Genomic DNA, 182,386 nt, shown 5'->3' with positions numbered 1-182,386 from the left:
CGCGACCCTGGTGGAACGCGCGACCCGGTTCGTGATCCTGGTCGGACTACCCCAAGGGAAGATGTCCGAGCACGTCGTCGCGCAGCTGGCCACGGCAATGACCTGGCTACCACAGCGCCTACGGGCCTCCCTGACGTGGGACCAGGGCCCCGAGATGGCCCGCCACCGTGACTTCACCATCGCCACCGACTGCCCGGTCTACTTCTGCGACCCACACAGCCCCTGGCAACGCGGCAGCAACGAGAACACCAACGGCCTGCTACGCCAGTACTTCCCGAAAGGCCACGTCGACTTCACCACCATCGACCAAACCCAACTCGACGCCGTCGCCGACGAACTCAACGACCGCCCACGGATGACCCTGGGCTGGGCCACCCCAGGTGAGAAGATGACCCAGCTACTTGGTGTTGCAACCACCAGTTGAGCCCGCCCGGAGGGGCGGTTTCGCACCAAGATCCCGCTGCGCGGGGGGTGGAGTCGCGGCGGGGGCGGTGAACCTGTTAACCTTGGCGCCGGCCCGCCCGGTGAAAGCCGGGTGGGACCGATGCCGGTCCGCCGGCGGAGGGGTTGTGGCGCAGTCCGGTAGCGCACCTCGTTCGCATCGAGGGGGTCAGGGGTTCGAATCCCCTCAACTCCACCCAGTTCAAAGGCCGTCTCCGCTCGCCGGAGATGGCCTTTCTCAGTTCCGCGCCGCCTCGTCCCCCCGGCCTCCCCAGCATGATCGGCGGGTGGGCGTGCCCGGCTCAGTCGGCCGACGCGGCTGCGGCCAGGAGCCGGTACGTGGCGTCGTCGAAGGCGACCAGGCGGACGTGCTCGACGGCGGTGGGTGTCGCCCTGATCGTCGTGACCGCGATCGTCGCCGCCTGGTCGGACGGGTATCCGTAGACGCCGGTGCCGACGGCGGGGAAGGCGACGCGCCGAGCGCCGACCTCGTCGGCGACCTGGAGGCTGCGCCGGTAGCACGACGCCAGGACCTCCGCCTCACCGTGGCCGCCGCCCTCCCACACCGGACCGACCGTGTGGATGACGTGGCGTACGGGTGGATCGAGGTCGAATGCCGGGGTGGCGACGGCCTCGCCCGGGTGGCACGGCGCGAGGGCGGCGCCGGCCCGCGCCAGCCCCGGTCCCGCCGCCCGGTGGATCGCGCCGTCGACGCCCCCGCCGCCCAGCAGCGACTCGTTCGCCGCGTTGACGATGGCGTCGACGTCCTCGCGGGTGATGTCACCGCGTACCACTTCGATCAGGGGCATGGCCCGATCATGCCACCGCCGGCGCAGGCACCCGCCCGCCCGCCGACGGACGCCTGCCTGCGCCGGGCCAGGTCACACCCGTGCCAGGCCCCTGCGCGCCGTTGGGGTCCGGGGGCGCAGGGTCAACACGTCGCCGAGCCCGTCGACGTAATCGAGGTCGGTGGCGAACGCGGCGTTCAGGGTGCTGCGCAGGTAGCCCAGCGCCGCCGGCCCGGCGGTCACCGGGGCCGGTCCCGTGTCGCCGGTGCAGACCAGGCGCACCTCGCGGGCCAGCCGGCCGGAGGCGTTGACGAACCGGCACAGGTCGTCCCACCGCAGGTACCGCCAGAAGTCGACGCTGACCACCGCGTCGAGGCTGCCCGGCGGGATGGGCGGGTCCATGCCGACCAGGTGGTAGTTCGTGGGGCCGGGCGGGGCGGCGTAGTCGAAGGTCAGCGCCCCGCTCGGCAGGCCGGCCTGCTCGCTGCCGGTGCCCACCCACAGCACGCGGGGGCCGGGCAGGCGGTCGGCGAGGCGGTCGAACGCCGGCCCGATCCGGCACGTCGAACGGGTCGCGCAGTCCGTGGCCGCGGCGCGGTACTGGACGATGCGCTCCAGGGAGTCGTACACGTCGAGCAGGCCGTAGAACTCCCACTCGATGACGTGGTACTGCCCGGTGAGCAGGCTCCGGTTGGCCGCGAAGTCGGCGAAGTTGTGGTCGGTGTTGCGGTGGTGCGGGAGGTGGAAGGCGCGGGCCTCGTCGTCGTAGGCGAAGTTCAGCCCGGTCACGCCGAGCTGCCGGTGCACCCGGTAGAACAGCTCGATGTCCTCCAGGCCCCAGCGCAGCCCGGCGCGTTCGTCGAACCCGCCGGCACGGTCGAACAGGTCCCGGGCGAGCGAGATGTTGTGGGTGTAGGCGAGGGCCCAGCCCGCCAGGAGCCACTCCTGTCCCGGCGGCTCACCGTGCGGGAAGCGCAGGTCACCGGCGCGGTCGGCGCGGCGGCGGGGGATGTCGGTCATCTCCCGGTCGTCGAGGGCGGCTTCGACGTGCTCCAGGCTCAGCTCGTCGCGGCGGCCCATCAGCACGGCGGGGCGGCCGGCGACCGCGTGGTGGGCCAGGTGGCGCTCCAGCAGTTGGGGGGAGGCGTACGAGTCGGCGTCGAGGAACAGCAGCAGCGGTGCCCGGGTGCGCCGGACCGCCTCGTTGCGGGCCGCGGAGCGTCCCCGCCGTCGGGGGAACTCCAGCACGCGCAGGTCGAGGCCGGCGGCCGCCCCGACGGCCTCGGCGTATCCGGCGGAGGAGCCGCCGTCGCGGACCACCATCACCTCGAAGCGCTCCGGGCCCACCGTCTGCCGGGTCAACGACCGCAGCGTCAGCGCCAGACACTGCGCGTCCTGGTACGTGGGTATGACCACGCTCAACTCGACCGTGTCGTCCGTCCGTGCCGCCATCCGACTTTCCTCCGTCATAGGTGATCCCCTGTGGGTCGGGGTGCCGGCACGTGCCGGCACCCCGACCGCGACGCCTTCGGCCCTGGGCCGGCCGTCGCCGACGCTCGCCGGAAGCGCTTCCAGCAGCGAATGGGATTATCGATCACGGATAGGGGCGATGCACGATTCGCATTGGCGCACCTCTCGCGTGAGCGCGGCCGGGTGGGGTCACGCGTAGTAGTTCACGCTCACCGGCCAGGTGCCGGTGTACGGCGTCCAGCCCTGGAGGGTGGCGGGGATGCCCACCCGGGTGTTGCAGTTGATGACCTGGAAGTGCAGGTGCGGGCCGGTGGACGCGCCGGTGCTGCCCGACCAGCCGATGACCCGACCCTGCGGAACCCAGGTGCCGGCGTTGTAGATGGCCCGGTTCAGGTGCGCGTAGTGGGTGCACTGGCCGTTCGGGTGCCGGATGATCACCTCGATGCCGTTCTGCCAGTACGGCGACCAGTTCGACATGATGATGGTGCCCGCCTGCGAGGCCGAGACCTCGTAGTTCGCCGGCAGCCCGAAGTCCCAGGCGTACTCGTTGTAGGGGCCGACGTGCGAGTAGGTGCCCTCCGGCCCCTGGGTCACCAGGTAGGACTCGTTCGCCGGGTACGGCATCTCGTAGTAGTAGTTCGCGGCGGAGGCCGGCGTGGCCCCGACGACCACGGCCCCGGCGACCATCACCAAGGCGCCCACGGTCGCGCCCACCCGGCGCAGGGCTCTCGTCATCTTGCTCACTGTGGATGTGCTCCTGGCATGTCGGCTGATGTTCGGCCCCGTCGTCGACGGTGCCGGTGGGAGCTAAGCAGCGCGCCAGACGGGGATCAATGGATCCGGAGACCACTGGGGTGCGATCAGTGGGCCGGCAGGGGTCACGGCGACAGCCGGTGACGGCGGTGAGGCGTGGCGTCGAGGAGACCCGTAGCGGCACCCGCGGCCACGACCGTCCGGCAAGCGGCGCGCGTGCGGCCGGTCACTACGCTGCCGCCCGTGGAGCGGATGGCGAACGTGTTCTGGATGGGCGGCTGCGCGGCCGTCGCCGTCCTCCTCGTGGCGGGCCTCGTCGCGTTGCTCGTAACGGTGCACCGCAGGGAGCGGGAGCGCCGGGAGTACTGGCGGTGGTGGGCCGCCCGGCACGGCTGGGCGTTCGTCGAGCGGCCGCAGCTCACCTGGACCGACCGGGTGCCGGGCCGCAGCCGGCGGGGCGTGCGCTTCGCGCTGACCGGGACGCTGCACGGCCGCCCCGTCTGCGTGGCCGAGTACGCGTACACCGAGACGCAGAGCTCGACCGGGGCGGACGGCAACCAGACGACCACCTCGCGCACCCACACGTACGTCGTCTGCTCGGTGTGGTTGCGACGGTCGTTCCCGGCGCTCGCGGTCGGACCGCGCCACGTGTTCTCGAAGTTGGGCCGCGCGTTGTTCGGCAGCGACACCTACGCCACCGGGCACGAGGAGTTCGACCGGCAGTGGCGGGTTGGCGCGGCGGCGCCGGGGCAGCAGGCGCTGGTGGGGCCCACCCTGATCGCCGCACACCTGGCGGGCGCGGTGCCGGCCTGGAGCGTGCGGGGGCCGGAGCTGATCACCTACCGGCCGGGCCGGCTGGAGGAGCACGCCCCGGTGCCGTCGCTGGTGACCCCGCTGATCACGGTCGCCGACCTGCTGGAACAGGGGCGCTGACGAGGGGCCCAGCGGGGACGGGAGGGCTGGTGGTGCGGGAGTGCGCGACGGCGGGGGGCGGCGGTGGTCGGCCGGGAGGAACGCGGAAGGCCGGCCCCCGAGGGGACCGGCCTCCCGTCACCAGCCGCGGATCACGGCTTCCAGGAGCCGGTGGTCTCGAACTTGTGCCGGTATTCCAGCACGCCGTTCTTGTCGGCCACGTTGAACGCCACCGTGCCCGCCCGCTTGCTGCCCTCGCGCAGGTTGTTGCCCGAGCCCAGGGGGTCGCCGCAGCCGGAGAGCGCGCTCGCCAGGCCGTTGGCCGTGGTGCCGTTTGCGGCCACCCACTCGAAGTAGAACGGGTTGATGGAGCTCTTGCCCTTGGTCACCGTCGCGGTGACGTGGGCGATCAGGTACATGCCCTTGTCCGGATCCGGGGCGTACGTCCGGCAGCCCTTGGTCTCCGTGGTGAACCGGGTGACCGTGATCTCGATGGTCCCCTCGTCGTCGGAGACCACGAGGGTCGCGCCGGCCTTCATGTTGAAGGTCTCGCCGTCCTTGGGCGCCTTCGGGGACGGACCGTCCGGCTGCAGCGTGATGCCCGGGGCGGCGGCCTTCTTCAGGTCGTCCGACGCCTTGTTGGCGCCGACGACGAGCGCGACGACGCCGCCGATGCAGCAGAGCAGGACCAGCACGACCACCACGGCCCCGATGATCAGGGGGGTCTTGCTCTTCTGCGGCGGCGCGACCGGATGCGGCGCGCCGGGCGGATAACCGGGCCCGCCGGGCGGGTAACCGGGCCCGGGCGGGTAACCGGGGCCGCCGGGCGGGTAACCGGGGTTGCCGGAGACCGGCGGGTACGGCGTGCCGGAGGTCGGCTGGTGCGGGGCGGCCCACGGCTCGCCGGGCGCACCGGAGACCGGCGGCTGGGGCATCCCGGACACGGGGGGCTGCGGCGCGCCGGAGACCGGCGGCTGCGCCCACGGCTCGCCGGGCGCGCCCGACACCGGCGGCTGGGGAGCGCCGGAGACCGGTGGCTGCGGGGCGGCCCACGGGTCGCCGGTCGGCTGCTGCGGCGGCACGGGCGGGAGCGGGGCCCACGGGTCGCCCGTTGCCTGCCCGGCGCCGGACGTCGGTGGCTGCGGCGGGTAGCCGCCCTGGTCGGTGGGGAACTGCGGCATCGGGGCCGGCGGGTACGGCTGCGGCTGCTGCTCCGGGTTCGGCTGGTTCGGATCCTGAGGCCCGTAAGGGGGCGGGGGGTGACTCACCGTACTCCTAGGCACCTGACGACGACGGCAAACGCGGCTGACGCTACCGTGCGCGGACAACGGACCATCTTCGCGTCTGCGGCGGCGTCGCGCTGTCCCCTGTTCGGGTTCCGTACCCGGTCGACCGGTCTTCCGCCCGGCAGGTCCCGGGCCCGGGCCGACCGTCGCCCGATCAGTGGGGCAGCAGCACGGCGGCCGTGCGGACCAGGGAGTCGTCGACGCTGAACCGGCCGGTGACCAGCGCGGGAGGATCGGTCACCGGGGCGGCGTCACGCCGCGCGGGCGAGATGCGCGCGGTGAACGTGCCGGCGTCCGGGTCGAGCTTCACCAGGGCGTCGTGGAAGTCCAGCCACGTGCCGACGAGCGGGTGCCACACCTTGTAGACCGTCTCCTTGACGCTGAACACCACCGCCGGCCAGGAGACGCCCGCCGGTAGGCGGGCGCACCGGTCCTCCTCCTCGGGCAGGCAGATCATCCGGCGTACGCCCGCGTCGAGTTCGCGGTGCCCCTCGGCGTCGATGCCGACGGACCGGACCTCGTCGGCGCGGGCCGCGACGGCCGCGCAGTAACCCCGGGTGTGGGTGATCGCCCCGACCACGCCGGCCGGCCAGACCGGCGACCGGTCGGCGGCCGAGGGCACCGCGACCGGCGGCACGCCGAGGGCGGCCATCGCCCGGCGGGCACACACCCGCCCGGCGGTGAAGTCGCGGCGGCGGCTCTGCACCGCGCGCTCGCCCAGGCAGGCCCGCTCGGCCGGCAACAGCTCGCCCGTGAAGTCCGTGGCTCCGGCCACGGCCACCGCCACGGCCGGCGGCAGCAGGTCACGCATCGCCGCCCCCCGACGGGTACGCCCGCTCGGCGGCGCGTCGGCGAGCGGACAGGTGTCGACCGGCCGGCCGGGCCGGCGCCCGGTGCAGGGTCGGCGTCGCGAGGGCCATGGTTCGTGAACGTACCGCACCCGCGTAACGCCGGAGTGTCCCGAGACGCTGACAGAGCATCACCCGGGGATGATGACGGTCACTGCCGACGACGGCCCGTCCGGGCGGGCCCCACAGGAACCGGAGAGGGAGCGCGATGATCGGTGGTGCGGAGTCCTCGGCGTCAGGAACGGACGAGCACGCCCCCCTGGCTCCCGACTGGACCTGCGGCACCTGCGGCGCGGACTGGCCGTGCCCGGTCAAGCGGTCCCGCCTGCTGGAGGAGTACCGGCTGGACCGGGCCATGCTCAGCGTCTACCTGGGTTCCTGCCTGGCGGCCGCCGCCCAGGACCTGACGGCACCGTCCGGCACGGCCCTGCAGGACCGGTTCATCGGCTGGCTGCCCCGCAGCCCCCGGACGCCCTGACCCGCGCCCGGGAACGACCGGTCGGTCGTCCCGGGCGACAAGCGGTCAGTACGCGCGCGTCACGGTGAGCGTGATGTTCGTGCAGGAACTCGCCCGGCTGGTCAACGCGCTCTTCTCGGCGCTGTCGACGCTCAACCGCCACCGGGTCTTCACCGCCACCCACTCGCCGACGTACCGGCACTTCTCGTTGGTCGGCAGCCAGGTCGCCGGGTCCTGGTCGCCCTTGGCCTGGTTGACGTTGTCGGTCACCGCGACGAGTGAACGGACGTCGCCGAGGTCGTTGGCGAAGGCCTGCCGCCGCGACGTGGTCCAGTTCCGGGCGCCCGAGTCCCACGCCTCGGCCAGCGGGACCATGTGGTCGATGTCCAGGTCGGACGGGTTGGTCCAGGACGCCGCGTCGTAGTAGGAGCGCCAGCGCCCGCCGGTCAGCCGGCAGCCGGAGCCCACCGTGGGGCGGGTGGTGGCCTCGGCGATCAGCACCTCGTAGCGCGTGTTGCAGCCGTCGGAGTCCGCGTCCGTCCAGTGCGGGAAGAGGTCGCGGGAGTAGCCGGTGCGGCTCTCCGCGGCCACCGGCAGGTCGGCCACGAGGGTGCGCAACGGCACCGAGACGGTTGCCGCCTGGGCGGGGGCGGACAGCCCGAGGGTGGCGGCGGTGACGGTGGCCACCAGGCCTGCGGTCCAGCGGAGGGTACGGGTCATCGTGAACTCCGTCCGATCGATCGGGGTTGGCCGACAGTGCAACCGGCCCGGGTGCCGACGGACCGGACCCGAGATGGCCGGAGAACCAAATCGATCGATACGTTACGGGAACTTGCAGCGCGTGGGAATCGCGTCGCAGGCAATATCTGTCAGACGCCGGAGCCACGGAGGGTGTCGATCCGTACCGTTTGCGCAGGATGACGGACCGTAAGATGTGGGATGCAAACCATCCGTCGGGTGTCGCGAGTCGGAAATCTGACCGAAGTCGACCCGTTGTGCCAGTGGTGCAGGGTGGTTAAGCTCTTGATGCGCGCCCCAATCGCCCGCTTCCCCCGTGGCAGGCGATCGGGGCGCGCTCCTACGTCGAACGGGCCCGCACGCCACCGCGTGCGGGCCCGTTCTCCGTGCGCCCGCCGCGCCGCCCGGGGCGTGCGGCGGGCGCCGTGCCGGCCGTCAGATCCAGCGACCGTCCAACCACATCCGCGCCGACCACTCGGCGTACGGCATCCACTTCCCGACGAAGATCGGGTGGAAGTACGCGAAGCAGAGTGCGACCAGCAGGACGTACGCCCCGGCGATCACGCCACCCACCAGCCTGCGTTCCCGGGCCTCGTCGACCTCCCCGCGCGCGGCGGAGGGGTCGGCGTCGCCCGGCTGCGCGTCGATGCCTCCCGGCTGCGCGCCGCCGCCATCCGGCTGCGCGGCGTCGCCTCCCGGTGGGCCGGCCGGCGTGACGATCGCGCCGAGCACGTAGGCCACCGCCAGCACCATGAACGGCACGATCGGCGCGGTGTAGAAGGAGAACATCGTGCGGCCGTCGAGCGCGAACCAGAACCAGGGCAGCAGACCGGCCGCCACGACCAGCAGGATCGCCCCCGCCCGCCAGTCCCGCCGGGCCAGGCCCAGCCAGGCCAGCGCCACCAGGGCGGGCAGGAACGACCACCAGAGCAGGGGGGTGCCGAGCAGCAGGACCTCGGAGGCGCAGCTCGGTGCCCCGCAGGACCCGGTGCCGGACCAGTGGAAGGCGACCGGTCGGCCCAGCAGCAGCCACTGCCACGGCCACGACTGGTACTTGTGCGGGTCGTCGAGGCCGGTGTGGAAGCCGTACGCCGCCTTGTGGTACTCGATCAGGTTGTTCAGCGCGCCGATCACGGGGGTGTCGCTCAGCGGCGCCTGCGGATACCGCTCGGCGAGCCGGTAGTAGCCCTCGTCGCCGGCCAGCCAGCCGGACCAGGTGCCGACGTATGTGAGCACCATCAGCACCCCGGCCAGCACCAGCCACGGCACCTCGTCGAGGAGGGTGTCGCGCCACGGCCGGCGTACGCCCGCGGAGCGGCGGACACCGACCTCCCACAGGACCACCAGCAGCGCGAAGACGGGCAGGAAGTAGAGCGCACTCCACTTCACCGCGCACGCGCAGCCGAACAGGACCCCGGCGGCGAGCCGCCACCACGGCCAGTTCCGCCAGCCGCCCGCCGGCCGCCCGGCCCGGCCCGGCCGCCCCGGGTCCAGCCCGGCGTCGAGTGCCCGGGCCCACCGGCGGCGCCGCGCGTCCCGGTCGAGCACGAGGGCGCCGAACGTGGCCAGGACGAAGAACAGCAGGAAGATGTCGAGCAGCGCGGTGCGGGAGAGCACCAGGTGGAAACCGTCCAGCGCGAGCAGCAGGCCGGCGGTGCAGCCGAGCACGGTCGAGCGGAACATCCGCCGGCCGATGCGGACCAGCAGCAGCACCGACAGGGTGCCGACGAGCGCCGCGGAGAACCGCCAGCCGAACTCGGGTGCCGTCGTCACCAGGTGCCCCGGCACGGAGATGCCGTGCTCGGCGTCGGCGTAGCCGAAGGCCCACTCGCCGAGCCCGATCAGCCACTTGCCCAGCGGCGGGTGGACGACGTAGGACGGGCCGCCGTCCTTGTAGTTCCACTCGACGCCCTTGTCGACCAGCCCCCAGGCGTCCCGGGCGTAGTAGGTCTCGTCGAAGATCTTGCCCGGCGGGTGGCTCAGGCCGACGAAGCGCAGGATCGCCGCGATCGCGACGATCACGCCGGTGGCGAGCCAGGAGCGCCCGTCCAGCCGGGCCTCGACGGTGGCCAGCCGGCGCCGGACCACGCCCGGGACCCGGTCGGCGGAAGCCCGGGAGGCATCCTCGGGTGGGCTCCCGTCCGTGGGGTCCGGGCCCGACTGGTCCGCGCTCTGTGCTGTCGACGCACTCGTCACCCGGCGATCGTAGGCTGCGAAGGTGCCCGGTGGCGCCCGTCGTCGCCGATACCGGCACCGCCGTCGATGAAGGAGTTACATCTCGTGGGTGAAATGTCCGAAACCGGGCGCCTGGTCCTCCTCGGCGCGCCGCTCGGCAACCCCGCCGACGCCTCCGCCCGGTTCCGCGAGGTGCTCGCCACCGCGGACGTGGTGGCAGCCGAGGACACCCGCCGGCTCACCCGGCTGGCCCGGGACCTCGACCTCACCGTCGGCGGCCGGATCGTCTCCTACTTCGAGGGCAACGAGGAGCGGCGTACCCCCGAACTGGTCGACGTGCTGACCGCCGGCTACGTGGTCGCCCTGGTCACCGACGGGGGCATGCCGAGCGTCTCCGACCCGGGCTACCGGCTGGTCACCGCCGCCCTGGACGCCGGCGTGCCGGTCACCGCCGCGCCCGGCCCGAGCGCGGTCACCACCGCCCTGGCCCTGTCCGGGCTGCCCTGCGACCGGTTCTGCTTCGAGGGTTTCCTGCCGCGCACCGGCGGCGCCCGCCGGTCGCGCCTGCGGGCCCTCGCGGCCGAGGAGCGGACCCTGGTCTTCTTCGAGGCGCCGCACCGCATCGCCGCCGCGCTGGCCGACCTAACCGCCGCGTTCGGCGTCGACCGGCCGGCCGCGCTCTGCCGCGAGCTGACCAAGACGTACGAGGAGATCGTCCGCCGCCCGCTCGGCGAGCTGGCCGAGTGGGCGGCCGAGGGGGAGCCGCGCGGCGAGATCACCCTCGTCGTGGCCGGCGCGCCCGAGTCGGCGGCGGAGCGGCCCGACGACGACACGCTGCGGGCCGCCGTGGCCGCCCGGGAGGCGGCCGGGCTGTCCCGCCGGGACGCGATCACCGAGGTCGCCACGGAGTACGCCCTGCGCCGCCGCGACGTCTACGCCGTCGTGCACGCCTGACGCGAGCGCGCCGGCCCTGACCGGGCGCGCGCCGGCCCTGACCGGGCGCCCGGGTGGACCCGTGGGGTTCACCAGGCGGCGACGAGGAAGCCGGCGGTGATCACCAGCGGGCCGCCCAGGGCGACGGCCACCGCCCAGCGGCGGGCGCGGGGATCGGCGAACCGCGTCGACCCCGTCCACCGGGCGATCCCTGCGGCGCAGCCCAGCACCACCAGCAGGCCGAGCAGCCAGCGCAGGTGCGCGGCCGGGCCGGTGTCCGCGTACGCGGTGCCGCCCTCCGGGCCGGTCATCCGGGCCGGCAGCGTCGTGCCGGTCGCGGTGCGTCCGGCGGCCACCCCGCTCACCCGCACGCCGTGCGCGGTCCACGTCTCGTCGGTGGGGGCGAAGTTGCCCCGGCAGCGCTGCGTGAGCCCGCCGCCGGTGCAGTCGGCGATCACCACCGTGCCCCGCGTGGCGTGCCCCACGGCCAGCCAGAACGGGCCGGCGCTGACCCAGGCGAAGAACGCCACGACCAGGCTCAGCGCCAGCAGGACGGCCAGCCCCGGCAGCGGATCGGGCGGACGCGGGGTACGCCGGGCCCGCCGCCGCGCGGCCTGCTCCCGGGCCGAGCGCTGCCGCTCGTGCGGTGGCTCCTCCCGGATCGGCGTGCCGTCCCAGTGCACCAGCTCGATCGGCGGCCAGTACGCGCCGTCGTCCCCGTCGGAGCCGTCCCCGCCGCCCGGCGTACGCCTGCCGCCGTCCCCGTCCGGCCCGGGGTGAGCGCGCTCCCCGTCGGGCGTACGCCCGCCGTCGTCCCGCTCCGGCCTGCCGTCTGCGGGGGGACGCCCCCGGCGGGGCCAGCGGTTCGGCTGCCGGACGGGGACCCGTCGCGGCAGGGCGTCGACCGGCGCCCCGGTCGTGGGCTCCAGCTCGACGGCGGGCGCCGGGTGCGGCGGGACCGCCACCGGTCCGGCGGCCTCGGCGGGCGGCTCCGACGGCGGTTCCGGCGGTGCGGCGGCCGGGACCACCCGGGGGTGCGGCGCGAGGGTGCCGCGCGACGCGCCCGCCCCGCCGCCGTCCGCCGGGCCGGAGGGGCGGTCGTCATGATCGCGGGCCGCTCGTCTGCCAGTCACGGCGTTCATTGCACCCCGCCATCCGAGCGCGGGCCGGCAGCTCAGGCCGCGTGTCGGCGACAAATCGGGCAGATCGCGGACCCGATCCGGCGGCGCCGTCGAGCCGTGGGCCCTATTGGTTCGCGGTCACCGCGAGCGGGTCACTAGGCTTGCTGGTCATGAGTCACGTTCTCGCGGCGGTCGCCTGGCCGTACGCCAACGGCCCGCGCCACATCGGCCACGTCTCCGGTTTCGGCGTTCCCTCCGACGTCTTCAGCCGGTACATGCGGATGGCCGGGCACGACGTGCTCATGGTGTCGGGCACCGACGAGCACGGCACCCCCATCCAGGTGCAGGCGGACGCCGACGGGGTCACCCCGCGCGAGCTGGCCGACCGCTACAACCGGGTGATCGTGGAGGACCTGCACGGCCTCGGGCTCTCCTACGACCTGTTCACCCGCACCACCACCCGCAACCACTACGCGGTGGTGCAGGAGCTGTTCGAGGGGATGCACCGCAACGGCTACATCGTCCCGAAGACCACCATGGGGGCCATCTCCCCGTCCACCGGCCGGACGCTGCCCGACCGCTACATCGAGGGCACCTGCCCGATCTGCGGCTACGACAGCGCCCGGGGCGACCAGTGCGACAACTGCGGCAACCAGCTCGACCCGATCGACCTGGTCGACCCGAAGTCGCGGATCAACGGGGAGACCCCGAAGTTCGTCGAGACCGAGCACTTCTTCCTCGACCTGCCGGCCCTGGCCGACGTGCTGCGGCAGTGGCTCGACACCCGCGAGGGCTGGCGGCCCAACGTGCTGCGCTTCTCGCGGAACCTGCTCGACGACCTCCAGCCCCGGGCCATCACCCGCGACCTGGAGTGGGGCGTGCCGATCCCGCTCGACGACTGGCGGGACCGCCCCGACAAGCGCATCTACGTCTGGTTCGACGCGGTCATCGGCTACCTCTCCGCCTCGATCGAGTGGGCCCGCCGCTCCGGCGACCCCGAGGCGTGGCGCAGGTGGTGGTCCGCCGACGGGGTCGGCAAGGACGCCCGCGGCTACTACTTCATGGGCAAGGACAACATCGTCTTCCACTCGGTGATCTGGCCGGCGCTGCTCTCCGGCTACTCCGGCGAGGGCAGCCGGGACGGCGAGGCGGGCCGGCTGGGGCGGCTCAACCTGCCCACCGAGGTGGTCTCCAGCGAATACCTGACCATGGAGGGGAAGAAGTTCTCCTCGTCCCGCCGAGTCGTCATCTACGTCCGGGACTTCCTGGAGCGCTACGACGCCGACGCGCTGCGCTACTTCATCGCGGCCGCCGGACCGGAGAGCAACGACACCGACTTCACCTGGGCCGAGTTCCTGCGCCGCAACAACGACGAGCTGGTCGCCGGCTGGGGCAACCTGGTCAACCGCTCCGTCTCCATGGCGGCGAAGAACTTCGGCGCGATCCCGCCCGTCGACCCGGCCGGCCTCACCGAGGCCGACGAGGCGCTGCTCGCCGTCGCCCGGGCCGGCTTCGCCACCGTCGGCGACCTCATCGCCCGGCACCGGCAGAAGCAGGCCATCGGCGAGGCGATGCGGGTGGTCGCCGAGGCCAACCGGTACCTCTCGGAGCAGGCGCCGTGGAAGCTCAAGGGCGAGGACGACAAGCCTCGGATGGGCACCATCCTGCACGTCGCCCTCCAGGTGGTCAGCGACGCCAACACGCTGCTCACCCCGTTCCTGCCGCACTCCGCGCAGAAGGTGCACGAGCTGCTCGGCGGCACCGGCGTGCACGCGCCGATGCCGGTCATCGAGGAGGTCGAGGACCTCGACGGCGGGCCCGCGTACCCGGTGCTGACCGGCGACTACACCGTCGGCGCGCGCTGGGAGTCAGTGCCGCTGGAGGCCGGGCGGCCGCTGGCCGCGCCGAAGCCGGTCTTCCGCAACCTCGACCCGTCGATCGTCGACGAGGAACTCGCCCGCCTGGCCGACTGAGTGCCGGCGCGGCCCCGGGGGAGACCCGGGGCCGCGCCGGCGCCGGTCACGCCTACGTCTGGTTCGGGCACCAGACGGCGGATCCACCGTCGTTCAGCAGGTCGTCGCGGATCCAGCCGCTGGCCCTGGTCTGCACGTTGACGACGTAGGTCCACGTGTCGGTCCCGTTGATGTCCACGGCGTAGCAGTGGTAGTCGAGCGACTGGGTCGGGTACGAGATGCCGGACCCCGCGCAGCGGGTGCTCGACCCGACGCGCATGTTGGCGGCGGAGGTGGTGTGGTGACCACCGGTGGTGTCGAGGTCCGGCGGAGCGCTGCGCCCGCAGCTCCAGTGCGCCGAGGCCTGCGTCGGGGCGACGACCGCGCCGGCGAACGCGCCGGTCGCGACGAACGCGATCGCTGCCGCGAAGGTGAGGGGTCGGAAAGCCTTTTTGGTCACGCTCTCTCCTTTTGGGATGAACAGTGAGGCTTGGGTACCCGACCCCCATCCGACCCGACATTCATGCTCATCACTGTCGGTAACGAGACAGTGTGACTCTAGTGACATGAGACGATCGCTCTCCGTGACGGGCCGATGTGGCGGCCGCCCGAGCCGCCGCGGCCGTCTGCGTCGCGACGGGCGCGACCCCCGAGGGGGCCGCGCCCGTCACCGTCGCGCTCGTCAGGCCCGGGCCATCGCCGGTGCCCCGATGAAGTCCATGATGCTGCGGTTCACCTCGGCCGCGTTCGTCCACGGTGTGCCGTGCGGCGCGCCCTTCAGGGTGACCAGCTGGCTGCCGGGCAGCATCGGCTGCAACCGCTGACCCGTCTTCGGGTACGGCAGCACCGCGTCGGAGTCGCCCTGCACGATCAGCACCGGCACGTCGATGCGGGACACGTCGCCCCGGAAGTCGGTCTGCCAGGCGTCCACGCTGTCGTGGGTGGCCTTCGCCGAGGCCCGGGCGCCGATCTCCCAGTGCGCCCGGAACGCCTCCTCGCTGACCAGCCTGCCCTTGTTCTCCTGGTAGTTGAAGAACGCCTCGCAGAAGGTGGTGAGGTAGGCGAACCGGTCGTCGACGATGGCCTGCTGGAAGCCCTGGAAGAGGCTCTTGTCGACGCCCTCCGGGTTGTCCGAGGTCTTCAGCAGGAACGGCGCGAGCGGGGCCAGCAGCACCGCCCGGTCGACCCGCTGCGAGCCGTACACGCCCAGGTAGCGGGTCACCTCGCCGGTGCCCATCGAGTGGCCGACCAGGATCGCGTTCCGCAGGTCCAGCTCGGTCATCAGCACGTCGAGGTCCGCGGCGAACGTGTCGTAGTCGTACCCGGTCGCCGGCTGGGCGGAGTTGCCGAAACCCCGCCGGTCGTACGTGATCGTCCGGTATCCGGCGGCCAGCAGGGATCCGACCTGCTTCTCCCAGGTCGCCCCGTTGAACGGGAAGCCGTGGATCAGCACGATCGGCTGACCGGAGCCGTGGTCCTCGTAGTACAGGTCGATGGGGGCGGAGTTCTCCGTCCCCACGGTGATGAAAGGCATGCGCGTCTCCTCGTCACGTGGCGGTCGGACGCCGGCGGGTTCCCGCCCTGCCCGCTGTTATGCCGCCGCACGCGCCCGCTCAGAGCGCGTACGGCAGGTCCACCACCCGGTCGTCGGTGACCTCGGCCGCGGGCGCCCACGTCTCGTAGACGCCCCGCTCCTGGCACTGCGCCCCGGTCGCGGCCACCGCGTCCGGACCGGGCCGCCGCAGGCGCAGGCGCAGCCAGCCGGACTCCTCCCGCAGCACCAGGCAGGACACGCCCCGCCAGTCGGCCAGGCGCAACCGGCGGGCCGCCGACTCCACCGGGTACCGGGCGGCCCGGGTCATCGCCAACACCCGGAACCCGCCGGGCAGGTCGGCCACCGCCTCGTACTCGCCGCCGGCGTAGGCGCCGACCAGGTGGGTGGAGCGGGGCGCCTCGCCGGTCGGCACGTACTCCTGGTCGGGGGAGAGCCCCGGCACCGCCGCCAGCAGGTGCCGCCACCGCGGACCGACCATCCGCAGCCAGCCGCGCTGCTCGGCCTGGTAGCTGTAGAGCACCACCTCCACGCCGTCGGCCGGGTAGGCGAGCAGGGTCGCGTTCGCCGGCATCGGCAGGTCCGCGAAGTCCCGGGTCACGAACTCCGGGACGAGCTGGGCGCTGCTGGGCACGAACCCGGTGCCGAGCACCGCCCCGCCCAGCCGGTCCCGGGGCGCGAGCGCGGTCAGCCCCCGGTGCGCCTCGCCGACCGGCACGTCGTAGTCGGCCGGGTCGGCCGCCCGCCAGCGCAGCGCGTACGTCACGTCGGCGCCGCCGGGACCGGCCGTGCCGTCGGTGCGCAGCACGGCCGTCGCCGCCGGCGTACGCAGGTGCGCCACGTCGTGCTCCCGGTGGCAGAAGCCGTGCGGCAGCCACCCGCGCACGTACCCGGCGAGCTGCCGCGCGGAGAGCACCTTGACCATCCGGGTGCCCCGCCGCAGCACCGCCGAGGCGCGCACCGCCGCCAGCGTCGGGTCACCGGCCGCCGCCGGCTGCTGGCTGAGCTGCTGCACGTACGCCCAACCCCGCTCCCGGTGCAGCGGCACCAGCAGCGGGGACTCCGTTTCGTCGCCCGGCAGCGCGGCGGGACGCACGACGGTGACCTCGGTGGCGTGCACGAGCCTGCGCCACGGCAGCGCGACCCCGGGCCGGGGCACCCGGTCGAAGCCGGGCGCCTCCTCGGCGCTGAGCAGTTCGTACGCCGCGCCCCGGGCGATCTCCTGCGCCGGGTAGACCACACCCCCGTACGTCACGCGCGGGCCGTCTGCGCTGCTTTGAGGAATGACGGTCACCCCGACGACGCTAGGCGCGAGATGTGCCGCCGCGGTGAACGGCCGGTGGCCTCCCCGGAACACGGGCCACCGTCGGTGTGTGATGCTGGCCGCGATGAGCGAGCCCACCGAAACCCGCAAGCAGCGCGCCGCCCGCCGCGCCGGCGAGTTCCCGCCCGCGCCCGAGCCGCTGCCCCGTCCCGTGCTGGACAGCCACACCCACCTCGACATCACCGTCAGCGAGGCCGGCGTACCCCCGCGGCCGCCTGCGGACGGTGGGCCGGGCGACGGGCCAGCCGGGGACCCGGTGGCCGTGGCCGTGGCCGTCGCCGCCTCGGTGGGCGTGGACCGGCTGGTGCAGGTCGGGGTGGACGTCGCCTCCTCCCGCTGGGGCGCGGACGTCGCCGACACCCACCCGGCCGTGCTGGCCACCGTGGCGCTGCACCCGAACGAGGCCCCCCGCCTGCCCGACCTGGACGAGGCGCTGCGCGAGATCGAGGCGCTCGCCGCCCGGGACCGGGTGCGCGGGATCGGCGAGACCGGGATGGACTTCTTCCGCACCGGGGAGGAGGGGCGCGCCGTGCAGGAGGAGAGCTTCCGCGCGCACATCGCCATCGCCAAGCGGTACGGCAAGGCGCTGGTCGTGCACGACCGCGACGCGCACGCCGACGTGCTGCGGATCCTCGACGACGAGGGCGCGCCGGAGACGGTGGTGCTGCACTGCTTCTCCGGCGACGCGGACTTCGCCCGCGAGTGCGTCCGCCGGGGCTACCTGCTCAGCTTCGCCGGCACCGTCACCTTCGGCAGCGCGACCGCCCTGCGGGAGGCCGCCGCGCTCACGCCGGTCGGGCAGATCCTGGTGGAGACCGACGCGCCCTACCTGACGCCGATGCCGCACCGGGGCCGGCCGAACGCCTCGTACCTGATCCCGCTGACCGTACGGTCGCTGGCCGGGACGACCGGCACGGACCTGGACGAGCTCTGCGCCGCCATTTCCGCCACCGGCGAGCGCGTCTTCGGCCCGTGGTGACCGGGAGGGGCCCTGGCACGCGCGCCCCCGCGGCGGCCCGCATAGGCTACGGGGCGTGACCGGTCTCCTCGGCCCGGCGGAGATCCGGGAACTGGCCGCCCGGCTGGGCGTCACCCCCACCAAGAGGCTCGGCCAGAACTTCGTGCACGACCCGAACACCGTCCGGCGCATCGTCACCGCGGCCGGCCTCACCCCGGACGACGTGGCGCTGGAGGTGGGCCCCGGGCTCGGCTCCCTCACCCTCGCCCTGCTCCCGGCCGCCGCGCACGTGCACGCCGTGGAGCTGGACCCGACGCTGGCCGGGGCGCTGCCGGAGACCGCCGCCCGCCACGCCGGCGCCGACGCCGCGCGGCTGAGCGTGCACCACGCCGACGCGCTGCGCGTCCGGGCCGCCGAGCTGGCGGACCCCGCTCCGACCGCGCTGGTGGCGAACCTGCCCTACAACGTGGCCGTGCCGGTGGTCCTGCACCTGCTCGCCGAGCTGCCCAGCCTGCGGCACGGGCTGGTGATGGTGCAGAAGGAGGTCGCCGACCGGCTCGTCGCGGGCCCCGGCTCCAAGGTGTACGGCGTGCCCTCGGTGAAACTCGCCTGGTACGCCTCGTCCCGGGCCGCCGGGAAGGTCCCACCGAGCGTCTTCTGGCCGGTGCCGAACGTCGACTCCGGGCTGGTCGCCTTCGCCCGCCGCCAGCCACCCCGCGCCGACGTACCCCGGGAACGGGTCTTCGCCGTGGTGGACGCGGCCTTCGCGCAGCGCCGCAAGACCCTGCGCGCCGCGCTGGCCGGCTGGGCCGGTGGCGCGGACCGGGCGGCCGCCGCGCTCACCGCCGCCGGCGTCGACCCCGGCGCGCGGGGGGAGTCGCTCACCGTCGCGCAGTTCGCCGCCATCGCCGCGTCGGCCCCGGCCGCCCCACCCGCCGCCCAGTAGGCTGACGCCCGTGACCGAGGCGTGGGGACCGGACGACGAGGACGAGCAGCGGCGGCGCGGCGCCAGCGGACCGGTGCGGGTCCGGGTGCCCGCCAAGGTCAACCTGCATCTCGGGGTGGGGCCGCTGCGCCGCGACGGCTACCACGAGCTGAACACCGTCTACCACGCCATCTCCATCTACGACGAGCTGACCGCCCGTCGGGGCGACACGCTCACCCTCACCATGGAGGGCGAGGGCACCGGCGAGCTGGCGCTGGACGACACCAACCTGGCCATCCGGGCGGCCCACGCCCTCGCCGGCTACGCCGGGGTGCCACCGCACGCCCGGCTGCACCTGCGCAAGCAGATCCCGCTGGCCGGTGGGCTGGCCGGGGGCAGCGCCGACGCGGCCGCGGCGCTGGTCGCCTGCGACACGCTCTGGGGGACCGGGCTGTCCCGCGACGAGCTGGCCCGCATCGCCGCCGACCTCGGCTCCGACGTGCCGTTCCTGATCCAGGGTGGCACCGCGCTCGGCACCGGCCGGGGCGAGTCAGTGAGCCCCGTCCTGGCCCGCCCCACCACCTGGCACTGGGTGGTGGCCGTCGCCGACGGCGGCCTCTCCACCCCGGCCGCCTACCGGGAACTGGACCGCCTCCGCGACGCCGGCACCGCCGGTGAGCCGCTGGGCAGCACCGACGCGCTCTTCGCCGCGCTGCGCCAGCGCGACCCGCGGGTGCTCGCGGCCACCCTCGGCAACGACCTCCAGGCCGCCGCCCTGGCCATGCGCCCGTCGCTGGCGGAGACGCTGAAGGCCGGCGAGGCGGCCGGCGCGCTGGCCGGCATCGTCTCCGGTTCGGGGCCGACCTGCGTCTTCCTCGCGGCGGACGCCGCCGACGCCGAGCGCATCGCCGCGGAGCTGACGTCCGCCGACGTGTGCCGCGAGGCACGCACCGCCCACGGCCCGGTCCCCGGCGCCCGGGTCGCCTGACCAGCCACCCTTCCCCGATCCCGCGCTCCCGGCCGGCGGGTACCACCCTTCCCGGGGCGCCGGGCGGAAGATCGCGGGAGCCCGCGCCCGGCGGTCGGCGGGCCGGTCCGCGTACGCTGGGTGGCTCAGGCGTCCCAGGTGCCGACCGGCACCGGGACGCCTTGATCATGGGAGGTGAGGTCGTGGCCAACATCGTCAACCTGGACCGGGTGTCCAAGGGCTACGGCGCCGCCGGGCCGCTGCTCACCGACGTCTCGCTCGGTCTGGACGACGCCGACCGGATCGGCGTGGTCGGCCTCAACGGCGCCGGCAAGTCCACCCTGCTGCGGCTGCTCACCAAGATCGAGGAACCGGACGACGGGCGGGTCACCCACCGCCGCGACCTGCGGGTCGCCTGGCTGCCGCAGACCCTCCAGCTCGCCCCGGAGGCCACCGTCCGGGACGTGGTGCTCGGCACCGCCTGGCTCGGCGAGAGCATGGGCGCCGAGCACGAGTGGGCCGGCGACGCCGGGGTGCGGGCCATCCTCGACGGCCTCGGCATGCCCCACCTCGGCCTCGACCAGCCCGTCGGCCCGATGTCCGGCGGCGAGCGGCGGCGGGTCGCGCTGGCCGCGCTGCTGGTCCGCGAGTCGGACCTGCTCATCCTCGACGAGCCCACCAACCACCTCGACGTCGGCGGTGTCGACTGGCTGGCGAAGTACCTCGTCGGCCGCAAGGGCGCGCTGGTCGTGGTCACCCACGACCGGTGGTTCCTCGACGCCGTCTGCACCGACACCTGGGAGGTCGCCGACCAGACCGTCCGGGCCTACGAGGGCGGCTTCGCCGCCTGGACCCTCGCCCGGGTCGAGCGGGAGCGGGTCGCCGCCGCCACCGAGGCCCGCCGGCAGAACCTGCTCCGCAAGGAGATCGCCTGGCTTCGGCGCGGCCCGCCCGCGCGTACCTCGAAGCCGCGCTTCCGCATCGACGCCGCCAACGCGCTCATCGCCGACGTGCCGCCCGCGCGCGACACCATGTCGCTGCAACGGCTCGCCACCGCCCGGCTCGGCAAGCAGGTGTACGACCTGACCGACGTCACCCTGCACGCCGGGCCGAAGGAGATCCTGCGCGACGTCACCTGGCAGGTCGGCCCCGGCGACCGGATCGCCGTGCTCGGCCGCAACGGGGCGGGCAAGACCACCCTGCTGCGGATGCTGGCCGGCATCACCCGCCCCGACGGCGGGCGCTTCGCCACCGGCTCGACCGTCCGGCCGGCCTTCCTCTCCCAGGAGCTGGCCGAGCTGCCGGGCCACCTGCGCGTGCTCGAAGCGGTGGAGGAGGTCGCCCGGCGGGTGCAGCTCGGCGACCGGGAGGTCTCCGCCGCCCAGCTCGCCGAGGTCTTCGGCTTCGACGACCGGCGGCTCTGGACGCCGGTCAGCGACCTCTCGGGTGGGGAGCGTCGACGGTTGCAGATGCTCCGGCTGCTCGCCGGCGAGCCGAACGTGCTGCTGTTCGACGAGCCCACCAACGACCTGGACACCGACACCCTCGCCGCGCTGGAGGACCTGCTCGACTCCTGGCCCGGCACCGTCATCGTGGCCAGCCACGACCGGTACCTCATCGAGCGGGTCACCGACGTGGCGTACGGGATGTTCGGCGACGGCCGGCTGGTGCACCTGCCCGGCGGCGTCGACGAGTACCTCGCCCGCGCCGCCGGCCGACCCGGCCCGACGATGCCGGAGACGACGCCCGGGGCGGCCTCCGACGCTCCCGCCGCGACCGGCATGTCCGCCGCCGAGGCGCGCCAGGCCCGCAAGGAACTGGCCCGGCTGGAACGGCAGGTCGCCAAGCTGGAGCAGAAGGAGGCGACGCTGCTCGACCAGCTCGCCGCGCACGCCACCGACTACGCCAAGGTCGCCGAACTCGACGCCCAGCTCAAGGAGCTGCGGGCCGAGCGGGAGCGTACCGAGGAGTCCTGGCTGGCCCTGGCGGACGAGATCCCGGCCAACTGAGCCGCCACGAGGTCACGGCGCCGCCACGGGAGGCCCCCGTGTGCGGCGTCACACCCCGGCGTGCGGGACAATCGTCCGCGACCCCTCACCCGAACGGCGTTGGAGACTCAGACATGGCCCACACCCCCGTCAACCACCCCGCGCGGCCGGTCTACCGGGCGATCGGCGGGCTGACCGGTCTGTACCTGGTGGCCTTCGGCGTGCTCGGCATCATCGCGAGTGCCGGCAACGAGGTCCTCGCCCAGGATGACACCCAGGTCCTCGGCCAGGGCACGAACCTCGGCTTCTCGCTGCTCAGCGCCCTGCTGGGGGCCGCGGTGCTGGCCGGCACCGCGATCGGCAGGAACATCGACGTCATGGTCAACCAGTGGCTGGCGTACGCCATGATGGTGCTCAGCCTCGCCGGTCTCGCCTTCATCCAGACCGAGGCCAACATCTTCAACTTCAGCATCTTCACCGTCATCGTGCTGATGGTGCTCAGCCTGGTGCTGCTGATGGTCGGCATGTACGGCAAGGTCGGCACGGACGAGGAGCAGGAGGCCTGGCAGAAGGCCCGCCTCGTGCTCTGAGTGGTGTGGCGGCTTTACGCCGGAGCCCGACCCGCTTCGGGCGGTCAGGCTTGATCCCTGCGCGGGGCGGGCTCCGGCGAAAACCGACGTGGTCCCGCTCCGTCCGGCCGTTGCGGCCCGGTGGGGTGGGATCTTTTCATTCCGCCTGTTGTCGGGCGGTTCGGCGGACGGCCGACCTCCTCCGGGGGACAATCAGGGCGAATGTCCTGATTGGTGGAGGGGTCATGCCGCACTTTCCCGTGAACCATCCGGCGCGTCCGGTCTACCGGGTCCTCGCCGGCCTGGTGGGGCTCTACATCCTGGTCTTCGGGGTCTGGGGCGTGGCCCTGACGTGGGGCGACCCGCTCTTCCACCGGGGCGACAACTGGGCCCTCGGGCTCCGTACCAACCTGGCCTTCTCGCTGGCCTCCGTCGCCTTCGGGATCGTGCTCATCATCGGGGCGTCGCGGCGCGGCAACCTCGGTCACTACATGAACCTGACCGCCGGGATCGTCTTCCTGGTCACCAGCGTCCTCATGATGGCCGTGCTCCAGACCGAGGCCAACTTCCTCAACTTCTCGATGTCCACGGTCATCGTCTCGATGCTCTTCGGCCTGCTCCTGCTCGGCACCGGCCTGTACGACAAGGTCGGCACCGACGAACACGCCGAGGAGGAGCGCCGGCGCCGGCACCACCCGGTCTCCGAGGCCCACAGCCGCTGACCGGCGCTCTGGCGGGCCGAGGGGTACGGCTCAGCGCCCCCGGACCGTGATCAGGCTCGGCTTCGCCTCCAGGTGCGACAGCCCGCTCCAGGCCAGGTTGACCAGGTGCGCCGCCACCGTCTCCTTGCGCGGCTTGCGCACCTCCAGCCACCAGCGGCCGGTCAGCGCCACCATCCCCACCAGCGCCTGCGAATAGAGCTCGGCCAGCTTCGGGTCGTAGCCCCGGCTGGAGAACTCGGCGCCCAGGATGTGCTCCACCTGGTGGGCCACGTCGTTCATCACGCTGCTGAAGTTGCCCGCCGCCGACAGCACCGGCGACTCCCGCACCAACACCCGGAAGCCGCTCGTCTCCTCCTCGATGTACGTCAGCAGGGCCAGCGCCGCCTGCTCCAGCAGCTCACGCGGGTGCCCGGCGGTCAGCGCCGTGGTGATCCGGTCCAGCAGGGCGCGGACCTCCCGGTCCACCACCACCGCGTAGAGCCCCTCCTTGCCGCCGAAGTGCTCGTAGACCACCGGCTTGGAGACCTTCGCGCGGGCCGCCACCTCCTCGATGGAGGTGGCGTCGAAGCCGCGCTCGGCGAAGATCTGCCGGGCGATCGAGATCAGCTGCTCGCGACGCTGGGCCGCCGACATGCGTACCCGTGCGGAGGACTTGGGCGCCGCGGCGGGAACCGCCCGCCGCCGGCCGGTCGTGTCGTCGCTACCAGGGCCATCCGCCATGTTCTCGTCACTCCGCCGGCGCTCGGTGACGCCCTGTCGTGGGATGCCGCCGCCGGGCCGGGTCACGTCGTCTCCTGGCCGGTCGTCGGTCGGGTGGCGCCGCCGCCCCCGGCGACCGTACCCGCGTCGGGGCGCGTCCCGGTGCCGCCGGGCCGCCCGGCGCCGCGCCCGCTTCGTTCGGTCACCCGGCCATCCTGCCAGGCGGGCTCCGCGAGCACCGCCCGCGCTACCGTCCGGCGACCGGTCCGACGAGCTTCGCCGCGATGCGCTCGGGCTTCGGCCAGCGCACGTCCCAGGCCGCGCCGACCTTCTCGAACAACCAGATGACCCGGGCCGAGATGTCCACCTGACCGCGCAGGACGCCGTGCCGGGCGCTGGTCGGATCGGCGTGGTGCAGGTTGTGCCAGCTCTCGCCGAGCGACACGATCGCCAGCGGCCAGAAGTTCGACGCCCGGTCGCCCTGGCGCATCGCGAAGGGCCGCTCGCCGTAGACGTGGCAGACGGAGTTGATGGACCAGGTCACGTGGTGCAGGAGCGCGATGCGCACCAGGCCGGCCCAGAAGAGCGCGGACAGTGCCCCCTGCCACGACCAGGTGAGCAGCCCGCCCATCAGCGCGGGACCGAGCACCGAGACCACGACCAGCAGCGGGAACATCCGGTCCACCCGGCGGATGTCCCGGTCGGCGAGCAGGTCCGGGGCGAACCGCCTCCGGTTGGACAGTTCCCGGCCGAAGAGCCAGCCCACGTGCGCGTGGAACAGGCCCTTCGCCAGCCCGCGGACGCTCTCCCCGAAGCGCCACGGCGAGTGGGGGTCGCCCTCCAGGTCGGAGAACGCGTGGTGGCGCCGGTGGTCGGCCACCCACTGGATGATCTCGCCCTGCACCGCCAGCGAGCCGGACACCGCCAGTGCCACCCGCAGCCAGCGCTTCGCCTTGAAGGAGCCGTGCGTGAAGTGCCGGTGGTAGCCGACCGTGATGCCCAGCCCGGAGACGACGTACCAGAACGCGGCGACGGCCACGTCGGTCCCGCTCAGCCAACCGCCCCAGGCGACCGGTACGGCGGCGACGAGGGCCAGGAAGGGGATCACCACGAACGCCCAGAGGGCGATGAGGATGCCTCGTGACTGGATGCCCTGAGTCAGTGGCTTCGGGCCGGCGGCGGGATCGAGGGATGTGGCCGACATGGCACCTCGCAAGGGACGGAATGATCACGAAGTTACGCCTACGTCACCGTAACTTAGGTTCCCGGAACGCGCATGGGACAGCGGCGGGGATGAATGCCTGAAGTGTCGTACACCCGTTCTAGGCTGCTGCTCGTGACCGATTCGATCGCTGACGAGGTGCGACGGCTGCGCACCGTCGAGCAACTCACCGTCGGGGAGATCCGGGCACGCACCGGGCTCGGCCGCAACCGCGTCCACGAGTTGCTCCGGGGCGTCCCGCCGCCCGAGAGGTCCCGCCGACCCAACGCCAAGGACGACCTCAGGGCGGCGGCGGTCGAGCTGCGCGCCGAGGGGCACTCGGTCGACGGCATCGCCCGCCAACTCGGCGTGGCCAAGTCGACCGCCTACCAGTGGGTCAGGCACCTGCCGCTGGCCGAGGGCGGGGCGGGCGCCGAGCGGCGTCGGGCCCATGCGGCGCTGATGGTCGAGGCGCGGTGGGCGGCGCATCGCGAAGCCCGCGAGGCGGCGCGGACGGCGGAGCACGAGCATGCGGCGGGCCTGGTCGGGTCCCTCACCGACCGGGATCTTCTGCTCCTCGGTGCGGCGGTCTACTGGTGTGAGGGGACGAAGTCGAAGCCGTGGCGGCGGGACGACCGCCTCCAGTTCGTCAACAGCGATCCTGGGCTGCTCGCGCTCTTCCTGCGCTTCCTTGAGGTGTGCGGGATCCATCGGGCCGTCCCCAGCTACCGCGTGAGCATCCACGAGACGGCCGACCTCGACGCGGCGGTGACGTGGTGGGTGCGGAGACTCGATCTGCCCGTGGAGCGTTTCCAGCGCGCCAATCTCAAGAAACACCGCCCGGCCACGGTGCGGCGCAACGTCGGAGACGACTATCGTGGCTGCCTGGTGATCACCGTGCCGCGCAGCCGCGAGCTCTACTGGCGGATCGAAGGTATGATCGCCGAGCTGTTCCAGAGCGTCGAACGATGCGAGCCGGAATTGACGGCGAGCGAAGCTTGACACTTTATGGGGTGTGGGGTAATGGCAACCCGCAGGCCTTTGGAGCCTTGAGCTCCTGGTTCGAATCCAGGCACCCCAGCTCACACTGCGTCTCCCGGCATTCGTGTGGCCATGCCGAACGGCGGCTCGCCGTCTGGTTAGCATGGCCGCGAGACTGTTCGCCGTCCCGACGGGAGCCCGTGTCGTGTCCCAGCCCCACCTCCGCACCGTTGTCGTGCTCGCCGCCGGTGAGGGCAAGCGGATGAAGTCGGCGCTGCCCAAGGTGCTGCACCCGCTGCTCGGCCGTACCCTCGTCGGCCACGTGCTCACCGCCGCCGCGCCGCTGGCCGCGGACCGCACGCTGGTCGTCGTCGGGCACGGCGCGGACCAGGTCCGCGCGCACCTCACCGAGATCGCCCCCGACGCCACCCCGGTGCTCCAGGCCGAGCAGCTCGGCACCGGGCACGCCGTCCGGATCGCGCTGGACGCCGCGCCGGAGGCCACCGGCACCGTGGTCGTCATCAACGGCGACGTGCCGCTGTTGCGCCCGGAGACGGTGGCCGCGCTCGTGCAGGCGCACGAGGGCGCGGGCGCGGCGGCGACCGTGCTCGCCGCCGAGGTGCCCGACCCGACCGGCCTGGGCCGGATCGTGCGGGACGCCGACGGGCGGCTGGAGCAGATCGTCGAGGAGCGCGACGCCACCGGCGCCCAGCGGGCGATCCGGGAGATCAACGCCGGCATCTACGCGTTCGACGCCGCCCGGCTGCGCGACGCGCTGGGCAAGCTGTCGACCGACAACGACCAGGGCGAGGAATACCTGACGGACGTCTTCGCCCTGCTCGGCTCGGCCGGCGAGCCGGTGGCGGTGCACGTGGCGGCGGACCACGTGGAGACGCTGGGCTGCAACGACCGGGTCGAGCTGGCCGCGCTGCGTCGGCTGCTGCGCGACCGGGTGAACGAGGCGTGGATGCGTACCGGGGTGAGCCTGCTCGACCCGGACACCACCTGGATCGACGTGACGGTCGCCCTGGACTCCGACGCCGTGATCGACCAGAACACCCAGCTGCGCGGCGGCACGGTCGTCGGCACGGGCGCGGTGGTCGGGCCGGACGTGACGCTGATCGACACCGTCGTGGGCCCGGGCGCCACGGTGCTGCGCAGTCACGCGGTGGGCGCGGAGGTCGGTGCGGGCGCCAGCGTCGGGCCGTACGCGTACCTGCGGCCGGACGCCCGGCTGGCCGAGAAGGCCAAGGTCGGCACGTTCGTCGAGGTGAAGAACTCCGACGTGGGCGCGGGCGCGAAGGTGCCGCACCTGTCGTACGTGGGGGACGCGACGATCGGCGCGAAGGCGAACATCGGCGCGGCGACGATCTTCGTGAACTACGACGGGGTGAGCAAGCACCGCACCACGGTCGGCGAGGCCGCGTTCGTCGGCTGCGACACCAGCCTCATCGCCCCCGTCGAGGTGGGCGCCGGGGCGTACGTGGCGGCGGGCAGCGCGATCACGCAGGACGTGCCGCCGGGAGCGCTCGGGGTGACCCGCGCCCCGCAGCGGAGCATCGAGGGCTGGGTGGCCCGCAAGCGGGCCGGCACGGCCTCCGCCGAGGCGGCGGCGCGGGCCCAGGCGGCCGATGAGCGTGCGTCGGCGCCGGGTTCCGGGGCAAGGGAAGGTGAGGCAATCCACGGGGATGCCGAGCCGGTCAGGTCGGCCTCGGGCGCGGGGGATACTGCAACCGAATAGTCCCCGGCCCACCACCACCGCCGGGTACCACCGACCAACGGGAGCAGACGGGCCCATGGGCAGCATCGTCGCCGAAAACCGCAAGAGCCTGATGCTTTTTTCCGGACGTGGCTTTCCGGAGTTGGCCAAGGAGATCGGTGAGGTGCTCGGCGTCGCGCCGACGCCGGCCGACGCGTACGAGTTCGCCAACGGGGAGATCTTCGTACGGTTCAAGGACTCGGTGCGCGGCTCGGACGCCTTCGTGGTCCAGTCCGTCACGCACGGGGTCAACACGTGGGTCATGGAGACCCTCATCATGATCGACGCGCTGAAGCGCGGTTCGGCCAAGCGGATCACCGTGGTGCTGCCGTTCTACCCGTACGCCCGACAGGACAAGAAGCACCGCGGCCGGGAGCCGATCTCGGCCCGGCTGGTGGCGGACCTGCTGAAGACGGCCGGGGCGAACCGGATCCTCACCGTCGACCTGCACACGGCGCAGATCCAGGGCTTCTTCGACGGCCCCGTCGACCACCTCTTCGCGATGGACATCCTCGCCGAGTACGTCCAGCACAAGTACGACGGCCGTCCGATGACGGTCGTCGCGCCGGACTCGGGCCGGGTGCGGGTGGCCGAGCGGTGGACGGACCGGCTGGGCGGCTGCCCGCTGGCCTTCATCCACAAGACCCGGGACCCGCTCAAGCCGAACCAGGTGGTGGCGAACCGGGTGGTCGGTGAGGTCGAGGGGCGGGTCTGCCTGATCGTCGACGACATGATCGACACGGGCGGGACGATCTGCAAGGCGGCGGACATCCTCCGGGAGTCCGGCGCGGCCGACGTGATCGTCGCCTCGACCCACGCGCTGCTCTCCGACCCGGCGACCGAGCGGCTGAAGAACAGCCCGATCAGCGAGGTCGTGGTGACCAACACCCTGCCGCTGCCGCCGGAGAAGCAGCTCGACAAGATCACCGTGCTGTCGATCGCGCCGCTGCTGGCGCGGGCGATCCGCGAGGTCTTCGACGACGGTTCGGTGACCACCCTCTTCGGTGGCCTGAGCTGACCGTCTGACGCCGGGCCGGACGGGCGCCGACGCCCCCGGCCCGGGCGTCGGCCGTCCCGGCGGCGAGCTGGTCCGTATCGCCCCGCGGACCAGCGGGAACGGTGATAAGGGGACTGCCGGAGCGCGCGGAATCAGCTCGGGTAGACTGGTGCGGTTGCCACGGCGAGGGTGCCCGGCGGGCCGCTGACAAAGCGCCGCACGGAGGCACCGTCATCGACGCGGTGCTCCGGGCAGTCGTTCTCGACGCATGAGCCCCAGCGAGCCCCTCGCCCCAGCACCGCCAGTCGACAAGCCGCCGCAGCGAAAGCATCAGGAGTTTCCCCGTGTCCGAGGTAAAGATCAGCGCCGAGCCCCGTACCGAGTTCGGCAAGGGTGGTGCCCGTCGTACCCGCCGGGCCGGCAAGGTGCCCGCCGTGCTTTACGGCCACGGCGAGAAGCCCAAGCACATCGCCCTGCCGTCCCGCGAGTTCGCCGCCGCGATCCGCAAGGGCGGTGCCAACCAGCTCTTCGCGATCGAGGTCAGCGACGGCACCCAGGTGCTGGCGCTGCCGAAGGCGATCCAGCGTGACCCGATCAAGGACACCTTCGAGCACGTGGACCTGCTGCTGGTCCGCCGGGGCGAGAAGGTCACCGTCGAGGTCCCGGTCCAGCTGACCGGCGAGGCCGCGCGGGACACCCTGATCGTGCACGACCACGACACGCTGACGGTCACCGCCGACGCCACCAAGGTGCCGGACCACCTCGAGGCCTCGATCGAGGGCATGCAGGCCGGCACGCAGGTCACCGCCGGTGACGTGGAGCTGCCGGCCGGCGTCGAGCTGGCCGCCGACTCGGAGCAGACCGTCGCCTCGGTGACCGCCGCGCCGACCGCCGAGCAGCTCGAGGCGACCCTCCCCGAGGTCGAGGAGGCCACCGAGGAGGCCGAGGCGGGTGTCGGCGAGGAGACCGCCGAGGCTCCGGCTGCCGAGGGCGACGAGAACGCCGAGGCGAAGACCGAGGCCTGATCGGTCCGCATCGTTTGCGACAGGCGTCCCCGCGCGGTCGGGGGCGCCTGTCGGCGTACCGGTGGCCGGGCGGCTGGGTGACGGCGAGCAGCGGGAGGGGCGGGGCGTGACGGACGAGGCGGGACCGTGGCTGGTGGTGGGCCTGGGCAACCCGGGTCGGGAGTACGCCGGCAACCGGCACAACGTCGGCTTCATGGTGGTCGACCTGCTGGCGGGCCGGCTCGGCGCGAAGTTCGGTCGGCACAAGCGGGCGGTGGCGGAGGTCGCCGAGGGGCGGCTCGGCTTCGGCGGGCCGAAGCTGGTGCTGGTCAAGCCGCTGACCTACATGAACCTCTCCGGCGGGCCGGTGACGGGCCTGGCGCAGTTCCACAAGGTGCCGCCGGGCCGGGTGGTCGCGGTGCACGACGAGCTGGACATCGGCTACGGCCAGTTGCGGGTGAAGTGCGGCGGCGGTGAGGGCGGGCACAACGGCCTGCGGTCGATGTCGAAGTCGCTGGGCACGAAGGAGTACGTCCGGGTGCGCTTCGGCATCGGCCGGCCGCCGGGGCGGCAGGACCCGGCGGACTACGTACTGTCGGATTTCAGCGCGACCGAGCGCAAGGAGCTGGAGTTCCTGGTGGACCGGGCCGCGGATGTGGTGGAGTCGGTGGTCGTCAGGGGCGTGGAGCCGACGCAGAACCTCTACCACGGGGTGTGAGCGCGGGAGCGGGCGCCGGGGGCCGGTAGTCTTCGCCTTTCGGCGCGACGCGGTCGTCGGCGACGGTGCGCCGGGCGCGGAGCGCGGCGAGGCGACGGGAGCGGGAGTCATGGGCAGTCCTCCGATGATCGACGGGGCTTTCGCGCGGTGGCTCGCGGCCCGCGCCGGTCAGGCGCTGCTCGGCCTGCGCGCCGAGATGGGCTTCGCCGACGCGGGGGCGTTGCGGTCGGCGGGCGACAAGGTCTCGCACGACCTGATCCGCACCGAGCTGGCGAAGTGGCGACCGGGTGACGCGGTCCTCTCCGAGGAGGACGAGGGCTCGCGGCTGGCGTGGGCGGCGGAGGTGAACGCCGAGGCGGTGTCCCGGCTGGCCGCCGACCGGGTGTGGATCATCGACCCGCTGGACGGCACCCGGGAGTTCTCCGAGGAGGGCCGCTCGGACTGGGCGGTGCATGTGGCGCTCTGGGCGCGTACCGCGCCGACGCCGCACGGGCTGGTCGCGGGCGCGGTCGGGCTGCCGGCGCAGCAGCGGGTGCTGGGCACGGACTATCCCCCGGCGTACCCGCCGACGAGGATGGAGGCGGCGGCGCCCGGCGGGCGGACGATCCGCCTGGCGGCGAGCCGGAGCCGGCCGCCGGTGTTCCTGACCGACCTGGCGGAGGACGTCGGGGCGCACCTGGTGCCGATGGGCTCGGCCGGGGCGAAGATCGCCGCGGTGGTCACCGGCGAGGTGGACGCCTACATCCACGCGGGCGGCCAGTACGAGTGGGACTCGGCCGCGCCGGTCGCTGTGGCGACGGCCACCGGGCTGCACGCTTCCCGGATCGACGGTTCTGCGCTGAGATACAACGAGGCGGACCCGAGGCTGCCCGACCTGCTGGTCTGCCGCGAGGATCTCGCCAGTCGGTTGCTTGCAGCGTTGCAGCGTCATTCCGGGTAGCCTGAGCGGCACTTCTTGGCATGCCCGACCGGAAAGGTCTGGAATACGATGAGCGGATTCGAGCTAAGCGAGCCCGTGTCATGACCGCCCCCGCCGCCTACCAGGTGTCGCACCTCGACGCGCTGGAGGCCGAGAGCATCTTCGTGATGCGCGAGGTGGTCGCCGAGATGGAGCGGCCGGTGCTGCTCTTCTCGGGCGGCAAGGACTCGATCGTGATGCTCCGGCTGGCCCAGAAGGCGTTCGCCCCGGCCAACATCCCGTTCCCGGTCATGCACGTCGACACCGGGCACAACTTCCCCGAGGTCCTGGAATACCGGGACCAGCGGGTCGCCGAGCTGGGGCTGCACCTGGTGGTGGCGAGCGTGCCGGAGGCGCTGGCCAGCGGGCTGGTGCGCGAGTCGGCCGACGGGATGCGCAACCGGATCCAGACGCCGGTGCTGCTGGAGGCGGTGGAGAAGCACCGCTTCGACGCGCTCTTCGGCGGCGCCCGCCGCGACGAGGAGAAGGCCCGCGCCAAGGAGCGGATGTTCAGCTTCCGTGACGAGTTCGGCCAGTGGGACCCGAAGAACCAGCGCCCGGAGCTGTGGGCGCTCTACAACGGCCGCCACCACCCCGGCGAGTCGATCCGGGTCTTCCCGCTGTCCAACTGGACCGAGCTGGACGTCTGGCACTACATCGCCCGCGAGCGCATCGCCCTGCCGTCGATCTACTACGCGCACGAGCGTGAGGTCGTCGAGCGCGACGGGATGCTCTACGCGGTCAACGAGTTCTTCCGTCCCCGCTCGGGGGAGGACCGGTTCAAGGCGCGGGTGCGCTACCGGACGGTGGGCGACGCGTCCTGCACGGCGGCGGTCCGCTCCGACGCCGACACGGTCGAGAAGGTCATCGAGGAGGTCGCGGCCACCCGGATCACCGAGCGCGGCGCGACCCGCGGCGACGACCGGGTCAGCGAGGCCGCGATGGAGGACCGCAAGCGGGAGGGCTACTTCTGATGACCACCGAGACCGTCGCCCCGGACGACGCGAACACGACGGACGGCCGGGCCACCTCCGGTGCCGGGCCGGAGGCCCGCCCCATGGACCTGCTGCGTTTCGCCACCGCCGGCAGCGTCGACGACGGCAAGTCGACCCTGATCGGCCGGCTGCTCTACGACACGAAGTCGCTCTTCACCGACCAGCTCGCCGCCGTGGAGGCGGTCAGCGCCGCCCGGGGCGACGAGTACACGAACCTGGCGCTGCTCACCGACGGTCTGCGGGCCGAGCGCGAGCAGGGCATCACGATCGACGTGGCGTACCGCTACTTCGCCACCCCCCGGCGGAAGTTCATCATCGCCGATACCCCGGGGCACATCCAGTACACCCGCAACATGGTCACCGGGGCCTCGACGGCCGACCTGGCGCTGATCCTGGTGGACGCCCGCAAGGGTCTGGTCGAGCAGTCCCGCCGGCACGCCTTCCTCTGCTCGCTGCTGCGGGTGCCGCACCTGGTCCTCTGCGTCAACAAGATGGACCTGGTCGACTTCTCGCAGGAGGTCTTCGAGCGGATCGCGGACGAGTTCACCGCGTTCGCCGCGAAGCTCGACGTGCCCGACCTGACGGTGGTGCCGGTCTCCGCGCTGCGCGGCGACAACATCGTCACCCGGTCGGAGAACATGCCCTGGTACGAGGGGCCGTCGCTGCTGCACCACCTGGAGCGGGTGCACATCGCCAGCGACCGCAACCTGGTCGACGTCCGGTTCCCGGTGCAGTACGTGATCCGGCCGCAGTCGACCACCGTCACCGACTATCGGGGCTACGCCGGTCAGGTCGCCTCCGGCGTGCTCAAGCCGGGCGACGAGGTGATGGTGCTGCCGTCCGGGTTCACCAGCCGGATCGTCGCCGTGGAGACCGCCGACGGGCCGGTCGCGGAGGCGTTCCCGCCGATGTCGGTGACCGTACGCCTCGAAGACGAGATCGACATCTCCCGGGGCGACATGATCTGCCGTCCGAACAACGCCCCGGCGGTGTCGCAGGACATCGAGGCGATGGTGTGCTGGATGGACGAGACCCGCCCGCTGCGGGTCGGCGGGAAGTACGCCATCAAGCACACCACCCGCTCGGCGCGGGCGATCGTGCGCGGCCTGCACTACCGGCTGGACATCAACTCGCTGCACCGCGACGAGTCCGCGGGCGAGTTGGGGCTCAACGAGATCGGCCGGGTGCGGCTGCGGACCACCGTGCCGCTGCTCGCGGACGAGTACCGCCGCAACCGCACCACCGGCGGCTTCGTGATCATCGACGAGGCCACCAACCGCACCGTCGGCGCGGGGATGATCGTCGAGGCGCAGTGAGTCGCGCCGACGGGCGGGTGCGACGCCCGCCCGTCGGCTGATGGCGCCCGGCTGACGGCGCCCGGCTGACGGCGCGCCTCGGGTCTTTCGCAGGGCCGTGCCCGCTGGGCCGGACCTCGGCGACGACCGGCAGCGTTGTCTGTTCGTCCCGATACCACAGAGGTATTTAGATACCCCAGAGGTATCAGCGCCGCCTGGTGGGGCGGTCCCTGGGAAACCCCGACCGTTACGGCTTCGTCCGCTCCACACGGCGGCGGCCGGGCCGGCGTTCGCGCGGGCCCCGAGGTGGGGTCAGATCCGGTAGCCGCCCGGACGGTCGGCGCGGGGCTCCGGGCCGGCAGCCGCCCCTGCCCGCGCCGGCGCCCGCCGGGCGGGCAGTGGCCGTCCGGCGGGTCGCCGCGTCGGTGCTCAGTGCAGCCGGGTCGCGCCCGGGCCGGGCAGGACGGCGACGTGGCCGGGCGCGGCGAAGCCCCGCTCGGCGTACGCGGCCGTGACGGCTTCGGCGACCGCGTCGGCCCGTTCCGCGTCGACCAGCGCGAGGACGCAGCCGCCGAAGCCGCCGCCGGTCATCCGGGCGCCCAGCGCCCCGGCGGCCAGGGCCGCCTCGACGGCCGTGTCGATCTCCGGGACGGTGATCTCGAAGTCGTCCCGCATCGAGGCGTGCGAGGCGGTCAACAGCGGGCCGATCTCGCGTACCCGGCCGGCGCGCAGCAGCGCGACGGTGTCGAGCACCCGCTGGTTCTCGGTGACGACGTGCCGCACCCGGCGACGGGTCTCGTCCTCGTCGAGCCGGGCCAGGGCGTCGGCCAGCCCGTCGGCGGGGACGTCGCGCAGCGCCGCGACACCGAGCAGGCCCGCCGCCCGCTCGCAGGACGCGCGGCGGGCGGCGTACTCGCCGTCGGCGTGCCGGTGCGGGGCCCGGCTGTCGACGACCAGCACGGCGAGGCCGGCGGCGTCCAGGTCGAACGGCACCTGTTCGACCGACTCGTCGCGGCAGTCCAGGAAGAGCGCGTGCCCGGCGCGGCAGCGGATCACCGCCGATTGGTCCATGATCCCGGTCGGGGCGCCCACGTAGTCGTTCTCGGCCCGCTGGGCCAGCCGGGGCCGTCGCCCGGCGGGCAGGTCCAGCCCGCCCAGGTCGACCAGGGCGGCCAGCACGGCGGCCTCCAGCGCGGCCGAGGAGGACAACCCCGCGCCCAGTGGCACGTCGGAGGCGATCGCCAGGCGCGCCCCGGGCACGTCGTGCCCCGCCTCCCGCAGCGCCCAGACGACCCCGGCCACGTACGCGCCCCAGCCGGCGACCCGGCCGGACCCGGTGACCTCGTCGGCGCCGAAGGTGACCGTCCCGTCGGTGAGTTCCGAGCAGACCGTCCAGGTGCCGCCGGGCTGCGGGGCGGCTGCCACCACGGTGCGCAGCGGCAGGGCGAAGGGCAGGACGAAGCCGTCGTTGTAGTCGGTGTGCTCGCCGATGAGGTTCGCCCGGCCGGGAGCCGCCCAGCGGCCGGCGGGCGGCTCGCCGTACGCCGAGCGGAAGGCGGCGTCGGCGCGGGCCGCGACGTCACCGGTCACCGCGACCCCGCGACGTGGGTGCGGTAGAAGGACCAGGCGTCGGCGACGATGTCGGGCAGGGTCGGCTTGCGCGGCACCCAGCCCAGCTCCTCACGGGCCAGCGCGGACGACGCGACCAGCTCGGCGGGATCGCCCTCGCGGCGCGGCGCGACCTCGACCGGCACGGGGTGCCCGGTGACCTCGCGGACCACGTCGACCACCTGCCGGTTGGTGAAGCCGTTGCCGTTGCCGAGGTTGTAGATCCGGTGCTGCCCGCCGGTCGCCGCGTCGAGCGCCAGCAGGTGGGCGCGGGCCAGGTCGGCGACGTGGATGTAGTCGCGCACGCAGGTGCCGTCGACGGTCGGGTAGTCGTCGCCGAAGAGCTGCAGCTTCTCCCGCCGGCCGGCGGCCACCTCCAGCGCGATCGGGATGAGGTGGGTCTCCGGGTCGTGCCGCTCGCCGAGCGCGACGTCGCCGTCGAGGTAGGCCCCGGCGACGTTGAAGTAGCGCAGCGAGACGGCGGCCAGGCCGTGCCCGACCGCCTCGGAGGTGAGGGCCATGTCGACGGCGAGCTTGGTGGCGCCGTAGGTGTTGGTGGGGGCCTTGACCGCGGTCTCGGGGATCGGCAGCTCGGTGGGGTTGCCGTAGACGGCGGCGGTGGAGGAGAAGACCAGGCGGGGCACGCCGGCGGTCCGGACGGCGTCGATCAGGGCGATCGAGCCGACCGTGTTGGTGTGCCAGTAGAGCTCGGGCCTGGTCATCGACTCGCCGGCGGCGATCAGCGCGGCGAAGTGCAGCACCCCGTCGAAGCCCGCGTCGGGGGTGAGCACCCGCGCGGCGTCGTGGACGGACGCCTCGACGAACGTGGCGTCGGGGGCGAGCGCCTCCCGGTGGCCGGTGCGCAGGTCGTCGAGGACCACCACCTCGTGGCCGGCGTCGAGCAGCATCCGGGTCACCACGCTGCCGATGAAGCCGGCGCCGCCGGTGACGAGCAGTTTCACGTCGGTCTCCTCCCGCCCGGCCGCCGGTCGCGGCCCGTGTCGTGATCACCCTACGGCCGGACGCCCGGGGGCCGCCCTCCGTCGGCGACCTTGCCATTCCATCACGATTCCCCAACTTCGAACAGAGCCGAACATTGGCAGCCTGTCGGCCCGCCGCTGTCTACCATCACTGTCATGCGGGAGGCGGGTGCTTCCGGGCTGCGGCGACGCGCCCTGGGCCGGCCACGCCGCCAGCCGGGGCCGCTGCCCCGCGCCGTCGCCCGGCTGGTGGTGCGCGCCGCCGACGGCGCCACCCGCGCGGTGACGGCCCTGCTGGGCACCAGCCCCGCGGCCGGCCGGGAACGGATCAGCGAGGCGGAGCTGCGCGACCTGGTCGCCGCCAACACGTTGCTCGACCCGGTCGAGCGCCGGATCATCGACGAGGTGCTGGTCGCGGGCGCGAGTCTGGTCCGCGAGGTGATGATGCCGCGTACCGAGGTCGTCTTCCTCTCCGCGCGGCTCACCATCGCCGAGGCGGAACGGATGGTCCGGGCCGAGACGCACACCCGCTACCCGGTCGTCGACGGCACCCACGACGACGTGGTCGGCTTCGTGCACCTGCGCGACGTGCTGCTCCGCCCCGACCTCGACCCCTGCACCACCGTCGGGGAGCTGACCCGGGAGGTGAAGCGGCTGCCCGGCAGCAAGCGGGTGCTCGCCGCGCTCAGCGAGATGCGCCGGGAGCGCCACCACCTGGCCGTGGTCGTCGACGAGTACGGCGGCACCGCCGGCATCGTCACCCTGGAGGACCTGATCGAGGAGCTGATCGGGGAGATCCACGACGAGTACGACACCGACCCCGACCCGGTGCACGCGGGCCTGCCCGCCGTGGTGGACGGCCGGCTCAACCTCGCCGACTTCGCCGAGCACACCGGCGTGCGGCTGCCCTCCGGCCCGTACGAGACGGTCGGTGGTTTCGTGATGGCCGCGCTGGGCCGGCTCCCGGTCGCGGGCGACGAGGTGCCGGTGACCCCCGGCCCGCCCGACGGCGACGCGGCACCCGACGACCCGCCCGGCGGCTGGCTGCTGCGGGTGCTCACGCTCGAGGGGCGACGGGTGGCCCGGCTCACGGTCTCCGCCGTGCGCCTGCCGGAGCCACGGCGCGAGATGGCGACCCCCACGGCGTCGGGGCGGAGCCGACCCGCCGGCCCGTCATGACGCGCACCGGGTCTTGCTGACAGAATTGCCGCCATGTCCGACGTTCCCGCCCGCCCCCGCGTCTTCTCCGGCATCCAGCCGACGGCCGACTCGTTCCACCTCGGCAACTACCTGGGCGCCGTGCGGCACTGGGTGGCGTTGCAGGACACGCACGACGCCTACTACTGCGTGGTCGACCTGCACGCGATCACCGCCGGGCACGACCCGAAGACGCTCGTGCAGCGCTCCCGGATGGCCGCCGCGCAGCTCTTCGCCGTCGGCCTCGACCCGGAGCGCAGCACGCTCTTCGTGCAGTCGCAGGTGCCCGAGCACTCGCAGCTTGCCTGGGTGCTGGGGTGCATCACGGGGTTCGGCGAGGCGAGCCGGATGACCCAGTTCAAGGACAAGTCGCAGAAGCAGGGTGGCGAGCGGGCGAGCGTCGGCCTGTTCACCTACCCGGTCCTGCAGGCCGCCGACATCCTGCTCTACCAGGCCAACGCCGTGCCGGTGGGCGAGGACCAGCGCCAGCACCTGGAGCTCTCCCGCGACCTGGCCCAGCGGTTCAACTCGCTGTTCGGGCAGACCCTGACCGTGCCCGCGCCGCACATCGTCAAGGACACCGCCAAGATCACCGACCTGCAGGACCCGACGGCCAAGATGTCCAAGTCGTCCTCGTCGCCGACCGGCATCGTCAACCTGCTGGAGGACCCGGCCCGCTCGGCCAAGAAGATCCGCTCCGCGGTCACGGACACGGGGCGGGAGATCGTCTTCGACACCGAGACCAAGCCCGGCATCTCCAACCTGCTGACCATCTACTCGGCCCTGAGCGGGCGCAGCGTCGACGACCTGGTCGCCGCGTACGCCGGCAAGGGCTACGGCGACCTCAAGAAGGACCTCGGGGAGGTGGTGCGGGAGTTCGTCGGCCCGATCCAGGAGCGCACCCGGACCTACCTCGACGATCCCGCCCAGCTGGACAAGCTGCTCGCCGCCGGCGCGGAGAAGGCCCGGGTGCTCGCCGGGGCGACGCTGCGCACCGTCTACGAGCGGGTGGGCTTCTTCCCGCCGGTGCGCGGCGAGTAGCGCCCGGCGCGGCGGGTGAGGGCGGACGGGTCGGTGGCCGGAGGGATGACGCACAGCGTGGATCGCAGGGACGGGGCGCCGGACGCCGGCGACACCATCGAGATCGGCATCGCGGTGGACATCCCCGAGCCGTGGGGCGGCATGCTCACCCGGCGGCGGGTCGAGGCCGGCGACCCGCGCGTCGTGCCCGCCCACGTGACCCTGCTCGGGCCGACCGAGATCCCGGTGGCGACGCTGCCGGCGGTGGAGCGGCACCTGGGTGCGGTCGCCGCCGCCCACCTGCCGTTCACCCTGCACCTGCGGGGCACCGGCACGTTCCGGCCGGTGACCCAGGTCGTCTTCGTGGCGGTGGCCGCCGGGATCAGCGAGTGCGAGCTGCTCGCCGCCGCGATCAGGGCCGCCCCCGAACTGCACCGCGAGACGCGCTTCCCGTACCACCCGCACGTCACGGTCGCGCAGGACGTCGCGCCGGAGGCACTGGACCGGGCGTACGAGGACCTGGCGGACTTCTCGGCCATGTTCGAGGTCGAGGCGTTCACCCTCTTCTCGCACAGCGGGGAGACCCGGTGGCAGCCGCGCCGGGACTTCCGGCTGGGCGGCTGAGCGGTCCCCCGGTGCCACGAGCACCCGGCCGCGTCGACGCCACCGCCGCCCAGGGCCCGCGCCGGGGCGTCCGCGCCGCTGACGGCGGCCACCGTCACGGCGTCCGCGTCGGCTCCCGCCGTACGCCGGCCGCCGCCGGCCGGCGCCCGGTTGTCCCCGCGGCGACGGGAGATCGGCGAGGATGACGGCGTGAACCTGCTGGGCCGCATCGAGGCGGGCATCGACGGACGGATCAGCGCCATGCGCCGCCGGTGGGGTGCCGCCGACCACCTCTGGCGGGCCGGCGTGCTCTACACCGACGTGCTGGGCGGGCGGCTGGCCGCCGCGATCGCCTACTACGGCTTCTTCGCGGTGTTCGCGCTGGCGCTGGTCGGATATTCGATCTTCGGGGCCATCCTGGAGGACAACGACGAGGTCAGCGCGGCGGCCGCGGACTTCCTCCGGGAGAACCTGCCGTTCCTCGACCCGGTGCAGATCGCCGAGAGCAGCGGCACGGTCGGGGTGATCGGCCTGATCATCCTGGCGTTCACCGGGGTCGGCTGGGTGGAGGCCATCCGCTCCTCCCAGCGGCTCATGTACGGGCTCAACCAGCAGCCCGGCAACCTGGTGGTCCGCCGCCTGGTCGACCTCGGCGTGCTGGTGGTCATCTTCGTGCTGCTCGGCGTCTCGGTGGCGGCGGTGGACGCCCTGGAGTCGCTGCTGCGCTTCCTGCTGCGCAGCACCGGCTCGGTCGGGCTGACCACGGTCAGCGCGGTGCTCAGCGTGCTGGTCAACGCGGTGCTGGCCACCCTGCTGCTGCTGGCGGTGCCGAGGCTGCGGATGAGCCGGTCCCGGCTGCGGCCGGTGGTGCTGCTGGTCGCGGTCGGCATCACGCTGCTGAACACCGTCGGGCGCTTCTACGTGGTACGCACCGAGCGGAACCCGGCCTACACGGTCGTGGCGGGCGCCGTGGGGCTGCTGCTCTACCTCTACCTGCTCAACCAGCTGGTGCTCTTCGGCGCGGCGCTGGCGGCGACCAGCCCGCACGGCCGGGTGATCGACCTGGCGGAGGGGCCGGCGCCGGCCGACCTGGACGCGGACACGGACCCCGGCACCCCGGGCGGGGCCGGATGAGCGGGGGAGCGGGCGTGCGGATCACGGTCGACCAGGCCTCGGCGGTGCCGCCGTACGAGCAGGTGCGCGGCCAGCTCGCGGAGCTGATCGGCACGGGCCGGCTGGCGGTGGGCACCCGGCTGCCCACCGTCCGGCGGTTCGCGGCCGACCTCGGGCTGGCGGTCAACACCGTGGCCCGGGCCTACCGGGAACTGGAGGCGGCCGGTCTGCTGGAGACCCGCGGCCGGCACGGCACTTTCGTCGCACCCGGGCGCGATGATGCGACGGACCGGTTGCAGCGGGTCGCGGCCGACTACGCCGCCGAGGCCCTCCGGTTGGGCGTGCCGCCCGCGGTGGCGCTGGCCCTGGTCCGCGCGGCGCTGGACGCGACGCGACCGGGCTGACGCGCGGCGGCGCTCCGGCCGCCGCCGACGACAGCAGGAGGAGACACCGATGCCCGAGACGCACACCATCCCGGTCGAGACGGCGGTGGCCGCCCCCGCCGACCGGATCTGGCGGGCCCTGACCGAGCCGGAGCAGGTGCGGCAGTGGTTCGGCTGGGACCACGAGGGCCTGGCCGACGAGATCCGCTTCATCTTCGTCGACCACGCCGAGCCCGCCCCGCCGGACCGGATCGCGCTGGCCGCCGGGCAGGAGTTGCGACTCGTGGCCGAGGGCGACCGGACGCTGCTGCGGTTGGCCGTCCCCGCGTCGCACGACGCCGCCGAATGGGACGCGATCACGCAGGGCTGGCGGGCGTTCTTCGAGCAGCTGCGCTTCCTGCTGGAGCGGGCACCGGCGGGGCCGCGGAGCACCGTGCACCTGACGGGCACCGCGACCGGGGCGCAGGTGCTCGCCCTGCTCGACGCGGCGGGCCCGACGCAGCGCTGGCACGACAGCTCGCGCCAGCGGATGGTGGTCGACGCCGAGGGGCGGCTGCTCGCCGTGGCCGCCGGCGCGCCGCTGACCGGCGGTGGCTCCTCGCCGGTCAGCCTCACGGTCAGCGCCTACGGCCTGGACGAGGCGGGGCTCGACCGCCTGCGCCGGGACTGGGCGGCCCGCTGGCGGGCCGCCGTCGGCGTTCCCGCCACCTGACCCTCGACGGCAGGGGTGGGATCCGACGGCCACGGGGGCGGTGAATAGGGGCGAATGCCTCCCGGTGTCGCCGCGCGACGGACCATGATGGGCGCGTGGGCGCACTCGTGACACTGGACCTGCCGGACGACTCGCCGATGCTCGGCCTGCCGTGGATCATCACCTTCGGCCCGCTCGGCGACGCCGACGAGTGGGAGCCGGTGGTCTGCGGCCCCTACGAGCGACCGCACGCCCTCGCCCTGGCCGAGGCGATCGTCGCCGAGGAGCAGCTGATGGCGGTGGTCGAGCCGCTGCTGCCCGCGCTCTCGGCCGAGGAGATCCGCGGCGAGATCGCCGCGGCGCAGGTCGCCGCCGAGGACGAGGCGGCGCAGCTCGACCAGGCCGACCTCTACGGCGACTTCGAGGACACCATCGACGAGGAACTGGAGGCGGCGGCCGAGGAGGCCGACCGGGCGGAGCCGCTGGCGCCGCCCACCGAGGCCGAGCTGCGGGCCGGCTTCGGGCGCATCGCCGCCAGGCTCACCGGCGGCGCCTGAGTCGGCCGGGGCCGACGTGTCCAGATGGACCCCGGCGCCCCCGGAGGGGCCCGCGGGGCCCCCGGCGCCACCTCACCCCCCACCACAAGGGGTCGGTAGCCCAGTCGCCCGTCGGCGCGGGGCACAACGGACGACCAGGTCGATGACGGGTTACCCGCTCAGCGCCGTTCGAACCAGGCCGCCGCGTCGACCGGAAGCAGGTGGCCGGAGCCCTGCCCGGCGAGCGGCTCGCTGGCGGCGATCGGTGCGCCGTACCCGTCGATCAGGGCCGGCGCACCGCTGATGTTGACCACGCAGGTCAGCACGGTGTCGCCGGCGGTGCGGCTGAAGGCGAGCAGGCCCGGCCCGGCCTCCAACCAGGTGACCCCGCCCGCGTCGGCGGCCAGCGCCGGGTGCTCCCGGCGGATCCGCAGCGCGGTGCGGTAGAGCTCCAGCGTCGAGCCGGGCACGCCGGTCTGGGCGGCGACCGAGAGGGCCCGCCAGGTCGCCGGGGCCGGCAGCCAGCTCAGCTCGCTGCCCTCGGGCCCGAAGCCGTACGGGGCCAGCTCGCCGCTCCACGGGATCGGCACGCGGCAACCGTCGCGGCTCTGGCCGGTGCGCAGGAAGGCCGGGTCCTGACGCAGCTCGTCCGGCAGGTCGAGCACCTCCGGCAGGCCCAGCTCCTCGCCCTGGTAGAGGTAGGCGCAGCCGGGCAGGGCGAGCATCAGCAGGGTGGCGGCCCGCGCCCGGCGCAGCCCCTCGGCGCCGTCGCCGTAGCGGGTGACGTGCCGCCGCTTGTCGTGGTTGGAGAGCACCCAGGTGGTGGGCGCGCCGACGATGGTCGACTCGGCCAGGGCGGTGTCGATGACCTTGCGGAACGAGTCGGCCGACCAGGTCGCGTCGAGGAAGTCGAAGCTGAACGCCTGGTGCAGCTCGTCCGGGCCGATGTAGCGGGCCAGGCGCTGCGGGGTCTCGGCCCACGCCTCGGCGACCGCCATCCGGCCGCCCGGGTAGCTGTCCAGGATCGGCCGCCAGGCGCGGTAGATGTCGTGCACCTCGTCCTGGTCGAAGTAGGGGAGCCGGCCCTTGCCGAGCAGTTCCGCCTGGCGCTGGCCGGTGGTCATCGAGCTGAACCCGACGTCCGGCAGCCCCTCGGCCTTGATCATGCCGTGCGCCACGTCGATCCGGAAGCCGTCCACGCCCCGGTCGAGCCAGAAGCGCAGGACGTCCTCGAACTCGGCCCGCACCTCGGGGTGCCGCCAGTTCAGGTCCGGCTGGGCCGGGTCGAACAGGTGCAGGTACCACTGGCCGTCGTCGATCCGCGTCCAGGCGGGGCCGCCGAAGATGCTCTCCCAGTCGTTCGGGGGCAACTCGCCGTTCTCGCCCTTGCCTTCGGCGAAGAGGTAGCGCTCGCGCTCGGCGGAGCCGGGACCGGCGGCGAGTGCCGCCTGGAACCACGGGTGCGCGCTGGAGGTGTGGTTGGGCACCAGGTCGACGATGATCCGCAGGTCGAGGGCGTGCGCGTCGGTGATCATCGCGTCGAAGTCCGCGAGGGTGCCGAACATCGGGTCGACGTCGCGGTAGTCGGCGACGTCGTACCCGCCGTCGATCATCGGGGAGGTGTAGAAGGGGGTCAGCCAGAGCGCGTCCACGCCGAGGTCGCGCAGGTACGGCAGGCGCTCACGGACGCCCTGGAGGTCGCCGACGCCGTCGCCGTTCGAGTCGGCGAAGCTGCGTACGTAGACCTGGTAGACGACCGCGGAGCGCCACCAGTCGTCGTCGGAGGTCAGCGGGATGGGGTTGCTGACGGTCATCGGTGGCGTTCCCCGTTCTGTGGCGCGGGACGGCGGCACCCGGCGCGCAGGCGCGGGTGCGGGGCGGTGTCTGAGCAGAATGCCGCTCACTACTGCAAGAGTCAAGCATTCCTTGCGCAAGAAATGGCAATGATCACGCCACGACTCCGACGGTTCACGACCGGTGAGCCCCTTCCGGGAGCCGCGTTCAGGTCGGTGAGGGCCGGACGGGCAGGCGGGAGGCCGGACCGGAGCCGGGACGGTCAGGCCGGGACGGCGAGCGCGGGCGGGGCCGGGCGCTGCCGCGCCGCGCGGTCGGCCCCGGCCGACCGCGCGGCGCCGGTGGGGGCGACGGCGGTGGAGCCGCGCACCACCAGTTCGGGGCGGAACACGTACTCCGAGTTCGGCGCGGCGTGGCCGTTGATCTCGTCGACCAGGGCCCGGACGGCGGCGACCGCCATCGCGGCGACCGGCTGCCGCATGGTGGTCAGCGGCGGGTCGGTGAAGGCCATCAGCGGGGAGTCGTCGTAGCCGACCACCGACAGTTCCCCCGGCACGGACATGCCGCGCTGCCGGGCGGCCCGGATCGCGCCGAGCGCCATCAGGTCGGAGCCGCAGACGATGCCGGTGACGCCCCGGTCCAGCAGCCGGGCGGCGGCGGCCTCGCCACCCTCCACGCCGAACAGGGAGAGCTCGGCCAGCTCGTCGAGGCCGGCCTCGTCGACGCCGACGAGCCGGCCCATCGCGGCCCGGAAGCCGGCCACCCGGCGCTGCACCGGCACGAACCGGTCCGGGCCGGTGATCAGGCCGATGCGGCGGTGCCCGAGGGCCACCAGGTGGGCCACGGCCAGTTCGGTGGCCTCGCCGTCGTCGCAGGAGACGAAGGGCGCGGGGATACCGGGCGCGTACCCGTTGATCAGCACGACGGGCAGCGGGCGGGCGATCAGGGCCCGGTAGCGGTCGTGGTTGGCGGCGGTGTCGGCGTGCAGCCCGGAGACGAAGACGATTCCGGAGACCTGCCGGTCCAGCAGCATCTCGACGTACTCGTCCTCGGTGACCCCGCCGGCGGTCTGCGTGCAGAGCACGGGGGTGAAGCCGCTCTGCGCCAGGGTCGACTCGATCACCTGGGCGAAGGCGGGGAAGATCGGATTGTCGAGCTCGGGGACCACCAGGCCCACGAGGCCGGCGCTGCGCTTGCGCAGCCGAGCCGGGCGCTCGTAACCGAGTACATCGAGGGCGGTCAGTACAGCTTGTCGGGTTTCGGGGGCCACTCCCGGGCGGTCGTTGAGCACCCGCGACACCGTGGCCTCGCTGACTTCGGCCTGTTGGGCGATGTCGGACAGTCGAGCGCGCATGGGCGCACTTTAGCTCACGAGCAAGTTCTTGCGTACACTCCTGCAAGCCCTTCCATTCTCTGAAACCTCTTGCTAACGTCCCCGCAACACGCGAGAGCAGCGGCGCAGCACGCCGGGCGCCGGTTGGCAAGAAACTTACAGAGCTTCCACTGGCGGGACCGCCCTTCCCCCGGCGTGCCGCCATGACGACAGGAGTACCGATGCGCATCCGTACCGCGGGTGTGGTCGCCGTCCTCGGCCTGGCGCTCGCCGCGTCGGGCTGCGGTGGCGACAGCAACGACGAGCCGGCCGCCAAGGAATCCACCAAGGCCGCCACCGGCGGCAAGCTGGTGATCTGGGCCGACGACAAGCGCACCGCCGCCCTCAAGCCGTTCGCCGAGAAGTTCGGCAAGGAGAACGGCGTCACGGTCGAGGTCCAGGCCGTCTCCAAGGACCTCCAGACCAACTTCGTCACCGCCTCGCAGCAGGGCAGCGGCCCGGATGTCGTGGTCGGCGCGCACGACTGGATCGGCAACCTCGTCCAGAACGGTGCCATCGACCCCGTGCAGCTCGCCGCCGAGCAGAAGGGCGGCTTCAACGAGACCGCCGTCAAGGCGGTCACGTTCAACGGGCAGATCTACGGCGTGCCCTACGCCATGGAGAACCTGGCGCTGATCCGCAACACCGAGCTGGCCCCCGAGGCGCCGAAGACCATCGAGGACCTGGTCACCGCCGGCAAGAAGCTCAAGGCCGAGAAGAAGGCCAGCGAGATCCTCTGCCTGCAGTCCGGCCAGAACGGCGACGCCTACCACATCTACCCGCTCTACACCTCCGGTGGCGGGTACCTCTTCGGCACCGGCGCCAACGGCGACTACGACCCGAAGGACCTGGGCGTGGGCAAGCCGGAGTCGATCGAGGCGTTCAAGAAGATCGCGAAGCTCGGTGAGAAGGGCGACGGCGCGCTGAAGCGCTCGATCACCCCGGAGAACTCGATCGCCACGTTCACCGGCAAGAAGTGCGCCTACCTGGTCTCCGGCCCGTGGGCCGTCGCGGACGCCAAGAAGGCCGGCATCAAGTACGACATCTCCCCGGTCCCCGGCTTCGCCGGCGGCAAGGAGGCCCAGCCGTTCGTGGGCGTCCAGGCGTTCTACGTGGCCGCCAAGGGCAAGAACAAGGCCCTGGCCCAGGAGTTCGTGGCCAACCACGTCACCACCCCCGAGCTGGCCGTGGCGCTCTACAACGCCGAGCCCCGTCCGCCGGCGCTGACCGCCGCCCTCGACCAGGTCAAGGGCACCGACCCGGACCTGGCCAAGTTCCAGGAGGCCGGCAAGAACGGCCAGGTGCTCCCGGCGATCCCGGCCATGGCCACCATCTGGGACCCGTTCGGCAAGGCCGAGGCCGCCATCATCGGTGGTGCCGACCCGGCCAAGACGATCACCGCGGCCGGCAAGACCATCTCCGGCCAGATCAAGTAATGAGCACGTCGCTGTCCGGCCCGGGGGCTGCCACGCAGCCCCCGGGCCGGGAGCCCGTCGGCCCCGGGCTGCCGGGCAAGTCCCGTACCGCGCGGCACCACGCGCCGATCACCGTGACGGGTCTGCTCGTCAAGGTGCTCCTGCTCGGCCTGACCGCCGGGATCGCGGTCTGGGCGGCCTTCCCGCTCATCGAGGCGGAGAAGTGGGCCGGGCTGGCGCTGCTGGCCGCCACGACCGCCGGCCTCTTCTACCTCTACCTGACTCCCCGGCATATCCCGGCGAAGTACCTGGTGCCCGGCACGCTCTTCCTGATCGCGTTCCAGATCGTCCCGGTGCTCTACACGGCGAGCACGGCGTTCACGAACTTCGGCGACGGCCACCGCGGCACCAAGCAGGACGCCGTCGTCGCCATCCAGACGGCCTCCGTCAAGCAGGTGCCCGGCTCCACCGAGTACTCCCTCTCCGTCGCCACGAAGGGCGACCCGGCCACCGGCCCGCTCGTCTTCCTGGTCAGCGACCCGGGCAACGGCACCGTCTCGGCCGGCGACGCCGGCGGGCTGCGCCAGCTCGACCCGGCCGACGTCACGGTGGCCCCGGGCGGCAAGGTCACCGCCGCCGACGGCTACACGGTGCTCAACTTCGGCCAGGCCAGCGCCCGCAGCCGGGAGATCACCGACCTGGTCGTGCCGACGTCCGGGGGCGCGCTGCGCTCCGCCGGCCTGTCGCGCGCCTACGAGGGCAAGGCGATCCGGGCGTACGACGCCGGTTGCGACTGCATCACCGACACCGAGACGGGCCGGACCTGGACGGCGGACGAAGGGACCGGCGCCTTCGTGGCCGCCGACGGCGAGCGGCTGGCCCAGGGCTGGAAGGTCACCGTCGGGCTGGAGAACTTCTCCCGGGTGCTCACCGACCCGGCCATCTCCGGGCCGTTCTTCGGCACGCTGCTGTGGAACTTCGCCTTCGCCATCGGCTCCACCGGCGGCACGTTCATCCTCGGCATGTGCATCGCCCTGGCCCTGCACTCGCCCCGGATGCGCGGCACGAACTTCTACCGGGTCCTGCTGATCCTGCCGTACGCCATGCCGTCCTTCGCGATGCTGCTGGTCTGGCGGGACATGTTCAACACCGACTTCGGCCTGATCAACAACCTGTTCGGGCTCGGGGTCGACTGGTTCGGCCAGGAGTGGTCGGCCCGGGTCGCGGTGATCCTGGTGCAGCTCTGGCTCGGCTACCCGTACATGTTCCTGGTCGCCACGGGCGCGCTGCAGGCCATCCCGAAGGAGCTGACCGAGGCGTCCTCGGTCGACGGCGCGTCGCCGTGGCAGTCGTTCCGGTCGGTCACCCTGCCGCTGCTGCTGGTCGCGCTCTCCCCGCTGCTGATCGCGTCGTTCGCGTACAACTTCAACAACTTCAACGCGATCTACCTGACCACCGAGGGCGGCCCCTTCCCGGCGGACAACCCGACCGCGGGGGCGACGGACCTGCTGATCACGTACACGTACCGGCTCGCCTTCGGCGCGCAGGGCGCCCAGTTCGGCCTGGCGGCCGCGGTGTCGATCTTCATCTTCACCATCGTCGCGGTGGTGTCGGCGGTGAGCTTCCGGCGCACCCGTAAGCAGGAGGAGGTGTACTCGTGACCTCGCTTCGCGGCACTCCGGTCGCGGGCGGCGCGAGCGGCGCCACCCCGGCCGTCAACCGCAACGCGGGCCGGCGTCGCAACCGGTGGTTCGCCCAGGTCGGCTGGCGCCACCTGGTGGGCGTGCTGGCCGTCGCGTTCAGCCTCTTCCCGATCCTGTTCGTGCTCTCGGCCGCGCTCAACCCGCTCGGCACGCTCTCCTCGACGGAGCTGCTGCCGACCGGGGCGTCGGTGGAGAACTTCACGAACCTGTTCGACCGTACGGCGTTCGGGTGGTGGTTCCTCAACTCCCTGCTCATCGCCGGGGTGGCCTCGTTCGCGTCGGTCTTCCTGTCGGCGCTGGCGGCGTACGCCTTCTCCCGGATGCGCTTCGCCGGACGTCGGGTCGGGCTGCTCTCGCTCCTGCTGATCCAGATGTTCCCGCAGTTCCTGGCGATCGTGGCGATCTTCCTGCTCTTCACGACGATCACCGACCTCTGGCCGGCGATCGGCTTCAACACCCCGTGGGGTCTGCTGCTGCTCTACCTGGGCGGCGCGCTGGGCGTGAACACCTGGCTGATGAAGGGCTTCTTCGACACCCTTCCCCGGGAGCTGGACGAGTCGGCCACCATGGACGGCGCCAGCCACGCCCAGGTCTTCTTCCGGATCATGCTGCCGCTGGTGGCGCCGATCCTGGCGGTGACCGGCCTGCTCGCCTTCATCGGCACCATCAACGAGTTCCTGATGGCGAACGTCTTCCTGACCAACAGCGAGTCGAAGACCCTCGCGGTCGGGATGTTCGGCCTGGTGGCCGGCGAACGCAACAACAACTTCGGGATCTTCGCGGCGGGCACCCTGCTCACCGCGATCCCCACGGTGCTGGTCTTCCAGATGGTCCAGCGCTACATCGTCTCCGGCCTCACCGCCGGAGCCGTCAAGGGTTAGAGCGATAGGTGGCCGCTCCTCGCCGAGGTCGAGGCGAGGGGTGCCGCTCCGTCGCGACCGGCCGGGTCCACCGGCCGTTCCGCGACACCGCAGAGCTGCGGCAAGGGCGTCGGCGTCCGACGTACACCGGAGCAGTCACGGATCGACCGCCGCGGTCGGGGAACCGGCCGCGGCGGGAGACCCCTTTCTCTCCCCGTCCGACCGACGCGAAAGGCACCACCATGTCCCCGACGCCGCACCACGGCGCTGTCGCCCCGTCCCCGCTGCCGCACCACGACGGCTCCGCCCTGTACGTCCCCGAGCAGGAGCCCGCCCTCGGCGACGTCGTCGACGTCTTCGTCCGGGTGCCGGCCGGCGCCGACGTCCGGCAGGTGCACGTGCGCACCACCGGCGACGGCGAGCCCCGGTTCACCGAGGCGGTCGTCGACCGCACCGACGGCGCCGACGTCTGGTGGCGGGTCCCCGTCGAGGCCCGCAACCCGGTCAGCAACTACCGGTTCATGCTCTCCGGCAGCCGCGGCCACCGCTGGCTCAACGCCGCTGGCGTGGTGGCCCACGACGTGCCCGACAACGGCGACTTCAGGCTGGTCACCCACGCCCCGCCGCCCGCCTGGGCCCGCGACGCGGTGATCTACCAGATCTTCCCCGACCGGTTCGCCCGCTCCGCCGCCGCCGAGGGCCGGGAGCTGCCGGACTGGGCGATCCCGTGCGACTGGGACACCCCGGTGATCGGGCGCGGCCCCGAGACCCCCCGACAGTTCTACGGCGGCGACCTGGACGGCGTCACCGGGCGGCTGGACCACCTGGACCGCCTCGGCGTGAACACCGTCTACCTGACCCCGATCTTCCCGGCCCGCTCCAACCACCGCTACGACGCGGCCAGCTTCGACACGGTCGACCCGCTGCTCGGCGGGGACGCCGCGCTGGCCCGCCTCGCCGACGCCGTACGCGCCCGGGGCTGGCGGCTGCTCGGCGACATCACCAGCAACCACACCGGCGACGCGCACGAGTGGTTCACCCGGGCCGCCGCCGACCCCTGCGCGCCCGAGCGGGAGCTGTACTACTTCGACGAGGTCTCCGGTGACTACGAGTCCTGGAACGGGGTCAGGTCGCTGCCGAAGCTGAACTGGGGCAGCGCCGAGCTGCGCCGGCGCTTCGCCACCGCCGGGGACTCGCTGCTGCGCCGCTGGCTGCGCCCGCCGTACGGGCTGGACGGCTGGCGGGTGGACGTGGCGAACATGACCGGGCGGCGGGGCGCCGACGCGTACACCCACGAGGTGGCGGCACTGCTGCGCGAGGTGGTCGTCCGAACCCGGGCCGACGCGCTGCTGATGGCCGAGCACGGCCACGACCACACCGGCGACCTCGACCGGAACGGCTGGCACGGCACGATGAACTACGTCGGCTTCACCGACCCGGTCTGGTCCTGGCTGCGGCACGGCGACCAGCTCGTACCGAACTTCCTCGGCACCCCGGGCGGGGTGGTGCGCCGGGACGCGGACGCGGTGCTGGCCACCATGGACGCCTACCGCTCGCTGGTCTCCTGGCGGTCGTACACCCACTCGTGGCAGCTGCTGGGGTCGCACGACTCCGCGCGGATCCGCACCGTGGTCGGCGACGCCGCGCGGCAGGAGGTCGCCGCCGGCCTGCTCGCCACCATGCCCGGCACCCCGATGATCTTCGCGGGCGACGAGCTGGGCCTGACCGGCACCAACGGCGAGGGCTCGCGTACGCCGATGCCGTGGCACCGGCCGGAGAGCTGGGACGCCTCGACGTTCGCCGCGTACCGCGCCCTGGTCGCGCTGCGCCGCGCGGAGCCCGCGCTGCGCCACGGCGGCCTGCGCTGGCTGCACGCCGACGCGGACACGCTGGTCTTCCTGCGCGAGGCACCGACCGGCACCGTGCTGGTGCTGGCCCGCCGCGCCGCCGGCGAGCCGGTGCGCCTGGCCGGGCTGCGGGCGGCCGAGAACCTGTACGGCGGCGCCCCCGCCCTGCGCCCCGACGCCGACGGCGCGGTCACCCTCCCGGCGGACGGCCCCACCTTCCAGGCCTGGCGGTTCTCCTGACCCCTACCCGCCCCGCTACTACGTTCTGTCGTTGATGGGGGAGGATGGTGGGCGTGGAAGCTCTGAGACTGATACTTCGCTACGTCCATCTGATCGGTTTCGCCCTGCTGCTCGGCGGCGCGATCGTCCAGTACGTCAGCGGCAAGCTGCGGATCAACCCGGCCATGCTCTGGGGATCCGTGATCATGCTGGCGACCGGGTTCGGCCTCTCCGCGCCCCTGCGCGACGGCGACGAGCCGGCCCCCGCGAAACTTGTTACCAAGTTGGTGCTCGCCATCCTGATCTTCGTCATGGTGTTCTTCTCCCGCAAGCGCGACGTGGTCAACCGGGGGCACTTCCTGGCGATCGTCGGGTTGACCCTGGTCAACGCGGCGGTGGCCGTCTTCTGGCGGTAACGTCAACGGCGGGGGGCGACGCGCCGAACGGGACGTTCCGCGACGCCTCGCCGCACACCTGCCAGCACCGAGAGTGATCTGCCCCACCTAAGGGTTACGTAGGGGTAACAGGCACTCAACAGTCGTGCACGATTGTCGGCCGGTGGGTGGGCGCGGGCGTACGCTCCCGTCCGTAACGTGGGACGCCGGCGGCGCAGTGCAGGCCGGCTCAAAGGGCTGCCACCGTGCAGGACGCGGTGTGCAAGGGGAAGGAGACGTCTTGCGCTCTGTGCGTGGGATGCGGATTGCCTCCGTCTTTGCGATGGGTGGGCTCGTGCTGAGCGCCGCCGCGTGCGGCGAGGCTCCCGAAGAGAACAACAACGCCGGCAGCGGCGACAAGAAGTACAGCGCCTGCATGGTGACCGACGTCGGCGGCATCGACGACAAGTCGTTCAACACCTCCGCCTGGAAGGGTCTGGAGGAGGCCAAGAAGGCCAACGACAAGATCGACATCAAGTACGTCGCATCGAAGGCCGAGGCGGACTACGAGGTCAACCTGACCCAGTACGTCAACCAGAAGTGCGACTTCATCCTGGCCGTCGGCGGCCTGATGGGTGACGCCACCTCCAAGATCGCCAAGGCGAACCCGAACCAGCAGTTCGGCATCGTCGACGCGAAGGTCCCGGAGACCAACGTCTACCCGATGCAGTTCGACACCGCCCAGGCCGGCTTCCTCGCCGGTTACCTGGCCGCCGGCATGAGCAAGAGCGGCACGGTGGGCACCTACGGCGGCCTGCCGATCCCGCCGGTCACCATCTTCATGGACGGCTACGCCGACGGCGTCGCGCACTACAACAAGACCAAGAGCAAGTCGGTCAAGGTCGTCGGCTGGGACAAGGCCACCCAGAAGGGCTCCTTCACCAACGACTTCGTCAAGCAGGACGAGGGCAAGAAGGTCAGCGACGCGCTGGTCGCCCAGGGCGCCGACATCGTCATGCCGGTCGCCGGCGGGGCCGGCCTCGGCACCACCGGCGCGGCCAAGGCGTCGGGCGGCAAGTACAACACCATCTGGGTGGACGTCGACGGCTGCGAGAGCACCCAGGACTGCGCGGCGATCATCACCACCGTCGAGAAGAACATCCCGGACGCCGTCAAGGAGGCCGTCGTCAAGGCCGCCGGCGGCGAGAAGCTGTCGGCCACCCCGGGCTACCTCGGCAACCTGTCGAACAACGGCGTCGGGCTCGCCCCGTACCACGAGTTCGACAGCAAGGTCCCGGCCGAGCTGAAGGCCGAGATCGACAAGCTGAAGGCGGACATCGCCGCCGGCACCGTCACCGTCACCTCCGCGGCCCAGCCGAAGTGAGGCTCCGCCGGCCGCCCGCGGTGAGACGATCACCCGGGTAGGCCGGCGGGCGGTACAGCACGACGATCCGGCCGCCCCGGCGTCGCGGGGAAACCCCCACGGCGCCGGGGCGGCCGATCCACACCACCCGACGACGGCCCCGCGCCGCGAGCGGTCCACCGGCAGCTACGCTGCACCATCGCTTCGCACTCCAGGAGGTTGCGCTGAGACTCGAACTGCGCGGCATCACCAAGCGGTTCGGTGATCTGGTCGCCAACGATCACATCGACCTGACGGTGGAGCCTGGAGAGATCCACGCCCTGCTCGGCGAGAACGGCGCGGGCAAGTCGACCCTGATGAACGTGCTCTACGGGCTCTACCAGCCCGACGAGGGCGAGATCCTGGTCGACGGCGCGCCGCTGAAGCTGAGGGGGCCCTCCGACGCGATCGCGGCCGGGATCGGCATGGTGCACCAGCACTTCATGCTGGTGCCCGTCTTCACCGTGACCGAGAACATCATGCTCGGCGCCGAGCAGATCCGGGGCGGCATCGCCGGCTTCCTGGACCGGCGCCGGGCCCGGCGCGAGGTCGCCGAGGTCTCCGAGCGGTACAACCTGCGGGTCGACCCGGACGCGGTGATCGAGGACCTGCCGGTCGGCATCCAGCAGCGGGTGGAGATCGTCAAGGCGCTCACCCGCGACGTCGACCTGCTCATCCTCGACGAGCCGACGGCCGTGCTCACCCCGCAGGAGACCGAGGAACTGCTCACGGTCATGCGGGCGCTCAAGGCCGCCGGCAAGTCGATCGTCTTCATCACCCACAAGCTGGGCGAGGTCAAGGCCATCGCCGACCGGATCACCGTGATCCGGCGCGGGAAGACGGTGGGCACCGCCTCCCCGGAGGCGAGCCGGGACGAGTTGGCCGCGCTGATGGTCGGCCGCAGCGTGCGGCTCACCGTGGAGAAGGAGCCCGCCACCCCCGGCAAGCCGGTCCTGGAGGTCGCCGGCCTGGTCGTCGACGACGACCGGCAGATCCGCGCGGTCGACGGGATCGACCTGACCGTACGGGCGGGCGAGGTGCTCGGCATCGCGGGCGTGCAGGGCAACGGCCAGACCGAGCTGATCGAGGCGATCATGGGGCTGCGCCCGGTGCTCGCCGGCACGGTCACGCTCGACGGGCAGCAGGTGCACGGCTGGTCGACCAAGAAGGTGCTCCGCGCCGGCGTCGGGTACGTGCCCGAGGACCGCAGCGTCGACGGCCTGGTCAAGGAGTTCTCCGTCGCCGAGAACCTGGTGCTCGACATCTACGACCGGCCGCCCTTCGGCAAGGGCCTGGCGCTGAAGCCGGACGCCATCGCGAAGTCGGCGAAGGAGCGGATCGCGCAGTTCGACGTCCGCACCTCCTCGGCCGACGCGCCCGTCGGCACCCTCTCCGGCGGCAACCAGCAGAAGGTCATCGTGGCCCGGGAGCTGTCCCGGCCGCTGAAGCTCCTCATCGCCGCCCAGCCGACCCGTGGCGTCGACGTCGGGTCGATCGAGTTCATCCACAGCCAGGTCATCCGGGAGCGGGACGTCGGCACCGCTGTCATGGTGGTCTCCAGCGAGCTCGACGAGGTGATCGGCCTGGCCGACCGGATCGCGGTGATGTACCGCGGCCGGGTCATCGGCATCGTCGGCCCGGACACCCCCCGCGAGGAGATCGGCCTGCTGATGGCCGGCATCACCCCCGACGCGGCACCCGCCGTCGCGACCGGCACGACCCCGGCCGACGGCGGTGCGGCGGCCCCCGCCGCCGAGAGCCCTGGTAACGAGGACGAGGCATGACCAACCCGAACCCGGGCTCCCCGGACAAGGAGCCGGCGACCGAGGCGCACGCCGCGCAGGCCGCGCTCGGCAACACCGAACGCGCCGAGACGGCCACCTCCCCGAAGACCCGGGCCCCGGAGCCGAAGCCCTCGCTGGGCCGGCTGTTCCTGGACAACCTCTGGGCGGCGAACACCTTCACGGTGACCCTGCTGTCGCTGGTGCTGGCGATGGTCGTCGGCGCGATCCTGATGATCGTGTCCGACCCGGAGGTGCTCGCCACCTACAGCTACATCACCGCCCGCCCGACCGACGCGCTCGACGCGAGCTGGACACTGGTCAGCGAGGCGTACGGCAACCTGTTCAAGGGCGCGGTCTTCGACCCGGACGCGGTGGGCTTCCAGGCGGTGATGAGCCCGATCTCGGAGACGCTCACCTACACCGCGCCGCTGGTCTTCACCGGCCTGTCGGTGGCGCTGGCCTTCCGGGGCGGCCTGTTCAACATCGGCGCCCAGGGCCAGGCCACCATGGGCGTGATCCTGGCCGCGCTGGCCGGCTTCCTGCTGCCGCTGCCGCCCGGCCTGCACCTGCTCGTCGCGGTGCTCGCCGGCGCGCTCGGTGGGGCGATCTGGGGCTTCATCCCGGGCATCCTCAAGGCGCGTGCCGGCGCCCACGAGGTGATCAACACGATCATGCTCAACTACGTCGCCACGTACTTCCTGACCTGGATCATCGTGCAGAACGGCGTCCAGGACCCGAACCGCACGGACGCGATCAGCCGCCCGGTGGACGGGTCGGCCCAACTGCCCCGCCTCCTCGGCGACGGGCTGCGGGTGCACGCCGGCATCATCCTGGCGGTGCTGGCCACCTGGGCGGTCTGGTGGCTGCTGAACCGGTCCACGCTCGGCTTCGAGCTGCGCGCCGTCGGCGCCAACCCCGACGCCGCGCGGACCGCCGGCATCAGCGTCACCCGGACGTACGTCCTGATCATGGTCTTCGCCGGGATCCTGGCCGGCCTCGGCGGCTCCAACATGGTGCTCGGCTCCACCGCGAGCGCGCTGACCCCGCTGGTCGTCGCGCAGATCGGCTTCGACGGCATCCTGGTGGCGCTGCTCGGCCGGGTGAAGCCGTGGGGCGTCGCGCTGGCCGCGCTGCTCTTCGGCGCGCTCCAGGCCGGCGGCAACCGGATGCAGTCGTACTCGGGGATCTCGTTGGAGCTGGTCACCGTGCTCCAGGCGCTGATCGTCATCTTCATCGCCGCGCCGGCCCTGGTGAAGGCGATCTTCCAGCTCCGGGCCGCCCGCGCCGCCCGGTTGCAGACGAGCCTGGCGAAGGGCTGGTAACTCATGTCCACCATGGCTGTCGAAGACGTCGCCGTCGCCCCTGTGGACCAGGGCTTCTGGACCCGTACCCGCAAGGTCGGCGCCGTGCTGCTCGCCCTCGGCCTGCTGGCGACGGTGCTGTTCGGGGCGCTCGCCACCGGCGAGCAGGCCCGCTTCACCCTCAGCGAGGACGCGGCCGGCGCCGCGCTGAAGATCCACGGCACGGTCGGCGCGATCCTCTTCGGCCTCGTCGCCCTCGCCGCCGGCGTCGCGATGCTCGCCGGGCTGCCGAAGCGCTGGTTCACCCTCGTGCTCGGCGTCGGCCTGGTCGGCTTCGTGCTGTCGTTCCTCTGCTGGCAGGTCTCCGACGCGCCGGCCGGGCAGAACTTCATGCCGCTGGTCAACATCCTCCGGGGCACCTTCATCCTGGCCCTGCCGCTGGTCTTCGGCGCGCTGGCCGGTGTGCTCTGCGAGCGCTCCGGCGTGGTCAACGTGGCCATCGAGGGGCAGTTGCTGATGGGCGCCTTCAGCGGCGCGCTCTTCGGCAGCCTCACCGGCAACGTCTGGGTGGGCCTGGTCGCGGCGGCGATCGGCGGCGCGTTCATCTCGCTGCTGCTGGCCGTGTTCTCGATCCGCTACCTGGTCGACCAGGTGGTCATGGGCATCGTGCTCAACCTGCTGGCCGTCGGCGTCACCGGCTTCCTCTACGAGCGGCTGATGCAGACCAACGCGCAGAAATACAACAGCGCCCCCCGGTTCAGCAACTGGGAGATCCCGCTGCTGTCGGACATCCCGCTGCTCGGTCCGGCCCTGTTCCGGGGCAACATCTTCCTCTACCTCGGCCTGCTGCTGGTGCTGGTCATCCACATCGCGCTGTTTCGCACCCGGTGGGGCCTGCGCACCCGCTCGGTCGGCGAGCACCCCACCGCCGCCGACACCCTGGGCGTCAAGGTGCTCGGGCTGCGCTACCGCAACGTGCTGCTCGCCGGGGTGGTCGCCGGCATCGGCGGCGCCTCCTACACGCTGGCGCTCTACTCGTTCACCAAGAACATGATCGGCGGCAAGGGCTTCATCGCCCTCGCCGCGCTGATCTTCGGCCGGTGGAGCCCGACGGGGGCGCTGCTCGCGGCGCTCTTCTTCGGCTTCGCCGACCAGCTCGCCACGTATCTGGGCGCCATCAACAGCGTGATCCCGAACCAGTTCCTGGCCATGCTGCCCTACCTGGCGACGATCCTGGCGGTGGCCGGGCTGGTCGGTCGGGTCCGGGCGCCGGCCGCCGACGGCAAGCCGTACATCAAGGGCTGACGGGGGAGTACCACATGGAGATCGACTGGGAGCGGCTGCGGGTCGCCGCCACCGAGGTGATGCGGCACGCGTACGTGCCGTACTCGAAGTTCCCGGTCGGGGCGGCCGCGCTGGTCGACGACGGCCGGGTGGTGGTCGGCTGCAACGTGGAGAACGCCGCGTACGGCGTGGTGCTCTGCGCCGAGTGCGGGGTGGTCTCCTCGCTGCACGCCACCGGGGGCGGCCGGATCGTGGCCCTGTCCTGCGTCGACGCCACCGGCGAGCCGCTGATGCCGTGCGGCCGGTGCCGCCAGCTGCTCTGGGAGCAGGGCGGCCCGGAGTGCCTCATCGAGGCGAGGGGCGGGCCGCTGCGGATGGCCGAGCTGCTGCCGCACGCCTTCGACGTGACCGACCTGGAGGCCGTGACCGGGGAGGCCCCGGTGCCCGTGGTGCCGGAGCGGCTGGCCGCCTGGCGCGGGCGCGGCACGGTCTTCGTGCACCCCGACCTCTCCGCCGGCCAGCAGGTCTGGACGGCCTACTGGGAGCGGTCCGCGGGCGACAACGAGGGCGCCGAGACCGGCGTGCTGGAGGAGGGTCCGAGCTGGGACGAGCCGGCGGAGGCCATCGCCTGGGGCCACGCCCGTACGCCCCGGGTGGTGGTCGTGGACGCGTCCGGCGGCATCTTCTGGGCCGGCGAGGGGGAGCCGCCGATGGAGATCCCGGTTCGCTGGGGTGGTTGAGCTTCGGGGATCGGGCCGACCGTGCCCGGCTCCGGGCGGTCAGGCTAGATCCCTCCGCCGGGCACGGTCGGCCCGAGTCCTCGTGGTCGCGGTCCGCGTGCCGGTATCTGCATACGACTAGGAAGATCTTTTGTGATGAGTGGTTTTGCGGCGGTTGATGTCATTCGGGTGAAGCGGGACGGGGGTGTGCTCTCCGACGCGCAGATCGACTGGGTGGTGGACGCGTACACCCGGGGGGCGGTCGCCGACGAGCAGATGTCGGCGCTGGCCATGGCGATCCTGCTGCGCGGCATGACCGCTCCGGAGATCGCCCGGTGGACCGCCGCGATGATCGCCAGCGGGGAGCGGCTCGACCTCTCCGCCGTCGACCGGCCGACCGTCGACAAGCACTCCACCGGCGGCGTCGGCGACAAGATCACCCTGCCGCTCACCCCGCTGGTCGCCGCCTGCGGCGCCGCCGTGCCGCAGCTCAGCGGCCGGGGCCTCGGGCACACCGGCGGCACGCTGGACAAGCTGGAGTCGATTCCCGGCTGGCGGGCCGCGCTGAGCAACGACGAGTTCACCGCCCAGCTCCGCGACGTCGGCGCGGTGATCTGCGCGGCCGGCGCGGGGCTCGCCCCCGCGGACCGCAAGCTGTACGCGCTGCGCGACGTGACCGGCACCGTCGAGGCCATCCCGCTGATCGCCAGCTCGATCATGAGCAAGAAGATCGCGGAGGGCACCGGGGCGCTGGTGCTGGACGTCAAGGTCGGCTCCGGCGCGTTCATGAAGTCCGTCGAGCAGGCCCGCGAGCTGGCCCGGACGATGGTCGAGCTGGGCGGCGCGCACGGCGTGCGGACCGTCGCCCTGCTCACCGACATGTCCACCCCGCTGGGCCTGGCCATCGGCAACGCCGTCGAGGTGACCGAGTCCGTCGAGGTGCTCGCCGGGGGTGGCCCCGCCGACGTGGTCGAGCTGACCCTGGCGCTGGCCCGCGAGATGCTCGACGCGGCCGGGCTGCCGGACGCCGACCCGGAGGCCGCCCTGCGCGACGGGCGGGCGATGGACTCGTGGCGGGCGATGATCCGCGCCCAGGGCGGGGACCCGGACGCGGCGATGCCCACCGCGAACGAGGTCGAGGTGGTCCGCGCGGACATCGACGGCCACGTCGCGGCGGTCGACGCGTACGCCATGGGGGTGGCCGCCTGGCGGCTCGGCGCCGGGCGCGCCCGCAAGGAGGACCCGGTGAGCGTGCCGGCGGGGGTGGTGCTGCACCGGCGCCCGGGCGAGGCGGTGCGGGCGGGTGACCCGCTCTACGAGCTGCGCGCGCAGGACGCCGCCCGGATCCCGGCGGCCCGGGAGGACGCCGCGCGGGCGGTGCGGATCGCGCCGGTGGCGCCCGCCGCGACGCCGCTGGTCATCGAGCGGATCGGCTGAGCGCGACGGGTGCCGGGGTGGCATGGTGCCGGCCCGCTCGGACCGCTATCCTCCCTGGCCAAGGGGGGACAACCGGCGCCGAGTCGTCGCGAGCAGACAGGAACTTTCGCCGTGACCGTACCTGCCCCCGATCCACGGGAGGTGCGTGAGGCGAGCCTGGACGAGCTGTCCCGGCTGCGTCTCCCGCTGCCGCCCGCCCAGTTCCCGCTCGTGTGGGAGCCCGGCGACCAGATCGAACTCCGCCCCACGGTGGAGATCGAGGCCCGCATCGCCGTGCTGCACCTGATCCTGGCCCGCTGCTTCGGGATGCCGCCGCAGGCGGCGATGAGCTGGCTGCTCGCCTCCCACCTGGTCGACATGGTCACGCCGCCGGAGTTCCAGTTCGTGACCGGCGGCAAGGGCGACCACCGGTCGTTCGTGCTGCACCACGACGCGCTCTTCGCCCTGGCCTGGGTGCTCGGCCTGACCAAGCAGCTCGACCCGACGCTGCCGGTGGACGAGCGGCTGGTGGAGCGGATGCCACACATCCCCGAGGGGGAGACCTTCGGCCAGTGGCGGGCCCGGATCCTCACCGCCCCGCAGCACCCCGCCGACGCGGCGGCCCTGCTGGACCTGCACTACTGCCTGGACTGGGCCTACCTGGAGACGGAGCGGGCCGGCCGGACGCCGCCCGGGCTGGTCGACGCCAACGCGATCGGCCAGCGCCGGTGGGCGCTGGAGTGGGCGGTGATGCTGCGCGGGCCGTACCACGACGAGCCCCCGGGCTGGGAAGAGGTCGACCTCTCCACCTGAGGGGCGCCGGGGTCAGCGCGGTGCCGGGCGCCAGACGGTCAGCCGTACCGCGACGGTCACCCGGACCGGCTCGGCGAGGGCGGCCACCCGGTCGGCGAGCCCGGCCGGGTCGGTGTGCCAGGCGCTGGGGCCCATGCCGACCAGCGTCGCCACCTCCGGGCCGGTCAGCGCCAGCTCGCGCCGGTGTTCGGCCGCGGTCACCTCGGTGAAGTGCCCGCCGAGGCTCTCGGCTACCCGGTCGGCCTTGGCCGGGTCCACCCGCAGCAGGCCGAGGGCGCCGACCAGCTCGGTGAGGTGGTCGGCGGCAGGAGTGACCACCAGCAGGGAGCCGGCGGGGTCGAGGACCCGGTGGAACTCCGCGCCGTTGCGCGGCGCGAAGACGTTCAGCAGCACGGCCGTGCCCGCGTCGGCCAGGGGCAGCCGCTGCCAGGTGTCGGCGAGCGCCGCCGCCGCGCGCGGATGCGCCCGCGCGGCCCGGCGCAGCGCCGGCTTCGACACGTCCAGGGCGAGGCCCGCGGCGGCCGGCAGCGCCGCCAGCACCGCCGCGAGGTGCCGGCCCGTCCCCGCCCCGGCGTCCACCACCAGGGGGTACGCGCCGTCGGCGCCCGCCCCGGCCTGCTCCCCGGTCGGGGGGTGCCGGGAAGCCGCCACGTGATCGACGGCCGCCGTCGCGGCGGCGGCGAGGGCGGCCGAGATGAGGTCGTAGTGGCCGGCGGCGAGGAAGTCCGCGCGGGCGGCCACCATCTCGGCGGTGTCCCCGGCGTGCGGGGCGCGGCCGGCGAGCAGGTTGACGTAACCCTGGCGGGCCACGTCGAAGCTGTGCCGGCGTGGGCAGCGCAGCGCGCCGGCGCCACCGGTGGCGATCTCGGCCAACGGCTCGGCGCAGACCGGGCAGCGGAGCCGGTCGACGATGCGGGGGTCCACCGGCTCATTCTCCGGGTCTGGCGAGGTGGTCGACCACCCGGTGGGTCAGCGCGTCCAGCGCGGCGACCTCGTCGGGGGTCAGCAGGTCGATCAGGTGCCGGCGGACGGCCGCCACGTGGCCGGGGGCGGCGGCCTCGACGGCACGCCGGCCCTCGGCGGTGAGTGCGACGACGGCGCCGCGCCCGTCCGTCGCGCACTCCTCGCGGGTGACGAGGCCGCGCTGCTGCATGCGGGTCAGGTGGTGCGAGAGCCGGCTGCGCGACCAGAGCATCCGGTCGGCCAGCTCGCTGAGCCGCAGCCGTTGGTCGGGCGTCTCGGAGAGGTCGGAGAGGACGTCGTAGTCGGGCTCGGAGAGACCCGCGTCGCGCATCAGCTCGCGAGCCAGCTCCAGGTCGAGCAGGCGGCGCATCCGCCGGTAGCCCCGCCAGGCGCTCTGTTCCCGCTCGTCGAGCCACCGTGGTCGTTCCATGCCGGCCATCCTAGCCATCTGATTGACATGTCATCTATCCCTCCCTACGGTGGATGACATGTCAACCAATGTGGGCGTGGACGCCCGGCTGTGGGAGCTGTTCGGGGAGCGGGGCCGGGGCGTGCTGGTCACCCTGCGCCGCGACGGACGGCCCCAGCTGTCCAACCTCGACTTCCTCGCCGAACCCGGCCTGATCCGCTGCTCCACCACCGCCGACCGGGCCAAGGTGCGCAACCTGCGCCGCGACCCCCGGGCCAGCTTCCATGTCACCACCGCCGACGGCGGGGCCTACGCGGTCGCGGAGGGCGTCGTCACGCTCACCCCGCCGGCGGTGGCGACCGACGACGCCACAGTGGACGAACTGGTCGAGGTCTACCGGCGGATCCGTGGCGAGCACCCCGACTGGGCCGACTACCGGGCGGCGATGGCCGCCGACGGCCGCCTGGTGATCCGCCTCGCCGTCGACCGGGTGTACGGCTGGCGCCCCTGACGTGGTGCCGGCCGGATCGCGCGGCGGGGCGGGGCCGGTCGTGTCGGCGGTCCCGGCGGGGCGGACTAGGGTCTGAGCATGGTCGCGACAATCCGTTACGAGGACATCGTCAAGGTCCCGAAGGCGCTGCTGCACGATCACCTCGACGGCGGCCTACGGCCGGCGACGATCGTCGAACTGGCCGCCGAGGTGGGCCACGAACTGCCGACCACCGACCCCGAGGCGCTCGGCCGGTGGTTCGTCGAGGCGGCCGACTCCGGCTCCCTGGAGCGCTACCTGGAGACGTTCGCGCACACCGTCGCCGTCATGCAGACCGCGTCGTCCCTGCGCCGGGTGGCCCGGGAGTGCGCCCAGGACCTGGCCGCCGACGGGGTGGTCTACGCCGAGGTGCGGTTCGCCCCCGAGCAGCACCTGGAGCGGAACCTGACCCTGGACGAGGTGGTCGAGGCGGTGCTGGCCGGCTTCGTCGAGGGCAGCGCGCTGGCCGCCGGGGCGGGCCGGCAGATCCGGGTCGGCACCCTGCTCACCGCGATGCGGCACGCCGCCCGGTCGCAGGAGATCGCCGAGCTGGCCGTACGGCACCGCGACGCCGGGGTGGTCGGCTTCGACATCGCCGGCGCCGAGGCGGGCTTCCCGCCCACCCGGCACCTGGACGCCTTCGAGTACCTGCAGCGGGAGAACTTCCACTTCACCATCCACGCCGGCGAGGCGTTCGGCCTGCCGTCGATCTGGCAGGCGATCCAGTGGTGCGGGGCGGACCGCCTCGGCCACGGGGTGCGGATCGTCGACGACATCACCCCCGGCGCGCAGCCGGCGCTCGGCCGGCTGGCCGCGTACGTGCGGGACAAGCGGATCCCGCTGGAGCTCTGCCCGTCCTCGAACGTGCAGACCGGTGCCGCCCCCTCGATCGCCGAGCACCCGATCGGGCTGCTGCGGGACCTGCGCTTCCGGGTGACGGTGAACACCGACAACCGGCTGATGAGCGGCACGTCGATGTCGCGGGAGATGGCCCTGCTGGTGGACGCCTTCGGCTACGGCTGGAAGGAGATGCAGTGGTTCACCATCAACGCCATGAAGAGCGCCTTCATCCCGTTCGACGAGCGGCTGAAGATCATCGACGAGGTGATCAAGCCCGCGTACGGCAAGCTGCTGGGCTGACCGCGGCGGGCCGCCGCGGTCCGGCGGCCGGGTCAGCTACGGTGCGGGTGGCCGGCGAGCAGGCCGGCCACCGCGCGCAGCACCTCGCCCGCCCGGGCCGCCTCGGCGCCCAGGCCGGTCTGCCGCCGCAGCACGGCCGGCTCGGCGCGCAGCAGCGCCAGGCCGCGCCGCACGAGCACCCGGGGTGCCTTGCGCTGTTCGGCGAGGTCGCGGGCCAGCCGGCGCACGAAGGTCGCGCCCCGGGGGCGCCGCAGGGCGTACGCCCCGGCCAGGACCCCGCGCCGCCGGCACTCCTCGACGATCTCGGCCGCGAAGATCCCTTCGGCCACGAAAAGTGGCGAACCGGCGACCTCGAATGGCCGGGTGGATACCCGACGGTCCGCACCGATGGCATAGACCGGCACATCGGCCTTGCCGTCCCTGGCCAGTCGGGTAATCGTCTCCACGGCTGTCGCGGCGTCCCAGGAGCGGGGAGACTCCCAATCCACCAGGCCGTTCTGTCGCGGCAACGTAGGGTCGTCGCCGTCCTTGTAGAAGTCGTCCAGACAGAGCACCGGAAGGCCGGTTCGCTGCGCTATGTACGACTTTCCGGACCCGGAAGGGCCGGCGAGCAGGATGACGTGATGGGGGTGCTTCATTACCTTCAGTGACTCCGGCCAGACGGATTGCTATCAAATTGCATCAACATCTCATCACACCGCTGGCTGCGGCCGGCCTGGGCTTTCTCTTTCGCAGGTAGCGTGATGGAATCTCGGATGGTCCGACCCGCGGGGTCGGCCGCTGGTCCTTGTCCAGGGGCAACGCGGATCCAGAAATCGCGAGGGCGGTGACGTGAGCAAACGGCCAAAGCCGGCGGGCTCCTTCCTGTCGCGTCTGCGCCGGCCGACCGGTCGGCTCCGCGACATGCCGATCTGGTCCAAGCTCGGTCTCATCATGATCGTGCCGACCATCGCCACGGTGGTCGTGGGCACCAGTGGTCTCGTCGACCACCTGGAGACCCTCAACAACGCCAACCGCGCCGGCGACCTGGCCAACCTCGTCGGCCACTCGGGCAGCCTGGTCGACACCCTCCAGAACGAGCGGACCAACGCGCTGCGCCTGCTGGGCGTCCCGCGCAGCCAGGACAACGCCCGCTACAAGCAGGCGTACGAGCAGGCCAACGCCGAGGTGGACCGGGCCAAGCGGTCGTACTCGCAGCAGCGGGCCGAGGTCGAGGACCTGCCGAAGAACCTCGACACCCTGCTCGGCGAGATCGACCAGACGCTGATCGACCTGCCGGGCACCCGCAGCCAGGTCTTCAACGGCAAGCTCGGGCTCGTCCCGGCCATGCAGGCGTACGACGGTCTGATCGACGACCTGGTCAGCATCCGCGACTCGGCCACCCAGCTCGCCGGCGACAACGAGCTCAGCGACAAGATGCGCGCGTCGACCGCCACCGCCCGGAACAAGGAGTTCCTCTCCCGACGCCGTGACGTGGTGCACCGGGCGTTCATCCAGCAGCGGCTCAGCCCGAACCTGCGCAACGAGTACATCGCCACCAGCACCGGCTCCAGCCAGTGGCTGCAGAGCTTCCAGGTGGTGGCCAGCCAGCCGGAGCAGGAGTACTACGCCCAGGTGGTCGCCGGCCCCGACCTGCGCGAGGCGAACACCTACAACAGCTGGCTGAACGGCATCACCACCGCCGACAGCCTCACCGGCGCCCCGTTCGACGCCGACCAGTGGGACGCGGCCATGGTGGCCAACGCCAAGCTGATCCGTACGGTCGAGGCGAAGATCGACCGGGACGTCGTGGCGGGCGCGGAGGACCTGCGCTCGGACGTGCAACGGCAGGTGTTCCTGGAGACCGGCCTGCTGCTCAGCATGCTGCTGCTGGCGATCCTCTTCGCCTACCTGGTCGCCCGCTCGATGGCCCGATCCCTGCGTGACCTGCGCCAGGGCGCCCTCTCCATCGCGCAGTACGGCCTGCCCCAGGCGGTGGCCCGACTGCGCGACCCCAAGGTGACCGGTCAGCTCTCCCCGGTGCAGCTCGCCAACCAGATCGCCGAGCCGCTGCCGGTGCGCAGCAAGGACGAGTTCGGTCAGGTGACCGAGGCGTTCAACGCGGTCCACCTGGAGGCCGTCCGCACCGCCGCCGAGCAGGCCGCGCTGCGCGCGTCCGTCGCGACGATGTTCGTCAACCTGGCCCGCCGCTCGCAGATCCTGGTCGACCGCCTGATCGGTCACCTCGACCGGCTGGAGCGCGGCGAGGAGGACCCCGACCGGCTGGCCGAGCTGTTCCAGCTCGACCACCTGGCGACCCGGATGCGACGCAACGACGAGAACCTGCTGGTGCTCGCCGGCGCCGACTCCACCCGCGTGCAGCGGGAGCCGGCGGCGCTGATCGACGTGCTCCGGGCGGCCCAGTCCGAGGTCGAGCACTACACCCGCATCGAGTTCGGCGTGATCGACCGGGACATCGAGGTCTCGGCGCACGCCGTCAACGACCTGGTCCACCTGGTCGCCGAGCTGTTCGACAACGCCACCGCCTTCTCGCCGCCGGACTCGCAGGTGATGGTGGAGGCCCGGCGCGTCGGCGACCGCGCGTCGCTCTACGTGGAGGACCGGGGCATCGGGATCAGCCCCGAGCAGCTCCACGACCTCAACGAGCGGCTCGCCACGCCCCCGCAGGTGGACGTGGCGGTCTCGCGGATGATGGGCCTGGTCGTGGTCGCCCGACTGGCGTCCCGGCACAGCGTCAAGGTCGAGCTGCGCCCCGGCACCGACCGGGGGACCGTCGCCGAGGTGGTCATGCCGACCTCGGTGCTCGTGCCCCGGGCGCTCTCCGGCCGTCCCCACTCGTCGCTCGCGCTCCCGCCGCCCGGGCCGCAGTCGCCCGGTCCGGCCCCGGCCTTCGGCGGGCCACCGGCGTTCGGCAACGGCCCGGCCAACCCGCTGCCGACGCAGCGCTCCGGCGAGTCCGGCAACCAGGTCACCCTCGGTGGTCGACCGTTCGACCCGGCGTCGCGCAACGGCGCCGGCACGCCGGCCTCGGCGGGTGCGGCACGGTCCATGCCGGCCTGGTCCGACCTGACCGGCGCCAGCGGCTTCGGCGCCGCTGACGCCTTCCAGCCGCGCACGTCGAACCGCCAGCCGATCGACCCGCTGCCGCAGCGCCGGGCGGGCGACGACCAGGACGCCACGGGCCAGCAGCAGGCCGTGCCGCGTCAGCTGCCCAGCAGCCCCGAGGCCCGGCCGTACTCCGTCCCGCCGGTCTCCGCGCCGCCCGTGCCGTACGCGGGCCCGCCGGTGTCGACCCCGCCGGTTTCCTACTCCGCGCCGCCGGTGTCCGGCCCGCCGGTGTCCGGCATGCCGGTCTCGGCGTCACCCGTCTCCGGCCACCCGTACTCGGGCCCGCCGTACTCGGGTCAGTCGTACCCGGGTCAGCCGGTCTCGGCCGCGCCCTACTCCGGTCAGCCGGTGTCGGCGCCGCCGACCGGCCCGCTGCCCCAGCGTCAGGCCCCCGACGGGCCGGGGCCGAGCGCGCCGCCGCCGCCGGCCTGGCCGCCCGTCGCCGGTGCCGACCGTGACACGGCGACCCCGCCGGTGCCCGAGCGGCTGGCCGCCGCGCTGGACATGACGACCGAACTGCCGCGGGTGCCCCGCTCCGGCGCGCCGGCCCCGGCCCCCGCGCCGGCCGTTCCGCCGGCCCTGGCCGCCCCGCAGACGCGGCCGACCGCGCCGGCTGAGAGCCGGCAGCGGTACGCGGACGAGACGATGGAGCTGCCGATCTTCCGGGAGCTCGAGTCGGCCTGGTTCCGCACCCGTCGCCCCGGTTCGGAGGAGGCGGCGGCGCCCGCCGCGAAGACACCGACCAGCGGTGACGCGACCCAGCAGTTCGCCCGGGTCGACGCCGGCGGTCGGGCCGTGCAGCCGACACCACCCGGGACGACAGGTAACACACCGATGGCAGACACTCCGGCGGCCGGCGCAGCGCCGCGCGAGAACGGACCGACGGCCAACGGGGGTGCCCGCCCCGGCCTCGCCGACGGCTTCGGTCACCGGCGGTCCTCCCAGCAGCAGACGGCCGGCTGGCAGACCGCGGCCGACGACGGGTGGCGGGCCGCCTCCGCGGCGACCGAGGTGCCCGTCGCGGCGACCACCTCGACGGGGCTGCCCAAGCGCACCCCGATGGCGCAGTTGGTGCCCGGAGCGGTGGAGAAGCCCACCACCTCCGTGCAGCGGCGTACGCCTGAGGGTGTCCGGGGCCTGCTCTCGGCCTACCATCGGGGCGTGCAGCGGGGGCGTACGAACCCGTCGGACAGCAACCCGACCAGCCCGGAGGCGACTCCGGGAGGGCAGCAATCCTCGCAGTCTGGCTCAGGCCCGATGGCCGGGAGCGGGCAGAAGGAGCAAGAACGATGACAACTACGCAGGATCTCGGTTGGCTGCTGGCCAACTTCGCCGACCGGGTACCCGGTGTCGCGCACGCGGTCGCCGTCTCCGCGGACGGACTGCTCCTCGCGTCGTCACGGGACCTCCCGCGTGACCGGGCCGATCAGCTGGCCGCGATCGCGTCCGGGCTGGTCAGCCTCACCCAGGGTGCGGCCCGCTGCTTCGAGGGAGGCGCGGTGCTGCAGACAGTGGTGGAGATGGACAATGGCTTCCTGTTCCTGATGTCCATCTCGGACGGGTCGTCGTTCGCGGTGCTCGCCGCCCGCAGCTGCGACGTGGGGCAGGTCGGCTACGAGATGGCCCTGCTGGTCGACCGGGTGGGCGACGCGTTGACCCCGCAGCCGCGCGCGGCTGCGGGAATGCTGGGCTGACGACCCGTTGACCCGTGAGGTCGGCGGGACGACGACAACGACGACGGGCTCCATCCGGAGCCGGTGCCGGGTGCGAGGGAGGTGAGCGGCGACATGGCCGATCGTGACGAACCGACCGGAGCGTTGGTCCGTCCATACGCCGTGACCCGCGGTCGTACCCGCCCCCGTCTCGACATCGCGCTGGAGGCGCTCGTCGAGACGACGGTGCGCGGCCGCGCCGCTGCCAATGGCAACGGCGGTCAGGGTCGCGAGCACCAGTACATCGCCGCGCTGTGTGACGGACGTGTGCAGTCGCTCGCCGAGATCGCGGCGCGGATGCAGCTCCCGCTCGGTGTGGCCCGGGTGCTCATCGCCGACATGGCGACGGACGGCCTGGTCGCGGTCCACGAGCCGACCATCCTGGACGACTCGGACGACGCGGTGGGCACTGAACTGCTGGAGAGGGTGCTGAGTGGACTTCGCAGGCTCTGACATGTCGCACCGCCCGCCGACCCCGAGTGGGCGCGTGACGTCGGCGAAGATCGTTATCGCCGGTGGATTCGGCGTCGGCAAGACGACGCTGGTCGGCTCGGTCTCGGAGATCACGCCGCTGACGACCGAGGCCATCATGACCTCCGCCGGCGTGGGCGTCGACGACACCCGGCAGGTGCCGGGCAAGACGACGACCACGGTGGCGATGGACTTCGGCCGCATCTCGATCGACCGTGACCTGATCCTGTACCTGTTCGGTACACCGGGCCAGACCCGGTTCTGGTTCATGTGGGACGAGTTGGTCCGCGGCGCGATCGGCGCGGTCGTGCTGGTGGACACCCGCCGGCTGGCCGACTGCTTCGCGGCGATCGACTTCTTCGAGCATCGGCGGCTGCCGTACCTGGTGGCCATCAACTGCTTCGACGGGATGCAGTACCACGACCCGCAGGACGTCCGGGACGCGCTCGCGATCTCCGGCGACGTGCCGGTGGTGGCCTGCGACGCCCGCAACCGGGAGTCGACGAAGCACGTGCTGATCTCGCTGGTCGAGTACGTGCTGACCATGCGGCGCTCGCGCGCCGTGGCGCCGGCCTGATCGACGCGACCCGCGCCCGGTGACGGCTCCGGCCGCCACCGGGCGCTCGTCGCTGCCCGCACACCGTGGGCGGGGACGTCGCCCACGCGGTACGCCGGGTCGCTGCGCCTCAGGGCGGCGGGACGCTGTCCGGGCCGCCGGGGCGCTCGGCGGTGGCGGGCCGACGCCGGGTCAGGACACCCGCGTCCAGGCGCCCGCGCTGACCGTGTAGACGCCCAGTGAGCCCTGGTCCATCCCGCCGTGCCGGATGGGGGTGAAGGAGTACATCCCCGCCATCCCCTCGGTGACCTGGTTCTGCAGGAACGCGCGGATGCGTCCACGGTCGACGCTGGTGGACAGCCGGGCCGCGTCGGCGACCAGCTGCACCGCGTCGGACGCGTACGGGGCGAAGCCGCTGAACCCGCCGTGCCGCTGGACGTAGCGGTAGACGAACTCCTTGCGGTCCAGGGCCGACATGGTGGTGTTGGCGAGCATCGCCCCGCCCAACGAGGTCGGGTGCACGGCGTACGCGCCCTCCAGGAGCGCCGCGTTCGCGCCCTGCAGGGTCTGCTCGGCGACCGCACCCGCGTCGAGGAACACCGGCCCGTCGTAGCCGGCCCGGCGCAGCGCCCCCACGGCGGCGGCCGAGTCCGGGGCGGTCGCCCACACCACCACCGCGTCCGGGCGGGAGCCGGTCGCGGCGCGGGCCGCCCGACGGAGGTCCTCGCCGGTGCGGGGCAGCCGGGTGGTGGCGGCCAGCGCCACCCCGGCCGTACGCAGTGCCCCCGTCATCGCCCCCACGCCCGAGTCGCCGTGCAGCCCGTGCGCGGCCAGCAGTGCGACCCGGGAGAGCCGCTGCGAGGCGATCAGCCGGGCCAACCGGCGGGCCATGTCGCCGGCGTCCGGGGTCATCTTGAAGACGTACGTCCGCTGCGCCAGCGGCAGCACGATGCCGTCGCCGAAGGCGAGGGAGAGGAACGGCACCCGCTCCTTCTGCGCGACCCCCACCAGGGCCATCGAGGTCTCGGCGACAGTCCCGCCGAGCAGGGCGTGTGCGCCGTCGTCGCGGGCCAGGGCGGTGGCCTGCCGGGCCGCCAGCGCGGGATCGCCGGCGTTGTCCCGCACCTCCAGCCGTACGGCGCGGCGGAGGTTGCCGATGGGCACGCCCCTGGCGTTGAGCGACTCGAGGGTGATCTCCAGCGCCCGCTGCTGGAGTACGCCGAGTGCGGCGCCGGGACCGGTCAGTTCGAGACTGACCCCGATCAGCAGCTCCTGCCCGTCCCCCGTGACCGTCCTGCCCGCCTCGCCCTCGCCCGCCTCGCCGCGCCCGCAGGCGCTGAGCAGGAGCGTGCCGGCCGTCGCGGCCAGCAGGCCACGACGGGTGAACGCGGAGCTGCCGGTCGCCGATGTCGCCATGAGAGTCGCCTTCCCACCCGGCGGCCCCTGCCGCCGGCTGTTCCGCCGGTATGCTCCCGGCCGCCGCGACGTGGCGTCAAATTATCCGGGTGTGGGCAGGGACACGCAGGTGGGAGGCGGTTTCCCGACGATCAGGAGCGGTAGCCGGCGGAGCGGTACTCGTATTCCCGGTCGTCGTCGCGGTCGCCCGTGTCGCGGGTGAAGTCCCAGCCGCCGGCGGCCTCGCGCCCGGGCCGACCGCCGACCGCGAACCCGCCGATCTCCTGCCCGCGGCGCCAGCCGCGGAAGTAGCCGGTGGTGTTCTCCGCGAGGCTCGCCGCGTCGCGGACGATCCGCAGTGGCCGCTCGTCGCGCAGCGGGGAACCGGGGACGAGGTTGGCCTGAGGGACCCGCTTGGGCAGCCCGGCCGGCGTCTCGGCACCGACCGCCGGGCGGGCGGCCTGCTCGGCCGCCTGCCAGCCGGTGTCCGCGGTGGTCTTCCACTCCAGGTCGGACTCGTCGTCGTCATGCCCCACGAACCAGGCGGACTTGGCCTGGGCGAAGATCAGCAGGTCCCCGTCGCCCTCGTCGGACACGGGCGGGGGACGGCGCTCCATCGGGGGCGCCGGTCGGTACTCCGCCGCCGGTCGCTCGTCCCGGGGGGCCGGCCGTGCACCGCGCGCGGCCTCCTCGCGGTCGACCAGCCGCAGCGGTGGCGTCTCGGGCTGCGCGTCGGCGGCCGGACCCGACCCTTCACGCAGGGCGCGGTCGGCCAGCGGCGGCGGCTCGACCAGCCGCAGCGCCGGGGGCTCCTGGGGCAGGTCGTCGGCCAGCCACGGCGGGGTGACGCGGCGCTCCGCCCCCGGATCGGTCGCGGCGTCGACGCCGCGACCGCCGTAGGAGCCGGCGACCGGGTTCTTGGCGGAGCTGTCGCCCGGGTCCTCCGGGTTGTTGACCAGTGGCCAGTTCGCCCGGGAACCGGGGGGAGCGGGCTCCGTCCGGTTGGCGGGGGGAGTGGGTTCCTGGCCCGGCCGGGGCGTCGGCACGGGCACGCTGGTGGCGCTGAAGCCACCCGTGGGCGGGTTCGGCTCGCCGTTGGTCTTCGGGCGCGGCGGGATGACGGTGCGCTGGCGCTCTGCGCGGGCGTTCTGGATCGCCGCGGTGGTCAGCGTGGGGCGGAACGGCTCCCCCGCCTCGGCCGGCGGCACGGTGCCCCGCTGCGCCGGGGCGATGGGGGTGATGCCCGGCGGCGGAGGCGGCGGGGCGGACACCGGACGGTTGGTCGGTCCGTCGATCCGGCTCGGCAGCGACCCGGGCCGAGCGGGGGGCGCGGAGACCGGGGGGCCGGCGACCGCGGCCGGCGTCACCGGCATCGGCGCGACCGGAGGCGGGGTGACGGGGGCCGGTGCGACCGGCGGCGGACCGAGCGGCCGGGGGGCCGGGGGCGGCGTCGCGCCGGAGACGGGCTCGGGCCGGCTACGGCGGCCACCGCCCGGGGCGGGCTCGGGCTCGGCGTGCCGGAGGGCGCGCAGCCCACCGGTGGGGGCGAGACCGGGCAGGGCGCCGACGCCCGGCGTGCGGCCGGGCAGGGCACCGCCGGCCGGGGTGAGACCGGGCGCCTCGGCGAGCGGTTCGCCGTGGCCGCCGGCGGCGCGGCGGCCCGGAGCCGGCGCGACGGGCGTGCCGACCCGGTCGTTGAGCGCGCCGACCAGGGCCTGGCAACCGGCGTCGCAGGCGCGGACGGAGGCGACCGCCTGCCGCACGGTGTCCGCCACGGCAGAGGTGAGGGCGCGGTTGACGGTGGCCCGCCGGGGCGTCTCGCTGATGGCCACCCGCAGGGCGGTCACCGCCGAGGTGAGCTCGTCGGTGTCGGCGACCCCGTCGGCGGCGAGCCGCGCCGCGACCGCCTCGGCGGGTGCCGGAGCGTCGTCGCCGCGACCCACGGTGCCGCTCAGCATGCCGGGCTCGGGCAGGGCGTCCAACACGGCCAGCGAGACCGGCTCGGCCGGGTCCGGGTAGGCGCGCAACGCGGCCGGGTAGAGCTCGCGGAGCACCTCCCGCAGCGCGACGGCGGCGGAGTGCCGACCGCTGGCCAGGGCGGCGTGCGCGGCGAGGACCTGCTTGTAACCGGCGAGGTCGCGGGGAGCGGGCAGGGTGACGGCGGAAAGGGCGCCGGCCTGCAGGGCGCGGGCGAGACCGACCGCACGCCGCTCGGCCGGGGGCGACTGCATCTCCTCCAGGGAGTCGTCGTCGGCGAACCGCTCGGCGAAGTCGTCGACGGAGTCGTCGTCCGCGATCGCCAGCGGACGGCCGGCGGCGCTGAGCAGCGAGGTGACCGTGTGGTCGTCGCTGTCGGCGGCGATGGCCGCACCGCTCGGCCCGCCCGACCGCTCCACGAGCAGCGAGACCAGCCGGGCGTAGCCGGCCGGGTCGTCGCCGATCTCGCAGACATGCAGCAGACGGCCTGCGTCGTCGACCACAGCGGACGTCAGCGTCGAACCGGCCGAGACCGGTCGGTCGGCCGGATCCGCCGAGGCCAGACCGCAGTACACGCGCACGAGCGCCACGGCGTCGTCCTCCTCCCGGGACACAAGGCTTTCACTGCCAGAGACTGATGCTCCCCGTAAAGGGTCAGTCGCGCCAGTCCACGACCGCAGAGATCTTGCCGACAATGGTGCGCCAACCCAGACTTGCGGTTTGTGCCCCGATTTTCCTCAGCCGGCGCCGGCCGAAGAACGCGCCGACGCCACCGTCGACCGTGGCACGCAGCGCCTCGTCCAGGTTGTCGAGGCTGGAGCCGGCGGAGAGCATGTCCAGCACCGCGGGCAGCCGCAGCGCGTACGCCAGGTCGCGGGCCACCTCGCCGGCCTCGATGAGCAGCGTCGGGTCCCAGGTGTCGTGCCCGCCGCGCAGGTTCTCCACCACCAGGTCGAGCTCGTAGATGTCCTCGTCGAGCGGCGCGATGTCGGCCGGTTCCACCCGTTCGGACAGTTCGTTCCAGCTGTCCAGTTGGGAAAGGTCGTTGGGTGCGCCGGAACGGATGAAACTGACCAGCGACTCGGGCGTCTTGAAGAGCAGCAGACTTCCGCGGTGACTGAGGAAGACCGGCACCTCCTCGTCGCCCGCCTCGTCCTCGTCCTCGTCCTCGTCCTCGGAGGCGGTCCCGGCGTCCTCGTCGTCGGTCGCGTCGCGGCGGCCCTTGGCCTCCTCCTCGTCGCTCTCGGCGAACTCCTGGGCGACCTCCTCGTCGAGGATGACGACGGACTCGTCGTCGTCCTCCTCGTCCTCCTCCACGACCTGGCGGCGGGCGAGGAACGGGTCGTCCTGGTCGCGCTCGGCGACGTCGGTCGGGGTCAGCTCCCGCGCCGGCCGGTACGCCCGCAGCGTGTAGCCGGTGCCGGCGGGCAGCGCGATCTCCACCGGGTCGATCCGCAGCTCTTCCCAGAGGGCGCGGGCGGCCTCGGTCGAGACGGTTGCGGTGCCGGACTCGGCCGGGGCGTCGGCGTCGTCGAGCTCGAGCTCGGGCTCGTCGGCGTCGGGCCGTTGGGGCGACTGGCGGGCCACGCTGACCTCCGTGTGCTTCGGGTTGCCCACCGGCGTCCGCCGCCGGCGAGTGACTCTGGGCACATACCCTAGTGGGCGTCTCCGGGAGGCCGGTGCCGCACCCCGGTGGCGGAGCCGGCCGTCGACAAGTAGCGTTGCTACACATGAAGGCCCAGGCGCTGCACGGACACCTCGACGCGTTGCTGCTCGCGGTGCTCGAGGCGGGTTCGCTGCACGGCTACGCGATCATCGAGGCGCTGCGCAGCCGCAGCGACGGCCAGCTCGATCTGCCGACCGGCACCGTCTACCCGGCCCTGCGCCGGCTGGAGCGGGCCGGCCACGTGGCCAGCACCTGGAGCACCGTCAACGGGCGGGAACGGCGGACGTACCAACTCACCGACGAGGGCCGGCGGGCGCTGGCCGGCGAGCGGTCCGGGTGGCACGAGTTCCGTTCCACCGTCGGCCGCTTCCTCGACACCGACACCCCGACGTCCGCGCCGGCCTGACCGGAACCGCCCGACCGGCCTTCTCCGGGGCGGCAGGACCGGAACCGCCCGACGTGTCCCGGCCCGCGCGGTGGCAGCAGGACCGCGGTCAGCGGGTGGCGAGCAGCCAGGTGCGGGCGGCCCGGGCCAGCCAGAGGTAGCCGGCGGCGGCCACGACCGCGCCGATGATCATCGGTGGCCAGGTGAGCGCGGCGTCCCAGAGGCCGACCGACCACGCGAAGAGGGCGGAGCCGGTCAGCACGCCGAGGGCGAGGATCCCCGTGAGGGCGGCCCCCACCGTCCGGTCGGCGGCGCCGTCGCCCCGCGCCGACCGACCGGCCCGCAGCAGCCCGAGCGCGGCCAGCGCGAACGCCGCCGCCCAGACCCAGCCCACCGACGCCGACAGCACCTGGTAGCCGGCGGGCGGCGGGGAGCCGCCCCAGCTCGACCCCTGCCAGGTGAGGTCGCCGGCGACGAACGCGACCGCGGCGAGCGCGACGACCCGTAGCGACAGCCCGCGCAGCGCACCCGCCGCCAGTTCCACCTGGTAGGCCGGGGCGAGCTGCGCCGGCGAGCCGAACTCGGCCACCGCCCGACGCTGCGCCTCCGTCGCCGTCAGCCCGCCCTCCCGGTACGTCTCGACGGCGTCCAGCAGCCCGTGCCGCGCCTCGGTCAGCAGGTCGGACTTCAGCCGGCGCGGCCCCCGCAGGTGCGCGTCCAGCTCCCGCAGCCGTTGCTCGACCATCGTCGCGTCGTCCTCGCCCCGCATGGCCCCACCCTGCCACGGCGCCGCGGCGGACGTCGTCGGGGAGAACCCTGGCCGGACCCGGAGCCCGCGAGCCGTACGGCCGCCGGAGGCGTCAGGGGCGCAGCGCCAGGTATCCGCGCTCGGCCGCCTCCTGGATCAGCCACTGGTCCCGGTACCACCCGGGGGCGGCGACCAGTTCGGCGTGCCGGCCGCGCTGCGCCACCCGGCCCGCGTCCAGCACGACGATCTCGTCCAGCCCGGCGAGCCCGTGGAGCCGGTGACTGATCAGCAGCACGGAGTGCCCGGCCGGGGTGGCCGCCAGCGCGGAGGCGAGCACCGCGTCGGCGGCGGCGGGGTCGAGCCCCTCGGTCGGCTCGTCGAGCACCAGCACTCCCGGCGCCGCGAGCAGCGCGCGGGCCAGCGCGAGCCGCTGCCGCTGGCCGCCGGAGAGCTGGCCGCCCTCCTCGCCGACCACGGTGTCCCAGCCGTCGGGCTGCTCGCGTACCCACTCCAGCAGCCCGGCCGCCGCGGTCGCCGCCGCCAGCTCCTGCTCGTCGGCGTCGGGCCGCCCGAGCAGCAGGTTCTCCCGCACCGAGGCGTGGAAGACGTACGCCTCGGCGAGCAGGCCGCCGACGGCGCGGGGCAGTTCGTCGGCCCGGTACGCCGGCAGCTCCCGCCCGTCCAGCGTGATCCGCCCGTGTGCGGGGCGCACCGCGCCGGTGAGGACGGCGGCCAGCGTGCTCTTGCCGGCGCCGCTCGGCCCGACCACCGCGACCCGACGGCCCGGCGGCAGGTCGAGGCTGAACCCGTCCAGGGCGGGCGGGGCACCCTCCCGGTACCGGACGGTCACCTCCTCGAACCGCACGTCGTACGGGCCGGGGCCGACCTCCGCGCCGCCGGCGGCGGCCGGACCGGCCGGAGCCTCCAGCAGGGCGGCGACCCGGTTCAGGCCGGTCCGCAGCTGGGTCCACTGCCGGGCGGCCCCGACCAGTGCCAGCGCGATCTCCACGGCGGCGAGCGTGCCGACCGCCAGGACGCCGACCAGCACCCCGTCCACGCCGTCGGCGAGTGCGGCGAGCACCACCGCACCGGCGGTCAGTCCGGCCACCAGCACCCCGGCCGCGTCGACGGCGAAGCCGGTGGCGGCGAGCCGCCGCTCCAGGCGGGCCAGCCGTCGGGCGCGTGTCCCGGCAACCTCCAGCGCGTGCCCCGTGGCGCCGAACGCGGCCAGGTCGGCGGCGCCGTGGGTGAGGTCGACCGCGTCGGTGGCGAGGGCGCCGCGCAGCGGCGCCAGCTCGGCGGCCGCGCGGCGGGTCAGCGCGGTGGCCAGCGCGGGCAGCGCGACCCCGGCGACCAGCAGGCCGACGGCGAGCACGCCGGCGGCGGCCGGTGACATCAGCGCCGCCCCGCCGACCGCGAGCACGCTGACCAGCGCCGCGGCCGAGGCCGGCACCAGCACCCGCAGCAGCAGGTCCTGCACCGCCTCCACGTCGGAGACGAGCCGGCTCAGCGCGTCGCCGGAGCGCTGCCGCGCCACCGGACGGGCGGCGAGCGTGCCGAAGACCCGGGCCCGGACGTCGGTGATCAGGCGCAGCACGGCGTCGTGCCCGGCGAGGCGCTCGGTGTAGCGGAGCACCCCCCGGCTGATCGCCAGCGCGCGGACCGCCACGATCGCCACGGTGAGGCGGTCCAGCGGGGGCTGGCCGGCGGCGCTCATCAGCAGCCAGGTCGCGGTGGCCATGAGGGCGAGGCCGGCGAACTCGGTGGCGGCGGCGAGCAGCCCCGCGCCGATCAGCCGGTTCAGGTACGGCCGGGCCAGCCGCAGCACGGCCCGCTCGGCGGAGCCGGCGCGGCCCGGTGCGGGCCGGTTGTCGTCCGCCCGCCCGGCGTCGGTGCCGGGCGCGTCAGCGGGCCGGCTGACCGGCCGGGGACCGGCGGTGCTCCGCTCGTCCGTCATCGGGTGGCCTCCCCGGCCGCCGTGGGCGTCAGCTCCGTGACCAGGCCGTCCTCGACCCGCAGGATGCGGTCCGCGTCGGCGAGCAGCGCCGGCCGGTGCGCCACCAGCAGTGCCGTCCGGCCGGCCACCAGTCGGCGGGTGGCGTCGAGCACGACCGCCTCGGCGGCGGTGTCCAGGCGGGCGGTCGGCTCGTCGAGCAGCACCACGGGCGCGTCCCGCAGGAAGGCACGGGCAAGGGCGACCCGCTGCCGTTGCCCGCTGGACAGGCCGTGCCCGCGTTCGCCGAGGACGGTGGCGAGCCCGTCGGGCAGCCCGGCGACCACGTCGTCCAGGGCGGCGTCGTGGACCGCCGTGGCGAGCGCGGCGTCCGGGGTGTCGGGGGCGCCGAGCCGGATGTTGTCGGCCAGCGAGGCGGCGAAGAGGTGGGCCCGCTGCGGCACCCAGGCCACCTGGCGGCGCCAGCCGTCGGCGTCGGCGTCGGCCAGGTCCACCCCGCCCACGGTGACCCGACCGGTGGTCGGAGAGACGAAGCCGAGCAGCAGGCCGAGCAGGGTGCTCTTGCCGGCGCCGCTCGGCCCGATCACGGCGACGCGCTCGCCCGGCCGGATGGTCAGCGTGACGTCGCGCAGGGCGGTGGTCCGCTCGTACGCCACGGTCACCGCCTCGAACCGGATCTCGCCGCGGCCGTCGGGGACGGTCGCGACCCCGCCGCGCGCCGTCGGCGCGGGGGCGGCGGCCGACAGGGTGAGCGCCTCGTCCAGCGCGGTGAGCCCCTCCATGCTGGCGTGGAACCGGGCGCCGGCCGCCCGCAGCGGCAGGTACGCCTCGGGGGTGAGCAGCAGCACCAGCAGCGCGGTCTGCAGGGTCAGGCCGCCGCCGAGCAGCCGTACGCCGACCGGCACGGCGACCAGCGCCACCGAGAGGGTGGCCACCAGCTCCAGCACCAGGGCGGACAGGAACGCGATCCGCAGCGTCTTCATGGTCGCCACCCGGTGGCCGTCGGCCATCCGGCGGACCACCTCGGTCTGCGCCCGCGCCCGGCCGAACGCGCGCAGCGTGGGCAGCCCGGCGACCATGTCGAGGAAGTGGCCGCCGAGCAGGGAGAGCCGCCGCCACTGCCGCTCGGTGGCGGCCTGCGCCTGCCAGCCGAGCAGCGCGCCGAAGATCGGGATCAGCGGCAGGGTGACCGCGATGATCAGCGCCGAGCTCCAGTCGGCGACGAAGATCCGGGCCAGCACGGCGACCGGCACGGTGACGCTGAGCACCAGCTGCGGCAGGTAGCCGGTGAAGTAGGCGTCCAGCGCGTCCAGCCCGCGCCCGGTCAGCGTGGCGAGCTGCCCGGCGCGCTGCCCGGCGACCCAGCCGGGGCCGTGCCGCCCGACCGACGCGAGCAGGTCGGCCCGCAGCGTCTCCTTGACCGTCGCCGCGACCCGCGCCGACACCGTGCCCTGTGCCCAGACCAGCAGCGAGCGGGCGGCCACCGCGGTGGCGAAGCCGGCCAGCGCGGGCCGGTCGAGTCGTCCTTCGAACGCGGTCGCCAGCAGTGCGGCCAGCGCCGTGGCCTGCGCGACGACCAGCCCCGCGGCCAGCACGCCGAGCAGCGCGAGCATGGCGAGGTCGCGCCGGGCCCCCGGGACCCGACGCAGCAGACGCGGGTCGAAGGGACGGCGGTTCACCAGTACACCGGTGCCCTGCCGTCGGTCCGTCCCCGGAACACCCACCAGCACATCGCCTGAAAGCCTAGTAGGGCCGGCAGGAGCGGCAGCGTCACCCAGCCCAGCAGCCGCAGCGTGGGTGTGCTCGCCGCCGCGTCGGCCACGGTCAGCGACGCCCCGGGGTCGACCGTGGAGACCAGCGCGTAGGGCCAGATGGTCGCGCCGGCCAGGACCACCGGCAGCGCCAGGGACGCGCAGGTGGCGGCGAAGGCCAGCCCCGGCCGCCGCCGCGCGAGCGCCGCCCGCGCCGTCAGCAACGCCGCGACCAGCAACGACAGCAGCAGTACGGCCACCACCGGCTGCCGCGCGGCGGCGCGTACGTCGGCGGAGAGCAGGCCGAGGACGGCGGCCGCGCCGACGGCGGTGAGCGCCACCGGGACGAGCCGGGCGGCAATTAGCCCGACCGGTGCGGCGTCGGCGGCGGGCAGCCGCAGCGTGAGGAAGGTCGCACCGTGCAGGGCGACCAGCGCGACGACGGCGAGGCCGGCGGCGGCCACGAACGGGGTGAAGAGGTGACTGACCCCGGCGACGTGGCCGTCGGCGCGCAGCGGTACGCCCTGGAGCAGCCCGGCCAGCACGGCCCCCCAGCCGAGCGCGGCGAGCACGCTGCCGACGACCACGACCCGGTCCCACCAGGCGCGGGCCCGCTGCCCGTCGGGGCGGCTGCGCAGTTGCACGCCGGCGGTCACCAGGACGACCCCGGTCAACGCGCCGAGCACCGCCGGGTAGAAGCCGGCGAGCAGTTCCCCCTCCAGCACCGGGAAGGCGCCGAACAGGATGCCGACGGCGGCCACCAGCCAGACCTCGTTGCCGAGGAAGAACGGGCCGACCGCGTTGAGCGCGGCGCGGCGGCGGGCGGGGTCGGTGTGCCGGGCGAGCAGCAGGCCGACGCCGTAGTCGTAGCCGCCGAGCACCAGGTAGACGGCGAAGAAGAGGCCGAGCAGGGCGTACCAGGCGAGTTCCACGGTCGTCTCCTCAGGCGAAGGCGGGCTCGGGTTGGGGGTCGACCGGTGGCTGGTCGGGACGGCGGCCCAGGGCCGGGTCCTCGGCGCCCCGGGCGGCGTGCCGGGCCAGCAGCACCCAGTTGGTGACGGCGAGGGCGCCGAGCAGCAGGCTGAAGCCGGTCAGCGAGGTGAGCATCAGCCAGGGGCTGACCGGCGACACCGCCTTCTCCACGGGCAGCAGCCCGTACGCGGCCCAGGGCTGGCGGCCGACCTCGCGGGCGATCCAGCCGAGGATCAGCGCGACGAACGGCAGCGGCAGGGCGAACTGGAGGATCCGTAGCGGGACGCGCAGCCGGATCACCCAGTCGCGCCAGAGCAGCGGGAGCATCAGCCAGAGCATGCCGAGGGTGAAACCGATCAGAATCATGAACCCGAGGCCGACGTCGGCGAGGGCCGGCGGGGTGTAGTCGCCGGGGCCGAACCGGGCGGTCCAGTCGGCGATCAGCGGCGCGGCGGCGGGGTCGTCGCCGAACTTGGTGGGCTGCACGTCGCTGATCGCGAAGAACTGGGCGAAGCCGAAGCCCTGCACGAAGAAGATCGCCACCGCCGAGGTGATCAGGCCGATGCGTAGCCCCTTGCGGTGCAGGGCGAAGTCGTCGGTGCGCCGGAGCAGGTGCCACGCGCTGACCGCCGCCATCAGCATCCCGCCGACGAGCAGCGCCGCCGTGACGACGTGCCCGAAGGCCACGCGGAAGGTGGGGTTGTCCAGCAGCGCGGAGAAGTCGGTGAGGTGGGCGACCCCGTCGCGCACCTCGTAGCCGACCGGGTTCTGCAGCCAGGAGTTCGCCACCATGATCCAGAACGCCGAGGCGTACGCGGTGATCGCGACGCCCCAGAGCAGGGCGAGGTGGACGCCCCGACGCAACCGGTGCCAGCCGAAGATCCACATGCCGAGGAACGTCGACTCCAGGAAGAAGGCGACCAGCGTCTCGATGGCCAGCGGGGCGCCGAAGACGTTGCCGACGTAGCGCGACAGCCCGCTCCAGTTCAGCCCGAACTGGAACTCCATCACGATGCCGGTGGCGATGCCGAGCACGTAGTTGATCACGTAGAGCTGGCCCCAGAAGCGGGTCAGCCGTTCGTAGACCGGCTTGTCGGTGATCACCCAGGCGGTCTGCAGACCGACGAGCAGGGTCACCAGGCCCAGGGTCACCGCCACGAAGAGGAAGTGGATCGAGGTGGTGGTGGCGAACTGCAGGCGGGCGAGGAGCAGGGTGTCCATGGCCGGCTCTCCCGTACGGTTGGCTCTCTTGTCGTAGCGAGCCTACACGTAGATTCCCTACACATAACTACTATGGCCCGTCGTAGGCGATCCTACGACGACTTGTAGTAGCTGTGGGGGAGGGTGACGGGCGCGTCGCGTACGGGGGACAGGACCGGGTCCCAGCATGGCCGCACGCGCTCCACGCAGCGGTAACTCCGGCAGGCCGCAGCCGCGCCGGAGCGTGCGGTGTCAGCTCAGGAAGAGGGAGACCGGCAGGGCGGCCACGTTGGTCGCCACGACCAGCGCGGCACCGCCGAGCAGCCGGGGCGGCCGGTCGGTGACCAGGAGCCGCTGCACGCGGACGTCGAGGTCCCGGTCGCCCAGCCCGAGGGTGCCCGCCGGGGTGATCCGGTTGCCGGCCGCGGCGAACCGGCGCAGCGCACCGGCCAACGGGGCGTCGGCGTGCGCCTCCCGGGCCTTGTCGTCGGCCCGCATCTCGACCAGCAGGGCGACCCGCTCGTGCGCCTCGCGGACCCAGGCGAACCAGGGCAACGCCCGGCTGAGCGCGGTGAACGGCAGCAGCACCAGATCGTGCCGCTCCTGGGCGTGCGCCCGCTCGTGCGCGAGCACGGCCGCCAACTCGGCGCTGTCGAGCAGGTCGAGGGCGCCCGCGCTGACCACCACCCGGGGTCTCATCCCCGGCAGGCAGTACGCCGCCGCGCTCGGATGGTCGAGCACCAGCGCCCCGGGAACCGTCGGGTCCCGGCGGGCGACCAGGGCGAGCAGGTCCCGGTGTCGACGCTGGGCGCGTACGGTGCCGTGGATGCTGCGCACGGTCGTGGTCAGCAGGACCGCGCCGATGCCGAAGCCCACCCCGACGGCGGCGAGGTGCGGTGCGCCCAGCCCGACGGGCAGGGTGCCGTGGGCGAGGTCGGTGGCCAGGGCGACCAACGCGCTGCCGGTCGGCCGGTCGTAGGCGGACAGCCCCAGCGCCATCGGCACGCCCATGGCGGAGAGCCCGAGGGCCAGCCCCACCGCCTGCCAGCAGACGATCGCGACCCGAGGGCTGCGCCACGTCCAGGTGGAACGGGACAGCACCTGCGCGGTCAGCCAGCAGGCCAGCATCGACGCGGCGAAGTGCAGGGCGTACGCCACGACCGCCGCCCTACCGGTCCGCTGCCTTGTCGGCCCGGGACGGTCGGCTGACCCCGTCGGCCGACGGCGCCTCGACCCGGTCGGTCAGCGCGCCCCCGTCGTGCCCCGCCGCTGCGGCCTCGGCCCCGAGGGCGGCGCGCAGCACCTCGGCCTCGGTGCCGGTCACCGAGCGCGCGAAGCGCACCAGCGCGGCGTCCCGGCTGCCGCCGAGGTCGAGGGCGTCGAGCATGAGCTGGGCGATGTACGCCTCGCGGCTGGCGGCGGCCCGGTAGCGCCAGGCCCGCCCCTCCCGCTCGCGCCGCACCATGCCCTTGCCGGCGAGCCGGTCCAGCACGGTCATCACCGTCGTGTACGCCAGTTCGCGGCCGTCCAACGCGTCGGCCACCTCGCGCACGGTGATCCCGTCCGATGTGCCCGGGACCGAGTCCCACAGCACGTCCATCACCGCACGTTCGAGATCACCAAGCCGAGTCACGCCGCAATCCTACCCCCGGTAGTAGAACCTTTCCGCGCCAGCACACCCCGGGGCCGGCTCCCGGCGCTCGCCCCGCCGGGGCACGGCACCGCCCGGCACCGCAGCCGTGGACCGGGGCGGTGGCCTGCGGTGACGCCGGACGCGCAACGGCTTCAGCCGGCGCGTCCGGCACCGCGGTCGGGCGCGCCCATGTCCCCCGTCGACGGCGTGCCGTCGGCGAGCCCGTAGCGCAGGTACACCGTGCCGCTCGGGCCGGCCGCCGGCGGTTCGAGGAGGGTGAGGTTCGTGGGCACCGCGCCACCGTCGAACACCTTCTTCCCGACGCCGAGCACGATCGGGTGCACCCAGAGGTCGAGCCGGTCGAAGAGCTTCTCGCGCAGGAGGGTCTGCACCAGGTTGAGGCTCCCGACGACCTTCACGTGCTCGTGCCGGTCACGGATCTCGCGCACCGCGCCGGTCAGGTTCGGGCCGAGCCGGGTGGACCCGGCCCACGAGAGGTCGGGCCTGCCGCGGGAGGCCACGTACTTCGGGATCCTGTTGAAGAGCCTGGCGATCCCGTCGTCCTCGCCGCCCTCCTGGTGCGGCCAGTGGGCGGCGAAGATCTCGTACGTCCGGCGGCCGAGCAGGAGCGCGTCCGTGCCCTCGTACGCGGCACCGACCTGCGCCCCGGAGACCTCGTCGAGCAGGGGCGCCTGCCAGCCGCCGAACGGGAACCCCGCCGGGTCCTCGTCGGGACCGCCGGGCGCCTGCCCGACGAGGTCGAGGGTCGCGAACAACTCGATGTGGATGAGGCCCATGCCCTGCTCCCGATGAGTCGGTCGGCCGGGACGCCCCGGCACTCCCCGCTCACGATAGGTCACGGACCGCTTCCGCACCGGTTGCCGCCCCCGGGTCACACCCCCTTGGGATGCCAGACTGTCTTGGTCTCCAGCAGGGTGGTCATCCGGGTGATGCCCGGGTCGGCGGACCAGTCGTGGTCGACCGGGGCGGGCCGCAGCACCCGCTTGAGGTTCTGCGCCGCCCCGACCTCCAGCTCCGTCGCCAGTTCGGCGTCGGAGACGCCGGTCAGGTCGAGGGCGTTGACGTCCATGTGGGCGGCCAGCGCCGGCACGGTCTCGGTGATCCGGCCGGTGAGCAGGTTGACCACGCCGCCGGGCAGGTCGGAGGTGGCGAGCACCTCCGCCAGGGTCACCGCCGCCAGGGGCTGCGTCGGGGAGGTCGCCACCACGACGGTGTTGCCGGTGACGATCGCCGGGGCGATCACGCTGACCAGACCGAGCAGCGCCGGGGACTCCGGGGCCACCACGGCCACCACGCCGGTGGGCTCGGGCGCGGACAGGTTGAAGTACGGCCCGGCGACGGGGTTGGCGCCGCCGTACACCTGCGGGAGCTTGTCGGACCAGCCGGCGTACCAGACCCAGCGGTCCACGGCCGCGTCGACCTCGTCGCCGGGCACGCCGAGGGCGACGAACTGCTCGCGGCGGCCCTCCAGCATCTCGGCGACCCGGTAGAGGATCTGACCCCGGTTGTACGCCGTCGCCCCGGCCCAGCCCTTCACGGCGGCGCGGGCGGCGACCACGGCGTCCCGCGCGTCCTTGCGGGAGGCGAGGGAAACGTTGGAGTCCTGCACGAGATACGACCGTCCCGACTCGCTGCGCGGGAACTTCCCGCCGATGAAGAGCTTGTACGTCTTACGTACCGCGACCCGCTCAGACATTGAGGTAGCCCTCCAGCCCGTGCCGGCCGCCCTCGCGACCGTAGCCCGACTCCTTGTAGCCGCCGAACGGCGAGGTGGGGTCGAACTTGTTGAACGTGTTGGCCCAGACGACGCCGGCGCGCAGCCGGTCGGCCATCCACAGGATCCGTGAGCCCTTGTCGGTCCAGATCCCCGCCGACAGCCCGTACGGCGTGTTGTTGGCCTTCTCGACGGCCTCGGCCGGGGTGCGGAACGTCAGCACGGACAGCACCGGGCCGAAGATCTCCTCGCGGGCGATCCGGTGTGCCTGGGTGACCCCGGTGAAGATCGTCGGGGCGAACCAGAAGCCGCGCTCCGGCAGCTCGCACGGCGGCGACCAGCGCTCGGCGCCCTCGGCGGACCCGGCGTCGGACAGCTCCCGGATCCGCGCCAGCTGCGCGGCCGAGTTGATCGCGCCGATGTCGGTGTTCTTGTCCAGCGGGTCGCCCACGCGCAGCTGGGCCATCCGCCGCTTGAGTGACTCCAGCACCCGGTCGGCGACGTTCTCCTGAATCAGCAGCCGGGACCCGGCGCAGCAGACGTGCCCCTGGTTGAAGAAGATGCCGTTGACGATGCCCTCGACGGCCTGGTCGACGGGGGCGTCGTCGAAGACGACGTTGGCCGCCTTGCCGCCCAGCTCCAGGGTGAGCTTCTTGCGGGTGCCGGCCACGGCGCGGGCGATGGCCCGACCCACCTCGGTCGAACCGGTGAAGGCCACCTTGTCCACGCCCGGGTGCTCGACCAGCGCGCGGCCGGTGTCGCCAGCGCCGGTGACGATGTTGACCACCCCGGCGGGCAGGTCGGCCTGCTGGCAGATCTCGGCGAAGAGCAACGCGGTCAGCGGGGTCGTCTCGGCGGGCTTCAGCACCACCGTGTTGCCGGCGGCCAGCGCCGGGGCGATCTTCCACGCCAGCATCAGCAGCGGGAAGTTCCACGGGATGACCTGCGCCGCGACGCCGACCGGCCTCGGGTCGGGGCCGAAGCCGGCGTACGGGAGCTTGTCGGCCCAGCCGGCGTAGTAGAAGAAGTGGGCGGCGACCAGGGGGAGGTCGACGTCGCGGGACTCCCTGATCGGCTTGCCGTTGTCCAGCGACTCCAGCACGGCCAGCTCGCGCGAGCGCTCCTGGATGATCCGGGCGATCCGGAAGAGGTACTTCGCCCGGTCCCGGCCCGGCATCGGGCCCCAGACCCGCTCGTACGCCTGACGGGCGGCGCGCACGGCGCGGTCCACGTCCTGCGCGCCGGCCTCGGCGACCTCCGCGAGCACCTCCTCGGAGGCGGGGTTGACGGTCTTGAACGTGCCGCCGTCGGTGGGGTCGACGAACTCACCGTCGACGAAGAGCCCGTAGGAGGCCTTGAGGTCCACCACCGAGCGGGACTCGGGGGCGGGTGCGTATTCGAACATCGGCTCTCAGTCCAGGGTGAAGTAGTCGGGACCGGAGTAGGCGCCGGTCGTCAGCTTGGTGCGCTGCATGAGCAGGTCGTTGAGCAGGCTGGAGGCGCCGAACCGGAACCAGTCCGGGTCGAGCCAGTCCGCGCCGACGGTCTCGTTGACCATCACCAGGTACTTGATGGCGTCCTTGGTGGTCTTGATGCCGCCGGCCGGCTTCACGCCGACCTGCCGGCCGGTGGCGGCCCGGAAGTCGCGCACCGCCTCCAGCATCACCAGGGTCACCGGCAGGGTGGCCGCGACCGGCACCTTGCCGGTGGAGGTCTTGATGAAGTCGCCGCCGGCCAGCATCGCCAGCCAGGAGGCGCGCCGCACGTTGTCGTAGGTGGCCAGCTCGCCGGTCTCCAGGATGACCTTGAGGTGGGCGTCGCCGCAGGCCTCCTTGGTGGCCACGATCTCGTCGTGGACCTCGGAGTAGCGGCCGGCCAGGAACGCGCCCCGGTTGATCACCATGTCGATCTCGTCGGCGCCGGCGGCCACTGCGGCCCGGGTGTCGGCGAGCTTGACCTCCAGCGGGGCCTGGCCCGACGGGAAGGCGGTCGCCACGCTGGCCAGGTGCACACCGCTGCCACGCAGCACCTCGGCCACGTGCGGCACCATCGAGGGGTAGACGCAGACCGCGCCCACGTGGGGGCAGGACGGGTCGGCCGGGTCGGGACGCAGCGCCTTGGCCGCGAGGGCCCGCACCTTGCCCGGCGTGTCCGCCCCTTCGAGCGTGGTCAGGTCGACCATCCTGATCGCCAGGTCGATGGCCTGGGCCTTGGCGGTGGTCTTGATGGAGCGGGTGCCGAGCTGTGCCGCCCGCTGCTCCGCGCCGACCTGGTCCACGCCGGGCAGGCCGTGCAGGAAGGTCCGCAGAGCGGTCTCGGATCGTCCCAACTCGGAGAGCTCCGACCGGGCCGACGTCGCTGTCGCCGTCATGGCCCGAAGTCTACGCACCCGGCCGGACGGTGATCTTGGTCACGGTGCCGTCGGCGGTGCGGTGGTGAGCGAGGTCGCTGCTCCGGCCGCACCCGCAGTGCCGGGACGGGGCGACCGGTAGGTTGAGCGATCGTGGACGTACACGTCATTGACCATCCGCTCGCCCAGTCGCGGCTGACCGCCATGCGGGACGCGCGCACCGACTCCTCCTCGTTCCGGGCGGCGCTGCACGAACTCACCACCATGCTGGTGTACGAGGCCGCGCGCTCCTTCCCCGTCGAGAAGTACCCGGTGCAGACCCCCGTCACCGGCACCGAGGGCACCCGGCTGGCCAACCCGCCGCTGCTCGTACCGGTGCTGCGGGCCGGCCTGGGCATGGCCGACGCCGCGCTCGGCCTGCTGCCGGAGTCCTCGATGGGCTTCGTCGGCCTGGCCCGGGACGAGGAGACGTACGAGCCGCGCGCCTACATGGAGTCGCTGCCGCGCGACCTGAGCGGCCTGCCGGTGCTGGTGCTCGACCCGATGCTCGCCACCGGCGGCTCGCTGGAGCACTGCTGCCGCCTGCTGGCCGACCGGGGCTGCACCGACATCACCGTGCTCTGCGTGCTCGCCGCGCCCGTCGGCATCGAGCGGCTGGAACGCTCCGGCCTGCCGCTGCGCCTCGTCACCGCCTCGATCGACGAGGGGCTGAACGACCGGATGTTCATCGTGCCGGGGCTCGGCGACGCCGGCGACCGCCAGTTCGGCGGCATGCCCCGCTTCTAGCCGGCACCGGCACGTCACGGCCTCCCGCCGAGTCGCGGGAGGCCGTTCGCATCCTGGGCTCTTCCGCTCCGGCAGGCCGCCCGCACCGGCCGGAGATCCCGCGCCCGGTCGCCGGTAACGATCCGACCCGTCCGCGACACATACCTGGTGTCCCTGTCAGGAACTGCGGTCGGGAGATCCCTGGTGAAACCCGTGGGTGAGCGGGGCGAGGACTGGTTCACCAGCCTCTACGCCGCGCACTACCCGGACATCGTCCGATACGGCCTGCGTCGGCTGCCCGACGCCGACGCGGCGGCCGAACTCGCCCAGGACGTCTTCGTCGTCGTCTGGCGACGGCGCGGCGAGGTGCCCGAACACGCCCTGCCCTGGCTCTACGCCGTGGCGCGGCACGTGGTGGCGAACCGGTGGCGGTCCCGGCAGGGCGGACCCAGCCTGCTCCCGCTCGCCGAGGCGGACCACGTGCCGGCGCGGATCGTCGAGCCCGACGCCGTCGCGCCGGTGCTCGACCTGCACCGGGCGCTGCGCGCGCTCCCCGAGGCCGACCAGGAGATCCTCCGGCTGGTCGGCTGGGAGGACCTGAGCGTCGGCGACGCCGCCGTCGCCCTGGGCTGCACCCGGTCCGCCGCCGCCGTGCGGCTCTTCCGGGCCCGGCGCCGACTGCGCTCCGCGCTGACCACCCCCACCCCCGCCCGCGGCACCCGCCCGGCGTCCGCCCACGTCTGAGAGGAGCAGCATGCGCAACACGCAGCGGGTCCGGGAGCTCCTGGGCCCGGCCGACCCGGCGCGCGACGTCGTCGTACCCCCGTCGCCCCGCACCGCCCACGACCTGATCCTCCGCGCGCAGGACGCGACCGCGACCCCGGCCGGGCCGGTGCGCCGGGGCGCGTCCCGGCGCACCGTGTTCGTCGGCGCGGTCGCCACGCTGGCCGTGCTCGGCCCCGCCGGGGTGGCCCAGGTGCTGCGCTACGGGACGGCCACCCCGGCGGTGCCGGCGCAGCCGGTCGCCGGCACCGTGCTCAAGCCGGTGGCCTACGAGGTCGTCGCGGGCGAACCGGCCGGGCGGCACCTGCGGGCGCTCGCCGCCCGCCTGGTGGACGCCCCGCCCGACCGCACCGCCGGCCGCTACGCCTACCGGCACGGCAAGTCCTGGGGCAGCCCGACGTTGATGTCGCCCGAGCGGCACATGATGAGCTTCGTGCAGGAACGCCGCGAGTGGGCGGCGGACGACGGTCGCCGCTGGCAGGACGTCGAGCCCCTGGGCGTCGAATACCCCGACGAGGCGTCCCGGGAGTACTGGTCGACCCGGCCACAGTCGCCGGCTGCCGACCCCTCGGCCAGCGGGCCGCCGCGCGGGATCCAAGAGATCCCGCCGGACCCGGTGGGCGGCCGGCTGCCGGCCGACCGGGCGGAACTCGCGCGCTGGCTCGGCACCGGAAAGCCGGCGGGCGAGCTGGCGATGCGCGTGTACCACCTGTACAGCAGCTACCTGGTGCCGCGGCGGACCCGGGCCGACCTGCTCACCATCCTGGCCGGGAAGCCCGGCTTCGAGTGGCGCGGCCGGGTCGTCGACCGGGCCGGCCGCCGGGGCGTGGCCGTCACCGCCGACCTCCTACCACCGGCCGGGCAGCAGCCGCAGCGGGCGCAGATGCTGCTGGTCTTCCACCCGTCGACCGGTGAACTGCTCGCGCACGAATATCTGGAGACGGCCCCGAAGCGCCGCGTGCTGCACTACGCGCTCCTGCTCGACGCCCGGCGCACCGACACGGTGAGCTGACCACCGTCCAGCGCGCGCCGGGACGGTCGGGACACGGGGCCCGACCGCCCCGGCGCGCACCGGACGGTGCGGAGCACGGGTGCGGCCGGCACGCCATCGACGTCGAGTTGGTGCGCGGGGGTGCCCACACCCGCTAGCGTGTCCGGCCATGACTGGTGTTGCTCTCGCCGAAGAGCTGCTTCTCCTCGCGTACGACGACGAGACCGGCAAGGCGACCATGCCGCGGATCAGCCTCGACCTGGGGATGGCCGCCGCGGTGCTGATCGAACTGGCCCTGGCCGGGCGGATCGTGTACTCCGAGGGGTCCCTGACGGTGGTCGACCCGACGCCCACCGGCGAGCCGCTCGTCGACGGGGTCCTCGCCCGCATGGCCGCCGACACGCCGCACAGCCCCTCGTCCTGGGTACAGCGGCTGCGGCACGGCCTGCGCGACAAGATCCTCGGCGACCTGTGCGCCCAGGGCGTGGTGCGCGACGTCGACGAGACCGAGCTGGGCTTCATCCACGTGCACCGCTACCCGACGGTGGACCCGGCCATCGAGGCGGACACCCGACGCCGACTCGCCGAGGCGCTGGCCAGCGGCGAGCTGCCCGACGAGCGGACGGCGGCCCTGGCCACCCTGGTCGCGGTGCTGCGGATGGAACCGGCGCTCGGCCTGAGCGGTGACGCGGCGCGGGAGGCCCGGCAGCGGCTGGAGGAGATCGCCGGCGGCTCCGGCTTCTCCGGCACCGTCAGCCTGGACGACTCCGTGGTCCGCCCCTCCGTCGGCCTCGTCGTGGCCGCCCTCGCCAGCGCCGTCAACGCCGCCCTGGGCCCCCGCCGCTAACCCCACCCCGGCTGGGCCCACCCACCCCACCCGGCTGCACCCCCGCCCCTCGCCCCCACCCCCGACACCCCGTCGATCATGAGGTTGGCGGCCCGGGGAAGCGCTTTCCAGTGCCGCGAACCTCATGATCAACGTGGCGGGGGGCGGGGTGGGTGGGGGCGGGGTCAGAGGCCCAGGGTGGTGGTCATTTCCGTGCGGAGGGTGGTTACCGCGGCGGTGGCGCGGGCGCGGGCCGCGGCGACGTCGCCGTCCGCCACCGGCTCCACCACCTCCAGGTACGCCTTGAGCTTCGGCTCGGTGCCCGAGGGGCGGATCACCACCCGGGCGGTGCCGGTACGCAGGATCACCACGTCCGCCTCGGGGAGCAGGTCCTGCGCCTCGGTGACCGGCTGCCCGAGCAGCGTCGTCGGGGTGGCGGCCCGGATCCGGGCCATCGCGTCGGCGATCAGCCGCAGGTCGTCCACCCGTACGGAGAGCTGGTCCGTGTGGTGCACGCCGAACTCGGCGGCCAGCTCGTCCAGCCGGTCGGTCAGGGTACGCCCCTGCGCCTTGAGACCGGCGGCAAGCTCCGCCACGGCCAGCGCGGCGGTGATGCCGTCCTTGTCGCGTACGTGCCCGGGGGCGACGCAGTAGCCGAGCGCCTCCTCGTAGCCGAAGACCAGCGGCTCGGTCCCGCCGCCGGCCCGTACGATCCACTTGAACCCGGTCAGCGTCTCGTCGTAGGGCAGGCCCCGGGCGGCACACATCGCCCGCAGCAGCGACGACGACACGATCGTGGTGGCGTACAGGCCGGTCACGCCGCGCCGCATGAGATGGTCGGCCAGCAGCACGCCCACCTCGTCGCCGCGCAGCATCCGCCAGCCGGGCGGGTTCGCCTCCGGCTGATCCGGACCGGCGACCGCTGCCTGCGTGCTCACCGCGGGACCGGTGTCCCGGACGGCCACCGCGCAGCGGTCCGCGTCGGGGTCGTTGGCGATGGCGATGTCCGCGCCCGTCGACTCGGCCAGCGCGATCAGCCGGTCCACCGCCCCCGGCTCCTCCGGGTTGGGGAAGGAGACGGTCGGGAACGCAGGGTCCGGCTCGGCCTGCTCGGGCACCACACCGGGCACGGGGAAGCCCGCGCGGGCGAACGCCGCGGTGAGCACCGCCGCGCCCACCCCGTGCAGCGGCGTGTAAGCCACCGCCAGGTCGCGCGACCCGTCCGGGTCGATGACGGCGGCGGCCCGCTCCACGTAGGAGGCCACCAGGTCGTCGCCGAGCACCTGACCGGCCGGCCCGAGGGGCACCTCGGCCAGCGGCCCGACCGACCGGATCGCGGCCTCGATGCCGGCGTCGGCCGGGGGCACGATCTGGGCGCCGTCGCCGAGCGCCCCGCCCAGTTCCGCGCCGAGGTAGACCTTGTAGCCGTTGTCCTGCGGCGGGTTGTGGCTGGCGGTCACCATCACCCCGGCGACCGCCCCGAGGTGGCGCACCGCGTACGCGAGCACGGGGGTGGGCAGGGGGCGGGGCAGCAGCAGCGCCGGGCGTCCCACGCCGGTGGCGACCTGGGCGGTCCGCTCGGCGAACTCGCGGGAACCGTGTCGGGCGTCGTACCCGATCACCAGCGGGCCGGAGCCGCCCTGGGCGGCGAGCCAGCCGACCAGCCCGGCGGCGGCCCGGGTGACCACCGCGAGGTTCATCCCGTTGGGGCCGGCGCGCAGCGGGCCGCGCAGCCCGGCGGTGCCGAAGGTCAGCGGGCCGGCGAAGCGGTCGGCCAGCTCCGGGGCGCTCGCCGGCAGGCGGTCGAGCACCGCCCGCAACTCCTCCCGGCTGGCCGGGTCCGGATCGTCGTCGAGCCAGCGCCGTGCTTGCTCGCGAATGTCGTCGATGTCAGTGGTTTCCGCCGGCATGTCTCTTGATAGCACGCCGGCGGATCACCACCGCGCTCTGCCCGGGCTCAGCCGGCCTCGGTGAGCTGGAACGACTTCACCATCTCGTCGAAGATCGGCCGGCTGTCGGCGAACTTCGTGTCGGTCGAGGTGAGGTAGAACGAGTAGACCTTGCCCTCGTGGACCACGCCGCGCCACACGCCGTGCCGCTTGGCCTCGCCCTCGCCGCAGGTGTACTCGAACTCGGCCGCCGCCTTGCCGACCCACTGCACCTCGTTCATGGCGAGCTGGGCGTACGGCTTGGCGCAGGACTTGGAGCGGTTCTTCAGGCCGTCCTGGGCGACCTCGGCCCAGCGCATCGAGTTGGTGCGGAAGTCCTCCACCAGGATCCGGACCTTGCGGCCCTCGTCCTCCGGGTCGACGTAGTCCACCCAGTTGCCGGCGCTCTTGATCTCCCAGCCCTGCGGCACCATGACCCGTACGCCCTTGCCGGTGTGCTCCTTCATCTCGGGCACGCCGGCGGCCGGGGCCTGCGAGGTCGGGGCGGCCTGCGGGACGGTCGGCGCCGGGTCGTCGCCGCCGGTGAAGAGGACGACCGCCCCGATCAGCAGCAGCGCGGCCAGGCCGCCGGCGGCGGCGAGCTGCGCCTTGCGCGGCCAGCCCTTGACGGTGCCGACGAGCTGGTTGCCGACGGCGCCGACCCGGGCGCCGAAGCCGCCGCCCGAGCCGCTCGCGGCGGGCGCGGTGGCGGGGGTCGCCCACGGCTGCCCGGTGCCCGGCACCGACCACTGGCCGCCGCCGTAGGTGCCGCCGAGGTGCTGGGTGGCCTCCGGCGGCGGTGCGCCGAAGACGGGCGCTCCGGCGCCCACCCGCTGGGTGGCCTCAGGTGGAGGGCCGAAGGTGGGCGTGCCCGCCTTCACCCGCTGGGTCGCCTCGGTCGGGCCGCTGAAGCCGACCAGGCCGGCGGCGTTGGTGCGCAGCTGCTGGGTGGCGTCCGACCCGCCGGACGTCATCCGCTGGGTCGCCTCGGCGCCGCCGTAGGTGCGGCCGGCCGGCGTGGAGCCGCTCGGCGCCGGCATCGCGCCGGTGGGGGTGTGCAGCGGCCCGGCCAGGGCGTCGGCGCTGGTGTCGTCCATCGTGGCGGGGCTCGCGGCGAGGGCGGCCTGCGCGGGGCGCTCGCCCCGGCGCAGCGCCGCCAGCCGGTCGGTGAGCGACTCGCCGGGGTTGAGCATCGCCCGGCCGCCGATCTGCCCGCTCGGCTTCGGCTGCTCCGGCGCGGCGGCCGGCGGGGTCGGCACGGGCCGCTGCACCGGGACCACCGAGTAGGGATCGGTCACCGAGTTCACGGCGGCGGCGTTGCTGGTCAGCGGGCCGGCGAGCAGCTCGCGCAGCATGGCCCGGGCGGTGTGCACGTCGAGGCGGCGGGCCGGGTCCTTCTCCAACAGGCCCATCAGCACCCGGGCCAGCGGCCCGCTGCGCTGCGGCGGGGCGGGCGGGTCCTCGACCACGGCGTGCATGGTCTCGATCGGGTCGCCCTTGTCGAACGGGGGCCGCCCCTCCACGGCCGTGTAGAGCGTGACGCCCAGCGAGAAGAGGTCGCTCGGCGGGCCGAACTCCTGGCCCATCGCCCGCTCGGGGGAGATGAAGTGCGGCGAGCCGAGCACCATCCCGGGGGTGGTGAGCTGCACGTCGGTGGGCATCCGGGCCACGCCGAAGTCGGTCAGCACGCAGCGTCCGTCGGCGCAGATCAGCACGTTGGCCGGCTTGACGTCGCGGTGCAGCACGCCGATCGCGTGCGCCACCTCCAGCGCGCCGAGCAGGGCGATGCCGATCTTGGCGACCACCCGCTGCGCGACCGGCCCGTCCTCGATCACCATGTCGGCGAGGCTGCGGGCGTCGAGCAGCTCCATCACGATCCACGGCCGGCCGCCCTCGGTGACCACGTCGTAGACCTGGACGACGGCCGGGTGCTGGATGGCCGCCGCGGCGCGGGCCTCGCGCAGGGTGCGCTCGTACATGGCGTCGCGGTCGCTGGGGGCCAGCCCCGGGGGCAGGACGACCTCCTTGACGGCCACGTCCCGCCGCAGGAGTGTGTCCGTGGCACGCCAGACCGTGCCCATGCCGCCGTTGCCCACCGCCGAACGCAGCGAGTAGCGCTCGCCGATGGTCGTGCCGGGCGTCGCGCGTCCGTTGGGGGAACTGACTGGTCCGCCGCTCCACGTCGGGATCTGAGTCACAGAAAAGCCACCGGGGGAATTCGAGGGGGGCTGGGACACAACCCCCCTATCTTGCTGGTTCCGACGCCCGATGCGAAACCCGACGCGGCGGACGTTTGTCGAACTGGACGGTACGTGTCCGAGCGTTCACCTCTCGTCGATGCCCGTCGACGCGTCGCCCGGTGTGCGGTATCCCTCACCCGCCGACGCCGTCGCGCGTCCTACCATCCGCTAATGAGCGAACCGCGGTCAAGCGAGTCCGGTTTCCCGATCAAGGGCGTCTACACGGCGGCGGACCTTCCGGAGGATCTGGACTCCCGGCTTGGCGGCCCGGGCGAGTTCCCGTACGCGCGCGGGGTCTACCCCACCATGTACACCTCCCGTCCCTGGACAATGCGCCAGTACGCCGGCTTCGGCACCGCCACCGAGTCCAACGCGCGGTACCACCAGTTGTTGCGGGCCGGCACGATGGGTCTCTCCGTGGCCTTCGACCTGCCGACGCAGATGGGCTACGACTCCGACGACCCGATCGCGCACGGCGAGGTGGGCAAGGTCGGGGTGGCCATCGACTCGATCGACGACATGCGGCTGCTCTTCGACGGCATCCCGCTCGACAAGGTCTCGACGTCGATGACCATCAACGCGCCCGGCTCGGTGCTGCTCCTGCTCTACCAGCTCGTGGCCGAGGAGAACGGGGTCGCCGGCTCGGCCCTCAACGGCACGATCCAGAACGACATCCTGAAGGAGTACATCGCCCGCGGGACGTACATCTTCCCGCCGAAGCCCTCGCTGCGGCTGGTCGCCGACACCTTCGGCTACTGCCGCAAGGAGGTGCCGAAGTGGAACACCATCTCCATCTCCGGCTACCACATGGCCGAGGCCGGCGCGTCGCCCGCGCAGGAGATCGCGTTCACCCTGGCCAACGGCGTCGAGTACGTCCGGGCCGCGCTGGCGGCCGGCTTGGCCGTGGACGACTTCGCGCCCCGGCTGTCGTTCTTCTTCGTCGCCCGCACGACCCTGCTGGAGGAGGTGGCCAAGTTCCGGGCCGCCCGCCGGATCTGGGCCCGGCTGATGCGCGACGACTTCGGCGCCAGGAACCCGAAGTCGATGATGCTGCGCTTCCACACCCAGACCGCGGGCGTGCAGCTCACCGCCCAGCAGCCGGAGGTCAACCTGGTCCGGGTGGCGGTGCAGGGCCTCGGCGCGGTGCTCGGCGGCACCCAGTCGCTGCACACCAACAGCTTCGACGAGGCGATCGCGCTGCCCACCGAGAAGGCGGCCCGGCTGGCGCTGCGCACCCAGCAGGTGCTGGCGTACGAGACGGACCTGACCGCCACCGTCGATCCGTTCGCCGGCTCGTACGTGGTGGAGGCGATGACCGCCGAGATCGAGGCGGCGGCGACCGAGCTGATGGAGCGGGTGGCCGACCACGGCTCGGCGGTCGACGCCATCGAGGCGGGCTTCCAGAAGCGGGAGATCGAGCAGTCCGCGTACCGGATCGCACAGGAGATCGACTCCGGCGAGCGGGTGGTGGTGGGCCTCAACCGGTTCACCGTCGACGAGGAGGAGCCGTACGAGCCGCTGCGGGTCGACCCGACGATCGAGGCGGCGCAGGCCGAGCGGCTGGTCCGGCTGCGTGCCGAGCGGGACGCCGGGGCGGTCGAGCGGGGGCTGGCCGAGCTGCGCGCCGCCGCGGAGGGCACGGAGAACGTGCTCTACCCGATGAAGGAGGCGCTGCGGGCACGCGCCACCGTGGGCGAGGTCTGCGGCACCCTGCGCCAGGTGTGGGGGTTGTACCGCCCGACCGACCGGTTCTGATCACGCCGACCGACGGCCGTCCGACGTCCCGACCCGCCGGGGCCGGGCGGCCGTCGTCCTGCTGCGCCCACCCGCCGGCGTGGCGCGTGCCATGCCGAGGCGCGGGGCCGCCGCGAACCGTCGGTCCGACGGCAGTCGCTCCCCGGCGTCGTAACCTGCGGTCCACGTGTGGGTAACGGCCGGCCCATGGGGCGTTTTCGCTGGTCGCGGGCGTTCGAATCGAGCGCTACAGTCGGAGCAGGCACCGTCTCGGCACCGACGCGTGCAGCGGGCCCCGGCGACGCCGCCGCAGCCCCGGCGCGCGGCGCGGGCGGCGTGGCCCGCCGACCGCGGCGTGTGTCGCCCCGGATCGGGGGTACCCGACCGGACGGACGCGGACGCACACGTTGTGCGCCTGGTCCCTGACGGGTCGTGTGACCGTCTCGGAGGCTCGCGCCCAGGCGTGGTCGGGTAATTGTCGGAGCGACGGTTCATCGAACCGACTAATGCGACAATTCGGAACGACGGCCCCTCGGGATCGGCATCGATTTCGCGACCCGGGCCGGTTACGCGTTGTAGGAGGTGTGGGGCAGATGACGGCGTTCGACCGCGATCTACCTGCTGTCCCGCAGATCTACGACCGCTCCGAGCAGGGCATACGTGACGCTGTGCGGTCCGACGGCTACCGGAACGAGGTTGCGCAGCGTCACCGGAGGTCTAGGCTGTCTGCGGTTCCTGATGATCCATCCATCTCTAGCGAGCGAGAATTCGACGTGACGAGTGCGCTGACGCTGCCCACCGGCAACCAGCTGGCGTCCTGGCCGGCGGCGCCGTCCGGTTCCCAGCCCCTGCCGTTCGAGCTGGACCACCTGCTCGCGCTCCGGGTGCCCGGGCTGATCGCCACCCGTCGCCACATCCACTCGCACCCGGAGCTCTCCGGGGAGGAGTTCGAGACGGCCGCCCTGATCGCCCGGGAGCTCACCCTGGCCGGGCTGCGTCCGCGGCTGCTGCCGAAGGGCAACGGGGTCATCTGCGACATCGACGGCCGCCCCGACGGCCCGGTGGTCGCGCTGCGCGCCGACATCGACGCCCTGCCGCTGACCGACTCGAAGGACGTGCCCTACCGCTCCACGGTGGACGGGGTCTGCCACGCCTGCGGTCACGACGTGCACACCACCGTCATGCTCGGTGTGGGCATGCTACTGGCCCAGCTCGCCGACCTCGGCGAGCTGCCCGGCCGGGTCCGGCTGATCTTCCAGCCCGCCGAGGAGATCCTGCCCTGCGGCTCGCTGGAGGTCATCGAGGCCGGTGGCCTGGACGACGTGGTGCAGATCTTCGCGCTGCACTGCGACCCCAACCTGCCGGTCGGGCAGATCGGCCTGCGGGTCGGCCCGATCACCGCCGCCGCCGACAACGTCACGGTCCGGCTCACCGGCCCCGGCGGGCACACCGCCCGTCCGCACCTGACCGTCGATCTGGTCGACGCGCTGGGCCGCCTGATCACCGAGGTGCCTGCGCTGGTGAGCCGCCGGGTGCCGGCCAACAGCGGGCTGCTGCTGGTCTTCGGCCACGCCTCGGCCGGCACCCGTTACAACGTCATCCCCTCCGAGGCGTGCGCCTCCGGCACCCTGCGGGTGATGGACCGCGACACCTGGGAACTCGCCCCCAAGATCGTGGGTCAGGTCGTCCGCGACGTCGTCGCCCCGACCGGGGCCACGGTCGACCTGGAATACCTGCGGGGCCGCCCGCCGGTGTGCAACGACTCCCGGGCCATCCAGGTCCTGACCGCCGCCACCACCGCCACGCTCGGGGCGGAGGGCGTCGCCGAGACCCCGCAGAGCATGGGCGGCGAGGACTTCTCCTGGTACCTGGAGTACGTCCCCGGCGCGCTCGCCCGGCTGGGCGTCGGCCGCTCCGGCCCGAACGTGGACCTGCACCGGGCCTCGTTCGACGTGGACGAGCGCGCCATCCCGGTCGGCGTACGGCTCATGGTCCAGACCGCGCTGCGGGCACTGGCGGCGGTGCGGTAGGCGGCAGCGGCGCGGCCGGTCCGGTCGGCGTCATCGGCCGCGGGGCCGTGCGCCGCCGCCGGCGCAGCACCACCAGCAGCACCGCCAGCGGTACGCCGAACGCCAGCAGCCACGGCAGCACCGCACCCAGCACCGTCAGCAGGACGGTCATGGAGGTCAGGAAGACCTTCCAGCCCCCCTTGAGCCCCACCATGAAGCCGACCTCGGCCTCCTCGTCGGCGGTGCTCGCGTCGGGGCCGACCAGTGACACGGTGATCGTCGACAGGCTGGTCAGGTCCGCCAGCCGCTCCTTCTTCGCCTGCAGCGAGGCGAGGTCGGCCTCCCGGCGGGACAGCTCGTTCTCCAGCGCCACCAGGTCGCTGATCGAGGTGGCCCGGCCCAGCAGCCGGCGGGCGCTCTCCACCCGGGCCCGCTGCGTGGTGATCCGCGCGTCCAGGTCGACGACCTGTTCGGTGACGTCCTCGGTGCGGATCTCCCGCCGCTGCTGCCGGCCCAGCTTCGCCAACTCGTCGACGACGCCGTGGAACTTCGCCGCCGGCACCCGCAGCTCCAGCTCGGCCCGCGCGTCCGCGTCGACGCTGCGCCGCTGGTCGCCGCCGACGAAACCGCCGACCGCCGTGACCGCGGCGATCGCGCTGCGCGCCGCCGCCTCCACATCGTCCACCTGCACGCGCATCGTGCCGGTGTAGATGATGGAGCGCTGGTCGACCCGCAGGTCCGGTGCGCCGGCGCCGGCGCCCCGCTCGGCCTTGCCCGCGCCGGGCTCGGCCGCGCCGCCCGCCTGCTCCGCCGCGCCGCCGGCACGGTCCCGATCCGCCGGTGCCCCCGCCGGCGCGCTGTCGGCGTGGTCGCGCGCGTCGCTGCCGCAGCCCGCCAGCGCCAGCAGCGCCACCATCGCGGCGGCCGTCAGTCCTACGCCCCGTCGTCGCCGTTCCCGTCCGTACATCCCGCCTCCATCGTCCTCGCCCCGTGCGGGGCGATACCTCAGACGTGACGCGCCACCACGTCGGTTCCGGCAGACTGCGCTCAGGACGTCACGATTCGATAATCTTGGAGTCACGATGCAGCTCACCAAGTACGCCCACTCCTGCGTGCGGGTGGAGCACGACGGGGGAGTACTGGTCATCGACCCGGGGGTGTTCAGCGAGGCGGCGGCGCTCGACGGGGCGGACGCGGTGCTCATCACCCACGAGCACCCCGACCACCTCGACGTCGAGGCGGTCACCCGGCAGCTGGACCGGCGCCGGTTCGTCATCCACGGCCCGGCGTCGCTCGCCGGCACCCTGGGCGACGCCGCCGAGGCGCTCGAGGCGGTCCGACCCGGACAGTCGTTCGCGGCCGCCGGCGTGCCGGTACGCGTCCACGGCGGCCGGCACGCCGTGATCCACCCCGACATCCCGGTGGTGGACAACCTGGCGTACCTGCTGGACGACACGGTCTACCACCCCGGGGACAGTCTCGTCGTCCCCGAGGACGCGCAGGTCGACACGCTCTTCCTGCCGATCCACGCCCCGTGGACGAAGTTCTCCGAGTCGCTGGACTTCCTCCGGGCGGTCGCCCCGCGCCGCGCGTACGCCCTGCACGACGGGCTGCTCAACGACAACGGGCTCAGCGTCCTCAACGGCAACTTCGCCCGGCTGTCCGACGTGGAGTACCGCCGGCTCGAGCCGGGCACCCGGGTCGACGCCTGACGGCGATGCCCGGCCCGCCCCGAGAGCTGGTGCACCGGCTCTACACCACGCCACCGGACCGGTTCGTCGCGATCCGCGACGAGGCCGTCGCCGAGGCCCGCCGCGCCGGCGACCCCGGGGCCGCCCGGGAGATCGCCCGGCTGCGTCGGCCCACCGTGGCCGCCTGGCTGGTCAACCTGCTCGCCATCCGCCGCCCCGAGCTGGTCGCCGACCTGGCCCAGCTCGCCGAGGCGCTGCGTACCGCCCAGCGCGAGCTGCGCGGTCCCCGCCTGCGGGAACTCTCCACCCAGCGGCGGGCGGTGGTCGGCGCGCTCGTCGCCGAGGTGCGCAAGCTGGCGGCGGCGGCCGAGGGGGCCCCGTCGGCCGGGAAGCTGCCGCTGGGCGAGGTGGAGGCCACCCTCAACGCCGCGCTCGCCGACACCGACGTCGCCGAGCAGGTCCGCTCCGGCCGGCTGCTGAAGGCCGCCACCTACGCCGGCTTCGGGGAGGTGCCCCGCCCGCAGTTGCGGCTGGTGACCGGCGGGGAGGAGCCGGAGCCGGCGCCCCGCCCCGAGCCGGCCCGCAAGCAGCGGCGCGGCGCCGATCAGGCGGCGCTGCGCGCCGAGCAGGCGCAGCGGGCCGCCCGGGCGGAGCGGGAACGCCGGCGGCGGGCGCTGGAGAAGGAGCTGGCCAGGGCGCGTACCGACCAGGAACGGGCCGACGCGGAGCTGGCCGACGCGACGGCGGCCGAGCGCGACGGCGTCGCCGCCCTGGACGCGATCGAGACGGAGCTGGCCGAGCTGGAGCGGCGCCGGGCCGTCGCCGAGCAGGAGCTGAGCCGGGCGAGGCTGGCGCGGCGCGGGGCGGAACGGACGGTCACGGCCGCGCGCCGCCGTGCCGGCGAGGTCGAGGCGGCGGTCGAGGCGCTCGACGCCGAAGAGGGGGATGCCGGGCAGGACGGCGGCGCGGCAGACTGACCCCTGTGGACGGACGGGGCGACCGGGGAGCTGACTCATGACGCCGGAACAGGTCGCCGCGGCCAGCAAGCCGATCGTGCTGGAGGTCGGCGACGTCTTCACCCGCTGCCCGACCACCCTGCGCCGGGCGCGACTGCTCGGCATCTCCGGCTGGGCGTTCTACGTCACCGGGCGGGCCGGCGCCCTCGGGGACGTCCGCGCCGAGACGGTCGCCGCCGCCCTGGGCTTCCTGGCCCCCGAAGCGGTCGCCGACGGCTGGGACGCCGCCCGGCGCATCGTCCCGCCGGTCGAGGTGGCCACCGCCACGCTGGCCGAGTGCTGCCGGTGGGGCGAGGAGCGGCTCGACGCCCTCGCCGGGGTGAGCCGCCTCGCCGCCCTGCTCAGCCGCGCCGTCGACGCCGCGGACGCCAGCGGCATGCCGCTCTTCGCCGCCTGGCGCGCCATGCCGCTGCCGGTCCGTACGGCCGGCGCCCGGGCGGCCGTCGGCCTGCGCCTGCTCCGGGAGCACTTCGCCGGGGCGCACCTGCTCGCGGTCCGCGCGAGCGGGATGACCCCGCTGGAGGCCGTGCTCGCCGGCCCCGAGGGGGAGGCGGGCGCGGTCGCCTGCGGCTGGCCGCCGCCGTACCCGCCGGTCGGGCCGTTGGTGCGCAGGCGGCTCTGGGCCGAGGCGGTGACCGACCGGCTGGCCTCGCCGGCCTTCGCCGCGCTCGGCCCGGCGGACGGCGCCGAGCTGGTGGAGTTGCTCACCGCGACCCGGACCCACGTGGCCGAGGCGGGCTGAGGCCGGCGCGGCGGCCGGAAAATGGGCGGCGGCCGGGTGGTCCGCCTGTCAGGATCGCCCCCGTGACGCTCCCCGCCGGTTGGCACGCCCGCCGCCCCACTCTCGACGACGTTCCGGCGATCCTGGCGGTGGTGCACGCCGCCGACACCTTCGCCGTCGGCTACCCGGACTTCGACGCCGACGACGTCACGGCCGCGCTGACCGCGCCGTTCTTCGACCCGGCCCGCGACTCGTGGGTCGTCGCCGACCCGGAGGGCGTGGTGGTGGCCTGGGCGACGCTCGACAATCCGACCGGCGTGGGGCGCGAGTTCGTCGAGGTGTACGTGCAACCCGGGCTGGGCGACGACCTGCGGGCGCCACTGCTGGCCCGGCAGCTCGACCGGGTCGCCGAACGCGCCACCGACCGGGGGGTGCCGGCGCTGACCGTCCGGACGGCCGTCTTCGCCCCCGAGACACGGTGGGCGGCGGAGGTGGTTGAGGCCGGGTTCACCCTGGCCAAGCGGTACGTGCGGATGCGCCGGTCGCTCGCCGGGCTGCCGGCCGAGCCGCCACCTCCGTCCGGGGTGACCGTCCGTCCGCTGCGTGGCGAGGACGAGGCCGACCTGCGCGAGTTCCACCGGATCTTCGACACGGCGTTCCGGGACACCCCGGACTACGAGCCGGTCGGCTTCGAGCAGTGGCGGCAGCGGCTCACGCCGTACGGCACCACCTGGGACGAGTGGTTCGTCGCCGAGGTCGACGGCGTGCCGGCCGGCGCGCTCCAGTCCTCGGACCAGGCGCTGGACCAGAACGAGGGCTTCGTACGCAGCCTGTCGGTGCTGCCGGCGTACCGGCGGCGGGGGGTGGGTGCCGCGCTGCTGCTGCGGGCCTTCACCAGCTACGCGGCCAAGGGTCGGGAATCCGCCGGGCTGGGCGTCGACCTGGCCAACCCCACCGCGCCGGTGACGCTCTACCGTGCGGTGGGGCTGCGCGAGGTGAGCTGGACCGACATGTACGAGCTGGTCGTACCGGCCGCCGGTGTGTGATTGACGACGCCGACCGGGGCCGGCTGGGAGCCCCGCCCGGCGCCGGAGCAGACTGGCGGTCGTGGGATGTGCGCTGGGACGACGAGAGGCGCTAGGCCGACGCGGTGCCGGTGGGGCGGGACCGCAGCTCGGTGACGTAGTCGTCCGGCGCGCCCGCCTTCTCGGCGGCGTTCGCGATCTCGGAGAGATACCACGCCGTGGGCAGCCCGCCCTCGTACCCGTCGAAGACGTAGATCCACGCCGTCACGTCGCCGTCGAGGGTGGAGACGCGCACGTGCAGCTTGCGGTACGTGCCGGCGGTCACCCCCTCGAGCTCGTCGAGCTGGGCGGCGTCGTAGGGGTGGATGTCGTAGATCGCCACGAACACGCGGTCGCCGGGGGACTCGACCACCGTGCTGACGGCGCCTTCCCAGCCGATCACGTTTTCGCCCGCGAAGGTGAGCCGCCAGCCTTCCAGCCAGCCGGTGCCCACCATCGGCGAATGCGGGCAGTAGGCGCGCATGCGGGCGGGGTCGAGGTTAGAGCCGTAGGCGGCGTGATGACGCACGGCGATGACGATAGCCCGCCCGCCGGGTGGGGGAGAATACGACAGTGCGTGTCGGACGCGTTCGGGAGAAGAAAGTCACTGTGAGCACTGACGAAGGGCGAGCGCTGTGAGCCGGATCGTGATCATCGGCGGCGGACCGGCCGGCTACGAGGCGGCCCTGGTCGCCGCCCAGCTGGACGCTGATGTCACCGTCGTGGAGGCCGAGGGCGCCGGCGGGGCCTGCGTGCTGTCCGACTGCGTACCGTCGAAGACGTTCATCGCCAGCTCGGAGGTGGTGACCGGCTACCGGGACACCGAGGAGTTCGGGGTGCACTCCGACGGGCTGGAGGCGGTCACGGTCGACGCCCGCACGGTGCACGAGCGGGTCAAGCGCCTCGCGCTCGCCCAGTCCGCCGACATCCACGCCAAGCTGGTCAAGGCCGGGGTGACTTTCGTGTCGGGCACCGCCCGGCTCGGCGAGGACACCCTCGGCCACACCCACCGGGTGCTCGTCACCCCGACCGACGGCGGCGAGGAGCAGTCCATCGCCGCCTCGACCGTGCTGGTCGCCACCGGCGCCACCCCGCGCCAGCTGCCCACCGCCGTGCCGGACGGCGAGCGCATCCTGACCTGGCGCCAGGTGTACGACCTGCCGGAGCTCCCCGAGCACCTGATCGTGGTCGGCTCCGGCGTGACCGGCGCGGAGTTCGCCAGCGCCTACCTGGCGATGGGGGTGCAGGTGACCCTGGTCTCCAGCCGCGACCGGGTGATGCCGCACGAGGACGCCGACGCCGCCATGGCGATCGAGCGGGTCTTCCGCAACCGGGGCATGAGCATCCTGAACAACTCCCGGGCGGACGCGGTGCGGCGTACGGCCGACGGGGTGGAGGTGGAGCTCTCCGACGGCCGCCGGGTCGCCGGCTCCCACGCGCTGATCGCGGTCGGCTCCATCCCCAACACCGCCGACCTGGGCCTCGCCGAGTACGGCGTCGCGCTGGCCCGGGGCGGCTACGTCACCGTCGACCGGGTCTCCCGGACCAACGTGCCCGGCATCTACGCGGCCGGCGACTGCACCGGCGTGCTGCCGCTGGCGAGCGTGGCCGCCATGCAGGGGCGCATCGCGATGTGGCACGCGCTCGGCGAGGCGGTCCGGCCGCTGCGGCTGCGTACCGTCGCGGCGAACGTCTTCACCGACCCGGAGCTGGCCACCGTGGGCGTCTCGCAGGACGAGGTCGACGCGGGCAAGGTGCCGGCCCGGCAGGTCATGCTGGCGCTGGACGGCAACGCCCGGGCCAAGATGGACGACCTCGCCGACGGCTTCGTCAAGCTCTTCTGCCGCCCGGCCAGCGGCCAGGTGATCGGCGGCGTGGTGGTGGCGCCGAAGGCGAGCGAGCTGATCCTGCCGATCACCATGGCCGTGGAGAACAACCTCACGGTCAACGAGCTGGCCCAGACGATCACGATCTATCCGAGCCTCTCCGGCTCCATCACCGAGGCCGCCCGCCAGCTCATGCTGCACGAGTTGGAGTGACCCGGCGGAGCAGGGTGACCGCGACGACGACGAGCGCCGCCGGCCGGCCTGAGGCCGGCGGCGCGACCGGTCACTCCGCGCCGGGCACGTCCGTCCGCGCCGTGACGACGACCGGCACCACCACGACCGGCTCGACCGCCCGTCGGGCGCCGACGACGGCCATGGCCCAGCCCGCCGCCGCGAAGCCGACGGCCGCGATCCCCGCGATCAGCGCCAGCCGCCACGCCGACTCGGTGAGCGCCGTCCCGCCGAGGTGCCCGACGAGCCCGCCGTACGTGGCCCAGCCGAGCGCCGCCAGGCCCTCGTAGAGCAGGAAGAGCCGGTACGGGTACCGGCTGCGGCCGGCCGAGAAGCAGGCCGCCATCCTGCCGCCGGGCACGAAGCGGCAGAGCAGGATCACGAGCGGCCCGGGCCGGCGCAGCCCCTGGGCGACCCGGTTGGCGACGCGCCGGGCCCGGCCCCGTCGGACGTCGCGCGGCTCCCGACGGTCCGGCGCGCCCCGCCCGAGCAGGTAGCAGGCCAGGTCCCCGACGAAGACACCGAGCGCGCCGACGGCGATGGTCACCGGCAGGTTCAGCCCGCCGTACACGGTGAGGGCACCGCCGGTGATCATCACGACCTGGGTGGGGACCACCGGGACGAAGGCGTCCGCGACCAGCAGCGTGAGCAGCGCGAGGTACGCCCAGGCCGGCGAGGCGACCTCAGTGAGTAGTTCGGGCACGACTGCCACCTCGCCGGACGGGGCCGATTGCGGGTACCGAGCCTGACGGGTCGTCCAGCGCCACGGGACAGGGCCCTGGCTGGTGGTGACCACCGACACGGCAGGGCCACCGGACACAACGAGCGCACCCCACCGGAGGTGACGCGTGCGCGCACCGTGAGGGTCGGCGGATCGCCGCGGCCCGGCGTACCGTTGTCGACGCGCGGCCGCACGGCCGTCGGGTCCCCCGTTCCTGACGGTCCGGCCGCCGCGGGCCGTCGGCAGGTCCCGTGCCGGCGGCCCGCCCCTGTCCGGTGCGCGCGTCCGCTTCGTCGGGGTGCCGCGGCGCCCGGGAAAACCGGCTGCGGTCGCCCCCGGTGGGCGCGTACCGTCGCGGCATGCGCAGTGCGGTATCCACCACGACGCCGGGAGACCCCGGCGCGCCGTACTGACCTGACCGTCGACGAGGCCCCGGGGCGATCCGCTCCGGGGCCTCGTCGCGTCCGGTGACCGGGCCGCCCGCGGGGCGTACCCGATCAAGGAGCGCGACATGATCGACCATCGCAGGCTCGGCCGGGAGCTGGAGCTGTTCGGCTCCGACCCGCTGGCGGGCGCCGGGCTGCCGCTCTGGCTGCCGGCCGGCGCCGCGGCCCGGCACGCCGTCGAGGAGTACGTCCGCGAGCTGGAACGCCGGGCCGGCTACCGGCACGTGCTCACCCCGCCGCTGGGCAGGCGGGAGCTCTTCGAGCTCTCCGGGCACCTCGGCTACTTCGCCGACGACATGTTCCCGCCGATGGCGCTCGGCGCCGACGACGAGTTCGTGCTGCGTCCGGCGCTCTGCCCGCACCACGCCCTGGTGTTCCGGGCCCGGGGCCGCTCCTACCGGGAGCTGCCGCTGCGGATCGCCGAGCTGGGCGGCATGTACCGCGCCGAGCGCTCGGGGGTGCTCGGCGGGTTGTCCCGGGTGCGGGCCATCTCGCTCAACGACGCGCACAACTTCTGTGCCCTGGAGCAGGTGGGCGAGGAGGTCGCCGAGATCCTGCGGCTCATCCGCGAGGCGCACGCCGCGCTCGGCGTACGGCCGGCGGGGTTCCGGCTGTCGCTGCGCGGGCCGGGGGAGAAGTACGTCGGGGACGACGCCGGGTGGGCGCGGGCCGAGGAGCTGCTGCGCGCCGCGCTCGACGGGGTGGAGTTCACCGAGGCCCCGGGGGAGGCCGCGTTCTACGGCCCGAAGATCGACATCCAGGTGCGGGACGCGGCCGGGCGGGAGTTCACCCTCTCCACCGTCCAGCTCGACTTCGACAAGCCGGAGCGGTTCGACCTGTCGTACACCGACGCGGCCGGGGCGCGGCGTCGGCCGGTGATGGTGCACCGCAGCCTCGTCGGCAGCATGGAGCGGCTCTTCGCGTACCTGATCGAGGTGCACGAGGGCGCCTTCCCCGCCTGGTACGCCCCGGTGCAGCTCGTGGTGCTGCCGGTCGGGGACGAGCAGGCGGACGCGGCGGCCCGGCTCGCCCGCGACGCGCTGGCCGGAGGGCTGCGCGTCGAGGTCGACGGGGCCGGTTCGCTCGGCTCCCGCATCCGCGACGCGGCCCGCGCCCGGGTCCCGTACGCCGCCGTCCTCGGCCCCCGCGAGGCGGCCGGGGGCGCGGTGTCGCTGCGGTTGCGCGGCGGCCGGACCCTGGACCCGATGCCCGCCGCCGACGCCCTGCGGCTGATCGGCGCGGTGGTGGCCGAGCGCGGCCCGGCCCTGCTGCCGACCGGCTGAGGCCGCACCCGGCCCCGACCCCGTCGCCCGCCCGCCCGGCGGCCTGCGCGTCACCGGGTGGACCCCTCGAGCGGCGCGGGCTCGGGGTCGGGCAGGTGGTCGGGGTCGGGCTCGACGGCGGCGGTGAACTGCGACCGGTACAGGCGGTGGTACGCGCCCTGCGCGGCGAGCAGCTCGTCGTGCGTGCCCTGCTCCACGATCCGGCCGTCCTCCATCATCAGGATCAGGTCGGCGTCGCGGATGGTGGAGAGCCGGTGCGCGATGACGAAGCTCGTCCGGTCCGAACGCAGCGCGGCCATCGCCCGCTGGAGCAGCACCTCGGTACGGGTGTCCACCGAGCTGGTCGCCTCGTCCAGGATCAGCAGCGACGGCTCGGCGAGGAAGGCGCGGGCGATCGTGATGAGCTGCTTCTCGCCGGCGCTGACGTTACCGCCCTCCTCGTCGATCACCGTGTCGTAGCCGTCGGGCAGGCTGCGCACGAACCGGTCGACGAAGGTCGCCCGGGCCGCGGCGACGATCTCCTCCTCGGTCGCCCCGGGCCGGCCGTAGGCGATGTTGTCGCGGATGGTGCCCCCGAAGAGCCACGTCTCCTGCAGCACCATGCCGATGCGGCCGCGCAGGTCGTCGCGGCGCATGGTGGTGACGTCGACCCCGTCGAGCGTGATCCGCCCGGCGTCCAGCTCGTAGAAGCGCATGACCAGGTTGACCAGCGTGGTCTTGCCGGCCCCGGTCGGCCCGACGATGGCCACCGTGTGGCCGGGCTCGGCGACCAGGGAGAGGTCCTCGATCAGCGGCTTGTCGGGCGTGTACCGGAAGGAGACGTTCTCGAACTCCACCCGGCCGTGCGGGTCGCGTACCCGGGCCGGCTCGGCCGGGTCGGGGTTCTGCTCCTCGGCGTCGAGCACGGCGAAGACCCGTTCGGCGGAGGCCACCCCGGACTGGAGCAGGTTCGCCATCGACGCGACCTGGGTGAGCGGCTGGGTGAACTGCCGGGAGTACTGGATGAACGCCTGCACGTCGCCGAGGCTCATCGACCCCGACGCCACCCGCAGGCCGCCGACGACGGCGATCGCCACGTAGCTGAGGTTCCCGACGAACATCATCGCCGGCATGATGATCCCGGAGATGAACTGGGCACCGAAGCTCGCCCGGAACAGTTCCTCGTTCTTCGCGGTGAAGGCGGCCTCCACCTCGCGCTGCCGACCGAAGACCTTCACCAGCTCGTGGCCGGTGAACGCCTCCTCGATCTGGCCGTTCAGCTCGCCGGTGTGCGCCCACTGGGCGAGGAACTGCCGCTGCGAGCGCTTCGCGATGGCCGTGGTGACGACCACCGAGACCGGGACCGCGACCAGCGCCACCAGGGCGAGCAGCGGCGAGATCCAGAACATCATGGCCAGCACGCCGACCACGGTGAGCAGCGAGGTGAGCAGCTGGCTCAGCGTCTGCTGGAGGCTGGTCGAGATGTTGTCGATGTCGTTGGTGACCCGGCTGAGCAGCTCGCCCCGGGGCTGCCGGTCGAAGTAGGGCAGCGGCAGCCGGTTGAGCTTGTCCTCCACGTCGGCGCGCAGCCGCAGCACGGTGCGTTGCACCACCCCGTTGAGCAGCCAGCCCTGCCACCACATCAGCAGGCTGGCCGCCACGTAGAGCCCGAGCGCCAGCAGCAGCACCCGCGCCAGCGCGGTGAAGTCGATGCCGACGCCGGGCACCACGTCCATCCGGGCCAGCATGTCGGCGAAGTTGCCGTTGCCGGCCGCCCGCGCCGCGGCCACCGCCTGGTCGGCGGTGGTGCCCGCCGGCAGCTGCCGGCCGATCACCCCCGTGAAGATCAGGTCGGTGGCCCAGCCGAGCACCTTCGGCCCGACCACGCTGAGCGCCACGCTGACCACCGCCAGCGCGATCACGGCGACGAGCTGCAGGCGCTGCGGGCGCAGCCGGCCCAGCAGCCGCCGGGCCGAGGGCCCGAAGTCCATCGACCGCTCGGCGGGCATCCCGACGCCCGCGTGCGGGCCACCGCGCTGACCGCCGGGCGGCAGCCGCTTCGGCGTCCGCGCGTCGGCGGCCGGCTTCTGCTGCGGTACGGCGCTCACGCGGCCACCCCCGTCGTGCTCTGCGACGCCACGATCTCGGCGTACGTCGGGCAGGTGTCCAGCAGTTCGTCGTGCCGGCCCACTCCCACCACGCCCCCGTTCTCCAGTACGACGATCTGATCGGCGTTGACGATGGTGGAGACCCGCTGCGCCACGATCACCACGGCGGCGTCCGCGGTGACCGGCCGCAGCGCCGCCCGCAGCCGCGCGTCCGTGCCGAGGTCCAGCGCGGAGAACGAGTCGTCGAAGAGGTAGATCTCCGGCTGTCGGACCAGGGCCCGCGCGATGGCCAGCCGCTGCCGTTGCCCGCCGGAGACGTTCGTGCCGCCCTGTGCGACCGGCGACTCCAACCCCTCGGGCATCGCCTCGACGAAGTCCCGCGCCTGTGCGATCTCCAGGGCGTGCCAGAGCTCCGCGTCGGTCGCGTCCGGGTTGCCGTAGCGCAGGTTGCTCGCCACGGTCCCGGTGAACAGGTACGGCCGCTGCGGCACCAGTCCGATGCGGCGCCACAGCTCGTCCGGCGCCAGGTCGCGTACGTCGACGCCGTCGACCAGCACCGTGCCGGCCGTCGTGTCGACCAGCCGGGGCACGAGCGACAGCAGCGTGGTCTTGCCCGCGCCGGTGCTGCCGATGACCGCCGTCGTCGTCCCCGGCGTCACCCGGAACGACACGTTGCGCAGCACCGGCTCGGCGGCGCCCGGATACCGGAACCCGACGTCGCGCAGTTCCAGCTCGCCGCGGGTGCCCACCTCGGTGACCGGCCGGGGTGCCGGCACCACGGAGGAGTCGGTGTCGAGCACCTCGACGATCCGTTCGGCGCAGACCGCCGCGCGCGGCACCATCATCAGCATGAAGGTGGCCATCATGACGGCCATCAGGATCTGCATCAGGTACTGCAGGAACGCGGTGAGGGAGCCGACCTGGATCGCCCCGGCGTCCACCCGCTCGGCGCCGAACCAGAGCACCGCGACACTGGAGACGTTGAGCACCAGCATCACCACCGGGAAGATCAACGCCATCAGGCGGCCGATGCGCAGGGCGGTCGCGGTGAGGTCGGCGTTCGCCGTGGCGAAGCGTTCCGTCTCGTACGGCTCCCGGACGAACGCCCGCACCACCCGGATGCCGGTGATCTGCTCGCGCAGCACGCGGTTGACGGTGTCGATGCGGGTCTGCATGAGCCGGAAGCCCGGCACCATCCGCCGGATGACCAGCCACAGCGCGACGGCCAGCACGGGCACGCTGACCAGCATCAGCCAGGAGAGCCCGACGTCCTCGCGCAGCGCCATCACCACGCCGCCGACGCTCATGATGGGCACGGCGACGAGCATGGTGCAGCTCATCAGCACGAGCATCTGCACCTGCTGCACGTCGTTGGTGTTGCGGGTGATCAGCGAGGGCGCGCCGAACCGGGCGACCTCCCGGGCGGAGAAGCGGTTGACGTGCCCGAAGATCGCCGAGCGCAGGTCCCGGCCGAAGGCCATCGCGGTGCGGGCGCCGAGGTAGACGGCGGCCACCGAGCAGACGATCTGGACCACGCTGACCGCGAGCATCCAGCCGCCGGTGCGCAGGATGTAGCCGGTGTCGCCCCGGGCCACGCCCAGGTCGATGATGTCGGCGTTGAGGCTGGGCAGGTAGAGCGACGCGATGGTGCCGACGAACTGGAGCAGCACCACCGCGGCCAGCGGCCGGTGGTAGGGGCGAAGGTGCGTACGCAGCAGTCGGGTCAGCATGCCGGACCCTCCTCCGGGGCGCCGTGTTCGCCGTGGCCGATGACCTCGAGCAGGAACTCGCGGATCACCGCCGCCTTCGCCGGGTCGGCGTCGACGGAGGTCAGCGGGGTGCCGGAGCGGATCAACCTGGTCAGCGCCTCGACCCGGGCCCGGCCGGCCGGCGTGATCGCGATCCGGACGCTGCGCCGGTCGGCGGTGTCGCGCTGCCGCTCGACGAGGCCGTCGCGGGCGAGGGTGTCGACGATGCCGGTCAGGGTGGCCGGCCTGACGAAGCAGTGCTCCGCGACGGTGCGGTGGGGTAGCTCACCGTGCTCGGCGAGGGTCATCAGGGTGACCATCCCGGCCTGGGTGAGGCCGTGCGCCTCGGCGAGGTAGCGGTTCCACCGCTGCCCGGTGATGTGCCCGGCGACCACGAGCAGTCGCGCCAACGGCACGTCCCGTAGCGTCACTATTTCCATGGCCGATAGATTAGCTTCCTGAACGTCAGGCCCCAAACGAAATAACGAGGGCCGCCGCGACGAAGAGGACCTGCTCCGCCGTCCGCCGCCCGAGGGGGGTCGCCGGTCGCCCGGCCAGGGTCACGCCGCGCCGGACCGCCGAGACGTTCGCCGGGAACATCGCCAGCATCAGCAGGGCCAGTCCCGCCGCGGCCCAGCGGGCGGTCGCCGGCACCAGCAGGCCGACCGCGCCCACCAGTTCCAGCACCCCGGTGACCGTGACCAGCAGGCCGGGCCGGGGCAGGCCGGGCGGCACCATCGCGATCATGTCAGACCGGTAGGCGGGGGCGAAGTGCGCGACGCCGGTCACCACGAACATCAGGGCCAGTCCGACCCGCAGCGCGGGGTGCCAGCCGTCGAGGGCGGCCACCCCGGCCAGTCCGGCCAGTCGGGCGAGCGCCGTGCCGGCCACGAGGGCGATCAGCGGAGCCATGCGTACCTCCTGAAGGGTAACTTGTCGACGACAAGATTGCCTCCGGGTCCGCCAACTTGTCAATGGCTAGATATGATCGCGGCATGACCGGAACACGCGGCTACCATCACGGCGACCTGCGTCGCACCCTGCTCGCGGCGGCGGTGGACGTCATCGAGGAGTCGGGTCCGGCGGCGCTGAGCCTGCGCGACCTGGCCCGCCGGGCGGGCGTCTCGCACGCCGCCCCCGCCCACCACTTCGGCGACAAGTCCGGGCTGCTCACCGCCCTCGCCACCGAGGGCTTCCACCTGCTGGCCGAGGCGCTGCACGACGCCGGCGGCGACCTGCTCGACAGGGGTGTCGCCTACGTCGACTTCGCGGTCGGCCACCGCGCGCACTTCGAGGTGATGTTCCGGCCCGACCTCTACCGCTCCGACGCCGAGGGCCTGGTGGCGGCCCGCAGGCGCGCCGGCGAGGCGTTGCACTCGGGCGTCGCCGCGCTGTCCAGGGAACGCCCCACGGCGAAGGACCCGCAGGGCGACGCGCTCGCGGCCTGGTCGATCGTGCACGGCTTCGCCACGCTCTGGCTCTCGGGCGCGTTGCCGCCCCGGGTCGGCGACGACCCCCGGGCCGCGGCCCGCGAGGTCATCCACCGCCTCTTCCCGAAGCCCTGAACCCACCCGGGCGGCCCCGCCCTCCCGCCGGGCCTGCAGCGCGGCCCTCGTCCGGGGGCGGGAGCCGCCCCGTCGCCCCGCTCGGTGGGCGAGCGGCGCACGCGTCCGCCTCGCCGGTTGCGCCGGGCTGCGGTGGTGGTCCCTCGGCGTCGGCGGTCACCAGCTGGTGGGCAGCGGCATCCCCTCGGTGTAGCCGGCCGCGCTCTGCACACCGACCAGCGCCCGGTCGTGGAACTCGGCCAGGTCCCGCGCGCCCGCGTAGGTGAAGGCGCTGCGCACCCCCGCGATGATCTCGTCGATCAGGTCCTCCACGCCGGGCCGTGCCGGGTCCAGGTACATCCGCGCCGAGGAGATGCCCTCCTCGAAGACCGCCTTGCGGGCCCGGTCGTACACGCTGTCGTCGGCCGTGCGCGCGCTGACCGCCCGCGCCGAGGCCATGCCGAAGCTCTCCTTGTAGCGCCGGCCGTCGGCGTCGGTGTAGAGGTCGCCGGGGGACTCGTAGGTGCCGGCGAACCACGAGCCGATCATCACGTTCGAGGCCCCGGCGGCCAGCGCCAGCGCCACGTCGCGTGGGTGGCGTACGCCGCCGTCCGCCCAGACGTGCCGGCCGAGCTGTCGGGCCGCCGCCGCGCAGTCGAGTACGGCGGAGAACTGCGGCCGGCCCACGCCCGTCATCATCCGGGTGGTGCACATCGCGCCCGGGCCGACGCCGACCTTGACGATGTCCGCCCCCGCCTCCACCAGGTCGCGTACGCCCTCGGCGGTCACCACGTTGCCGGCCGCCACGGGGACCGCCGGGTCCAGCGCCCGGACCGCCCGCAGGGCGGTGATCATCCGCTCCTGGTGGCCGTGCGCGGTGTCCACGACCAGCGTGTCCACCCCCGCCTCCAGCAGCGCCGCCGCCTTGCCGGTCACGTCGCCGTTGATGCCCACGGCGGCGGCGATCCGCAGCCGGCCCCGGTCGTCCACGGCCGGCCGGTAGAGGGTCGCCCGCAGCGCGCCCTGCCGGGTCAGCACCCCGACCAGGCGCCCCTCGGCGTCGACCACCGGGGCGAGGCGGCGCCGGCCCGCGGAGAGCCGGTCGAAGCCGGTACGCGGGTCCGCGTCCGCCGGCACCGTGTGCAGCTCGGTGGACATCACGTGCCGCAGCTGGGCGAAGCGGTCCACGCTGACGGTGTCGGCCTCGGTCACCACGCCCACCGGCCGGCTCTCCTCGTCGATCACCACCACGGCGCCGTGCGACCGCTTCGGCAGCAGGTGGATCGCGTCGCCGACGGTGTCGGTCGGGCCCAGCGTGATCGCCGTGTCGTGCACCAGGTGCCGCCGCTTGACCCAGGCGACGACGTTCGCCACCACCTCGAAGGGGATGTCCTGCGGGATGACGGCGATCGCGCCGCGCCGGGCGACCGTCTCGGCCATCCGGCGGCCGGACACCGCGGTCATGTTCGACACCACCAGGGGGATGGTGGTGCCCGTGCCGTCGGTGGTGGCCAGGTCGACGTCGAGTCGCGAGCCCACCTCGGAGCGGGCGGGCGCCATGAAGACGTCGTTGTAGGTCAGGTCGTGCGCGGGGACCGCGCCGTGAAGGAACCGCACGTCGCCATCATTCCCGTCCGGCGGCACCCGCGCCCGGGGTGGTAGCCGAAAACACCCCGACCGCGCCCGGCGTCGTCCTCAGCCGAGCAGCAGGTTCGCCGCGACCGCGACCATCACGAGGGCGACCACGCCGTCGACGATCCGCCAGGCCGCCGGGCGGGCCAGCACGGGCGCGAGCCGGTGGGCGGCGACGCCGATGGTGGTGAACCAGACGGCGCTGGCGAGCGCGGCGCCCGCGCCGAAGACCCAGTGGTGCGGGTGCTGGCGGGCCACCCCGCCGAGCAGGAGGACGGTGTCGAGATACACGTGCGGGTTGAGGTAGGTGAACGCGAGACAGGCCAGCAGCGTCGCCCCGAGGGTCGCCGGCGGCCGGTCCGCGGGGGAGAGCGCACCGGGGCGCAGCGCGCGGCGGGCGGCCAGCACGGCGTACCCGAGCAGGAACGCGGCGCCGAACCACCGCACGGCGGTGAGGGCGGCGGGGTGTTCCGCCGTGGCGCTGCCCATGCCGGCGATGCCGAGCGCGATGAGCAGCGCGTCGGACGCGGCGCAGACGGCGACGACCGGCAGGACGTGCTCGCGGCGCAGGCCCTGCCGCAGGACGAAGGCGTTCTGCGCGCCGATGGCGGCGATCAGGGCGATGGCGAGGGTGAAGCCGGCGGCCGCGGAGCCGGCCACCGAGCTGCTGAGGATGTCGGGCACGCCTCGACGCTACGAGCCGCGCCCGATGCAGCCCAGCTAAGGATCCTCATGGCGGATAAGCTCGGCTTCATCATGCTGGACTCCACGCAGCTGCGGACGCTCGCCGCGGTGGTCCGCGAGGGCAGCTTCGAGGCGGCGGCGCGGTCCCTGCACGTCACCCCGTCGGCCGTCAGCCAGCGGGTCAAGGCCCTGGAACAGGCCGTCGGGCAGGTGCTCGTCCGCCGCTCGAAGCCGTGCGGGGCCACCGACGCGGGTCGGCCGCTGCTGCGGCTGGCCGGGCAGCTGGCCCTGCTGGAGCGGGAGGCGCTGGACGCCGCCCGGCCGGCGGTCGGCGGGCCCGCGCCCACCCGGGTGACGGTCGTGGCGAACGGAGACTCGCTGGGCACCTGGTTCGTCGGCGCGCTGGCGCGGCTGCCCGCCGGGCTGGCGCTCCTGTTCGACGTCCGCCGCGACGACGAGCACCACACGGCGGAGCTGATCCGCGACGGCACGGCGATGGCGGCCGTGACCGCGCAGCGCGAGGCCGTGCAGGGCTGCCGGGTGGAGCGGCTGGGCGCCATGCGGTACGTCGCGCTGGCCGAGACCGGGTTCGCCGCCCACCACTTCCCCGACGGCCTGACCGAGGCCGCCCTCGCGTCGGCGCCGGTGATGGCGTTCGACCGCAAGGACCAGCTCCAACAGCGCTTCGCCCGTACGGTCACCCGGCGTCGGCTCGACCCGCCGATCCACTACGTCCCGTCCTTCGACGGCTTCAACGAGGCGGTACGGCTCGGGCTCGGCTGGGGGATGGTCCCGGAACGGATCGCCCGCGCCGACGTCGCCGCCGGACGCTGCGTCGACCTCGGTGCCGGCCGCCACCTGGACCGCCCCTTGTACTGGCAGCACTGGCGGGTGGAGTCCGCCACCCTGGAGGCGTTGACGGCCGCCGTCCGGGCGGTGGCGGGCGCCGAGCTGCGCTGACCCGCGCAGTCCGAGCCGCGCCGAGGCCGGGGGCCGGTCCGGGGCCGCCCCCGAAGCGCGCCGAGGCGGGTCCGCCCGGCCTTGGCGCGGCGGGTCAGGCGATGGTGCAGATCGCCGCGCCGGCGGTGATGACGGCGCCGACCTCGGCCGCGAGGCCGCTGACCGTGCCCGCCTTGTGGGCGTGCAGCGGCTGCTCCATCTTCATCGCCTCCAGCACCACGACCAGGTCCCCCTCGGCCACGGTGTCGCCGTCGGCGACCGCGATCTTGACGATGGTGCCCTGCATCGGGGAGGTGAGCGCGTCGCCGCTGACCGCGACGCCGGCCTTGGTCCCACCGCCCCGGCGGGCCGGCTTGCGCGCGGCGGGCGCGGCGGTGGTCGTACCCGCGCCGAGGCCGGCGGGGAGGCTGACCTCCAGCCGCTTGCCGCCGACCTCGACCACGACGGTCTCGCGCCCGGCCGGCGCGTCGGCGGGGCCGGCGGCGGCGGTGAACGGCGCGACGGTGTTGTCGAACTCGGTCTCGATCCACCGGGTGTGCACGGTGAACGGCTCGGCGGTGAACGCCTCGTCCCGCACCACCAGCCGGTGGAACGGCAGCGCGGTGGCCATGCCCTCGACGACCATCTCGTCCAGGGCGCGGCGGGCCCGTTCCAGGGCCTCGGTACGCGTCTCGCCGGTGACGATCACCTTGGCCAGCAGCGAGTCGAAGTTGCCGCCGATCACGTCGCCGGCGGAGATGCCGGTGTCGACCCGGACGCCGGGACCGGTGGGCAGCCGCAGCGCGGTCACCGTGCCGGGGGCGGGCAGGAAGCTGCGGCCCGGGTCCTCGCCGTTGATCCGGAACTCGATGGAGTGCCCGCGCGGCGTCGGGTCCTCGGTGCGGCGCAGCTTCTCGCCGTCGGCGATGCGGAACTGCTCGCGGACCAGGTCGATGCCGGCGGTCTCCTCGGTGACCGGGTGCTCGACCTGCAGGCGGGTGTTGACCTCCAGGAAGGAGATGGTGCCGTCGGCGCCGACCAGGTATTCCACCGTGCCAGCGCCGTGGTAGCCCGCCTCCCGGCAGATCGCCTTGGCGCTGTCGTGGATCTGGGCCCGCTGCGCGTCGGTGAGGAACGGCGCGGGGGCCTCCTCGACGAGCTTCTGGTGCCGGCGCTGCAGCGAGCAGTCGCGCGTGCCGACCACGATCACGTTGCCGTGCTGGTCGGCCAGCACCTGTGCCTCGACGTGGCGGGGCTTGTCGAGGTAGCGCTCGACGAAGCACTCGCCCCGGCCGAACGCGGCGACCGCCTCGCGGGTGGCCGACTCGAACAGGTGCGGGATCTCCTCCATGGTGCGGGCCACCTTGAGCCCGCGCCCGCCGCCGCCGAAGGCGGCCTTGATGGCGACCGGCAGGCCGTGGTCGACGGCGAACGCCAGCACCTCGTCGGGGCCGCCGACCGGGTCGGGGGTGCCGGGCACCAGGGGCGCGCCGGCGCGCTGGGCGATGTGCCGGGCGGTCACCTTGTCGCCGAGGTCCCGGATCGCCTGAGGGGTGGGCCCGATCCAGGTCAGCCCGGCGTCGATGACGGCCTGGGCGAAGTCGGCGTTCTCGGAGAGGAAGCCGTAGCCGGGGTGCACGGCGTCGGCCCCGGCCTTCGCGGCGACCTCCAGCAGCTTGTCGATGCGCAGGTACGTCTCGGTGGCGGTGTCCCCGCCGAGCGCGTACGCCTCGTCGGCCAGCGTGGCGTGCAGGGCGTCCCGGTCGGAGTCCGCGTAGACGGCGACGCTGCCGAGGCCGGCGTCGCGGCAGGCGCGGATGACGCGGACGGCGATCTCGCCGCGGTTGGCGATGAGTACCTTGCGCACCTTGCTGGCTCCTCCCGGAGGGTCACTGACCGGGAGTGTATCGGCCACCGTGGCGGCCCTAACGATCGCTCAGTGTGGGATGCCGCACTGTTCCCGGGGCGATTGGTCGAGTTTGCTCACTACGCTCGTCCGGTGTCTGCCACGCGAATGATGATCCTCGGCCTGGTGCGCTGGATGCAGCCCGTGCACGGCTACGACGTGCGCCGCGAGCTGCTCAGTTGGAACGCCGACAAGTGGGCGAACGTGCAGCCCGGGTCGATCTACCACGCCCTGCGCAAGCTCACCCAGGAGGGACTGCTGCGCGAGGTGGCCACCGAACAGGTGGGCGCGCGTCCGGCCCGCACCACGTACGAGGTGACCCCGAAGGGCGAGGAGGAGTTCGAGTCGCTGCTGCGGGGCCTGTGGTGGCAGCTGCACGAGCCGCCGGACCCGTTCACGGCGGCGTTCTCCTTCCTGCCCGCGATGCCGCGCGACGAGGCGGCGGCCGCCCTGCGCAACCGGGCGAACCTGCTGCGCGCCGGTGTCGAGTGGATGCGTACGTCGTTGAGTTCTGACTGGATGCGTTCGAGCAAGCCGGTGCACGTGGGGTGGATGTTCGAGCTCTGGACGGCCCGGTCCGAGGCGGAGATCTCCTGGTGCGAGCGGATCGCGGAACGGATCGAGTCGGGGGTGTCGTACCTGCCCGATGGGCTGGAGCGGGCGCAGGGGTGGCAGGGCTGGGAGGAGCGGCTGCCGCCCCGGCCGACGAATGGAGAATAATCAACGTTGACCACAAAAGCTATATCGCGTTAGCCTGCCCCTCGACGCCACGGGGGAGCATGCCGTCCGGCGTCGTCCCGAGGGACAGACAGGTGGCCGGTGGCACCGGCCCGGACGACCAGGAGCACAGATGATCGAGACCAGAGGGTTGCGGAAGTCGTTCCGCTCCCGAGAGGGTCGCCAGACGAAGACCGTCGACGCGGTGCGCGGCGTCGACCTCAAGGTCACCGAGGGGGAGATCTTCGGTTTCCTCGGCCCCAACGGCGCCGGCAAGACCACCACGCTGCGGATGCTGGCCACCCTGATCGAGCCGGACGGCGGCGAGGCCACCGTGGCCGGGGCCGACCTGCGCAAGGACCCGGCCGAGGTGCGCCGCCGCATCGGCTACGTCGCCCAGGGCGGCAGCACCTGGGACGAGTCCACCGCCCGGGAGGAACTCGTCCTGCACGCCCGCATGTACGGCATCGGCAAGGCCGACGCGCACCGGCGGGCCGCCCGCGCCCTCGACGCCTTCCAGCTCACCGAGTACGCCGACCGCAAGTGCAAGACCTACTCCGGCGGTCAGCGCCGGCGGGTGGAGATCGCCCTCGGCATCATCCACGAGCCGCAGATCGTCTTCCTGGACGAGCCGACGAGCGGCCTCGACCCGCAGAGCCGGGCGCACATGTGGGAGGAGATCCGCCGGCTGCGGGCCGACGGCATGACCGTCTTCATCACCACCCACTACCTGGAGGAGGCCGACGCGCTCTGCGACCGGATCGCGATCATGGATCACGGCGAGGTGGTCGCGGAGGGCACCCCGGCGGAGCTGAAGCGCGAGATCTCCGGCGACGTCGTGCTGGTCGGCCTCGACGCGGCGGCCACCGCGCAGGCCGCGCGGCTGCTCGACGGCGAGCCGTACGTCAACAAGCTGGAGAGCGTCGAGGAGGGCGGGCTGCGGCTCTACGTCGACGAGGGCGCCACCGCCATCCCGCAGATCCTGCGCCGCGTCGACACCGCCGACCTCGGGCTCAGCTCCATCGAGCTGCACCGTCCCAGCCTCGACGACGTCTTCCTCACCAAGACCGGCCGCTCGCTGCGCGAGTCCTGATCCCCGACCGGAGAGTCCCATGAAACTCGCCCGTGACACCTGGCTGATCTTCCAGCGCCAGCTCCAACTGCTGCTGCGCAACCCCGTCTGGGTCTTCGTCGGCGTCTTCCAGCCGGTGATGTACCTGCTGCTCTTCGCCCCGCTGCTCAAGCCGGCACTGAACGCGCCCACCCAGGCGGAGGCCTACAAGATCTTCGTACCGGGCCTGCTGGTGCTGCTGGCCATCTTCGGCGGCCTGTTCCAGGGCTTCGGCCTGATCGCCGAGCTGCGCGCCGGGGTCATCGAACGCTCCCGGGTCACCCCGGTCAGCCGCCTCGCCCTGCTGCTCGGCCGCTCCCTGCGCGACGTGGTGTCGCTCATCGTGCAGGCGGTCATCATCACCCTGCTGGCGCTCCTGTTCGACCTGCGCGTCTCGCTCGTCGACCTGCTGCTGGCGTACCTCATGCTCGCCCTGATCGCGCTGATGACCTCGGCCGTCTCCTACGGCATCGCGCTCAAGGTCAAGAGCGAGGACGCGCTGGCCCCGCTGATGAACACCGTGGCCCAGCCGGTGCTGCTGCTCTCCGGCATCCTGCTGCCGCTGACCTTCGCCCCGGGCTGGCTGCAGGGCATCGCCGAGTGGAACCCGTTCTCCTGGGCGGTCGACGGCACCCGGGCCCTCTTCGCCGGCGAACTCGGCGACGACAAGGTCTGGCAGGGGCTCGGCATCATCGCGATCCTCGCCGCCGCCGGCGTCTTCTGGGCCGCCCGGCAGTTCGCCCGCAGCGTCCGCTGAGCGGAGGGCTCCCCGCCGGACCTCGGCGAGAGCTGCCTCTCACCAGAGGCGGGGCACCCGGCCGACGCTTGTAGCGTGAGGCCGGTGCCCCGCCTCACCCGTGACCGGCTCACCTGGCTGACCTACGCCCAGCTCGGGCTGTGGGGCTTCTTCCTCTACGGCTTCGGGCCGGTCGTGCCGCTGCTCCGCGACGAACAGGGCACCTCGGCCGCCGTCGCCGGCCTGCACAGCACCGGCATCGCCGTCGGCGCGCTGGCCGGCGGGGCGCTCTTCGCACCCCTGGCCCGCCGGCTCGGCCGGGGCCGGGCGATCTGGACCGGGCTGGCGGGCGTGGCGGCCGGCGTCGCGGCCCTGGGCCTCGTGCGCGACCTGCCGGCCACGATCACCGCCGTCGCGGTGATCGCCACCTTCGGCATGCTGGTGATCAGCGGCGTGTCCGTGGTGCTCACCGACCGGCACGGCGCGGGTGCGCCCGCCGCGCTGACCGAGGCCAACGCCGTCTGCGCCGGCGCCGGCATCCTCGCCCCGCTGGTCATCGGCGCCAGCGTGGACGCCGGGTGGGGATGGCGGCCGGCGATGGCCGTCGAGGTCGGCCTGATCGCGCTGGTCGCGCTCGCCGCCCTGACCTTCCGCGTACGCCTGCCGAAACCCGCCCCCGCTGCCGCGGCTCCCGGCGGGCCTCCCGCCTCCTCGGCTCCCGCCTCCCCTGCCCCCGGCTCCCCGGGTCCCGCCGGCGTCGTCTCGGTGGTCGGCGCCCAGCTGGGCGGCCGACGCCTGCCGACGGCGTACTGGATCGCCTGGGTGCTGATGGCGGTCACCGGCTCGATCGAGGTCTGCCTGTCGCTCTGGACGGCCGACGTGCTCCGCTCGCACGCCGGGATGGCAGCCGGGGGTGCCTCGGCCGCCGTCGCCGCGATCGTCTGCGGCATGTTCGTGGGCCGGCTCGTCGGGGGCCGGCTCGCCCTGCGGTACCGGCCCGTGCCGTTGCTGCTCGCCGCGCTGGGCGTGTCGCTGGCCGGGTTCGCGCTGTTCTGGATCGCGCCGGTCGGTTGGCTCGCCGTCACCGGCCTGGTCGTCCTCGGCCTCGGCAACGCCCTGCACTACCCGCTGGCGATCTCGATCGCGCTCGCCGTCGCCGGGCCGGCTGCGGACCGGGCGGCCGGCTACGCGTCGTACTCGATGGGGGTCGGCTTCGGCATCGCGCCGGTCGCGCTCGGCTGGGTGGCAGACGGGGTCGGGCCGCACCTGGCCTTCCTGCTCCTGCCGGCCTTCATCGCGGCGGCCGCGCTGCTCGCCGCCCGCCTGGGCCGCGCCCTGCGCCCGGCCGAACCCGCCCCCACCACCCCCGCGACGACGAACGCCTAGGCACTGACAGACCTGGCCCCTGACCGGCCCCTGCCTGCCCGCCGGGTGCCGTTCCCCGGCACCTAGCTGAAAAAGGTCCCTGCCTGCCCGCCGAGTGGCATTCCCCGGCGATCTTGGCAGGAAAAGGCCCCTGGGAGGGCCGTTTCCTGCCAAGATCGCGCAGGGCGGGGTCCTGCCCGGTCAGGGTCAGTGCACTCGGGCCAGGGTGAGGCCGTCGGCGATCGGGAGCATCACCGCGTCCACCCGGACGTCGGCGAGCACCTCGTCGTTGAACGCCGCGATGGCCCGGTCGTCGGCGTTCTGCGGGGCGATCACCCGGCCGCCGCGCAGCACGTTGTCGACCGCGATCACCCCGCCGGGGCGCATCCGGGGCACCAGTTCCGCCCAGTAGATCGGGTAACCGGTCTTGTCGGCGTCGATGAACGCGAAGTCCAGGTGCCGCTCGTGGGGCAGCTCGCGCAGCGTGTCGCCGGCCGGACCGATGCGCAGCTCGATCCGGTCGTCCACGCCGGCGCGGGCCCAGTAGCGCCGGGCGATGCCGGTGAACTCCTCCGAGATGTCGAAGCAGGTCAGCCGTCCACCCTCGGGCAGCCCCCGGGCGATCGCCAGCGACGAGAGGCCGGTGAACGTGCCCACCTCGACGGCCTGCCGCACCCCGAGCAGTCGGGTGAGGAAGGTCAGGAAGGCGGCCTGCTCCGGCGCGACCTGCATCTGCGCGTCGTTCGGCAGGGCCGCGCGGGTCTCCTCGGCCAGGTCCCGCATGATCTCGTCCGGCGGCGCACCGCGCGAGACCAGGTACGCGTGCAGTTCCGAGGTGAGCGGGATCGACTTGGTGGTCATGAACGGACGCTAGCCGAGCGGTTCGACCGTCTGGTTGCCGGGCGCGACCTTCGTCCACAGATCGGTGAGACGCAGGTCCAACTCGGCGAGGAGGCGACGCAGCACCGGCAGGGAGAGCCCGATGACCGTACTGGGGTCACCCTCGATCCGTTCCACGAACGGCCCGCCCAACCCGTCGATCGTGAAGGCACCCGCCACGGCCAGCGGTTCGCCCGTACCCACGTACGTGGCGATCTCCTCGTCGCTGACGTCGGCGAAGTGCACGACGGTGGAGGCGACCGCCTCGGCCCGCCGCCCCGCCTCGACGTCGACCAGGCAGTGCCCGCTGTGCAGCACGCCGCTGCGCCCGCGCATCCGCTCCCAGCGCCGGATGGCGTCCGCCTCGTCGGCCGGCTTGCCGAGGATCTCCCCGTCGAAGGCCAGCACCGAGTCGCACCCGATCACCAGCGTCCGCTGGTCGTCGGCCGGCCGCAGCCGGGTCAGCACCGCCTGCGCCTTCATCCGCGCCAGTTCCAGGCAGAGATCCTCGGCCCGCTCGGTGACCACGAGGGACTCGTCGACGCCGCTGACCAGCACGTCCGGTTCGATCCCGGCGGCCTGGAGAATCTTGCGGCGGGCAGGGCTCGCCGAGGCGAGCACGAGGCGGAGCGACATGGGCTTCGGCACGTCGCCGACGTTACCGGCTGGCCGGGACGACGACGTCTCCGGTGGGACGTGTCCACCCCTTGCCCACCCGTACCCGTCGTCTGGATTGCTCAGCGACTGATCCGGGGCGGGGGGTCGTCGCCACGACGACGCCGACGGGCGACGAACGTCCACGTGCCGCCTGCGGCCACGATGACGCCGAGGGTGACCAGGCCACGGGTGGTGGACCCGTCGTTTCCGTCGGTCGCCGGCTCCGCTACCGCCGTCGTGGTCGCGGCGGAGGGGACCGGCGCGCTGGCCGTCGTCGAGCCGAAACCCAGCGGCGGTACGTCAGCCGTCAACGCCGCCACCAGGTCGATGACCCCGTGGCCGTACTCGTCGTCCCGTCCCGGGGGACCCTTGTCGATCGCGGTAGCCGTGAGCCTGTGAGCCACCTCCGAGGCAGGCAGGTACGGGTACTTCGACCGGATCAACGCTGCCGCCCCCGCAACGATGGCGGTGGAGTCCGACGTTCCCGTGCCCCTTCGGTACTTGCCGTCAGTGCTCGTGCTGTAGATGTTCACGGCAGGTGCAACCAAATCGATCTCGGAACCAGTAACCGAGACGGCGGCAATATGGCCGGTTCGGTCGACCCCGCCCACCGCGATTACGCCTGGGTAAGAGGCGGGAAAGCCGACATGTTGGCTGAAGGGCTTGTTGCCTGCTCCCGCAACAACAACGATATCCGCGCGAATTGCAGCCTCGACTGCTGCTAGCAGTCGGCTATCTGCCGCACCTGCTGCTGAAATGCTGATTACTTCCACATGCTGCGTGATTGCGTAACTGATTGCGTCTGCCAAATCCTGACTGGTGCCTTCCCGGTTTTTGCTCTTCACTCTTATGGGAAGGATCTTTGCCTTCGGCGCTATGCCAAGAGCGCCTTGTTGGTTGGCATGCCCGTGGGCTGCGATGAGTCCTGCCATGCCGGTTCCATGACTGTCTCGGTCTTGCCGGCCGTCGCCGCTACCTCCAGCAACAATATCTATGCCGAGGCGCAGATTCTTAGCAAGGTCTGGATGCGGATGGACGCCGGTGTCTGGCACCGCGACCGTCACGCCTTCGCCTTGAGTAATCTGGTGCACTTCGGTGACCTTGAGGAAGCCTAGGTGCCACTGATCCCGTCGGATTCGGTCGCTGCCATCCGGACTTGGAGCGCTAAGGATGGACCCAGCATGCGAGGGAATGGGCGACAGGAGTGTTGCCGTAAGACTGAACAGCGCCAAGGCGACCTGAAAAGTCCGAGTTTTCAACGGTTCAAGCCAATAGCCGGACCTGGGTCGATGGGGTCATCTTCGTCTGGAGGTCGGACTACCGGGCTTACGCCTTGGTTTACTTCCCATGGGTGATCCGGGTCCCAGCGTCGCGACTCCTCATAACTGCCATCGTGCCGCCCTGACCGGCCCGGTATTCCACCTGCACGTGCAGTCCCCACCCCGGGCGCTCCACCGATTGGGGGAATACTCTGCCCCGAAGTGGAGCTGCGGCCACCACCACCAGGGCGGGAGCCTGCAGCCCCAGTCGGAGCAGTGCCAGCGCCCCCACCGCCGATCACTCCACCAATCGGGTTAACCCGGCGTTGCTGTGCGCCACTCGATTGTCCAAATCCTGTTCCGGGGGTTCCGCCGATCAGGCCGCCAGGTGGCATGGGGCGGGCTGGTGCCGGTGGCGTGGCAGGCGGAAGGCCGCTTGTTGCTCCGTTGACTGCCCGGCTGGTTGGGGGAGGCTGACCGATCGGTGATCCAGAGATCCCGCGTCCAGGCCGCGCACCGGGTGGCATAGCAGGCAACGGCCCACTGCTGGAGCCATTAGGCAGGCCGGGCGAAGCGACACCTGGCAACGTTGTGTTGATTGGAGAAGGCGCTAGGCCGGGTGCAACGCCTCCAAGGACGGGTCCGATGCCACGGGCGGTTGGTGCCGACACCTGTTGCGCGTTTGCGGTCGGCCGGATAGCAGACGAAGCAGCTGAGTTCGACAGTGGTACAGGAACGATGGGCGGAATCACCGGAGCGGCAGCACCGCCTCCGTATACATCGGAGTTGTGCTGATCGATTCCAGGTGACGGCTTAGGCCTTGGTGGTGGTTGGCGAAGCATTACCTGGGCCTGCTGGAGTTCGCCGCTGAGGCCGTACATGATGCCGCGCGCCTGGACGTTGAGGCGCTCCAGGTCGGCGTCCGTCACCGGACGGTCCGGGACCCGGCTGCCCATGGCGGCCTTCGGGTCGGCGAGCGTCGCGTCGTACGTCTGCTTCTCCTGGACCTTGACGGCGTACGTCTCGTAGATCTTCTTGAGTTCCGCGCGCGTGGCGCTGATGGCCTGCGTGGCGGCGGAGAGCGCGGTGTAGTTGGCGCTGGCGGCGTCGTGCGTGCGTCGCACCTGGTCGATCAGCTCGTCCAGCTCGCGGACGTACGCCCGGGCGGCCTCGTTGGTCTCCGGGGGCCACGCCTCAGCCAGCCCCTTGCGGTATTCCTGGAGGCGGGCCAGGTGCATCCGGGCGAGGTCGCAGACCTTGCGCCAGCCGGCGACCTGCTTCCAGTGGTTGGTGGTGTCGTGGTCCTGGAGGCAGGCCCACATGCTGGCGACGTCCATCAGCCGCCAGTCGGTGAGGGCGGACGTGCGGCCGCCGGCGCCCCGCTCGATCACGGCAGCACCACCGGGCCCTGTCCCTGCCCCGGCACGGGCTCCGGCCCGGTGGGATCACGCAGCACCGGGGATCCGCCGCGAGACACTGCGGCGGCCGGGTTGGCGAGGGCGCGCTCCACGTCGGTCACGCGCGCGGCAGCGAAGGCGTCCGCCCCGGTGTAGCGGGCGGCGACGGTGCCGGCGGCGACTGCCAGGTGGCCGGTGACGTCGCGGACGCCCCAGACCATGTTGGCCGTGGCCTGCTGGGTCTCGTGGTGTGCGCGCAGGAAGTTGACCAGCTCGATGAACGCGTCGGCCGGGTTGGGCACCGGCGCCGTCATGTCCTCGGCGATGTACGACAGGTGCGGGGCGTAGTTGCGTTGCACCTCGGCCTGGAGCTTGTCGGCGAACTCGCGGAGCTGGCGGATGTCGGCCTCAATGCCGCCGTAGCCGCGGAGCCAGGATGCTGGGCGGTCCTCCTCGGGGATCATCGGCCCTCCCTACCCGTCACTGCACCGTCTCCCTGAGTGAGGTTAATGGGTCACCGGGGGTGACGGCAGCCCCGCCCCGGCGCGCACCGGCCGCCCCGCTGGTGCGCAGGGGTGCCGAGCTGCGGTGATCCGTACGGAAAAGGGCCGAAAGGTCAGCGGGGCAGGCCGGACGCGCGCCAGGCGCCGGGGCCGGCGACCGGCGCCGCGACGGGCCGGCCGGAGCGCGCCCAGGCGGACGCGGCGGCCGGAGGGGCCACGGCGACCGGCCGGGAGCGTACGACGATCGCGCCCACCAGCGCGGCCAGTTCCTCGGCGGTGGGGACCCCGCGGACGACCCGGAACAGCGGCTCTTCGGCAGACATGGCGCCAGCGTACGCGCCGGAGAGGTTGACCTGAACCGCACAGTGGCGTGCCGGCGGTGTGAGCGTCGTCGGCTCCGGGTACCGTCTGGGCGATGTCGAACGCGCTGCCCCAACTCGTCGCTGACCGATACCGGCTTCTCTCGCCGCTCGGTCAGGGCGGCATGGGTCGGGTGTGGAAGGCGCGCGACGAGGTGCTGCACCGGGACGTGGCGATCAAGGAACTCGTCCCGCCGCCCAGCCTCACCGACGAGGAGCGCCGCGAGATGCGGGAGCGCTCGCTGCGTGAGGCCCGGGCCATCGCCCGGCTCAACCACATCAACGTGGTCCGCATCTTCGACGTGCTGCGCACCGACGGCGACCCGTGGATCGTCATGGAGTACGTGCCGTCGAAGTCGTTGCAGGACACCCTCGCCGAGGACGGCCCGGTGACGCCGGCGCGGGCCGTGGAGATCGGCCTGGGCGTGCTGGCCGCGCTCAAGTCGGCGCACAAGGCCGGCGTGATGCACCGCGACGTCAAGCCCGGCAACGTGCTGCTGGGCGACGACGGCCGGGTGGTGCTGACCGATTTCGGTCTCGCCACGATTCCCGGCGACCCCAACGTGACCCGTACCGGCATGGTGCTCGGCTCGCCCGCGTACATCTCGCCGGAGCGGGCCCGCGAGGGCACCGCCGGGCCGGAGGCCGACCTCTGGTCGCTGGGCGCCACCCTCTACGCGGCGGTCGAGGGCAAGTCGCCGTACGCGCGACCGTCGGCGATCGCCACCCTGGCGGCGCTCGCCACCGAGCCGATGCCGCCGCCGAAGAACGCCGGGCCGCTCAAGCCGGTCCTCAACGGCCTGCTGCGCAAGGACCCGAAGGAGCGGATCACCGCCGAGGTGGCGGAGAAGCTGCTCCGCCGCGCGGGTGGCAAGCGCACGCGCACCATCCCGCTGCTCGACGGCGTACGCCGGCCGGGGCCGAACGGTCCGCGTGAGCCGCGCCCGCCGTTGGTGCCGGCGCCGCGACCGGCCGAGAGCGGATCCGACAGGCCGGTCAGCCCGCCGGCGCCGCGTGCGCCGCTGGCGGCGGCCGGTGCCGCCGCGGCGTCGACGGCCGGGGACGCGAGCGCGGCGTCGGACCTCGCGCCGACCGCCAAGGTCGGACCGTCGACCTCGGACTCGGCCCCGACCGCGAAGGTCGACCCGCCGAAGCCCGCGCTCGACGACACGAAGGTCGAGCCGGCGCCCCGCAAGCCGGCGAATCCCACCTCGGTGATGCCGCCGCCGGTGGGCCCGCCGTCCGGCCGGGCGACGGTCGTGGCGTCCGACGGTACGAAGCCGAACAACACCCGGCGCAACGTGCTGATCGGCGTGCTGGTGGCGCTGCTGCTGATCGGCCTGGTGGTGGTCGTGCCGATGCTGACCGGTGACGACGGTGGGGACGGCGGCGGCACCCCGCAGGCCGACCCGACCGGCGCGGCGACCTCCCAGGGGCAGCCGCCGCAGTCCTCCGCGCCGGCCCCGCCCACGAGCGCCGCGCCGAGCCCGACGCCCTCGGCCACCCCCTCCCCGACACCGGACGCGCTGCCGGCGGGCTGGAAGCTGCACAAGGACCCGGGCGGTTTCACGGTGCCGCTGCCGGCGACCTGGGTGCGCCGCAACGCCGGAGCGAACACGGTCGTCTTCGACGAGCCCGGCGGCCCGGGGGAGCTGCTGGTGCAGTGGACCTCCACGCCGAAGTCCGACGCCTACGCCGACTGGAAGCGGATCGAGCCGGGCCGCCGGAAGCTCGTCAACAACTACCAGTACCTGAGCATCGAGCGCTGCAACTACTTCAAGACCTGTGCGGACTGGGAGTGGCTGGAGACCCGTGACGGCACCCGGATCCACGTGCGCAACCGGGGCTTCGTCACGGCCAAGAACCGCGGTTACGCCCTGCGCTGGGAGGTCGCCGCGAAGGACTGGCAGGCCAAGCTGGCCGACTTCGACCGGATCGCCAAGGGCTTCGTGCCCGACCGCAAGGACTGAATCGCGGGATTCGCGCCCGTTGCGAGATCGACTCGCATGACCTTCCGCCGTACGGGGTATCTGACCTTTACGACGGAAGGGAGGGTACGACATGGGATACCGACTCAGGAACGCCCGGCCCCGAGTGGCACTGTGGATGCTCGTGGCTCTCGGCGACATCGTCCTGCTGCTCACCGCCGCCGGCCTGCCGGTGCTGTTCGCACTGCTCAGTGTCGTCACCGTCACCCTCGCCGGGGTGGGCGTCCGGCGCTTCGCCCGGCGGGGCGCGCTCGCCCGCGAGGACGCGGCGACCGTTTCCGTGGCGGCCCGACGGCGGGCCTGACACCCGCGAGACGCGACGTGGCGGCAGCCGGACCAGTTGTCGACCGTACGGTGACAACCGATCCCGCTGCCGCCAACCGCCTCCCCAGGCGTCTGGATGCTCAGGTGTTGTTGGCCAGCGCGATCAGCCGGCTCCGGTCACCGTTCCAGTGGTTGCGGTCGACCCCGCCGCTGATGCCCGCGACGCTCCCCCGGTCGGTGTACTGCCAGAAGCTCCAGAACGGCGCCCCGGCGGGCAGCGCGCCGACCGTGCTCGACCAGCGGGCGACCCAGAGCGGGTGGTTGGCCCACGGGGCCGTCCAGCTGCCGGTGCACTGGTTCCACCAGCTCGTGGTCGTGTAGATGACGGCGTAGCGGCCGGTGCGGGCGCGGTAGGTGTTGAGGAAGTCCTGGACCCAGTTGCGCATGCCGGTCGTGCTCAGGCCGTAGCAGTAGCCGCCGGCGTACGGGTTGGCTTCGAGGTCCAGCGCGGCCGGGAGGGTGCGGCTGTCGGCCGACCAGGCGCCGCCGTTGGAGGCCAGGTAGTTCGCCTGCACCGCCCCGGAGGAGATGTTGGGCCGGGCGAAGTGGTACGCCCCCCGGATGACGCCGGCGTTGTAGGCGGCCACGTAGTTCGTGTTGAACCTCGGGTCCTTGTAGCTGGTGCCCTCGGTCGCCTTGATGAAGGCGAACTGGATGCCCGCGTTGCGGACGCTGGTCCAGTTGATGGCGCCCTGGTAGTGGGACACGTCGATGCCGGGGGTGGTGGCGGCGGACGCCGGGGCCGCGGTCGCGGCGAGCCCCGCCGCCGCGGTGGCGAGGGCCGCGAGGGTGGCGGCCAGCAGCCGTCGCAGGGATGTTCCGGTACGGGTCATGGATGCCTCCAAGGACGCCGGAATCAATAGACGTTCATCTTTGGAGGTAAGTGCCTCGAAAGGCAAGGGGAGCTAAGGAAATCTTCAGGATCGGTGGAAGCCGACCACCCTGACGGCCGCGGTTCTCCGCCTCAGCGCAGCATGGCCGGGTCGACGCGCCAGCGGATCGGCTCGGCCAGGTCGAGTTCCTCGCCCGGCTTCGCGACCTGCTCCTCGACGTAGTGCGCGCCGTCGAGCCGGTGCAGCCGCAGCGAGTGGCCGGCGGCGCCCACCTCCCGCTCCGGTCGCCACCGGATCAGACTTCCACGATACGGACCGACGAGGGCGCAGCGACACAGGTCGGAGCCGGTAGGCTCGCGCCCCATGGTGTCGATCGACGGGCTCGGCGGTCTCTGGGACAAGCTGTTCGCGGCGCAGCCGGACCCGCCGCCCCTGCTGGTGCTGCTGACCGCCGTCGTCGCGCTGGTGGTGGTCAGCACCCGGCTGCCCTGGCGGATCGCCCGCAACGCCATCACGATCGCCCACGAGGGCGGGCACGCGCTGGCCGCCCTGCTCACCGGCCGCCGCCTGCACGGCATCCGGCTGCACTCGGACACCTCGGGGCTCACCCTCTCCGCCGGCCGGCCCACCGGCCCGGGGATGATCCTCACCCTGCTCGCCGGCTACGTCGCCCCGCCGCTGGTCGGGCTGGCCGGCGCGTGGCTGCTCGGCGGCAACCGGATCACCCTGCTGCTCTGGGTCGCCGTGGCCCTGCTGCTGGCCATGCTGATCATGATCCGCAACGTCTTCGGCGTGGTGTCGCTGCTGGTCACCGGCGGGGTGGTGCTCACCGTCTCCTGGTACGCCACACCGCAGGTGCAGGCGGCGTTCGCGTACGCCGGGGTGTGGTTCCTGCTGCTCGGCGGCGTACGGCCGGTGGTGGAGCTGCAACGGCTGCGCTCGCGCGGCCGGATGCCCGCCTCCGACGCCGACCAGCTCGCCGGCCTCACCCCGCTGCCGGCCTTCTTCTGGGTCACCGTCTTCGCCCTGGTCAACCTGGTCGCCCTCGGCGCCGGCGCGCTGCTGCTGGCCGGCCCGATCCTCACCGAGGCCGGCCTGACCCCCTGACCGGGCCGCGAACGCCGCGCACGGATCTCCGCCGGCGGGTTCGACGCGACCGGATTGGCGAAAATGCCCGGCCGGCAGGGCAACCGGCGGCACCGCCGGGCGCGTGTCCCCTGTGACCGTCACGGGGAGGTAGCAGGTGCCGGACGTCGACGGGTTCGACGAGTTCTACCGGGGCAGCAGGCAACGGCTGCTCGGCTTCGTCTACGCGCTCACCGGCGACCTCGCCGAGGCGCAGGACGCCGTGCAGGAGGCGTACATCAGGGCGTGGCAGCGCTGGCCGACGGTCAGCGGATACGAGGAACCGGAGGCGTGGGTGCGGGTCGTGGCGAGCCGGATCGCGGTCAGCCGGTGGCGCAGCCTGCGCAGCCGGGCCCGCGCCTACCTGCGGCACGGCGTCAACGAGAGCGTGCCCGGCCCGGACACCGCCACCGTGGAGGTGGTCACCGCCCTGCGACGGCTCCCCGAGGAACAGCGCACCGCCATTGCGCTCTACTACCTGATGGGCATGCCGGTCGCCGAGGTGGCCCGGCAGACGGCCGCCCCGGTGGGCACGGTCAAGGCCCGACTCTCCCGGGGGCGTGCCGCGCTCGCCGGGCTGCTCGCCGTCTCTGACCTGGAGGAGGCCGCCGATGCGTGACGAGATGACGTTCGTCGAACAGGTGCACCGCGACCTGCGTGACGTCCGCTGGCCGGAGCCGGCGGAGATCCGCGCCCGGGCGCGCAGGCGCAGCAGGCGTACGGCGCTGACGGCGGCCGTCGCGGTGCTCGTCGTCATCTCCGGCTCGGCCGTGGCGGTCGGGGAGTGGGCCGGGCGGAAGGACGCGCCCCCGGCGCCCATGGCCGCCACCGCCGTGTCGCCGACGACCGCCGCGCCGGCCGACATCCCGCAGGACGCGCTGCTCGCCCCGGCGGACCTGCCCCTGACGACCGCCGTGCAACTCGGCGAGCCCGGCCTGATGGAACCGGTACGGGTCGACCCGGTGCTGGAGTCCTGCGGCCGCGAGCGGGGCGTGCCGTCGGCGGCGCCCACGTCCCGCTACTCGCGGTCACAGACCCTGCTCTTTGCCCCGGTGAGCCCGGTGACGCGGGGCCCGGCGCTCACCCAGGAGGTCTACCGTGTCCAACCGGGCCAGGGCCGGCTGGTCTTCGGCCTGGTCGGGCTGCTGCTCAACGCCTGTGCCGAGTGGCAGCTGACGAAGTCCACGCTCCTTGACGGTCGTCCGGTGGCGACCATCCAGACGCACCGCTGGGAGACGCCGATCAGCGGCTTCGCCGGCGACGACTCGGTGATGCTGCGCCACGTGTCGATGCCCTCCCGCCTGCGGGCCAGCGGGAGGGCGGCGGCCGCGGACGAGGGGGTCGAGGTCACCATGGTGGTGCAGGTCGGTGACCTGGTCACCGTGATCGCGCTCAGCCCGGGGACCCTGCAGGACACGGTCGCCGGAACGCGCCCCGGCGGCCTGAGCTCCGCCGACCTGCAGACGCTGGGCAGGACGGCGGCGCGCCGGATGTGCGCGTCGGCGAATACAGGCTGCTGACCGACCCGTGCCCGGCCCGGCGGGTCGGCCGGGCCGGGCCGGCGGCGTCAGAGCGGGATGTTGCCGTGCTTCTTCGGGGGCAGGGTCTCGCGCTTGGTGCGCAGCACGCGCAGCGCGCGGACGATCTGGGTACGCGTCTCGTGCGGCGGGATGACGCTGTCGACGTAACCGCGCTCCGCCGCGATGTACGGGTTGGCGAGGGTGTCCTCGTACTCGGCGATCTTCTCCGCCCGCACGGCTGCCGGGTCCTCGGCGGCGGCCAGCTCCGAGCGGTAGAGGATGTTCACCGCGCCCTGCGCGCCCATCACCGCGATCTGCGCGGTCGGCCAGGCGAAGTTCAGGTCCGCGCCGAGGTGCTTGGAGCCCATCACGTCGTACGCCCCGCCGTACGCCTTGCGGGTGATGACGGTGACCTTGGGGACGGTGGCCTCGGCGTACGCGTAGATGAGCTTCGCGCCCCGGCGGATGATGCCGTCCCACTCCTGGCCGGTGCCGGGCAGGAAACCGGGGACGTCCACGAAGGTCAGCACCGGGATGTTGAACGCGTCGCAGGTGCGCACGAACCGGGCGGCCTTCTCCGAGGCGGCGATGTCCAGGGTGCCGGCGAAGTGCATCGGCTGGTTGGCGACCACGCCGACCGGCCGGCCCTCGACGCGGCCGTAGCCGACGACCATGTTCTGCGCGTAGAGCGGCTGGACCTCCAGGAACTCGCCGTCGTCGAGGACGTGCTCGATCACCCGGTGCATGTCGTACGGCTGGTTGGCCGAGTCGGGGATCAGCGTGTCCAGCTCCCGGTCCTCCTCGCTGACGTCGAGGTCGGCGGGCGCGTCGAAGACCACCGGCTCGTCCAGGTTGTTCGACGGCAGGTACGACAGCAGTGCCTTGACGTAGTCGACGGCGTCCTGCTCGTCGGTGGCGAGGTAGTGCGCGTTGCCGCTGCGCGAGTTGTGCGTACGGGCGCCGCCCAGCTCCTCCATCCCGACGTCCTCGCCGGTGACGGTCTTGATGACGTCCGGGCCGGTGATGAACATGTGCGAGGTCTGGTCGACCATGACGGTGAAGTCCGTGACCGCCGGGGAGTAGACCGCGCCGCCGGCACACGGGCCCATGATCAGGGAGATCTGCGGGATGACGCCGCTGGCCCGCACGTTGCGGAAGAAGATCTCGCCGTAGAGGCCGAGCGAGGCGACGCCCTCCTGGATGCGCGCGCCCCCGGAGTCGTTGATGCCGACGACCGGGCAGCCGATCTTCATGGCCAGGTCCATCACCTTGACGATCTTCTCGCCGAAGACCTCGCCGAGGGAGCCGCCGAAGACGGTGAAGTCCTGGGCGAAGACGCAGACCTGCCGGCCGTCGATGGTGCCGTAGCCGGTGATGACGCCGTCGCCGTACGGGCGGGTCTTCGCCAGGCCGAAGTTGGTGGACCGGTGCCGGGCCAACTCGTCCAGCTCGACGAAGGACCCCTCGTCGAGCAGCATCTCGATCCGCTCGCGGGCGGTCTTCTTGCCCCTCGCGTGCTGCTTCTCGACCGCGCGCGCCGACCCGGCGTGCACCGCCTCGTCGACCCGCCGATCCAGGTCGGCCAGCTTGCCCGCGGTGCTGTGGATGTTGATCCCGGTCTCGGTAGTCACCCTGGGAATATAACGATGGTTCAGGTCGCCGCCGCTGTGCAGTTCGCCTCAGCCGAGCCGAGTCGAGTCGAGTCGAGTCGAGACGAGACGAGCCGCGATGCCGACGGCCGGCCGGGCGGGCTGGCCGTAGGCTGACGGGATGCCGGGCTCGCCGTACACCGATCTGGACCGCCCGCCGCTGTCGGCGGCGCGGCTGCGACGGGCGCTGGTCGCCCCGCACGGGCCCTGGACCCGGCTGGAACTGCGCGTCGAGACCGGTTCGACCAACGCCGACGTCGCCGAGGCGGCCCGTGCCGGCGAGCCGGAGGGCCTGGTGGTGGTCGCGGAGCGGCAGACCGCCGGGCGCGGCCGGCGCGGCCGGGCCTGGCAGTCGCCGGCCCGGGCCGGCATCGCCACCAGCGTGCTGCTGCGGCCGGGGGAGGCCGTGACCGAGCGTGGCTGGCCGCCCGCACCCCAGACGGGGTACGGCTGGCTGCCGCTGCTCGCCGGCGTCGCGCTGGTCGAGGCGGTGACCCGGCTGGCCGAACTCGACGCGCGGCTGAAGTGGCCGAACGACCTGCTCGTCGACGACGCGAAGTGCGCCGGCATCCTCGCCGAGGCGGTGCCGGGCCCCTCGCCCGCCCGGCCGCCCGCGATCGTGCTCGGTATGGGCCTCAACGTCACGCTCCGCGCCGACGAGCTGCCGGAGAACCCGACGGGGCTGCCGGCGACCTCCCTGCAACTGGCCGGCGCGGCGGCCACCGACCGGGACCCGCTGCTGCGGGCGCTGCTGCGCGGGATCGCCGACTGGTACGCCGAGTGGCGCGCGGCCGGCGGGGACGCGGTCGCCAGCGGCCTGCGCGACGCCTACCTCGCGGCCTGCGCGACGGTCGACCGGCAGGTACGCGTGCTGCTGCCCGGCGGCGAGGAGCTGACCGGCACCGCGACCGGCGTGGACGCCGACGGCCAGCTCCTGGTCACCACCGCCGGCGGCAGCCGCGCCCTCGCGGCCGGAGACGTGCTGCACCTTCGCTGAATCCCGCGCAGACGCCCGCCGCGCGGCTGATCCCCTGGTGCGAGGGGAGCCGTTACGGTCAGCGCGTCCGTTTCTGCGAGGAGGTTCCCGTGGCTTTCCCCGATGACGTGCTCACCGAGGACGAGCACGTCGTACTGCACCTGCACCCGCACTGGAAGGCGCTGATCCGGCCGGTCGCGGTGCTCGTGCTCGCCGTCGCGGCGGTGGTGGCCGGCCTGGTCCTGCTGCCCTCCGGCGGGGGCGGCTCGATCGCGCTCGCCGTCATCGGCGGCCTGGCCCTGCTGGCGGTGCTGTGGCTGGCGCTGTGGCCGTTCCTGGTCTGGCGGAGCACCCACTATCTCTTCACCAACGAGCGGGTGCTGCTCCAGCAGGGCGTGCTCTCGCGCGACCGGCGGGACATCCCGCTGACCCGGATCAACGACCACGCGATGAACCAGCAGTTCGTGGAGCGCCTGCTCGGCTGCGGGACGCTCACCATCGAGTCCGCCGGCGAGCGCGGCCAGTCCGTCCTGCACGACGTGCCGGGGGTCGGCCGGGTCCAGACCAAGCTCTACGAGCTGGTGGAGGCCCACCACGACAAGCACTCCCTCGGCGACAACGAGATGCGCGACATCCTGGCGGACCTGCACGAGGGCAAGCCGCTGCGCGACCCCACCGCCTGACCCGGCGCGAGCTCGGACCCGGCCCGGTCCGCCCCGGTCAGACCGGGGCCCGCCGCGCCGGGTCGGGCGGGGCGGGCCTGGGCGTGGGTTCAGCGGCGTGGCGTGGGTTCAGCGGCGGGGCGGGCGACGGGTGCTGGCCTGCAGCTCGGCGGCCAGTTCCGCCTCCAGCTCCCGGTCGAGGGAGCCGCCCAGACCCGTGTCGAGCCGGGCGGAGCGCCCCTGGACCGGGGTCCCCGGGCCCGCCGCCGGCGCGGGGTTCGGAGCGGGCACGACGTGCGGGGCGTACGGCCGGCTGCCCGGCGGCGGTTCGGACTCCTCCAGCTCGGAGATCGACTCGGCCAGCTCGGCGACCGGGTCCATCTCCGCCATCGTGTCCCACTCGTCGCGCGGGATGCTGTGCCACGTCTCGGCCGCGTGGGCCGGCGCCGGTTGGAAGACGAACGTCCGGTAGGACCAGAAGCGGAACAGCGTGGCGAGCAGCACCCCGCCGGTCTTGGCCACGTTGAGGGCCAGCAGGCCGGTCAGGCCCAACCCGTACTTGGCGGCGGCCAGGACGCCCAGCTCGATGAGCAGGCCGGCCCCGTTGAAGAGGAAAAAGAGGACGTACTCGCGCCGCATGGCTGATTTCGGGCGATCCCGGTACGTCCAGTGACGATTCATCAGATAGGACGTGAGGGTCGCCACCACGGTCGCGATGACCGTCGCCTTCAGCTGACCGTTGACGAAAACGGTCAGCGCGAGCACGTTGAACACGGCGTAATTGATTACGGTGTTGACGCCACCGACGATTCCGAACTTGAGCGCCTCGTTGATGAACTTCTGCCAGCGCTCAGGCAGCAGACGGACAAGACGCATGCGGAACACCTTAGGGCAGTGGGCGGGGCCGGCAGGCTCCGGCCGGGACGGGGTGGGCGGCAGGTCACGCCCGGTGGTCTCGGTCGTGCTTCTCTTCCGGAACCCTCGGAGTTCCCGCTTCCACGAAGACGAACCGTCGGTAGGACCAGAACCGGAACAGCGTCCCGAGCCCGGTCCCCACGATGAAGCTGGCGATGTTGTCGGCCAGCGGGGTCTGGAACACCCCCGGCCAGATGCTGCCCAGGCCGTAGCGGCTGACCGCCAGGCAGGCCACGGCGATCCCTAGGCCGACGCCGTTGAAGAAGAAGAACAGCGCGTACTCGCGGGCCGGGTTGGAGCGCTTGCGGTGCCGCCACGTCCAGAACCGGTTGCCGATGAACGCGACGCTCGCCGCGATCACCGTCGAGATGGTCTTCGCGGTGACCTGCTCGACGCCCCGCACGGTCGTCAGGTAGTTGAAGAGAGCGAAGTCGATCAGGAAGGCGATCCCGCCGACGGTGGCGAACTTGCTCAGCTCGCGGACCAGGTGGCCGAAACGGTCCACCAGCGAGTGGACCAGACCCGGGCGGGTCTGCCGGGAGCCTGGCTCCCCGGTCATCGTCGCGGCCACGACGCGAGCCTACCGGTTGAGGGCATCCCGCACGGGTAGCAACGACGGACCGCCTGTGCGGGTGTGCGCCTGTGGACCGAGCGTAACGGCACCGGTGCCGCCGCGGGCCGGTTCGCGGGTTCCGCCGACGGGACGGGGCCGCGGGGCCGGCGACGTTTCCCCGCAGCATTTGCGTGAAACTGCGCGTGAAAGCGGGTATTAGCTCGTGATGCCGCAGCGTGCCCGTACCTTGTGCAGTTCTTCACAACCAGTCCCACTGACTGGTGACCTCGCCCGGTTTACGCTGAGGCCAATCCCAGGTTTCCACGAAGGCGACGCATAGCGCCGTCAAGACTCGTGCATCCCATAGATCGGTCAGCGTCGACCACAAGGAGATGTGTCATGGTTGCTCCGGCTACCGTTCGGGGTATCGATCAGGCCCCGACGTCCCACCCCAAACTGCTCGCCTGGGTCCGTGAGGTCGCTGAACTGACCACCCCCGACCGTGTCGTCTGGGTGGACGGGTCCGACGAGGAGTGGCGTCGCCTCACCGACGAGCTGGTCGAGGCCGGCACCCTGATCCGGCTCAACCCCGAGAAGAAGCCCAACTCGTTCTACGCGCGCACGGACCCGACGGACGTCGCCCGGGTCGAGGAGCGCACCTTCATCTGCTCCGTCGACGAGGCGGACGCCGGCCCCACCAACAACTGGATGGCGCCGGCCGAGATGAAGCGGACGATGACGGAGCTGTACCGCGGTTGCATGCGCGGGCGCACCATGTACGTCATCCCGTTCTGCATGGGTCCGGTCGAGGCCGAGAGCCCCATGTTCGGCGTGGAGATCACCGACAGCCCGTACGTGGTGGCCTCCATGCGCATCATGACCCGGATGGGCGCCAGGGTCCTGGAGGCCATGGGCGACGACGCGGACTTCGTCCACGCGCTGCACTCCATCGGCGCCCCGCTCGCGCCCGGCCAGCAGGACGTGGCGTGGCCGTGCAACGAGACGAAGTACATCTCGCACTTCCCGGAGACCCGGGAGATCTGGTCCTTCGGCTCCGGCTACGGCGGCAACTCGCTGCTCGGCAAGAAGTGCTACTCGCTGCGGATCGCCAGCGTGATGGGCCGCGACGAGGGCTGGCTCGCCGAGCACATGCTCATCCTCAAGATCACTTCCCCGGAGGGGAAGGTCTACCACGTCGCCGGGGCCTTCCCGTCGGCCTGCGGCAAGACCAACCTCGCCATGCTGGAGCCGACCGTCCCGGGCTGGAAGGTCGAGACCATCGGTGACGACATCGCCTGGATGCGCTTCGGCCCGGACGGCCGCCTCTACGCGGTGAACCCGGAGTACGGCCTCTTCGGCGTCGCGCCCGGCACCGACTGGAAGACCAACGCCAACGCGATGCGGACGCTGGACCGCGGCAACTCCGTCTTCACCAACGTCGCCCTGACCGACGACGGGGACATCTGGTGGGAGGGCATGGGCGAGCCGCCGGCGCACCTGGTCGACTGGAAGGGCAACGACTGGACGCCGGAGAGCGACAGCCTCTCCTCGCACGCCAACAGCCGGTTCTGCACCCCGATCACCCAGTGCCCGATCCTCGCCGAGGACTACTACGACCCGAACGGCGTGCCGATCGACGCGATCCTCTTCGGCGGCCGCCGTCGGGACACGATCCCGCTGGTGACCGAGGCCCGCGACTGGGTGCACGGCGTCTACATGGGCGCCACGCTCTCCTCGGAGACCACCGCCGCCGCCTCCGGCGCGGTCGGCGTCGTGCGGCGCGACCCGATGGCGATGCTGCCGTTCATCGGCTACCACGCCGGCGACTACTTCCGGCACTGGATCGAGATGGGCAAGGGCACCGACGGCGACGAGTCCAAGCTGCCCAAGATCTACTACGTCAACTGGTTCCGCAAGGACCCGGAGGGCAACTTCCTCTGGCCCGGCTTCGGCGAGAACTCCCGGGTGCTCAAGTGGATCATCGAGCGGATCGAGGGGCGTGCCGAGGCGGTGGAGACCCCGATCGGCATGGTCCCGGCCCAGGACGCGCTCGACGTCGAGGGCCTGGACATGACCCCGGAGGACGTCCGGATCGCGCTGAAGGTCGACCCGGAGGAGTGGCGCAAGGAGCTCCCGATGGTCACCGAGTGGTTCGAGAAGTTCGGCGACAAGCTGCCGGGCGTGCTCTGGGCCGAGCTGGACGCGCTGCGGGCCCGCCTCGACGCGGCACCCCGGCGCTGAGGACAGGTGTGACCGACGCCCCGAGCGGGCATCACCGGATCCCATGAGGACGGCCGCCGCGACCCAGGTCCGGCGGCCGTCCGCCGTCCGGGTGCTGACCACGCTGCTCGCGCTGACCGCGGCGGCCACCGTCGTGGTCGAGCTGCTCAACTGGTGGTACGCCCCGGAGCAGGGCTTCGGGCTCGCGGTCCGGACGGGCTGGGCGATGCTCCGGTCGCTCGGCTTCCTGCTGCTGATCGGGCACGTCCGTCGCGGCCGGACCGTGGCCCGGCCGTTCGGGCTCATCCTGGCGGTGACCACGGTCTTCGCGGTCGGCCGGCTGATCGTGCCCCGCCAGGGGGTACCGCCGCTGCCGGGGCTGCTCGGGTTCGCCCTGCTCACCGTGCTCTGCGTCGCGGTGGTCTGGCTGCTCCACCGCTCGTCCGCCGTGTCCGCGCACCTGGTCCGCCACCGGTCCCGGCTGGTCATCGACCGGGAGGGCATCTCCTGGCGGGAGACCCCGCCCCGTCGGCCGGAGGTCAGCGGCTGGCTGCTCACCAGCCGGGTCGCGGCGTTCACCTACAGTCCGCTCATGCTGGTCCCGGCCCTGGTCGCCGGCGCTGCGGTGCTGGACGACCGGCTGACCGCCGTACCCGCCGTGCTGTTCTGGTTCGTCGCCGGGATCGTGACCAGCTACGCCGTGCTCTTCTGCACCGCCTTCCTCATGCGCGGCAAGGGCTGGGCGCGCACGCTGCTGGTGGCCGTCACCGCCGTCGTGCTCGCCGTCGACCTGCCGCTGTGCTGGTGGCTGCTCGGCCCGGACGGGCTGGTCCGCGACGGCGGCCCGCTGGTGGCTGCCGCCGTGTTGACGCTCTACGGCCTCTGGCGCGCCACCCGCGCCGAACGCACCGCCCGGCCGGCGTAGGGACGTCCCGGCCTTCGGTCCGTCCGGCCCGGCCCTCGGTTCCCCGGCTTTCGGTCCCGGCCCTCGGCCCTCGGCCCTCGGTCGCCGGTCTCCGGCCGCGGTTCGGCCCCGACCGCCATGTCCTCGATGACGAGGGCGAGCGACGCGGCGTCCAGGGCGGTGTGGTGCGCGGCGAACAGGGCCAGCCGGCGCCGATGCTGTTCGGCCGCGCCGGTGCGGGCGGGCCCGGGAGGACCTCGTCGACGCGGTTCGGCGTCGCCGCGGCAAAGGTGGCACGGGGAGACCTCGCCGACGTGCCGGGCGGGTTTCGGCGTGCTGGGCGTCGCCGACGGCAGGATGGCCGGAGGAGCCGGACCGGTGGTGGGAGGCGACGCGGTGGGCGACGGGTTGGCAGGCGACGAGTTCGACGTGGTGGTTGTCGGGGCGGGGCCGGCCGGCTCGGCCGCCGCGCTGGCGGCCCGGCGGGCGGGTGCGAGCGTCCTGTTGCTCGACCGCGCGGACTTTCCCCGGGACAAGGCGTGCGGGGACGGCATCGCCGCGCACGCGCTCGACGTGCTGGACGAACTGGGAGTGCCGGACGCGGTGGCCGGGTACGCACCGCTGCCGGCGCTGCGCCTGGTCGGGCCGGGCGGTGGCACCGTGGCCCGCCCGCTGCCCCGGCCCGCGTACACCGTGCCCCGGAGGGTCTTCGACGCCCGGCTGGTGGCGGCGGCGGTCGCGGCCGGTGCGCGGCTGCGTCGGCACGCGGTGCGGCACGTCGAGGTCCGGGCCGACCGGGTGGTGCTCGACGGCTCGCTGGCGGCGCGGGCGGTGGTCGGCGCGGACGGTGCCGGGTCCGTGGTCCGGCGGGCGCTCGGGCACCGACCGAATCCCGACCGGCACCTGGCGCTGGCCATCCGGGGGTACGCCCCTGCGCTGCCCGGCCCGCCCGAACAGCTCATCGTCACCTCGGCGCCGCGCTGGCCGGCGTACGCCTGGTCGTTCCCGATCGGGGACGGGCGGGCGAACGTCGGGTACGGGGAGGTGCTGCGGGGCGAGCCCCTGAGCCGGGCGCACCTGCTCGACCGGCTCGGCGCACTGCTGCCCGGCACGGACCCGGCCACGGTCAGCGACCTGCGGGCCCACCATCTGCCGCTGTCGACGCACCGTCCCGCACCCGGGCGCGGCCGGCTGGTGCTCGCCGGCGACGCGCTCTCCCTGATCAACCCGTTCACCGGCGAGGGCATCTTCTACGCGCTGCTCTCCGGGGCACTCGCCGGGGCGGCGGCCGCCGCCTCACCCGGGCGGGCCGCCCGGCGGTACGCGGCGGCGCTCGACCGCCGCCTCGGCACCCATCTGCGGCACAGCTCGGTCGCGGCGTCGCTGGCCCGGCACCGGCAGGTGGTCGACGCGGCGGTCCGCGCGGCCCACCGCGACGACCGGGTCTACCGGACGGTGGTCGAGCTCGGGCTGGGCGACGGGCGTCTCGACGCCCGCACCCTGGGCATGATCGGCATCGGTCTGTCGGCATGGGAGCGGACTCCGAGGCGGTGAGCCGGAGCGTAGGTCGCTACGCTGCAGGGTGATGACTCTGCGGGACCTGATCTACACGGTGTACGAGCGTCGCCTCACGGCGAAGCTCGCGGGTAAGCCGGTGCCCCGGCACGTCGGTGTGATGTGCGACGGCAACCGCAGGTGGGCCCGGGAGATGGGCTTCGTCGACCCGAACGACGGGCACCGGATGGGCGCCGTCAAGATCAAGCACATGCTGGGCTGGTGCAACCAGGCCGGCATCGGGCACGTGACGCTCTACCTCCTGGCCACCGACAATCTGCGACGGCCGGCCAAGGAACTCGACCCGCTGCTCCAGATCATCGAGGACCTGGTGGTCGAGTTGGCCGAGGAGGGCAATCCCTGGCGGCTGCGGATGGTCGGCGCGCTCGACCTGCTCCCCGCCTCGACCGCCGCCGCGTTGAAGGCCGCCGAGGAACGCACCCGGGACCGCAGCGGCGGGGCCGAGGTCAACATCGCGGTCGGCTACGGCGGCCGGCGGGAGATCACCGACGCGGTGCGGTCGTTGCTGCTGGAATACGCCGCCTCCGGCGGCACCCTCGAGGAACTGGCCGAGGTGCTGGACGTCGAGCACATCGCCGAGCACCTCTACACCCGGGGCCAGCCCGACCCCGACCTGGTCATCCGCACCAGCGGCGAGCAGCGCCTCTCCGGCTTCATGCTGTGGCAGTCGGCGCACTCGGAGTTCTACTTCTGCGAGCTGAACTGGCCGGACTTCCGGCACATCGACTTCCTGCGCGCCCTGCGGTCCTACGCCAACCGCCAACGCCGCTACGGCGCCTGACCGCCCCCGGAGCACGCGCGCGCCCGTCCGGCCCGCGCGCCCGTCCGGTGCACGCCTCAGCCCGCCCGGTGCGCGTTCCCCCGCCACGGCGGGCGGGAGCGCGTCAGGTGAGGTGCCCGGCGGCCTCGGTGAGGAAGTCGCCGAGGGCGGCGGGGGAGTCCAGGGTCAGGTCGGCGGCCTCCGCCACCTCGTGGCCCGTCTCCGGGTTGGCGACCGCCACGCAGACACCGAAGAAGTGCGGATCGGCGGCGGCCCGGGCCCGCAGCGCGGCGAAGGCCTTGATGTCGGAGACGTCGTCCCCGAAGTACCAGGCGCCCTCGGCGTCGCGGACGATCTCGTCGATCACCATGCCCTTGTCGCGGTCGACCGGGGGCTTGAGCTCCAGCACCATCCGCCCGGCCTGGACCTTGAGCCCGAGCCGTTCGGCCTGGGCCCGGCCCCACCGCTCCACGGCCTCGCCCAGCTGCGGCGCGGTGCGCCAGTGCAGCGCCACGGAGAGCCGCTTGTATTCCACCAGGGTGCCATCGGGCAGCTCGGCCCGGGCCAGGTCGGTCAGCTCCACCATCGTGGGCACCCAGGGCAGGGCCGCCGGCTCCGTCACGGTCTCGCCGCCCGAGTGGCTGTGCTCCAGGCCGTAGAGGCCGTACAGGTCGACGCCGGTGAGGCCGCCGAGGTGTTCGCGCAGGAAGTCGACCGGGCGCGCGGAGACGATCGCGACCCGCCGGACCACCGGGGCGAGCGCCTCGATCGCGGCCAGCACCTTCGGGGCGGGGCGCACGGCGGTCGGATCGTCGTCGACGGGGGCCAGGGTGCCGTCGAAGTCGAAGAAGAGAACGGTCCCGGCCGACCTTCCGGCGGTCGTCCGCCAGGCCTGGTCGGCGTCCAACGGGATCCTCGGCTGCTGGTTGCCCAGATTCAACGGCGGCACGCGCGACAGCGTACCCCGGGCGGGGCCGCCCAATCCCCGGCCGAGCGGTGGTCACCGGCCGACGCCCCGGGGGGTGCGGTCGGTACGCGGCGGGCCCGACGGTCAGCGTTCGGCGGCTCCCCGTCCCCGCCGGCCGAACGGCACGACGGCGGCCTCCTGGCCGTGGTTGAGCAGGTAGCCCTCGACGAATCCGCTGTTGCGGTCGCCGGTGCGTTCCTCGATCTCCTGCAGCTTGTTGACGAGGAAGTCGGTCAGGGCGCTGACCCGGTTGTCGAGCCGGTCGTGCAGCTCGGCGACCACGGCCAGGATCACCGCGGTGCCGGCGGAGGTGAGCACGAGGAGGTTGACGAGCAGGGGAAGCTGCCCGCCGTCGACCGCCAGGGTCACCACGTTTCCGGTCACGCCCAGTGTCAGCGACACGGTGGCGATCACGACTGCCATCCACTTCAGGGTCATGGACAGACCCCTCCTTCTGTCCCGCAGGGCTGGGTTCGGCCTTGTCCCGTCCCCCCGCCGACGACGAGCCCAAGCAGTACGAATACGGACGCTAGCGCGCCCGTTCCGGCCCCGGAGCGAAACGAATGAGTCTGACCTGCCGTTCTTTCGCCATCTGAGGAACTAGCCGGCCTGTCTCCCTCGTTTTCGGACATCGACCGGGAGCGTGGGGCGGTACGCGAGATATCTGATGGTTTCCCGGATGTGGAACTTCTCCGCGTCGGAGACCTCGGGGTCCACGAGCCGGCGTAGCAGCGCCGCCACGTCCGGGTCCATCGGCGGCGGGGTCGCGGTGTTGCGGGGGGCGCTCGCCCGTTCCCAGCCCAGCGCGGCGAAGGCGGTCGCGGGGCTGAGGCCGAGGCCCTCGCAGAACGCGACCACGCGCTCGGCCTCCGGGTCGCTCGCCCAGTCACCGCGTACCCAGCGGTTGATGGTCTGCCGGGAGACGCCGGTGCGCCGGGAAACCTCGGTGCCGCTCCAGGCCCGGGTCGCCCGGGCCTCGTCGAGCGCCCTCCGGACGAAGGTGGCGAAGGCGATCTTCCGTGCGTTGGCCGTCTCGGTCACCCGGTGACGGTACGACCATCCGGCCACCGGGGAGTGTCCTGGCACGCTGTTGTCACGCGGGCGTGACGTGTTCTTCGTGGTGCCGGTAAACGATCCGGCACCGCTTCTGAGGGGTGTCACCTGGGCAGAATAGATGCCCGTAGCGGTCGCCGTAAACGGACGAAAAGCTGATACTGTCACGTCCATGGGACAATCTACGGTGTGTCACGTGCATGAGACGATCAGTGCTCACATGCGTCACGCCCCCGTCGCGAGGGGGGTGTGGTGACCGAGCTAGCCACCCGTGCCCAGGCCTTCGGCCTGATCGCGGAGGGGGTGGCCGCGGGCCTGAGCGCGCCATGGCGCCTCTACCTCGCCCGGGGCTGCCGTTACCTGTCACTGAGCGTCGGCGACCGCGCCGAGTGGGACGCCTGGCGTACCCACCTTGGCTGCCCCGAGGTCGGCGTCCGGGTGTACGACGCCGGCGGGGAGATCCGCCGCTCCTCCGTGGCCGAGGTCGTCGTGGACGGCTGCCGGATCAGTGTCGAGCTGGTCGAGGAGGTCAGCACCGACGACCTGGACCGCCTCCTGGTCGCCGAGCCCACGCCGACCGAGCCGGAGGAGCGATGACCCGGGACCCACGGCGGACGGGGGCCGCCGGATGAGCCCCTTCCTCGCCGTCTTCCTCGTCCTCGTCCTCGGCGCCACGAGCTACGCGGCCGGGCGGCTGCACGGTCAGCTCAGCTACCGCATCGGCTACCGGTTCGGCTACCGGCAGGGCTACTTCGACGGCGACCGGGGGGCCTGGAACCGCCGTCGCCGCGACGCCCAGGCCGCCATCGCCTCCGCTCTGGCCGGCCCGTCGCCCGTCACCGCCGCCCGGGTCGCCGGCACGGTGGTGCGGCCCGGCACCACGTACACCGGCTCGTCGTTCTCCGCCCCGGCCGCCGGGGGACATCCGACCGGCACCCTGGTGCGGCGGACGGGTTGAGCCCCGGTCGACGGGGAGCCCGAGGCCCCGTCGACCGGAACCGGCGCGGTGCGTCGTCCGCGGCGGACACGCACCGTCGGGACCACGTCAGACCGGTGACGGTGGTCCCCGCCGGCCGGGATGCGCGCAGGGGGCATGCATCCCGGCCGGTTCCGCCGCCGGCTGAGTTCACCCGCCGGCCCCCGGAGATCCACGTCCGCCCTCTAGCCGACGGGGTCCGACGCGGCTAGCGTCTAGGCATGGCACGGGGTTCTCCCGGGCCAGCCGGTCCGCCCGGATCTGCGACCTCGCGCACGGGGTTTCCGCATCCGACCCCGTGTCCCCGGGCACCGGAGGAGGCGGAACGCGGGTGGCGGATGCCCATCCGTCGGAGCAGGCCTGTGACGACTCGCCGTACGCCCGCCGGGACCGACCAGACCCCGGCCGCGACTGCCACGACCCGCCGCGCCACCCGGAGCCGCCGCAGCGCGTCCGCCGCTGGAGCCGGCACCGAGGAGCCCCGACCAGCGGGCCAGGCGTTCGTCCTGGACACCTCGGTGCTCCTGTCCGACCCGGCGGCCTTCCACCGGTTCGCCGAGCACGAGGTGGTCCTGCCCCTGGTGGTCATCACCGAGCTGGAGGGCAAGCGCCACCATCCGGAGCTGGGCTGGTTCGCCCGGCAGTCCCTGCGCATGCTGGACGAGCTGCGGGTCCGCCACGGGCGGCTGGACCGCCCGGTGCCCGCGAACGACTCCGGCGGCACCCTGCGGGTGGAGCTCAACCACTCCGACGACGGCGTCCTCCCGCCGGGATTCCGCACCGACTCCAACGACACCCGGATCCTCTCCGTGGCGCTGAACCTCGCCGCCGAGGGGCGGGAGGTGACCCTGGTCAGCAAGGACATGCCGTTGCGGGTCAAGGCCGCCTCGGTGGGCCTGCGGGCCGACGAGTACCGGCACGGCCAGGCCAGCGACCCGACGTGGACGGGGATGGCCGAGCTGGAACTCGCCGATGAGCAGATCGGCCAGCTCTACGCCGGTGACGCGCTCGACCTGGACGCGGCCGCCGCGCTGCCGTGCCACACCGGCCTGGTGCTGCACTCGGGCCGGGGCTCGGCGCTCGGCCGGGTGCTGCCCGACAAGACCGTGCGGCTGGTCCGCGGCGACCGGGAGGCGTTCGGGCTGCACGGCCGCTCGGCGGAGCAGCGGATCGCGCTCGACCTGCTGCTGGACGAGTCGGTGGGCATCGTCTCGCTGGGCGGGCGGGCCGGCACCGGCAAGTCGGCGTTGGCCCTCTGCGCCGGGCTGGAGGCGGTGATGGAGCGCCGCCGGCACAAGAAGGTGGTCGTCTTCCGCCCGCTCTACGCCGTGGGCGGCCAGGAGTTGGGCTACCTCCCCGGCTCGGAGTCGGAGAAGATGTCGCCCTGGGCGCAGGCCGTCTTCGACACCCTCGGCGCGGTGGTGCACGAGAACGTGCTGGAGGAGGTCACCTCGCGGGGCCTGCTGGAGGTGCTGCCGCTGACGCACATCCGGGGTCGTAGCCTGCACGACGCCTTCGTGATCGTGGACGAGGCGCAGTCGTTGGAGCGGGGCGTGCTGCTGACGGTGCTCTCCCGCATCGGCCAGGGCTCCCGGGTGGTGCTCACCCACGACGTGGCCCAGCGGGACAATCTCCGGGTCGGGCGGCACGACGGCGTGACCGCGGTGATCGAGGCGCTGAAGGGCCATCCGCTCTTCGCCCACGTCACCCTCAGCCGTTCGGAGCGTTCGCCGATCGCGGCGATGGTGACGGATCTGCTGGAGGACATCCCGCTATGACGGTGGTTATGTAGGGGTTTGTCCGCATTCTCTTTGTGGTGCAGATCACAATCAGCTCTGTTGGTTTCCCATCAGTCTCACCGTGCGCGATGGTGTCCAACGAGCGCCCACGTACCGAGAAGATCGTTGGTGATCGTTCGTCACAGGACGCGCCAGCATCCCACCGGGTACGTCGGCTGCGACCGGCACCGGGTCGGGGCGCTTGCGACGCGGACGCATCCCACCCGGGGTGCAGCCCCGCGCCGTGTCCTTGCACCCGACGAAGGGACCACTTCGTGAGTCGGCTGTGGAGCCGGTTCGGCGCCCGTACGGCCGCTGTCGCGCTGCTCTCCGTGGGCGTCGCTGGCGGCGTCTACCTGGGCGAAGACCGACAGACCCAGCAGCAGGGCCTGACCGCGCAGGTCGGCGTCGCTGTCGAGCAGGTCGAGTTCGAGTACCAGCGCGAGCGGCACGCCGCCCACCAGGTGCAGGCGGCCCAGCAGCGGGCGGCCGAGTACCAGGCGAAACTGCGCGCCGCCGCGGCGGCGAAGGAGGCGGCCAAGCGCGCCCGCGAGGCCGAGGCCGCCGCCGCGTCGCGGAAGAAGGCCCGCGAGGCCGCCGCGAAGGCCGCGGCCGCGAAGGCCGCCGCCGCCAAGACCGAGAGCAAGCCGTACGAGGGGCCGATCCCGGCGTCCTGCGCCGAGTTCAGCGGCAACCGCGAGGTCGGCTGCGCGCTCATGGTGAAGGCGGGCTTCGGGATGGACCAGTTCCCGTGCCTGAACAAGCTGTGGAACAAGGAGAGCGGCTGGAACCACAAGGCCCGCAACCCCTCGTCCGGGGCGTACGGCATCCCGCAGGCGCTGCCGGGCAGCAAGATGGGCTCCGTCGCCGGCGACTGGCAGACCAACCCGGCGACCCAGATCAAGTGGGGCCTCGGCTACATCGAGGGCCGCTACGGTTCGCCCTGCAAGGCCTGGGCCCACTCGCAGGACGTGGGCTGGTACTGACGGACATCGAGGGCGGGGTGTGTGGGCGTCCACACACCCCGCCCTCGTCGTTCGGGGTACGGGATCGCCTCAGAAGTGGCGGTCGGGCCCGCCACCTGATAGCTCTTGACGGGTGACCCTGCACCCGTCGAGCGGCGATCCGCACCGGTTCGGCACCGAGGCGTTCTACGCCGCGCTCGGCCGGGCCTTCGTCGCCATGTGCGCGGTGGTGCCGTTCCTGTTCCTCATCGAGGCCCTCGACCAGGGCCTCGCGTTCGGTCTCGACGCCACCGCCGGGATCATCCCGAAGCGGATCGACGGGCTCGACGGGGTCTTCTTCTCGCCGTTCCTGCACCACGGCTTCGACCACCTCTACAGCAACAGCATCCCGCTGATCCTGCTCGGCACCTTCGTGCTCGCCGCCGGCGCCCGCCGCTTCCTGTGGTCGACGCTCGTCATCATCCTGGTCAGCGGGCTGGGGGTGTGGTTCACCGGCTCGTCGACCTCCGTCGTGGTCGGCGCGAGCGGGGTCATCTTCGGCTATCTGGGCATCCTGCTCACCCGGGGCATCGTCGAACGGAGCTGGTGGAACTTCGCGGTCTTCCTGCTCGTCGGCCTGCTCTACGGCTGGCAGCTGGTCGGCATCCTCCCCACCGACGAGCGGATCTCCTGGCAGGGCCACCTGTTCGGGCTGCTCGGCGGCGTGGTCGCCGCGATCATCTTCCGGCGCCGACGGGGGGACCTCGGCGGTCCCTACCGTTCGGAGTCAACGCTCACCATGCCCTGACCGTCCCGGCCCGGCAGGCCGACCGGCGGCGGCGACGTCGCAGCGCTGACCAGTGCCTGACGCACGTCGGCCAGCGCGGTGCCGCGCTCCTGGCCGCCGTGCGCCGACCACCGCACCGGTACCGGATGCTGCCCCGGCCGTGGCCGGATCGAGACCGGTGGCTGCGACGGTGAGCCGATGAGCGCTCCGCCTCACCAGCGCGACGGCGCGCCGGCGACCCTGGCCTGGCTGGGTCATCCCGCGACGGTCGCCGCCCTCGTCCTTCTCGTGGTCAACGACCACCTGCTCAAGTCGGCCCTCCCCGGCCCGGTGACCGGCAAGCTCAGCGACGCCGCCGGTCTGCTCCTCGCGCCGCCGCTGGTCGCGGTGCTGCTCACGCTGCTGGCGCCGCGGCTGCCGGCCCGCGCCGCCGCCGGGCTCGGACTCGGTGTGGTGGGCGCCGGCTTCACCATGGTCAAGTCCAGCGGGTACGCCGCAGCCGCCGCCTCGGCGGTGTGGAGCGCCGTCAGCGGGCCGTCACTGGTCCGGGCGGACCCGACCGACCTGTTCACCCTGCCGGCGCTCGGCCTCGCGGCGTGGACCTGGTCCCGGGCCCGGCGGGAACCGGTGCGGTGGCGCTCCGCCCGGCTGGTCCGGTTGCTGGTGCTGCTGCCTGCGGCGACGTTGGCGGTGGCGGCCACCAGCGTCGTCCACCACCCCGACGCCGTCCGGGCGGCGGTCCTCGACGAACGGTTGGCGGCCGGCATCGGCCACGGATACGCCGACGAGGTCTTCGACGAGAGTCCCGTCTGGCGGGTGAGCGACGACGCGGGGGCGACCTGGCGTGACCCGACGCGGGGCGAGGCCGAGGCGTTGACCGGGGCGAAGGGGCCGGTCGTCGGCGCCGTCAGCCGGGGCTGCTCGATCGCGACGCCGACGCGCTGCTACCGGGCGGTCCCCGGCCGGCTCGCCGTCGAGCAGAGCGACGACGCGGGACGCAGCTGGCGTCCGGCCTGGGGGGCGACCGAGGCGCAGCGGGCCATCCTCCGCCGGCAGTACCCGGACCCGGGGCCGCGCGGGGAGCGGATCGCCACGCAGGAGCTGACGGTGCGGGACACCGGCGACGGCCGGCACGTCGTGCTGGTGGCCAACGGCCGGGACGGCTTCGCCGTCCGTCGCCCCGACGGGAGTTGGGAGCGGCTCGGCTTCGTCGGATCCGAGGAGGCCGGAGGATATCCGTTCGACGGGCGGCCACCGGCACTCGGCCGGAGCACCCCGGGGGACCGACGCGACGATCCGCTCCTGGCGCTGTTCCTGGGGCTCACGCTCGCCGGTTCCGTGCTCGCCGTGTCGGGTGTGCGCGCGGGGCTGCGGGCCGACGTCAGCCGCCTGCGGCTGACCTGCCTGGGCGCGCTCGGTGTCACCGCCTGGGCGCTGCTGGCCGTGGTCTGGTCGGGGGCGCTGCTCTTCCCGGAGGCGGGTTCCGTCGCCCTGCTCGCGGTCCTGCTCGGCGTGCTGCTGCTGTCCGTCCAGGCACCGGCCGGGCCCACGGTTCGGTGGACCCTGGAGGTGCTGCTGGCCGCCGCACTGGCCCTGGCGCTGGCCGCGCTGCCGTTGGTCGGCTGGCTCTACGGGCGGCCCGCCCACACCCACACGGCGCTGCTGCTCGCCGTGGCGGTCACCGTGCCGGGGCTGCTGCTGGGCTGGCGGGCGGCCCGGCTGGTCACGGCGCCCGCCCGCCGAGCCGACCCGCCCTGGCCGGCGCATTCCCCCGGGGCGCCCCGCTGATCCCGCCGCCGGTTCGTGGCGCGGGGACCGCCCGGCGCTTTCCTGTCCGCCCGGCGCTTTCCTGGCCGCGCGGTGGTTCCCTGGCCGGCCGGGTCCGGTCAGCGGCGGTCAGCGGGCCGAGGGCGGGGCGCGGTCGGCGCGAGGGCCGCGACTCCGACCGCGACCAGGGTCAGCGCCGCGCCGAGCAGGGTGACCGGCCCCGGGCGGGAGGCCGCCGTGGGCAGCAGCAGGTCCAGCACCACGGCGCCGACGATCTGCCCGGCGATGGTGGCCAGCCCGAGCAGCAGCACGCCGGTGAACCGGACGATCGCCGCGGCGATCGCGATGAACACGATCCCGATCGGGCCGCCCAGGTAGAGCCAGGGCTCGGTCGGCGGGTCACCCGCTGGCCATCCGCGTACGGCGAGGTCGACGGCGAGGGCGATCAGCAGGGCCGCCGTACCGACGGTGAAGTTGACAAGCGTGGCGGTCAGCGCGCTGCCGGAGGCCATCCGTACCCGGCCGTTGACCGCCTGCTGCCAGGCGATGGCCACCCCGGCGAGCAGCGGCAGCAGGGCCAGCCCGAGGGTGCCCGGGTCGCCGAGCCGGTCACCGACGGCCAGCAGGACGGCGACCACGGTGAGCGCCGCCCCGGCCAGCCGCGGACCGGTGACCGGCTGACGACCGCCCGGACCGGCCCCGGCCCGGTCCACCGCCAGGCTGCTGCCGGACTGGCCCGCCACCACCGCGACCGTGAACACCGCCACGCCGAGGGTGCCGATGGTCAGCCCCTGCGCGGCGACCAGGAACGCCCCGCACATCCCGCCGAGGCACTGCCACGGCCGCAGCGTGCCGTCCGTCAGGGCGCCGCGCAGGGCGGCGAGCCCTCGCCGCCCACCGGGGGTGGCGGGGACCAGCACCAGCAGCACCAGCAGGCCCAGCCCGAACGAGACCACCGCGGCGGCGATCCCGTCGGCCAGACGTACGCCCAACTCGCCGTTGATCCGGGACTGCACGGCCACGGCCAGTCCGGAGACGGTCGCGAGGCCCACGCCGGTCATCCGGCGGGCCGCCGACGGGGCCGGCGGGACCAGCGTCCCGGCGACGCTCACTCCTGCTCGGCGAGGGGGCGGCCGTCGAAGTCGACGGCCGAGTAGAGGGCGAGCTTCTCCAGCCGGTGGTACGAGTCGATCACCCGGATGGTGCCGCTCTTCGAGCGCATGACGATCGACTGCGTGTACGCCCCGCCGGCCCGGTAGCGGACGCCGCGCAGCAGGTCGCCGGAGGTGACGCCGGTGGCCACGAAGAAGCAGTTGTCCCCGGTGACGAGGTCGTCGGTGCTGAGCACCCGGTCCAGGTCGTGCCCGGCCGCGAGCGCCTTCTCCCGCTCCTCGGCGTCGCGCGGCCAGAGCTTGGCCTGCATCGCCCCGCCCATGCACTTGAGCGCGCAGGCGGAGATGATGCCCTCGGGAGTGCCGCCGATGCCCATCAGCACGTCGACGTCCGACTCGCCCCGGGCCGCCGCGATGGAACCGGCGATGTCCCCGTCGGAGATGAACCGGATGCCCGCCCCGGTCCGGCGGATCTGCGCGACGAGGTCGTCGTGCCGGCTGCGGTCCAGCACGCAGACCGTGACCTCGGAGACGTCGGTGCCCTTGACCTTCGCGATCCGGCGCAGGTTCTCGGCCACCCCGGCGTTGATGTCCACCACGTCGGCGTACGCCGGTCCGACGGCGAGCTTCTCCATGTAGAAGACCGCGCTCGGATCGAACATCGCACCCCGCTCGGAGACGGCGAGCACCGCCACCGCGTTCGGCATGCCCTTGCTCATCAGCGTGGTGCCGTCGACCGGGTCGACGGCGACGTCCACCTCCGGTCCGGTGCCGTCGCCGACGTGTTCGCCGTTGAAGAGCATCGGGGCGTTGTCCTTCTCGCCCTCGCCGATCACCACGACGCCCCGCATGGGGATCGAATTGATCAGCTTGCGCATCGCGTCGACGGCGGCTCCGTCGCCGCCCTCCTTGTCGCCCCGACCGACCCAGCGACCGGCGGCCATCGCTGCGGCCTCGGTGACCCGGACCAGGTCGAGGGCGAGGTTGCGGTCGAGATCCTGTGGGATCCGGGTCCTGGTGTTCGTCATGACGGCTCCTCCTCGCGACGTTGCGGGGCGGCAGGGTGCGGCGTCGCCGCTGCCGGGTTTGTCGCTGATCCTCACACGATCGCTCACCCGACGCGGGGTGGGGGCGGTGATGGCGCGGATACGGCCGGTCGGGAGGCTGCGAAGATGGCGGGGTGGAAGCCGCACAGCCTGCCGATCGCGTACCCGCCGACCCGACGCCCCCCGACGGCCAGCCGCCGGTCGACCCGGGCCGGGCCGCCGTCGTACCGGAGGGGGAGCCGGCGCTGGTCGAGCCCGCCGGTGCGACCCAGCCCGGCGGCGTCGCCTCGGCCGGCGGCGTCGCCTCGACCGCCGGGGTGGCGGAGACGGGCGAGCAGCCCGCGCCGCCGCCCGCGGCCGACATCCGCAAGTCGGAACGCTCGCCGAAGGACATGGCGATCTCGCTGCTCGTGCTGCTGATCCCGATCGCCCTGCTGCTCGCCTTCTACCGGGGGTTCCTCGGCGGCGACCAGCCGACGACCGTCGACCCGGCGTCCGCCATCGGGTCGGCGCGGGCCGCCAACGCCTTCCCGGTCAGCGAGCCGGCGGAACTGGGCGACGGGTGGCGCACGGTCAGCGCGAACTTCCAGACCGTCGAGGGCGGGTCGAGCCTGCGCCTCGGCTATCTCACCCCGGAGGGGCGGGCCGCCCAACTGGTGCAGAGCAGTGTGCCGCCGGAGCGGCTGCTGCCTGCCGAACTGACCGCCGAGGGGCAGCCGCAGGGCCAGACCGACCTGGGCGGACGCGCCTGGCAGCGGTACACCGCCCGCGGCAACGAGCAGGCACTGGTCCTGCTCGAAGCGGACCGGACCGTGATCGTGGTCGGCGACGCCCGGGACAACGAGCTGCGGCACCTGGCCACCGCGATCCGGTAGGCGGCCGGAAACCGCCCCCCAGGTGTCGGTCGGATCGGCTACGCTGCCCCGGCTCACTGCCCGGTGGCCGCAGCTTCCGGGTGCTTACCGTTTCGCGAAGAGGATCAATCTGTTGAAGATTCGACGGTGGAGCGTCGGCGTGCTCGCCGCCACCCTGCTCGTTCCCGGCCTGGCGGCCTGCAAGTCCGACGCTCCCGCGCCGGTCGGCGCGGACTCGGCGGCGTCGACCGTGCCCGCCGACCCGAAGGACGCGCTGCTCGCCTCCACCAAGGAGATCGAGAAGGGCAACTTCACCTTCACGCTGGCCGGTGCCGGGCTCAGCGGCAAGGGTCTCGTGCACAAGCCCAGCAACAGCGCCCAGTTCAGCATGAAGTTCGACGACGACTCCGGCAGCATGTCGATGGGCATGGAGCTGATCTACATCGAGCCGGACAGCTGGGTGATGCTCGACCTCGGCGAGCTGGGCGCGATGATCCCGGGTGCGGAGAAGTGGAAGGGCAAGTACCAGCACCTCGACCAGTCCAAGGTCAAGGGCGCCGGCGAGCTCAGCCGCTACATGGAGGAGGTCGACCCGGCCGGCAGCGCGAAGCTGACCAAGGGCATCACCGAGGTCCAGAAGACCGCCGAGGGCAGCTACACCGGCAAGCTCGACGTGTCCGCCGCGGGTGACGCCGCCACCCTGGACGCCGACCTGGTCAAGGCCCTCGGCGCGCAGGCCAAGGCGCTGCCCTTCACCGCCAAGCTGGACGCGCAGGGCCGGCTCACCGAGCTGGTGATCTCGGTGCCGGGCGCCGGTGAGACCAAGGCGCACGACATCAAGATCACCTACGCGGACTACGGCAGCGCCACCGCCGCGCAGAAGCCGCCGGCCGACAAGGTGGTCGAGGCGTCCCCCGAGACGTACGAGATGTTCAAGAAGTAACAGCGACACACGAGACGGGGCGGCTCCGGCCGCCCCGTCTCCGCGTTCCGGGGTCACCCGACCGGGGCAACCGGACATCCCGGTGATTGTGCGACGCGGCGACAGGGAACAGGAGTGGGGCGAACCCGGACCGGTCGCTCCGGCAACCGGCCCGGCGGGGTTCGCGCGACGCGGCCGAGGTGGTGCGTCGCCCGGTTTCCGGCCGCCGCCAGGTGCGTCGGGTGACCCACGTGGGAGACACAAATGACTGTTCGACGCCTGAGCGCCGGCCTGGTGGCCGCCGCCCTCTTCACTCCCGGCCTGGCCGCCTGCAACGCCTCGGGGACTCCGACGGCGGGCTCGTCCGCCTCCCCGTCCGTCTCGGCGTCCGGTACGCCCGCGGCCTCCGGCAGCGCGGCCCCGGCGGCCGGTGACGCCAAGCAGGCGCTGCTGGCCTCCACCCGCGAGATCAGCAACGGCAACTTCCGGTTCACCATGTCCGGCGTCGGCTCGACGGCCGAGGGGCGGGTCCACGAGCCCACCCAGAGCGCCGAGATGCGGGTGACGATCGGCAAGCCGACCGACGACCTGTTCATGAAGCTCGACGTCGTGCACTACAAGCCGGACAGCTGGGTCAAGGTCGAGCTGGGTGGCGCGACCGCCAACAGCGTGCCGGGCGTGCAGAAGCTGAACCTCGGCAAGTACCAGCACCTGGACCAGACCCGGATCAAGGGCAACCGGAACCTCGGCTTCGACTTCGACAAGGTCGATCCCGCCGGCAGCGAGGTGCTGACGCAGGGCATCACGGAGGTGCGTCAGACGGGCGAGGGCGCGTACGCCGGCACCATCGACGTGTCGAAGGCGGCGGAGGCGGGGTCGGTGGACCCGACGGTGATCACGGCTCTCGGCGCGCAGGCGAAGTCGGTGCCGTTCACCGCGAAGCTCGACCCGCAGGGCCGGCTCAGCGAGATGGTCGTCCAGATCCCGGCCGCGGGCCAGACCAAGGCGCAGGACATCCGGATCACGTACTCGGACTACGGCAGCGCCACCGCCGCCCAGAAGCCCCCGGCGGACCAGGTGGTCGAGGCCCCCACCGAGCTCTACAACCTCTTCAACTGACCCCACCCGCCCCGCTCCCGCCCGCGTCGATCGTGCAGTTGTGGTGGGTGACACAAGGTGCAGAACACCCTGTATCGCCCACCGCAACTCCGTGATCGGCGGGGCGGGGTGCGGGAAGGCAGGGCAGGGTGGGTCAGGGGGTGGGGTCCTGGCGGGCGGTCTCGATGCGGGCGCGGGCGCCGTCGAGCCAGTGCTGGCAGACCTCGGCGAGCTTCTCGCCGCGCTCCCAGAGCGCCAGTGACTCCTCCAGGGTGGTGCCGCCGGTCTCCAGCCGCTCGACCACCGACGCCAACTCGGCGCGGGCCTGCTCGTAGCTGAGCCGTTCGTCCTTCTTCTCGTCAGTCATCGTCGCCATCCCACCACATCGTGATCCCGTCCCCGCTCAGCCGTCGACCGTCGCGGCCAGTTCGCCGTCGGCGAGGCGCACCCGGAGCGGGTCGCCCCGGCCGACCTCGGACGCGGCCCGCAGCACCTGGCCGTCGGCGCGCTGGACGATCGCGTAGCCCCGGTCGAGGGTGGCGGCGGGGGAGAGGGCGCGCAGCCGGGCCAGGGTGTGCCGCAGGTCGTCGTCGGCGGCGGCGAGCCGGTGGTCCAGGCAGCGCCCGGCCCGCTGCCGCAGCCCGGTCAGGTCGGCGACCCGCTGGTCGACCATCACCTGTGGCCGGGCCAGCACCGGCCGGGAGCGCAGCCCGTCGAGCCGGTGCGACTCACGGTCCACCAGGTTGCGCACCGCGCGTTCGAGGCGGTGCCGGGCCTGCCGGATGACCCGCACCTCCTCGGTGAGGTCGGGAACGACCCGCTTGGCCGCGTCGGTCGGCGTCGATGCGCGTACGTCGGCGACGTAGTCCACCAGCGGCGCGTCGGTCTCGTGGCCGATCGCGCTGACCACCGGCGTGCGGCAGGCGAAGACCGCCCGGCAGAGCGCCTCGTCGGAGAAGGGCAGCAGGTCCTCGATGCCGCCCCCGCCGCGGGCGATGACGATCACGTCGACGGTCGGGTCGGCGTCCAGCACCTTGAGTGCGTCGACGATCTGCGGGACCGCGCCCGGCCCCTGCACGGCCACGTTGACCGTGCGGAACTCCACCGCAGGCCAGCGCCGGCGGGCGTTGGTCAGCACGTCGCGCTCGGCGGCTGACGCGCGGCCCGTGATCAGACCGACCCGGTTGGGCAGGAACGGGGGCCGGCGCTTGCGCGCCCGGTCGAACAGCCCCTCGGCCGCCAGCAGCTTCTTGAGCTTCTCCAGCCGGGCCAGCAGCTCACCGAGGCCGACCTGTCGGATCTCGTCGGCACGCAGGCTCAGCGTGCCCCGGGCGGCGTAGAACTCCGGCTTGGCGTGCAGCACCACCCGGGCGCCCTCGCGCAGCTCCGGTGCGCCGACGTCCAGGACGTCCCGGTTGGTGGTGACCGTCAGGCTCAGGTCGGCCGACGGGTCCCGCAGGGTGAGGAAGACGGTGCTGGCGCCCGGCCGGCGGCTGATCTGCGCCACCTGCCCGTCCACCCAGACCCAGCCGAGCCGGGCGATCCAGGCACCGACCTTCTGGCTGACCACCCGGACCGGCCACGGCTCCTCGGACGTGCTGCGCCCCACCTCGCCTGTGCTCACCCGCCCACCCTACGGTCCGCCCCGGACAGCCCCGCGCGAGCGACTCGGCGTGGCCGATCCGGCGGGCGCGGCTCGGCGGGGTGGGCGGCGCGCGGTCAGCATCGGCGCGGTGGCGGCGGGCGGTCGGGCCGGCGTGCCGGGTCCGCGCGGTGGCACGGTGGGATCAGGATCACCATGGGTACGTCCGTGCCGGAAAGCGCCTTCCCGAGGGCGACCGCTGGCCGCGCGTGCGGCTGGGGCGCCCGTTCTGGCAGGCCCCGGCCGGCGCCGGGGCGGGGATCGTGTCCCGTGTCGCCCTGCGGGGCGGCACGTACGATGGGCGGGTGACTCAGGCTGAAGTGACGTCCCGGACCGGCAAGCGCGTGATCCTGGCCAAGCCCCGCGGCTACTGCGCGGGAGTGGACCGCGCGGTGCAGACCGTGGAGGAGGCACTCAAGCTCTACGGCGCCCCGATCTACGTACGCAAGCAGATCGTGCACAACAAGCACGTGGTGCAGACCCTGGAGGCCCAGGGGGCGATCTTCGTGGAGGAGAACGAGGAGGTGCCGGAGGGCGCCACCGTCATCTTCTCCGCGCACGGGGTGGCCCCGGAGGTCTACGAGCAGGCCAAGGTCCGCTCCCTGCGGGCGATCGACGCGACCTGCCCACTGGTCACGAAGGTGCACCAGGAGGCGAAGCGGTTCGCCGCCGAGGACTACGACATCCTGCTGATCGGCCACGAGGGGCACGAGGAGGTCATCGGCACCTCCGGCGAGGCCCCCGAGCACATCCAGCTCGTGGACGGGCCCGAGGACGCCGACCGGATCACCGTCCGCGACCCGAACAAGGTGGTCTGGCTCTCCCAGACCACCCTCTCGGTCGACGAGACGCTGGAGACGGTGGCCCGGCTCAAGAAGCGGCTGCCGATGCTCCAGTCGCCGCCCAGCGACGACATCTGCTATGCCACCTCCAACCGGCAGCACGTGGTCAAGGAGATCGCGCCCGAGTGCGACGTGGTGATCGTCGTGGGGTCGACCAACTCCTCCAACTCCGTACGCCTCGTCGAGGTCGCCCTGGACGCCGGGGCGCGCGCCGGTCATCTCGTCGACTTCGCTCACGAGATCGACGACGCGTGGCTGGAGGGGGCGCGCACGGTCGGTCTGACCTCGGGTGCCAGCGTCCCCGACGAGCTGGTCCAGGAGGTGCTCGCCCACCTCGCCGCGCGTGGCTTCACCGACGTCGACGAGGTGGTGACCGCCAACGAGCGGCTGACCTTCTCGCTTCCGCAGGAACTCAAGCGGGACATGAAGGCCGCCGCGGCGGCCCGTGGCTGACGTCGCACCCGGTCACCGCCACCCGGACGGCGCCGGCTGACGCGGCGGGAACGACAGGCGCTCCCGCTGCGTCAGAAGGGTATGAGGACTCTTCGGCTCGCCGTCTCCGCGTTGGCCGTCTGCGTGGCGCTGAGCGCCTGCGGCGGTCAGGACGGGGTCGGCGACACCCCCACCCCGACCCCGACGGGAGCGCAGCCGGTGACCAGCCCGCCCAGCCCGGATCCGAGCACCTCCGCCGTACCGCCGACCCCCGGGGACCCGGTGGACCCGACGGGGCCGGTCCTGCCCCCGCCCACGAGGCCCACCGGCGGGCCGACGAAGCCGCCGTCGGCCGGCGGCACGACGCTGACCGGGACGGTCACCTCCGGGGTGGAGCCCAACTGCCTGCTGCTCGACAACTACCTGCTGGTCGGCGGCCCGCGTGACCTGCTGAAGCCGGGCACGAAGGTGACGGTCACCGGGAAGGTCCAGCGCGACCTGCTCACGACCTGCCAGCAGGGCACCCCCTTCCTGGTCGAGACCGCCCGCCGCGGCTGAGCCACCCCGAGAACGGGCGGAGCCCGCCCCCTGGTGGGGGCGGGCTCCGGTGTTCCGGTGCGGGACGGGTCAGTTCACGGTGCCGATGGAGACGGCGCCGCGGCCGACGACCGCGCCCTCGGTGGTCACCACGGACAGCTCACCGAAGAGCGCCCGACCGGCGACCGGGGTGGACTGGGCGGTCACCGTACCGGTGAGGGTGGCGGTGGCGCCGTGGGCCAGGTTGAGCGGGGTTGCGGGCGCCGAGAGATTGCCCAGCGCCGCCGCGGAGAACGAGTCCTGGTAGTCGTAGGCGGTGCTGCCACCGGCCCCGTCCACCGCGTAGCCCTCGACGACCACCCGGTAGGTGCCCGCCGGCGGGTTGTTGATGGTCACGGCCTCCTCGGAGTCACCGTCGGCGGCCCGACCGACCTCCGCGGTGCCGCGGAAGACGTAGAGGTCGAGGTCGGCCGCGGCGCTGGCCGTGTTGCCGATCCGGGCGGTGAAGCGGGTCGCGCCCGCCGGCACCTCCACGGTGTACTCCTGCGAGGAGCCCTCGGCGATGGTCGGCCGCTCGGCGTGGACGCTGGAGAGCGGGCCACCCTGGCCGGTCACCGCGACCGGGCCGAAGGTGTTGGTCAGCGACCAGGTGACCGGGGTCGCCGTGCCGGCGGTGACCGACGGCAGCTCGACCACGGCCGGCTCGACCGCGACACCCTGCACCCGCGCCGTGAGCTGGAACGGGTTGTTCAGCGACGGCGAGGTCCGACGGGACTCCACCTCGATCTCCCAGACCCCGGCGATCGGGTTCTGGTAGTCGCGCTCCTGCGGCTTGCAGGCGTTGACGTCGGAGAAGTTGGTGTAGCAGGCGAGGCTGGAGGTGCTCTCCACCGGGACGCCGTACGGGTTGAAGGCGATGAACCGGGTCTGCGAACCGGTGGCGATGCCGGAGAGGTTCACCTGCAGCGCGCCCGTGCCCGGCGGAACCGTCACGAAGTACGACGTGAAGCCGTTCCGGTCGACCGAGCCCTCGGCCGAGAAGGAGAAGTTCGGCTTCTTCACGTCGTTCGAGGCCACCACGACGGTGGAGACCTCGAAGTCGACGACCGAGGTGGCCGGGTCGTCGATCGTCATGATCGCGCCGTGCGCGCCGGCGGTGGCGGGCTTGGCGGTGACCGAGACGGTGACGGTCTTGTTCAGCGGGAGCGAGACGGTCTTCGGCGCCTTGAAGGTGCCGTCGTTGCCGCGCAGACCCACGTTGTGCTTCACGGTGCCGGCCGGCCCGCTGGTGCGGGTGACCTTGACCTGGTAGCTCTTCGACTGGCCGATCCGCTGACCACCGTCGGTGGAGGCGCAGCGGTTGTAGAGGCCGGTGCCCCGGTTCGGGGTGCCCAGCTGACCGGACAGGACGGTGCAGACCGGGGCCTCGGAGGTGTAGGAGCGCGTCTCCACGCCCTTGCGCAGCAGCTTCCACGCGCCCGGCACGTTGAACATGCCGTAGCCCTGGGCGTACGTCGGAACGTCCTTGATCGGCTTGGCCGAGGTGTAGATCGCCCGGCGCAGCGCGGCCGGGGTGACGCCCTTGTCGGTCGCCTTGGCGGCCGACAGCAGCAGCGCGGCGGCGCCGGCGGCCTGCGGGGAGGCCATCGACGTGCCGTTCAGCATCGCGTAGCCCGGGGGCAGCGCGTAGCCGGCCTCGGGAACCGCGTTGCCGGGCTGCCAGGTCGGGGCCGTGGAGATGGCCGAGCCGGGGGCGGCGATGTTCGGCTTGGCGCCGCCGTCCTCACGCGGACCGCGGGAGGAGAAGTTGAACAGCGCGTTCTTCTTCTTCACCGCGGAGCCGTAGTTGGCCAGCCAGGTGTCCTTGCTGATGCTCGCCGCGACGCTGACCACGTTGCCGGCCACCGACGGGTCGCCGATGGTGTTCAGGCCCGGGCCGGAGTTGCCGGCCGAGATGAACATCTGCACGCCGTAGGTGGTGATCAGGTTGTTGTAGAGCTCGGCGCGGGCGTTGTTGCCGTCGTTCAGCGCCGGCAGGCCGCCGATCGACATGTTGACCACGTCGACCTTGCGGTTGATCACCAGGTCGGCCATGCCGGTGGTGAGGGCGGCGTAGGTGCAGCCGCCGCCCCACGAGCAGGCACGGGCGGAGACCAGCTTGGCACCGGGCGCGGCACCGTCGAAGGCGCCGTTGCCGAGCATGTCGTTGGCGGCGGTGATGCCGGCGACGTGGGTGCCGTGGGTGCTCTCGACGATGCCGATGTTGACGTAGTCCACCAGGCCGGGACCGCCGATGGGGGCGGTGTCCACGTCCTCGCGGTACTCGACCACGAACGGGATCCGCTCGACCACCGGGGTGGCCGCGTTGTCGGTGCCGAAGTAGCCGACGTCGAACTTCTCCTTGTACGGCCGCATCATGGCGTCGTCGGTGAAGTCGTTGTTCTGGTTGACGTCCACCCAGATGTTGTGGGTGGCCGGGTCGTAGAGGATGCCGAACGTGTCGGTCCGGTCGCCGTCGCGGTTGACGTCACCGGCCGGGTCGCTGGCGGCCGTGATCGACTCGGCGAACCGGTTGAACCGGTAGGTGCCCGCCGGGGCCGTCCAGGTCGCGCCGCCGGAGGTGAACGTCGGACCGGTGACCTCGGTGAGCATCGGGCGCCAGGTGGCGTCCTCGAACGGGTCCGTCGCGGTCACCCAGTCGACGATCTTCCGCTCGCCCGTGGTGGTCTTCTGCAGCGCCGGGTGACCGAGGTCCACACCGGAGTCCATGATGCCGATCGTGACGCCGCGGCCGTCGTACTGCGGGTTCTTCGCGACGAAGTCGACGGCGCCGATCTCGTTGGTCGGCATGTAGGGGTTGGCGGCCGGGGTGTCGGCCCCGGGGCCGGGCAGCGTCGTCGCCTGCTTCGTGGCCTTCTTGCCGGAGGGGGCGACCTCGGGCGTCGGGTCGGGCAGCTGGATGGTCTCGTCCAGGTCCACGGCGGAGACGCCGGGCAGCGTGGCCGCCTTGACCACCTTCGAGGTGGGGACCTTCGCCAGCACGTAGCCGATGCTGTCGTAGCGCTCGGTGACGGCGGCGCCCAGGTTCTTGAGGTCGGCGGCGACGTCCTTCGCCTCGCCCTTCTTGGTGGCCACGATCAGGGTGACGGTCGGGGCCTTCTTCGCCTCCGCCTCGGCGAGCAGCTTGGCGTCGTGCGAGCCCAGCGCCTCCACGGGGGTGGCCTGGGAAGCGTCGGGTGCGGCGGTGGGCGCGGCGCTCGCGGTGGCGGCACCGCCAGCCACGGTCACGGCGCTGGCCGCCACGACCGACGCGAAGAGCGCGGCGGAGGTCCGCCGGCTCAGGTTTCGGGGTTTGCTCACGTTCTCTTTCCTCCAGAGAACAGGGCCCTCAGATGCAGGGCACGCGTGAGGCGAATCCTTCGCGCTGCGGCTGGCCACTGTCACTACTGCCGAGTTCGTTGTGACCACTTCGTGACATGGGTGGATGTCCATTGTCACATCAGCGATGGTAGGTATCGGCCGTCAGTCCAGTGTCGACCGTCCGGTCGCCGACTCGGCCTCGGCGGTTTCGAGCAGCTCAGGGGCCTGTGGCTGACGAGGGGTCAGCTCGACCTGCGCCGGCGCGGCCAGCTCCTGGTCGGAGACCCCCAGCTCGGCGAGCTTGCGGGCGCTGACCAGCACGCGCGCCTCCAGCGATCCGACGGCCCGGTTGTACGCGGTCACCGCGCCGCCGAGCGACGCACCGAGCTTGCCGACGTGCTCGCCGAGGGTCGACAGCCTCCCGTAGAGCTCGCGGGCCAGCGAGTGCACCGCCACCGCGTTGCGCGCCAGCGCCTCCTGCCGCCACGAGTAGGCGACCGTGCGCAGCAGCGCGACCAGGGTGGCCGGGGTCGCCAGCACCACGTTGCGGGCGAACGCGTGCTCCAGCAGCGTCGGGTCACGCTGCAACGCGACGTCGAGGAACGGGTCGGCCGGCACGAAGAGCACCACGAACTCCGGCGTGCTGTCGAACGCGGCCCAGTAGGTCTTGGCGGCCAGCGCGTTTACGTGCGCCCGCAGGTGCTTCGCGTGCGCGTCGAGGTGCGTGTCGCGCCCCCGCTCGTCGCGGGCCTCCATCGCCGTCAGGTAGGCGTCGAACGGCGCCTTGGCGTCGACCACCACCGACCGGCCGCCGTGCAGCCGGACGACCAGGTCGGGGCGGACCCCCTGGTGTTCGGTGGCGGCGGTGACCTGCTCGGAGAAGTCGCAGTGCTCCAGCATGCCGGCCGCCTCGACGATCCGGCGCAGCTGGTGCTCGCCCCAGCGGCCCCGCACCTGGGGGGCCCGCAGGGCCGCCACCAGCTGTTTCGTCTCGGTACGCAGCTCGCCCGAGACGGTGCTCATCGCGCGGACCTGCTCGCGCAGTTCGGCGTACGCGTCGACCCGGTCGTGTTCCAGCTCGGCGACGCGCTGCTCGTAGCGGCGCAGCGTGTCGTGCAGCGGGGCGACGGCGCGGGCCACCGCCTCCTGGGACTGCGCGGTGGCCTCGTAGCTCAGCGCCCGCATGGACTGCTCCAGCCGTCCCTCGCCCTCACGGGTGGCCCGCAGCGTGGCGTCCAACCGGGCGATTTCGGTCGCCGAACGGGTCCGGGCGGCGTACCAGCCCGCGGCGCCCCCGGCGGCGAGGCAGACGATCACCACGGCCAGCGTCGAGAAGTCCACCCCCGGAGCTTGCCAGAACGGCGCGCCACCCGCCGCCGTGGCGCTCCCGGGCGCGGCCGAGCCCGCCCGCCGCGCGGTGCCGATCACAGGCGTGGTGCTGGCCTGGCCTGGGTAACGTCGCAGACATGAGATACCTGCCCCTGCTCATCCTCGTGGTGCTGCTGGTGGTCGCGCTCGTCTGGTGGCGCCGGGAGAGCGCCGTGCGGGAGGCCCGCCGCCTCGCCGACGTGCGGGCCGACGCCCAGCGCTGGTACGAGCGGCTCGGCGGCCAGGTGATGAACCTGCACGGCGACCACCCGGCCGTACGCCAGGCGCTGGTCGACGCCGGGGAGCGCTACAACGCGGCCGGCAGTCAGCTCGAGCAGGCCCGCAGCGTCGAGCAGTTCCGCCTGGCCCGGGAGACCGCGCTGGAGGGGCTGACCTATGCCCGGGCGGCCCGGGTGGCGCTCGGCATCGACCCCGGGCCCGAACTGCCGCCGCTGGCCGCCGCGCAGGGCGCGGGGCAGCTGACCCGGGAACGCCAGGTCGACGTGCAGGGGCAGACCTTCAAGGCCGGCCCGCAGCCCGGCCGCGACACCCCCTACTACTACCCGGGCGGGCGCTACCAGGGCCGGCCGGTGCCCGCGGGCTGGTACTCCACTCCGTGGTGGAAGACCGCGCTGGGTGCCGGCGCGGGTGTCCTCGGCGGCATGCTGATCGCCGACGCGCTCTTCTCGCCCGGCTTCGGCGACCCCGGTTACGGCTACGAGGCCGGCTACCAGGAGGGCTTCGGCGACGGTACGGGCTTCGGCGAGCAGGGCGGTGACGTCGCGGGCGGCGACTTCGGCGGCGGGGACTTCGGGGGCGGGGACTTCGGGGGCGGCGACTTCGGCGGGGGCGACTGGTAGGGCGACGACTGCGAACGCCGGCCGGGCTCGCCGGTCGGCGTGTCGGAGAGGGCCCCTTCCTGAGCGGGAAACGTCAGGAAGGGGCCCTCTCCATGCCGCTCAGCCCGTGTTGCGCATGCCGGCGGCGATGCCGTTGACCGTGGTCAGCAGCGCGCGCTCCAGCGCCGTACCGTCGCTCGGCGCCCGGCGGCCACCCGGCGCGGTGGCCACGGCCCGGCCCGCAGCCCCGGACTCCCGGTACTGACGCAGCAGGGCGACCTGGAGGTGGTGCAGCGGCTCCAGGTAGGTGTCGCGGACGGCCAGGGTGCGCTGGAGCACGGGGGAGTTCTCCAGCAGCGCCGGCGAGGAGGTCACCGCCAGCACCTCCTGCTTGGTGAGTTCGTACTCCTGCTCGATCTTGTGGAAGATCGGGTGCAGCTTCTTCGGCACCAGCGTCTCGACGTAGCGGCGGGCGATGCTCAGGTCGGTCTTGGTGAGCATCATCTCGACGTTCGACAGGAACGTGCGGAAGAAGTGCCAGTTGCGGTGCATCTCGGCCAGCACGTCCTCCAGCCCGGCCTCCCGGGCCGCGGCCAGGCCGGAGCCGACCCCGAACCAGCCGGGCACGATCTGCCGGGTCTGGGTCCAGCCGAACACCCACGGGATGGCCCGCAGCCCGGAGAGCCCGGCCCCCGTGTTCGGTCGCTTGGCCGGCCGGGAGCCGATGTTCAGCGCGCCGAGCAGCTCAGTCGGCGTCGAGGCCCAGAAGTACGCGGGCAGGTCCGGATCCTCGACCAGCGACCGGTACGACCGGAAGGCCGAGTCGGAGACCAGCTCCATCGCGGCGTCCCAGCGTTCCAGCAGCTCGGCGGGCTGCCGGGGCCCGGTGTGCAGCAGGGTGGCCTGGAGCACCGCGGCCAGGGTCAGCTCCAGGTTCTCCCGCGCCAGCGACGGCAGGGAGTACTTGTCGGAGATGACCTCGCCCTGCTCGGTGACCTTGATCGCGCCGTCCAGGGTCCCGTACGGCTGGGCCAGGATCGCCTCGTGCGTCGGCCCGCCGCCGCGACCCACCGTGCCGCCGCGGCCGTGGAAGAGCCGCAGGTGCACGCCGTGCCGGGCGGCCACGTCGCGCAGCGCGCGCTGGGCCCGGTGGATCGACCACTGGCTGGTGGTGATGCCGGCCTCCTTGTTGGAGTCGGAGTAACCCAGCATCACCTCCTGCACGTCGCCCCGCGCCGTCACCAGCGCCCGGTACGCGGGCAGCGAGAGCAGCTCGTCGAGCAGTTCGCCGCCCGCGTTCAGCTCTGCCGGGGTCTCCAGCAGCGGCACGAAGCCGATCCGGGACCGGCCGCTGTGCACGTCGACCAGGCCGGCCTCGCGGGCCAGCACCACCGCGGCGAGCACGTCGTCCACCCCGAGCGTCATCGAGACGATGTACGACTCGATGACCTCGTTGCCGAACCGGTCCTGCGCCTCGCGGATCGTGCCGAACACGTCGAACGTCTTGCGGGCCGCCTCGGTCAGCGGGGTGTCCAGCGTGGAGAGCGGCCGGCGACCGGTCAGCTCGTCGGCGAGCAGCTTCGTGCGCTCCAGCCGGCTCAGTGCCGGGTAGTCGAGGACCTCACCGACGGCCGCGTAGAGCTGGGCGAGCACCGCGTGGTGCGCCTCGGCGTGCTCCCGGACGTCCATGGTCGCCAGGTGCAACCCGAACGCGGAGACCGTACGGATGGTCGAGGCGAGCCGGCCCACGGCGGTGAGCTGGCCGGCGTTGCGGGCGAGCGAGGCGCGCAGCAGTTCCAGGTCGGAGACCAGCGCGGCGGAGCCGCGGTAGTCTCGCCCGGGCACGTGCGCGGTGCCCTGGCGCAGCCGCTGCCGGGTGTTGGCCAGCTTCGCCTTCACGCAGCGGGCCTTGAGCCGGTAGGGCTCCTCGGCGTTGACCCGACGGAAGCGGGCCGCCACCTCGGGCAGCGCGTCCAGGTCGGTGGCGAGGCTGGCGGAGAGGTCGAGCGACACCCCGCGCAGCCGGCGGGACACCGAGACCTCGTCGATCAGGTGGTCCATCGCCTTCTCGGTGGCCGCGATGCCGTGCTCGTGCTGGATGGTCAGCACCTCGCGGGTCACGGCCGGGGTGACGAACGGATTGCCGTCGCGGTCGCCACCGATCCAGGTGCCGAAGGACAACGGCCGGGCGGTCGGGGACGTCTCCACACCGAGGGTGCGCAGCGTGTCGGCGAGGTCGTCGAGGACCTGCGGGGCGGCCTCGGCGTACAGGTCGCGCAGGTAGTAGATGGCGTTGCGGGCCTCGTCGGTCGGGTCCGGCCGGTCCAGCCGCAGCTCGTCGGTCTGCCACATCAGGTCGAGCAGCTCGGCCAGGCGGCGGTTGGCGGGGCCCTCGTCGCTGGCGCCGTAGAGGATCGCGTTGGCGGTCTCGGTGTCCAGCTCGTCGGCGATGGCGCGCAGCTTGGACAGGATCGACCGGCGGGCCGCCTCGGTCGGGTGGGCGGTGAAGACGGGCCGTACCGCCAGCCGCCGCGCCGCCGCGGCGATCTCCTCGGCCGGCACCCCGCGCTCGGCGATCATCTTGGCCGCCTGGTCCAGCCAGCCGCCCTGCACCGCCCGGCGGCGGCGCAGCTCCCGGGCCCGGTGCACCTGCTCGGTGATGTTGGCCAGGTGGAAGTAGGTGGAGAAGGCCCGGGCCAGCTTGGTGCCGGTGGTGACGTCCAGGCCGGCGAGGCGCTGCGCGGCGGCGGGGGCGTCGGAGCGCACCTGAGCGCGGATCTCCTCGACGAGGTCGAGCAGCGGCCGGCCCTCCTGACGCGCGAGGGTCTGCCCGAGCAGGGTGCCGAGGCGTCGGATGTCGGCCCGCAGGGCGGCGTCGGGGCCGTCGTGGTCGTGCTGGTCGGTCACGATGCGCTCCTTACGCGAGTACGAAGGACAGCGCTGTCCGACTCCCTGGATCGTATCCGCGTCCCCCGCCGGTGGGCAGGGGACCCTTGCATCCGCCTTCGGCGCGGGCGGGGTCGCCGCCGGCGAGACCAGCCGGCACCGGTGGCGTCTTCGCTGGTGGGGGTGGGTGCGGTGCGGCGGCGGGCCCGGCCCGGGGTGGCGCTGAGCACACCCGCCACGCCCATCTCCCGGTCCACGCCGCCAGCCCCGGGGGCGGGCTCGCGCCCGATTGTGTGCCGTTTCTCGCCTGGTTGGGCCGTCTCGCCGGGCCCGCCTATCAGACGAGCTGACAGCGACCCGCGCTGTAGTGGGCGACCGCCGCCATGATCTCCGCCTCGGACCGGTCGGCGAAGTTGAGCGTGGCGACCAGCCCGGAGCCGTAGAAGGCGTTCAGTGCCGCGCCGTCCAGCGCCGTGAACGCCCCGAGGTTCTGGAGCATCCGTGCGTCGCGCGGCCTGACCACCAGCATCTTCTCCAGGCTCCACCGCCGGCGGGAGATCTGCGCGACGCCCTCCCAGGGCAGCCAGATCGCCTGCCCCCGGGTCGGCCGGGTGCGGATCCAGAGCCCGGCCGGGCCGAGCGCCAGCACCGGGCCGCCGGAGCCGATCAGCCAGAGCTGGATCCCCAGCGGCAGGGCGACCAGGGCCAGCAGGCAGCCCACCACGCCGAGGAGGCCGAGGACGGACCCGGAGCGCGCCTGCGGATCGGTCGAGTTCACGATGCCGAGGCCGGCGCAGCAGGCGATCGGGAGGATGAGGACCAGCGCCACCCCCATCATCAGCAGGCCGCGCTTGGCGACGTTGGGCCGTACCACGAACGGCTGGTCCTCCGGGATGCGCCGGGTCACCGGCGGCGGGACGGGGCCTGCCCACCCTCCGCCGGGCGGCGGACCGCCGTGGAAGGGCTGCGACGGGTGTCCGGCGGGGGTGGTCACGAGGGCTCCAGTTTCTCGATCAACTCGGGGGGAGCCTCAGCCTAGGGGGCGTCTGCCAGCGGGTCGGCGGGCCGGCGACCGGAAAAACCGGTTCCGCCGGTCGGTAGCGTCCGGTCATGACGTCGCCGAACTATCCCCCCAAGCCCCGTCCGGGAGACCGGGTCGCGGTCGTCTCGCCCTCCGCCGGCCTGCCGGCCCTCTTCCCCCACGTGTACGAGCTGGGGCTGCGCCGGCTGCGCGAGGAGTTCGACCTGGAGCCGGTGGAGTACCCCACCACCCGGGCGCTCGACGCCGACCCGCACGACCGGGCCCGGGACCTGACCGCCGCCTTCGCCGACCCGACGGTCACCGCCGTGCTGGCCACCGTGGGCGGGGACGACCTGATCACGGTCACCCCGCATCTGGACGACGCCGTGCTGCGGGCCAACCCGAAGCCGTACTTCGGCTACTCCGACAACACCAACGTGCTCAACCACCTGTACCGGCTGGGCGTCGTGGCCTACCACGGCGGATCGGTGCTGGTGCACCTCGGCCGGCCGGGCCGAGCGCACCCGCTGACCTTCGACTCGCTGCGCGCCGCCCTCTTCACCTCCGGCTGGTACGACCTGACCCCCGCCCCGGAGTGGGGCGACAAGCCGGGCGACTGGCGGGACCCGGCGGCGCTGGCGGACGAGCCGGAGATGCTCCCGGGCGAGGGCTGGCGCTGGCAGGGGCCGTCGACGGTGGTCGAGGGACGCACCTGGGGCGGCAACCTGGAGATCCTGCACTGGCTGCTGGCCGCCGACCGGGTGCCCACCGCAGGGGAGCTGGCCGGGTCTGTGCTGATGATCGAGACGTCCGAGGAGCTCCCCTCGGCGACCGAGGTCTTCCGGATACTGCGCAACATGGGGGAGCGGGGGCTGCTGGCCGGCTTCCCGGCGGTCCTCGTCGGCCGGCCGAAGGCGTGGGACTTCGAGCGGCCGCACACCCCCGACGAGCGGCGCGACTGGGCCGACGCGCAGCGCGACGCGGTCACCCGGGCGCTCGCCGCCTACCGCCCGGACGCGGTGGTGGTCTTCGACGTCGACCTCGGCCACACCGACCCGCAGCTGATCGTCCCGTACGGCGGCGAGATCCGGATCGACGCCGTCGACCGTCGCATCTCGGTGCGGTACTGACCCGCCCCTTCCCGCGATCGCCCCGGTGATCAGGACGTCATGGACGTTACGCGGCCGTCTTAGGGTCCATGGCGTCCTGATCAGCATTGGCAGGGCCCTGATCAGTTGTGGCGTTCGTGGATCGCGTCAGTGACCAGGCGGACGATTCGGGCGGGGTGCCGCAGTACGTCGTCCGCCGTGAAGCGCAGCACCAACCAGCCCGCCGCACGCAGGGCGTTGAGCCGAGCCACATCGCGCTGGAAGTGGGTGCGCGGTCAGGGGCGGCAGACCGGCGTCGTGCAGGACGAGCCGGAGCCGGGTCTCCATGGGGGACTCGCTCAGCGGCTCGGCCAGCGTGAGCACCTCGCGCAGTTGGGCGGTGCCGGCCAGCCGCTGTGTGTGCCCAGGTAGCTGCCCAACGCGGGGAGCTCGACCACCCGTCGGTGCGGCAACGCGTCCACCGCGACCAGCGCGTCCGTCCGGGGCAGCTGTCGGCCCAGGTCGAAGGCGGTGCGGGCGCCGGTGGCGACCCGGCAAGCCGGCGAACCGGGTGATCTCCCGGGCGGAGAGGGACCTCTGGTCGACCGACACATGTCGAGTGGAGCGTCGGCGGGCGTGGTACCCGTGGCATTCCGACAGCTTGCCGTCACGGGCCGCCCGCGCGCTGCCCCGAAGCTCGCGGCGCCGCCCCGCGATCGTCCGCGCCGGTCAGGCGGCGCCGAGGACGGCGAAGGCGCGGACGGGAAAGGTGCCCATGCCGACCACCATCGGCGGGGCGGCCGTGAACCGGAAGCCGGTCGGGGGCAGCGCGTCGAGCCCGGTCAGGTGTTCCACGATCGGGACGCCGGCGGCCAGCAGGGCGCTGTGCGCCGGCCGCTCGCCTGCCGCAGTCGGGCTCATGTCGTCGATGTTGATCGAGTCGATGCCGACCAGGGCGGCGCCCGCGTCGACCAGGGCCCGGGCGCCGTCCCCGGTGAGGTAGGGCGCCTCAGGCGCGCCGTACCGGTCGGTGCCGAAGTGCGTCGACCAACCCGTGTGCAGCAGCACCGCGTGCCCGGCGACGTCGTACGGCGCCAGCAACAGCCGGTCCACCGCGCGGGTGCCGGCCGGCACCCGGACCACGACGGCGGGCAGGTCGGCGAGGCGGTCCAGCCCGGTGGCGGCGAGGTCGACGCCCCCGGCGAAGCGGTGGGCGGGCGTGTCCAGGTACGTGCCCGTATTGGCGATCATGTCGATCCGCCCCACCTGGAACTCGGTGCCGGGGGCGTAGTTGGCCCTGGACGCCTCCCGGGTCAGCCACTCGGTGATCCGCGGCGCCGGCCAGCCCGGCAGGGTGGTCATGCCGTCGGTGATCGGGTGGCTCAGCTCGACCAGTCGTCGCCCGTGGTCGACGTCGGTGCCCGAGCCGGGCCGCCGCGGCGACGCGCCGGTCGCGCCCTCGGGGTCGGCCTCGGTGGCCACGCCCCGGCCGCCCTTGTGCGGCTCCTCGACGAGCGTCTTGCCGGTGATCCGGACCTCCGCCACCATCAGCAGCCCCAGGTGCCGGACGAACAGCGCCGCCAGGTCGTCGTCGGCGATGTCGCGGCCGGGTATGTCCAGCCGGAACCCGTCCGTCCGCAGCCCGCCGCCGTTGGCGAAGGTGACCTCCGCGTCGAACTGTGCCCGCCACTGCTCGCCCATCAGCGCAGCCGATCACGGCCGGCCCGCGCCGTCAAGATCCTCCCGGTCGCGACGGGCAGCCCGGGTGCGCCGAGTGCCGGACAAGGGTGTGCCGGGTGTCACCGGAGTGCCGTACAGGGGAAAGGGGTGTACGGCACCACCGGCGGGCCGCGAGGGCAGGTCGCCGTCGCCAGGGCCGCAGCCGGGCGGAGCTGCGGGCCTCCCCGAACAGGTCCGCGCACCCCGCGACCGCCGATCGGGCGGTCCGATCCCGGCTGCGCACACCATCTTCGGTCGCCGGCGGTCCCGGGTCTTGAACATCGATGCTCGGTTGACGGTCGCCGACCGGATCGGCGACCTCGCCGACGACCGGTTCCTCGACCGACTTCGATCGGGTTCCGGCTCAGTCGGTGCGGCCCTGGGCGAGCAGCCGGCGCAGGCGGGCCGGCGGGTGACCGACGTGCTCCCGGAGCACACGGGTGAGGTGCGCCTGGTCGGCGAAGCCGTGCTCCGCCGCCACGGCGCGCAGCGGCCGGCCGTCCGCCTCGGCGAGGGTGTCCAGCACCGCCTGGACCCGCAAGCGGTTGCGGTAGGCGGTGAGGGTGCTGCCGGTGACCCGCTGGAACACCCGGCTCAGGTGGTGTGGTGAGGCGCCCACCTCCCGCGCCACCTGGTCGAGCGTGAGGGAGAAGTCGCGGACCGTGAGCACCTCCCGGGCCCGGTCGGCGAGGCGACGGTGGGCGGCCGCGGTGGCGGGGCGTCGGCCGACGACGCGTCCCAGGTCCGCCCCCGGTGGCTCGGTCCGGGCGTTGACGAAGCCGAGCACCCTGCCGAGGAAGCAGTGCAGCCGCTCCGCCATCTCGAACGGGTCGAGCCCTCGCCGGAACTGCGTGACGAGCATCCGGTGTGCCAGGTCGAGTGGCGCGTCCGAGGTGCCGTCCCAACCGGTGGTCGCCAGCCAGCGCGCCCCGTCCCGGTGTTCGGCGAGGACCGTCGGCTCGATCTCCAGGGAGGTGAACGTGTCGCTACCCAGCGGGTGGGACACCTGCATCTCGTCGCCCGGCCGGGTGAGCAGCAGCGAGGTGGCGTCCGAGAACGTCGTACGACCGTTGATGCGCCGTCGGTAGGCGCCCGACCAACCGAGATCGACCCGGTAACGCAGCAGGACCGTCGGTGCCGTCCAGCGGCGGCTCTCGACGCCGCAGCGCACCGTGGAGATCGAGATCCCCGCCGGGTGGCCCAGCACCCGCTGGCGGCAGGATCCGGTCGGTTGGCGTGGGTCGTTGCCGACTCCCTCAGGCATTTGTTCCTTCCCCCTCGGGTAACTGTCGCGGATCGTCGACGATCCCCGCCACGCGCGGGTGGTTCGTCCGACCGGAGAGATAGTGTCGACCGGTGGACCCCCCGTCCAGCCGGACGAGGGGTGATCGTCGTGTCATCCCGCTGGAAGTGATCCCCATGCTCACCGGTCTGTTCTCCGCCGCCCTGGCCGATCCGGGCCTGGCCCGGGCACGTGACCTGGCGCGCTCCGGTGCCGCGCAGGTCGACGGCCTCGACATCACCGCGCCGCCCGCGCTGCGTCCCTTCGCGGTCGCCGCCGTCGCGGCCGACGGCGGGGGCGCCGGCCGACCGGTGCTCGCCGTGACCGCCACCACCCGGGAGGCCGACGACCTGGCCGCCGCGCTGGGCAGCCTGCTCCCGCCCGGGCAGGTGACGGTCTTCCCGTCCTGGGAGACGCTGCCGCACGAGCGCCTGTCACCCCGCTCCGACACGGTCGGCCGGCGGCTGGCCGTGCTGCGCCGGCTGGCGCACCCCGCCTCGGCCGACGCGCACGGCCGCACCGACGGGCTGCGGGTGGTCGTGGCACCCGTCCGGTCGCTGCTGCAACCGCAGCTCAAGGGGCTCGGCGACCTGGAGCCGGTGCAGCTCGCCACCGGGGCGGAGGCCGACCTGGAGGAGGTCGCCCGCCGGCTGACCGACATGGCGTACGCGCGGGTCGACCTCGTGACCAAGCGGGGCGAGTTCGCGGTGCGCGGGGGCATCCTCGACATCTTCCCACCCACCGACGAGCACCCGTCGCGGGTCGAGTTCTGGGGCGACGAGGTGGAGGAGATCCGCACCTTCGCCGTGGCCGACCAGCGCACCATCGAGCAGGTGCCGCAGCTCTGGGCCCCGCCGTGCCGGGAGTTGCTGCTCACCCCGTCGGTGCGCAAGCGGGCCGCCGCCCTCGCCGAGGAGCACCCGGAGCTGACCGAGATCCTCGACAAGCTGGCCGAGGGCATCCCGGTGGAGGGCATGGAGTCCCTCGCCCCGGCGCTGATCGGCCCCGACTCGATGGAGCTGCTGCTGGACGCCATGCCGGCCGGCACCCACGTGCTCCTCTGCGACCCGGAGCGCATCCGCACCCGGGCACACGACCTGGTGCGTACCTCCGACGAGTTCCTCCAGGCGAGCTGGGCCGCGGCGGCCGTCGGCGGCCAGGCCCCGGTCGACCTCGGCGCCGCCGCCTTCCGGACCCTGGCCGAGGTACGCGCCGTCGCGGCGAAACTGCGCCAGCCCTGGTGGACGCTGTCCCCGTTCGGCCTGGTGGAGGCGGACGCCGCCCCGGCGCGGCAGCCCTGGGAGGACGCGCCGGAGGCGGCCGACGTCACCCCCGACGACGCGATCGCGGTGACCCTGGCCGCGCAGCCGGCCCCGCTCTACCACGGCGAGACCGCCCGGGTGGTCGACAACCTCAAGCGCTGGACCGGCGACGGCTGGTCGGTCGCGCTGGTCTTCGAGGGGCACGGCCCCGCCCAGCGGGCCGTCGAGGTGCTCCGCGACGCCGGCCTCGGCGCGCGGCTGACCGAGGAGATCCCGAGCGCGCCCGCCCCCGGCGAGGTGCTGGTCTCCTGCGGCAGCCTGACCAGCGGCTTCGTCGACGAGGCGTCGCGGTTCGTGCTGCTCACCGGCAACGACGTCACGGGCGGGCGGGGCGCCTCCACCCGTGACATGCGCAAGATGCCGAGCCGGCGGCGCAACACCATCGACCCGCTGGAGCTCAAGGCCGGCGACCACGTCGTGCACGAGCAGCACGGCATCGGCCGCTACGTCGAGCTGGTGCAGCGCACCGTCAACGGCGCCTCCCGGGAATACCTGGTCATCGAGTACGCCGCGAGCAAGCGCGGCCAGCCCGGCGACCGGCTCTTCGTCCCCACCGACCAGCTCGACCAGCTCTCCCGCTACGTCGGCGGCGAGCAGCCCACCCTGCACAAGATGGGCGGCTCGGACTGGCAGAAGTCCAAGGCCCGGGCCCGCAAGGCGGTCAAGGAGATCGCCGCCCAGCTCATCCAGCTCTACGCGGCCCGCAAGGCGTCCAAGGGGCACAACTTCGGTCCCGACACGCCCTGGCAGCGGGAGCTGGAGGACGCCTTCCCGTGGCAGGAGACGCCCGACCAGCTCGCCGCCATCGAGGAGGTCAAGCGGGACATGGAGCAGACCGTCCCGATGGACCGGCTCATCTGCGGCGACGTGGGCTACGGCAAGACGGAGATCGCGGTCCGGGCGGCGTTCAAGGCGGTGCAGGACGGCAAGCAGGTGGCGGTGCTGGTGCCCACCACGCTGCTGGTGCAGCAGCACTACAACACGTTCGCCGAGCGGATGAGCCAGTTCCCGGTGACCATCAAGCAGCTCTCCCGCTTCCAGACGCCGAAGGAGGCCGAGCGGACCCTGGAGTTGGCCGCCGCGGGCAGCGCCGACATCGTCATCGGCACCCACCGGCTGCTCCAGGCGGCCACCCGGTTCAAGTCGCTCGGCCTGGTCATCGTCGACGAGGAGCAGCGCTTCGGCGTCGAGCACAAGGAGCACCTGAAGACGATGCGCGCCTCGGTCGACGTGCTGAGCATGTCGGCCACCCCGATCCCGCGCACCCTGGAGATGGCCATCACCGGCATCCGGGAGATGTCCACCATCGCCACGCCGCCCGAGGAGCGGCACCCGGTGCTCACCTTCGTCGGGGCGTACGACGAGCGGCAGGTGGCGGCCTGCATCCACCGCGAGCTGCTCCGCGACGGGCAGGTCTTCTACCTGCACAACCGGGTCGAGTCCATCGACCGGGCGGCCCGGAAGCTGCGCGAGCTGGTGCCCGAGGCGCGGGTCGCGGTGGCGCACGGCCAGATGGGCGAGGAGGCCCTGGAGAAGGTCATGGTCGGCTTCTGGGAGAAGGAGTTCGACGTGCTGGTCTGCACCACGATCGTGGAGTCCGGCATCGACATCCCCAACGCCAACACCCTGATCGTGGAGCGGGCCGACCTGCTCGGCCTCGCCCAGCTGCACCAGATCCGCGGCCGGGTCGGTCGGGGCCGGGAGCGGGCGTACGCGTACTTCCTCTACCCCCCGGAGAAGCCGCTCACCGAGCACGCCCACGAGCGGCTGGCCACCATCGCCCAGCACACCGAGCTGGGCGCGGGCATGTACGTGGCGATGAAGGACCTGGAGATCCGGGGCGCCGGCAACCTGCTGGGCGGCGAGCAGTCCGGGCACATCGAGGGCGTCGGCTTCGACCTGTACGTGCGGATGGTCGGCGAGGCGGTCTCCGCGTTCAAGGGCGAGCGCCCGGAGGAGGAGACCGAGGTCAAGGTCGACCTGCCGATCGACGCGCACCTGCCGCACGACTACGTGAGCGTGGAGCGGCTGCGCCTGGAGATGTACCGCAAGCTCGCCGAGGCCCGCGACGAGGAGCGACTGCGCGAGGTGGTCGCGGAGATGACGGACCGCTACGGCGAGCCGCCCGCCCCGGTGCAGAACCTGGTCGCCGTGGCCCGGTTCCGGCTGCTGGCGCGCCGCTACGGCCTCACCGACGTCTCCATGCAGGGCAAGCACATCCGGTTCGGTCCGCTGCCGCTGCCCGACTCGAAGCAGCTGCGGCTCAAGCGCTACCACCCGGACTCGGTCTACAAGCAGGCCCTGGACCAGGTCAGCGTCCCCCGGCCCAGCACCCGGCGGGTGGGCGGCGAGCCACTGCGTGACCAGGCGCTGCTGGAGTGGTGCGCCCAGCTGCTGAAGGACGTCCTGGGCGAGCCGGCGACGGCGGGAGCCTCCGCGCGGTGAGCGGCGATCGACGACGGTTGGCCGGCGGCCGGCGGGTGACCAGGGGGGCCGGGCCCCTGGCAGCCACGGGACGGGCGAGCGGGGAGACCGGTGGGCGGTGTCACGCCGGCTCCGGGCGGCATGAGAGAGTGACCGTCATGCGTGCTCGCCGTCTTGTCGCCGTCGCCAGCGTGGCGCTCGGCCTCGTCGCCCTCTCCGGTTGCCGTGCCGAGCCCGGTGTCGCCGCCTACGTCGGTGACCTGCGGATCACCGAGGATGCCGTCACCGAGGTCGTCGACGACCTGCGGGCCAAGAACCCGACGCCGACCGGGCAGCCCGAGGCGCCCGAGGGCCGGCCCCCGGCGCCGGTGCCGCAGCTGCCCGGCCGCGGCCAGGTCGTCAGCCTGCTGGTGCTCTCCGAGGTCTGCGAGCGGGTCTCCGCGGACAAGAACTACCAGCCGCGTGGGCAGGTCGCGCCGGAGCAGGTCGCCCAGCAGCTGAGCCTGTCGCCCGACACCGGCTACGTGCGCCGGTCCGCCGAGCTCTACAACTGCCTGTCGGGGGTGCCGACCGGGGCGCCGGCCGAGCCGAGCGCTCAGGAGCTGGCGGACGTGGTGGCGGCGGGCCGCAAGGCGGGTGTCATCCCGGCCGACGTGACCGACGAGGCGGCCGCCGGCCAGCTCGACGGCGAGCAGCTGCGCGGCGCGCTGGCCACCCGCAAGTCGCTGGCCGAGGCGGTCGCCGCGTACGACGTGACGGTCAACCCCCGCTACCGCCCGCTGGAGTTCCCGGTGCTGAGCTTCTCCGGTAACAGGCCGGCGGTGAGCGTGCCGCTGGGCGAGACCGGCACGGGCGGGGTCACCGACGTCTCCACCCCGGATCCGCTGCCCACCGCCGGGCCGCAGGCGGCCGGCGGAACCGACAGCTGAGCATGTCCGCCCGGATCGTCCTGCTCGTCACCTCTCCCCGGCTGCCGGCCGGACTACTGACCGCCGCCGCGTGGGACGTCGTACGCGGGCATCCGGTGCTGGCGGGGGCGGAGAGCGAGCTGACGACGGCGGTCCGCGCGGCGGGCGCCGAGGTCACGGTGGTCGACGGCCGGGCGACGCAGGCGCTGCTCGACGCGGCGGCGACGCACGGTGTCGCGGTGTGGCTGGCCGGCCCGGCCGGCGACGAGTCGCTGGCCCGCGAGCTGGGCCTGCGGCTGGCCCGCGAGCCCGGCCTGGCCGAGCTGGAGCTGATGTACGGCTCCTGGGACCCGCCGGGCGCCCGGCTGCTCGACGCGGTGGCGGTGATGGACCGGCTGGCATCTCCGGGCGGCGACCCCTGGAAGCGTGCGCAGACCCACCGCAGCCTCGCCGGCTTCCTGCTGGAGGAGTGCTACGAGGCGTACGACGCGATCAGCGCCGGGGACACCGACGCGCTGCGCGAGGAGCTGGGCGACGTGCTGCTCCAGGTGGTGCTGCACGCCCGCCTCGCCGAGGAGCTGCCCGAGGCGCAGCGGTGGACCGTCGACGACGTGGCCGGCGGGCTGGTCGACAAGATGGTCCGGCGCAACCCGCACGTCTTCGCCGACGCGGCGACGGGCACCCTGGAGGAGATCGAGGCGAGCTGGGAGCGGATCAAGCGGGCCGAGAAGGCGCGTGACTCGGTGCTCGACGGCATCGCGCTGAGCCAGCCCGCCCTCGCCCTGGCCGCGAAGATCCTGGAGCGTGCCGGGCGGGTGGGCCTGGCCGTACCGCCGCCCCTCGCGGATTCCCAGGCGGACCCGGAGGCGCGGCTCGGCGCGAGCCTGCTCGCCACGGCCGCGGCGGCCCGCGAGGCGGGCCTGGACCCGGAGGCGGCCCTGCGCCGCGCCGCCCTGGCCTACGCGGACGCTGTCCGCGCAGCCGAAAAGGCCTGAGCCGACCCGGTAGGGTCGGCGGGTGGAATCGTTTGTGCCGCTCGCGGAGCGGATCGTCGACGCGTTGCTCCAGAGCCGGCCGGGGCTCGCGACCTCCACCGGCGACCACCGGTACGACGACCGGTTGCCGGACCTCTCCGCCGAGGCGGTCGCGGCCGACGAGGCCATGCTCAAGGAGGCCGCGGACGCGCTCGCCGAGCTGGACCCGGACGCCCTGGACGTCGAGGAGCGCGTCGACCACGCGCTGCTCACCTCGTTCGTGGACCGGGAGCTGTTCGAGGCCGGCGACATTCGCGCCCACGAGTGGGACCCGCTGCGGCACAACCCCGGGCCGCTGCTGCACGCGCTGCTCGCCCGCCCGTACGCTCCCGTCGACGTCCGGCTGACCAGCCTGGCGGGCCGGCTCGCCGCCGTACCGGACGCGCTGGCGACCGCGCGCGCGACGCTGCGCGACATGCCGCGCATCCACGCCGAGACGGCGGTCGGGCAGTTCACCGGCACGGCGGCGCTGATCCGCGACGAGGTGCCGGCGTTGCTCGCGCAGGCCCCCGCCCTGCACGACCGGGTGGAGCCGGCCGCCACCGCGGCGATCGCGGCGCTGGAGGAGTTCGTCGCGTGGCTGCGGCAGGGTCTGGCCGCCGACGCCGGCCCCGGGCGGGACCCGCGGCTGGGCCGGCGCCGCTGGGAGGCGCGGCTGTGGCACACCCTCGACACCGAGCTGGGCGCCGCCGAGATCCAGCGCCGGGCCTGGGCCAACCTGGACCGGGTCGGTGAGGAGATCCGCGCGGCGGCCGTCGAGCTGGTCGGCGGCCCGGCGGACGACGAGACGGTACGCCGGGCGCTGGGCCTGCTGGCCGCCGAGCACCCGGACGACCACACCATCGTGGATCTCGCCTCGGTCACCCTGGACGAGGCGACCGACTTCGTACGCGCCCACGACCTGGTCACGCTGGTCGACGACCCCTGCGTGATCCAGGAGATGCCCCAGTTCGCCCGGGGCGTGGCGGTCGCCTACTGCGACTCGCCCGGCCCGCTGGAGACGGCGGACGTGCCGACCTTCTACTGCATCGCGCCCACCCCGGCGGACTGGCCCGCGCACCGGATCGAGTCGTTCTACCGGGAGTACAACGACCACATGATCCGCAATCTGACGGTGCACGAGGCGATGCCGGGGCACTTCCTCCAGCTCGCCCACGCCCGCCGGCACGTCGGCCCCACCCGGGTACGCGCGCTGACCGAGTCGGGGCCCTTCATCGAGGGCTGGGCGGTCTACACGGAGGAGCTGATGGCCGGCCTCGGCTTCGGCGGCCTGCCGGTGCGGTTGCAGCAGCTCAAGATGCAGCTCCGGATGACCATCAACGCGCTGCTGGACCAGCTCGTGCACTGCGAGGAGCTGCCGGAGGCCGAGGCGATGGCGCTGATGACCGGGCGCGGCTTCCAGGAGGAGGGCGAGGCGGCCGGCAAGTGGCGGCGTGCGCTGCTCACCTCGACGCAGCTCTCGACGTACTTCGTCGGCTACAGCGAGGTGGCCGCGATCGCCGCCGCCCGCCCGGCCGGCGTGTCGGTGCGTGAGTGGCACGACGCGATGCTCGCCCACGACTGCCCACCCCCGCGCCACCTGCGCACCCTGCTCGGCGTGTGAGCGAGGGCGGGCTCCACCGGCACCGCCGGGGCGGCGGGGTCGGTCACGAGCCGGCCGGGCGGCGGTCTACGACGCCGGCGTCGGGCGGCAGGTCGAACACGGTGCCGTCGACGGTCTCGCGGTAGCGGCTCAGCGCCAGCTCGACCTGCCGGCCGTCGACCTGGCCGGTGAAGCTGCCCAGCACGCCCTCGGTGGTCACGCACGCGGTAAAGTCACCGGCGGACTGCTCCACGTCGACGCAGGTGGCGTGGTGGCCGGCGAGGGTGGTGTCGCTCTGGTCGATCACCGCCTCCGGGTCCAGCGCGGCGGTGGTGAGCAGCCCCACGACGACCGGCGGCGTGATCAGGCCCCGCTGCTTGGCCTCGGCGAACATGGTCACCGTCGGCTTCGCGTTGGGCGCGGGCGGGGCCTCCAGGGTGCAGGTGGCGCGGCCGGCGGCGGTCTCGCAGCGGGCCGTCGCCTCCGGGGTGACGGTGAGCTTCCCGCCGGGCCAGGTGTACGCGGAGCGGACCGGGTCCTGGGCCTGGGCGACGGTGGCGGTCTGCCCGCCGGGGAGCTGGTAGTCCGCGGAGTAGGTCAACTCCAGTGCCCGGTCGAGCCGGACGGCCAGGTCGTTCACCAGGTCGGCCCGCCCGATCGCCCGGCCGGCGTCGTCGAGGGTCTGACAACCGGTCACCGTGAGCGACGCGATGACCGACACGGCGAGCATGCGGAGGGTGGTCGAGGCGGCGGGCATGCCGACCAGCGTGGCCGATCGGGCCAACCGCGCGCAAACCCGTTGCCGGTTGAGGACATGAGAATCCGGGAATGTCCGGGTAAAGCATCGCCCGGAGGCAGGTTTCGGATCGTGCTGGCGAGCGCCCGGACCGCCCGCGTCGGAGCGTCGCCCGATACGCTGCGTTCAACAACTGCCTCAGCCGCACCGTCGCGGCCCACACCGGACCGGAACACACAAACGAGGAGCGACTCAGTGGCAACCATCGAGGGAATCGTCGCGCGGGAGATCCTGGACTCGCGGGGCAACCCGACCGTCGAGGTCGAGGTCGGGCTCGACGACGGCACGATCGCCCGGGCGGCGGTGCCCTCCGGCGCCTCCACGGGCGCCTTCGAGGCGATCGAACTGCGCGACGGTGACGCCGACCGCTACCAGGGCAAGGGCGTCGAGAAGGCGGTCTCGAACATCGAGGACAAGATCGTCGACGAGCTGATCGGCTACGAGGCCAGCGAGCAGCGGCTGATCGACCAGAAGATGCTCGACGTCGACGGCACCGACAGCAAGTCCGAGCTGGGCGCGAACGCCATCCTCGGCGTCTCCCTCGCGGTGGCCAAGGCGGCGGCCGGCAGCGCCGAGCTGAGCCTCTTCCGCTACCTGGGCGGCCCGAACGCGCACCTGCTGCCGGTGCCGATGATGAACATCCTCAACGGCGGCGCGCACGCGGACTCGAACGTCGACATCCAGGAGTTCATGATCGCGCCGATCGGCGCGCCCAGCTTCCGCGAGGCGCTGCGCTCCGGCGCGGAGGTCTACCACGCGCTGAAGTCGGTGCTGAAGAAGAAGGACCTCTCCACCGGCCTCGGCGACGAGGGCGGCTTCGCGCCGAACCTGCCCACCAACGCCGCGGCCCTGGACCTGATCGCCGAGGCGGTGGAGAAGGCCGGCTACCGGCTCGGCACCGACATCGTCTTCGCGCTCGACGTGGCCGCCACGGAGTTCTTCGACGACGGCACCTACACCTTCGAGGGCACCGCGAAGACCGCCGAGGAGATGAGCAACTACTACACCAAGCTCGCCGGCGACTACCCGATCGTGTCCATCGAGGACCCGCTGGCCGAGGACGACTGGACCGGCTGGCAGACGCTGACCGCCTCGCTCGGCGACCGCGTCCAGATCGTCGGCGACGACCTGTTCGTCACCAACCCGCTGCGCATCGCCCGCGGCATCGCCGAGAAGGCCGCCAACGCGGTCCTCGTCAAGGTCAACCAGATCGGTTCGCTGACCGAGACCCTCGACGCGGTGGACCTGGCCCACCGGGCCGGCTTCAAGTGCATGATGAGCCACCGTTCCGGCGAGACCGAGGACACCACCATCGCGGACCTGGCGGTGGCCACCGGCTGCGGCCAGATCAAGACCGGCGCCCCGGCCCGCTCGGACCGGGTCGCGAAGTACAACCAGCTCCTGCGGATCGAGGAGGAGCTGGCCGACGCGGCGCGGTACGCCGGGGCGGGCGCCTTCCCGCGCTACCGTTCCGCCTGAGACGCGCGAGGCCTCGGGGGAGGGGTGTGACGATGCAGCAGCGCCGCACACCGGGCGGGGCCCGGGGCGCCCGGACGTCGGTCCGCGAGGGCGGCGTCCGGGCCGAGTCGCGGGCCACGGCCGGCCGCGCGCCAAGTCGGATCGT

The 182,386-nt window shown here is 73.4% G+C and carries 164 protein-coding genes and 2 tRNA genes; 94 read left to right on the top strand and 72 right to left on the bottom strand.

The window, feature by feature from the left end; all coding sequences use genetic code 11:
• The coding region (locus V6U77_RS07465) for an IS30 family transposase (protein WP_334605466.1) at nt 1-424 on the top strand (424 nt) is incomplete at its 5' end.
• A 139-nt stretch (nt 425-563) separates the two neighbouring features.
• Nucleotides 564-637 (top strand) — tRNA-Ala (locus tag V6U77_RS07460).
• A 106-nt stretch (nt 638-743) separates the two neighbouring features.
• Here V6U77_RS07460 and V6U77_RS07455 read toward each other — a convergent pair.
• From V6U77_RS07455 to V6U77_RS07445, 3 genes are all read right to left on the bottom strand, one after another.
• The gene (locus tag V6U77_RS07455; RefSeq protein WP_334605465.1) at nt 744-1,250 is read right to left on the bottom strand and encodes an O-acetyl-ADP-ribose deacetylase; all 507 of its coding nucleotides are present in this window, start codon (nt 1,248-1,250) and stop codon (nt 744-746) included.
• Nucleotides 1,251-1,322: 72 nt separating this feature from the next.
• Nucleotides 1,323-2,681, bottom strand: coding sequence for a glycosyltransferase family 2 protein (locus V6U77_RS07450; RefSeq protein ID WP_334605464.1), 1,359 nt, complete (start codon nt 2,679-2,681; stop codon nt 1,323-1,325).
• Nucleotides 2,682-2,888: 207 nt separating this feature from the next.
• The gene (locus V6U77_RS07445) at nt 2,889-3,434 is read right to left on the bottom strand and encodes a M23 family metallopeptidase (RefSeq protein WP_334605463.1); all 546 of its coding nucleotides are present in this window, start codon (nt 3,432-3,434) and stop codon (nt 2,889-2,891) included.
• Between the two features lie 261 nt (nt 3,435-3,695).
• Between V6U77_RS07445 and V6U77_RS07440 the strand changes: the two genes are divergently transcribed.
• Nucleotides 3,696-4,385 (top strand): hypothetical protein, encoded by a 690-nt coding sequence (locus tag V6U77_RS07440; RefSeq protein WP_334605462.1) that lies wholly within the window; start codon nt 3,696-3,698, stop codon nt 4,383-4,385.
• 131 nt (nt 4,386-4,516) lie between these two features.
• Here V6U77_RS07440 and V6U77_RS07435 read toward each other — a convergent pair whose 3' ends face one another.
• The gene (locus V6U77_RS07435) at nt 4,517-5,632 is read right to left on the bottom strand and encodes a hypothetical protein (RefSeq protein ID WP_334605461.1); all 1,116 of its coding nucleotides are present in this window, start codon (nt 5,630-5,632) and stop codon (nt 4,517-4,519) included.
• Nucleotides 5,633-5,804: 172 nt separating this feature from the next.
• Nucleotides 5,805-6,461 carry a 4'-phosphopantetheinyl transferase family protein gene (locus V6U77_RS07430; RefSeq protein ID WP_334605460.1) on the bottom strand — a complete coding sequence of 219 codons (657 nt, stop codon included), beginning with the start codon at nt 6,459-6,461 and terminating at the stop codon, nt 5,805-5,807.
• Nucleotides 6,462-6,706: 245 nt separating this feature from the next.
• Here V6U77_RS07430 and V6U77_RS07425 point away from each other — a divergent pair, with 245 nt between their 5' ends.
• Nucleotides 6,707-6,976 carry a hypothetical protein gene (locus V6U77_RS07425; protein WP_334605459.1) on the top strand — a complete coding sequence of 90 codons (270 nt, stop codon included), beginning with the start codon at nt 6,707-6,709 and terminating at the stop codon, nt 6,974-6,976.
• A gap of 45 nt (nt 6,977-7,021) precedes the next feature.
• On the opposite strand, the gene V6U77_RS07420 is transcribed toward V6U77_RS07425, so the two are convergent.
• Both V6U77_RS07420 and V6U77_RS07415 read right to left on the bottom strand, forming a co-directional pair.
• Nucleotides 7,022-7,675 carry an HNH endonuclease family protein gene (locus V6U77_RS07420; protein ID WP_334605458.1) on the bottom strand — a complete coding sequence of 218 codons (654 nt, stop codon included), beginning with the start codon at nt 7,673-7,675 and terminating at the stop codon, nt 7,022-7,024.
• Between the two features lie 453 nt (nt 7,676-8,128).
• Entirely contained in the window at nt 8,129-9,781 is a 1,653-nt protein-coding gene (locus tag V6U77_RS07415) for a dolichyl-phosphate-mannose--protein mannosyltransferase (protein WP_442934390.1), read from the bottom strand.
• Between the two features lie 174 nt (nt 9,782-9,955).
• Here V6U77_RS07415 and rsmI point away from each other — a divergent pair, with 174 nt between their 5' ends.
• A complete protein-coding gene (rsmI, locus tag V6U77_RS07410) occupies nt 9,956-10,822 on the top strand; it encodes a 16S rRNA (cytidine(1402)-2'-O)-methyltransferase (RefSeq protein ID WP_442934386.1) in 867 nt (288 codons plus the stop codon).
• A gap of 68 nt (nt 10,823-10,890) precedes the next feature.
• Here the strand turns inward: rsmI and V6U77_RS07405 are convergent, their stop codons facing one another.
• Nucleotides 10,891-11,934 carry a hypothetical protein gene (locus V6U77_RS07405; RefSeq protein ID WP_442934385.1) on the bottom strand — a complete coding sequence of 348 codons (1,044 nt, stop codon included), beginning with the start codon at nt 11,932-11,934 and terminating at the stop codon, nt 10,891-10,893.
• A gap of 158 nt (nt 11,935-12,092) precedes the next feature.
• Between V6U77_RS07405 and metG the strand changes: the two genes are divergently transcribed.
• Nucleotides 12,093-13,895 carry a methionine--tRNA ligase gene (metG, locus tag V6U77_RS07400; protein ID WP_334605454.1) on the top strand — a complete coding sequence of 601 codons (1,803 nt, stop codon included), beginning with the start codon at nt 12,093-12,095 and terminating at the stop codon, nt 13,893-13,895.
• 52 nt (nt 13,896-13,947) lie between these two features.
• On the opposite strand, the gene V6U77_RS07395 is transcribed toward metG, so the two are convergent.
• The 3 genes from V6U77_RS07395 to V6U77_RS07385 all read right to left on the bottom strand — a co-directional run bounded on the left by V6U77_RS07395 (nt 13,948) and on the right by V6U77_RS07385 (nt 16,720).
• A complete protein-coding gene (locus V6U77_RS07395; protein WP_334605452.1) occupies nt 13,948-14,334 on the bottom strand; it encodes a hypothetical protein in 387 nt (128 codons plus the stop codon).
• A gap of 222 nt (nt 14,335-14,556) precedes the next feature.
• A complete protein-coding gene (locus V6U77_RS07390) occupies nt 14,557-15,408 on the bottom strand; it encodes an alpha/beta fold hydrolase (protein ID WP_334605450.1) in 852 nt (283 codons plus the stop codon).
• Nucleotides 15,409-15,487: 79 nt separating this feature from the next.
• On the bottom strand, nt 15,488-16,720 hold the full coding sequence (locus V6U77_RS07385; protein WP_334605449.1) for a hypothetical protein: 1,233 nt from the start codon (nt 16,718-16,720) through the stop codon (nt 15,488-15,490).
• An 82-nt stretch (nt 16,721-16,802) separates the two neighbouring features.
• Here V6U77_RS07385 and V6U77_RS07380 point away from each other — a divergent pair, with 82 nt between their 5' ends.
• From V6U77_RS07380 to V6U77_RS07355, 6 genes are all read left to right on the top strand, one after another.
• A complete protein-coding gene (locus V6U77_RS07380) occupies nt 16,803-17,729 on the top strand; it encodes a TatD family hydrolase (protein WP_334605480.1) in 927 nt (308 codons plus the stop codon).
• Between the two features lie 55 nt (nt 17,730-17,784).
• Nucleotides 17,785-18,654 carry a 16S rRNA (adenine(1518)-N(6)/adenine(1519)-N(6))-dimethyltransferase RsmA gene (gene rsmA / locus V6U77_RS07375; protein ID WP_334605448.1) on the top strand — a complete coding sequence of 290 codons (870 nt, stop codon included), beginning with the start codon at nt 17,785-17,787 and terminating at the stop codon, nt 18,652-18,654.
• 10 nt (nt 18,655-18,664) lie between these two features.
• The gene (locus tag V6U77_RS07370) at nt 18,665-19,621 is read left to right on the top strand and encodes a 4-(cytidine 5'-diphospho)-2-C-methyl-D-erythritol kinase (protein WP_334605447.1); all 957 of its coding nucleotides are present in this window, start codon (nt 18,665-18,667) and stop codon (nt 19,619-19,621) included.
• A gap of 182 nt (nt 19,622-19,803) precedes the next feature.
• The gene (locus V6U77_RS07365) at nt 19,804-21,609 is read left to right on the top strand and encodes an ABC-F family ATP-binding cassette domain-containing protein (RefSeq protein ID WP_334605446.1); all 1,806 of its coding nucleotides are present in this window, start codon (nt 19,804-19,806) and stop codon (nt 21,607-21,609) included.
• A 113-nt stretch (nt 21,610-21,722) separates the two neighbouring features.
• The gene (locus V6U77_RS07360) at nt 21,723-22,178 is read left to right on the top strand and encodes a DUF4383 domain-containing protein (RefSeq protein WP_334605445.1); all 456 of its coding nucleotides are present in this window, start codon (nt 21,723-21,725) and stop codon (nt 22,176-22,178) included.
• 224 nt (nt 22,179-22,402) lie between these two features.
• Nucleotides 22,403-22,879 (top strand): DUF4383 domain-containing protein, encoded by a 477-nt coding sequence (locus V6U77_RS07355; RefSeq protein ID WP_334605444.1) that lies wholly within the window; start codon nt 22,403-22,405, stop codon nt 22,877-22,879.
• 30 nt (nt 22,880-22,909) lie between these two features.
• Here V6U77_RS07355 and V6U77_RS07350 read toward each other — a convergent pair whose 3' ends face one another.
• The 3 genes from V6U77_RS07350 to V6U77_RS07340 all read right to left on the bottom strand — a co-directional run bounded on the left by V6U77_RS07350 (nt 22,910) and on the right by V6U77_RS07340 (nt 24,782).
• On the bottom strand, nt 22,910-23,599 hold the full coding sequence (locus V6U77_RS07350; protein ID WP_334605479.1) for a TetR/AcrR family transcriptional regulator: 690 nt from the start codon (nt 23,597-23,599) through the stop codon (nt 22,910-22,912).
• Between the two features lie 62 nt (nt 23,600-23,661).
• Nucleotides 23,662-23,784, bottom strand: coding sequence for a hypothetical protein (locus tag V6U77_RS07345; protein ID WP_334605443.1), 123 nt, complete (start codon nt 23,782-23,784; stop codon nt 23,662-23,664).
• A gap of 41 nt (nt 23,785-23,825) precedes the next feature.
• The gene (locus V6U77_RS07340; protein ID WP_334605442.1) at nt 23,826-24,782 is read right to left on the bottom strand and encodes an acyl-CoA desaturase; all 957 of its coding nucleotides are present in this window, start codon (nt 24,780-24,782) and stop codon (nt 23,826-23,828) included.
• Between the two features lie 132 nt (nt 24,783-24,914).
• On the opposite strand from V6U77_RS07340, the gene V6U77_RS07335 reads away from it, so the two are divergent.
• From V6U77_RS07335 to V6U77_RS07295, 9 genes are all read left to right on the top strand, one after another.
• Nucleotides 24,915-25,781: a helix-turn-helix domain-containing protein gene (locus V6U77_RS07335; protein WP_334605440.1), complete on the top strand. Its 867-nt coding sequence runs from the start codon at nt 24,915-24,917 to the stop codon at nt 25,779-25,781.
• A 7-nt stretch (nt 25,782-25,788) separates the two neighbouring features.
• A tRNA-Gln gene (locus tag V6U77_RS07330) sits at nt 25,789-25,860 on the top strand.
• A gap of 105 nt (nt 25,861-25,965) precedes the next feature.
• Complete coding sequence (gene glmU / locus V6U77_RS07325) at nt 25,966-27,501, top strand: bifunctional UDP-N-acetylglucosamine diphosphorylase/glucosamine-1-phosphate N-acetyltransferase GlmU (RefSeq protein ID WP_442934384.1); 1,536 nt, start codon at nt 25,966-25,968, stop codon at nt 27,499-27,501.
• Nucleotides 27,502-27,556: 55 nt separating this feature from the next.
• A complete protein-coding gene (locus tag V6U77_RS07320) occupies nt 27,557-28,537 on the top strand; it encodes a ribose-phosphate diphosphokinase (RefSeq protein ID WP_334605438.1) in 981 nt (326 codons plus the stop codon).
• Between the two features lie 323 nt (nt 28,538-28,860).
• On the top strand, nt 28,861-29,541 hold the full coding sequence (locus V6U77_RS07315) for a 50S ribosomal protein L25/general stress protein Ctc (protein WP_334605437.1): 681 nt from the start codon (nt 28,861-28,863) through the stop codon (nt 29,539-29,541).
• Between the two features lie 106 nt (nt 29,542-29,647).
• Nucleotides 29,648-30,238 carry an aminoacyl-tRNA hydrolase gene (pth, locus tag V6U77_RS07310; protein ID WP_334605436.1) on the top strand — a complete coding sequence of 197 codons (591 nt, stop codon included), beginning with the start codon at nt 29,648-29,650 and terminating at the stop codon, nt 30,236-30,238.
• Between the two features lie 109 nt (nt 30,239-30,347).
• On the top strand, nt 30,348-31,178 hold the full coding sequence (locus V6U77_RS07305) for an inositol monophosphatase family protein (RefSeq protein ID WP_334605435.1): 831 nt from the start codon (nt 30,348-30,350) through the stop codon (nt 31,176-31,178).
• A gap of 80 nt (nt 31,179-31,258) precedes the next feature.
• Complete coding sequence (cysD, locus tag V6U77_RS07300) at nt 31,259-32,170, top strand: sulfate adenylyltransferase subunit CysD (RefSeq protein ID WP_334605434.1); 912 nt, start codon at nt 31,259-31,261, stop codon at nt 32,168-32,170.
• A complete protein-coding gene (locus V6U77_RS07295; protein WP_442934383.1) occupies nt 32,170-33,507 on the top strand; it encodes a sulfate adenylyltransferase subunit 1 in 1,338 nt (445 codons plus the stop codon). Before cysD ends, V6U77_RS07295 begins: the two co-directional genes overlap by 1 nt.
• A 408-nt stretch (nt 33,508-33,915) precedes the next feature.
• Here V6U77_RS07295 and galK read toward each other — a convergent pair whose 3' ends face one another.
• Nucleotides 33,916-35,076: a galactokinase gene (gene galK, locus V6U77_RS07290; protein ID WP_334605433.1), complete on the bottom strand. Its 1,161-nt coding sequence runs from the start codon at nt 35,074-35,076 to the stop codon at nt 33,916-33,918.
• Nucleotides 35,073-36,056: a UDP-glucose 4-epimerase GalE gene (gene galE, locus V6U77_RS07285; protein WP_334605432.1), complete on the bottom strand. Its 984-nt coding sequence runs from the start codon at nt 36,054-36,056 to the stop codon at nt 35,073-35,075. The genes galK and galE overlap by 4 nt, the downstream gene beginning before the upstream one ends.
• A gap of 174 nt (nt 36,057-36,230) precedes the next feature.
• On the opposite strand from galE, the gene V6U77_RS07280 reads away from it, so the two are divergent.
• The 7 genes from V6U77_RS07280 to V6U77_RS07250 all read left to right on the top strand — a co-directional run bounded on the left by V6U77_RS07280 (nt 36,231) and on the right by V6U77_RS07250 (nt 41,638).
• Complete coding sequence (locus tag V6U77_RS07280) at nt 36,231-37,253, top strand: hemolysin family protein (RefSeq protein ID WP_334605431.1); 1,023 nt, start codon at nt 36,231-36,233, stop codon at nt 37,251-37,253.
• 33 nt (nt 37,254-37,286) lie between these two features.
• Nucleotides 37,287-38,312: a tryptophan--tRNA ligase gene (gene trpS, locus V6U77_RS07275; protein ID WP_334605430.1), complete on the top strand. Its 1,026-nt coding sequence runs from the start codon at nt 37,287-37,289 to the stop codon at nt 38,310-38,312.
• Nucleotides 38,313-38,357: 45 nt separating this feature from the next.
• Nucleotides 38,358-38,915 carry a 2'-5' RNA ligase family protein gene (locus tag V6U77_RS07270; RefSeq protein WP_334605429.1) on the top strand — a complete coding sequence of 186 codons (558 nt, stop codon included), beginning with the start codon at nt 38,358-38,360 and terminating at the stop codon, nt 38,913-38,915.
• 189 nt (nt 38,916-39,104) lie between these two features.
• The gene (locus tag V6U77_RS07265) at nt 39,105-40,028 is read left to right on the top strand and encodes a YihY/virulence factor BrkB family protein (RefSeq protein ID WP_334605428.1); all 924 of its coding nucleotides are present in this window, start codon (nt 39,105-39,107) and stop codon (nt 40,026-40,028) included.
• 14 nt (nt 40,029-40,042) lie between these two features.
• The gene (locus V6U77_RS07260; protein WP_334605426.1) at nt 40,043-40,411 is read left to right on the top strand and encodes a GntR family transcriptional regulator; all 369 of its coding nucleotides are present in this window, start codon (nt 40,043-40,045) and stop codon (nt 40,409-40,411) included.
• Between the two features lie 49 nt (nt 40,412-40,460).
• A complete protein-coding gene (locus V6U77_RS07255) occupies nt 40,461-41,102 on the top strand; it encodes an SRPBCC family protein (protein WP_334605425.1) in 642 nt (213 codons plus the stop codon).
• A 95-nt stretch (nt 41,103-41,197) separates the two neighbouring features.
• On the top strand, nt 41,198-41,638 hold the full coding sequence (locus V6U77_RS07250; RefSeq protein WP_334605423.1) for a hypothetical protein: 441 nt from the start codon (nt 41,198-41,200) through the stop codon (nt 41,636-41,638).
• A 158-nt stretch (nt 41,639-41,796) separates the two neighbouring features.
• Here the strand turns inward: V6U77_RS07250 and V6U77_RS07245 are convergent, their stop codons facing one another.
• Both V6U77_RS07245 and V6U77_RS07240 read right to left on the bottom strand, forming a co-directional pair.
• Nucleotides 41,797-43,431 carry a glycoside hydrolase family 13 protein gene (locus V6U77_RS07245; RefSeq protein WP_334605422.1) on the bottom strand — a complete coding sequence of 545 codons (1,635 nt, stop codon included), beginning with the start codon at nt 43,429-43,431 and terminating at the stop codon, nt 41,797-41,799.
• 242 nt (nt 43,432-43,673) lie between these two features.
• Entirely contained in the window at nt 43,674-44,765 is a 1,092-nt protein-coding gene (locus tag V6U77_RS07240) for a LacI family DNA-binding transcriptional regulator (RefSeq protein WP_334605421.1), read from the bottom strand.
• Nucleotides 44,766-44,965: 200 nt separating this feature from the next.
• On the opposite strand from V6U77_RS07240, the gene V6U77_RS07235 reads away from it, so the two are divergent.
• The 12 genes from V6U77_RS07235 to V6U77_RS07180 all read left to right on the top strand — a co-directional run bounded on the left by V6U77_RS07235 (nt 44,966) and on the right by V6U77_RS07180 (nt 59,920).
• Nucleotides 44,966-46,219 carry a sugar ABC transporter substrate-binding protein gene (locus V6U77_RS07235; protein ID WP_334605420.1) on the top strand — a complete coding sequence of 418 codons (1,254 nt, stop codon included), beginning with the start codon at nt 44,966-44,968 and terminating at the stop codon, nt 46,217-46,219.
• Complete coding sequence (locus V6U77_RS07230; protein WP_334605418.1) at nt 46,219-47,859, top strand: ABC transporter permease subunit; 1,641 nt, start codon at nt 46,219-46,221, stop codon at nt 47,857-47,859. The genes V6U77_RS07235 and V6U77_RS07230 overlap by 1 nt, the downstream gene beginning before the upstream one ends.
• Nucleotides 47,860-47,972: 113 nt before the next feature.
• Nucleotides 47,973-48,782 carry a sugar ABC transporter permease gene (locus tag V6U77_RS07225; protein ID WP_334605477.1) on the top strand — a complete coding sequence of 270 codons (810 nt, stop codon included), beginning with the start codon at nt 47,973-47,975 and terminating at the stop codon, nt 48,780-48,782.
• A 221-nt stretch (nt 48,783-49,003) separates the two neighbouring features.
• Nucleotides 49,004-50,848, top strand: a complete 1,845-nt coding sequence (locus tag V6U77_RS07220) for a glycoside hydrolase family 13 protein (RefSeq protein WP_334605416.1) — start codon at nt 49,004-49,006, stop codon at nt 50,846-50,848.
• 53 nt (nt 50,849-50,901) lie between these two features.
• On the top strand, nt 50,902-51,243 hold the full coding sequence (locus tag V6U77_RS07215; protein ID WP_334605414.1) for a hypothetical protein: 342 nt from the start codon (nt 50,902-50,904) through the stop codon (nt 51,241-51,243).
• Between the two features lie 277 nt (nt 51,244-51,520).
• Entirely contained in the window at nt 51,521-52,585 is a 1,065-nt protein-coding gene (locus tag V6U77_RS07210) for a BMP family lipoprotein (protein WP_334605413.1), read from the top strand.
• Between the two features lie 170 nt (nt 52,586-52,755).
• Complete coding sequence (locus V6U77_RS07205) at nt 52,756-54,387, top strand: ABC transporter ATP-binding protein (protein ID WP_334605476.1); 1,632 nt, start codon at nt 52,756-52,758, stop codon at nt 54,385-54,387.
• Nucleotides 54,384-55,709, top strand: a complete 1,326-nt coding sequence (locus tag V6U77_RS07200; RefSeq protein ID WP_334605412.1) for an ABC transporter permease — start codon at nt 54,384-54,386, stop codon at nt 55,707-55,709. The genes V6U77_RS07205 and V6U77_RS07200 overlap by 4 nt, the downstream gene beginning before the upstream one ends.
• A gap of 3 nt (nt 55,710-55,712) precedes the next feature.
• Nucleotides 55,713-56,993, top strand: a complete 1,281-nt coding sequence (locus tag V6U77_RS07195; protein ID WP_334605411.1) for an ABC transporter permease — start codon at nt 55,713-55,715, stop codon at nt 56,991-56,993.
• Nucleotides 56,994-57,007: 14 nt separating this feature from the next.
• Nucleotides 57,008-57,712: a cytidine deaminase gene (locus V6U77_RS07190; protein WP_334605410.1), complete on the top strand. Its 705-nt coding sequence runs from the start codon at nt 57,008-57,010 to the stop codon at nt 57,710-57,712.
• 135 nt (nt 57,713-57,847) lie between these two features.
• Nucleotides 57,848-59,128 (top strand): thymidine phosphorylase, encoded by a 1,281-nt coding sequence (locus tag V6U77_RS07185; RefSeq protein WP_334605409.1) that lies wholly within the window; start codon nt 57,848-57,850, stop codon nt 59,126-59,128.
• Between the two features lie 111 nt (nt 59,129-59,239).
• Nucleotides 59,240-59,920, top strand: coding sequence for a DUF4272 domain-containing protein (locus V6U77_RS07180; protein ID WP_334605408.1), 681 nt, complete (start codon nt 59,240-59,242; stop codon nt 59,918-59,920).
• A gap of 12 nt (nt 59,921-59,932) precedes the next feature.
• On the opposite strand, the gene V6U77_RS07175 is transcribed toward V6U77_RS07180, so the two are convergent.
• Together V6U77_RS07175 and V6U77_RS07170 are read right to left on the bottom strand one after the other, a co-directional pair.
• Nucleotides 59,933-60,844, bottom strand: coding sequence for a putative RNA methyltransferase (locus tag V6U77_RS07175; RefSeq protein ID WP_334605407.1), 912 nt, complete (start codon nt 60,842-60,844; stop codon nt 59,933-59,935).
• Between the two features lie 4 nt (nt 60,845-60,848).
• Nucleotides 60,849-61,313 (bottom strand): MarR family winged helix-turn-helix transcriptional regulator, encoded by a 465-nt coding sequence (locus V6U77_RS07170; RefSeq protein ID WP_334605406.1) that lies wholly within the window; start codon nt 61,311-61,313, stop codon nt 60,849-60,851.
• A 58-nt stretch (nt 61,314-61,371) separates the two neighbouring features.
• Here V6U77_RS07170 and V6U77_RS07165 point away from each other — a divergent pair, with 58 nt between their 5' ends.
• Nucleotides 61,372-61,803 (top strand): PPOX class F420-dependent oxidoreductase, encoded by a 432-nt coding sequence (locus V6U77_RS07165; RefSeq protein ID WP_334605405.1) that lies wholly within the window; start codon nt 61,372-61,374, stop codon nt 61,801-61,803.
• A 78-nt stretch (nt 61,804-61,881) separates the two neighbouring features.
• Nucleotides 61,882-62,961 carry an adenosine deaminase gene (locus tag V6U77_RS07160; protein ID WP_334605404.1) on the top strand — a complete coding sequence of 360 codons (1,080 nt, stop codon included), beginning with the start codon at nt 61,882-61,884 and terminating at the stop codon, nt 62,959-62,961.
• A gap of 32 nt (nt 62,962-62,993) precedes the next feature.
• Here V6U77_RS07160 and V6U77_RS07155 read toward each other — a convergent pair whose 3' ends face one another.
• Complete coding sequence (locus V6U77_RS07155) at nt 62,994-63,515, bottom strand: ATP-binding protein (protein WP_334605403.1); 522 nt, start codon at nt 63,513-63,515, stop codon at nt 62,994-62,996.
• A gap of 277 nt (nt 63,516-63,792) precedes the next feature.
• Between V6U77_RS07155 and V6U77_RS07150 the strand changes: the two genes are divergently transcribed.
• From V6U77_RS07150 to V6U77_RS07135, 4 genes are all read left to right on the top strand, one after another.
• Nucleotides 63,793-67,362, top strand: a complete 3,570-nt coding sequence (locus V6U77_RS07150; RefSeq protein WP_334605402.1) for a sensor histidine kinase — start codon at nt 63,793-63,795, stop codon at nt 67,360-67,362.
• Nucleotides 67,359-67,763, top strand: coding sequence for a roadblock/LC7 domain-containing protein (locus V6U77_RS07145; RefSeq protein ID WP_067370442.1), 405 nt, complete (start codon nt 67,359-67,361; stop codon nt 67,761-67,763). Before V6U77_RS07150 ends, V6U77_RS07145 begins: the two co-directional genes overlap by 4 nt.
• Before the next feature lie 93 nt (nt 67,764-67,856).
• The gene (locus V6U77_RS07140; protein ID WP_030329021.1) at nt 67,857-68,234 is read left to right on the top strand and encodes a DUF742 domain-containing protein; all 378 of its coding nucleotides are present in this window, start codon (nt 67,857-67,859) and stop codon (nt 68,232-68,234) included.
• A 1-nt stretch (nt 68,235) separates the two neighbouring features.
• Nucleotides 68,236-68,829 (top strand): GTP-binding protein, encoded by a 594-nt coding sequence (locus tag V6U77_RS07135; RefSeq protein WP_089002065.1) that lies wholly within the window; start codon nt 68,236-68,238, stop codon nt 68,827-68,829.
• 171 nt (nt 68,830-69,000) lie between these two features.
• Here the strand turns inward: V6U77_RS07135 and V6U77_RS07130 are convergent, their stop codons facing one another.
• The 3 genes from V6U77_RS07130 to V6U77_RS07120 form a co-directional block, all read right to left on the bottom strand.
• Nucleotides 69,001-70,224, bottom strand: coding sequence for an ABC transporter substrate-binding protein (locus tag V6U77_RS07130; protein WP_334605401.1), 1,224 nt, complete (start codon nt 70,222-70,224; stop codon nt 69,001-69,003).
• A gap of 131 nt (nt 70,225-70,355) precedes the next feature.
• On the bottom strand, nt 70,356-72,794 hold the full coding sequence (locus V6U77_RS07125) for a transposase (RefSeq protein ID WP_334605400.1): 2,439 nt from the start codon (nt 72,792-72,794) through the stop codon (nt 70,356-70,358).
• 40 nt (nt 72,795-72,834) lie between these two features.
• A complete protein-coding gene (locus V6U77_RS07120) occupies nt 72,835-73,797 on the bottom strand; it encodes a DNA primase (RefSeq protein ID WP_334605475.1) in 963 nt (320 codons plus the stop codon).
• A gap of 113 nt (nt 73,798-73,910) precedes the next feature.
• On the opposite strand from V6U77_RS07120, the gene V6U77_RS07115 reads away from it, so the two are divergent.
• Nucleotides 73,911-74,252: a PadR family transcriptional regulator gene (locus tag V6U77_RS07115; RefSeq protein ID WP_334605399.1), complete on the top strand. Its 342-nt coding sequence runs from the start codon at nt 73,911-73,913 to the stop codon at nt 74,250-74,252.
• Between the two features lie 88 nt (nt 74,253-74,340).
• Here the strand turns inward: V6U77_RS07115 and V6U77_RS07110 are convergent, their stop codons facing one another.
• The 11 genes from V6U77_RS07110 to deoC all read right to left on the bottom strand — a co-directional run bounded on the left by V6U77_RS07110 (nt 74,341) and on the right by deoC (nt 86,595).
• Complete coding sequence (locus V6U77_RS07110) at nt 74,341-75,000, bottom strand: permease prefix domain 1-containing protein (RefSeq protein WP_334605398.1); 660 nt, start codon at nt 74,998-75,000, stop codon at nt 74,341-74,343.
• A gap of 91 nt (nt 75,001-75,091) precedes the next feature.
• A complete protein-coding gene (gene cydC, locus V6U77_RS07105) occupies nt 75,092-76,936 on the bottom strand; it encodes a thiol reductant ABC exporter subunit CydC (RefSeq protein ID WP_334605396.1) in 1,845 nt (614 codons plus the stop codon).
• The gene (gene cydD, locus V6U77_RS07100) at nt 76,933-78,612 is read right to left on the bottom strand and encodes a thiol reductant ABC exporter subunit CydD (protein ID WP_334605394.1); all 1,680 of its coding nucleotides are present in this window, start codon (nt 78,610-78,612) and stop codon (nt 76,933-76,935) included. Before cydD ends, cydC begins: the two co-directional genes overlap by 4 nt.
• Nucleotides 78,609-79,616, bottom strand: a complete 1,008-nt coding sequence (locus tag V6U77_RS07095; protein WP_334605392.1) for a cytochrome d ubiquinol oxidase subunit II — start codon at nt 79,614-79,616, stop codon at nt 78,609-78,611. The genes cydD and V6U77_RS07095 overlap by 4 nt, the downstream gene beginning before the upstream one ends.
• Nucleotides 79,617-79,626: 10 nt before the next feature.
• Complete coding sequence (locus V6U77_RS07090; RefSeq protein ID WP_334605391.1) at nt 79,627-80,877, bottom strand: cytochrome ubiquinol oxidase subunit I; 1,251 nt, start codon at nt 80,875-80,877, stop codon at nt 79,627-79,629.
• Between the two features lie 231 nt (nt 80,878-81,108).
• Complete coding sequence (locus V6U77_RS07085; RefSeq protein ID WP_334605390.1) at nt 81,109-82,014, bottom strand: M56 family metallopeptidase; 906 nt, start codon at nt 82,012-82,014, stop codon at nt 81,109-81,111.
• A 10-nt stretch (nt 82,015-82,024) separates the two neighbouring features.
• The gene (locus V6U77_RS07080; protein ID WP_334605389.1) at nt 82,025-82,489 is read right to left on the bottom strand and encodes a BlaI/MecI/CopY family transcriptional regulator; all 465 of its coding nucleotides are present in this window, start codon (nt 82,487-82,489) and stop codon (nt 82,025-82,027) included.
• A gap of 152 nt (nt 82,490-82,641) precedes the next feature.
• Nucleotides 82,642-83,286: a dihydrofolate reductase family protein gene (locus tag V6U77_RS07075; RefSeq protein WP_334605387.1), complete on the bottom strand. Its 645-nt coding sequence runs from the start codon at nt 83,284-83,286 to the stop codon at nt 82,642-82,644.
• Nucleotides 83,287-83,381: 95 nt separating this feature from the next.
• Nucleotides 83,382-84,206 carry an aldehyde dehydrogenase family protein gene (locus V6U77_RS07070; protein WP_334605386.1) on the bottom strand — a complete coding sequence of 275 codons (825 nt, stop codon included), beginning with the start codon at nt 84,204-84,206 and terminating at the stop codon, nt 83,382-83,384.
• Nucleotides 84,199-85,629 carry an aldehyde dehydrogenase family protein gene (locus tag V6U77_RS07065; protein WP_334605385.1) on the bottom strand — a complete coding sequence of 477 codons (1,431 nt, stop codon included), beginning with the start codon at nt 85,627-85,629 and terminating at the stop codon, nt 84,199-84,201. The genes V6U77_RS07070 and V6U77_RS07065 overlap by 8 nt, the downstream gene beginning before the upstream one ends.
• Nucleotides 85,630-85,635: 6 nt before the next feature.
• Nucleotides 85,636-86,595 carry a deoxyribose-phosphate aldolase gene (gene deoC / locus V6U77_RS07060; RefSeq protein ID WP_334605384.1) on the bottom strand — a complete coding sequence of 320 codons (960 nt, stop codon included), beginning with the start codon at nt 86,593-86,595 and terminating at the stop codon, nt 85,636-85,638.
• Between the two features lie 132 nt (nt 86,596-86,727).
• On the opposite strand from deoC, the gene upp reads away from it, so the two are divergent.
• The 4 genes from upp (at nt 86,728) to V6U77_RS07040 (ending at nt 89,960) form a co-directional block, all read left to right on the top strand.
• The gene (gene upp, locus V6U77_RS07055; protein WP_089002050.1) at nt 86,728-87,360 is read left to right on the top strand and encodes a uracil phosphoribosyltransferase; all 633 of its coding nucleotides are present in this window, start codon (nt 86,728-86,730) and stop codon (nt 87,358-87,360) included.
• Nucleotides 87,361-87,543: 183 nt separating this feature from the next.
• Nucleotides 87,544-88,083 carry an RNA polymerase sigma factor gene (locus V6U77_RS07050; protein WP_334605382.1) on the top strand — a complete coding sequence of 180 codons (540 nt, stop codon included), beginning with the start codon at nt 87,544-87,546 and terminating at the stop codon, nt 88,081-88,083.
• Nucleotides 88,084-88,093: 10 nt separating this feature from the next.
• Nucleotides 88,094-89,134, top strand: coding sequence for a hypothetical protein (locus V6U77_RS07045; protein ID WP_334605381.1), 1,041 nt, complete (start codon nt 88,094-88,096; stop codon nt 89,132-89,134).
• A 148-nt stretch (nt 89,135-89,282) separates the two neighbouring features.
• Complete coding sequence (locus V6U77_RS07040) at nt 89,283-89,960, top strand: GOLPH3/VPS74 family protein (protein WP_334605380.1); 678 nt, start codon at nt 89,283-89,285, stop codon at nt 89,958-89,960.
• 164 nt (nt 89,961-90,124) lie between these two features.
• Here the strand turns inward: V6U77_RS07040 and V6U77_RS07035 are convergent, their stop codons facing one another.
• Complete coding sequence (locus V6U77_RS07035; protein WP_334605379.1) at nt 90,125-91,849, bottom strand: phospho-sugar mutase; 1,725 nt, start codon at nt 91,847-91,849, stop codon at nt 90,125-90,127.
• A gap of 47 nt (nt 91,850-91,896) precedes the next feature.
• On the bottom strand, nt 91,897-94,065 hold the full coding sequence (locus V6U77_RS07030) for a serine/threonine-protein kinase (RefSeq protein ID WP_334605378.1): 2,169 nt from the start codon (nt 94,063-94,065) through the stop codon (nt 91,897-91,899).
• Between the two features lie 213 nt (nt 94,066-94,278).
• Here V6U77_RS07030 and V6U77_RS07025 point away from each other — a divergent pair, with 213 nt between their 5' ends.
• The gene (locus V6U77_RS07025) at nt 94,279-95,862 is read left to right on the top strand and encodes an acyl-CoA mutase large subunit family protein (RefSeq protein WP_334605377.1); all 1,584 of its coding nucleotides are present in this window, start codon (nt 94,279-94,281) and stop codon (nt 95,860-95,862) included.
• A 752-nt stretch (nt 95,863-96,614) separates the two neighbouring features.
• Nucleotides 96,615-97,871 carry an amidohydrolase gene (locus V6U77_RS07020; protein ID WP_334605376.1) on the top strand — a complete coding sequence of 419 codons (1,257 nt, stop codon included), beginning with the start codon at nt 96,615-96,617 and terminating at the stop codon, nt 97,869-97,871.
• Here the strand turns inward: V6U77_RS07020 and V6U77_RS07015 are convergent.
• The gene (locus V6U77_RS07015) at nt 97,828-98,817 is read right to left on the bottom strand and encodes a DUF4349 domain-containing protein (protein WP_334605375.1); all 990 of its coding nucleotides are present in this window, start codon (nt 98,815-98,817) and stop codon (nt 97,828-97,830) included. The two genes, V6U77_RS07020 and V6U77_RS07015, sit on opposite strands and share 44 nt — an antisense overlap.
• Before the next feature lie 115 nt (nt 98,818-98,932).
• Between V6U77_RS07015 and V6U77_RS07010 the strand changes: the two genes are divergently transcribed.
• The 4 genes from V6U77_RS07010 (at nt 98,933) to V6U77_RS06995 (ending at nt 102,324) form a co-directional block, all read left to right on the top strand.
• A complete protein-coding gene (locus V6U77_RS07010; protein ID WP_334605374.1) occupies nt 98,933-99,562 on the top strand; it encodes an MBL fold metallo-hydrolase in 630 nt (209 codons plus the stop codon).
• Between the two features lie 5 nt (nt 99,563-99,567).
• The gene (locus V6U77_RS07005) at nt 99,568-100,518 is read left to right on the top strand and encodes a hypothetical protein (RefSeq protein ID WP_334605373.1); all 951 of its coding nucleotides are present in this window, start codon (nt 99,568-99,570) and stop codon (nt 100,516-100,518) included.
• Between the two features lie 37 nt (nt 100,519-100,555).
• Entirely contained in the window at nt 100,556-101,299 is a 744-nt protein-coding gene (locus tag V6U77_RS07000; RefSeq protein WP_334605372.1) for an SCO6745 family protein, read from the top strand.
• A gap of 62 nt (nt 101,300-101,361) precedes the next feature.
• Complete coding sequence (locus tag V6U77_RS06995; RefSeq protein WP_334605371.1) at nt 101,362-102,324, top strand: GNAT family N-acetyltransferase; 963 nt, start codon at nt 101,362-101,364, stop codon at nt 102,322-102,324.
• Nucleotides 102,325-102,415: 91 nt separating this feature from the next.
• Here the strand turns inward: V6U77_RS06995 and V6U77_RS06990 are convergent, their stop codons facing one another.
• Entirely contained in the window at nt 102,416-102,871 is a 456-nt protein-coding gene (locus V6U77_RS06990) for a gamma-glutamylcyclotransferase (RefSeq protein ID WP_121396633.1), read from the bottom strand.
• 106 nt (nt 102,872-102,977) lie between these two features.
• Here V6U77_RS06990 and V6U77_RS06985 point away from each other — a divergent pair, with 106 nt between their 5' ends.
• The gene (locus tag V6U77_RS06985; RefSeq protein WP_334605370.1) at nt 102,978-104,381 is read left to right on the top strand and encodes an NAD(P)H-quinone dehydrogenase; all 1,404 of its coding nucleotides are present in this window, start codon (nt 102,978-102,980) and stop codon (nt 104,379-104,381) included.
• Nucleotides 104,382-104,451: 70 nt separating this feature from the next.
• Here V6U77_RS06985 and V6U77_RS06980 read toward each other — a convergent pair whose 3' ends face one another.
• Nucleotides 104,452-105,102: a DedA family protein gene (locus V6U77_RS06980; protein ID WP_334605369.1), complete on the bottom strand. Its 651-nt coding sequence runs from the start codon at nt 105,100-105,102 to the stop codon at nt 104,452-104,454.
• A 529-nt stretch (nt 105,103-105,631) separates the two neighbouring features.
• Here V6U77_RS06980 and thrS point away from each other — a divergent pair.
• Nucleotides 105,632-106,849, top strand: coding sequence for a threonine--tRNA ligase (gene thrS / locus V6U77_RS06975; protein ID WP_334605368.1), 1,218 nt, complete (start codon nt 105,632-105,634; stop codon nt 106,847-106,849).
• 50 nt (nt 106,850-106,899) lie between these two features.
• On the opposite strand, the gene V6U77_RS06970 is transcribed toward thrS, so the two are convergent.
• Genes V6U77_RS06970 through V6U77_RS06955 form a run of 4 tightly spaced genes read right to left on the bottom strand, consistent with a single transcriptional unit; the run spans nt 106,900 to nt 111,596 of the window.
• Nucleotides 106,900-108,936: an ABC transporter ATP-binding protein gene (locus V6U77_RS06970; protein WP_442934382.1), complete on the bottom strand. Its 2,037-nt coding sequence runs from the start codon at nt 108,934-108,936 to the stop codon at nt 106,900-106,902.
• On the bottom strand, nt 108,933-110,666 hold the full coding sequence (locus tag V6U77_RS06965) for an ABC transporter ATP-binding protein (protein WP_334605367.1): 1,734 nt from the start codon (nt 110,664-110,666) through the stop codon (nt 108,933-108,935). Before V6U77_RS06965 ends, V6U77_RS06970 begins: the two co-directional genes overlap by 4 nt.
• Entirely contained in the window at nt 110,660-111,124 is a 465-nt protein-coding gene (locus V6U77_RS06960) for a MarR family winged helix-turn-helix transcriptional regulator (protein WP_334605366.1), read from the bottom strand. Before V6U77_RS06960 ends, V6U77_RS06965 begins: the two co-directional genes overlap by 7 nt.
• A 25-nt stretch (nt 111,125-111,149) precedes the next feature.
• Nucleotides 111,150-111,596, bottom strand: coding sequence for a DoxX family protein (locus V6U77_RS06955; RefSeq protein ID WP_334605365.1), 447 nt, complete (start codon nt 111,594-111,596; stop codon nt 111,150-111,152).
• 83 nt (nt 111,597-111,679) lie between these two features.
• Here V6U77_RS06955 and V6U77_RS06950 point away from each other — a divergent pair, with 83 nt between their 5' ends.
• Nucleotides 111,680-112,249 carry a TetR/AcrR family transcriptional regulator gene (locus tag V6U77_RS06950; RefSeq protein ID WP_334605364.1) on the top strand — a complete coding sequence of 190 codons (570 nt, stop codon included), beginning with the start codon at nt 111,680-111,682 and terminating at the stop codon, nt 112,247-112,249.
• Between the two features lie 156 nt (nt 112,250-112,405).
• On the opposite strand, the gene V6U77_RS06945 is transcribed toward V6U77_RS06950, so the two are convergent.
• The gene (locus tag V6U77_RS06945) at nt 112,406-113,845 is read right to left on the bottom strand and encodes a GuaB1 family IMP dehydrogenase-related protein (protein ID WP_334605362.1); all 1,440 of its coding nucleotides are present in this window, start codon (nt 113,843-113,845) and stop codon (nt 112,406-112,408) included.
• Nucleotides 113,846-113,923: 78 nt separating this feature from the next.
• Nucleotides 113,924-114,520, bottom strand: coding sequence for a LysE/ArgO family amino acid transporter (locus V6U77_RS06940; protein WP_334605473.1), 597 nt, complete (start codon nt 114,518-114,520; stop codon nt 113,924-113,926).
• A gap of 96 nt (nt 114,521-114,616) precedes the next feature.
• Here V6U77_RS06940 and V6U77_RS06935 point away from each other — a divergent pair, with 96 nt between their 5' ends.
• Entirely contained in the window at nt 114,617-115,504 is an 888-nt protein-coding gene (locus V6U77_RS06935; protein ID WP_334605472.1) for a LysR family transcriptional regulator ArgP, read from the top strand.
• A gap of 94 nt (nt 115,505-115,598) precedes the next feature.
• Here the strand turns inward: V6U77_RS06935 and V6U77_RS06930 are convergent, their stop codons facing one another.
• Nucleotides 115,599-117,350 carry an acetyl/propionyl/methylcrotonyl-CoA carboxylase subunit alpha gene (locus V6U77_RS06930; protein ID WP_334605361.1) on the bottom strand — a complete coding sequence of 584 codons (1,752 nt, stop codon included), beginning with the start codon at nt 117,348-117,350 and terminating at the stop codon, nt 115,599-115,601.
• Nucleotides 117,351-117,497: 147 nt separating this feature from the next.
• Between V6U77_RS06930 and V6U77_RS06925 the strand changes: the two genes are divergently transcribed.
• The 4 genes from V6U77_RS06925 (at nt 117,498) to V6U77_RS06910 (ending at nt 121,339) form a co-directional block, all read left to right on the top strand.
• Nucleotides 117,498-118,109 carry a PadR family transcriptional regulator gene (locus V6U77_RS06925; RefSeq protein WP_334605471.1) on the top strand — a complete coding sequence of 204 codons (612 nt, stop codon included), beginning with the start codon at nt 117,498-117,500 and terminating at the stop codon, nt 118,107-118,109.
• Nucleotides 118,110-118,239: 130 nt separating this feature from the next.
• On the top strand, nt 118,240-119,199 hold the full coding sequence (locus tag V6U77_RS06920) for an ATP-binding cassette domain-containing protein (protein WP_334605360.1): 960 nt from the start codon (nt 118,240-118,242) through the stop codon (nt 119,197-119,199).
• A 19-nt stretch (nt 119,200-119,218) separates the two neighbouring features.
• On the top strand, nt 119,219-119,974 hold the full coding sequence (locus tag V6U77_RS06915) for an ABC transporter permease (RefSeq protein WP_334605359.1): 756 nt from the start codon (nt 119,219-119,221) through the stop codon (nt 119,972-119,974).
• Between the two features lie 84 nt (nt 119,975-120,058).
• Nucleotides 120,059-121,339 carry an MFS transporter gene (locus V6U77_RS06910; RefSeq protein ID WP_334605358.1) on the top strand — a complete coding sequence of 427 codons (1,281 nt, stop codon included), beginning with the start codon at nt 120,059-120,061 and terminating at the stop codon, nt 121,337-121,339.
• 186 nt (nt 121,340-121,525) lie between these two features.
• Here V6U77_RS06910 and V6U77_RS06905 read toward each other — a convergent pair whose 3' ends face one another.
• The 5 genes from V6U77_RS06905 to V6U77_RS06885 all read right to left on the bottom strand — a co-directional run bounded on the left by V6U77_RS06905 (nt 121,526) and on the right by V6U77_RS06885 (nt 126,336).
• Nucleotides 121,526-122,179 (bottom strand): O-methyltransferase, encoded by a 654-nt coding sequence (locus tag V6U77_RS06905; protein WP_334605357.1) that lies wholly within the window; start codon nt 122,177-122,179, stop codon nt 121,526-121,528.
• A gap of 9 nt (nt 122,180-122,188) precedes the next feature.
• A complete protein-coding gene (locus V6U77_RS06900; RefSeq protein WP_334605470.1) occupies nt 122,189-122,833 on the bottom strand; it encodes a Maf family protein in 645 nt (214 codons plus the stop codon).
• 101 nt (nt 122,834-122,934) lie between these two features.
• Nucleotides 122,935-124,056 carry a type VII secretion-associated serine protease mycosin gene (gene mycP / locus V6U77_RS06895; protein ID WP_442934389.1) on the bottom strand — a complete coding sequence of 374 codons (1,122 nt, stop codon included), beginning with the start codon at nt 124,054-124,056 and terminating at the stop codon, nt 122,935-122,937.
• Nucleotides 124,057-125,500: 1,444 nt separating this feature from the next.
• The gene (locus V6U77_RS06890) at nt 125,501-125,974 is read right to left on the bottom strand and encodes a hypothetical protein (RefSeq protein ID WP_334605356.1); all 474 of its coding nucleotides are present in this window, start codon (nt 125,972-125,974) and stop codon (nt 125,501-125,503) included.
• A 152-nt stretch (nt 125,975-126,126) separates the two neighbouring features.
• Complete coding sequence (locus tag V6U77_RS06885; protein WP_334605355.1) at nt 126,127-126,336, bottom strand: acyl-CoA carboxylase epsilon subunit; 210 nt, start codon at nt 126,334-126,336, stop codon at nt 126,127-126,129.
• Nucleotides 126,337-126,428: 92 nt separating this feature from the next.
• Here V6U77_RS06885 and V6U77_RS06880 point away from each other — a divergent pair, with 92 nt between their 5' ends.
• Together V6U77_RS06880 and V6U77_RS06875 are read left to right on the top strand one after the other, a co-directional pair.
• Complete coding sequence (locus V6U77_RS06880) at nt 126,429-128,342, top strand: serine/threonine-protein kinase (protein WP_334605354.1); 1,914 nt, start codon at nt 126,429-126,431, stop codon at nt 128,340-128,342.
• A 91-nt stretch (nt 128,343-128,433) separates the two neighbouring features.
• Nucleotides 128,434-128,664, top strand: coding sequence for a hypothetical protein (locus V6U77_RS06875; RefSeq protein ID WP_334605353.1), 231 nt, complete (start codon nt 128,434-128,436; stop codon nt 128,662-128,664).
• A 100-nt stretch (nt 128,665-128,764) separates the two neighbouring features.
• On the opposite strand, the gene V6U77_RS06870 is transcribed toward V6U77_RS06875, so the two are convergent.
• Both V6U77_RS06870 and V6U77_RS06865 read right to left on the bottom strand, forming a co-directional pair.
• Nucleotides 128,765-129,517, bottom strand: a complete 753-nt coding sequence (locus V6U77_RS06870; protein ID WP_334605352.1) for a GH25 family lysozyme — start codon at nt 129,515-129,517, stop codon at nt 128,765-128,767.
• A gap of 131 nt (nt 129,518-129,648) precedes the next feature.
• Nucleotides 129,649-129,789 (bottom strand): hypothetical protein, encoded by a 141-nt coding sequence (locus V6U77_RS06865; RefSeq protein ID WP_334605351.1) that lies wholly within the window; start codon nt 129,787-129,789, stop codon nt 129,649-129,651.
• A 91-nt stretch (nt 129,790-129,880) separates the two neighbouring features.
• Between V6U77_RS06865 and V6U77_RS06860 the strand changes: the two genes are divergently transcribed.
• The 3 genes from V6U77_RS06860 (at nt 129,881) to V6U77_RS06850 (ending at nt 132,162) form a co-directional block, all read left to right on the top strand.
• A complete protein-coding gene (locus V6U77_RS06860; RefSeq protein WP_334605350.1) occupies nt 129,881-130,624 on the top strand; it encodes a M50 family metallopeptidase in 744 nt (247 codons plus the stop codon).
• 136 nt (nt 130,625-130,760) lie between these two features.
• Complete coding sequence (locus V6U77_RS06855) at nt 130,761-131,261, top strand: RNA polymerase sigma factor (RefSeq protein WP_334605349.1); 501 nt, start codon at nt 130,761-130,763, stop codon at nt 131,259-131,261.
• Nucleotides 131,254-132,162, top strand: coding sequence for a hypothetical protein (locus tag V6U77_RS06850; RefSeq protein ID WP_334605348.1), 909 nt, complete (start codon nt 131,254-131,256; stop codon nt 132,160-132,162). The genes V6U77_RS06855 and V6U77_RS06850 overlap by 8 nt, the downstream gene beginning before the upstream one ends.
• A gap of 47 nt (nt 132,163-132,209) precedes the next feature.
• Here the strand turns inward: V6U77_RS06850 and V6U77_RS06845 are convergent, their stop codons facing one another.
• Nucleotides 132,210-133,793 carry an acyl-CoA carboxylase subunit beta gene (locus V6U77_RS06845; RefSeq protein WP_334605347.1) on the bottom strand — a complete coding sequence of 528 codons (1,584 nt, stop codon included), beginning with the start codon at nt 133,791-133,793 and terminating at the stop codon, nt 132,210-132,212.
• A gap of 139 nt (nt 133,794-133,932) precedes the next feature.
• Here V6U77_RS06845 and V6U77_RS06840 point away from each other — a divergent pair, with 139 nt between their 5' ends.
• Together V6U77_RS06840 and V6U77_RS06835 are read left to right on the top strand one after the other, a co-directional pair.
• Nucleotides 133,933-134,808 (top strand): biotin--[acetyl-CoA-carboxylase] ligase, encoded by an 876-nt coding sequence (locus V6U77_RS06840; protein ID WP_334605346.1) that lies wholly within the window; start codon nt 133,933-133,935, stop codon nt 134,806-134,808.
• A gap of 89 nt (nt 134,809-134,897) precedes the next feature.
• Nucleotides 134,898-135,470, top strand: a complete 573-nt coding sequence (locus V6U77_RS06835) for a PH domain-containing protein (RefSeq protein WP_334605345.1) — start codon at nt 134,898-134,900, stop codon at nt 135,468-135,470.
• Nucleotides 135,471-135,578: 108 nt separating this feature from the next.
• Here V6U77_RS06835 and V6U77_RS06830 read toward each other — a convergent pair whose 3' ends face one another.
• Entirely contained in the window at nt 135,579-136,325 is a 747-nt protein-coding gene (locus tag V6U77_RS06830) for a GtrA family protein (protein WP_334605344.1), read from the bottom strand.
• Between the two features lie 64 nt (nt 136,326-136,389).
• Nucleotides 136,390-136,923 carry a GtrA family protein gene (locus V6U77_RS06825; RefSeq protein ID WP_334605468.1) on the bottom strand — a complete coding sequence of 178 codons (534 nt, stop codon included), beginning with the start codon at nt 136,921-136,923 and terminating at the stop codon, nt 136,390-136,392.
• 393 nt (nt 136,924-137,316) lie between these two features.
• Here V6U77_RS06825 and V6U77_RS06820 point away from each other — a divergent pair, with 393 nt between their 5' ends.
• The 4 genes from V6U77_RS06820 (at nt 137,317) to V6U77_RS06805 (ending at nt 142,397) form a co-directional block, all read left to right on the top strand.
• Nucleotides 137,317-139,158, top strand: a complete 1,842-nt coding sequence (locus V6U77_RS06820; RefSeq protein ID WP_334605343.1) for a phosphoenolpyruvate carboxykinase (GTP) — start codon at nt 137,317-137,319, stop codon at nt 139,156-139,158.
• A gap of 43 nt (nt 139,159-139,201) precedes the next feature.
• Entirely contained in the window at nt 139,202-140,062 is an 861-nt protein-coding gene (locus V6U77_RS06815; RefSeq protein WP_334605342.1) for a hypothetical protein, read from the top strand.
• 336 nt (nt 140,063-140,398) lie between these two features.
• Entirely contained in the window at nt 140,399-141,595 is a 1,197-nt protein-coding gene (locus tag V6U77_RS06810; protein ID WP_442934388.1) for a geranylgeranyl reductase family protein, read from the top strand.
• 31 nt (nt 141,596-141,626) lie between these two features.
• Complete coding sequence (locus V6U77_RS06805) at nt 141,627-142,397, top strand: isoprenyl transferase (RefSeq protein WP_334605340.1); 771 nt, start codon at nt 141,627-141,629, stop codon at nt 142,395-142,397.
• Nucleotides 142,398-142,500: 103 nt separating this feature from the next.
• On the opposite strand, the gene otsB is transcribed toward V6U77_RS06805, so the two are convergent.
• From otsB to V6U77_RS06790, 3 genes are all read right to left on the bottom strand, one after another.
• Nucleotides 142,501-143,325: a trehalose-phosphatase gene (gene otsB, locus V6U77_RS06800; protein ID WP_334605339.1), complete on the bottom strand. Its 825-nt coding sequence runs from the start codon at nt 143,323-143,325 to the stop codon at nt 142,501-142,503.
• 102 nt (nt 143,326-143,427) lie between these two features.
• On the bottom strand, nt 143,428-143,781 hold the full coding sequence (locus V6U77_RS06795; RefSeq protein WP_334605338.1) for a hypothetical protein: 354 nt from the start codon (nt 143,779-143,781) through the stop codon (nt 143,428-143,430).
• Between the two features lie 162 nt (nt 143,782-143,943).
• On the bottom strand, nt 143,944-144,384 hold the full coding sequence (locus V6U77_RS06790; RefSeq protein WP_334605337.1) for an XRE family transcriptional regulator: 441 nt from the start codon (nt 144,382-144,384) through the stop codon (nt 143,944-143,946).
• Nucleotides 144,385-144,648: 264 nt separating this feature from the next.
• On the opposite strand from V6U77_RS06790, the gene V6U77_RS06785 reads away from it, so the two are divergent.
• From V6U77_RS06785 to V6U77_RS06760, 6 genes are all read left to right on the top strand, one after another.
• The gene (locus V6U77_RS06785) at nt 144,649-144,993 is read left to right on the top strand and encodes a hypothetical protein (RefSeq protein ID WP_334605336.1); all 345 of its coding nucleotides are present in this window, start codon (nt 144,649-144,651) and stop codon (nt 144,991-144,993) included.
• Nucleotides 144,994-145,024: 31 nt separating this feature from the next.
• Nucleotides 145,025-145,354 (top strand): hypothetical protein, encoded by a 330-nt coding sequence (locus tag V6U77_RS06780; RefSeq protein ID WP_334605335.1) that lies wholly within the window; start codon nt 145,025-145,027, stop codon nt 145,352-145,354.
• 380 nt (nt 145,355-145,734) lie between these two features.
• Nucleotides 145,735-147,150 (top strand): PhoH family protein, encoded by a 1,416-nt coding sequence (locus V6U77_RS06775; protein WP_334605334.1) that lies wholly within the window; start codon nt 145,735-145,737, stop codon nt 147,148-147,150.
• A gap of 275 nt (nt 147,151-147,425) precedes the next feature.
• Nucleotides 147,426-148,136, top strand: a complete 711-nt coding sequence (locus V6U77_RS06770) for a lytic transglycosylase domain-containing protein (RefSeq protein WP_334605333.1) — start codon at nt 147,426-147,428, stop codon at nt 148,134-148,136.
• Between the two features lie 112 nt (nt 148,137-148,248).
• Nucleotides 148,249-148,902: a rhomboid family intramembrane serine protease gene (locus V6U77_RS06765; RefSeq protein ID WP_334605332.1), complete on the top strand. Its 654-nt coding sequence runs from the start codon at nt 148,249-148,251 to the stop codon at nt 148,900-148,902.
• A gap of 177 nt (nt 148,903-149,079) precedes the next feature.
• Nucleotides 149,080-150,669, top strand: coding sequence for a hypothetical protein (locus tag V6U77_RS06760; RefSeq protein WP_334605331.1), 1,590 nt, complete (start codon nt 149,080-149,082; stop codon nt 150,667-150,669).
• A gap of 98 nt (nt 150,670-150,767) precedes the next feature.
• Here V6U77_RS06760 and V6U77_RS06755 read toward each other — a convergent pair whose 3' ends face one another.
• Both V6U77_RS06755 and glpX read right to left on the bottom strand, forming a co-directional pair.
• Entirely contained in the window at nt 150,768-151,709 is a 942-nt protein-coding gene (locus tag V6U77_RS06755) for a DMT family transporter (protein ID WP_442934387.1), read from the bottom strand.
• A 47-nt stretch (nt 151,710-151,756) separates the two neighbouring features.
• Nucleotides 151,757-152,788: a class II fructose-bisphosphatase gene (glpX, locus tag V6U77_RS06750; protein WP_334605329.1), complete on the bottom strand. Its 1,032-nt coding sequence runs from the start codon at nt 152,786-152,788 to the stop codon at nt 151,757-151,759.
• A 152-nt stretch (nt 152,789-152,940) separates the two neighbouring features.
• Here glpX and V6U77_RS06745 point away from each other — a divergent pair, with 152 nt between their 5' ends.
• The 3 genes from V6U77_RS06745 (at nt 152,941) to V6U77_RS06735 (ending at nt 155,701) form a co-directional block, all read left to right on the top strand.
• The gene (locus V6U77_RS06745; RefSeq protein WP_334605328.1) at nt 152,941-153,681 is read left to right on the top strand and encodes a DUF4245 domain-containing protein; all 741 of its coding nucleotides are present in this window, start codon (nt 152,941-152,943) and stop codon (nt 153,679-153,681) included.
• A 112-nt stretch (nt 153,682-153,793) separates the two neighbouring features.
• Complete coding sequence (locus tag V6U77_RS06740) at nt 153,794-154,603, top strand: hypothetical protein (RefSeq protein WP_334605327.1); 810 nt, start codon at nt 153,794-153,796, stop codon at nt 154,601-154,603.
• Nucleotides 154,604-154,846: 243 nt separating this feature from the next.
• Entirely contained in the window at nt 154,847-155,701 is an 855-nt protein-coding gene (locus tag V6U77_RS06735; protein ID WP_334605326.1) for a hypothetical protein, read from the top strand.
• Nucleotides 155,702-155,834: 133 nt separating this feature from the next.
• Here the strand turns inward: V6U77_RS06735 and V6U77_RS06730 are convergent, their stop codons facing one another.
• Entirely contained in the window at nt 155,835-156,047 is a 213-nt protein-coding gene (locus V6U77_RS06730; protein WP_334605325.1) for an exodeoxyribonuclease VII small subunit, read from the bottom strand.
• 36 nt (nt 156,048-156,083) lie between these two features.
• Nucleotides 156,084-157,250, bottom strand: coding sequence for an exodeoxyribonuclease VII large subunit (gene xseA / locus V6U77_RS06725; RefSeq protein WP_334605467.1), 1,167 nt, complete (start codon nt 157,248-157,250; stop codon nt 156,084-156,086).
• 377 nt (nt 157,251-157,627) lie between these two features.
• Here xseA and V6U77_RS06720 point away from each other — a divergent pair, with 377 nt between their 5' ends.
• Both V6U77_RS06720 and V6U77_RS06715 read left to right on the top strand, forming a co-directional pair.
• Nucleotides 157,628-158,617: a 4-hydroxy-3-methylbut-2-enyl diphosphate reductase gene (locus V6U77_RS06720; protein ID WP_334605324.1), complete on the top strand. Its 990-nt coding sequence runs from the start codon at nt 157,628-157,630 to the stop codon at nt 158,615-158,617.
• An 81-nt stretch (nt 158,618-158,698) separates the two neighbouring features.
• Nucleotides 158,699-159,154: a hypothetical protein gene (locus tag V6U77_RS06715; protein WP_334605323.1), complete on the top strand. Its 456-nt coding sequence runs from the start codon at nt 158,699-158,701 to the stop codon at nt 159,152-159,154.
• Between the two features lie 69 nt (nt 159,155-159,223).
• Here V6U77_RS06715 and V6U77_RS06710 read toward each other — a convergent pair whose 3' ends face one another.
• Complete coding sequence (locus V6U77_RS06710) at nt 159,224-162,493, bottom strand: S8 family serine peptidase (RefSeq protein WP_334605322.1); 3,270 nt, start codon at nt 162,491-162,493, stop codon at nt 159,224-159,226.
• A 162-nt stretch (nt 162,494-162,655) separates the two neighbouring features.
• Nucleotides 162,656-163,834 carry a DNA recombination protein RmuC gene (locus V6U77_RS06705; protein WP_334605321.1) on the bottom strand — a complete coding sequence of 393 codons (1,179 nt, stop codon included), beginning with the start codon at nt 163,832-163,834 and terminating at the stop codon, nt 162,656-162,658.
• A gap of 125 nt (nt 163,835-163,959) precedes the next feature.
• Here V6U77_RS06705 and V6U77_RS06700 point away from each other — a divergent pair, with 125 nt between their 5' ends.
• Nucleotides 163,960-164,721, top strand: a complete 762-nt coding sequence (locus V6U77_RS06700; protein WP_334605320.1) for a hypothetical protein — start codon at nt 163,960-163,962, stop codon at nt 164,719-164,721.
• A gap of 99 nt (nt 164,722-164,820) precedes the next feature.
• On the opposite strand, the gene ppc is transcribed toward V6U77_RS06700, so the two are convergent.
• Together ppc and V6U77_RS06690 are read right to left on the bottom strand one after the other, a co-directional pair.
• Nucleotides 164,821-167,607 (bottom strand): phosphoenolpyruvate carboxylase, encoded by a 2,787-nt coding sequence (gene ppc, locus V6U77_RS06695; RefSeq protein ID WP_334605319.1) that lies wholly within the window; start codon nt 167,605-167,607, stop codon nt 164,821-164,823.
• 316 nt (nt 167,608-167,923) lie between these two features.
• Nucleotides 167,924-168,580 carry a hypothetical protein gene (locus V6U77_RS06690; RefSeq protein WP_334605318.1) on the bottom strand — a complete coding sequence of 219 codons (657 nt, stop codon included), beginning with the start codon at nt 168,578-168,580 and terminating at the stop codon, nt 167,924-167,926.
• A 116-nt stretch (nt 168,581-168,696) separates the two neighbouring features.
• On the opposite strand from V6U77_RS06690, the gene V6U77_RS06685 reads away from it, so the two are divergent.
• A complete protein-coding gene (locus V6U77_RS06685) occupies nt 168,697-169,737 on the top strand; it encodes a S66 family peptidase (protein ID WP_334605317.1) in 1,041 nt (346 codons plus the stop codon).
• A 101-nt stretch (nt 169,738-169,838) separates the two neighbouring features.
• On the opposite strand, the gene V6U77_RS06680 is transcribed toward V6U77_RS06685, so the two are convergent.
• From V6U77_RS06680 to V6U77_RS06670, 3 genes are all read right to left on the bottom strand, one after another.
• Nucleotides 169,839-169,967, bottom strand: coding sequence for a hypothetical protein (locus V6U77_RS06680; protein WP_334605316.1), 129 nt, complete (start codon nt 169,965-169,967; stop codon nt 169,839-169,841).
• A gap of 457 nt (nt 169,968-170,424) precedes the next feature.
• Complete coding sequence (locus tag V6U77_RS06675; RefSeq protein ID WP_334605315.1) at nt 170,425-171,396, bottom strand: cyclase family protein; 972 nt, start codon at nt 171,394-171,396, stop codon at nt 170,425-170,427.
• 382 nt (nt 171,397-171,778) lie between these two features.
• Nucleotides 171,779-172,678 carry a helix-turn-helix domain-containing protein gene (locus V6U77_RS06670; protein WP_334605314.1) on the bottom strand — a complete coding sequence of 300 codons (900 nt, stop codon included), beginning with the start codon at nt 172,676-172,678 and terminating at the stop codon, nt 171,779-171,781.
• A gap of 155 nt (nt 172,679-172,833) precedes the next feature.
• On the opposite strand from V6U77_RS06670, the gene mfd reads away from it, so the two are divergent.
• The 4 genes from mfd to V6U77_RS06650 all read left to right on the top strand — a co-directional run bounded on the left by mfd (nt 172,834) and on the right by V6U77_RS06650 (nt 179,987).
• Nucleotides 172,834-176,463 carry a transcription-repair coupling factor gene (gene mfd / locus V6U77_RS06665; RefSeq protein WP_334605313.1) on the top strand — a complete coding sequence of 1,210 codons (3,630 nt, stop codon included), beginning with the start codon at nt 172,834-172,836 and terminating at the stop codon, nt 176,461-176,463.
• A 137-nt stretch (nt 176,464-176,600) separates the two neighbouring features.
• The gene (locus V6U77_RS06660) at nt 176,601-177,371 is read left to right on the top strand and encodes a hypothetical protein (RefSeq protein WP_334605312.1); all 771 of its coding nucleotides are present in this window, start codon (nt 176,601-176,603) and stop codon (nt 177,369-177,371) included.
• A 2-nt stretch (nt 177,372-177,373) separates the two neighbouring features.
• On the top strand, nt 177,374-178,345 hold the full coding sequence (locus V6U77_RS06655; RefSeq protein ID WP_334605311.1) for a nucleoside triphosphate pyrophosphohydrolase: 972 nt from the start codon (nt 177,374-177,376) through the stop codon (nt 178,343-178,345).
• A 22-nt stretch (nt 178,346-178,367) separates the two neighbouring features.
• On the top strand, nt 178,368-179,987 hold the full coding sequence (locus tag V6U77_RS06650; protein WP_334605310.1) for a DUF885 domain-containing protein: 1,620 nt from the start codon (nt 178,368-178,370) through the stop codon (nt 179,985-179,987).
• A 43-nt stretch (nt 179,988-180,030) separates the two neighbouring features.
• Here the strand turns inward: V6U77_RS06650 and V6U77_RS06645 are convergent, their stop codons facing one another.
• Entirely contained in the window at nt 180,031-180,723 is a 693-nt protein-coding gene (locus tag V6U77_RS06645; protein ID WP_334605309.1) for a hypothetical protein, read from the bottom strand.
• A gap of 234 nt (nt 180,724-180,957) precedes the next feature.
• On the opposite strand from V6U77_RS06645, the gene eno reads away from it, so the two are divergent.
• A complete protein-coding gene (eno, locus tag V6U77_RS06640; protein WP_334605308.1) occupies nt 180,958-182,241 on the top strand; it encodes a phosphopyruvate hydratase in 1,284 nt (427 codons plus the stop codon).
• The last annotated feature ends 145 nt before the right edge of the window (nt 182,242-182,386 follow it).

This window comes from Micromonospora sp. CPCC 205546 (assembly GCF_036902715.1).
In the GTDB taxonomy this organism is placed as follows: domain Bacteria; phylum Actinomycetota; class Actinomycetes; order Mycobacteriales; family Micromonosporaceae; genus Micromonospora.
The sequence above is the reverse complement of the archived record's forward strand: the minus strand, read 5'-3'. Positions and strand labels throughout refer to the sequence as shown.

What these genes read in the sequence shown, in the direction of transcription:
- V6U77_RS07245 (WP_334605422.1), bottom strand. Translation starts at nt 43,431, where the DNA reads ATGACCGTCAGCAACCCCATCCCGCTGACCTCCGACGACGACTGGTGG.
- V6U77_RS06815 (WP_334605342.1), top strand. Translation starts at nt 139,202, where the DNA reads ATGAGGACGGCCGCCGCGACCCAGGTCCGGCGGCCGTCCGCCGTCCGG.
- V6U77_RS06795 (WP_334605338.1), bottom strand. Translation starts at nt 143,781, where the DNA reads ATGACCCTGAAGTGGATGGCAGTCGTGATCGCCACCGTGTCGCTGACA.
- V6U77_RS06730 (WP_334605325.1), bottom strand. Translation starts at nt 156,047, where the DNA reads ATGACTGACGAGAAGAAGGACGAACGGCTCAGCTACGAGCAGGCCCGC.
- V6U77_RS07000 (WP_334605372.1), top strand. Translation starts at nt 100,556, where the DNA reads ATGACGCCGGAACAGGTCGCCGCGGCCAGCAAGCCGATCGTGCTGGAG.
- V6U77_RS07240 (WP_334605421.1), bottom strand. Translation starts at nt 44,765, where the DNA reads ATGCGCGCTCGACTGTCCGACATCGCCCAACAGGCCGAAGTCAGCGAG.
- V6U77_RS07255 (WP_334605425.1), top strand. Translation starts at nt 40,461, where the DNA reads ATGCCCGAGACGCACACCATCCCGGTCGAGACGGCGGTGGCCGCCCCC.
- V6U77_RS07045 (WP_334605381.1), top strand. Translation starts at nt 88,094, where the DNA reads ATGCGCAACACGCAGCGGGTCCGGGAGCTCCTGGGCCCGGCCGACCCG.
- V6U77_RS06870 (WP_334605352.1), bottom strand. Translation starts at nt 129,517, where the DNA reads ATGACCCGTACCGGAACATCCCTGCGACGGCTGCTGGCCGCCACCCTC.
- V6U77_RS07280 (WP_334605431.1), top strand. Translation starts at nt 36,231, where the DNA reads ATGCGGGAGGCGGGTGCTTCCGGGCTGCGGCGACGCGCCCTGGGCCGG.
- V6U77_RS06860 (WP_334605350.1), top strand. Translation starts at nt 129,881, where the DNA reads ATGGTGTCGATCGACGGGCTCGGCGGTCTCTGGGACAAGCTGTTCGCG.
- V6U77_RS07425 (WP_334605459.1), top strand. Translation starts at nt 6,707, where the DNA reads ATGATCGGTGGTGCGGAGTCCTCGGCGTCAGGAACGGACGAGCACGCC.
- V6U77_RS06955 (WP_334605365.1), bottom strand. Translation starts at nt 111,596, where the DNA reads ATGGCTCCGCTGATCGCCCTCGTGGCCGGCACGGCGCTCGCCCGACTG.
- V6U77_RS06960 (WP_334605366.1), bottom strand. Translation starts at nt 111,124, where the DNA reads ATGGAAATAGTGACGCTACGGGACGTGCCGTTGGCGCGACTGCTCGTG.
- V6U77_RS07450 (WP_334605464.1), bottom strand. Translation starts at nt 2,681, where the DNA reads ATGGCGGCACGGACGGACGACACGGTCGAGTTGAGCGTGGTCATACCC.
- V6U77_RS07195 (WP_334605411.1), top strand. Translation starts at nt 55,713, where the DNA reads ATGTCCACCATGGCTGTCGAAGACGTCGCCGTCGCCCCTGTGGACCAG.
- V6U77_RS07115 (WP_334605399.1), top strand. Translation starts at nt 73,911, where the DNA reads ATGAAGGCCCAGGCGCTGCACGGACACCTCGACGCGTTGCTGCTCGCG.
- V6U77_RS07430 (WP_334605460.1), bottom strand. Translation starts at nt 6,461, where the DNA reads ATGCGTGACCTGCTGCCGCCGGCCGTGGCGGTGGCCGTGGCCGGAGCC.
- V6U77_RS07165 (WP_334605405.1), top strand. Translation starts at nt 61,372, where the DNA reads ATGTCAACCAATGTGGGCGTGGACGCCCGGCTGTGGGAGCTGTTCGGG.
- trpS (WP_334605430.1), top strand. Translation starts at nt 37,287, where the DNA reads ATGTCCGACGTTCCCGCCCGCCCCCGCGTCTTCTCCGGCATCCAGCCG.
- V6U77_RS07210 (WP_334605413.1), top strand. Translation starts at nt 51,521, where the DNA reads ATGCGGATTGCCTCCGTCTTTGCGATGGGTGGGCTCGTGCTGAGCGCC.
- V6U77_RS07065 (WP_334605385.1), bottom strand. Translation starts at nt 85,629, where the DNA reads ATGTTCGAATACGCACCCGCCCCCGAGTCCCGCTCGGTGGTGGACCTC.
- V6U77_RS06825 (WP_334605468.1), bottom strand. Translation starts at nt 136,923, where the DNA reads ATGACCGGGGAGCCAGGCTCCCGGCAGACCCGCCCGGGTCTGGTCCAC.
- rsmI (WP_442934386.1), top strand. Translation starts at nt 9,956, where the DNA reads ATGAAGGAGTTACATCTCGTGGGTGAAATGTCCGAAACCGGGCGCCTG.
- V6U77_RS06820 (WP_334605343.1), top strand. Translation starts at nt 137,317, where the DNA reads ATGGTTGCTCCGGCTACCGTTCGGGGTATCGATCAGGCCCCGACGTCC.
- V6U77_RS06760 (WP_334605331.1), top strand. Translation starts at nt 149,080, where the DNA reads ATGAGCGCTCCGCCTCACCAGCGCGACGGCGCGCCGGCGACCCTGGCC.
- V6U77_RS07130 (WP_334605401.1), bottom strand. Translation starts at nt 70,224, where the DNA reads ATGGCGACATCGGCGACCGGCAGCTCCGCGTTCACCCGTCGTGGCCTG.
- glpX (WP_334605329.1), bottom strand. Translation starts at nt 152,788, where the DNA reads ATGACGAACACCAGGACCCGGATCCCACAGGATCTCGACCGCAACCTC.
- V6U77_RS06905 (WP_334605357.1), bottom strand. Translation starts at nt 122,179, where the DNA reads ATGACCACCAAGTCGATCCCGCTCACCTCGGAACTGCACGCGTACCTG.
- V6U77_RS07380 (WP_334605480.1), top strand. Translation starts at nt 16,803, where the DNA reads ATGCTGGCCGCGATGAGCGAGCCCACCGAAACCCGCAAGCAGCGCGCC.
- V6U77_RS07035 (WP_334605379.1), bottom strand. Translation starts at nt 91,849, where the DNA reads ATGCCGGCGGAAACCACTGACATCGACGACATTCGCGAGCAAGCACGG.
- V6U77_RS07025 (WP_334605377.1), top strand. Translation starts at nt 94,279, where the DNA reads ATGAGCGAACCGCGGTCAAGCGAGTCCGGTTTCCCGATCAAGGGCGTC.
- V6U77_RS06890 (WP_334605356.1), bottom strand. Translation starts at nt 125,974, where the DNA reads ATGATCCCCGAGGAGGACCGCCCAGCATCCTGGCTCCGCGGCTACGGC.
- V6U77_RS07355 (WP_334605444.1), top strand. Translation starts at nt 22,403, where the DNA reads ATGCCGCACTTTCCCGTGAACCATCCGGCGCGTCCGGTCTACCGGGTC.
- V6U77_RS07220 (WP_334605416.1), top strand. Translation starts at nt 49,004, where the DNA reads ATGTCCCCGACGCCGCACCACGGCGCTGTCGCCCCGTCCCCGCTGCCG.
- V6U77_RS07010 (WP_334605374.1), top strand. Translation starts at nt 98,933, where the DNA reads ATGCAGCTCACCAAGTACGCCCACTCCTGCGTGCGGGTGGAGCACGAC.
- V6U77_RS07005 (WP_334605373.1), top strand. Translation starts at nt 99,568, where the DNA reads ATGCCCGGCCCGCCCCGAGAGCTGGTGCACCGGCTCTACACCACGCCA.
- V6U77_RS07145 (WP_067370442.1), top strand. Translation starts at nt 67,359, where the DNA reads ATGACAACTACGCAGGATCTCGGTTGGCTGCTGGCCAACTTCGCCGAC.
- V6U77_RS07070 (WP_334605386.1), bottom strand. Translation starts at nt 84,206, where the DNA reads ATGTCTGAGCGGGTCGCGGTACGTAAGACGTACAAGCTCTTCATCGGC.
- V6U77_RS06875 (WP_334605353.1), top strand. Translation starts at nt 128,434, where the DNA reads ATGGGATACCGACTCAGGAACGCCCGGCCCCGAGTGGCACTGTGGATG.
- metG (WP_334605454.1), top strand. Translation starts at nt 12,093, where the DNA reads ATGAGTCACGTTCTCGCGGCGGTCGCCTGGCCGTACGCCAACGGCCCG.
- V6U77_RS06660 (WP_334605312.1), top strand. Translation starts at nt 176,601, where the DNA reads ATGCGTGCTCGCCGTCTTGTCGCCGTCGCCAGCGTGGCGCTCGGCCTC.
- V6U77_RS07350 (WP_334605479.1), bottom strand. Translation starts at nt 23,599, where the DNA reads ATGGCGGATGGCCCTGGTAGCGACGACACGACCGGCCGGCGGCGGGCG.
- deoC (WP_334605384.1), bottom strand. Translation starts at nt 86,595, where the DNA reads ATGACGGCGACAGCGACGTCGGCCCGGTCGGAGCTCTCCGAGTTGGGA.
- V6U77_RS07445 (WP_334605463.1), bottom strand. Translation starts at nt 3,434, where the DNA reads ATGACGAGAGCCCTGCGCCGGGTGGGCGCGACCGTGGGCGCCTTGGTG.
- V6U77_RS06810 (WP_442934388.1), top strand. Translation starts at nt 140,399, where the DNA reads ATGGCCGGAGGAGCCGGACCGGTGGTGGGAGGCGACGCGGTGGGCGAC.
- V6U77_RS07230 (WP_334605418.1), top strand. Translation starts at nt 46,219, where the DNA reads ATGAGCACGTCGCTGTCCGGCCCGGGGGCTGCCACGCAGCCCCCGGGC.
- V6U77_RS06685 (WP_334605317.1), top strand. Translation starts at nt 168,697, where the DNA reads ATGACGTCGCCGAACTATCCCCCCAAGCCCCGTCCGGGAGACCGGGTC.
- V6U77_RS07455 (WP_334605465.1), bottom strand. Translation starts at nt 1,250, where the DNA reads ATGCCCCTGATCGAAGTGGTACGCGGTGACATCACCCGCGAGGACGTC.
- V6U77_RS06885 (WP_334605355.1), bottom strand. Translation starts at nt 126,336, where the DNA reads ATGTCTGCCGAAGAGCCGCTGTTCCGGGTCGTCCGCGGGGTCCCCACC.
- V6U77_RS06950 (WP_334605364.1), top strand. Translation starts at nt 111,680, where the DNA reads ATGACCGGAACACGCGGCTACCATCACGGCGACCTGCGTCGCACCCTG.
- V6U77_RS07075 (WP_334605387.1), bottom strand. Translation starts at nt 83,286, where the DNA reads ATGGGCCTCATCCACATCGAGTTGTTCGCGACCCTCGACCTCGTCGGG.
- V6U77_RS06670 (WP_334605314.1), bottom strand. Translation starts at nt 172,678, where the DNA reads ATGCCTGAGGGAGTCGGCAACGACCCACGCCAACCGACCGGATCCTGC.
- V6U77_RS07390 (WP_334605450.1), bottom strand. Translation starts at nt 15,408, where the DNA reads ATGCCTTTCATCACCGTGGGGACGGAGAACTCCGCCCCCATCGACCTG.
- V6U77_RS06735 (WP_334605326.1), top strand. Translation starts at nt 154,847, where the DNA reads ATGACTGTTCGACGCCTGAGCGCCGGCCTGGTGGCCGCCGCCCTCTTC.
- V6U77_RS06850 (WP_334605348.1), top strand. Translation starts at nt 131,254, where the DNA reads ATGCGTGACGAGATGACGTTCGTCGAACAGGTGCACCGCGACCTGCGT.
- V6U77_RS06900 (WP_334605470.1), bottom strand. Translation starts at nt 122,833, where the DNA reads ATGTCGCTCCGCCTCGTGCTCGCCTCGGCGAGCCCTGCCCGCCGCAAG.
- V6U77_RS07295 (WP_442934383.1), top strand. Translation starts at nt 32,170, where the DNA reads ATGACCACCGAGACCGTCGCCCCGGACGACGCGAACACGACGGACGGC.
- V6U77_RS07160 (WP_334605404.1), top strand. Translation starts at nt 61,882, where the DNA reads ATGGTCGCGACAATCCGTTACGAGGACATCGTCAAGGTCCCGAAGGCG.
- V6U77_RS06700 (WP_334605320.1), top strand. Translation starts at nt 163,960, where the DNA reads ATGAGATACCTGCCCCTGCTCATCCTCGTGGTGCTGCTGGTGGTCGCG.
- V6U77_RS07340 (WP_334605442.1), bottom strand. Translation starts at nt 24,782, where the DNA reads ATGTCGGCCACATCCCTCGATCCCGCCGCCGGCCCGAAGCCACTGACT.
- V6U77_RS07320 (WP_334605438.1), top strand. Translation starts at nt 27,557, where the DNA reads ATGGGCAGCATCGTCGCCGAAAACCGCAAGAGCCTGATGCTTTTTTCC.
- mfd (WP_334605313.1), top strand. Translation starts at nt 172,834, where the DNA reads ATGCTCACCGGTCTGTTCTCCGCCGCCCTGGCCGATCCGGGCCTGGCC.
- V6U77_RS06935 (WP_334605472.1), top strand. Translation starts at nt 114,617, where the DNA reads ATGCTGGACTCCACGCAGCTGCGGACGCTCGCCGCGGTGGTCCGCGAG.
- V6U77_RS07090 (WP_334605391.1), bottom strand. Translation starts at nt 80,877, where the DNA reads ATGGACACCCTGCTCCTCGCCCGCCTGCAGTTCGCCACCACCACCTCG.
- V6U77_RS06655 (WP_334605311.1), top strand. Translation starts at nt 177,374, where the DNA reads ATGTCCGCCCGGATCGTCCTGCTCGTCACCTCTCCCCGGCTGCCGGCC.
- V6U77_RS06780 (WP_334605335.1), top strand. Translation starts at nt 145,025, where the DNA reads ATGAGCCCCTTCCTCGCCGTCTTCCTCGTCCTCGTCCTCGGCGCCACG.
- V6U77_RS07140 (WP_030329021.1), top strand. Translation starts at nt 67,857, where the DNA reads ATGGCCGATCGTGACGAACCGACCGGAGCGTTGGTCCGTCCATACGCC.
- V6U77_RS07170 (WP_334605406.1), bottom strand. Translation starts at nt 61,313, where the DNA reads ATGGAACGACCACGGTGGCTCGACGAGCGGGAACAGAGCGCCTGGCGG.
- V6U77_RS07200 (WP_334605412.1), top strand. Translation starts at nt 54,384, where the DNA reads ATGACCAACCCGAACCCGGGCTCCCCGGACAAGGAGCCGGCGACCGAG.
- V6U77_RS07305 (WP_334605435.1), top strand. Translation starts at nt 30,348, where the DNA reads ATGGGCAGTCCTCCGATGATCGACGGGGCTTTCGCGCGGTGGCTCGCG.
- V6U77_RS06645 (WP_334605309.1), bottom strand. Translation starts at nt 180,723, where the DNA reads ATGCCCGCCGCCTCGACCACCCTCCGCATGCTCGCCGTGTCGGTCATC.
- V6U77_RS07420 (WP_334605458.1), bottom strand. Translation starts at nt 7,675, where the DNA reads ATGACCCGTACCCTCCGCTGGACCGCAGGCCTGGTGGCCACCGTCACC.
- cysD (WP_334605434.1), top strand. Translation starts at nt 31,259, where the DNA reads ATGACCGCCCCCGCCGCCTACCAGGTGTCGCACCTCGACGCGCTGGAG.
- V6U77_RS07135 (WP_089002065.1), top strand. Translation starts at nt 68,236, where the DNA reads ATGTCGCACCGCCCGCCGACCCCGAGTGGGCGCGTGACGTCGGCGAAG.
- V6U77_RS07185 (WP_334605409.1), top strand. Translation starts at nt 57,848, where the DNA reads ATGAGTGGTTTTGCGGCGGTTGATGTCATTCGGGTGAAGCGGGACGGG.
- V6U77_RS07015 (WP_334605375.1), bottom strand. Translation starts at nt 98,817, where the DNA reads ATGTACGGACGGGAACGGCGACGACGGGGCGTAGGACTGACGGCCGCC.
- cydC (WP_334605396.1), bottom strand. Translation starts at nt 76,936, where the DNA reads ATGACGGACGAGCGGAGCACCGCCGGTCCCCGGCCGGTCAGCCGGCCC.
- V6U77_RS07235 (WP_334605420.1), top strand. Translation starts at nt 44,966, where the DNA reads ATGCGCATCCGTACCGCGGGTGTGGTCGCCGTCCTCGGCCTGGCGCTC.
- V6U77_RS06675 (WP_334605315.1), bottom strand. Translation starts at nt 171,396, where the DNA reads ATGGGCGAGCAGTGGCGGGCACAGTTCGACGCGGAGGTCACCTTCGCC.
- V6U77_RS06830 (WP_334605344.1), bottom strand. Translation starts at nt 136,325, where the DNA reads ATGCGTCTTGTCCGTCTGCTGCCTGAGCGCTGGCAGAAGTTCATCAAC.
- V6U77_RS06840 (WP_334605346.1), top strand. Translation starts at nt 133,933, where the DNA reads ATGCCGGGCTCGCCGTACACCGATCTGGACCGCCCGCCGCTGTCGGCG.
- V6U77_RS06755 (WP_442934387.1), bottom strand. Translation starts at nt 151,709, where the DNA reads ATGACCGGCGTGGGCCTCGCGACCGTCTCCGGACTGGCCGTGGCCGTG.
- V6U77_RS07190 (WP_334605410.1), top strand. Translation starts at nt 57,008, where the DNA reads ATGGAGATCGACTGGGAGCGGCTGCGGGTCGCCGCCACCGAGGTGATG.
- thrS (WP_334605368.1), top strand. Translation starts at nt 105,632, where the DNA reads ATGATCGACCATCGCAGGCTCGGCCGGGAGCTGGAGCTGTTCGGCTCC.
- V6U77_RS06925 (WP_334605471.1), top strand. Translation starts at nt 117,498, where the DNA reads ATGATGATCCTCGGCCTGGTGCGCTGGATGCAGCCCGTGCACGGCTAC.
- V6U77_RS06880 (WP_334605354.1), top strand. Translation starts at nt 126,429, where the DNA reads ATGTCGAACGCGCTGCCCCAACTCGTCGCTGACCGATACCGGCTTCTC.
- V6U77_RS06805 (WP_334605340.1), top strand. Translation starts at nt 141,627, where the DNA reads ATGACTCTGCGGGACCTGATCTACACGGTGTACGAGCGTCGCCTCACG.
- V6U77_RS06920 (WP_334605360.1), top strand. Translation starts at nt 118,240, where the DNA reads ATGATCGAGACCAGAGGGTTGCGGAAGTCGTTCCGCTCCCGAGAGGGT.
- V6U77_RS06965 (WP_334605367.1), bottom strand. Translation starts at nt 110,666, where the DNA reads ATGCTGACCCGACTGCTGCGTACGCACCTTCGCCCCTACCACCGGCCG.
- V6U77_RS07360 (WP_334605445.1), top strand. Translation starts at nt 21,723, where the DNA reads ATGGCCCACACCCCCGTCAACCACCCCGCGCGGCCGGTCTACCGGGCG.
- V6U77_RS06715 (WP_334605323.1), top strand. Translation starts at nt 158,699, where the DNA reads ATGAGGACTCTTCGGCTCGCCGTCTCCGCGTTGGCCGTCTGCGTGGCG.
- V6U77_RS06915 (WP_334605359.1), top strand. Translation starts at nt 119,219, where the DNA reads ATGAAACTCGCCCGTGACACCTGGCTGATCTTCCAGCGCCAGCTCCAA.
- V6U77_RS07270 (WP_334605429.1), top strand. Translation starts at nt 38,358, where the DNA reads ATGACGCACAGCGTGGATCGCAGGGACGGGGCGCCGGACGCCGGCGAC.
- V6U77_RS07040 (WP_334605380.1), top strand. Translation starts at nt 89,283, where the DNA reads ATGACTGGTGTTGCTCTCGCCGAAGAGCTGCTTCTCCTCGCGTACGAC.
- V6U77_RS07110 (WP_334605398.1), bottom strand. Translation starts at nt 75,000, where the DNA reads ATGCGGGGCGAGGACGACGCGACGATGGTCGAGCAACGGCTGCGGGAG.